At 39.1% G+C, this 230,686-nt stretch carries 219 protein-coding genes, 11 pseudogenes and 4 riboswitches (2 of these 234 running past the window's edge); of the genes and pseudogenes, 182 read left to right on the forward strand and 48 right to left on the reverse strand.

Features of this window, described 5'->3' with window-relative positions; translation table 11 throughout:
• The 6 genes from tatC to QUF86_RS17150 all read left to right on the forward strand — a co-directional run.
• A protein-coding gene (gene tatC / locus QUF86_RS17125; protein ID WP_289316033.1) for a twin-arginine translocase subunit TatC crosses the window boundary here: on the forward strand, nucleotides 1–511 show its 3' portion. 236 nt of this gene lie to the left of the window's left edge; only the last 511 of its 747 coding nucleotides appear in the window; the start codon falls outside the window, past its left edge; its stop codon occupies nucleotides 509–511.
• Between the two features lie 152 nt (nucleotides 512–663).
• Complete coding sequence (locus QUF86_RS17130) at nucleotides 664–909, forward strand: DUF2535 family protein (protein ID WP_289316034.1); 246 nt, start codon at nucleotides 664–666, stop codon at nucleotides 907–909.
• A gap of 228 nt (nucleotides 910–1,137) precedes the next feature.
• Nucleotides 1,138–1,980 carry a DegV family protein gene (locus QUF86_RS17135; RefSeq protein ID WP_289334980.1) on the forward strand — a complete coding sequence of 281 codons (843 nt, stop codon included), beginning with the start codon at nucleotides 1,138–1,140 and terminating at the stop codon, nucleotides 1,978–1,980.
• 151 nt (nucleotides 1,981–2,131) lie between these two features.
• Complete coding sequence (locus QUF86_RS17140; protein ID WP_289316036.1) at nucleotides 2,132–2,722, forward strand: SCO family protein; 591 nt, start codon at nucleotides 2,132–2,134, stop codon at nucleotides 2,720–2,722.
• 285 nt (nucleotides 2,723–3,007) lie between these two features.
• Nucleotides 3,008–3,850: an SGNH/GDSL hydrolase family protein gene (locus tag QUF86_RS17145; RefSeq protein ID WP_289316037.1), complete on the forward strand. Its 843-nt coding sequence runs from the start codon at nucleotides 3,008–3,010 to the stop codon at nucleotides 3,848–3,850.
• Nucleotides 3,847–4,431: a YpmS family protein gene (locus QUF86_RS17150; RefSeq protein WP_289334981.1), complete on the forward strand. Its 585-nt coding sequence runs from the start codon at nucleotides 3,847–3,849 to the stop codon at nucleotides 4,429–4,431. Before QUF86_RS17145 ends, QUF86_RS17150 begins: the two co-directional genes overlap by 4 nt.
• Nucleotides 4,432–4,480: 49 nt before the next feature.
• Here QUF86_RS17150 and QUF86_RS17155 read toward each other — a convergent pair whose 3' ends face one another.
• The gene (locus QUF86_RS17155) at nucleotides 4,481–5,224 is read right to left on the reverse strand and encodes a DUF4397 domain-containing protein (RefSeq protein ID WP_289334982.1); all 744 of its coding nucleotides are present in this window, start codon (nucleotides 5,222–5,224) and stop codon (nucleotides 4,481–4,483) included.
• 188 nt (nucleotides 5,225–5,412) lie between these two features.
• Here QUF86_RS17155 and msrA point away from each other — a divergent pair, with 188 nt between their 5' ends.
• The gene (gene msrA, locus QUF86_RS17160) at nucleotides 5,413–5,955 is read left to right on the forward strand and encodes a peptide-methionine (S)-S-oxide reductase MsrA (protein WP_289334983.1); all 543 of its coding nucleotides are present in this window, start codon (nucleotides 5,413–5,415) and stop codon (nucleotides 5,953–5,955) included.
• Nucleotides 5,945–6,373, forward strand: a complete 429-nt coding sequence (gene msrB / locus QUF86_RS17165) for a peptide-methionine (R)-S-oxide reductase MsrB (RefSeq protein WP_289316041.1) — start codon at nucleotides 5,945–5,947, stop codon at nucleotides 6,371–6,373. The genes msrA and msrB overlap by 11 nt, the downstream gene beginning before the upstream one ends.
• 54 nt (nucleotides 6,374–6,427) lie before the next feature.
• Here the strand turns inward: msrB and QUF86_RS17170 are convergent, their stop codons facing one another.
• Entirely contained in the window at nucleotides 6,428–7,516 is a 1,089-nt protein-coding gene (locus QUF86_RS17170) for an SGNH/GDSL hydrolase family protein (protein ID WP_289334984.1), read from the reverse strand.
• Nucleotides 7,517–7,825: 309 nt separating this feature from the next.
• On the opposite strand from QUF86_RS17170, the gene QUF86_RS17175 reads away from it, so the two are divergent.
• From QUF86_RS17175 to QUF86_RS17260, 18 genes are all read left to right on the forward strand, one after another.
• A complete protein-coding gene (locus QUF86_RS17175; protein ID WP_289316043.1) occupies nucleotides 7,826–7,981 on the forward strand; it encodes a YjcZ family sporulation protein in 156 nt (51 codons plus the stop codon).
• A 358-nt stretch (nucleotides 7,982–8,339) separates the two neighbouring features.
• Nucleotides 8,340–9,314, forward strand: coding sequence for a S66 peptidase family protein (locus QUF86_RS17180; RefSeq protein WP_289334985.1), 975 nt, complete (start codon nucleotides 8,340–8,342; stop codon nucleotides 9,312–9,314).
• Between the two features lie 222 nt (nucleotides 9,315–9,536).
• Nucleotides 9,537–9,866, forward strand: coding sequence for a hypothetical protein (locus tag QUF86_RS17185; protein WP_289334986.1), 330 nt, complete (start codon nucleotides 9,537–9,539; stop codon nucleotides 9,864–9,866).
• A gap of 182 nt (nucleotides 9,867–10,048) precedes the next feature.
• Complete coding sequence (locus QUF86_RS17190) at nucleotides 10,049–11,413, forward strand: aspartate aminotransferase family protein (protein ID WP_289316046.1); 1,365 nt, start codon at nucleotides 10,049–10,051, stop codon at nucleotides 11,411–11,413.
• 2 nt (nucleotides 11,414–11,415) lie between these two features.
• Nucleotides 11,416–12,126, forward strand: a complete 711-nt coding sequence (locus QUF86_RS17195; protein ID WP_289318356.1) for a CoA transferase subunit A — start codon at nucleotides 11,416–11,418, stop codon at nucleotides 12,124–12,126.
• Nucleotides 12,093–12,758, forward strand: a complete 666-nt coding sequence (locus QUF86_RS17200; protein WP_289334987.1) for a 3-oxoacid CoA-transferase subunit B — start codon at nucleotides 12,093–12,095, stop codon at nucleotides 12,756–12,758. The genes QUF86_RS17195 and QUF86_RS17200 overlap by 34 nt, the downstream gene beginning before the upstream one ends.
• A gap of 9 nt (nucleotides 12,759–12,767) precedes the next feature.
• Nucleotides 12,768–14,039 (forward strand): peptidase, encoded by a 1,272-nt coding sequence (locus QUF86_RS17205; protein WP_289334988.1) that lies wholly within the window; start codon nucleotides 12,768–12,770, stop codon nucleotides 14,037–14,039.
• 80 nt (nucleotides 14,040–14,119) lie between these two features.
• Entirely contained in the window at nucleotides 14,120–14,968 is an 849-nt protein-coding gene (ablB, locus tag QUF86_RS17210; protein WP_289334989.1) for a putative beta-lysine N-acetyltransferase, read from the forward strand.
• Between the two features lie 82 nt (nucleotides 14,969–15,050).
• Nucleotides 15,051–16,436, forward strand: coding sequence for a sigma-54 interaction domain-containing protein (locus QUF86_RS17215; protein WP_289334990.1), 1,386 nt, complete (start codon nucleotides 15,051–15,053; stop codon nucleotides 16,434–16,436).
• A gap of 120 nt (nucleotides 16,437–16,556) precedes the next feature.
• A complete protein-coding gene (kamA, locus tag QUF86_RS17220; RefSeq protein ID WP_289316051.1) occupies nucleotides 16,557–17,960 on the forward strand; it encodes a lysine 2,3-aminomutase in 1,404 nt (467 codons plus the stop codon).
• Between the two features lies 1 nt (nucleotide 17,961).
• The gene (locus tag QUF86_RS17225) at nucleotides 17,962–18,237 is read left to right on the forward strand and encodes a YokU family protein (protein WP_289316052.1); all 276 of its coding nucleotides are present in this window, start codon (nucleotides 17,962–17,964) and stop codon (nucleotides 18,235–18,237) included.
• Between the two features lie 524 nt (nucleotides 18,238–18,761).
• The gene (locus tag QUF86_RS17230) at nucleotides 18,762–19,004 is read left to right on the forward strand and encodes a YozE family protein (protein WP_289316053.1); all 243 of its coding nucleotides are present in this window, start codon (nucleotides 18,762–18,764) and stop codon (nucleotides 19,002–19,004) included.
• Between the two features lie 13 nt (nucleotides 19,005–19,017).
• Complete coding sequence (locus QUF86_RS17235) at nucleotides 19,018–20,784, forward strand: ATP-binding protein (RefSeq protein ID WP_289334991.1); 1,767 nt, start codon at nucleotides 19,018–19,020, stop codon at nucleotides 20,782–20,784.
• Between the two features lie 172 nt (nucleotides 20,785–20,956).
• Nucleotides 20,957–21,664, forward strand: coding sequence for a hypothetical protein (locus tag QUF86_RS17240; protein ID WP_289316055.1), 708 nt, complete (start codon nucleotides 20,957–20,959; stop codon nucleotides 21,662–21,664).
• A 179-nt stretch (nucleotides 21,665–21,843) separates the two neighbouring features.
• The gene (locus QUF86_RS17245; RefSeq protein WP_064505166.1) at nucleotides 21,844–22,014 is read left to right on the forward strand and encodes a YozD family protein; all 171 of its coding nucleotides are present in this window, start codon (nucleotides 21,844–21,846) and stop codon (nucleotides 22,012–22,014) included.
• A 241-nt stretch (nucleotides 22,015–22,255) separates the two neighbouring features.
• Entirely contained in the window at nucleotides 22,256–22,960 is a 705-nt protein-coding gene (gene deoD / locus QUF86_RS17250; protein ID WP_289334992.1) for a purine-nucleoside phosphorylase, read from the forward strand.
• A gap of 275 nt (nucleotides 22,961–23,235) precedes the next feature.
• Nucleotides 23,236–24,693 carry a lmo1851 family serine protease gene (locus tag QUF86_RS17255; RefSeq protein WP_483313923.1) on the forward strand — a complete coding sequence of 486 codons (1,458 nt, stop codon included), beginning with the start codon at nucleotides 23,236–23,238 and terminating at the stop codon, nucleotides 24,691–24,693.
• 117 nt (nucleotides 24,694–24,810) lie between these two features.
• Complete coding sequence (locus tag QUF86_RS17260; protein WP_289334993.1) at nucleotides 24,811–25,698, forward strand: LCP family protein; 888 nt, start codon at nucleotides 24,811–24,813, stop codon at nucleotides 25,696–25,698.
• Nucleotides 25,699–25,873: 175 nt separating this feature from the next.
• Here the strand turns inward: QUF86_RS17260 and mtnA are convergent, their stop codons facing one another.
• The 3 genes and pseudogenes from mtnA to QUF86_RS17275 all read right to left on the reverse strand — a co-directional run bounded on the left by mtnA (nucleotide 25,874) and on the right by QUF86_RS17275 (nucleotide 29,140).
• Complete coding sequence (gene mtnA / locus QUF86_RS17265) at nucleotides 25,874–26,920, reverse strand: S-methyl-5-thioribose-1-phosphate isomerase (protein WP_289334994.1); 1,047 nt, start codon at nucleotides 26,918–26,920, stop codon at nucleotides 25,874–25,876.
• A 14-nt stretch (nucleotides 26,921–26,934) separates the two neighbouring features.
• The gene (gene mtnK / locus QUF86_RS17270; protein ID WP_289334995.1) at nucleotides 26,935–28,137 is read right to left on the reverse strand and encodes an S-methyl-5-thioribose kinase; all 1,203 of its coding nucleotides are present in this window, start codon (nucleotides 28,135–28,137) and stop codon (nucleotides 26,935–26,937) included.
• Between the two features lie 78 nt (nucleotides 28,138–28,215).
• A riboswitch (SAM riboswitch) is annotated at nucleotides 28,216–28,369 on the reverse strand.
• Between the two features lie 71 nt (nucleotides 28,370–28,440).
• Nucleotides 28,441–29,140, reverse strand: a pseudogene (locus QUF86_RS17275) (carbon-nitrogen family hydrolase).
• Between the two features lie 178 nt (nucleotides 29,141–29,318).
• Here QUF86_RS17275 and QUF86_RS17280 point away from each other — a divergent pair.
• From QUF86_RS17280 to QUF86_RS17310, 7 genes and pseudogenes are all read left to right on the forward strand, one after another.
• Entirely contained in the window at nucleotides 29,319–30,491 is a 1,173-nt protein-coding gene (locus QUF86_RS17280; protein ID WP_289334996.1) for a pyridoxal phosphate-dependent aminotransferase, read from the forward strand.
• Nucleotides 30,492–30,615: 124 nt separating this feature from the next.
• Nucleotides 30,616–30,768, forward strand: a riboswitch (SAM riboswitch).
• Nucleotides 30,769–30,873: 105 nt separating this feature from the next.
• The gene (mtnW, locus tag QUF86_RS17285) at nucleotides 30,874–32,106 is read left to right on the forward strand and encodes a 2,3-diketo-5-methylthiopentyl-1-phosphate enolase (protein WP_289334997.1); all 1,233 of its coding nucleotides are present in this window, start codon (nucleotides 30,874–30,876) and stop codon (nucleotides 32,104–32,106) included.
• 6 nt (nucleotides 32,107–32,112) lie between these two features.
• Nucleotides 32,113–32,772, forward strand: a complete 660-nt coding sequence (locus QUF86_RS17290) for a 2-hydroxy-3-keto-5-methylthiopentenyl-1-phosphate phosphatase (RefSeq protein ID WP_353957668.1) — start codon at nucleotides 32,113–32,115, stop codon at nucleotides 32,770–32,772.
• A complete protein-coding gene (locus QUF86_RS17295) occupies nucleotides 32,769–33,398 on the forward strand; it encodes a methylthioribulose 1-phosphate dehydratase (protein WP_289316064.1) in 630 nt (209 codons plus the stop codon). The genes QUF86_RS17290 and QUF86_RS17295 overlap by 4 nt, the downstream gene beginning before the upstream one ends.
• Nucleotides 33,399–33,422: 24 nt before the next feature.
• Entirely contained in the window at nucleotides 33,423–33,956 is a 534-nt protein-coding gene (locus tag QUF86_RS17300) for a cupin domain-containing protein (RefSeq protein WP_289316065.1), read from the forward strand.
• 126 nt (nucleotides 33,957–34,082) lie between these two features.
• A complete protein-coding gene (locus QUF86_RS17305) occupies nucleotides 34,083–35,009 on the forward strand; it encodes a CobW family GTP-binding protein (RefSeq protein ID WP_289334998.1) in 927 nt (308 codons plus the stop codon).
• 65 nt (nucleotides 35,010–35,074) lie between these two features.
• Nucleotides 35,075–35,221 (forward strand): annotated as a pseudogene (locus tag QUF86_RS17310) (DUF2188 domain-containing protein); the annotation flags it as partial.
• Nucleotides 35,222–35,279: 58 nt separating this feature from the next.
• Here the strand turns inward: QUF86_RS17310 and QUF86_RS17315 are convergent.
• Nucleotides 35,280–35,522, reverse strand: a complete 243-nt coding sequence (locus QUF86_RS17315) for a DNA alkylation repair protein (protein ID WP_251428523.1) — start codon at nucleotides 35,520–35,522, stop codon at nucleotides 35,280–35,282.
• Between the two features lie 108 nt (nucleotides 35,523–35,630).
• On the opposite strand from QUF86_RS17315, the gene QUF86_RS17320 reads away from it, so the two are divergent.
• The 6 genes from QUF86_RS17320 to QUF86_RS17345 all read left to right on the forward strand — a co-directional run bounded on the left by QUF86_RS17320 (nucleotide 35,631) and on the right by QUF86_RS17345 (nucleotide 40,732).
• Nucleotides 35,631–35,897, forward strand: a complete 267-nt coding sequence (locus QUF86_RS17320; RefSeq protein WP_289335000.1) for a hypothetical protein — start codon at nucleotides 35,631–35,633, stop codon at nucleotides 35,895–35,897.
• Between the two features lie 118 nt (nucleotides 35,898–36,015).
• Nucleotides 36,016–36,978 (forward strand): YncE family protein, encoded by a 963-nt coding sequence (locus QUF86_RS17325; protein WP_289335001.1) that lies wholly within the window; start codon nucleotides 36,016–36,018, stop codon nucleotides 36,976–36,978.
• Nucleotides 36,979–36,983: 5 nt separating this feature from the next.
• Entirely contained in the window at nucleotides 36,984–37,670 is a 687-nt protein-coding gene (locus QUF86_RS17330) for a response regulator transcription factor (RefSeq protein WP_289316069.1), read from the forward strand.
• Complete coding sequence (locus tag QUF86_RS17335) at nucleotides 37,667–39,082, forward strand: sensor histidine kinase (RefSeq protein WP_289316070.1); 1,416 nt, start codon at nucleotides 37,667–37,669, stop codon at nucleotides 39,080–39,082. Before QUF86_RS17330 ends, QUF86_RS17335 begins: the two co-directional genes overlap by 4 nt.
• Before the next feature lie 19 nt (nucleotides 39,083–39,101).
• A complete protein-coding gene (locus tag QUF86_RS17340; protein ID WP_289316071.1) occupies nucleotides 39,102–39,539 on the forward strand; it encodes a FixH family protein in 438 nt (145 codons plus the stop codon).
• 458 nt (nucleotides 39,540–39,997) lie between these two features.
• Nucleotides 39,998–40,732 carry a CAP domain-containing protein gene (locus tag QUF86_RS17345; RefSeq protein WP_289335002.1) on the forward strand — a complete coding sequence of 245 codons (735 nt, stop codon included), beginning with the start codon at nucleotides 39,998–40,000 and terminating at the stop codon, nucleotides 40,730–40,732.
• A gap of 170 nt (nucleotides 40,733–40,902) precedes the next feature.
• Here the strand turns inward: QUF86_RS17345 and QUF86_RS17350 are convergent, their stop codons facing one another.
• Entirely contained in the window at nucleotides 40,903–41,370 is a 468-nt protein-coding gene (locus QUF86_RS17350) for an Hsp20/alpha crystallin family protein (RefSeq protein WP_289335003.1), read from the reverse strand.
• Nucleotides 41,371–41,529: 159 nt separating this feature from the next.
• On the opposite strand from QUF86_RS17350, the gene QUF86_RS17355 reads away from it, so the two are divergent.
• Nucleotides 41,530–42,303 carry an SDR family oxidoreductase gene (locus QUF86_RS17355; protein WP_289335004.1) on the forward strand — a complete coding sequence of 258 codons (774 nt, stop codon included), beginning with the start codon at nucleotides 41,530–41,532 and terminating at the stop codon, nucleotides 42,301–42,303.
• A gap of 66 nt (nucleotides 42,304–42,369) precedes the next feature.
• Here QUF86_RS17355 and QUF86_RS17360 read toward each other — a convergent pair whose 3' ends face one another.
• Both QUF86_RS17360 and QUF86_RS17365 read right to left on the reverse strand, forming a co-directional pair.
• Nucleotides 42,370–43,725 (reverse strand): MATE family efflux transporter, encoded by a 1,356-nt coding sequence (locus QUF86_RS17360; RefSeq protein ID WP_289335005.1) that lies wholly within the window; start codon nucleotides 43,723–43,725, stop codon nucleotides 42,370–42,372.
• A 125-nt stretch (nucleotides 43,726–43,850) separates the two neighbouring features.
• Nucleotides 43,851–44,963: a mechanosensitive ion channel family protein gene (locus QUF86_RS17365; RefSeq protein WP_289316076.1), complete on the reverse strand. Its 1,113-nt coding sequence runs from the start codon at nucleotides 44,961–44,963 to the stop codon at nucleotides 43,851–43,853.
• Nucleotides 44,964–45,155: 192 nt separating this feature from the next.
• Here QUF86_RS17365 and QUF86_RS17370 point away from each other — a divergent pair, with 192 nt between their 5' ends.
• Together QUF86_RS17370 and QUF86_RS17375 are read left to right on the forward strand one after the other, a co-directional pair.
• Complete coding sequence (locus QUF86_RS17370) at nucleotides 45,156–46,244, forward strand: undecaprenyldiphospho-muramoylpentapeptide beta-N-acetylglucosaminyltransferase (RefSeq protein WP_289335006.1); 1,089 nt, start codon at nucleotides 45,156–45,158, stop codon at nucleotides 46,242–46,244.
• 52 nt (nucleotides 46,245–46,296) lie between these two features.
• Nucleotides 46,297–46,446, forward strand: coding sequence for a DUF2639 domain-containing protein (locus tag QUF86_RS17375; protein WP_289335007.1), 150 nt, complete (start codon nucleotides 46,297–46,299; stop codon nucleotides 46,444–46,446).
• Between the two features lie 35 nt (nucleotides 46,447–46,481).
• On the opposite strand, the gene QUF86_RS17380 is transcribed toward QUF86_RS17375, so the two are convergent.
• From QUF86_RS17380 to QUF86_RS17395, 4 genes are all read right to left on the reverse strand, one after another.
• On the reverse strand, nucleotides 46,482–47,165 hold the full coding sequence (locus tag QUF86_RS17380; RefSeq protein WP_289335008.1) for an LrgB family protein: 684 nt from the start codon (nucleotides 47,163–47,165) through the stop codon (nucleotides 46,482–46,484).
• On the reverse strand, nucleotides 47,140–47,532 hold the full coding sequence (locus QUF86_RS17385; protein WP_289316080.1) for a CidA/LrgA family protein: 393 nt from the start codon (nucleotides 47,530–47,532) through the stop codon (nucleotides 47,140–47,142). Before QUF86_RS17385 ends, QUF86_RS17380 begins: the two co-directional genes overlap by 26 nt.
• A 220-nt stretch (nucleotides 47,533–47,752) precedes the next feature.
• A complete protein-coding gene (locus QUF86_RS17390; protein WP_289316081.1) occupies nucleotides 47,753–48,307 on the reverse strand; it encodes a GNAT family N-acetyltransferase in 555 nt (184 codons plus the stop codon).
• Nucleotides 48,308–48,659: 352 nt separating this feature from the next.
• Nucleotides 48,660–49,439, reverse strand: a complete 780-nt coding sequence (locus QUF86_RS17395) for an undecaprenyl-diphosphate phosphatase (RefSeq protein WP_289318357.1) — start codon at nucleotides 49,437–49,439, stop codon at nucleotides 48,660–48,662.
• Nucleotides 49,440–49,665: 226 nt separating this feature from the next.
• Here QUF86_RS17395 and QUF86_RS17400 point away from each other — a divergent pair, with 226 nt between their 5' ends.
• From QUF86_RS17400 to dapF, 5 genes are all read left to right on the forward strand, one after another.
• Nucleotides 49,666–49,986 carry a DUF4870 domain-containing protein gene (locus tag QUF86_RS17400; protein WP_148358193.1) on the forward strand — a complete coding sequence of 107 codons (321 nt, stop codon included), beginning with the start codon at nucleotides 49,666–49,668 and terminating at the stop codon, nucleotides 49,984–49,986.
• A 223-nt stretch (nucleotides 49,987–50,209) separates the two neighbouring features.
• The gene (locus tag QUF86_RS17405; RefSeq protein WP_289316082.1) at nucleotides 50,210–51,004 is read left to right on the forward strand and encodes a hypothetical protein; all 795 of its coding nucleotides are present in this window, start codon (nucleotides 50,210–50,212) and stop codon (nucleotides 51,002–51,004) included.
• An 88-nt stretch (nucleotides 51,005–51,092) separates the two neighbouring features.
• Nucleotides 51,093–51,665, forward strand: coding sequence for a beta-class carbonic anhydrase (locus tag QUF86_RS17410; protein ID WP_289335009.1), 573 nt, complete (start codon nucleotides 51,093–51,095; stop codon nucleotides 51,663–51,665).
• A 157-nt stretch (nucleotides 51,666–51,822) separates the two neighbouring features.
• Nucleotides 51,823–53,124: an NCS2 family permease gene (locus QUF86_RS17415; RefSeq protein WP_289335010.1), complete on the forward strand. Its 1,302-nt coding sequence runs from the start codon at nucleotides 51,823–51,825 to the stop codon at nucleotides 53,122–53,124.
• A gap of 181 nt (nucleotides 53,125–53,305) precedes the next feature.
• Nucleotides 53,306–54,292 carry a diaminopimelate epimerase gene (gene dapF, locus QUF86_RS17420; RefSeq protein WP_289325376.1) on the forward strand — a complete coding sequence of 329 codons (987 nt, stop codon included), beginning with the start codon at nucleotides 53,306–53,308 and terminating at the stop codon, nucleotides 54,290–54,292.
• Between the two features lie 324 nt (nucleotides 54,293–54,616).
• Here the strand turns inward: dapF and ligD are convergent, their stop codons facing one another.
• Nucleotides 54,617–56,464: a DNA ligase D gene (ligD, locus tag QUF86_RS17425; RefSeq protein WP_289335012.1), complete on the reverse strand. Its 1,848-nt coding sequence runs from the start codon at nucleotides 56,462–56,464 to the stop codon at nucleotides 54,617–54,619.
• 149 nt (nucleotides 56,465–56,613) lie between these two features.
• Here ligD and ku point away from each other — a divergent pair, with 149 nt between their 5' ends.
• The 14 genes from ku to QUF86_RS17495 all read left to right on the forward strand — a co-directional run bounded on the left by ku (nucleotide 56,614) and on the right by QUF86_RS17495 (nucleotide 76,463).
• Complete coding sequence (gene ku / locus QUF86_RS17430) at nucleotides 56,614–57,456, forward strand: non-homologous end joining protein Ku (protein ID WP_289316087.1); 843 nt, start codon at nucleotides 56,614–56,616, stop codon at nucleotides 57,454–57,456.
• A 507-nt stretch (nucleotides 57,457–57,963) separates the two neighbouring features.
• Nucleotides 57,964–58,614: an MOSC domain-containing protein gene (locus tag QUF86_RS17435; protein WP_289316088.1), complete on the forward strand. Its 651-nt coding sequence runs from the start codon at nucleotides 57,964–57,966 to the stop codon at nucleotides 58,612–58,614.
• A gap of 111 nt (nucleotides 58,615–58,725) precedes the next feature.
• Nucleotides 58,726–58,824: riboswitch (SAM riboswitch) on the forward strand.
• Between the two features lie 103 nt (nucleotides 58,825–58,927).
• Nucleotides 58,928–60,775: a bifunctional homocysteine S-methyltransferase/methylenetetrahydrofolate reductase gene (locus tag QUF86_RS17440; protein ID WP_289335013.1), complete on the forward strand. Its 1,848-nt coding sequence runs from the start codon at nucleotides 58,928–58,930 to the stop codon at nucleotides 60,773–60,775.
• A complete protein-coding gene (gene metH, locus QUF86_RS17445; protein WP_289335014.1) occupies nucleotides 60,768–64,217 on the forward strand; it encodes a methionine synthase in 3,450 nt (1,149 codons plus the stop codon). The genes QUF86_RS17440 and metH overlap by 8 nt, the downstream gene beginning before the upstream one ends.
• Nucleotides 64,218–64,319: 102 nt before the next feature.
• Nucleotides 64,320–65,087 carry a polysaccharide deacetylase family protein gene (locus QUF86_RS17450; RefSeq protein ID WP_289335015.1) on the forward strand — a complete coding sequence of 256 codons (768 nt, stop codon included), beginning with the start codon at nucleotides 64,320–64,322 and terminating at the stop codon, nucleotides 65,085–65,087.
• A 75-nt stretch (nucleotides 65,088–65,162) separates the two neighbouring features.
• A complete protein-coding gene (locus tag QUF86_RS17455; protein WP_289335016.1) occupies nucleotides 65,163–65,933 on the forward strand; it encodes a dioxygenase family protein in 771 nt (256 codons plus the stop codon).
• A 376-nt stretch (nucleotides 65,934–66,309) separates the two neighbouring features.
• On the forward strand, nucleotides 66,310–69,162 hold the full coding sequence (locus QUF86_RS17460; RefSeq protein ID WP_289335017.1) for a 2-oxoglutarate dehydrogenase E1 component: 2,853 nt from the start codon (nucleotides 66,310–66,312) through the stop codon (nucleotides 69,160–69,162).
• A gap of 1 nt (nucleotide 69,163) precedes the next feature.
• A complete protein-coding gene (gene odhB / locus QUF86_RS17465) occupies nucleotides 69,164–70,432 on the forward strand; it encodes a 2-oxoglutarate dehydrogenase complex dihydrolipoyllysine-residue succinyltransferase (protein ID WP_289316094.1) in 1,269 nt (422 codons plus the stop codon).
• A 229-nt stretch (nucleotides 70,433–70,661) separates the two neighbouring features.
• Entirely contained in the window at nucleotides 70,662–71,414 is a 753-nt protein-coding gene (locus QUF86_RS17470) for a DeoR/GlpR family DNA-binding transcription regulator (protein WP_289316095.1), read from the forward strand.
• The gene (gene pfkB / locus QUF86_RS17475; protein WP_289335018.1) at nucleotides 71,414–72,334 is read left to right on the forward strand and encodes a 1-phosphofructokinase; all 921 of its coding nucleotides are present in this window, start codon (nucleotides 71,414–71,416) and stop codon (nucleotides 72,332–72,334) included. Before QUF86_RS17470 ends, pfkB begins: the two co-directional genes overlap by 1 nt.
• 4 nt (nucleotides 72,335–72,338) lie before the next feature.
• Nucleotides 72,339–74,234: a PTS fructose transporter subunit IIABC gene (locus QUF86_RS17480; RefSeq protein ID WP_289335019.1), complete on the forward strand. Its 1,896-nt coding sequence runs from the start codon at nucleotides 72,339–72,341 to the stop codon at nucleotides 74,232–74,234.
• Nucleotides 74,235–74,738: 504 nt separating this feature from the next.
• Entirely contained in the window at nucleotides 74,739–75,143 is a 405-nt protein-coding gene (locus QUF86_RS17485; RefSeq protein WP_289316099.1) for a secondary thiamine-phosphate synthase enzyme YjbQ, read from the forward strand.
• Between the two features lie 39 nt (nucleotides 75,144–75,182).
• Nucleotides 75,183–75,758: a GNAT family N-acetyltransferase gene (locus QUF86_RS17490; RefSeq protein WP_289335021.1), complete on the forward strand. Its 576-nt coding sequence runs from the start codon at nucleotides 75,183–75,185 to the stop codon at nucleotides 75,756–75,758.
• A 105-nt stretch (nucleotides 75,759–75,863) separates the two neighbouring features.
• The gene (locus QUF86_RS17495) at nucleotides 75,864–76,463 is read left to right on the forward strand and encodes a cell wall hydrolase (RefSeq protein WP_289316101.1); all 600 of its coding nucleotides are present in this window, start codon (nucleotides 75,864–75,866) and stop codon (nucleotides 76,461–76,463) included.
• Nucleotides 76,464–76,526: 63 nt separating this feature from the next.
• Here the strand turns inward: QUF86_RS17495 and QUF86_RS17500 are convergent, their stop codons facing one another.
• Nucleotides 76,527–77,114 carry a DUF2087 domain-containing protein gene (locus QUF86_RS17500; protein ID WP_289316102.1) on the reverse strand — a complete coding sequence of 196 codons (588 nt, stop codon included), beginning with the start codon at nucleotides 77,112–77,114 and terminating at the stop codon, nucleotides 76,527–76,529.
• Between the two features lie 153 nt (nucleotides 77,115–77,267).
• Between QUF86_RS17500 and trhA the strand changes: the two genes are divergently transcribed.
• Together trhA and QUF86_RS17510 are read left to right on the forward strand one after the other, a co-directional pair.
• The gene (trhA, locus tag QUF86_RS17505; protein ID WP_289316103.1) at nucleotides 77,268–77,912 is read left to right on the forward strand and encodes a PAQR family membrane homeostasis protein TrhA; all 645 of its coding nucleotides are present in this window, start codon (nucleotides 77,268–77,270) and stop codon (nucleotides 77,910–77,912) included.
• Nucleotides 77,913–78,031: 119 nt separating this feature from the next.
• Nucleotides 78,032–78,517 (forward strand): YusW family protein, encoded by a 486-nt coding sequence (locus QUF86_RS17510; RefSeq protein WP_289335022.1) that lies wholly within the window; start codon nucleotides 78,032–78,034, stop codon nucleotides 78,515–78,517.
• Between the two features lie 305 nt (nucleotides 78,518–78,822).
• On the opposite strand, the gene QUF86_RS17515 is transcribed toward QUF86_RS17510, so the two are convergent.
• A complete protein-coding gene (locus tag QUF86_RS17515; protein WP_289316105.1) occupies nucleotides 78,823–79,395 on the reverse strand; it encodes a biotin transporter BioY in 573 nt (190 codons plus the stop codon).
• Between the two features lie 330 nt (nucleotides 79,396–79,725).
• Between QUF86_RS17515 and QUF86_RS17520 the strand changes: the two genes are divergently transcribed.
• The 4 genes and pseudogenes from QUF86_RS17520 (at nucleotide 79,726) to QUF86_RS17535 (ending at nucleotide 83,091) form a co-directional block, all read left to right on the forward strand.
• Nucleotides 79,726–80,244, forward strand: a complete 519-nt coding sequence (locus QUF86_RS17520) for an NfeD family membrane protein (RefSeq protein WP_289316106.1) — start codon at nucleotides 79,726–79,728, stop codon at nucleotides 80,242–80,244.
• Nucleotides 80,245–80,264: 20 nt separating this feature from the next.
• Complete coding sequence (locus tag QUF86_RS17525) at nucleotides 80,265–81,797, forward strand: flotillin lipid rafts scaffold protein FloT (RefSeq protein WP_289335023.1); 1,533 nt, start codon at nucleotides 80,265–80,267, stop codon at nucleotides 81,795–81,797.
• Nucleotides 81,798–81,965: 168 nt separating this feature from the next.
• Nucleotides 81,966–82,531 (forward strand): annotated as a pseudogene (locus tag QUF86_RS17530) (transposase); the annotation flags it as partial.
• A gap of 290 nt (nucleotides 82,532–82,821) precedes the next feature.
• A complete protein-coding gene (locus QUF86_RS17535) occupies nucleotides 82,822–83,091 on the forward strand; it encodes a hypothetical protein (RefSeq protein WP_289335024.1) in 270 nt (89 codons plus the stop codon).
• A gap of 390 nt (nucleotides 83,092–83,481) precedes the next feature.
• Here the strand turns inward: QUF86_RS17535 and QUF86_RS17540 are convergent, their stop codons facing one another.
• On the reverse strand, nucleotides 83,482–84,573 hold the full coding sequence (locus tag QUF86_RS17540) for a GntR family transcriptional regulator (protein ID WP_289335025.1): 1,092 nt from the start codon (nucleotides 84,571–84,573) through the stop codon (nucleotides 83,482–83,484).
• Nucleotides 84,574–84,922: 349 nt separating this feature from the next.
• On the opposite strand from QUF86_RS17540, the gene QUF86_RS17545 reads away from it, so the two are divergent.
• The 9 genes and pseudogenes from QUF86_RS17545 (at nucleotide 84,923) to QUF86_RS17585 (ending at nucleotide 93,908) form a co-directional block, all read left to right on the forward strand.
• The gene (locus tag QUF86_RS17545; protein WP_289335026.1) at nucleotides 84,923–86,533 is read left to right on the forward strand and encodes a xylulokinase; all 1,611 of its coding nucleotides are present in this window, start codon (nucleotides 84,923–84,925) and stop codon (nucleotides 86,531–86,533) included.
• 22 nt (nucleotides 86,534–86,555) lie between these two features.
• On the forward strand, nucleotides 86,556–87,251 hold the full coding sequence (locus tag QUF86_RS17550; RefSeq protein WP_289335027.1) for an L-ribulose-5-phosphate 4-epimerase: 696 nt from the start codon (nucleotides 86,556–86,558) through the stop codon (nucleotides 87,249–87,251).
• 51 nt (nucleotides 87,252–87,302) lie between these two features.
• Entirely contained in the window at nucleotides 87,303–88,727 is a 1,425-nt protein-coding gene (araA, locus tag QUF86_RS17555) for an L-arabinose isomerase (RefSeq protein ID WP_289335028.1), read from the forward strand.
• Nucleotides 88,728–88,973: 246 nt separating this feature from the next.
• Nucleotides 88,974–90,368 (forward strand): sugar porter family MFS transporter, encoded by a 1,395-nt coding sequence (locus tag QUF86_RS17560; protein ID WP_289335029.1) that lies wholly within the window; start codon nucleotides 88,974–88,976, stop codon nucleotides 90,366–90,368.
• A gap of 286 nt (nucleotides 90,369–90,654) precedes the next feature.
• Nucleotides 90,655–91,698, forward strand: coding sequence for an aldose epimerase family protein (locus tag QUF86_RS17565; RefSeq protein ID WP_289335030.1), 1,044 nt, complete (start codon nucleotides 90,655–90,657; stop codon nucleotides 91,696–91,698).
• A gap of 153 nt (nucleotides 91,699–91,851) precedes the next feature.
• A pseudogene (locus QUF86_RS17570) lies at nucleotides 91,852–92,115 on the forward strand (flotillin family protein); the annotation flags it as partial.
• Between the two features lie 706 nt (nucleotides 92,116–92,821).
• A complete protein-coding gene (locus QUF86_RS17575; RefSeq protein ID WP_137020992.1) occupies nucleotides 92,822–93,004 on the forward strand; it encodes a YolD-like family protein in 183 nt (60 codons plus the stop codon).
• A gap of 431 nt (nucleotides 93,005–93,435) precedes the next feature.
• Nucleotides 93,436–93,705 (forward strand): annotated as a pseudogene (locus QUF86_RS17580) (flotillin family protein); the annotation flags it as partial.
• A gap of 23 nt (nucleotides 93,706–93,728) precedes the next feature.
• Entirely contained in the window at nucleotides 93,729–93,908 is a 180-nt protein-coding gene (locus QUF86_RS17585) for a hypothetical protein (RefSeq protein WP_289335031.1), read from the forward strand.
• A gap of 107 nt (nucleotides 93,909–94,015) precedes the next feature.
• Here QUF86_RS17585 and QUF86_RS17590 read toward each other — a convergent pair.
• The 4 genes and pseudogenes from QUF86_RS17590 to cuyB form a co-directional block, all read right to left on the reverse strand.
• Nucleotides 94,016–94,311, reverse strand: a pseudogene (locus QUF86_RS17590) (IS3 family transposase); the annotation flags it as partial.
• Nucleotides 94,312–94,579: 268 nt separating this feature from the next.
• Entirely contained in the window at nucleotides 94,580–95,851 is a 1,272-nt protein-coding gene (locus tag QUF86_RS17595; protein WP_289335032.1) for a cation:dicarboxylate symporter family transporter, read from the reverse strand.
• A gap of 363 nt (nucleotides 95,852–96,214) precedes the next feature.
• Entirely contained in the window at nucleotides 96,215–97,090 is an 876-nt protein-coding gene (locus QUF86_RS17600; protein WP_289335033.1) for a LysR family transcriptional regulator, read from the reverse strand.
• Between the two features lie 102 nt (nucleotides 97,091–97,192).
• Nucleotides 97,193–97,897, reverse strand: coding sequence for a cysteate racemase (cuyB, locus tag QUF86_RS17605; RefSeq protein WP_289335034.1), 705 nt, complete (start codon nucleotides 97,895–97,897; stop codon nucleotides 97,193–97,195).
• 164 nt (nucleotides 97,898–98,061) lie between these two features.
• Between cuyB and QUF86_RS17610 the strand changes: the two genes are divergently transcribed.
• From QUF86_RS17610 to QUF86_RS17630, 5 genes and pseudogenes are all read left to right on the forward strand, one after another.
• Nucleotides 98,062–98,439 carry an SDR family NAD(P)-dependent oxidoreductase gene (locus QUF86_RS17610; RefSeq protein ID WP_289335035.1) on the forward strand — a complete coding sequence of 126 codons (378 nt, stop codon included), beginning with the start codon at nucleotides 98,062–98,064 and terminating at the stop codon, nucleotides 98,437–98,439.
• 345 nt (nucleotides 98,440–98,784) lie between these two features.
• Nucleotides 98,785–99,120 (forward strand): annotated as a pseudogene (locus tag QUF86_RS17615) (IS4 family transposase); the annotation flags it as partial.
• Between the two features lie 585 nt (nucleotides 99,121–99,705).
• Nucleotides 99,706–101,094: a M28 family peptidase gene (locus QUF86_RS17620; RefSeq protein WP_289335037.1), complete on the forward strand. Its 1,389-nt coding sequence runs from the start codon at nucleotides 99,706–99,708 to the stop codon at nucleotides 101,092–101,094.
• A 904-nt stretch (nucleotides 101,095–101,998) separates the two neighbouring features.
• On the forward strand, nucleotides 101,999–102,259 hold the full coding sequence (locus QUF86_RS17625) for a CPCC family cysteine-rich protein (protein ID WP_289335038.1): 261 nt from the start codon (nucleotides 101,999–102,001) through the stop codon (nucleotides 102,257–102,259).
• A gap of 135 nt (nucleotides 102,260–102,394) precedes the next feature.
• Nucleotides 102,395–102,787 carry a hypothetical protein gene (locus tag QUF86_RS17630; RefSeq protein WP_289335039.1) on the forward strand — a complete coding sequence of 131 codons (393 nt, stop codon included), beginning with the start codon at nucleotides 102,395–102,397 and terminating at the stop codon, nucleotides 102,785–102,787.
• Nucleotides 102,788–103,031: 244 nt separating this feature from the next.
• Here QUF86_RS17630 and QUF86_RS17635 read toward each other — a convergent pair whose 3' ends face one another.
• Both QUF86_RS17635 and QUF86_RS17640 read right to left on the reverse strand, forming a co-directional pair.
• A complete protein-coding gene (locus QUF86_RS17635; RefSeq protein WP_289335040.1) occupies nucleotides 103,032–103,340 on the reverse strand; it encodes a hypothetical protein in 309 nt (102 codons plus the stop codon).
• 381 nt (nucleotides 103,341–103,721) lie between these two features.
• Complete coding sequence (locus tag QUF86_RS17640) at nucleotides 103,722–104,501, reverse strand: PhzF family phenazine biosynthesis protein (protein WP_289335041.1); 780 nt, start codon at nucleotides 104,499–104,501, stop codon at nucleotides 103,722–103,724.
• 149 nt (nucleotides 104,502–104,650) lie between these two features.
• On the opposite strand from QUF86_RS17640, the gene pdxR (QUF86_RS17645) reads away from it, so the two are divergent.
• From pdxR (QUF86_RS17645) to QUF86_RS17665, 5 genes are all read left to right on the forward strand, one after another.
• Nucleotides 104,651–106,132 (forward strand): MocR-like pyridoxine biosynthesis transcription factor PdxR, encoded by a 1,482-nt coding sequence (gene pdxR, locus QUF86_RS17645; protein WP_289335042.1) that lies wholly within the window; start codon nucleotides 104,651–104,653, stop codon nucleotides 106,130–106,132.
• A 231-nt stretch (nucleotides 106,133–106,363) separates the two neighbouring features.
• Nucleotides 106,364–106,939 (forward strand): LysE family translocator, encoded by a 576-nt coding sequence (locus QUF86_RS17650; protein WP_289316112.1) that lies wholly within the window; start codon nucleotides 106,364–106,366, stop codon nucleotides 106,937–106,939.
• Nucleotides 106,940–106,964: 25 nt separating this feature from the next.
• Complete coding sequence (locus QUF86_RS17655; RefSeq protein ID WP_289335043.1) at nucleotides 106,965–107,741, forward strand: helix-turn-helix domain-containing protein; 777 nt, start codon at nucleotides 106,965–106,967, stop codon at nucleotides 107,739–107,741.
• 74 nt (nucleotides 107,742–107,815) lie between these two features.
• Nucleotides 107,816–108,781: an MBL fold metallo-hydrolase gene (locus QUF86_RS17660; RefSeq protein WP_483313959.1), complete on the forward strand. Its 966-nt coding sequence runs from the start codon at nucleotides 107,816–107,818 to the stop codon at nucleotides 108,779–108,781.
• Nucleotides 108,782–108,981: 200 nt separating this feature from the next.
• A complete protein-coding gene (locus QUF86_RS17665; protein ID WP_289335045.1) occupies nucleotides 108,982–109,359 on the forward strand; it encodes a hotdog domain-containing protein in 378 nt (125 codons plus the stop codon).
• A gap of 249 nt (nucleotides 109,360–109,608) precedes the next feature.
• On the opposite strand, the gene pdxR (QUF86_RS17670) is transcribed toward QUF86_RS17665, so the two are convergent.
• On the reverse strand, nucleotides 109,609–110,988 hold the full coding sequence (pdxR, locus tag QUF86_RS17670) for a MocR-like pyridoxine biosynthesis transcription factor PdxR (RefSeq protein ID WP_289335046.1): 1,380 nt from the start codon (nucleotides 110,986–110,988) through the stop codon (nucleotides 109,609–109,611).
• Between the two features lie 200 nt (nucleotides 110,989–111,188).
• Between pdxR (QUF86_RS17670) and QUF86_RS17675 the strand changes: the two genes are divergently transcribed.
• The 8 genes from QUF86_RS17675 (at nucleotide 111,189) to QUF86_RS17710 (ending at nucleotide 120,072) form a co-directional block, all read left to right on the forward strand.
• Complete coding sequence (locus QUF86_RS17675) at nucleotides 111,189–111,800, forward strand: FMN-binding negative transcriptional regulator (protein ID WP_289335047.1); 612 nt, start codon at nucleotides 111,189–111,191, stop codon at nucleotides 111,798–111,800.
• A 406-nt stretch (nucleotides 111,801–112,206) separates the two neighbouring features.
• A complete protein-coding gene (locus tag QUF86_RS17680; RefSeq protein ID WP_289335048.1) occupies nucleotides 112,207–113,808 on the forward strand; it encodes a bifunctional metallophosphatase/5'-nucleotidase in 1,602 nt (533 codons plus the stop codon).
• Between the two features lie 275 nt (nucleotides 113,809–114,083).
• On the forward strand, nucleotides 114,084–114,824 hold the full coding sequence (gene map, locus QUF86_RS17685) for a type I methionyl aminopeptidase (protein WP_289335050.1): 741 nt from the start codon (nucleotides 114,084–114,086) through the stop codon (nucleotides 114,822–114,824).
• Between the two features lie 228 nt (nucleotides 114,825–115,052).
• Nucleotides 115,053–115,898 carry a GNAT family N-acetyltransferase gene (locus QUF86_RS17690; RefSeq protein WP_483313960.1) on the forward strand — a complete coding sequence of 282 codons (846 nt, stop codon included), beginning with the start codon at nucleotides 115,053–115,055 and terminating at the stop codon, nucleotides 115,896–115,898.
• A gap of 294 nt (nucleotides 115,899–116,192) precedes the next feature.
• The gene (locus QUF86_RS17695) at nucleotides 116,193–117,863 is read left to right on the forward strand and encodes a ribonuclease J (RefSeq protein ID WP_289335053.1); all 1,671 of its coding nucleotides are present in this window, start codon (nucleotides 116,193–116,195) and stop codon (nucleotides 117,861–117,863) included.
• Nucleotides 117,864–118,229: 366 nt separating this feature from the next.
• Nucleotides 118,230–118,868 carry an alpha-helical endospore appendage domain-containing protein gene (locus QUF86_RS28645; protein ID WP_353957669.1) on the forward strand — a complete coding sequence of 213 codons (639 nt, stop codon included), beginning with the start codon at nucleotides 118,230–118,232 and terminating at the stop codon, nucleotides 118,866–118,868.
• An 83-nt stretch (nucleotides 118,869–118,951) separates the two neighbouring features.
• Nucleotides 118,952–119,167: a hypothetical protein gene (locus QUF86_RS17705; RefSeq protein ID WP_289316120.1), complete on the forward strand. Its 216-nt coding sequence runs from the start codon at nucleotides 118,952–118,954 to the stop codon at nucleotides 119,165–119,167.
• A gap of 428 nt (nucleotides 119,168–119,595) precedes the next feature.
• The gene (locus tag QUF86_RS17710) at nucleotides 119,596–120,072 is read left to right on the forward strand and encodes a DUF3574 domain-containing protein (protein WP_289316121.1); all 477 of its coding nucleotides are present in this window, start codon (nucleotides 119,596–119,598) and stop codon (nucleotides 120,070–120,072) included.
• Between the two features lie 686 nt (nucleotides 120,073–120,758).
• Here QUF86_RS17710 and QUF86_RS17715 read toward each other — a convergent pair.
• A complete protein-coding gene (locus QUF86_RS17715) occupies nucleotides 120,759–121,376 on the reverse strand; it encodes a TetR/AcrR family transcriptional regulator (protein WP_289335054.1) in 618 nt (205 codons plus the stop codon).
• Between the two features lie 172 nt (nucleotides 121,377–121,548).
• Here QUF86_RS17715 and QUF86_RS17720 point away from each other — a divergent pair, with 172 nt between their 5' ends.
• Together QUF86_RS17720 and QUF86_RS17725 are read left to right on the forward strand one after the other, a co-directional pair.
• Nucleotides 121,549–122,739, forward strand: coding sequence for a YhgE/Pip domain-containing protein (locus tag QUF86_RS17720; RefSeq protein ID WP_289335055.1), 1,191 nt, complete (start codon nucleotides 121,549–121,551; stop codon nucleotides 122,737–122,739).
• A gap of 468 nt (nucleotides 122,740–123,207) precedes the next feature.
• A complete protein-coding gene (locus QUF86_RS17725; RefSeq protein WP_289335056.1) occupies nucleotides 123,208–123,891 on the forward strand; it encodes a C40 family peptidase in 684 nt (227 codons plus the stop codon).
• Between the two features lie 674 nt (nucleotides 123,892–124,565).
• Here the strand turns inward: QUF86_RS17725 and QUF86_RS17730 are convergent.
• Entirely contained in the window at nucleotides 124,566–126,185 is a 1,620-nt protein-coding gene (locus QUF86_RS17730) for an ABC-F family ATP-binding cassette domain-containing protein (RefSeq protein ID WP_289316127.1), read from the reverse strand.
• A gap of 344 nt (nucleotides 126,186–126,529) precedes the next feature.
• Between QUF86_RS17730 and QUF86_RS17735 the strand changes: the two genes are divergently transcribed.
• On the forward strand, nucleotides 126,530–126,931 hold the full coding sequence (locus QUF86_RS17735) for an RDD family protein (protein WP_289335057.1): 402 nt from the start codon (nucleotides 126,530–126,532) through the stop codon (nucleotides 126,929–126,931).
• Between the two features lie 334 nt (nucleotides 126,932–127,265).
• Here QUF86_RS17735 and QUF86_RS17740 read toward each other — a convergent pair whose 3' ends face one another.
• Nucleotides 127,266–127,505 (reverse strand): hypothetical protein, encoded by a 240-nt coding sequence (locus QUF86_RS17740; protein WP_289316129.1) that lies wholly within the window; start codon nucleotides 127,503–127,505, stop codon nucleotides 127,266–127,268.
• 688 nt (nucleotides 127,506–128,193) lie between these two features.
• Here QUF86_RS17740 and QUF86_RS17745 point away from each other — a divergent pair.
• Nucleotides 128,194–130,443, forward strand: coding sequence for a HelD family protein (locus tag QUF86_RS17745; protein WP_289335058.1), 2,250 nt, complete (start codon nucleotides 128,194–128,196; stop codon nucleotides 130,441–130,443).
• 35 nt (nucleotides 130,444–130,478) lie between these two features.
• Here QUF86_RS17745 and QUF86_RS17750 read toward each other — a convergent pair whose 3' ends face one another.
• Nucleotides 130,479–131,000: a GNAT family N-acetyltransferase gene (locus QUF86_RS17750; protein ID WP_289316131.1), complete on the reverse strand. Its 522-nt coding sequence runs from the start codon at nucleotides 130,998–131,000 to the stop codon at nucleotides 130,479–130,481.
• 141 nt (nucleotides 131,001–131,141) lie between these two features.
• Between QUF86_RS17750 and QUF86_RS17755 the strand changes: the two genes are divergently transcribed.
• Complete coding sequence (locus tag QUF86_RS17755) at nucleotides 131,142–131,333, forward strand: hypothetical protein (protein ID WP_289325343.1); 192 nt, start codon at nucleotides 131,142–131,144, stop codon at nucleotides 131,331–131,333.
• A gap of 84 nt (nucleotides 131,334–131,417) precedes the next feature.
• Nucleotides 131,418–131,831 carry a hypothetical protein gene (locus tag QUF86_RS17760; RefSeq protein ID WP_289335059.1) on the forward strand — a complete coding sequence of 138 codons (414 nt, stop codon included), beginning with the start codon at nucleotides 131,418–131,420 and terminating at the stop codon, nucleotides 131,829–131,831.
• An 83-nt stretch (nucleotides 131,832–131,914) separates the two neighbouring features.
• On the opposite strand, the gene QUF86_RS17765 is transcribed toward QUF86_RS17760, so the two are convergent.
• Nucleotides 131,915–133,105 (reverse strand): alanyl-tRNA editing protein, encoded by a 1,191-nt coding sequence (locus QUF86_RS17765; RefSeq protein WP_289335060.1) that lies wholly within the window; start codon nucleotides 133,103–133,105, stop codon nucleotides 131,915–131,917.
• A gap of 135 nt (nucleotides 133,106–133,240) precedes the next feature.
• On the opposite strand from QUF86_RS17765, the gene QUF86_RS17770 reads away from it, so the two are divergent.
• Both QUF86_RS17770 and QUF86_RS17775 read left to right on the forward strand, forming a co-directional pair.
• Nucleotides 133,241–133,363 (forward strand): hypothetical protein, encoded by a 123-nt coding sequence (locus tag QUF86_RS17770; protein WP_289335061.1) that lies wholly within the window; start codon nucleotides 133,241–133,243, stop codon nucleotides 133,361–133,363.
• Nucleotides 133,364–133,477: 114 nt separating this feature from the next.
• On the forward strand, nucleotides 133,478–134,350 hold the full coding sequence (locus tag QUF86_RS17775; RefSeq protein WP_289316135.1) for a CvfB family protein: 873 nt from the start codon (nucleotides 133,478–133,480) through the stop codon (nucleotides 134,348–134,350).
• A 45-nt stretch (nucleotides 134,351–134,395) separates the two neighbouring features.
• On the opposite strand, the gene cotJC is transcribed toward QUF86_RS17775, so the two are convergent.
• Genes cotJC through QUF86_RS17790 form a run of 3 tightly spaced genes read right to left on the reverse strand, consistent with a single transcriptional unit; the run spans nucleotide 134,396 to nucleotide 135,478 of the window.
• The gene (cotJC, locus tag QUF86_RS17780; protein WP_289316136.1) at nucleotides 134,396–134,965 is read right to left on the reverse strand and encodes a spore coat protein CotJC; all 570 of its coding nucleotides are present in this window, start codon (nucleotides 134,963–134,965) and stop codon (nucleotides 134,396–134,398) included.
• A gap of 12 nt (nucleotides 134,966–134,977) precedes the next feature.
• Nucleotides 134,978–135,244, reverse strand: coding sequence for a spore coat protein CotJB (locus QUF86_RS17785; protein WP_289316137.1), 267 nt, complete (start codon nucleotides 135,242–135,244; stop codon nucleotides 134,978–134,980).
• On the reverse strand, nucleotides 135,245–135,478 hold the full coding sequence (locus QUF86_RS17790) for a spore coat associated protein CotJA (RefSeq protein ID WP_063234475.1): 234 nt from the start codon (nucleotides 135,476–135,478) through the stop codon (nucleotides 135,245–135,247).
• Nucleotides 135,479–135,733: 255 nt separating this feature from the next.
• On the opposite strand from QUF86_RS17790, the gene QUF86_RS17795 reads away from it, so the two are divergent.
• The 4 genes from QUF86_RS17795 to QUF86_RS17810 all read left to right on the forward strand — a co-directional run bounded on the left by QUF86_RS17795 (nucleotide 135,734) and on the right by QUF86_RS17810 (nucleotide 140,224).
• Nucleotides 135,734–136,549, forward strand: coding sequence for a 3D domain-containing protein (locus QUF86_RS17795; protein ID WP_289335062.1), 816 nt, complete (start codon nucleotides 135,734–135,736; stop codon nucleotides 136,547–136,549).
• A 155-nt stretch (nucleotides 136,550–136,704) separates the two neighbouring features.
• Nucleotides 136,705–138,819, forward strand: coding sequence for a DNA helicase RecQ (recQ, locus tag QUF86_RS17800; protein ID WP_289335063.1), 2,115 nt, complete (start codon nucleotides 136,705–136,707; stop codon nucleotides 138,817–138,819).
• Between the two features lie 141 nt (nucleotides 138,820–138,960).
• Nucleotides 138,961–139,167 (forward strand): cold-inducible protein YdjO-related protein, encoded by a 207-nt coding sequence (locus QUF86_RS17805; RefSeq protein WP_053346482.1) that lies wholly within the window; start codon nucleotides 138,961–138,963, stop codon nucleotides 139,165–139,167.
• Nucleotides 139,168–140,029: 862 nt separating this feature from the next.
• Nucleotides 140,030–140,224 carry a cold-shock protein gene (locus tag QUF86_RS17810; protein ID WP_034307294.1) on the forward strand — a complete coding sequence of 65 codons (195 nt, stop codon included), beginning with the start codon at nucleotides 140,030–140,032 and terminating at the stop codon, nucleotides 140,222–140,224.
• An 85-nt stretch (nucleotides 140,225–140,309) separates the two neighbouring features.
• Here the strand turns inward: QUF86_RS17810 and QUF86_RS17815 are convergent, their stop codons facing one another.
• Nucleotides 140,310–141,224 (reverse strand): YitT family protein, encoded by a 915-nt coding sequence (locus tag QUF86_RS17815; RefSeq protein WP_289316140.1) that lies wholly within the window; start codon nucleotides 141,222–141,224, stop codon nucleotides 140,310–140,312.
• A gap of 345 nt (nucleotides 141,225–141,569) precedes the next feature.
• Between QUF86_RS17815 and QUF86_RS17820 the strand changes: the two genes are divergently transcribed.
• The 8 genes and pseudogenes from QUF86_RS17820 to QUF86_RS17855 all read left to right on the forward strand — a co-directional run bounded on the left by QUF86_RS17820 (nucleotide 141,570) and on the right by QUF86_RS17855 (nucleotide 148,222).
• Nucleotides 141,570–141,695, forward strand: coding sequence for a hypothetical protein (locus tag QUF86_RS17820; protein WP_289335064.1), 126 nt, complete (start codon nucleotides 141,570–141,572; stop codon nucleotides 141,693–141,695).
• Nucleotides 141,696–142,303: 608 nt separating this feature from the next.
• A complete protein-coding gene (locus QUF86_RS17825) occupies nucleotides 142,304–143,500 on the forward strand; it encodes an MFS transporter (protein WP_483313924.1) in 1,197 nt (398 codons plus the stop codon).
• A gap of 202 nt (nucleotides 143,501–143,702) precedes the next feature.
• Nucleotides 143,703–143,917 (forward strand): annotated as a pseudogene (locus tag QUF86_RS17830) (bile acid:sodium symporter family protein); the annotation flags it as partial.
• A 190-nt stretch (nucleotides 143,918–144,107) separates the two neighbouring features.
• Entirely contained in the window at nucleotides 144,108–144,899 is a 792-nt protein-coding gene (locus QUF86_RS17835; protein ID WP_289316142.1) for an SGNH/GDSL hydrolase family protein, read from the forward strand.
• Nucleotides 144,896–145,810: an ABC transporter ATP-binding protein gene (locus tag QUF86_RS17840; RefSeq protein WP_289335066.1), complete on the forward strand. Its 915-nt coding sequence runs from the start codon at nucleotides 144,896–144,898 to the stop codon at nucleotides 145,808–145,810. Before QUF86_RS17835 ends, QUF86_RS17840 begins: the two co-directional genes overlap by 4 nt.
• Nucleotides 145,803–146,783 carry an ABC transporter permease gene (locus QUF86_RS17845; protein WP_289335067.1) on the forward strand — a complete coding sequence of 327 codons (981 nt, stop codon included), beginning with the start codon at nucleotides 145,803–145,805 and terminating at the stop codon, nucleotides 146,781–146,783. The genes QUF86_RS17840 and QUF86_RS17845 overlap by 8 nt, the downstream gene beginning before the upstream one ends.
• Nucleotides 146,784–146,874: 91 nt before the next feature.
• A pseudogene (locus QUF86_RS17850) lies at nucleotides 146,875–147,710 on the forward strand (MBL fold metallo-hydrolase).
• Between the two features lie 80 nt (nucleotides 147,711–147,790).
• Nucleotides 147,791–148,222 carry a CBS domain-containing protein gene (locus QUF86_RS17855; protein ID WP_289316146.1) on the forward strand — a complete coding sequence of 144 codons (432 nt, stop codon included), beginning with the start codon at nucleotides 147,791–147,793 and terminating at the stop codon, nucleotides 148,220–148,222.
• A 42-nt stretch (nucleotides 148,223–148,264) separates the two neighbouring features.
• On the opposite strand, the gene QUF86_RS17860 is transcribed toward QUF86_RS17855, so the two are convergent.
• Both QUF86_RS17860 and QUF86_RS17865 read right to left on the reverse strand, forming a co-directional pair.
• On the reverse strand, nucleotides 148,265–150,238 hold the full coding sequence (locus QUF86_RS17860) for a S9 family peptidase (RefSeq protein WP_289335068.1): 1,974 nt from the start codon (nucleotides 150,236–150,238) through the stop codon (nucleotides 148,265–148,267).
• 170 nt (nucleotides 150,239–150,408) lie between these two features.
• Nucleotides 150,409–150,729, reverse strand: a complete 321-nt coding sequence (locus QUF86_RS17865) for a YckD family protein (protein WP_289316148.1) — start codon at nucleotides 150,727–150,729, stop codon at nucleotides 150,409–150,411.
• Between the two features lie 251 nt (nucleotides 150,730–150,980).
• Between QUF86_RS17865 and QUF86_RS17870 the strand changes: the two genes are divergently transcribed.
• Nucleotides 150,981–151,127 carry a lmo0937 family membrane protein gene (locus QUF86_RS17870; RefSeq protein ID WP_289316149.1) on the forward strand — a complete coding sequence of 49 codons (147 nt, stop codon included), beginning with the start codon at nucleotides 150,981–150,983 and terminating at the stop codon, nucleotides 151,125–151,127.
• Nucleotides 151,128–151,222: 95 nt separating this feature from the next.
• Here QUF86_RS17870 and QUF86_RS17875 read toward each other — a convergent pair whose 3' ends face one another.
• Together QUF86_RS17875 and QUF86_RS17880 are read right to left on the reverse strand one after the other, a co-directional pair.
• On the reverse strand, nucleotides 151,223–152,140 hold the full coding sequence (locus QUF86_RS17875) for an NAD(P)/FAD-dependent oxidoreductase (RefSeq protein ID WP_289316150.1): 918 nt from the start codon (nucleotides 152,138–152,140) through the stop codon (nucleotides 151,223–151,225).
• 154 nt (nucleotides 152,141–152,294) lie between these two features.
• Nucleotides 152,295–152,618: a catDE operon transcriptional regulator CatR gene (locus tag QUF86_RS17880; protein WP_252281196.1), complete on the reverse strand. Its 324-nt coding sequence runs from the start codon at nucleotides 152,616–152,618 to the stop codon at nucleotides 152,295–152,297.
• A gap of 236 nt (nucleotides 152,619–152,854) precedes the next feature.
• Here QUF86_RS17880 and QUF86_RS17885 point away from each other — a divergent pair, with 236 nt between their 5' ends.
• The 3 genes from QUF86_RS17885 to QUF86_RS17895 all read left to right on the forward strand — a co-directional run bounded on the left by QUF86_RS17885 (nucleotide 152,855) and on the right by QUF86_RS17895 (nucleotide 155,541).
• The gene (locus tag QUF86_RS17885; protein ID WP_289335069.1) at nucleotides 152,855–153,961 is read left to right on the forward strand and encodes a nitric oxide synthase oxygenase; all 1,107 of its coding nucleotides are present in this window, start codon (nucleotides 152,855–152,857) and stop codon (nucleotides 153,959–153,961) included.
• Between the two features lie 64 nt (nucleotides 153,962–154,025).
• Nucleotides 154,026–154,295 carry a hypothetical protein gene (locus tag QUF86_RS17890; RefSeq protein ID WP_289335070.1) on the forward strand — a complete coding sequence of 90 codons (270 nt, stop codon included), beginning with the start codon at nucleotides 154,026–154,028 and terminating at the stop codon, nucleotides 154,293–154,295.
• 307 nt (nucleotides 154,296–154,602) lie between these two features.
• The gene (locus QUF86_RS17895) at nucleotides 154,603–155,541 is read left to right on the forward strand and encodes a magnesium transporter CorA family protein (RefSeq protein WP_289316153.1); all 939 of its coding nucleotides are present in this window, start codon (nucleotides 154,603–154,605) and stop codon (nucleotides 155,539–155,541) included.
• 30 nt (nucleotides 155,542–155,571) lie between these two features.
• On the opposite strand, the gene QUF86_RS17900 is transcribed toward QUF86_RS17895, so the two are convergent.
• Complete coding sequence (locus QUF86_RS17900) at nucleotides 155,572–155,763, reverse strand: hypothetical protein (protein ID WP_289335071.1); 192 nt, start codon at nucleotides 155,761–155,763, stop codon at nucleotides 155,572–155,574.
• Between the two features lie 98 nt (nucleotides 155,764–155,861).
• Here QUF86_RS17900 and QUF86_RS17905 point away from each other — a divergent pair, with 98 nt between their 5' ends.
• Nucleotides 155,862–156,023: a hypothetical protein gene (locus tag QUF86_RS17905; RefSeq protein ID WP_289316155.1), complete on the forward strand. Its 162-nt coding sequence runs from the start codon at nucleotides 155,862–155,864 to the stop codon at nucleotides 156,021–156,023.
• A 135-nt stretch (nucleotides 156,024–156,158) separates the two neighbouring features.
• Here the strand turns inward: QUF86_RS17905 and QUF86_RS17910 are convergent, their stop codons facing one another.
• Nucleotides 156,159–156,293 (reverse strand): YuzL family protein, encoded by a 135-nt coding sequence (locus tag QUF86_RS17910; protein WP_089363323.1) that lies wholly within the window; start codon nucleotides 156,291–156,293, stop codon nucleotides 156,159–156,161.
• A 98-nt stretch (nucleotides 156,294–156,391) separates the two neighbouring features.
• Between QUF86_RS17910 and QUF86_RS17915 the strand changes: the two genes are divergently transcribed.
• Nucleotides 156,392–156,643 (forward strand): YkuS family protein, encoded by a 252-nt coding sequence (locus tag QUF86_RS17915; RefSeq protein WP_289316156.1) that lies wholly within the window; start codon nucleotides 156,392–156,394, stop codon nucleotides 156,641–156,643.
• 45 nt (nucleotides 156,644–156,688) lie between these two features.
• Here QUF86_RS17915 and QUF86_RS17920 read toward each other — a convergent pair whose 3' ends face one another.
• Entirely contained in the window at nucleotides 156,689–157,144 is a 456-nt protein-coding gene (locus QUF86_RS17920) for an OsmC family protein (protein ID WP_289316157.1), read from the reverse strand.
• A 350-nt stretch (nucleotides 157,145–157,494) separates the two neighbouring features.
• Between QUF86_RS17920 and QUF86_RS17925 the strand changes: the two genes are divergently transcribed.
• Genes QUF86_RS17925 through QUF86_RS17935 form a run of 3 tightly spaced genes read left to right on the forward strand, consistent with a single transcriptional unit; the run spans nucleotide 157,495 to nucleotide 159,831 of the window.
• Nucleotides 157,495–158,256: an SDR family oxidoreductase gene (locus QUF86_RS17925; RefSeq protein WP_289318361.1), complete on the forward strand. Its 762-nt coding sequence runs from the start codon at nucleotides 157,495–157,497 to the stop codon at nucleotides 158,254–158,256.
• Nucleotides 158,257–158,282: 26 nt separating this feature from the next.
• Nucleotides 158,283–158,786 (forward strand): hypothetical protein, encoded by a 504-nt coding sequence (locus tag QUF86_RS17930; RefSeq protein ID WP_289335072.1) that lies wholly within the window; start codon nucleotides 158,283–158,285, stop codon nucleotides 158,784–158,786.
• Nucleotides 158,779–159,831 (forward strand): alpha/beta fold hydrolase, encoded by a 1,053-nt coding sequence (locus QUF86_RS17935; protein WP_289335073.1) that lies wholly within the window; start codon nucleotides 158,779–158,781, stop codon nucleotides 159,829–159,831. Before QUF86_RS17930 ends, QUF86_RS17935 begins: the two co-directional genes overlap by 8 nt.
• A 180-nt stretch (nucleotides 159,832–160,011) precedes the next feature.
• On the opposite strand, the gene QUF86_RS17940 is transcribed toward QUF86_RS17935, so the two are convergent.
• On the reverse strand, nucleotides 160,012–160,611 hold the full coding sequence (locus QUF86_RS17940; RefSeq protein ID WP_289335074.1) for a nitroreductase family protein: 600 nt from the start codon (nucleotides 160,609–160,611) through the stop codon (nucleotides 160,012–160,014).
• Nucleotides 160,612–160,854: 243 nt separating this feature from the next.
• Here QUF86_RS17940 and QUF86_RS17945 point away from each other — a divergent pair, with 243 nt between their 5' ends.
• From QUF86_RS17945 to QUF86_RS17980, 8 genes are all read left to right on the forward strand, one after another.
• Nucleotides 160,855–161,832 carry a ring-cleaving dioxygenase gene (locus QUF86_RS17945; protein ID WP_289316161.1) on the forward strand — a complete coding sequence of 326 codons (978 nt, stop codon included), beginning with the start codon at nucleotides 160,855–160,857 and terminating at the stop codon, nucleotides 161,830–161,832.
• A gap of 24 nt (nucleotides 161,833–161,856) precedes the next feature.
• Entirely contained in the window at nucleotides 161,857–162,804 is a 948-nt protein-coding gene (locus QUF86_RS17950) for a ring-cleaving dioxygenase (protein WP_289316162.1), read from the forward strand.
• On the forward strand, nucleotides 162,804–163,412 hold the full coding sequence (locus QUF86_RS17955; RefSeq protein WP_289335075.1) for an alpha/beta hydrolase: 609 nt from the start codon (nucleotides 162,804–162,806) through the stop codon (nucleotides 163,410–163,412). The genes QUF86_RS17950 and QUF86_RS17955 overlap by 1 nt, the downstream gene beginning before the upstream one ends.
• A gap of 20 nt (nucleotides 163,413–163,432) precedes the next feature.
• Complete coding sequence (locus tag QUF86_RS17960) at nucleotides 163,433–164,041, forward strand: flavin reductase family protein (RefSeq protein WP_289335076.1); 609 nt, start codon at nucleotides 163,433–163,435, stop codon at nucleotides 164,039–164,041.
• Nucleotides 164,042–164,267: 226 nt separating this feature from the next.
• A riboswitch (SAM riboswitch) is annotated at nucleotides 164,268–164,370 on the forward strand.
• An 83-nt stretch (nucleotides 164,371–164,453) separates the two neighbouring features.
• Nucleotides 164,454–165,842, forward strand: a complete 1,389-nt coding sequence (gene mmuP, locus QUF86_RS17965) for an S-methylmethionine permease (protein WP_289335078.1) — start codon at nucleotides 164,454–164,456, stop codon at nucleotides 165,840–165,842.
• A complete protein-coding gene (gene mmuM / locus QUF86_RS17970) occupies nucleotides 165,839–166,801 on the forward strand; it encodes a homocysteine S-methyltransferase (protein ID WP_289335079.1) in 963 nt (320 codons plus the stop codon). Before mmuP ends, mmuM begins: the two co-directional genes overlap by 4 nt.
• Before the next feature lie 596 nt (nucleotides 166,802–167,397).
• Nucleotides 167,398–167,565, forward strand: a complete 168-nt coding sequence (locus tag QUF86_RS17975) for a hypothetical protein (RefSeq protein ID WP_162878727.1) — start codon at nucleotides 167,398–167,400, stop codon at nucleotides 167,563–167,565.
• Between the two features lie 253 nt (nucleotides 167,566–167,818).
• A complete protein-coding gene (locus QUF86_RS17980) occupies nucleotides 167,819–168,019 on the forward strand; it encodes a hypothetical protein (protein WP_289335080.1) in 201 nt (66 codons plus the stop codon).
• Between the two features lie 409 nt (nucleotides 168,020–168,428).
• Here QUF86_RS17980 and QUF86_RS17985 read toward each other — a convergent pair whose 3' ends face one another.
• The gene (locus QUF86_RS17985) at nucleotides 168,429–168,827 is read right to left on the reverse strand and encodes a helix-turn-helix domain-containing protein (RefSeq protein ID WP_289316167.1); all 399 of its coding nucleotides are present in this window, start codon (nucleotides 168,825–168,827) and stop codon (nucleotides 168,429–168,431) included.
• 230 nt (nucleotides 168,828–169,057) lie between these two features.
• Between QUF86_RS17985 and QUF86_RS17990 the strand changes: the two genes are divergently transcribed.
• Nucleotides 169,058–170,044 (forward strand): asparaginase, encoded by a 987-nt coding sequence (locus QUF86_RS17990; RefSeq protein ID WP_289318362.1) that lies wholly within the window; start codon nucleotides 169,058–169,060, stop codon nucleotides 170,042–170,044.
• A 23-nt stretch (nucleotides 170,045–170,067) separates the two neighbouring features.
• Entirely contained in the window at nucleotides 170,068–171,498 is a 1,431-nt protein-coding gene (aspA, locus tag QUF86_RS17995) for an aspartate ammonia-lyase (RefSeq protein ID WP_289316168.1), read from the forward strand.
• Between the two features lie 282 nt (nucleotides 171,499–171,780).
• On the opposite strand, the gene glpT is transcribed toward aspA, so the two are convergent.
• On the reverse strand, nucleotides 171,781–173,142 hold the full coding sequence (gene glpT / locus QUF86_RS18000) for a glycerol-3-phosphate transporter (protein WP_289335081.1): 1,362 nt from the start codon (nucleotides 173,140–173,142) through the stop codon (nucleotides 171,781–171,783).
• A gap of 971 nt (nucleotides 173,143–174,113) precedes the next feature.
• Between glpT and QUF86_RS18005 the strand changes: the two genes are divergently transcribed.
• From QUF86_RS18005 to QUF86_RS18030, 6 genes are all read left to right on the forward strand, one after another.
• A complete protein-coding gene (locus QUF86_RS18005) occupies nucleotides 174,114–174,641 on the forward strand; it encodes a DUF4309 domain-containing protein (protein WP_289318363.1) in 528 nt (175 codons plus the stop codon).
• 221 nt (nucleotides 174,642–174,862) lie between these two features.
• Entirely contained in the window at nucleotides 174,863–175,306 is a 444-nt protein-coding gene (locus tag QUF86_RS18010) for an SRPBCC family protein (RefSeq protein ID WP_289316170.1), read from the forward strand.
• Nucleotides 175,307–175,478: 172 nt separating this feature from the next.
• Nucleotides 175,479–175,742 carry a metal-sensitive transcriptional regulator gene (locus tag QUF86_RS18015; RefSeq protein ID WP_283896419.1) on the forward strand — a complete coding sequence of 88 codons (264 nt, stop codon included), beginning with the start codon at nucleotides 175,479–175,481 and terminating at the stop codon, nucleotides 175,740–175,742.
• A 237-nt stretch (nucleotides 175,743–175,979) separates the two neighbouring features.
• Complete coding sequence (gene cls / locus QUF86_RS18020; protein ID WP_289335082.1) at nucleotides 175,980–177,437, forward strand: cardiolipin synthase; 1,458 nt, start codon at nucleotides 175,980–175,982, stop codon at nucleotides 177,435–177,437.
• An 81-nt stretch (nucleotides 177,438–177,518) separates the two neighbouring features.
• Complete coding sequence (locus tag QUF86_RS18025; protein ID WP_289335083.1) at nucleotides 177,519–178,268, forward strand: (S)-benzoin forming benzil reductase; 750 nt, start codon at nucleotides 177,519–177,521, stop codon at nucleotides 178,266–178,268.
• 197 nt (nucleotides 178,269–178,465) lie between these two features.
• Nucleotides 178,466–179,749 carry a LysM peptidoglycan-binding domain-containing protein gene (locus tag QUF86_RS18030; RefSeq protein WP_289335084.1) on the forward strand — a complete coding sequence of 428 codons (1,284 nt, stop codon included), beginning with the start codon at nucleotides 178,466–178,468 and terminating at the stop codon, nucleotides 179,747–179,749.
• Nucleotides 179,750–179,934: 185 nt separating this feature from the next.
• Here the strand turns inward: QUF86_RS18030 and QUF86_RS18035 are convergent, their stop codons facing one another.
• A complete protein-coding gene (locus QUF86_RS18035) occupies nucleotides 179,935–181,173 on the reverse strand; it encodes an MFS transporter (protein WP_289335086.1) in 1,239 nt (412 codons plus the stop codon).
• Between the two features lie 221 nt (nucleotides 181,174–181,394).
• On the opposite strand from QUF86_RS18035, the gene QUF86_RS18040 reads away from it, so the two are divergent.
• The 10 genes and pseudogenes from QUF86_RS18040 (at nucleotide 181,395) to QUF86_RS18085 (ending at nucleotide 193,153) form a co-directional block, all read left to right on the forward strand.
• Entirely contained in the window at nucleotides 181,395–183,110 is a 1,716-nt protein-coding gene (locus QUF86_RS18040) for an ABC transporter ATP-binding protein (RefSeq protein WP_289316175.1), read from the forward strand.
• 747 nt (nucleotides 183,111–183,857) lie between these two features.
• The gene (locus tag QUF86_RS18045) at nucleotides 183,858–184,844 is read left to right on the forward strand and encodes an NAD(P)-dependent alcohol dehydrogenase (RefSeq protein WP_289335087.1); all 987 of its coding nucleotides are present in this window, start codon (nucleotides 183,858–183,860) and stop codon (nucleotides 184,842–184,844) included.
• A 312-nt stretch (nucleotides 184,845–185,156) separates the two neighbouring features.
• Nucleotides 185,157–185,690, forward strand: a pseudogene (locus QUF86_RS18050) (GNAT family N-acetyltransferase).
• Nucleotides 185,691–185,878: 188 nt separating this feature from the next.
• Nucleotides 185,879–186,115: a hypothetical protein gene (locus tag QUF86_RS18055; RefSeq protein ID WP_289335088.1), complete on the forward strand. Its 237-nt coding sequence runs from the start codon at nucleotides 185,879–185,881 to the stop codon at nucleotides 186,113–186,115.
• A gap of 81 nt (nucleotides 186,116–186,196) precedes the next feature.
• Nucleotides 186,197–186,400, forward strand: coding sequence for a hypothetical protein (locus QUF86_RS18060; RefSeq protein ID WP_289335089.1), 204 nt, complete (start codon nucleotides 186,197–186,199; stop codon nucleotides 186,398–186,400).
• A gap of 199 nt (nucleotides 186,401–186,599) precedes the next feature.
• Nucleotides 186,600–187,748, forward strand: coding sequence for a D-alanyl-D-alanine carboxypeptidase family protein (locus QUF86_RS18065; protein WP_289335091.1), 1,149 nt, complete (start codon nucleotides 186,600–186,602; stop codon nucleotides 187,746–187,748).
• Between the two features lie 991 nt (nucleotides 187,749–188,739).
• Nucleotides 188,740–190,188, forward strand: a complete 1,449-nt coding sequence (locus tag QUF86_RS18070) for a sensor histidine kinase (protein ID WP_289335092.1) — start codon at nucleotides 188,740–188,742, stop codon at nucleotides 190,186–190,188.
• Nucleotides 190,185–190,871 (forward strand): response regulator transcription factor, encoded by a 687-nt coding sequence (locus QUF86_RS18075; RefSeq protein WP_289335093.1) that lies wholly within the window; start codon nucleotides 190,185–190,187, stop codon nucleotides 190,869–190,871. The genes QUF86_RS18070 and QUF86_RS18075 overlap by 4 nt, the downstream gene beginning before the upstream one ends.
• A 550-nt stretch (nucleotides 190,872–191,421) precedes the next feature.
• Nucleotides 191,422–192,120, forward strand: coding sequence for an ankyrin repeat domain-containing protein (locus QUF86_RS18080; protein ID WP_289335094.1), 699 nt, complete (start codon nucleotides 191,422–191,424; stop codon nucleotides 192,118–192,120).
• Between the two features lie 73 nt (nucleotides 192,121–192,193).
• The gene (locus QUF86_RS18085; protein WP_289316183.1) at nucleotides 192,194–193,153 is read left to right on the forward strand and encodes a DUF4822 domain-containing protein; all 960 of its coding nucleotides are present in this window, start codon (nucleotides 192,194–192,196) and stop codon (nucleotides 193,151–193,153) included.
• Between the two features lie 75 nt (nucleotides 193,154–193,228).
• Here QUF86_RS18085 and QUF86_RS18090 read toward each other — a convergent pair.
• Both QUF86_RS18090 and QUF86_RS18095 read right to left on the reverse strand, forming a co-directional pair.
• Nucleotides 193,229–194,176 (reverse strand): annotated as a pseudogene (locus tag QUF86_RS18090) (methyl-accepting chemotaxis protein).
• A 14-nt stretch (nucleotides 194,177–194,190) separates the two neighbouring features.
• Entirely contained in the window at nucleotides 194,191–194,688 is a 498-nt protein-coding gene (locus tag QUF86_RS18095; protein ID WP_289335096.1) for a hypothetical protein, read from the reverse strand.
• 1,338 nt (nucleotides 194,689–196,026) lie between these two features.
• Here QUF86_RS18095 and QUF86_RS18100 point away from each other — a divergent pair.
• From QUF86_RS18100 to QUF86_RS18205, 22 genes are all read left to right on the forward strand, one after another.
• On the forward strand, nucleotides 196,027–197,055 hold the full coding sequence (locus QUF86_RS18100) for a TRAP transporter substrate-binding protein (protein ID WP_289316187.1): 1,029 nt from the start codon (nucleotides 196,027–196,029) through the stop codon (nucleotides 197,053–197,055).
• A gap of 35 nt (nucleotides 197,056–197,090) precedes the next feature.
• Nucleotides 197,091–197,663, forward strand: a complete 573-nt coding sequence (locus QUF86_RS18105; protein WP_289316188.1) for a TRAP transporter small permease — start codon at nucleotides 197,091–197,093, stop codon at nucleotides 197,661–197,663.
• Nucleotides 197,660–198,937 (forward strand): TRAP transporter large permease, encoded by a 1,278-nt coding sequence (locus QUF86_RS18110; RefSeq protein WP_289316189.1) that lies wholly within the window; start codon nucleotides 197,660–197,662, stop codon nucleotides 198,935–198,937. Before QUF86_RS18105 ends, QUF86_RS18110 begins: the two co-directional genes overlap by 4 nt.
• Nucleotides 198,938–198,998: 61 nt before the next feature.
• The gene (locus tag QUF86_RS18115) at nucleotides 198,999–200,042 is read left to right on the forward strand and encodes a TRAP transporter substrate-binding protein (protein WP_289318364.1); all 1,044 of its coding nucleotides are present in this window, start codon (nucleotides 198,999–199,001) and stop codon (nucleotides 200,040–200,042) included.
• A 24-nt stretch (nucleotides 200,043–200,066) separates the two neighbouring features.
• Nucleotides 200,067–201,317, forward strand: a complete 1,251-nt coding sequence (locus QUF86_RS18120; RefSeq protein ID WP_289335097.1) for a nickel pincer cofactor-dependent isomerase, group 22 — start codon at nucleotides 200,067–200,069, stop codon at nucleotides 201,315–201,317.
• A gap of 64 nt (nucleotides 201,318–201,381) precedes the next feature.
• The gene (locus tag QUF86_RS18125) at nucleotides 201,382–203,586 is read left to right on the forward strand and encodes a dihydroxy-acid dehydratase domain-containing protein (protein ID WP_289335098.1); all 2,205 of its coding nucleotides are present in this window, start codon (nucleotides 201,382–201,384) and stop codon (nucleotides 203,584–203,586) included.
• Nucleotides 203,587–203,646: 60 nt separating this feature from the next.
• Nucleotides 203,647–204,414, forward strand: coding sequence for an IclR family transcriptional regulator (locus QUF86_RS18130; protein ID WP_289335099.1), 768 nt, complete (start codon nucleotides 203,647–203,649; stop codon nucleotides 204,412–204,414).
• A 31-nt stretch (nucleotides 204,415–204,445) separates the two neighbouring features.
• A complete protein-coding gene (locus tag QUF86_RS18135) occupies nucleotides 204,446–205,333 on the forward strand; it encodes a fumarylacetoacetate hydrolase family protein (RefSeq protein WP_289335100.1) in 888 nt (295 codons plus the stop codon).
• An 11-nt stretch (nucleotides 205,334–205,344) separates the two neighbouring features.
• The gene (locus QUF86_RS18140) at nucleotides 205,345–205,644 is read left to right on the forward strand and encodes a UxaA family hydrolase (RefSeq protein WP_289316193.1); all 300 of its coding nucleotides are present in this window, start codon (nucleotides 205,345–205,347) and stop codon (nucleotides 205,642–205,644) included.
• A gap of 4 nt (nucleotides 205,645–205,648) precedes the next feature.
• Complete coding sequence (locus QUF86_RS18145; RefSeq protein WP_289318365.1) at nucleotides 205,649–206,806, forward strand: UxaA family hydrolase; 1,158 nt, start codon at nucleotides 205,649–205,651, stop codon at nucleotides 206,804–206,806.
• Nucleotides 206,807–206,828: 22 nt separating this feature from the next.
• Nucleotides 206,829–208,298 carry an alpha-ketoglutaric semialdehyde dehydrogenase GucD gene (gene gucD / locus QUF86_RS18150; RefSeq protein WP_289335101.1) on the forward strand — a complete coding sequence of 490 codons (1,470 nt, stop codon included), beginning with the start codon at nucleotides 206,829–206,831 and terminating at the stop codon, nucleotides 208,296–208,298.
• A 117-nt stretch (nucleotides 208,299–208,415) separates the two neighbouring features.
• Entirely contained in the window at nucleotides 208,416–208,547 is a 132-nt protein-coding gene (locus tag QUF86_RS18155) for a hypothetical protein (protein ID WP_289335102.1), read from the forward strand.
• Between the two features lie 17 nt (nucleotides 208,548–208,564).
• Nucleotides 208,565–209,473, forward strand: a complete 909-nt coding sequence (locus tag QUF86_RS18160; RefSeq protein WP_289335103.1) for a dihydrodipicolinate synthase family protein — start codon at nucleotides 208,565–208,567, stop codon at nucleotides 209,471–209,473.
• Entirely contained in the window at nucleotides 209,473–210,420 is a 948-nt protein-coding gene (locus QUF86_RS18165) for a U32 family peptidase (RefSeq protein WP_289335104.1), read from the forward strand. Before QUF86_RS18160 ends, QUF86_RS18165 begins: the two co-directional genes overlap by 1 nt.
• A gap of 74 nt (nucleotides 210,421–210,494) precedes the next feature.
• The gene (locus QUF86_RS18170; RefSeq protein ID WP_289335106.1) at nucleotides 210,495–211,454 is read left to right on the forward strand and encodes a C-terminal binding protein; all 960 of its coding nucleotides are present in this window, start codon (nucleotides 210,495–210,497) and stop codon (nucleotides 211,452–211,454) included.
• 14 nt (nucleotides 211,455–211,468) lie between these two features.
• On the forward strand, nucleotides 211,469–212,332 hold the full coding sequence (locus QUF86_RS18175) for a fumarylacetoacetate hydrolase family protein (protein WP_289335107.1): 864 nt from the start codon (nucleotides 211,469–211,471) through the stop codon (nucleotides 212,330–212,332).
• A gap of 432 nt (nucleotides 212,333–212,764) precedes the next feature.
• Nucleotides 212,765–213,580: an ATP-dependent sacrificial sulfur transferase LarE gene (gene larE / locus QUF86_RS18180; protein WP_289335108.1), complete on the forward strand. Its 816-nt coding sequence runs from the start codon at nucleotides 212,765–212,767 to the stop codon at nucleotides 213,578–213,580.
• Entirely contained in the window at nucleotides 213,577–214,347 is a 771-nt protein-coding gene (gene larB / locus QUF86_RS18185; protein WP_289316200.1) for a nickel pincer cofactor biosynthesis protein LarB, read from the forward strand. The genes larE and larB overlap by 4 nt, the downstream gene beginning before the upstream one ends.
• A complete protein-coding gene (larC, locus tag QUF86_RS18190) occupies nucleotides 214,328–215,194 on the forward strand; it encodes a nickel pincer cofactor biosynthesis protein LarC (RefSeq protein ID WP_289336250.1) in 867 nt (288 codons plus the stop codon). The genes larB and larC overlap by 20 nt, the downstream gene beginning before the upstream one ends.
• Complete coding sequence (gene larC2, locus QUF86_RS18195; protein ID WP_289335109.1) at nucleotides 215,191–215,667, forward strand: nickel pincer cofactor biosynthesis protein LarC2; 477 nt, start codon at nucleotides 215,191–215,193, stop codon at nucleotides 215,665–215,667. Before larC ends, larC2 begins: the two co-directional genes overlap by 4 nt.
• A complete protein-coding gene (locus QUF86_RS18200) occupies nucleotides 215,664–216,302 on the forward strand; it encodes an urease accessory protein UreH (RefSeq protein ID WP_289335111.1) in 639 nt (212 codons plus the stop codon). Before larC2 ends, QUF86_RS18200 begins: the two co-directional genes overlap by 4 nt.
• A gap of 89 nt (nucleotides 216,303–216,391) precedes the next feature.
• A complete protein-coding gene (locus tag QUF86_RS18205; protein WP_289335112.1) occupies nucleotides 216,392–216,571 on the forward strand; it encodes a hypothetical protein in 180 nt (59 codons plus the stop codon).
• 87 nt (nucleotides 216,572–216,658) lie between these two features.
• Here the strand turns inward: QUF86_RS18205 and QUF86_RS18210 are convergent, their stop codons facing one another.
• On the reverse strand, nucleotides 216,659–217,576 hold the full coding sequence (locus QUF86_RS18210; RefSeq protein ID WP_289335113.1) for a DMT family transporter: 918 nt from the start codon (nucleotides 217,574–217,576) through the stop codon (nucleotides 216,659–216,661).
• A gap of 366 nt (nucleotides 217,577–217,942) precedes the next feature.
• On the opposite strand from QUF86_RS18210, the gene QUF86_RS18215 reads away from it, so the two are divergent.
• From QUF86_RS18215 to QUF86_RS18250, 8 genes are all read left to right on the forward strand, one after another.
• Entirely contained in the window at nucleotides 217,943–218,899 is a 957-nt protein-coding gene (locus QUF86_RS18215; protein ID WP_289335114.1) for a sugar kinase, read from the forward strand.
• Nucleotides 218,900–218,925: 26 nt separating this feature from the next.
• Nucleotides 218,926–219,936: an ureidoglycolate dehydrogenase gene (allD, locus tag QUF86_RS18220; RefSeq protein ID WP_289316206.1), complete on the forward strand. Its 1,011-nt coding sequence runs from the start codon at nucleotides 218,926–218,928 to the stop codon at nucleotides 219,934–219,936.
• Between the two features lie 9 nt (nucleotides 219,937–219,945).
• Nucleotides 219,946–220,965: a zinc-binding alcohol dehydrogenase family protein gene (locus QUF86_RS18225; RefSeq protein WP_289335115.1), complete on the forward strand. Its 1,020-nt coding sequence runs from the start codon at nucleotides 219,946–219,948 to the stop codon at nucleotides 220,963–220,965.
• 13 nt (nucleotides 220,966–220,978) lie between these two features.
• The gene (locus QUF86_RS18230) at nucleotides 220,979–221,599 is read left to right on the forward strand and encodes a bifunctional 2-keto-4-hydroxyglutarate aldolase/2-keto-3-deoxy-6-phosphogluconate aldolase (protein WP_289335116.1); all 621 of its coding nucleotides are present in this window, start codon (nucleotides 220,979–220,981) and stop codon (nucleotides 221,597–221,599) included.
• A gap of 12 nt (nucleotides 221,600–221,611) precedes the next feature.
• Nucleotides 221,612–222,688, forward strand: coding sequence for a mannonate dehydratase (uxuA, locus tag QUF86_RS18235; protein ID WP_289335117.1), 1,077 nt, complete (start codon nucleotides 221,612–221,614; stop codon nucleotides 222,686–222,688).
• Complete coding sequence (locus QUF86_RS18240) at nucleotides 222,685–223,521, forward strand: SDR family oxidoreductase (RefSeq protein WP_289335119.1); 837 nt, start codon at nucleotides 222,685–222,687, stop codon at nucleotides 223,519–223,521. Before uxuA ends, QUF86_RS18240 begins: the two co-directional genes overlap by 4 nt.
• Before the next feature lie 206 nt (nucleotides 223,522–223,727).
• Complete coding sequence (locus QUF86_RS18245) at nucleotides 223,728–224,729, forward strand: LacI family DNA-binding transcriptional regulator (RefSeq protein ID WP_289316211.1); 1,002 nt, start codon at nucleotides 223,728–223,730, stop codon at nucleotides 224,727–224,729.
• A 157-nt stretch (nucleotides 224,730–224,886) separates the two neighbouring features.
• The gene (locus QUF86_RS18250) at nucleotides 224,887–226,128 is read left to right on the forward strand and encodes an MFS transporter (RefSeq protein ID WP_289316212.1); all 1,242 of its coding nucleotides are present in this window, start codon (nucleotides 224,887–224,889) and stop codon (nucleotides 226,126–226,128) included.
• Between the two features lie 108 nt (nucleotides 226,129–226,236).
• Here the strand turns inward: QUF86_RS18250 and QUF86_RS18255 are convergent, their stop codons facing one another.
• The gene (locus QUF86_RS18255) at nucleotides 226,237–227,106 is read right to left on the reverse strand and encodes an AraC family transcriptional regulator (RefSeq protein ID WP_289335120.1); all 870 of its coding nucleotides are present in this window, start codon (nucleotides 227,104–227,106) and stop codon (nucleotides 226,237–226,239) included.
• 201 nt (nucleotides 227,107–227,307) lie between these two features.
• On the opposite strand from QUF86_RS18255, the gene QUF86_RS18260 reads away from it, so the two are divergent.
• From QUF86_RS18260 to QUF86_RS18270, 3 genes are all read left to right on the forward strand, one after another.
• Complete coding sequence (locus tag QUF86_RS18260; protein ID WP_289335121.1) at nucleotides 227,308–228,813, forward strand: UxaA family hydrolase; 1,506 nt, start codon at nucleotides 227,308–227,310, stop codon at nucleotides 228,811–228,813.
• Between the two features lie 31 nt (nucleotides 228,814–228,844).
• Nucleotides 228,845–229,858 carry a zinc-binding alcohol dehydrogenase family protein gene (locus QUF86_RS18265; RefSeq protein WP_289335122.1) on the forward strand — a complete coding sequence of 338 codons (1,014 nt, stop codon included), beginning with the start codon at nucleotides 228,845–228,847 and terminating at the stop codon, nucleotides 229,856–229,858.
• A gap of 83 nt (nucleotides 229,859–229,941) precedes the next feature.
• Nucleotides 229,942–230,686: the 5' portion of a tagaturonate reductase gene (locus QUF86_RS18270; RefSeq protein WP_289335123.1), read on the forward strand. It continues 743 nt past the right edge of the window; the window shows 745 of its 1,488 coding nt (coding positions 1–745); its start codon is at nucleotides 229,942–229,944; its stop codon lies beyond the right edge, outside the window.

Below are 230,686 nucleotides of genomic sequence, written 5' to 3' on the forward strand. Positions count from 1 at the left end.
AATTGCTCTGCAAATATGGTTATTCGTTAAACCCGCCTTGATGCCAAATGAAGTAAGAGCGACCCTTGCCTATATTCCAGCACTTTTCTTGCTTTTTGTCGGAGGGCTTGCTTTTGGTTATTTTGTCATCTTCCCGACGATTCTTCAATTTTTGATTGAATTGGGCGATGGGATGTTCATAACCAGTTTTACAGCGGATAAGTACTTTTCATTCCTACTTAATATGACGATACCTTTTGCCGTTTTATTCGAGCTTCCGGTCGTTACCATGTTTTTGACCTCCATTGGTATAATTAATCCTTATGTGCTTCAAAAGTTAAGGAAGTATGCATATTTTGTACTGGTTGTCATTGCGATCTCGATTACGCCGCCTGACTTTATGTCCGACTTTATGGTAATGGTTCCACTGCTGTTATTATACGAAATCAGCATTTCATTATCTAAAGTCGTCTATAAACGAAGGGTGAAGCGTGAAAGTTTGCGGGAAGGCAGCTACGAGGAAGGTTTATAAGAGGGGACCCATGATGGCATTTTGCCATTATGGGTTTTTGTAATGTAAGTCAAGCGTGATTTGTCCATTTTTTTATACATTTGAATATTTATACTTTTTGATTTATTGTGTATAATGTAAGCAATCGGTTAAAAATGAGGATTGATATTTTGATGTTCAAATGCTTGGAATTCAAAGATTGTTTTGGACATAAGGTCACAATTTCAGAAATACCTGTCTTACTGCCTAGTGATCCGAATTTTTTTATGTTGACCGTGCGTTTGGAAATATTTGTAAAGAAAGTTTTTGCTAATAAAGATCATAAAGAAAATTACTCATTTAAGCATTATTTAGCATCCGTACTCAAATGGCCCGTTTATAACAAGATTTTTTTTGGAAGCTTACTCAATAATGCTTAATGCGGACTGTTCCATAGCTACCATCTCCGATAAAAGAGATGCCACGAATGCCGTGCGATTCCGAAATAAAACGGCATGTGTTCAGGTTAGCTCATGGGACGGTCTTTTTTTTGTGTAATCATTTCGAAAGATGAGTATCCTTTCACTTGAAAAAAGATACCTTTAGTTTGAATGCGTACCTTGAATAGGTATAATACAATAGATATGTTAATTTAGGGATGTGTAATGATGAAAAAAGTAAAGATAGTAACAGATTCTACAGTAGATATGACACCAGAAGAACTAGAATTTTATGACATTACAATGGTTCCTTTATCTATCTTTATAGATGGAGAGACTTTTTTGGATAAGGTTGAAATCGAACAAGAAGAATTCTTGAAAAGGATGAACCAGTCAAAAGAACTTCCAAAAAGCTCACAACCAGCCGCAGGTACCTTTGTTGAGGTATATAATGAACTCGGAAAAGACGGCAGTGAGATTATTTCGATTCATATGACAGGTGGCATGAGCGGCACTGTACGTTCAGCGGAAAGCGCAGCCAGCATGTCTGAAGCGAAAGTAACCGTACTTGACTCGAAATTCATTTCGAAAGCGATGTCATTTCAGGTGATCGAGGCAGCTAAGATGGCAAAGGAAGGGAAATCCGTACCAGAGATAATCGAACGACTGGAACATATTAAAAAGCAGTCAAGTTTAATCATTGTCATTGAAACACTTGATAACCTCGTTAAAGGTGGAAGGATTGGCAAAGTTTCTGCATTTATCGGTTCACTGCTGCACATAAAGCCGATTGCACTTTTGGACGATGGTGTACTGAATCCTGTATCCAAAGCTAGGAGCCAGTCACAGGTCGTGAAGTTCATCATCAAGAAGTTCAAAGAAGATACACAAGGCAAAAAAGTTAGAGGCATTGGTTTTGTACATGCAAATGGACTTGAAATTGCGGATAAAGTCCGCCAGGCCATTGCAGAATTAACAGGGTATCAAGATATAAAGATAGAAGCAACCACTGCCGTTGTCAGTACCCATACGGGTGAAGGCGCCATGGCAATCATGTATTATTGGGATTGATATGTATAAAGTGTATGAAATTGCAGCCGCAGAGGTCTGTCATTTTTACAATTGTCTTTAATTCGTAGAAAGTGTTGCTGTTCTCATACCAAATGGTCTGTTAGAATAAATGAAGTAACAGAATATTTTATACATAAAGGACGGGGTAGGGATGAGAAAGCTGCAATTGCTTATGGCAGCTATGGGGGCATCAATCTTATTGCTGTTGACAGCATGCGGTTCCAATGGTGTACCTGATGCCAAGAATTGGGACCTTGAAGATTTTAGTTACATTGATCAGGAGGGAAAGCCTTTCTCAAAAAGCGATCTTAAAGGTAAGGTTTGGGTAGCGGATTTTATTTTCACAAGCTGCGAGACGGTCTGTCTGCCCATGACTTCCAATATGACGAAACTGCAGCAGCAACTGAAGGCTGAGGGTATATCGGATGTAGAGTTCGTTTCCTTTTCTGTGGACCCGGAAATTGACAAACCTGATGTTTTAAAAAAGTTTGGTGACCAATTTAATGTGGATTACGGCAATTGGCATTTTCTGACCGGTTATGGTCAGGAAGAAATCGAGCAGTTTGCATTGGATAACTTTAAAACAATCGTCAAAAAACCAGAAAGAGAAGATCAAGTGATTCATGGGACCAGCTTTTTTCTAATTGATCAAGAAGGAAAGATCATTATGGATTATACAGGTCTGCAGGATATTCCCTTTGAAGAAATTATTAAGCATATTAAAATTTTACAGAATTATTGAACAGGTTAAATGACCTGTTCTTTCTGTTTTCATCCATTTTTCATTCGGATTTCTTTAGCATTTTGAAAGGTGAAAAAGTGAAAATTAGTTTTTGAAGAAACAGCAGTGGTGAAGAATGATTTTACATCCTCAGTACATGCTAAATTTTATAGGACTAGCTTTTATTCACTTCATTTTTCATATTGTATAGTAAGGAATGCTCAAGATAAAAGTATGATGAAGGTATATTGTTTGCAATTTTTCGTTTTCTGCATGATATAATATATGGGTAGGAAGGTGAGGGACATGAGGTACAGAATCACCTGTCTTTTCATATGCCTAGTTTGGATTTCAGGCTGCGGTCAAAGTGAACCGGCCTCAAAGCAGCCATCTGTTCAGCAGAAAAGCATAGTTGAGCTGAGTAAAAAGGAAACCATTCCTGCCAGCTTTTTTCCAGACCCTGTGCAAATCGTTTCAATTGGCGATTCCTTGACTCAAGGTGTCGGTGATAGTAAAGATAACGGCGGGTATCTGCCTTATTTACAAAATAAGCTGGAAAAAGAACCATCGATTACTTCCGTTGAGATGATTAATCATGGCATACGTGGAAATAGGACCGACCAACTACTGAAAAGACTGGATAAGGCTAGGATTAAAGAAGACATTAAGCAAGCTGACTCGATTGTTGTCACAATCGGTGGAAATGATATCATGAAGGTCTTTAAACAGAATTTCTCCAACTTGGAACTGAATCAGTTTGATTCGGCAAAAATAGGGTATGAAAAAAGATTAAGGCAGATACTTGATAAGGTTCGTTCCGAAAATGATCATGCGCAAATTTACCTTGTTGGCGTTTATAATCCATTCTCCAAATGGTTCGCTGATTTTTATGAACTTGATATGATCATGAATGATTGGAATGAAAGCGGAAAAGAGATTATTGAAGAATATGATTCAGCCTATTTTATTGAAATAGCAGACATTTTCAAGAATTCCGAAGAGGATTTGCTTTATGCTGAGGATTATTTTCATCCAAATGACCGCGGATATGAATTAATCGCGACAAGAATCTATAATGATATGGATATTACCACAATTGGAAAGGACACGTTGGAAGCGAGTGCCAAAGGAGATGATGACCAAGAATGACAAATGTCAAATGGAAGACTTTGTTTATTTCCCTATTAGCCCTAAACATCCTGGTCATCCTGTTTGTTGTGATTTTAGTAAATCTGCCGGCTAAAGATAAAGAGCTGATTCCACAAGTAAGCCACGAAGAAGATATCCAATTTCAAGTTCACACGAATCGGGAAGACCTGACAAGATTAATCAACCAATATCTTGATAAAGAAGGATTGACGGGATCGATTCACTACGAAGTGTATTTAACGGATGAGGTAGAGTTATATGGAACAATGCCATTTTTCAATCGTGAAGTTGAAATGAAATTGACTTTTGAGCCAATTGCCCAAAAGAATGGGGATTTGGTCTTAAAACAAAAATCAATTGCTGTTGGACAAATGAATCTTCCTGTTTCATATGTAATGAATCTAATAAATGAGCGTTATAACATGCCGGATTGGGTTAGCATCAGCCCCAATGACGAAAGTATTTATGTGTCATTGCAGGATATGGAATTGAAAAGCGACATTAGGGTGAAGGCGAAAGATTTCAATCTTGAGAATGATGACATTTCATTTTTATTGACCATCCCATCATCATTACAGTAATAGTGAAATGATAAAAAACCAGGATCAATGAATCCTGGTTTTTTATCATTTATGGGGAGAGCGTTAAGGTTTCTGGAGTGGATGATTTTCGATTCAATCCGATTATATAAATGGTTGAGGATGTATTTTCTTGGAAAACATTGTTTGGCAAAGAGAGTATGATCTCTTTTGTCCCAGCTTTCCTGACTTCGAAGTCGACTATCATGGGATGTATATTAAGATAATCGCATGCTTTCCTGAAATCGAGATTTTCAAAAACGACATCTCCGTCTTTGACGGCAATATCCACTGAAGGTAAACCATGGGAAAGATGGATGAATCGGACCTTGGCTTCATTTTGAGGAACCAATGGATTATCTTCGTAAGGTGACATTTTCAACGACTCATTAGCCAAGGAAGCTGCTATGGTATAGGACTTCCCGCTTTCTAGCGCCACTTTACAGCCTAAAAGGGGTGAGGTGCTTTGCCCGCTGCGGTATATCTGCAATTGGCATATGCCAGGGGAAAGCTGTGAATAACCATTGCTTTCTTTATATGAAAGATTGTTGAGAATGCACTTTTCATTTACATAAACATCAAATGAGGGAGCTGTTGGGGAAGCGTGTACAATGCGAACTTGTGCGGGCAATATGACTTTCATTTGCTCATATCTCGATTGTTGTGTTGCCTTATTGAGACTTTTCAAATGCTTATGGTAATAATAATCATGCAGATGCGGATTACTGTATTTATAATAAGACGATAGTAAATCATAAGTACCCGCTTTTTGTAAATATGATTGTTTATCGCTCATTTCCAACACCTCACATTTTTCCATTATGGACTCATCATATGTAGTTATGCTTGGGCGTGTGTTTCCCTCCCTTAAAAGGAAAGGGGCCATTTATGTTAAAAGGGACGATCGGCATATTATTTTACAGAGCAAAATAAAAGCGTTAAAATGCATTCAATGGATTGTTTGTAAAAAAGGAGGATTTTCATTTGACAAAGCAATTAGAGAAAGCAACATTCGCAGGTGGATGTTTTTGGTGCATGGTGAAACCGTTCGATGAACAGCCTGGTATCGAATCCGTTATCTCGGGCTATACGGGCGGGACTACGGAAAATCCCACGTACAAAGAAGTTTGTTCTGAAACCACGGGACATTATGAGGCTGTGCAGATCACCTTTGATCCAAGCGTATATCCATACGAAAAAATAATCGAGTTGTTTTGGCAGCAAATTGACCCGACAGATGTTGGCGGACAATTTCATGACCGGGGAAGTTCTTATCAAACGGCCATTTTTTATCATGACGAAAAACAACGTGAAATTGCTGAAGCATCCAAAGCTAAGTTGCAGGCGAGCGGGAAATTTTCCAAACCGATCGTAACGCCGGTTATACCAGCCAAAACTTTTTATCCAGCTGAGACATATCACCAGCATTATTATAAAAAGCAACCTGAGCATTATGAAAGATATTCGATTGGCTCAGGCCGAAAAGCATTTATACAACATCACTGGGGGGAAAAGGATGAAAAGTAAAGAAGAATTAAAACAGAAACTTTCAGCGATTCAATATGAAGTCACTCAAAATAATGGAACGGAACCAGCTTTTAACAATGAATATTGGAACTTGAAGGAGGAAGGATTATATGTGGACATAGTTTCAGGTAATCCTCTTTTCACTTCAAAGGAAAAGTTCGATTCAGGCTGTGGTTGGCCAAGCTTCACTAAACCGCTAAAAGAAGAGGAAGTGGTGGAAAACCTCGATACGAGTTACGGTATGAGAAGAATCGAGGTTCGCTCAAAAACTGCCGATTCTCATCTGGGCCATGTCTTTAATGATGGGCCTGGACCATCAGGATTACGGTATTGCATCAATTCTGCCTCATTGAGGTTCATCCCGCTCCAAGATCTTGAAAAAGAAGGATATGGAGAATACAAAAAGCTTTTTGATTGAATGGAAAACCCCCTATCAGATAATGATAGGGGGTTATTTAATATTGGGTAGGATTCAATCGGTAATGATCGATGCTATCCGGACATATGGGATGGTTGTAAGCTCCATTGCTTTACTTCTGCCAGTCACCTCAAAACGGACCGTATGAGAACCTGGAGGAAGCCCATTAGCGATAAATAAATATCTTTCACGGGCAAAGGGCCACCACGTATTCAAAGTGGTGATTTCATTTCCATCGATCCATACATCTACTTCCCCGCCATCGGGACTCCTAAGCAGTCTCACACCAAGCATAGTTCCTTTGAAGTTATATTCAATCACACTGCCCTTTACACTACTAGTGAAATAGCCGCCCCTTTGACGGAAACCTTTCATTTTTTCATAGTGTTCAATTTCGGATAATTCAAATTCTGAATGGTCATGAAGCTTAGATGGCAGGCCTGAAACAGTCTTCCCGCGTTCTATATTATCCAGGAAGCGTTCGTATATTTCATTAGCATAAAATTTATAACCTAGCCCATTTGGATGAATCAAATCTCTGGTCAGCTGTTTTTCCGTATATCCAGAATGCTTGAATATTGGACGCATATCCACATTAGTTGCACCATAATGTTTGGATAAAAGTACGATGGCTGACGCAAATTCCTCATATTTCAAGGAACTCTCTGTTATTGTGAACAATTCAGCATTAGGGTGGAGTCCTTTTGCCTTTCTGATTAAAGCTTCATATGTCATGGTAAAATCATCGACATTCATATATTTACGGTCATTTTCACCGAAAACGAAGAAAATCAAATCTTTATGGTCAGGCTTCTTTCTTTGGGAAAGCTTAAATAGACCTTCAAAAGCAGTGGATCCGCTTTGGACCACGTATTCTCCGTGTAAAGGAACATCATTGGTTTCGATCAACTTATTTTCTAACTGTTTGAACCATGTTAGATTAGGGTTTTCAGCTCCCGACCCTCTTCCGATACTGTCACCAATAACGAGATACTGAATGGGCTGGCCTGTTTGGAATTTTTGATAAACATTTATCGAATCATCCGATCCATATGATTTAGGAGCTTTTTGAAGGATATAGCTGATTAGAAGGATCGTGGCGATTGCAGCGAAAGGGATGAAGGATTTTGCGTTCTTTTTCAATTATGTTCCCCCGTATTAACCTTTTATGTATCTATATTGGCATGAGATAGCGTAAAGAGGCTAAGAATTGTTTTTTTCTTATTATATCCCAATTTTAAAGTAACACAATAAATACGAAACGTTTTATTGACGTTTTTTCATGGCTACTCTTGGTGTTTCACCTATTGAATGTTTAATGGTGATGAAGGTGTTTTTCGATAAGTTTTTTCTTAAATCCAAAAAAATAGGCAAATACACAGACCGAGGCGGGCTTATTGACATATGGTAAGGTGTAAAGAGAAATCAGAATTCTAAAAGGAGTGAAACTTAATGTACGGATATGGTGGAAATGTTCCAGGACCAGGTTACGGTTATGGTGGCGTCGGTGGATTTGGTGGAGGTTGCTGCGGATTTGGATCAGGCTTCGCATTAATCGTTGTCTTGTTCATTCTGTTGATTATCATCGGTGCTTCATTCTGTTGCTAATTGAATAACTAAAGAGACCAGTTTATAAAGCTGGTCTTTTCTTTATGTAAGGATTTGGTGGTTTGACGGGGGCCTTTTTAGAATCCATAGTGATTACTGATAAGACATGGATAAATACAGTGTAATCATGGGACAGGCGATACATAACGATTCCTGGCACAACGGGAATGAAGAGAGGATGCCATTGGTGGGTAGAACGAGGCCAAAGGATCTATAAGGAAATCATGATCCCAGTTTTGATGTAAGAAAGGTCGATAAGAGAATGGGTTGAGTGGCAGTCCTTAAGAGTCTTGATTTTTCTTTGTTCAACATTTCTGCTAAAATAACGAAAGATGTATTAATTTAGGGGGATAAAGATATGAAACCTTCCCGTTTACAAGCTGGGGATGAAATTCGCGTTATTGCTCCTTCAAGAAGCTTGGCGATTGTCAAAGGGGAACAACGCAGATTGGCAGAAGAAAGATTGATTGAGCTTGGTTTTAAAGTGACATATGGTAAAACGGCTTTGTTCCATGATGACTTTTTTTCGAATTCGATTGAAGACCGGATCGAAGATTTACATGAGGCTTTCAGGGATCCGAATGTTAAGGGAATCTTTACAGCCATCGGGGGGTATAACGCTAACCAATTGTTACGATATATCGACTACGATTTGATTAAGGAAAATCCAAAAGTGTTGATGGGTTATAGTGATATAACCGCAATTTTATTGGCCATTCATAAAAAAACAGGCCTAACTACATACTCAGGTCCTCATTTCTCGACGTTCGGGATGAAGGCAGGTCTGGAATATACGATGGAATATTTTAAAAAGGCTGTAATTGAAAGTGAAGGCTTTTATCTTGATCCAAGTGAAACGTGGAGTGATGACTCTTGGCATTTAGAACAGGATGACCGAACTTTCCACCCGAATGCTGGTTATATGGTCATTCAGGAAGGGGAAGCGGCTGGGACGATCATTGGGGGAAATCTTTGCACACTCAATCTATTACAAGGTACTGAGTTTATGCCGTCTTTAAAGGATAGTATCCTTTTCATTGAAGATGACGAAGAAAGTCATCCATTCAGTTTTGACCGGGATTTACAATCCTTGCTACATCAGCCAGAGGCAACTGGGATTAAAGGAATCATCATAGGCCGTTTCCAAAATGATTCGGGGATGACCGAATATGCTTTGCATGAAATCATCGCTGGCAAAAAGGAGATAAATGGCATACCCGTGATCGCTAATGCCAATTTTGGTCATGTTCATCCATTTGTTACGGTGCCGGTTGGTTCAAAAGCAATAATGAAGGTAAAGAACGGAAAAGCGACGATTCAGATAAATTCATGACACAGTTTGAAGACGCCGTTCAAAAAGTGGACGGTATTTTAATCTGTCGGGATTTGGATAAATGTATTTTACATTTTGCTGTGTTTTAGGAGCCTTTCCTCTAATCAGCACCTGAAAATTGTCCTATTTTACAAGCATTATTAGGGAATATGAGTCTAATAGTTCAAATTCTATATTTTTCTGATATAATACTAAGAGATTTAAAATAGAAAAGGTGATTATGTGTTATTAACAATTCCCGCATCCATTCGTTTAGAAGGGGCTTTGACCGAGTATAATAAAAAAGGCCGTGTGAGCCATACATGTTTCGTTTGTAACGGAGACACTTCTAATGGTGATGCAAGCAACTTGAACTACTATAAGTTAGGAACTAAAAAAGTTTGTCATTCCTGCATGAAAAATGTTTTGCGTCATCCTTCTTTAAAAGAGTATGAATATCTACATACTTCAGTTATCGATAAAACTGCTTTTTATAAAAATGTGCTGGCTGTTTTAAAGGATGAAAGTTTTTTGGAGTCAATTCGTGAAAAAGAACTAATTAGCGCATTGTAAGAAAAAAGTGTATCTCTCGCGGATACACTTTTTTTGTCGCCTTTTTTTGGCCGATTCACCAGGAAACCCAAAAATTCATCCGTTTATTTGCTTAGGTCAATTTCCTTAGCAAGATTGCGTTCATCTGGACATACACTTTACTATATTGCATTTGTTTTTAAAGAGAAGGAGAGTGTGGGCTTATGGAGCAGTCTTCATTGATCAAGCCGGTCCTGGGAGGAGCCTATCCGACTATCAGTCATGGTCAAGGAGTGTTTTTATACGACAAAGAAGGTAAGGATTACTTGGATGCTTCCTCAGGTGCTGTTACTGCCAATATTGGCCATGGGGTCCAGGAAATCATGGAGGCGATGGTAAAACAGGCTAAACTGGTTTCATTTGTATATCGTTCCCAATTTACCAATGATGCTGCAGAGAAACTTGCCGGAAAAATTGCTGAATTGACCAAAGGGGAACTGACCTACAGCTTTTTTGTAAACAGCGGCTCCGAAGCAACTGAAACTGCCTTGAAGATAGCCATTCAGCATTGGCAGGAAAAAGGGAAGCCCAAGAAACAGAAAATCATATCGAGGTGGATGAGCTACCATGGCATCACGATGGGGGCTCTTTCAATGTCTGGGCATCCGATTCGCCGAGAGCGATTTACCCCTTTGCTTGAATCATATCCTTCTGTATCTCCTCCATATTGTTATCGGTGTCCACTTCAACTTGATCCCCATTCGTGCGGAATGGCCTGTGCTTCGGAATTGGAAGCATCCATCCGGCGTATTGGCAGTGAAAATATAGCGGCTTTCATCGCAGAACCTGTTATCGGGGCAGCTGGAGGGGCGATTGTCCCTCCTGATGGTTATTTTCGAAAACTGAAGAAAATCTGTGAAGAGAATGATATTTTATTCATTGCTGATGAAGTCATGACTGGATTTGGACGTACCGGTAAGATGCTTGCCTCAGAATATTGGGATGTGGAACCTGATATCGTAACATTTGGTAAAGGCATGAGTGGGGGGTATACCCCGATAGCCGCCACAGTAATGACCAAAAACGTGATGGAGCCAATAATGAAAGGCTCGAAGTCAATTATCGGAGGACATACGCTTAGTGCCAATCCATTATCGTGTGCGGTATCTTTAGCGGTTTTAGAATATGTCGTAAGGAATGATCTTGTCGAAAAATCAGCCGATAGAGGGAAGGACCTGATTAGGGGGCTGAAGAAGTTAGCAGGGAAGTATTCCTTTATCGGTGATATACGTGGCAGAGGTTTATTGATTGGCGTCGAATTTGTCCAGGATAAAGCCACAAAGGCCCCATTTCCGAAGGAGGCCGATGTGACCAATAAAATCATTGAATTGGGAATGAGGAATGGGATACTCCTATATCCCGCAGCAGCAGGCCTAGACGGTGTAACCGGGGCAGCCATCATCATCTCCCCGCCGTTAACGATTTCGGAAGAGGAGTGTGCAGAATTGTTAATGAGGGTCGATATAACTTTTCGGCAATTTAATGAATCCATTGGTAAACGGCCATCACACCAAGGAAGTGAGTCGTAGTGTTGGAAAATACATTCCAGAAGATTTGTCGTTTGGAGGATGTCCTCCATCTCTTTAAAGATAATCAGTCCATCCTGTATGGGGGATTCGGTGGTATAGGGACACCTCCGGGATTGATCAATTTGATTTTGGAGTCAGGTATAAAGGATTTAACCTTGATTGGGAACGATACAGGTTTCCCCGATATTGGTATCGGAAAACTGGTCACCCAACGCCGTGCAAAAAAAATCATCGTTTCCCATATCGGTTCCAATCCAAATGCAGGACTATTAATGAACAATGGGGAACTCGAAGTGGAGTTCTCTCCGCAAGGAACACTTGTCGAACGCATCCGGGCTGGAGGGATGGGATTAGGTGGGGTATTGACTGATATAGGAATTGAAACCGATATCGTCCGGGACGGCAAGCAAACCGTAAAGCTAGGTAAGAAAAATTATCTGGTGGAACCTGCATTAACAGCAGATATCGCCATTGTTTACGCAGAAATGGCAGATCCTTATGGAAACCTCATCTTTGATAAAAGCGCCAGGAACACGAACCCACTCGTAGCTGCGGCCGGACAAATCACAATCGTCGAAGCCATGCAAATCGTTCCGCTTGGCTCTTTGGATCCAGAGAGCATCATTGTGCCGGGTGCCTTTGTGGATTATATCATTCCATCAAAAGGAGTCGATTGGAAATGGGTTTGGGAACCGAAGATAGAAATCGAATAGCGAAACGGGCAGCAGCAGAAATAAGCGATGGGATGCTGGTCAATTTGGGAATTGGCATTCCATCGCTTGTACCCAATCATCTTTTGAATGACCATAAAGTTATGTTTCATGCTGAAAATGGTCTTGTGGGGATTGGCAGTTCTCCTGAAATGGGAAAGGAAGATGCACATCTTTGCAATGCCGGGGGACTACCGATCACCATAAGACCCGGGGCTTCCTACTGCGACAGTACGGTTGCATTTGGGATGATACGGCGCGGGAGGGTGGATATCACGATTCTAGGAGCCCTTCAAGTGAGTGAAGTAGGGGATCTCGCTAATTGGATTGTCCCGGGAAAGAGGGTGCCAGGCATGGGTGGTGCCATGGAACTAGCTGCAAAGGCAAAAAAGGTCATCGTATTAATGGAACATACCGATAAAGCGGGCATGTCTAAATTAGTCAAAAAATGTACGTTGCCGTTAACTGCCAAGAAATGCGTACATATGATCATCACTGAACTGGGCGTGTTTTCTGTAAATTCCGAGGGTCTCCTCTTAACAGATGTATTTGATACGTCCGGTATTGAGGAAATCAGGAATCGAACTGAAGCCTCGTTTACCGTCTCTGAAAACATCCATATTTTAAAAGAATGAGAGAGGAGAATGGATATGTATGAGGAAAGAATAAGAACATGGTTGAATGATCATCGGACAAATGGGGTTCAGCTTTTGCAAAAACTGGTCCAGGAACCGAGCAAAAGGGGGCAAGAAGGAAGTGCACAAGCCATAGTGGTCGAGAAGTGCAGACAACTTGGTCTGGAAATAGATCTATGGGAAATCGGGGATGAACAATTAAGAAAACACCCCCATTTTTATTGCGATCGCAAGGATTTTAAAGGAAATCCGAACCTTGTGGCTATTAAAAGAGGAACCGGCAATGGGAAATCCCTCATTTTAAACGGACATATTGATGTTGTTCCTGAAGGCGATCATGCAGCATGGCACGATGAACCCTATAGCGGCAAATTAAAAGACGGGAAAGTGTTCGGGAGGGGAACGACAGATATGAAAGGCGGCAATGTTTCTTTATTGCTGGCCATCGAAGCGATAGTCGAATCTGGAATCCAATTGAAGGGGGACGTGATTTTCCAGAGTGTGATTGAAGAGGAAAGCGGCGGTGCCGGGACACTAGCGGCAGTCATCAGAGGGTACGAAGCGGATGGCGCAATCATTCCGGAGCCTACCAATATGAAACTCTTCCCTTTACAGCAAGGTTCGATGTGGTTTCGACTGAAAATAAAGGGCAAGTCTGCACATGGAGGCACAAGGTATGAAGGAGTAAGTGCAATAGATAAAGCGGTTGGTGTAATGAAAGAAATCAAGATGCTTGAACAAGAACGGAATGAGTCACTCCGTCATTCACTCTATAAAAATGTACCCATTCCCATTCCAATCAATATAGGAAGCATTCAAAGCGGAAACTGGCCTTCTTCAGTGCCGGATACAGCCGTTCTTGAAGGCAGATTTGGCATCGCACCGACAGAGACCATGGAAGAGGCACAACAATCGCTGATACAGCGAATAGATGCTTTAAACCGGAGTGATGCGTGGTTCAAAGAAAAACCTATTGAATTAGAATGGTTTGGGGCCAGATGGCTGCCAGGCAATCTCGAAATCGATCATTCGCTAATGAAAACCATTGGCAGGTACTATGAAAAAGTGGTGGGGGAAGAACCGCTTGTCGAAGCGTCCCCCTGGGCCACGGATGGAGGGTATCTTTCATCAGTTGGCTCGACTCCCGTAGTTGTATTTGGACCAGGGGAAACGAAGATGGCCCATGATTCAAACGAATATATAGAAGTGGATAAAATGATGGAGGTTGCAGAAATCATTGCATTGACCATGATTGATTGGTGCGGGGCGGAAGAGCAATAATTATTTTCCTCAAGGTCTGATTCTAGAAAGGGTCAGGCCTCTTATTACCATTTTCGATGGACGTGAAAGGAGCGGGACAAATGGAGGCTGGCATCATTGAAAAAAGAATTCAAAAGCCAAGGTGCTCAATACATATTACGATCGACTATTTTAATAAGCGAATAAGGGTTGATGATTATCTAGGTCATTTTCAGGAATGCGTAGAGGAATCTCTGAAGGTGGCTAACGGCGTATCAGCAGAGAAAATCATCTTCAAGTCACGCAAGGAAAACGTTCTGGCATTAATTGCTCAGGGCTTTTTATATGAAGGAAGCATCGATAAGTTCTTTTTGGGAAGCGATTGTTTTTTCCTTGTTAAATATAACAGGAATGAAAGGCGCAACAGTGAAGAATGGGAAAAGGAAGATCAAATCCTCACCGATGTTCAGAGTCTCCCGATAAAATCCGGACTGGATGTTCCGCCGTCCGCCTATCAAGGACGTAAAGCGGAAGTTACCGATGCAGTTCAGCTGGCACAATTGTATGGGAAGGTTTTCGAAGTGTATCCCACTCCAATGAATGATCCGCTATATGTGAAAAAATGCATGGAAAAGGGAACGGTCTTTTATATTTATGTTCATGAAGGCAAGATCATCAGTGCTGCTTCCGCAGAAATTGATTCTTTTTACAATAATGCGGAAATCACTGATTGTGCGACATTGCCGGAACATCGGCAGTACGGTTTGATGAAACACTTGATTTCCGCACTTGAAGACTACCTTATTTCGAATGGAATTTATTGTATCTATTCCATAGCCCGGTCGCTCTCATTCGGTATGAATGCTGCATTGCACCAGCAGGGTTACTCGTACCGTGGACGTTTGGCCAATAATTGTTACATCTTCGATAAACTGGAAGACATGAATCTTTGGGTGAAAAATTTTACATGATTGCTCATTTTCAGGCGGTACATGACAAGTTTTTGGCATTTCCTCATATACTCTAGCAAGAAGGTAATTGAGGAGGGGTATCTTGCCAAGTGAATTTTTTAATACAAGTGAAGTACTGGAAGCTATATTAGAGACAATTGATGAAGGCATTCATGTAATAGATCCAAAAGGACAGACCATATTTTATAACGGAGTGGCGGCCAATCATGATGGAATGAAAAGAAGTGAAGTGCTTGGGAAACCGTTGCTTGAAGCCTTCCCTTCTTTAAATCACAAATCATCGACATTACTCCGAGTGATTAAATCTGAAAAACCGATCTACAACTATAGCCAATCATATGTAAATGCACATGGGCGAATCATTGAGACGATGAATACGACGCTCCCCATATATGTAGATGGGTTCATGATTGGTGCAATAGAAATTGCTAAGGATTATTCAAGCTTGAAGCAATTATCTGAAAGGTTAGCTGACCTTGAAAGCTCGCTCAAGACAATCAAAAGTCCTGAAAAGAAAACGTCCCAGAAAGGCGGATTGTATTCGTTCACTGAAATCCTTACTAGTGATACTGGGTTTAAAGGTTTGATATCACAAGGGAAAAAGGCTGCCCGATCATCCTCATCGGTATTGGTTTATGGGGAAAGCGGTGTAGGAAAAGAGCTTTTTGTTCAAAGCATCCACAAGGATTCCAGCCGTAGTAAAGAACCATTCATCGCGCAAAATTGTGCTGCCTTACCAGAAAATTTATTGGAATCGCTTCTATTCGGTACGGCTAAAGGAAGTTACACTGGGGCTGTGGAACGCCAGGGATTATTTGAATTAGCAAACGGCGGAACCTTGTTTTTGGATGAATTGCAATCAATGCCGATTGACTTGCAGGCAAAGCTTCTGCGTGTGCTTGAAGATGGGTTCATCAGGAGGATAGGCGGCACAAAGAGCGTACAGGTGGATGTGAGGATCATGGCAGCGATGAATATAGATCCTAAAAAGGCCGTATCGGAAAACAGGCTAAGGCCAGATCTATTTTACCGATTAAACGTATTGAGCTACGAGCTGCCTTCGTTAAGGGAGCGTACTGATGATATAGAGCTTCTGACTGAGCATTTCATCTCAATATTTAACAGTAAATTAGGACTTTCCATAAAAGGCATTGATGAGAAGACAAAGGTTTTCTTTCGGAAATATCATTGGCCTGGAAACGTAAGGGAGCTTAAACATACGATAGAATTCATGATGAACCATACGGAGAAGGATATGTTGAACCTTGAAGACTTGCCACAGTTTTTAAAAAAACATACCCATTCCTCATCAGTAAAAATACTTCCACTTCGTGAGGCCATGATTGAGATGGAAACAAAATTGATTACCGAGGCCCTTCATCAGACAAACGGAAATGTTTTTCAGGCATCGAAGCTATTGCAGATTCCAAGGCAGACCTTGCAATATAAAATAAAAAAACATATTTGACCATAAAAAAATCCGGAAGCAGCCAGCAGTCCGGATTTTTTTATGGTCAATGGAATTTTCGGGTCATTTTGGCACCCTTCTTGCATTTAATACTACTATCATAACTCAGGAGGTATAACCATGTTATTTGACTTATATAAGCCAGATCGCAATTGGAAAGATATAGAGCTATGGAAAGATGTAACCGAAGAACAATGGAACAACTGGCTGTGGCAGCTTACGAATACGATCCGAACCGTTGATGATTTGAAAAAAGTGGTAAACCTGACTCCGGATGAAGAGGAAGGCGTAAGGATCTCCACTAAAACCATCCCTTTGAATATCACCCCATACTATGCTTCGCTAATGAATCAAGATGACCCAAGGTGTCCAATCAGAATGCAATCGGTCCCCATCTCGGAAGAAATGCATAAAACCAAATATGACATGGAAGACCCCCTTCATGAGGATGAGGACTCCCCTGTACCGGGTCTGACCCATAGATATCCGGATCGCGTCCTTTTTTTGGTGACGAATCAGTGCTCGATGTACTGCCGTTATTGTACGAGAAGACGCTTTTCAGGGCAAATTGGCATGGGCGTGCCAAAAAAACAATTGGACGCTGCCATCGGTTATATACGTGACACACCGGCTGTTAGGGATGTCCTTATTTCAGGCGGGGACGGATTATTGATTAATGACACGATCCTTGAATATATCCTCAAAAACTTAAGGGAAATCCCTCACGTTGAAATAATCAGGATAGGTACGCGGGCTCCGGTTGTTTTTCCTCAAAGAATCACTGAAAATTTATGTACCATCTTAAAAAAATATCATCCGGTTTGGCTGAATACTCATTTCAATACCTCGATAGAAATCACCGAAGAGTCAAAGAAAGCTTGTGAGATGCTTGCAGATGCAGGTGTACCTGTGGGCAACCAGGCAGTTATTTTAGCGGGGATAAATGACAGTGTCGCAATCATGAAAAAGCTAATGCATGACCTTGTTAAGATTCGTGTGCGACCTTACTATATTTATCAGTGTGATTTGTCAGAAGGCATCGGTCATTTCAGGGCTCCCATATCAAAAGGGATTGAAATCATCGAGGGACTCAGAGGCCATACATCCGGGTATGCTGTTCCTACCTTCGTCGTCGATGCTCCAGGTGGGGGAGGGAAAATAACACTGCAGCCGAATTATATCCTTTCACAATCCCCAACAAAAACGGTGCTGCGCAATTTTGAAGGAGTCATAACCACATATCCTGAACCTGAGCATTATACACCTGGCCTTGCAGATGATTATTTCAAAGGGGTATATCCCGATATGGAAGAAAAAAGGTCAGATATAGGTGTATCAGGTTTGATGAACGATAAGCAATTCAATTTAGTGCCTGAAGGGCTGAAGCGAATGAATCGACGGGAAAATTACGTGACAAACCCAGAGCATGCTACATTGAAAAACCAACGTGAAAAAAGAGATTTGTTGAAAGAAAAGAAATTCCAGGCACAGCAAAAAAAGAGCACTCCAAAGGGAGATGAATAGCATGGAGACGTGTCCATGGTGTGAGAAAGGGAAGCTTGCATCGGTAAAGGGGACGGTGTATTGGGAACTGCCGGATGGTACGAGGGCAGTGGAAATTACGGAAACCCCTTCATCCCATTGTGAGAATTGCGATGCTCTTTTTCAAAGTGATGAAATAGTGAAGGAAATTGAAAATCAACTATTTTTAATTGATTCGAAACAGCTTGAAAAACAAACGAAGTACAGTGAGCTAATGAACATGAAAAAGCTGTTGAAACGCAACTACTTTGACTTTTAGCGGAATGGTACATGACGTTTCCATTTATGAATGAATGAATCCCCTCATTTTAGGCAGAACAGTGTAAATCACACTATTCTATCTTAGATGTAGGGGGTTTTTCCCATTCACAAGAATTATAGGTCTTCGGGTATTTGAATGTTTAGAGTAATTCCGCCACCCTTCATACGGCATGACTGACCATGCTCGTGTGTATATAAGGTACTGGTTACTTGCAGGCATTTGATTGAAGCTCTAGGTTAAACTTGTAGTGCTTCGATTCATTGATCGATCACTTAAAGAACAAAGAACGTAAGTGTGAAAAAAATTTCCCGCCTTTAAAAGGATTGAATCAATATGGAATGAGAACGATATTTTTATTGAAGTTCCGTATTCTATTATCGAATGCGGTTCGTGCTGAAAAATCGTGGATTTCAATAAAATGAGGAAGAAAAAACCAAATTATTTTAAAAAAGTGGACGGAAGAGAAAGTTTCCGATATATTAAAGCAGGAATCATAGTTATTTTTAGGGGGGCTCGACACCATGAGACCATTTTATTTATATTTAATGAAATTTCGACAACCAAAGGAAATTGATGCAATCACTAAATTTGCCAATCATGCCTATCAGGATCATGGCTTCCCAAAACAATCGACTGATTATAATGAACTAAGCAGTTATTTGGAATTGAATGCAGATTATCTCGAAAGTATGTCAGTATTCGATCAAGCGTGGGAACAATATGTCCAAATAGAAGAAGGACTCCTATTGGGAGATCAGGAATAGGGGGATCGGAAGGATGCTTAAAAGCCTTCAAACCCGAATTTTGCTTTATTCTTTACTTATAGCAAGTGTTCCTGTTCTGATATTGGGGATCATATCCTATGGATCACAGCGCTCCCTGCTGGAAAAGGAAGCAAAAAATGTCTTGAATGCAGGTTCACTGAATATTGTAAATGAAACATATAGCTATTTGAACGAACGCATCAGTGATGTGAAGTTAATGAGTGCAAATTCGGTAATCATAAATCCCGGCTCTTCAAAGGAAGAGAAGTCAGTTGAACTAAAAAAGTTTATCGATGCAAAAGGAAATTATTACGGTGTTTTGCATTTGGATATGGAAGGAAATGTAATTGCGGATACCTCCAATAAAATGGTCGGGGATAACCTCGCAAAGAGAATATGGTTTAAAGAGGCCATGGAAGGTCATGAATTCCTTTCTGACGTATATAAAACCCGAGCTTACTCAGAACCCATAATATCTCTAAGTGCGCCGGTATATGATAATACAGGGAAAATAATAGGTGTCGTATCTCCAGCTTTCAGATTGGAAGGGCTCTGGGAGATGATGGAGAAAAAGGCTAATGAAATTAGCGATAAATACCCAGTGAACTTTTTCATGATTAATCAAGAAGGTATCATGATTTCGAAAAAAGACCCACATGGCGTCATGCAGGATTCAGCCTTGGAGGAAATTGGATTAACGAAAGAAAAGCTGATGGAGGCTTCGTTATCGGATGAATTGTACAGTGCAGAGAATGGGGAAAAAATATATTCTATCCAGCCTGTCCATACGATAGCGGAAACGGAGAATACATGGTTTGTTGTTGTGGGTGCAGATAAGAATCAGGTGTTTCAGCCTTTGAATGACCTTTTATCACGGTATCTGACCATCTACAGCATCGTATTTGTTTCTATCATTCTGGCTGTCTATTTACTTACAAAGACTCTTGTGCGGCCAGTTCAAGATCTTGTCGAAGCAACGGAGGATTTCATTGAAGGAAAGGAATTCGTCTTTTCCAACAAAAGAAGCTTCGAGGAAATGGAAAAATTGAATCTTGCCTTTCTAAGAATGATGGAAACGATAGAAGATCGTGAGAAGGAAATCGTCCGTACGGAAAAATTGAAATATGTTGGCCAGCTTGCAGCTGGGGTCGCGCATGAAATCAGGAACCCGCTGACGACAATAAAGGGCTTTTTCCAACTATTGAAGAGTCAGGATCATGATAAAACACTAATAGAAAAATATAGTGATGTCATGCTTCATGAAGTGGATCGGGTGAATGTATTCGTGACTCAACTTCTTGATTTGGCAAAACCCCATCAATTGGAATGGGAGAAAATGGATTTAAAGGATTTCCTTGATGAAATGATAGATACCTATACTTCTTCAAATCCGAGTTCTCACGTAAGAATAATGAACGGAGTGACACAATCCGTCATTGTTTTTTCAGACAAAAACCGGTTAAGACAGGTTCTCTTGAATGTCTTGAATAATTCTTGTGAAGCCATCGAAGCAAGAGGGCAGATTGAACTGGATCTGACTGCCGTTTCCCAATATGTAAAATTAATGATCAGAGATGATGGAAAAGGCATCAGTCCCGAGAATTTAAAAAATATCGGCATGCCCTTTTATACCACTAAACAGGATGGAAACGGCCTAGGTGTAGCGACCTGCATTCAGATAATGGAGGAATTAAAAGGGAAATTCCAAATTGAGAGTGTACATGACGAAGGAACGAAAGTGACGCTCATTATCCCTACTGCGAACCGTCTCATTAAATGAGACGGTTTTTGGTTGTAGATAAAGGAACAAGGATTTTCGTTGCCCTTTAATAAATGAGCAAGTTCCTTATCTAAATGAGTAAAATGCCCTCTCATTTCCATTAACCTCCCTGTTTGTTTATGCATATAATTTACTAATCAAACGATAAGGACCATATTGGGGGATGTCTCTTATGGGCAAAAAAAAACAGCCGAAATTTAAATTAGGCGATACAGTCGTAATAACAATGTATGGGACAGTCGGGAATATAACCGATGTTAAATTTCTCGATGGTGCTTATGTGTATGAAGTGAACTATAGTGAAGGTCTTTATATCGAAAAAACATTGCAATCGATAAATGAATACGAAGGAGAAATCCTTTATCCAAAAGAACAAATCGACATTGAATATAAATATTTATTAGGTGACTTGGTCCAGGTGGATGGATATGAACAGGATTATTTCAAGATTATCGGCTATCGAACGGAAATTTGGCGCTATAAGGAAAATGCCTGGGAGGATGTAATCTATGAGTTATCAAGAATCTCGGATGGTGAATGGCTTGAAGCGCATGAAGAAGAACTGACTTTGATAGCCGATGCTAAACGTGCAGATGGGATCATTAAAAAGTTGGGCCTGCTCCTTCCTAAAAAGAATAATGAGCTTGCTATCATTGCTAAACAATACAACCCTGGTAAAGGTGAGCGAGAAATGACAATGACAAAAAGTGAAAAAAAGGAAATGATTGATGGACTGTTGGATTTATATAATGATTATTGTAAGCTCTACGAACATTTTGGCGATGATGAATATCGTCATATCATGAAGATCGCCCTTGCTAAAATTGAAAAAGCTGCAGAGGAAATTTATCCAGATCATAAAAAGAAGCAAACGAAGTGAAAAGGTATCCCAAACTTTTAAAGGACAATTTCCAAATTACCTAAAAAAGCTACCATTCAAATTGGCCACCAATGGAACATGGTAAATATAGGCCCTTCATATGATTTTCCATTAAGGGATGCCTTACTGGCATATTTGTCTCTACACATTCATAGACCTTTAAATAAGGGGGCGATGATTTGCGAGAAATTGAGGTTTTTATTGATACAGAAGAGATAGCGGAATTCTTTTTTCAAGAATTGATAAGACGGGGCTATCTTCCAACAGAAGCTGAAGTTGAAGATCTTGCTGACATCACATTCGAATATCTTCTTGAAAAATGCATAATTGATGAAGAAGTCGATGAGTAACCAGTCATAAGACGGTTAGCAGCTTCCTTTCCCTTAATTTTAAAAACAATTAAAAAAAGACGGCGGGCCTCCGCCGTTTTGTTTGCGGTTCTTAGGAGGGGTGCCAAAAGTCTTTTCACGATTTCCAGTTTCCTTATCAGGTTGGTTATTGGATCAGGTTCAATTTTCCTAACTTGTGGTTGATATGGTATAGTAGTTTTTGTATATCATTCCAACCACAAGTTAAGGAGGAAATAGTTGTATGAGCATACATATTGGTGCAAAAGAAAATGAAATTGCAGAAACGGTCTTACTACCTGGAGACCCATTGCGTGCAAAATATATTGCTGAAACATTTTTAGAGGATGCAAAACTTTACAATGAAGTTCGGAATATGTTTGGATACACAGGGACATATAAAGGGAAAAGAATTTCCGTCCAAGGCACAGGCATGGGTGTTCCATCCATTTCCATCTACGTAAATGAATTGATGAATAGCTATAATGTTCAGAAGCTGATTCGCGTTGGAACTGCAGGAGCCATCCAAAAAGACGTAAAGGTCAGGGATGTAATCCTTGCAATGAGTGCTTCCACCGACTCCCAAATGAACCGCATGACTTTCGGCGGGGTGGACTTTGCTCCAACCGCAGATTTCGAATTATTAAGAAAAGCTTATGACGCGGGCACGGCTAAGGGCATGCAATTGAAGGTCGGGAATGTATTTACGGCCGATCAGTTTTATAACGATAATAGTGAATTGGAAAAATGGGCAAAATACCAAATCCTTGCGATAGAAATGGAATCAGCGGCCCTATACACGCTTGCTGCTAAATTTGGACGCCAAGCTTTATCAGTATTAACCATTTCCGATCACATTTTAACCGGTGAGGAAACGACGTCGGATGAGCGCCAGTCAACTTTTAACGAAATGGTTGAAGTGGCTTTGGAAGCAGCTATCCAAGACTGATAATTGGATGTTAATGACAGGCGGGTGACCAGGAATAAATGATGCTGTATAATGAAGGGTGGGATACAGGCTCATTTATTCCTTGGTATCCGCATTTTTGTAATGTCTCGCCTTAAGGGGTACCCTAGATTTAACGTTTGCTAAGGGTTAAAAAAATACATATGATCGGTAAGTTGTTATTTTTGATAACTATTATTTTTCGATTGGCATGAAAACTGATAAAATAGAAAGAAACCGTTTATATCGTCATGAAGAATGAAAGTGGTGAGGCTTCAGTGGAAGAAGAAAATCAACAACAGCCAAAAGAGGCAGGGAAATTCATTAAAATAAAGAAGTTTACGTTCATTATGGGGATTTTCCTAGTCATATTTCTAACTGCAGGGATTACTACAATAGCCTTGACCTTTGGAAATGAAAAAGTAGAGTCATTAGCACCGGATAAACATCCGGAATTTGAAAAGCTGTATTCTACATACGATACGATAAAAGATAACTATTATGAAGAGATTGATCAAGACAAGCTGGTTGACGGGGCAATTAATGGAATGATCAAATCATTGGATGACCCCTACTCTGCCTATATGGATAAAAAGGAAGCATCGAGTTTCCATGAGAGCATCTCTTCATCTTTTGAAGGAATCGGTGCTGAGATTCAGGAACAGGATGAAAAAATCATGGTCGTCTCACCGATAAAAGGGTCCCCAGCCGAAAAAGCGGGTGTAAAACCGAATGACATCATTTTAAGTGTCGACGGTAAAAGCGTTGAAGGACTAAGCTCTTCTGAAGCTGTCCTGAAAATCAGGGGCGAAAAGGGAACGAAAGTGAATTTATCCATCTCAAGAGCTGGTGAATCGGAACCGATTGAACTCACCATTAAACGTGACACAATTCCGATTGAAACAGTGTATGCGGAAATGCTTGATGATGGAGTTGCAAAAGTCCAAGTGACCAGTTTTTCCGAACATACAGTCCAAGAGCTGAAAACGGCGCTTGAAGAAATGTCGAAGAAGGATATGAAGGGTCTGGTATTGGATTTGCGTGGAAACCCAGGGGGACTGCTTGACCAAGCAATAGAAATGGCAAGCCTGTTCATACCTAATGGGAAAGTGGTCCTTCAAGTAGAGGATCGCAGCGGGAAAAAAGAAGTCTATAAATCGAAGAATGATGGAGAGCTGAAGATCCCGGTAGTCGTGTTGATTGATGATGGAAGTGCCAGCGCTTCTGAAATTGTTGCAGCGGCTGTCAGTGAATCAGCAGACATTCCTTTGATTGGTGTCAAATCATTTGGCAAAGGGACCGTTCAGACTGCCCAAGACTTTAAAGATGGATCCAACTTCAAATACACGGCAGCTAAATGGTTGACGCCTGAAGGCAATTGGATTCATAAAAAAGGGATCAAGCCTGATATTAATGTGAAGCTGCCTGATTATGCCAACCTTCCGTACATTTCGCCTGATAAGGAATTGAAAGCATCGGATTCTTCAAGTGAAGTGAAAGCTGCTGAAGAGATGCTGAAGGAAGCAGGACATGATCCAGGGAAGATAGATGGATTCTTTGATGAAGCAACAAAAAATGCGGTAATAGCATTCCAAAGGGAACAAAAAATTAAAGAAACCGGCACCATAAAAGACGATACTACCGTTAAATTGATGCAGGTCATCCGGGAGAAAATCCTTAAAAACGACACTCAAGTTAAAAAAGCGGTAGAAGTATTAAAGAAAGAAATCAAATAAATGATTTTGCCCGAAAAGCCTGCCAACGATTATAGTTGGCAGGCTTTTTTGTCGTTTAATGCATACAATTCCAATATTAGGCAGAAAATATGGGTAAATTTCCGATGAGGTGAGGTAATGAAAGAAAAGGTACTGTTCATATATCTATTGATCTTGATTCTGGCAGGCTGCACCTATGCCCCTTTACCCAAACAAAATGGAAATGCAGGTACGGAAAAAAAACTAACCGAAGAAGAGAACGAGGAAAGCGTGAAAACATTTCTGATTATAGGTGTTGATACCAGAGGAGAGGAAAAATCTCGATCAGATGCGATTATACTGGCAAAATACTTTCCTGAGCAGGAGAAACTGAAGCTAGCTTCCATCATGCGTGATAGTTATGTAAAAATCCCTGGGTATAAACCAGGATATAACAAAATAAATGCCGCTTATTATTATGGTGGAAGGGAACTGCTCAAGAAAACGATACAGGAAAACTTTGATGTCAAGGTCGATCATGTGGCAGTAATTGACTTTCAGGGATTTGTGAAGATGGTCGACTTGCTTGCCCCTGAAGGAGTAGCGGTGGATGTGGATCAAGAAATTATTGATGATATGAGCATTCAAGCAAGCACTGGCAAAAATGTTTTACATGGTGAGGAAATATTGAAATATGTCCGTTTTAGACATGATGATGAAAGTGATTTTGGAAGGGTTGAACGTCAACAAGAAGTAATGGTTCAATTAAAAACAGCGTTTATAAATCAAATCTCAACCTTCGAAGGGATGGCAGCCCTTCCTAGTATAATAGAACAAGGGCTCTCGTATTTGGATACAGATATTGGGCTGAAAACGATAATGGAAATGGGTCCAAAAGCCGTCTTCCATACACCGGAAACCGTCGAAACCTTAAGGATTCCAGTGGAAGGAAGCTTTAAGGATGAAATATATCCCCAGGCCGGAGCCGTTTTGGAAATGGACTACACTAAAAATAAGAAAGCACTTCAGGAGTTCTTTTCAAAATAATAAGAATGTCCAATATCTTTTGTTATCGAAAACATAGGGATTTAATTAGTAAATAGATTCGTATCACTTAGATTATTTCATAATAGACCTCGAAAGAATAATTATAATTGATCATCATTAAAAAACGAGACGGATACGAAATCCTTCTCGTTTTTTATCACCAATAAAACTTGGATCATTTAACGAAATCCGGAATGTTTTTGATGAAATCCGGTGTTATGATGCCGTTTTCTGTAATGATGCCTGTAATTAGATGATTCGGTGTAACATCAAAGGCTGGATTGAAAGTCTTCACGTTTTCCGGGGCGATCCTTACACCTTGAATGAAAGTGATTTCCGCTTCATGCCGTTCTTCGATCGGGATGGATGTGCCGGATTGGATTGAAAGGTCGAAGGTGCTTGATGGAGCCGCCACATAAAAAGGGATACCAAAGTGCTTGGCTAAAATGGCCAATCCCAATGTCCCGATTTTATTGGCTGTATCTCCATTAGCCGCAATTCTGTCGGCCCCGACTATAATTCCATTTATTCGTTTCTGGTGAATCGTATGGGCGGCCATATTATCAGAAATTAAGGTGACGTCAACCCCCGCTTGCATCAATTCCCAAGCCGTCAAACGCGCCCCTTGCAGGACAGGCCTGGTTTCACAAGCGTACACTTTTAGCGGAAAGTCCCTTTCTTTAGCCAGGTGGAAGGGAGCCAGGGCTGTTCCATAACGGGCTGTGGCAATCCCTCCAGCGTTGCAATGCGTTAGGATGGAATCTCCTTTAGCGAATAAGGATAAACCATGTTCCCCGATTTTCCTGCACATTTCTTCATCTTCAGCAAAGATGGCTTGGGCCTCCGATACAAGTGCTTCCTTGGCAGTTGAAATGCTTTGCGCTGCTTTCAACGTATTCTCCATCCTCCTTAACGCCCAAAAAAGGTTGACTGCAGTTGGCCGTGAAGAAGCGAGTTTTTCAATATGCCTCGTTACATTTTTCTTGAATTCCCCTAATTCAGCGGTTGTTTCCTGTTTGGCACCAAGTGCAACACCAAATGCTGCCGTCAGTCCAATTGCTGGGGCACCACGAACTTTTAATGTCAATATGCTGTCATATACATCATCAACAGAATGAAGTTCAATAAATTCAGTTATGGAAGGAAGGGCTTGTTGATTTAATAATGTAATATGGGTATCATCCCATTGTACCGAATATGGTAAGGGTGCTAGTGTAGTCATGTGCAGGTCTCCTTTTAAAGGGTTGAATAAGATGGCAGTGTACGTTGCTTCAACGCTTCAATGACAGCTGGAACATCCAATTCTTCTCGTTTTTTAATTAAAAATGCACCAATTTCCAATGTTGCCGTTTTGGCAGCGATCCTTGTATCTTTATTTTCAATGACGTTTAAATCGGCAACATGGGAAAGGCCAATGGTTCGCCGAATCAGTTCACAGCCGGCAAAACCGAATGCATCTTTTTTGAATTTTGTCAGTAAATAAGGCAGATAACCTTTCACATGGCGGAATGGGCTTTTATTTTGGCCTTCCCATAATTCGGTATAAGTTTCTTCAAAGGCATTCCAAAATTCATGAAGGTGTGAGAAAATCTCTTCCTTTCCAACGCCATTACGTGTAATTGCCTGAAAGAGAAGGTTGGCGGTGTATTGACCAAGGTCAAAACCAACGGGCCCATAAAAAGCGAATTCCGGATCAATAACCTTTGTTTCAGTTTCACTTGCAAAAATACTTCCAGTATGTAAATCTCCATGAAGCAAGGCTTCCTGCTCGGTTTCAAAGCTTTGTTTCAGCTTAGCTACCTCAAGTATCACTTCTTGATCATTCCAAATATTTTTGGCGGCATCAGTCAATTCCAGCTCGAAATCTCCCGGGAGTTCCTCAAAAAATGGATCCGTGAAAATAAAGACCTCAGTGATTTTGCAGAGTTCCGGATTCGTGAAATGTCGGGCCACTTCCTTTTTCGCGGATGGTTCTAAATGATAATCTGATGTATAAAATGCCGTCTTCGCTACATATTCACCAATATGCTGTGAAAGCAATGGATATTGATCGCCTTCGATCAAGCCTTTTCTAACGATTTTCAAGTGCGATAAATCTTCCATGACTGTAATGGCAAGCTGTTCATCCGAATAATAGACTTGCGGTACGAATTCCGGGCAATAGCTTCTGAAATGAATCAGTGCATTCGCTTCAATGGCTGCCCTTTTCAATGTCAGCGGCCAGCTTTCACCAAGTACCTTGGCATAAGGGACCGCTTGTTTGATTATTATTCCTTTGTTTGTGACTGTGTCTGTAATATGAAAAACATAATTTAAATTTCCATCGCCGATTTCTTTACAGTTTAAACTTGCATCCGCATTGACCAACCCAAGTTTTTTTGCAAGGGTTATAGCTGTTTCGTTTGTCAATCTCTTAAAATTTGAATGGTTTTGAGTCATTCTTTTCCCCTCCAGATTCAAAATAAGAATAAAAAAGCCTCTTTCATATAGAAAGAGGCAGAAGTTTTGGCTTCGGACCTCTTATCTTCCAGAAAATGAATTCTGGTGGAATTAGCACCGTGCTCTGTGGATTTTATAATCCGGCGGTGAATCCGCCCCATTTCACAATGGTATTACAGTCGGTTGCTGGGCTTCATAGGGCCTTTATCCCTCAGCCTGCTCTTGATAAGAGTATATGTTTTCTGAAATTTTAATCTTCGGGAAAATAATATCAACTTTTTAAATAGTTTGTCAATGGGAAAATTAATAATAATCCGGCCGACGATATTCGAATACGGGTATTTTGTTCCGTGCTTCCGTAACTTTATTGAAGTCCAAGGTGCCTGTCAAGAGTTCTTTTGCTTCTCCGGCTTCACTTATGATATTCCCCAATGGATCAATAATCAAGGAATGACCCGCAAATATATTATTGACATCCGAACCTGAACGGTTAACGGCTACAACATATACTTGGTTCTCGATGGCACGGCTAATCAATAAGGCTCTCCAGTGTCGAGTCTGGGCTTTGGCCATTCTGCCATTACGAATAGAACTTCGGCGCCTTGAACAGTATGGGCTCGCTGCCATTCAGGAAAACGGATGTCATAACAAATGAATCCAGCACATATTTTTTCATCAAGAGTAAATAAACCATCTTTTTCACCTGGCTGCAGGAAATGATGTTCATCCATTAACTGAAATAAGTGAAGCTTATCATATTCTTTTATGAGATTTCCATGCTTATTGATGATGATCATGGTGTTATAGATGCCCTTGCTTGCTTTTTGGCAACGGAACCCCCAATTATGTGAAACTGGTGTTTCTTTACCTGATCTTTTAAACATTCAATCGTTTTTTCTGCTTCTTCATCAGCAATCTCATTTAACCTGGTCAAGTCGTATCCTGTTGACCAAAGCTCTGGTAAAATAACGATATCGGGTTTGGACATTGCTGCTATTTCCATCCATTATTCTGCAACCTGAAAATTGATATCTGGTTGCCCGAAGGCAATATCCAATTGAATGCAGGCAATTTTCCACTTCATCGTTTAAAACCCACATGTAAAAAATGCTTTACAAGACTATGATAAACATATATCATTTGTGTCTAGAATTTCAAGAAATTTCAGAGAAGGTGTATAAATGTTGCAATTCGAAAAATCCAGACAACTTCAAAAACTGCCCAAGCAATTTTTTGCATCTCTAGTCGCAAAAGTCAATGCGATTACGGCGCAGGGTCATGATGTCATTAATTTAGGCCAGGGAAATCCTGATCAACCGACGCCTGAACATATCGTGAAAAGTTTACAGGTTGCCGCTGAAAAAACGATTAATCATAAATATTCGCCGTTTCGGGGACATCAATATTTAAAAGATGCTGCTGCCGTCTTTTATGAACGTGAATATGGTGTCAAGCTGGATCCGAATAGTGAAGTGGCGATTCTCTTCGGGGGGAAGGCAGGTCTTGTCGAACTGCCGCAGTGTTTATTGAATCCAGGTGATACGATCCTTGTTCCAGATCCCGGCTATCCGGATTATCTTTCCGGTGTCGTTTTAGCCCAGGCAAAGACCGAACTGATGCCCTTGACAGAAGAAAATGATTTTCTTCCGAAATACAATGACATACATAAAGAAGTGCTTGATAAAGCCAAAATGATGTTCTTGAACTATCCGAATAATCCCACAGGAGCTTCTGCAACTGAAAGTTTCTTTGATGAAACCGTCTCCTTTGCAAAAGAGCATTCGATTTGCGTGGTCCACGATTTCGCTTATGGGGCAATAGGATTCGACGGAAAAAAACCGATAAGCTTTCTCCAGGCAGAGGGAGCGAAGGATGTAGGGATAGAAATTTACACACTATCGAAAACATACAATATGGCAGGGTGGAGAGTCGGTTTTGCAGTGGGGAATAAAAGTGTCATAGAAGCTCTTGAACTATTGCAAGACCATCTTTATGTTAGTCTCTTTCCAGCGATACAGGAAGCAGCGGCAAGCGCATTGCTGGACTCGCAGAGCTGTGTAGATGAGTTAGTGAAGATGTATGAGGGACGCAGGAATGTTTTCATTGAGGGATTGAGGGCAATCGGATGGGATGTCAAAGCTCCCGAGGCATCATTCTTTGCCTGGCTCAAGGTACCAAAAGGTTTTACGTCCGAGAGTTTTGCAGACTATCTATTAACGCATGCCCACGTAGCTGTTGCCGCAGGGAATGGATTCGGTGAATTTGGCGAAGGTTACGTCAGGGTAGGGCTTCTGACTTCGGAAGAACGGCTTGAAGAGGCTGTGGAACGGATACGTACATTAAAATTATTTTAACGGAGGATTCAATTTATCCACGGTTAAATAGACAAGAAATTATTGACAAAGTATGGATTACGTGTCAGAATACAAAATAAATTCTTAATCTTTCGATACTTGAATGTAACTATATATCAGCGTTTTCTTATTTTGAGCAGGTGGAGGGACTAGCCCTATGAAGCCCAGCAACCGACCGTAATTCCATTGTAAAATGGGGCGGAATTCTTCGCCGGATTTTCTTGAAATCCACAAGGCACGGTGCTAATTCTTGCAGCTAATGGCTGGGAGATAAGAAGATGGCTTTTTAAAGCCTCTTCTTTATGAAGGGGCTTTTGCCATTTTGAGACCATTTCAGGTTAATGACTTCGAGAGTTTACTAACGTGATATAGGAGTGATCAAATGAGCGAGATAGTCGCTACTTATTTAATTCATGACTTTAATGGAAATCATGAGAAAAAAGCAGAAAGCATTGCCTTAGGATTGACTGTGGGAACATGGACGGACCTGCCCCATTTGGTCCAGAAGCAACTGGAAAAACATAAGGGTCGTGTCGTATCGGTGACACCACTATCTGAAGAAGAGAAGGCAAACAGATATTTTAATCGTAAAGTGTACCGTTCACTAATTAAAATTGCCTATCCGGCAGGGAATTTCTCCAATGATTTACCTGCAATCCTCACGACGGTCTTCGGCAAACTTTCATTGGACGGAGAAATAAAACTTATTGACTTGGATTTTGTCGGTGAGATTCAAAAAGCTTTCCCAGGGCCGCAATTTGGCATTGCAGGCATTAGGGAAAAGATTGACGTATATAACCGGCCCCTGGTGATGAGCATCTTTAAAGGTGTATTAGGAAGGGACCTAACCTTCCATAATGAGCAACTGAAGCGACAAGCATTAGGAGGTGTCGACCTAGTTAAAGATGATGAAATTCTCTTCGACCAGGAACAGACTCCATTTTTCGATAGAATAAAAACTGGAAAACGAATATTGAATGAAGTCTATGAAACCACTGGCCACCGAACCTTATACGCTGTCAATCTATCAGGGAAAACATTTGATTTATTGGATAAGGCGGAGCAAGCTGCTGAAGCAGGGGCGGATGCTTTATTGTTCAACGTTCATACATATGGTTTGGATGTATTGCAGGCCCTGAGTGAGCATGATCGAATCAGGCTACCGATCATGGCGCACCCCGCATTTAGCGGGGCATTGGCATCTTCATCATTTTATGGGATCGGCTATCCATTATTGCTTGGTAAATTAGTAAGGTTATCAGGTGCGGATTTATCCTTGTTCCCATCCCCTTATGGAAATGTCGCACTAGAAAAAAAGGAGACCTTGGCGATTGCTGAAGCTCTGACAAAAGATGAACTTTCATGGAAAAAAGCCTTCCCTGTTCCTTCTGCAGGCATTCATCCAGGCATGGTTCCGGACCTAATCAAGGATTTTGGACTCGATAGCGTGATTAATGCAGGGGGCGGAATTCACGGGCACCCTGACGGAGCAGAGGGCGGGGCCAAGGCTTTCCGTTCTGCTGTGGAAGCCGTTCTAGCAGGAAAGGACCTATCTGAAGCGGCGGCTGAGGAAGAAACACTAAAAAAAGCTCTTGTGTTATGGGGAGGCTTATAAGAAATAATGAAACCAATCATCTTTTGTGATTTTGACGGAACGATCACCAACACAGATAATATCATTTCCATCATGAAAAAATTTGCTCCTCCGGAATGGGAAGAGTTGAAAGACGATGTCCTTCAGCAAAAAATCAGTATATCTTCTGGCGTAGGGGATATGTTTTCCCTGCTTGATAGTGGCTTGAAGGATGACATCATTCAATATGTATGTGAGTCGGCCGGCATTCGTCCAGGGTTTTATGAATTCGTTGAGTATACGAAACAAGCCAACATCCCTTTATATATTGTAAGCGGAGGCATGGATTTTTTCATAGCACCTCTTTTAAATGATATCTTGCCATCAGAATCCGTTTATTGCAACCATGCATTTTTCAATAAGGAAAAAATTTATATTGAGTGGCCACATGCCTGTGATGACCAATGTAAAAATGATTGTGGTTGCTGTAAGCCATCAATTATGAGGGAAATTGCGAGTGCGGATGATTTTAAATTAGTTATTGGAGATTCAGTAACGGATTTTGAAGCGGCAAAACAGGCAGATTTTGTCATAGCTCGTGACATACTGCTTGAGAAATGCGATAGGGAAGGGATTCTTCATCAAGGATTTGAAACGTTTTATGATGTAATTGACATTTTAAAGCAGCGGGAGTTGGTAAATGCGTGAACACTCATACAGAAGAATGGCTGGAGTTAGCGGATATTAAAGCAGAACTGGCCGAAAGGGATTGGTTTATGGGTACTAGCGGGAATTTGTCCATCCGTAAGCCCGAAAGTCCTTTCTTTTATATTACGGCAAGCGGTAAGGATAAAAGGAAGCAATCGGATTCGGACTTTTTACTGGTTGATTTAAAAGGAAAACCAGTTGAAGAAACGGAGTTAAGACCATCGGCCGAAACATTGCTTCATACCGTTATTTACGGGAAAACCAATGCGAACTGTGTACTCCATGTCCATACAGTTGAAAATAATGTGATATCCGAATTGTACGGAGATGAAGGTCAAGTTACTTTTCGTAATCATGAAATCATTAAAGCGACCGGACGGTGGGATGAAGATTCAGAGCTAAGGATTCCTATCATCTATAATCACGCTGACATTCCGCTGTTATCCGATAAGTTCAAACCACATGTCGAAGAAGACTCTGGCGCTGTGCTGATCCGCAATCATGGTATTACGGTTTGGGGTAAAAGCGGATTCGAAGCTAAAAGAATACTTGAAGCTTGCGAATTTTTATTTCAATATCAACTGTTGCTTAATCAACAAAAGGCATTTGCAGGTTCCATAAGATAACAATCCATAGAGGAGGAATGAATGATGGCGACGATCAGATTCCATGAAACAAACGAGGTTATTGAAAATGGGGAAAAGGTAAAAGGTTTTTTAGAAACACAAGGGGTTATTTATGAGCAATGGGACATTTCGAAATTACCGGCCCATCTTGTGGAAAAATACGATCTGACAGATGCTGACAAGGAGGAAATCCTTTTAACATTCAAATCGGAGATAGCGGAAATTTCCGAAAGAAGAGGCTATAAAGCGCATGATATCATCACATTATCCGATGCAAATCCAAACTTGGATCAAATGCTTGAAAACTTTAAGCAGGAACACCACCATGAGGATGATGAAGTGCGTTTCATAGCAGGCGGAACGAGTATTTTTGCCATTGAAGGCGGCGATAAAAAGTGGTTTGATGTACGGCTTAATCCAGGAGATCTAATTAGTGTACCAGAATCCACACGACATTATTTCACGCTGGCAGAAGATAGAAAAACGGTCGCTGTCCGTATTTTCGTTACAGCGGCAGGATGGGTGCCGATTTACGAAAAGGACGAAGTTCAAGCATGAATCATTGTTGAAAAACCAGCTTACGGGCTGGTTTTTTTATGTAGATATCCGGCAAGTGCTTAAGTAAGATAAGTATGATAAAATTTAACGGAATCGAATTTAACCGGATCATAGGAGCAGATAAGAATGAAAACAACCGAAGTGTACATATTGGGCGGCTTTCTCGGCAGTGGGAAAACGACGCTTCTTCGAAATATTTTAAAACAGGAAAGTGAAGCGGGTAGAAAAGTGGCCGTGCTTTTAAATGAGCTCGGCAGTGTATCGGTTGACAGCGGACTCATTGGAGATGGAGTGCCTCTTAAGGAGTTGTTTGACGGGTGCATTTGCTGCACAATTCAAGATAAACTGGAGGTTCAGCTTCATGAATTGCTAACTGAAAACGACCTGGATGCCGTTTATATTGAAACAACGGGAGCAGCGCATCCAGTTGAAGTATTGGATGGCATCATGTCACCGCTTTTCGCCAAAAGGCTGGAGTATAAAGGGATTATAACGGTCGTCGATTTATTAAGGTGGCGCGACCGGGAGGAACTGTCGCCGCAGCTTCGACAGTTGCTTGCTGAGCAAATCCACCATGCGGATTTCATATTATTGAATAAAGCTGATCTAGTTAGTGAGATGGAGGCCGCACAGCTGATTTATTCAATACAGGCGCTGAACACGGATGCTGTATGTTTATTGACGGAGTATGCAGCCATTTCCTTGATATCGTTGCAAAGGATGCAAAGAAAAGGGCGTAATGGCCATCAAAAGCTTGATGTACGCGATCATTTGCATTTAACTGCAGTCGTCCATACATTTGAAGGGGCCGTTGCACAAACTGACTTTGAAGATTGGCTTAGGGCCCTTCCGGAAACGGTCTATCGAATGAAAGGATACATTTCCTTTACACATTCACAATACCCACATTTATTCCAATACTCTTACGGAATGCCGATGTATATGAATGAAATGATGAAAATGCCATTGAATATCGTCATTATCGGGGAAAAGCTGAATAGGGAAATGATGATTGGTCAGTTGAAGGCTTTGGAAGCGAAAGCGGCTCAATAAACGTTTACCGCCCACTAAAGAAGGGAAACATAATAGGAAACTTTCTGATCAAGGGGGCGGTATTAGTGCCATGGAACAATAACGATTATCCGAATTCGATGAAGAATCTAGATAAAGATGTCAGGGAAAAGGCCATTGAAATCGCAAATGCATTATTGGATGAAGGATATGAGGATGGAAAAGCCATTCCAATTGCCATAGACCGGGCTAAAATGTCGGTGGGAAAAGATTGAAAAAATGGTCAGACCCATTTATGGGGTCTGACCATTTTTATTGTTGCAATCCAAAGGCGGCAAATGTCTTTTCGTCTTCAATTAATCCGCAAGCAGCACATTGGACCCGAACTTCAGGACCATTATATGCTAGATGGAATGGTTGAAGGGAATCGTTCGAATATTGTTCAACAATCTCACCGGATTGCGGATCCTTTTTAACTGGTGTTGATACTTGCTGAATGAGATTGAAGCGAGATTTATTTGTCCGGCAATTCGGACAGCGGTATACTTGAGACAATGTACTCACTCCTTTTTTGAATTTTTTAAGCGATATCGTATTATTCAAGTAGTCTTTACAAACTTGATCATTAATATGTATAAATTAGTAATGGATGGAAGGGATTATATGAAAGAAAATGTCAGGCAAGAAGCACTACTGGAGGCTTATTTAAGTATATGGAATAATCGTAAGGTGACGGATGGAGGTGGAAGGGAAGTGTTATCGGAACTTATCCGCCGTGAGCTTTTGGATGAAAATGCACATCCACGTGCCCGGAAACCGGTACTGGAGAAGTTTTACCTCTGTATTAAACGCGTGATGGAATCTTCGCTTTCAGAAGAAAAGAAAAACGCGATCGCCATGGCCTATGTGACTGAATTGGAAAGATTATGATTCCGCTTGTGACACGGATGCTTGTTAAGCAAATATTCTTTTCCGCTTCATACTTTTTTCACAAATCATTGTTAAAATTTTAAAAAAATAGATATTTAATGAATAAGGAGCTTAAAATATGAAGTGGGGCATTGGGCTTTTTCTTGCCATCGTACTGCTTACTGGGTGTAATGGCGGTAATGCATTTACTAAAATAAACAGAAGTGAATCTTTTTTGGCGACAGTCAATATCAAGGATACCTCCCTGACTTTTTTAGATGAAAACTATCATACTTTTGCCAAGTGGGATATTTCAGAACCATTTACCGGAGCCCTGCTTCTGGCCGACAAAGATACTATCCTGCTTTATGGAAAAGAGATGGAGAAAGTCCAAGTGTTCTCTTTATCGGCAGGAAAACTGATAAACAGTTGGGAAATTGGGAAAGGGATCGTCAATATGCAGCTGTTACAGGATGGAAAAAGCATCGTGGCAGTCAATCAATCGAATCACTCCATTTCCTTTTTAAATGATGAAGGGGAGGAGCAGGATATAGTCAAGGTTGGTAAAAGCCCCTTGACCGTTCTTCAAGGTGAGCAAGCGAATCGTTTGTATGTAATTAATTTTGGTGATACCAAATGTTCAGTGATAAATCTTGAAACGAAAAAGGTCGATTTCGAATTTCCCATACATAGTTCCAGCACAGGCACATTATTAAGGGAGGAAAAGGATGAAATATGGATCGGGGGACACGGAGATGGGGACCAAGTGGAAGAAGATCTATATATTTATTCGGCAAAAACGGGAGAGTTGAAGAAAAAGTTGAAGGCTCCCACCATGCCGATAAAGTTCCTGGAAAATGCTGAAGGCATTTTTGTCCTTAGTCATGGCACCAGCTCCTTATATAAATTGAATGATCAATATGAGGAAGTGAAAAGCAAAGTGGTCGGCGTCAACCCTTTTGAAATGGCGAACTTTAACGAAGATGTGGTCGTAGCGGGATATGATAGTGATGAATTGTATGTAATGGATGCTGAAACGGTCGATGTTAAAAAAACGGTCAAAGTCGGCGAGGGTCCATTCCAATTGATGTTGAGGGAGTAGTTGACATGCATGTTTACACCATATTAGTCGTGGATGATGAAGAGGATATGCGGAATCTAATTGAAATGTATTTGCTGAATTCAGGTTATCGATGCTTTCAAGCTGCGAATGGAAAAGAAGCCATTAGTATGGTTGAAACACAGGAAGTAGATTTAATCCTATTGGATATCATGATGCCAGGTATGGACGGTTTCTCCGTTTGTGAAAAAATCCGTGAAAATTGGGAGATTCCTGTGATATTTGTCAGTGCTAAAGGTGAAGAATGGGATAAGGTGAAAGGGCTGAAGCTCGGCGGGGATGATTATATCGTCAAACCGTTCAATCCTGGAGAATTGGTCGCAAGGGTCGAAGCGGTATTGCGAAGGACAGGAAAACTGTCATTGAATGAAGAGAATCAAAACCATGTCCGATTCGGTAACATTAGCTTAAACTTACAATCCAGAACGGTTTTGGTGGAAGGGAAGCCGATCAATTTAACTTTGAAAGAATTCGAATTGCTTTTATTCCTCATGCGTCATAAAAGTCAGGCACTCAGTCGTGAACAACTGCTTGAAAATGTATGGAGCGGGGAATATGGGGGATCTTTACGTACCGTGGATACCCATATCAAAACGTTACGAATGAAATTAAGCGCGGCCGATTACATTCAAACCGTCTGGGGAATCGGTTATAAGATAGAGGAAAAGAAATGATTAATAAATGGAGATCCCTCTCTTTTAAATTATGGCTCACCATCATCACTGCCATCATCTTGTCCGTGCTTTTCGCTTATTCCCTTTCTCAATATTATTATAAAAATCTATATGTGGAAAAGCTTAAAACAGATTTAGTCAATGAAGCGTCGTTGCTTGGAGCGGATTATTCCGGCGGTGAAATCAGCGAAGAATATAAGCAAAAAGTTGAATGGTTCAACAGTAAGAATGACAGCGAGGTCTTTGTCGTCAACAATCCCAGGGAATTGAGTGCCTGTCTGCCTTTTGAAATAAACTATGACACCCTTATTTCTGAAGAAGAAAGGCAAATGCTTTTAGCCGGAAAAGCCGTTGAAAAAGAGGGGTATGAGAAAAGGTTTGAAAAAAATATCGTTGCGGCCATCATACCCCTGATTGATGAAGATCGCCTAGAAGGTATCATCTATACATATATTCCAGTAGATTCAATTACTGTATTGCTAAAGGAATTTGCAGCAAAATGGATGGCAGCGATTCTTTTATTCTTGATTGTCGCGATTTTTTTTACTACGAAATGGTTGAAAAAACTGGTCAGTCCGATTAAGGAAATCGAGACAGCTGCCCATCGTGTCTCGGAGGGGAATTATGACATACAGGTTCCGGTAAGGAGTCATGATGAAATAGGCAAATTGGCAATAGCCTTTAATGATATGGCCAATTCAATCCATTTGGAAGAGGAAAGAAAAAAAGAGTTTCTTGAAAATGTGGCACATGAGCTCAGGACCCCGCTTAGTTACGTAAAGGGGTACACACAGGCCATTTTGGATGGTGTCGTGAAAAATGATGAAGAGGAACGGAAATACCTTCAACTCATTTCAAGGGAAGCTCTTAGGCTGCAGCGCCTTGTAGGAGATTTGATGGACTTATCAAAAATGGATAGTGACCCATTCATGCTATATAAAACTCCGATTGCCTATGCGCAATTCATTGAAGAAGTGCTTGTTAAATATGAACCGATAATAAAAGAAAAGCAATTGGACTTGCAGATCGAGCTGGATCCAGATCCGATTATTATTGGAGATGAAGGCAGGATGGAACAGATCCTGCATAACATTCTTGACAATGCCATTCAGTACACGGATCCTGGAGGATCAATCGATATTAGCCTAATTCAGCATAAAGAAAATTGCGAACTGTTGGTTACTGATACGGGTAACGGGATTCCTGAAGCGGATCTGCCATATGTTATGAATCGTTTTTACCGGGTGAACAAAGCACGCAGCCGTTTTGATGGAGGGTCAGGGCTCGGACTGTCGATCGTCAAAAAATTGGTGGAATTGCAAAATGGCAAAATCGAAATAGAAAGCAAGGAAAAAAGGGGAACAAAAGTCAGGGTCGTCCTACCGATAATAAAAGAAGAATGGAATTCATAAAAAGGGGATACGTTCAAAAATGAAAAAAATCATGTTATTTTGCATGGCGTTAATTTTATTGGCTGGATGTGGCAAGGAAGAGGAAATACCGAAAATGTTAAATGTCGATTTAGCTGTCGATCCAATTCAGGGCAAAGTGAACGAGTCTGTGAAGTTTCAGGCAAAAGTGACCTACGGGGACGAAGAAGTGACAGATGCGGATGATGTCAGTTTTGAAATTTGGCTTGCAAATAGCGATGACCATGACAAGATCTCTGTAAAACATAAAGGAAACGGCATTTATGAAATGGAAAAGGCTTTTGAAGAAGAAGGAACCTATTATGTATATGCCCATGTAACGGCAAGGGATATGCACAACATGCCAAAGAAGGAATTCGTCATAGGCAAACCAAGCCCTCCTGAACAAAATGGTGATAAAAAGGAAATGGACGAGATGGATGATGGAGAAATGAAATGATGAATGAACCATCAAAAGCAAAACAATTCGGGTTTAAATCCGGATTGTTTTTTTATTTGGAAAAATGTTCAAGCAACAGGTTTTAATAGATAAGGAAAAAGGATGAAATGTCGAAGTCAATTCGAAAAATTTGTAACATAAAAGTAAAGAAAGTCACAATCATTAGGTTAGAAACGATATGTCAACTTAAAATTATTAGTATTCCATGGAAATAGTTCTATGTAACTACCATTGACAAGGAATATCTGGAAAAACATGAGTATTTATACTGTTGGCAGAAACATAGATAGTTAAAGCATTTTTGCTTGCTTTCTCTGAAACTATGATAATAATATATTCTCATTCGCATCCTGTGAATTTGTTGGAAATTGCTGGTGCATATATTACAAAAAGTGCATGATATGATAATTCCAGAAGCAAAGCACAACAAAAAAAGAACATCACAGGAGGAAATACGAATGAAAAAGAAAATGTTTATGTCAGCAGCAGCAGCTGCAGCTATTATATTCACAGGAGTAGGAGCTAACCAAGCAGAAGCAGCCAACTGTGATACTGTGAAACAAGTAACTTACCAATCTATGAATAAAGAGGATATGCAAAAAGTCCTTAACCAATACCTAACTAAATACAATATCACTTTACCGGCAGCACAGGCACAACAAAAACCAGTTCAAAAACCAGTTCAAAAACCAGTTCAAAAACCAGCTCAAAAACCAGCTCAAGAAGCTGGAACAGTAAACCAACCAAAACCTGAAGCAAAACCTGAAGTAACACCTGATAAATCAACTGGTGAAAAACAAGAGACAAGCTCTGAATTAAGCGCTTTTGAACAAGAAGTTGTTAAATTAACTAATGCAGAACGTGAAAAACAAGGTTTGGCAGCTCTTAAAATCGACACTGAGTTGAGCAAAGTTGCACGCGCCAAGTCTCAAGACATGAAAGATAATAACTACTTTGACCACAATAGCCCAACTTACGGCTCACCATTCGATATGATGAAAAAATTCGGAATCAGCTATACAACAGCAGGCGAGAACATCGCACAAGGTCAACAAACACCTGAAGAAGTTGTACAAGCTTGGATGGATAGCCCAGGACACCGTGAAAACATCATGAATTCTAGCTTTACTCATATTGGAGTAGGTTATGTGGAATCTGGTAACTACTGGACTCAACAATTCATCGGAAAATAATAGATTAATAGAAGAGTGCATCCCAAAAACATGGGGTGCGCTTTTTTTTGTGTGAAAATAACTAATTCCATTCAAGGGAATAGTATGAATTGTGACATCGATTGATTGCCGAAATCTAATAGAATGGCAGGAACCGCACTTTTTCATCAGTGTGGTCCCATTGAAGCACGTTAAATATCGGATACATCGATTTCTGAATACTGGGTATTGAAACTTTTCTGAAGACGTATTTCCAATGTTGATTCTTTATATTGGGCTGATGCCCCTTTTTTCTTTACAAGAGCGGGAAGTGTTATGACATGGCGATCTGACTCTTCTGGAATCCCCTCAATGATGGATTGGTTAGAGGTATGGTAAAGTTTCATTTTCTTCAGCCAAGATTCATCTTCTATGGGAATTCTTACAAAGACATATAAATGAGTTTCAAATACATCGGCATGTAAAGGATGTTCAGATTTGGCATTTACTTTTTGTGAGCTGCCATCATTTTGGTTCATCATACCTTCCATATTTTCAGGGATGACCTGTGAAAATACTTTTTCAATGAATGATTGTACATCACTTTGCTGCATATTTTTCATGAAGTCCTTTTGGTTCGGGTTATTTTTAAAAGAAAAAAGTGAATTCCAGGGAAACATTTTGAATTCCTCTCTCCTGTTTATGGGCTGACAGGTTTATTTCTTATATTTTATGCAGGCTAAAGCCTATAGGTTCGTTTTTATAATTACTAAATTATAGAAATCGGGTCAAACTTATGTATAATTAAGTAAAATCCATTTGATAAAGAGGGTATGCCTGTGGATGAAAAAGTAGCTTTTATTACTGGTGGAGCAACTGGAATCGGCAAAAGGATGGCATTTTCACTCGCGGATAATGGAATGTCCATTATCATTACTTATCGAAAAAGTAAAAAGGCAGCTTTAGCATTAGTGGATCAATTACGGGATAAGTATCATGTTAAGGCACTCGCGATTCAAGGTGATTCGTCAAGTGAGAGAGATTGCCGGAATATTTTGCAGTTGGCCTTGGAGGCCTTTGGCCATATTGATATCTTCATTCATAACGCAGGGCCATATATGCATGATCGCAAGCTCATGACTGAATATGCCAGTGATGAATGGAAGTATATCATGGATGGGAATTTAAATGGTTTTTTCTATATTGCGAAGGAACTTATTCCACAAATGCGCAGTAGAAGCTGGGGAAGGGTCATTACATTAGGGTTTGAGAGGTGTGAAACTGCACCGGGTTGGATTTATCGTTCTGCTTTTTCCGCTGCAAAGAGCGGCTTGACCTCCTTGACTAGAACTTTAGCTGCTGAAGAAGCTACACATGGAATCACCGTTAATATGGTCTGTCCTGGCGATATCGTTGGTGATTGGAAAGAGGAAGAAATTAGGGTCGCAAGAGGAGTAAAGGATGATTCGGTACCAGTCGGCAGACCTGGTACAGGGGAGGATATAGCGAGGGTCATCACATTCTTATGTGATGAAAAATCAGATTTCATTACCGGCAGCATCATACCCGTTACAGGCGGTAAGGATGTTCTTGGGAAAATTTATAAAGCTTAGTGGTTAAGGGCATGATCTTCAGAATGAAAAAGGGTGGGGCCGGTGTAATCCAGCCCCACTCTTTTATTACGCCATTTTTTTATATTTTACTTTCTGTATGAACCTTAAGCGGGCCGCCAATCCTATAGCTCCGAGAGCCAAGCCGGAAATTAAGCCTATCCAATACCCAAAGGCCCCCATATCCGTATACTTTGCAAAGAAATAGCCAATGGGAAGTCCGAGAATCCAATAGGAGACCAGTGACATCGCAAACGTGACATTTACATCTTTATATCCACGCAAAATACCCTGTATAGGTGCCTGCAGGGCATCTGATATCTGAAAGAAGATGGCATATATTAAAAAATGTGATGTCAGCATCATTACCTCATGATCTTTAGTGTATACAGAGGCGACAGGTTCACGGAAGAGGAATAGGATGGTCGATAAAACCAGTGACATCGTCAATGCCATCGAAATGCCAATCCAGCTGTACTCTCGGGCATCTTTATAGCGGGCTGCCCCAATTTCAAATCCAATGACGATCGTCAATGCCATGGATATACTTAGCGGCATCATATAAAGCAGTGACGCGAAATTCATGGCAATCTGATGCGAAGCAATTGTCACGGTATCATACTTACTCATCAAAAGGGTAACGGCTGAGAAAATGCTTGTTTCAAAAAAGATAGCCAGCCCGATAGGCACCCCAATCAATAATAGGGCCCGCCATTCTTTCAAGGAAACCCGGAAAAATTCACTGAAAACCTTATATGTCGAAAAAGGGTTGATTTTGACCACTACAAGGATGGCAACCAGGGCAATTAACCAATAAGTAATGGCCGTAGCGTATCCTGAACCGACACCGCCAAGTTCGGGGAATCCAAACTTCCCGTATATCAACAGGTAATTAAATAGGACGTTAATCGGGAGTGCACACAGGGTAATGATCATGGAAATCCTCGTCTGCCCCAGTGCATCTATGAAGGCCCTTAACGTATTATAAACGAATAAAGGAATGATTCCGATTGAAAGGGCGATCAAATAATCATGCGCCACCCGGTGGACATTATCTTCAAGATTCATGGCATTCAATATGGGATTCAAAGAAAACGCCCCAATGATTAAAATGACCAAGGCTAAAGCGACAGCTAAATAAATGGCCTGCATCACGGAATATGAAACGGATTTAGACTGCTTGGACCCAACCAGCTGTGAAACCACCGGCGTTAGGGCAATCAATATCCCACTCAGCCCCGTGTACACGGGTGTCCAAAGCGAACTGCCGATCGAGACGCCCGCAACGTCCTGCGTACTGTATTGCCCCGACATCATAACATCGAAAAAAGTCATGGCATAAAGACCGATTTGAGTGATCAGGATAGGTATCAATATATAAAATAACAGGCGGATCTTTTGCGATTTAGTATAAGTCTGATTCATCAAAGTACCTCAATATCAATATTTGGAATTTTCAACACAATGAAAGAATTATATCACATAGCGTGTGAGGTTTTAAGCTTTATTTAAAGCTAAAAAAGACTTGCCTATTAGGGCAAGTCTTTTTGTCAGTCGCGCATGGATTCAAAATCATTCATGGCTTCCATATTAGAGTCTTTTTGAAGAATGAAAGCCTGGGAAGGGATGGCAATTTGTACATCTTCCTGTTCCAGTATCTCCATGATTTTAAAGTTCACATCTTCTTTGATTGATAAATATCCTCCAAAGTCCGTCGCATTCGTGAAGAAATAAAGGTAGAGATTGAAACCGGAATGACTAAACTCATCAAATTTAACCAGAATCGTTTCCGGATGTACTTCTGGATGGTCAATCAGCATTTTTTCTATGTCTTTAATGACATTTTCCAATTTTTCTTTTGGTGTTGTTACATTCACACCCAAATGGAAGGCAATCTGTCTTTTGCCCATCTTGGACCAGTTAATGATCGGTTCATTCGAAAGGGTCGCATTTGGAACCGTAACTAAAGCTTGGGCAAACGTCCGAACTTTGGTGCTTCGGAATGTGATGTCTTCAATTGTCCCCTCCACACTAGGAGTTTTGATCCAATCTCCTATGGTGAAAGGTTTTTCGGTAACGATGACGATACCCCCAAAGAAATTGCTGACGGTATCTTTAGCGGCAAGAGCGAAAGCCAATCCACCCAAACCAAGCCCTGCAACAAATCCATCGACATTGAATCCCCATTCTTCCGCAATGATGGAGGCACCGAAAGCAATGATGATTAATTTTATGATTTTCGTAAAGAACGGCATGACGATTAGATCGACTTCAAGTCCGAATTTACTTACTAATTTCGGAAATAAAATAGTTAAGATCGAACTGATATTGGAAAATGTCCAAAAGAATAAAAAGACAAAAAATGATCTGTATATTTTCGATCTTAATTCAACCGAAGGTGTGTCAATCGGAAAATAGTGCAGTGAAATGATAACACCAATCAAAACGATAAGCCATCTTACAGGCTGTTCTATAGCGAGCATTAAGTTGGCCGCAAATTCAACTTTACGTTTTTCCGCTATTCTTAGAAAGAATTTGAATATATATGTAGTAAATACTTTCCGAAGCAAAAGGAAGATTAGAAAAATGCCTATGGAAATTCCTAATTTGGTCCAGGCTTCGATTCCATCAAATTGATGGAGAGATTCAGAAACTTCTTGCAATGTATTACTCCTCCAATGTATCTTGTAGTATTGTAGAATACTAAGATTATAATATATTCATGCTGAAAAAGGAAAAATAATCGATGATTACATTCATGTTGGTATTTTACGGTTCACTGAATACTTTTTCAAGTTATTAATGGCAAGGATATATGGTAATATGGATGCAAAGTGACTTTTTAAGTTTGGAAGGTGGAAATATTGACTAAGAAAATAGTATTTACCGGAGGCGGTTCTGCCGGTCATGTATCTGTTAATGCTGCAATCATCCCGGAATTTTTAAAGCATGATTGGGATGTTACTTATATTGGTTCAAAAAAAGGCATTGAAAAAAATATCATCGAAAAGGAATTTCCCGAGGTCCGTTATGAAACGATTTCCGTTGGGAAATTCCGACGTTACCTATCTGTTGAAAATATGAAAGATCCATTCCGGGTCATAAAAGGGATTTTTGATGCACGAAAAATTCTAAAAGAAACCAAGCCGGATTTCATTTTCTCCAAGGGTGGATTCGTTTCCGTTCCAGTCGTTTTGGCAGGTAGGATGTTAAGAATTCCGATTGCGATACATGAATCGGATTATACACCTGGTCTGGCCAATAAAATTGCCATGCCACTTGCGTCGAAGATTTTCACTACCTTCCAGGAAACGGAAAAAAACCTTCCGAAAGAGAAGGCCATGTATCTTGGAGCTGTATTGCGCGATGGGATTTTTACGGGAAACCCTTCCTCCGGAAAGGCATTTTGCGGATTCACGAATAACAAACCGGTCCTACTCGTTATGGGCGGCAGCCTTGGAGCTGTAAAAATCAATAACTTGATTACAGATAACCTTGATGCGCTATTAAAGGATTACCAGATCATTCACATTTGTGGTAAGGGTAATGTTAAAACCGAATTGAAACAAAGGGGATATGCTCCCTTTGAATTCGTACATGAAGAATTATTTGATCTATTGGCTGCTGCTGATGTCGTTGTGTCAAGGGCAGGTTCAAATTCCATATTTGAATTCCTTGGTTTGCAAAAGCCTATGTTGCTTATACCGCTAAGTGCCAATGCATCGCGTGGAGATCAAATCTTGAATGCTTCAAGCTTTGAAAAACAGGGGTTTTGTAAAGTCATCCAAGAAGAAGATTTAAATGTCCGGATTTTTAATGCTACATTAGTGGACTTGGTGAATCATTCGGATGAATATCAGGAGAAAATGCGTCAAAAACGCCCATTCAAAAAGGCAGCGGAAATGTATGATTTATTACTTGAAGTAATGGCTGCAAAAAAATAAGTATCAATCCCTTCTCTGAAGCATATCTTTTTCGAACAGAGGAGGGGGTAGAATGGCTTATGAATATTCCAAAGGATGGTTCATTCAGCAATTAAAGACCGCAGGGATTAACTATCATCCAATTGAGAAAAAAAAGCTGGAGCTGTATAAAACCCATATTCTAAGACGTTTATACGAGGGCCTGAAAAAAGATGAATCATAAAAAGAACCGCAACGTCACTGACGTTGCGGTTCTTTTTATAGAAAATTATTTATAAAAGGAAAGAAACAGGAAATAAGGATACCTGCGATAGCCATTGCCGCACCTGCGACTGCCCCGGTAAACTCACTTTCCTGGGCAGCTTGAGCCGTTCCAAGGCCATGAGCGATCGTACCATAGGCAATACCACGTGCGAAGGGCATCGTAATGTTTAATTTATCCATCATTTTTGGAGCGATCATCGTACCCAGCACCCCAGTCAAAATGACGAAGGCTGCTGAAATATTAGAATTTCCACCATAAAGTTCCGTGATTTCTACAGCGATTGGCACTGTAATGGATTTAACTGCCAATCCTTGGAGTATGACTTGCGGTAGTGAAAATACTTTAGCAATGGCGAAGGCAATGACCAATGTGGCCATAAGACCAAAGATCATGCCGCTAATTGCCGGAATTGCATATTTAACGATTATCTTTCTGTTTTTATAAAGTGGTACCGCCAAAGCAACGGTAGCTGGTCCCAGGAAATAGGTGATGAGGTCTTTTCCCGGTGAATAATCTTCGAAGTCCAAACCGCTGATCAGCAATACAAGAATGATTGTAACCGTACTGAAAAATACGGGCGTCGTAAAAGGTGATGGATGTTTAGCATATATTTTCCTTCCAATGGAATAGGCAAGGATGGTTATCAAGATGCTATAAGTTGTGATGAGCGCTGTCATGCTGCTTAACCTCTCCTCTATGGGATAACTTCTGAACAGTCCAAGCCGAAACGATGAATCCAAATATAAGGCTGACTCCCAATGTAAGTGCCAATGGCAAACCAAATTCTATGAAAAGCCACCCCATGGTCATTAAACTGATTGAAATTGGAATGAAGAAAAAGGCTAGGTGTTTAACCAAGAATCCTGAAGTAAGTTCGATCCACTCGACTTTTAAAACCTTCGTCTGTAGTAAACTGAATAATAGAATCATGCCGATGACGTTGCCCGGAATAGGTAAATGAAGTAAATGTGCTATAAAGTAGCCAAGCTTGCAAATGATGAGAAGTATGATAAGCTGCACGATAAAAGCAATTGTTTTTTTCATGATTAAGTCCTTTCAATGGCGCATTGGATATATTGTTGAATTGGTCAATTGTATTCATTATAAAAAAATATCCCTGAAAAGAATAGGGAATTGCAGCAAACTTTCCAAAACATCCTGTTAAAATGGAAAAAAGAGCTTTCCAATTTTGGAAGCTCCGGGCATTATATGAAAAGAAAAGCAAAGCCATCTTAAAATCAACGGATTTGTTTTTTTGTTTTTTTTATGCTTCAAGTAACTGCTGTTCATCATCATCATGCTGTCTAAGGATATGAAAGGTGTATAAATCTTTAGGGATTTCATACAAATCGAAGATATCTCCTTCATGATTGATCTGATCATAAAGGGACTTTCTTGTTTCGTTGGCATTGACGGCATAAGGAAGCTTTTCTGCGGCTTTTATAGAGCGGATATTTTTTTTGCGAATACGCATGAAGACCGTTTCCAAACCGAGCTCGAAAAAAAGCTCTTTAAAGAAAGCGTCTTTTGCAATGGCATTATACCCTTTTCCATGATAAGACTTGCCAAGCCATGTGCCTAAGAAACCTGCACCATTTTCAATATCGTATAAAGAAATGCAACCGATGGGATTTTCCCATTCATCCAAGATTGTTCGTGAAATGAGTTCCCCAGCATCTTCGGCCTCGATCGTTTGCTTAGTAATGAAAACATATTCTTCATATGAATCTACTTTATGGCGCACGAAAGGGAAGACATCTGGATGCGTCATTTGTTCATAAAGAGAAAAACAATCTGTGAAATCTCTCTTTTTTAACATTTCCGTCCCTCCGTTTGAGGGCAGTTTTTATGCGTAGTCGCTGCCCACCCTCGAAATTTTTTAAGTCGTTCATCAAAAAATTTCGGGGTGGGAATCGAACCCACTAGAACCGGAAACCGGTGGCGCACCATTTGCCTTCCCTATTTTTATTGTCAGAAATTATACGGATTTAAAGAACCTTACGAAGGTATAATACTAAAAAAAAAACGGTTTGGGAATAGGTTTTTTGCCTTTTTTTTTCGTCAAATTTCAACTTTTTTATGAAGGGTGAAATTGGAAGGCAAACGGCTGCTTTTATCCATGGAAAACTGATTTCTTCGCCAGCTTTTTTTAGGGAAACTTGTTGCTATCTTTAAAATTTACCTGTGAATTGCATGAATAAAATGATTGCTCCGAGGGCCCATACATAAATGGAGAATATTTTCAATGAACGCTTTTTTAAGAAATCGATCATCCATACCACGGCTATATAACCAAAGATTGCTGCGGCTAGGGTGCCAACGAAAAGAGCAGTGATTGGAAGCCGTTCAACTTCTCCTGTAAATATTGGTTTCATCTGAAATACAATGCCTCCCGTAATGGCAGGAATTGAAAGCAGAAAGGAAAAATAAGCTGCAGTGGCCCTATCCAATCTGCAGAAGAGCCCAGCGGCTATCGTTAGGCCCGAACGCGAAAGAGCAGGCATGATGGCAGCAGCTTGGAAGGTACCGATGATCAGGGCATCTTTGATGGAAATTTCATTTAAGGATTTGCCACCTTTTCTTACGCCGTCCGCTACCCATAAAATCAGTCCGGTCGCTAAAAATTCCCAGCCTATGGTTACGCCTGTTTTTGAAAGTCCATCAAACCAATCCCCTAGTAAAATGCCGGCAATCACTGCGGGGATCGTCCCAGCAATCAGAAGCAGGGTCATTTTGGAGAAAGGATTTTTCAAAATGGAAATGATGTCACTCTTATAGACGACCAATAACGCCAGCAAGGTTCCGATATGGAGCATGGTATCAAGAAAAATGCCGGCCTCGTCAAGATGGAATATATGCCGTCCTAAATATAAATGTCCAGTACTTGAAATAGGTAAAAACTCAGTCAAGCCTTGAATGATTCCAAGGATGAAGGCTTGAAATTCGTTCAGCAAAAAAACATCACTCCAATCTAGAAGGAATAGGACAATCCATTATTTAATCTGTATGCACAAGACGGGTGAACATGTTCGGATTTTTCGTCATATGTATCGCCGATGGGGTTTTATGAATAAAAGGCAGTCCAATTTTATTTTTTTCGAATATAATGAGAGGGAAAATGAAACTATTTTTCATTCGATTCGTAATTATTCATATGAGAAAGGAGGAGAAGACACTATGCCTACTAAAGATGAAAGAGTGTTTGCTGCCCTTATTTATGTGATCAGCTTTTTTACAGCATTTATCGGTCCTTTGGTGATTTGGTTATTGAAGAAGGACTCGTCACAATATGTGGATTATCACGGAAGGGAATACCTGAATTTTTTCATTTCCTACACCGTATATTCAATAGTTGCAGGGATACTCACTATAGTATTGGTTGGATTCTTGCTATTGCCGGTTATCGGGATAGCTTTAGTCGTATTCACCATCATTGCTGCTGTTAGGGCTTATGAAGGAACGGATTACAGGTTCCCATTAATTTTTAGGATATTATAGTTCGATGTAAAAGGATTCCGTTCAATTCGGAGTCCTTTTTTATCTGAATGAACCATATTTTTAAAAGGGAATAGATCACATTGAAGCGAATAAAGTATTATGATATTTACTTCCTTCCATGAACTTTTAGGGAAGTGGATGCCGGGCGGCTTAGGGTACAGCTAATCAACGGTCGCCTTAAGGCGGCAAACTTTCTTGTAAGGAGTGAGGAGCAGAGCGGAATATGAATATACGCGAATATTATCAAAAAACGAGCAATTCTAATTTTCATGCTTCTTGGATATCTCTTCTTTTGGCCGTTGTATTTTTCATTTGCCATATTTTTGCGATGATACCTGGCAATATTTTATTGATAACGTTTCCTTTTCTTTTCTTTAGCACTGCCCAATTTGTCAGTCATCGTATATATGAAAATAGAATGAAGGAATTGCCTGATGAACTCAAAGGGTCAAATGCCGCGTTATTAAAAAATGAACATGTTTTATTGACTTTTATGCCAGCACCGACATTGCGGCTGCTTCTCTTTGCCCCTGATGGATCTCTAATGGGCGAGATTCGGGATTTGAATATGAAGTGGTTCATGTGGATGATTCCCAATTTCTTGTCGATGCTCCTGGCCAAACGTTATGAACTGGTGGACCATGAGGGACGTTTGCTGGCTAAGTACCATATCAAAAGGGGGCTTTTCAATAAAATGACGATCATGGATGATCAGGGAGGTCTGCTGGGATCGTATCAAGAAAATCGGTCATTCGTGAAGATCAATGGAATGATATATAAGGAAGATGGTACGGAATGGATGCCCATCAAAACGCCGGGAAGTGTGAATTCTTTCGAGATTGCCACAAAAGACGGGGAAAAAATCGTTTCATACCAAGAAGGATGGATGCCTTTGGAGTGGGGGAAGCGATTCAAGACAAATACACCGATCCTTTCTTTTTCATCAAATGTTGATGAAATTCCTAAAATCATCGTCTTTGGGTTCTGTGCAGCCACTCTAAATCATCGTTCAAATTGACTAGGATAACCCTTTAGCAAATCTTTTAAATATTTGATATAATCATAGTGGAATACATAGATTAAATACTTATAAAAAGGTGGTAAATATGAGTTTACTTAATGAGATTCTTGATTATAATGAACGGTTTGTAGAAAAAGGTGAATATGTTAAGTATAGAACGGATAAGTTTCCTGAGAAACGTATGGTCATCATAAGCTGTATGGACACTCGGCTCGTTGAACTATTGCCAAAATCCTTGAATGTCAAAAATGGCGATGTCAAAATCCTGAAAACTGCCGGGGCAATCGTCTCCCACCCATTCGGAAGTGTCATGCGGAGTATCCTTGTTGCTATTTATGAGCTAAAGGCAGATGAAGTATTGGTCATACCTCACCATGACTGCGGGATGGCATCAGTCGATGCCGATTCTGTAGTAGACAAGATGATCGAACGTGATATACCTAAGACCACCATCGATACACTGGGAGCTGCAGGAATCGATATCCGCAGTTGGCTTCGCGGATTTGATGATGTTTATGAAAGTTGTAAGAACAGTGTGGAAGTGATTAAAGGGCACCCTCTGATTCCTAAAAATATACCTGTGCATGGTCTCATCATTTCACCCGATACAGGAAAGCTGGAATTGGTAGTCGATGGATATGCGGGAGAACAAAAATAATATAAAAACATCAAGGCTGTCGAAATGATTTTCGGCAGTTTTCTTCAAATTTTGAGCTATCTATTTATTTTTATCCTTTTTTTTGATAAAATCACCAAGTGTAGTTTGTCACTAATACAAACGGGTGGGCGAGGGATAAATTTAATAAGGATACAACATGAAGAAATTAAACTTGGAAGCGTTTTTTCATTTTTCTGACTATGGAACGAATGGAAAACGTGAAATCCTTGCTGGAGTCGTCGGCTATTTTACGATAGTCTATATTCTCATCGTGAATTCCCTGATATTATCGGAAGCGGGCATACCGATTAATGGTGCAGTGATTGCCACGATTCTTTTATCTGCCTTAAGCTGTATGATGATAGGGCTTTGGGCGAATGTCCCAATCCTTCTGGTTCCAGGAATGGGCGTAAATGCACTTTTTGCTTATACCATGGTTCAAGGAATGGGTCTATCTTGGCAATCGGCGCTTGGTGCTGTATTTATCTCAGGGGTTATTTTTGTAGTCATCGCTTTCACAAAATACTCTAAGATAATCAGTGATTCAATTCCAAGTTCGATAAAAGAAGCCATATCTGTTGGTCTTGGCTTATTCTTGATGCTAATCGGTCTCGAAAAGGGCGGGATAATCACGGGAGGTTCATCCTCTATCGTCGCACTGGGAGATTTAAGCGATCCTGCGGTGTGTGCGACAGTGTTGACCTTTTTACTGGCCATTACGCTATTCATCAAGAATGTCCCCGGTAACTTCATGATTACCATCCTGGCAGGGAGCCTCATTGCCTATTTGTTCGGGACTGTTCAACTATCGGAAATCCATTTTTCAGGCATAGACACAGCTTCCTACGGTAATCTCTTCTTTTCATTATCGTTCATGGAAGCGGACCGGATCGAATTCTGGATAAGTGTATTTGCGATGACGATGGTTCTTGTTTTTGAAAATATTGGTCTTGTACACGGGCATGTAGACAGTATCAACCGCCAGGATGCCTATAAAAAGTCGCTGCAGGCGACAAGTGTTTCCGTTCTGATTTCAGGCATATTCGGTTCGAGTCCTACGGTTGCAACCGTTGAAACGGCAGCTGGAATCGCATCAGGAGGCAGAACTGGTTTTACTTCAGTGGTGACGGGTTTTCTATTCATTCTATCACTGCTATTTATACCGGTGATTAAAGTGATCCCTGATAGCGCCATTGCCCCCATTTTAATTATTATTGGCATTTTGATGCTCGGAAACATAAAAAAGCTGGATTTCAGCGATTTAACCGAGAGCATACCGGCAATCATGATAATCACGATCATTCCATTCACTTACAGTATTGCTGATGGAATGGCATTCGGTTTCATCCTGTACCCGTTCTTGAAGCTTGTAACCGGAAAAGCGAGAGAAGTGTCAGCACCTATGTATGTGAGTGCCGGAATGTTTATCGTCTATTTCATCATCGGTATGATCGGTTAATATTTAGGAAGAGCGGTTGGAATGAGTCATTTCCTATTCCAACCGCTCTTTATTGTGTTTTTTAGACGGGAAAATTGGATTTATTATGATTTACTCGATGACACATCCGTCCTGAAAATGCTATGATATAGAATATTAAAAAATGATAAATGACTAGCAGCATATTAGAGGATGTGACAGGATGATTATTGAAGGTTTAAAAAGCCATGGTTCAGGTAATGATTTCTTAATCATTGATGAATTGACTACGACCTTGACGTTTACTGAAGAAGAGCGAAAAAATTTCGCGAAGGCCCTATGCAATAGGGAAAAGCTTGGAGCGGACGGAATCTTGTTTGTAATGAAAAGTGAACATGCTGATGCAAGGATGCGTGTCTTTAATGCGGATGGATCGGAAGCCTCGATGTGTGGCAATGGACTTCGCTGTGTTGCACGTTACGCGAACGACGTTCTAGGGCTCGATAAAATGATCGTTGAAACCATGAAGGCAAATTTACTCGTGGAGAAAACGGAAGACATTTATGAGGGCATTCCGACTTTCAAGGTGGAAATTTCCCCTGTAAGTTTTAATGTGACGGATCTTCCTCTCGTTATAGCGAAAGAACAGTTGCAAAACGAACCATTGCCGGAACTTCATGATACCCTATTATTTTCGGCTTTGGCGGTTCCTAATCCACATTTAATCACGCTCGTCGATAGTGATATTTTACAAAGTGATTTGCAAGAAGACCTTTCAACAAAGGTCAATCAACCGAATGAGCTTTTCCCTGATGGTGTCAATGTCAGCTTTGTGAAAGAGTTGGAACCAGGGAGCATTTACGTGCGGACATTTGAACGGGGAGTGGGCTTCACGAATGCTTGTGGAACGGCGATGTCGGCTTCAAGCCTAGTAACATGCTCTGTTGGATTAAACGCGTTGGAAAGTGAAATATCTGTCTACAATAACGGCGGAAAAGTTAAATGCGTCGTGCATCATGATGAAGAAAGCCAAAAGTATTCAATTGATTTAATTGGGAACGCAACCTATGAATTCAAGGTATCGATTGAAATAGACTTAGATCAGCCTGAAAAATTTGTCATGCTTGAAAAGCAGGATTTTGAATCGGAAACAAGCCTGTATGCCAAGCTGCAGGATGAAGTTCAAAGTTATTTGAAAACGACATTATAAAGAAAAGGACCAACCAGGAGTTGGTTACAGACTGTAGACAAACTCGAAGAAAAGCGAGTGTGCCTACAGTTTTTTTATTTAAAAAACGTTCCAGTCATTTTCAGAAATCCGCTCCCTTTCCGCATACTGTATCAGGGTTGGGAATGAGACCATTCCCAACCCCTTTTGCCGACAAAAGGGTTTCTATCTGAATTTTTTAAACAAAGCTGATTGGAATGGAAGGTAGGAGACTCCTGCGGGGAAAGCGGGTCCAAGGGAGACCCTAGAGGCGCACCCTACGTTCCAATCAACGTTCCATTTTACACTCCCTCAAAAAAAGACCAACTAGTTGTTGGTCTTTTTTTGTTTTAGGAATGACAATACTTCCAAAAAGGCCGGGCCATTATCGACAAGCCTGTAATCCATAAATGCACATCCGTTCCTTTTGATTCTGTTTGGTATGGTTTCAATCGTATAGTCCTTTAACTGGAGACTTTCGTCAACTTCCTCCCAAAACAAAGGTGTAGCCACACCCGCGAAAGAATTTCCTCGTGGGGAATAAGGCTGAATGATGGTTTTTCCTTCACTATGCTGCACAAAGTCCAAGTAAAGTCGGTCATGCCGATTTATTTTCATTCTTTCCGTTGTAAAATCATTTGGGTTGGAACTTGTTAAGTAGTCACCGAGAAAATCGGTGAATATGCGTGTCTCCTGATAAGTATATCTGTCTTCAGGCAGAGGGATGTGAATTTGCAGTCCTTTGTTACCTGAAGTTTTTACAAAAGCTTTTATCCTTAATGAGTCCATCACCTTTTTTATTTCCTGTGCGGCCTTTATAGCCAAGGAGAAAAATTCGATGGAAGGGGGATCTAAGTCCAGGACGATTTCATCGGGTCTTGTTTTTCCAGCTTTCTGAAATGGGGCATGGAATTCCAATGCCAGTTGATTGCCAAACCAAAGTAGCGTTTCAATATCGTTACACAGCATATACTCGATATCATCATCCATGAACGTTTTAATAAAGGCCGGCGCATAATCAGGCTTGTTTTTCTGGAAAAATCTTTCTTTATCCATAGTGCCATGAGGATAGCGGATAGTCGTAAGCAGTTTATCCTTCAAGAAGGGTAAGAAGAAAGCTGAAACCTCCCGTAAATAATGAAGGTATTCAACTTTTACCACCTGTTTTCCACCGGTTATCCAAAGTGGTTTATCCTTAGAGGTTATTTGTACAGTATCTGGAAATGTGTATTGGCCTATGACGAATTTCTCCCAGGTACATTCATCGGGGGCCGTTTGTAAAAGCCATTGCGAAAACTGAGGTTCACGCAATTCATTTTCCTCATAAACGTGTAAGAATTGAACTTCGATGCAAATGGATGGATGTATATAAAAAAATTGTGCGTCTTCGTCTGATGCATTTTGCTTGATCAGTTCATGCAATATCCCTTTATCTTGAGCGCTCAGTCCATTTTTAACACTTCCGATTTTCGTTACGGCACCTTCTTTGAAAACTGCGAGGGAAACGTAACCATTTTCTTTGTGCAATGCTGTAATGAAACAAGAGACGGTCTTCCAATTTTTCACCTTAATCCAAGATGTAGAACGTTTTCCTTCTTGCCAAGTTCCCCGAATTTCCTTGGCGACAACTCCTTCACCATCGAATAGGGTGACCTTTTTCAAGGCATCATCCAAAACGTCAAAACTTTCTATTAATTGGATCAAAGCCTTATCGTTGGGGTCAGGAGGCATAGGAAAGCCAAGTTCTTCACCAATACTCAACATGAATCTCCTTCGTTCTTCCATAGGTTTAGCTGCTATGTCCTTTCCGCTGATGCGAAGCAGGTCAAACGCTATAAACCGGCATGGGGAAAAATGAGCTTTTTCTGAAATTAAGGATTGTTTCCCAAGGCGTCCACGCCACTGTATTTGAAAAAAGTCCGCTTTTGCTTGATTGGTAAGCCAGACCAATTCACCGTCCAACTGCAGTGGGAGGTAATCTTCCAGGTCCAGATCTTTGATGTAAGCAATGATTTCTGGGAATAAGGGTGATAACTCCTTCTCATTTCGACTCGAGATGCTTATCGTATCGGAGTCTATCGTTAAAATTGCCCTAAAGCCGTCATATTTGATTTCATAACGCCAATCCTTGGAGTTAGGGGCTTCAGGGTAATAGGTTGGCAGCATCGGTTTCATTCTGTAATTACCTCCGCAAATAATTGATAACATTATTTTGCCAAAAAAACGAAGTGTTAGAGTTGGCAATTGTTTTTTCGGTTTTTTTTTAACAAAGGGGAATAATAAAATTGATTTTCTCTTTAAAAATAAGTTATGAGGTGACGAATATGCATACGATGTGGAAGGGGAGCATATCATTCGGTTTGGTGAACATTCCGATCAAACTTCATGCTGCAACGGAAGATAAGGATATATCTTTAAGGACGTTGCATAAGGAGTGTCATTCACCGATTAAATACGAAAAGATGTGTCCGGTTTGCCAAAAAGAAGTGGGAAAGGACGATATAGTCCGCGCTTTTGAATATACAAAGGGAAAGTTTGTTGTATTGGAAGACAGTGAACTAGAACAGCTAAAAAAACAAAATGAAGAAAAAGCAGTGGAAATCGTGGATTTCGTTAAAATTGAAGAAATAGATCCCATTTATTTCAACCGAAGTTATTATATGTCCCCTAATGACGGTGGGATAAAAGCTTATTCCCTTTTGAGGCAGGCCCTAAAGGAATCGAATAAGGTTGGGTTAGCGAAAATCATCATTCGCTCAAAAGAACAAATGGCGGTAATCCGAGTTGTTGATAATACCTTGGTGATGGAAACGATTCATTACCCGGATGAAGTACGCTCCACAGCGGATGTGCCGAATATTCCTGCCAACGATACCATTGTAAAAAAAGAAATCGATACGGCCGTGTTATTGATAGATCAATTAACGACTACTTTCGATCCGACAAAATATACCGATGACTATCGAACCGCTTTACTTGATTTGATTGAATCGAAGAAAACGGGACAAACGACGATTACAGCCAAAACAAAAGAGCCAGTTTCCAACAATGTAACCGATTTAATGGAGGCTTTACAGGCATCCATTGACCGAACGAAACATGATGAACCGGAAAAGAAAAAGACTACCCGAAAGAAAGCGGCACCGAAAAAAAAGAAACAAGCATAAACAGGAAGCTGAGCGGAAGACGCATGATGTCGCTCGGCTTTCTGCTTGTTTTAGCAAGGGATCTTGCCTTCTAATAAGGTAATGAAAGTGACTTAACAGGGAGAGAATTACATAGGGAAGGGATTACAAATAGGTAAGTGGATCACGATGTAAGGAACTGAATGGAATTAAAAGAAAATGATGGATGGAAATGAAGGCAAAAAAATTCGCTCCCTAAAGAGCGACAATGAGGAATTCAATCGTGAAAATCAACATATAGGCGAACGGTTGTAGTTTTCGACTATATATTGTGTTCATATTCTACCATATTTAATTCTGAAATAGCAACAAAATTACTGAAACTAACCTATGAATTTTTCTGGAAATCAATGATATTTCGCCAACTTGGGGCTTTTGCCCTTCTAAACTGCTATATTCCCATAAAAAACTACAGAACAAAATGGATTTTTAGTATAATTTATACATATATAATGATGATATAAATTAAATAAGAATGGAAGATGTAAAATGGAAAATGGAAAAATTGAATCGCTTCATGCCGGAAAGCCCAAACAGGAAAATTTTTCGAATATCGATATCTTTTCAGCGATGGATAAACAAGCAGTGGATGACGTGATAGTAACTAAATCAGGCATAATGGGTGATGGGGTAGGTAATGTAAAGTTCCATGGAGGTCCTGATCGGGCTTTGTGTTTTTACCCCTTTGAGCATTACTCATTATGGAATGAAAGATTCGCTAAAAAGCTAGATATCCCTGCATTCGGTGAAAATTTAACTGTAGCGGGGATGAGGGAAGAAACAACGTATATCGGTGATATTTATCAAATAGGCGAAGTGATTGTTCAAATTAATCAGGGGAGGATCCCTTGTTCGACCATTTCCCACTTCAATCAGGAACCTAAGTTTTTGGAATTCGTGCTGAAAACGAGTTACACTGGTTATTTTGCAAAAGTCATTCAAGAAGGAACGATAAAGAAACAAAACGAAATCGTGCTAATAGATCGTTTGCAAGAAAAAATTTCGGTTCATTATGCAACAGAGGTGATCCTACATAACCGAGATGGGCTGGAAGGCTCAAACGCGTTACTTACACTAGACTCGTTAGCGGAAGACTGGAAACAAAGGATAGTGAAGAGAGTTCAAGCTGCAAAAGAGTGAATGAATTTTGCAAAAGTGAAAAAAATGACGATCAGGTATTGAAATTGACAGATTATTAATGTAAATTAAATATAATCAAATTTTGAAATCTTGTGAAAATTATATAATTGGATCTTATCGAGAGAGGTGGAGGGACTGGCCCGAAGAAACCTCAGCAACCAGCTTAGGCAAAGGTGCTAAATCCAGCAAGCAGAGCTTGATAGATGAGGAGAATGTTTCAAAAGACCTTCTTCTTTGAGAAGGTTTTTTTTCTTTTCTCTCATACTCATATAAAACGACAAAAACAGGATTGTTTTTGAGAGAGGGTGTAATTATGAATTTTCGTAAAGAATTGAAAGAAAGAATGCTGGTTGGAGAAGGGGCAATGGGGACTTTACTGTACTCTTATGGCATCGATCAATGTTATGAGGAATTAAACTGCACGAACCCAGATCAAATAGAGTCCATCCACCGTGCCTATTTGGAAGCTGGTGCAGATATCCTTCAATCGAATACATATGGAGCCAATTTCAATAAATTGAAACGGCATGGACTTGAAGATGAAGTAAGCAGAATAAATCGCCAGGGAGTCATCCTTGCTAAAAAAGCGGCAAAAGGAAAGGCATATGTCTTCGGTACCATAGGGGCACAGCGGAGTATCAGGAAATCGGATTTAAGTATGGAAGAGATAAAGCGAGGTTTTCGTGAACAGCTATACAGTCTGTTGATGGAAAACCCGGATGGGATTCTCTTGGAAACATTTTATGACCTGGAAGAGCTGGAAACCGTTTTGCAAATCGTTAAAAATGAAACTGGACTGCCGATCATCGCAAATGTTTCGATGCATGAACTGGGAAATCTTCAAAATGGAATCCATTTAAATGAAGCCTTTCAAAAACTCGAGCAATTGGGTGCCGATGTTGTTGGGGTGAATTGCCGACTCGGTCCACATCATATGATTCGGGCCTTGGAAGAGGTGAGTTTGCCAAAGCAAGCGTCGATTGCCATTTACCCTAACGCCAGCCTTCCGGATTATGTGGATGGAAGGCTTGTCTATAAAGCTGTGCCGGAATATTTCGGCTCAAGTGCCCTAGACCTTCGTGAGCAAGGTGCCGCGATCATAGGAGGGTGCTGTGGAACGACTCCCCTGCATATTCAAGCTGTAAAGAATGCGATTGGAAGTTTGGCTCCAGTAAAAGAGAAATATACGAAAGCCCGTGAAATAGAAATAATTGAAGTGAACGATAGAGAATTGGAACTCCCTCTGTACGAAAAGGCCAAAACAGAAAGGACGATTCTTGTTGAACTTGATCCTCCGAAAAAGTTGGGAATAGAGAGTTTCATGACTGGTGCCGAGGTTTTGAAAAAAGCAGGGGTCGATTCCATTACATTGGCGGATAATTCACTTGCTTCACCAAGGATATCGAATGATGCACTGGCTAATTTGCTGAAGAACCAATTGAATGTAAAGCCGATGGTGCATATAACATGCCGGGATCGAAATTTAATTGGCCTGCAGTCACATTTAATGGGCCTGCAGACGGTTGGGCTGGATGAATTATTGATCATCACCGGAGATCCCTCTAAAATTGGGGACTTCCCGGGAGCCACTTCGGTTTATGATTTATCGTCGTTTGACCTAATAAGCATGGTCAAACAATTTAATGAAGGTCTATCCTATTCCGGTCAGAGTTTGGGCCAGCGGGCTAATTTTAAAATTGCCGCCGCTTTTAATCCCAATGTGAAATATTTGGATAAAGCCGTACAGAGAATGGAAAAGAAGATTGCCTGCGGTGCCCAATCCTTTTTGACACAGCCAATTTATTCAGTTGAGCAGATTGAAGAAGTTCATGAAGCTACAAAACATTTAGAAACCCCGGTTTTCGTCGGTATCATGCCATTGACAAGCACACGGAATGCCGAATTCATCCATAATGAGATCCCGGGCATCAAATTGCCGGATAATGTCAGGAGGGCCATGGCTTTAGCGGGGAATGACCCTGTAAAGTCAAGAATTGAAGGGGTGAATATCGCACGCGAGCTAGTCGACGCGGCAAGGGAAAAATTCAAGGGCATATATTTAATCACTCCGTTCCTTCGCTATGAAATGACGGCGGAACTTACGAAATATATTAGAAAAGTCGATAGTAAACATACATCAGAGGTGGCAGTACATGAATAAAAAAGCGATTCAAGATCAGTTGGATACTAAGATTCTCCTGCTCGATGGAGCGATGGGAACCATGCTTCAAGCGGAGAATTTAACAGCAGAGGACTTTGGCGGGGAACAATTCGAGGGTTGCAACGAGTATTTATCACTGACACAACCAGAAATCATCCAATCCATCCATGAAAAATATTTAGCAGCAGGTGCTGATATCATTGAAACAAATACCTTCGGAGCGACTAGCATCGTTCTTGAGGAATACCAAATAAGCACGATTGCCTACAAGCTTAATAAAATTTCAGCTGAGCTTGCCGTTAAAGCATGTGAAAAATATTCAAATGATGATTGGCCAAGATATGTAGCTGGCTCGATGGGGCCCACCACAAAAACGCTATCCGTAACAGGTGGAACGACTTTTGATATTTTAACCGATTCTTATAAAGAACAGGCACTCGGTCTTTTGGATGGCGGGGTAGACTTGTTATTGGTGGAAACCTGTCAGGATATGCTTAATGTCAAGGCAGCCTTTTCTGGAATAAAAGCAGCCTTCGCTAAATCAGGAAAAGATGTGCCTGTCATCATATCAGGTACGATCGAACCGATGGGGACGACACTTGCTGGCCAGTCGATAGAAGCTTTCTATTTATCGGTTGAACATATGAAGCCCGTGGCTGTCGGCCTGAATTGTGCAACAGGACCGGAATTCATGATAGACCATATCAGGACACTTGCAGATATAGCCAATAGCGCAATCAGTTGTTACCCGAATGCCGGGCTCCCGGATGAAGAGGGTCATTATCATGAGTCACCGACTTCCCTTGCAGAGAAAATGAAGCAATTTGCCGAAAAGGGATGGGTCAATATCATTGGGGGTTGTTGTGGTACTACGCCAGAGCATATTAAAGAACTTGTCAGGGTCCTTGAAGGCATTCAGCCTCGTACAATTACCGAATCAGCCCATGGGCATGCCGTATCAGGCATAGAGCCACTCATTTATGATGATTCAATGCGTCCTTTATTCGTAGGTGAGAGAACGAATGTTATCGGATCTCGAAAATTCAAGGAGCTGATTCGTGGAAAGCATTACGAGCCAGCTGCCGAAATTGCACGTGCCCAGGTAAAAAAAGGCGCCCATGTCATTGATATCTGTCTTGCTGATCCTGATGGGGATGAGCTTGGTGATATGAAGGAGTTCGTAGAAGAGGTCGTCAAAAAAGTGAAAGTCCCATTGGTCATCGATACTACAGATGAAGCCGTACTTGAACAAGCATTAAAACATTCACAAGGAAAATCCATCATTAATTCCATTAACCTTGAAGATGGTGAAGAGCGCTTTGAAAAAATAGTGCCATTCGTCCATCAATACGGGGCTGCCGTTGTCGTAGGAACCATTGATGAAATTGGGATGGCCGTCGATGCTGAGCGCAAATTGGAAGTGGCTACACGTTCTGTGGATTTGCTCGTAAATAAGTATGGACTAAACAAAAGTGACATCATTTTTGATCCGCTAGTATTTCCTGTAGGTACGGGTGATGAACAATATATCGGTTCTGCTTTAGAAACGGTGAAGGGAATTAAGGCAATCAAAGAAAAGTTTCCGGAATGCTTAACGATACTTGGCATATCGAATGTTTCATTCGGTCTGCCAGCGCGTGGAAGGGAAATTCTAAATGCCGTTTTCCTCTACCATTGTACAAAAGCCGGTCTCGATTATGCTATCGTGAATACGGAAAAGCTTGAACGTTTCGCTCTGATACCGGAAGATGAAGTGAAATTAGCTGAGGCACTCCTGTTTGAAACATCTACAGAAACTTTAGCGATCTTTACCGAGTTTTATCGTGGGAAAAAAGCGGAGAAGAAGGATAATGGTGTGATCCTGCCATTGGACGAACGATTAGGTAACTATATTATCGAAGGTACGAAAGAAGGATTGATTGATGATTTAAATAAAGCAATTGAACGCGGTGACAGCCCATTGGAAATCATCAATGGACCATTGATGGATGGAATGAGTGAAGTGGGTCGGTTATTTAATGACAACCAACTTATTGTCGCAGAAGTGCTTCAGAGTGCTGAAGCAATGAAGGCGGCTGTATCTCACCTTGAACCACTAATGGAAAACTCTGAAGATAGCGCCAAGAAAGGAAAGATCCTTTTAGCGACTGTCAAGGGAGATGTACATGATATCGGGAAAAACCTAGTGGATATCATACTGTCCAATAATGGCTATGAAGTCATTGATTTGGGTATCAAGGTCGCACCGCAACAAATCATTGAAGAGGTTCGAAAACATGAGCCAACCATCATTGGACTATCTGGATTACTTGTTAAATCAGCACAGCAAATGGTGTTAACTGCACAGGATTTAAGACAAGCGGGAATAGATACCCCCATTTTAGTGGGAGGGGCTGCTCTATCCCGTAAATTCACCGATTTTAAAATATCACCTGAATATGGAGGTCCGGTTTTATATTCCAAAGACGCGATGGATGGGTTGGCTGTAACGAATATTTTACATGACACTGACAAAAAAGTGGTCTACTTAGAAGAGTTAGTCCAGAAACGGGAAAAATCGAAAGCCAATGCCGCCATTGCTGCCACGATGGAAAAACCTGTTCGGAAGCAGTCCACAGCTGCTCCTTTGAGTGATGTACCTGTTAAAGAACCGCGTGATATCATGCGTCACGTTCTGAAAAACTATCCATTGGATGTCATCCAGCCGTACATTAATAGGCAAATGCTGATTGGACATCATTTGGGGCTAAAAGGTAAAGTTGCCGAATTGCTTAAGGAAGGCAATGAAAAAGCGGTGCAGCTGAATGCCCTCGTTGATGAATTGATCGAATTCTTAAAGACGGAACCGGACTACGGCTTGAATGCGATTTATCAATTTTTCCCTGCTCAAAGTGAAGGGGACAAGCTATTGGTTTACAACCCGGATAATCATAATGAGGTTTTGGAAACTTTTGAATTTCCTCGGCAAGATACGAATCCGCATCTTTGTTTAGCGGACTTCGCGAAACCGGTCTCCTCCGGGAAAATGGATTATGTTGGTTTCTTCCTTGTTACAGCCGGAAAAGGGATCAGGAAATGGGCAGAAAAACTAAAGCTTGAAGGTGATTTCTTGAAAAATCACGCCCTTCAATCGCTTGCTCTAGAAACAGCTGAAGGGTTTGCGGAAAGAATTCATCAATTAATGCGTGATGATTTAGGAATAAGCGATCCGATTGAAATGTCTATGAAAGAGCGGTTTGCCGCTAAGTACACCGGGCAAAGATTTTCATTTGGTTATCCAGCTTGTCCAAATCTGGAAGATCAGGAGAAACTATTCCGCTTGTTACAACCTCAAGATATTGGCGTTGAATTGACTGAAGGATGCATGATGGAACCTGAGGCTTCCGTATCAGCGATCGTTTTTGCACATCCTGAAGCTCGTTACTTTAATGTAGATCGATAAGCATATGGATAAGGCAGCGGTATTTTTTACCGCTGCCTTATTGCGCATGAAACCCCTTAATTGGTATATCTTAATGGTCAAAAGGAAGGGGATGCAACACCTATGAAGAATCTGCTTAAATTATTTCTTTCCATGACGATTTCTCTCATTATTATTTTGTTCGTGATGGATGTACAGTCCATTCAAGTACATGCAATGGTTCCCGAAGAGATGACACCGCTCCTAAAAAGTAAGGAAAATCAGAAAATCGCTTATTTGACTTTCGATGATGGACCATCTTTGAATACCATGGAGATATTGGATATTTTGGACCGCTACCATGTTAAGGCCACATTTTTCGTTAAAGGTAACGAAGAACCATACGCAAAGGAATGTTATCAGGAAATGGTTTCCCGCGGTCATGCGATTGGCCTTCATTCCTATACACATGATTATTCCATCGTTTATCGATCGACCGAGAGTTTCTTTCAAGATCTGAATAGGCTTGAAACCATGCTGCAAAAGGAGTTTGGGATAAAAAGCCGAATTGTACGCCTTCCTGGCGGCTCCAATAATCGACTTCGGCATCAGGCTGCAACTAAACCCATCATCAATGGAATCCTTCAACAACTAATGGAAAAAGGGTATATATACTTTGATTGGACCATTGATTCTACAGATGGCATCAGTCCATCAATAAGTGAACAACAAATCATTTCTTCCGTACAAAAAGGGACGAAAGATCAAAAGCATGTTAATATCTTATTGCATGATATCAATAGTATGAAAAATACAGTGAAAGCATTGCCTGATATAATCGAATTCCTTAAAAAAGAAGGGTATACCTTTGATACTATTGATGAGACAACCCCAAAAATACAATTTAATTGATGAACACAATGTTTATCTATAGTAAATTAAGGTATAGGGATAAGATATTACATTGCGAAAGGATTTATCGTTTCTATGATGCCATCATTGTTTTTATCACATGGAACGCCACTATTAGCTTTGGAAAAGAATAGCTACACTTCTTTTTTGAAGGATTATATTAAAGCTAAGGAAAAACCTGCTGCCATCGTTATTTTGTCAGCACATTGGGAAAGTGAAGATCAGATGATTTCCGCAGTAGGTAAGCATGAAGTCATTTATGATTTTGCAGGGTATCCTGAAGATATATTTCAGATAACATATCCTGCTCCGGGATGCCTTGAGCTGTCCGATCGAATTTTAACCCTATTGTCCAAGATAGGTGTATTGGGGGAACTTGATGAAAGGCGCCCCCTAGACCATGGGGCATGGGGGCTTTTGCACATCATGTATCCCGAAGCGGACATCCCGATCGTATCCATGTCCATTAGCCCTGACCTGCCATTGGACAAGCAGTATGAAATCGGGAGAACATTGAGGGAATTAAAGGAAAGTAATGTACTGATAATCGGGAGCGGTGGAATTGTCCATAATTTCACCTATATTCAGAAGGATATGCATGTTGCAGAAGGATGGGCAATCAACTTTGAGAACTGGGTCGAAGAGAAAATCATCAAATGGGATTTGGAATCTTTGTTTAATTATGAAAAAATCGCTCCCTATAGTAGAGATGCTGTGCCTTCCAAAGAGCATTTCATTCCATTGGTCATCGCAATGGGGTCAGGAGATGACAAAAAAAAAGCAGCTCTCCTGCACAGGAGCTTTCAATATGGCAATCTGAGTTTAACAGCTTGGAAGTTTGATTGAGCTGAAAGGGTTTTCAAACTAGTTAAATTTACCTGAAAAATAATCATTATACAAAAATACAAAAATCTTTTTTTAGCAAAAAAAGGACTTAAATGAGCAAAAAAGTCAATTAAAAGCGTATTTTGACGAATTAAACAGAAATATAGTTTAAAAAAGGTTGCATAAAGTGGTTTAACCTTTGGATATTTCGACAAAAACATGTTAATATAACATCTGAAAACGTTTTATCCTTTAAAATTTTATTATTCGATAACCAAAGTTATTTATTATATATCTTATATAAATCATATATTTGGGGAAAATTTAGAAGAAAGAAATTTGGGGATGGATAAAACGAAATGAAAAAAATTATGAGAAAAATTTGGGGGTTTACAAAATGACCATCAATGATTCTAAGGTATACGACCAATGGAAAGCTTTTTCAGGTCCAAACCTTGGGTATGTCATGGAGCAATACGATTTATTTCTAGCCAACCCGGAAGAAGTGGATCCGGAACTGAAAAACTTTTTTGAAGTAGCAGGTCCTCCTTCATTCGATGTATCGGCAGAAACAACGATTGAAAGTGCACCAACTGTACAAACTGGAGAAGTTCTTCCAATGAAGAAAATTATGTCTGCAGTAAAGTTAGCTGAAAATATCCGTGCATACGGACATCTTGCTGCAAATATTTATCCTTTAAAAGAAGAAGCTCTAGACACGGAACAAATTCACTTTGAAAAATATGGATTGACTGCAGATGATTTAAGGAAAATACCGGCTGACTTTATTTGTCCAGAATCACCTGAAGACGTGAAAGACGGATACGAAGCCGTTCAATACCTAAAACAACTCTATACAAAAACGATAGCCTTTGAATTTCACCATGTTAATGACTTGGAAGAAAAGCAATGGCTTACTGATATGGTCGAATCCGGAAACATGTTCCCGGAAGTGGCTAAAGAGAAAAAAGAACTATTACTTAAACGATTGAATGAAGTTGAAGGTTTCGAGAAATTCCTTCACCGCACATATGTAGGTCAAAAGCGTTTCTCAATTGAAGGACTGGATGCTTTGGTTCCGATATTAGATGAAATGATTTCACAAACTGTTCAAAATGGAACGGGGAATGTGAATATTGCAATGGCTCACCGAGGACGTTTGAATGTGCTTGCACATGTATTAGGTAAGCCTTATGAGGTAATTTTCTCTGAATTCCAACATTCACCAAATAAAGATTTGGTTCCTTCCGAAGGTTCAACAGGCATTAACAATGGATGGACTGGCGATGTTAAATACCATTTAGGTCTGGATAAACAGATTACTAAAGCTAACATACAAAAAGCAAGGATAACACTTGCGAATAACCCAAGTCACTTGGAAGTAGTCGGTCCAATCGTGGAAGGGTATTCTCGTGCGGCGCAAGAAGACCGTTCAGAAAAAGGATTCCCGGTTCAAGATATTTCCAAATCTCTTGCAATCCTGATTCATGGTGATGCAGCATTCCCAGGTGAAGGCATTGTACCGGAAACGTTTAACTTAAGCCGTTTACGCGGTTATCAAGTTGGCGGCGCTATCCATATCATCGCCAATAACATGATCGGTTTTACAACGGAAAGTGAAGATTCACGTTCAACCTTATATGCTAGTGATTTAGCAAAAGGCTTTGAAGTGCCGATCGTGCATGTGAATGCAGATGATCCAGAGGCATGTATGGCTGCTGTTAACCTTGCTAACCTATATCGTGAAAAATACAACAAGGATTTCTTGATCGACCTGATCGGTTACAGACGTTTCGGCCATAACGAAATGGATGAGCCATTGGTGACTCAACCTGAAATGTATGCATTAATCCATAAGCACCCAACCGTTAAAGAGCTTTATGGAAAAAAATTGATTCAATCTGGCGAGTTCACTGAAGCTGAAGTTAAAGCAATTGCTGAACAAGTGGATACAAGGCTTGCAGATGCATATGCGAAAATTTCCGGAAATAAACCGGAAGCTTCTAAAGAATGTAATCCCCCTGGGATTATTGAAAAAGGACTTCCAGCCATTGAAACGGCAGTTCCGAAACAAGAACTGGTTTCAATTAACGAAGAACTTGTTAAGTGGCCGGAAGGATTCACTCCTAATAAAAAATTAGGAAAGATTTTATCACGTCGCTTGGATTCCTTTGGTGCAGACGGAAAAATTGATTGGGCTCATGCTGAGACACTTGCATTTGCATCCATATTGAGTGACGGTACTCCAATCCGTTTGACAGGACAAGATTCAGAGCGTGGAACATTCGCACAACGTAATATCATGTTACATGACAGTGTTAACGGAAAAACATATTCACCACTTCACACACTTGATACTGCTAAAGCTTCTTTCGCTGTTCATAACAGCCCGCTTACTGAAACGGCAGTTCTTGCTTATGAATATGGTTATAATGTATTTGCACCTGAGACACTTGTATTATGGGAAGGCCAATTCGGTGACTTCGCTAATACAGCACAAGTTATCTTTGACCAATTCATCGCTGCTGGCCGTGCGAAGTGGGGTCAAAAATCAGGTCTTGTCATGCTGCTTCCACACGGTTATGAAGGACAAGGACCAGAGCACTCAAGTGCACGTCTGGAACGTTTCCTTCAATTGGCGGCTGAAAACAACTGGACAGTTGCTAACTTAAGTTCAGCGGCTCAATACTTCCATATCCTTAGAAGACAAGCTAAGATTTTGGATCAAGAGCAAGTACGTCCGCTTGTCATCATGACACCGAAGAGTATGCTTCGAAATCAAGTGATGGCTTCAACAGCTGAAGAATTCAGTGAAGGCACTTTTGAACCATTTGTAGAAACCAAAGCTTTGGGCAAAAAACCTAAATCGGTTGAACGCATTGTTTTTGCTTCAGGTAAATTGGCGGTTGAACTTCGTGAAAAAGCGGCAACTGAAAAAAATACGGATTGGTTGCAAATCATCAGTGTCGAAGAAATTTATCCATTCCCGTTCACTGGTGTTCAAGAAGCTTTGAAAAAATATACAAATCTAAAAGAAATCTTCTGGGCTCAAGAAGAACCTAAGAACATGGGGGCTTGGACATTCGTTGAACCTCGCCTTAATGCAGCGGCTCCTGGTAATCTTTCAGTAACATATATAGGAAGGAAACGCAGATCAAGCCCGGCTGAGGGAGATCCACTTGTCCATAAAAATGAACAACAACGGATTATGACTCAAGCAATTACACGCAATAATGAGGGGGAGAAATAAAATGGCTGAAGTAAAAGTACCTGAATTAGCAGAATCAATTTCTGAAGGATCTATTGCGCAATGGTTAAAACAACCCGGTGATCACGTTGAAAAAGGAGAATATGTCCTTGAACTTGAAACGGATAAAGTAAACGTGGAAATCATTTCAGATTATACGGGTACACTTTCGGAACATTTAGCAGAAGAAGGCGATACTGTCCAAGTTGGACAGGCTATCGCTATCGTTGATGAAAATGGATCAGCTGCAGCAGCTCCAAAAGCGGAAGCTCCTAAGGCTGAAGAAGCTAAAGCAGAACCAGCTAAAGCAGAACCAGCATCTCCTGCTAAAGAGGCTCCTAAAGCTGAAACGAAAGAAGCATCATCCACTCAACAAGTTATTGCTTCACCAGCTGCAAGAAAATTGGCTCGTGAAAAAGGAATTGACTTGACTCAAGTGCCTGTAGCCGACCCACTAGGTCGTGTACGTGTACAAGACGTAGAAGCGGCAAGCAATGCACCTGTGGTACCTGCGGCAGCTCCAAAACAAGCTCCTGCAGCTAAACAAGCAGCAGCTCCTGTTGAAGTGAATGATGATCGCATTGAAGTGGTTAAGATGACGCGCCGTCGTCAAACCATTGCCAAACGTCTAGTTCAAGTACAATCCGAAGCAGCCATGCTTACTACTTTTAACGAAGTCGATCTTTCAGCAGTCATGGAATTGCGTAGCCGCCATAAAGATTCTTTCGTGAAAACAAATGATGTAAAACTTGGTTTCATGTCATTCTTCACTAAAGCGGTCATTGGCGCATTGAAAAAATATCCGTTATTGAATGCAGAAATAAAAGGCGACCATATCCTGAAAAAGAACTTTTATGATATCGGTGTTGCCGTATCCACTGATGAAGGTTTAGTCGTTCCGGTGGTAAGGGATGCTGACCGCAAAAGCTTTGCTGAAATCGAAAAGAACATTTCGGATTTAGCTGTTAAAGCGCGGAACAACAAACTAGGACTTTCCGATTTATCTGGTGGTACTTTCACCATCACAAACGGAGGGACTTTCGGTTCCCTATTATCTACGCCAATCTTGAATGCCCCTCAAGTTGGTATCTTGGGCATGCATACAATCAAGACGCGTCCAATCGCTGTTGGAGATCAAATCGAAAACAGACCAATGATGTACCTTGCATTATCTTATGATCACCGTATCGTTGACGGAAAAGAAGCGGTTGGTTTCTTAGTAGCTATCAAAGATATGCTGGAAGATCCAGAACAACTTTTACTTCAAGGATAATAATAATAAAAACCCCATGTCAAATGACATGGGGTTTTTTTGTATGTAGAGGTTTAATTGAAAGGCATATTTTCATAGAACAAAAGATTGGGAGAAATGAAAAGTTTTTAACTCAATTATGAATGTTTTTGAAGGTATTTTTGAATGAATTTGAATATTTTTAAACGTTTGTGATTGATTATTACTTCATTTTCATATATGATGATGATATTAAAGTGAGGTGGGCGGATTGTTGACAACAGAAAGACATCAGATCATCTTATCGATCCTTAAAGAACAAGGAACGATAAAGCTGCAGGAGCTGGTAGATCAGTTACAAGCCTCGGAGTCGACCATTCGGAGAGATTTAGTGCAACTCGAAGAAATGAAGCTCTTGAAACGCGTGCATGGCGGGGCCTCTTTACTTCAAAGAAAAGGCCTTGAACCAACAACTATGGAAAAGCAAAACAAAGCGAAAGCCGAAAAACACCTTATAGCAAAGCTGGCGTCTTCATTCATAGAGAAAAATGATTGTATATATCTTGATGCAGGCACGACTACTGCCGAAATGATTCCTTTTTTAAAGGATAAAAATATAACGGTCCTGACAAATGGTCTAATGCATATTCCAAAACTTATCGAATTGGAAATCAAAACAGTGTTAGTGGGCGGAACGATAAAATTCTCGACAAATGCGGTTATAGGAAGCAATGCTGTGCAATTTTTGAATGAATACCGTTTTGATAAATGTTTCTTGGGAATGAACGGCATCCACCAAGAACTGGGTTTCACAACACCCGATCCAGAAGAAGCACTACTGAAAAAGATGGCATTACGCCTGTCCAACGAAACCTACGTACTTGCTGATAGTTCAAAATTGAATGAAGCCACTTTCGCAAAGGTTGCAGATGTAAGCGATGCCATAATCCTGACTGACAGCAATGATGAAGAGGCTGTTGCTCAACTCCATAAAAATCCAAAGGTAAAGGTCGTGACCATTTAATGATTTATACAGTGACACTCAACCCATCCATCGATTATCTGGTCGAGGTGGAGAGTTTTCAAATGGGCAAGGTGAATAGAACCAGTTATGATGCAAAATTCCCTGGAGGGAAAGGGATCAATGTTTCCCGAGTGCTTAAAAGGCTTGGAAATAGTACGACAGCTTTAGGATTCATCGGTGGACAAACAGGTGAATTTGTAAAAAGGTTTTTAAGACAGGAAGAGATTTTCACGGACTTTACAGAGATAGCTGGAGATACAAGAATAAACATTAAATTGAAAACAGGGATGGAGACCGAAATAAATAGCCAAGGGCCAGTCATTTCAAAAGGGAATTATCAACAATTATTTAGTCAGATTGAACAGTTGAATAATAATGATATCCTTATTTTGTCAGGAAGCATCCCTTCAAGCGTTCCTTCGGATGTATACGAAGCCATGGCAAGGTCTTGTTCCCATAACGGCATTAAAGTGGTGGTGGATACGAGTGGCAAGGGATTAATGAATGTTCTTCCACACCAGCCATTTTTAATAAAGCCTAATCACCATGAACTGGGTGAGCTTTTTTCTACCGAAATCAGAACGGTTGATGATGCTAGAGAATATGGCGCTAAATTGATTGAAGCAGGAGCACAAAACGTTATTGTTTCAATGGCAGGACAAGGTGCCGTGCTTTGCTCCGGAAGAGAGTCATATTCCGCAAATGTACCAAAAGGAAATGTCATCAACTCAGTTGGTGCCGGTGATTCCATGGTCGCAGGTTTCATCGGGACATATGAAAAGACAGGGGATATTCTATCAGCTTTCCGCTTCAGTCTTGCAGCAGGAAGTGCTACAGCCTTTTCATCCGATCTCGGTACATTGGATAAAATTGAAGAGTTATTACCGCAAATTGCTATCAATCAACTAACAGGAGGCTGACTCTATGAAAATTACAGACTTGTTAAAATTGGATACAATCATAATCAATCTGCAAAGTGCTACAAAGCAAGCGGTCATTGATGAACTATCAGGGAAGTTAGCCGAGGCAGACAGGTTAAACGATTTGGAGGGTTTCAAAGCGGCCATCTTAAAACGTGAAGAGCAAAGCACAACAGGGATTGGTGAAGGGATAGCCATTCCACACGCAAAAACAAATGCAGTAAGGATACCTGCCATCTGTTTCGGGAAATCGGTCAGTGGTGTGGATTATGAATCGCTGGATGGGCAGCCAGCTCATTTGTTCTTTATGATTGCAGCAAGTGAAGGAGCGAATGCAGATCACTTGGAAACCCTTTCCCGGCTTTCTTCATTACTGATGGATGATAAATTCAGAGCCCGATTGATTTCTGCTTCTTCAGGTGAAGAAGTGTTAGAGATAATCAATCAAAAAGAAATGGAAGCCGATGAAGAAGTAAGAGAAGAGGAGCAAACAAGTAACTCTTCCAGTGACAGTGGTAACAGTAAAGGTAAAATCCTTGCCGTTACAGCCTGCCCAACAGGAATAGCCCATACTTATATGGCGGCTGATGCGTTAAAGGCCAAAGCGAAGGAAATGGGTATCGATTTCAAAGTGGAAACAAATGGTTCCACAGGAATCAAAAATGGTTTAACCGCCGCAGAAATTGATGAGGCGGATGCGATTATCGTTGCAGCTGATAAACAGGTGGAAATGGATCGTTTTAATGGAAAACATGTCATTATTGTCCCTGTTGCCCATGGGATCCGGAAGACCGAGGAGCTGTTAAACAGAGCCTTGAATCAGGATGCCCCTGTTTACAAAGGAACAGGAAATGATAAAAGTGATGAAGGTGATTCAGCAAAAGGAGGGTTGGGGATTTACAAGCACTTAATGAATGGCGTAAGTAATATGCTTCCATTTGTCGTCGGGGGCGGTATCTTGATTGCGCTTTCTTTCTTTTTTGGAATCGAGGCAGCCGATCCGGCAAATCCTGATTATAATCCCATTGCCAAAGCATTAAGTGATATTGGCGGGGGAAATGGTGCCTTCTTCTTGCTTGTCCCTGTACTCGCAGGATTCATTGCTTCAAGTATAGCCGACCGTCCAGGTTTTGCCCCTGGTATGGTAGGGGGATTATTGGCAGCACAGGCTAATGCCGGTTTTCTTGGCGGACTGATAGCCGGTTTCCTTGCAGGTTATGTAGTCTTACTTTTAAGAAAGTTGTTTTCCAAGTTACCGCACACACTCGATGGCATTAAACCAGTTTTACTATATCCTGTATTCGGTATGTTAATTACAGGATTGATCATGATATTTCTAGTAAATGAACCAGTAACCGCAATAAACATGGGACTGACCAATTGGCTGCAGGGGTTATCAGGCACGAACGCAATATTCCTTGGGTTGATCCTTGGGGGTATGATGGCTGTGGATATGGGCGGACCTCTAAATAAGGCAGCATTCACCTTCGGGATTGCAGCCATTGAGGCATCAAGTTTCGGACCGCATGCTGCAGTAATGGCTGGTGGAATGGTTCCTCCTTTGGGAATCGCATTTGCAACTACATTCTTTAAAAGTAAATTCAGTGAAATGGAAAGAAAATCAGGGTTCACTAATTACTTCATGGGTGCTTCATTCATTACAGAGGGAGCCATTCCTTTTGCGGCGGCGGATCCATTACGCGTTATCGTCAGCAGTGTTGTAGGGGCAGCGACAGCAGGAGCCCTGTCAATGGCTTTTAGTGTAACTCTGCCAGCACCGCATGGAGGGATTTTTGTCATCCCCCTTGTCAACCATCCTTTTCGCTATTTGCTGGCCATTTTAATAGGGTCCCTCATTACCGCATTAATATTGGGGTTCTGGAAAAAGAAGCAAAAATAATACTCCTATCTAAAGGCGGGTCCGATTACTGGACCCGCTTTTATTATAACCATTCCAAAATTTCTTTCAGGTTAAAATACGGCTCGCACCAGGTAACCTTTCCGCTTCTGTAAATGAAATATGATGTTGTTTAAAGTCTATAAGATTTTTAACTTCAAGCGTTGGATGGGCTTTTCTCGCGTAAATGAACTGATCTCCCGTTCCGACATGAGTTTTTCTGATTTGACTTTAAGGCAGCATGCTTTTCCACTTTCCCGACCATTAGAAACTCAGTGAAAAACTTCCTTGAACGGTCTTCGTTATTTTTGGGAGATGCTAATTGAAAATGATCGAGTCCATCTTTCTTTTCCCCTTTGGTTCCTTCCTTTTATATCCAATATTAAAATGGTAGAATCAATTGCCATCGATGGTTTTGTTTATCATTGATTCTTGAATCGTTTATTAAAGCATGAAAGTAATGTTTATGGGTAAAGGATACTAAAATGAACAAAGGAGTGAATATGCATGCTGAAGAAAAACACCTTAAAAACGACAAAAAGGGATGATATGATTGATGTTACGACTGAAGTACAGGCATTCATCATGGAGAATGGGATTCAAGAGGGCATAGCTCTTATTTATTGTCCACACACGACTGCAGGAATCACGATTAATGAAAATGCAGATCCCGATGTAAAAAAAGATATGCTTAGAAGATTGGATGAGCAATACCCATGGAATCATACATTGGATTTACATATGGAAGGAAATACTGCTGCCCATTTAAAATCAAGTACGGTTGGTTCTTCACAACAGGTGATTATCCACAAAGGGAGCTTAATCCTTGGTACCTGGCAGGGAGTGTATTTTTGTGAATTCGATGGTCCTAGAGAAAGGCAATATTTTATTAAATTATGTGTCGATAGGTAAAATGGCAGGTATAGCAACGATAAAGTGGGAGGAAGCGGATTGGAAGATGTTTGGATTGAAGGAAGCAGAGTAATATTGAGGAATGTTAAACAAGCAGACTTAAAACGTTTATGGAGCCTGAAATATGGAGAACTCAATCCAGAATGGAAAAAGTGGGATGCACCCTATTTTCCCCTTGAACTCATTGATTTCCATACGTATATCGATAAAGAAACGAAGCACCGAACCTATGATGAAAAGATGGGGGCTTATTCCGAGCTATTAATGGAAAAAAACGATCAAATAATAGGTTCTGTTGTATATTACTGGGAACATGAACCATCACGTTGGCTGGAAATAGGGATTACGATTTTTGATCCCAAGTATTGGAATGGCGGTTATGGAACAGAAGCGATAATGATGTTCATAGGCTATTTATTCGAAAATCTGGAGATTGAACGGGTCGGACTGACGACTTGGTCAGGTAATGAACGTATGATGGCAGTTGGAGAAAAGGTAGGCATGCAAGTTGAAGGTAGGATGAGAAAATGCCGTTATTATGATGGTCATTATTATGATTCAATCAGAATGGGAATACTACGTGAAGAATGGGAATCTTTAAAATTTCGAAGTTAATTGACCCGTGAAAATTTTTCCTTTATTTCCTTGGAAAAAATTTAGCACTGTTTTCTCCTATATGGTCTGTTATCCTTGGAAGATGCTTAACGAGGAGGTTACAGGATGAAATTATCAGTATTAATAACCGTGATAATGACTCTAAGTGTCATCGTACTTGGGATAGCTTTTCCTAAGGGAACGACCAGTATAGCTTCTGATGGAGCAACCAAACATGTCATTAAACAAGGTGAATCGATATGGGATGTTGCGAAGCAGTATGGTGTCCCAATCAAAAAGTTAAAAGAAGTCAATAATAATGTAAATAATGTTGCCGAGCCTGGTAAAACATTGATTATTCCACATGTAATGAATGAAAAAGATAAAGAATTATTAGCAAGACTTGTGCATGCAGAAGCCAAAGGGGAGCCCTACAGAGGGAAGGTCGAGGTTGCAGGAGTAGTTTTGAATCGCCTTGATAGCAATGAATTCCCTGATACGGTCCGAGAAGTGATATATCAAAAAAATCAATTTTCGCCCGTTGGTGATGGCAGTATAAACAAAGCAGCCGGAAAAGATGCCAAAAAAGCTGTCAATGAAGCCTTGGCGATTCATGGCTACACAAATGATGCCTTGTATTTTTGGAATCCTAGCATTTCGGACAGCGAATGGATGAAACAATTGGACGTAATCAAAATCATCGGCGGCCACCATTTTGCCATATAAACGACATGAAAAGAACCGGCTCACCAACTAAGGGAGGCCGGTTTTTTATGTATAAACTTTCCCTTAAACGATATCAGCCCACATCTCACGGGGATTCAGTTCATAAATGCTGTTTTCTCGGTACATGATGCTTCCGATAATCAGTTCACGTCTAATCGTTGCATAATCATCATGGAATGACTGGATGAATTCATTCAGTTCTTTTTCTGGATATTTTCGCCCTTTTTCCAAAAGTCCGGCAATATGATGAAGAACGATCAGTTTCTTTTTTCTCTGTGCTGGTATGGTTTTCAATCGGCCATCTGGTGTCAAGAAGTTTGCAAGGATCTTTTTGTGCTCCATAATCATTTTTTGATTTTCCATTTTATTGGATTCCCCCTTATTTGAAACCATTTTAGGTAATGCTGAAGAATAATGCTCCAGGACATCTTCATTCAAAAAATAATATACCGTATTTTTCTCCCTTCGATCCTTCACTAAATTAATGTCCTTCAATTTCGTTAAATGGTGTGAAATGGTCGGTGCTGTCAATTTTAATATTCCTGCAAGTGCCTGTCCGTGTTTTGGACCGTTTGCCAGAATGGATATAATCCTGATCCTGGTCACATCACCAATCGTTTTGTGGAAAGCGACCAATTTTTCTAATTGCATTATTATCCCTCCTAGTTAGACCACTATCTAATTAGATGATAATCTAATTGGTGGATGATAATCAAGTTTATATTCACTTTTCTATATTGCTTTGAATATTTGATGTATAATTTAGGTTAATGCTAAAAGTTTTTTATCTTAAGGAGCTGTAACATGGCTAATACACATGTTTATACAAAAAAAGAAGAAGTGGTCAATGCGATAACCCACGGTGTCGGTGTTTTGTTGAGTATCGCCGCTCTTGTGTTTTTAATAATCTTCTCAGTCCAAAAAGGTTCGCCTTGGCATGTAGTCATTTCAGTCATTTATGGAGTTTCCATGCTTCTTTTATATGTTTCATCCACTTTAGTGCATAGTTTTCCAGAAGGGAAAACGAAGGATATATTTGAAATCTTTGATCATTCAGCCATATATATATTCATTGCAGGAACATACACGCCCATCATGCTTCTGGTGATTCAAGGATCACTAGGCTGGACACTGCTAGGAATTATTTGGGGAGTTGCAATCATTGGCGTCGTCTTCAAAGCTTTCTATGTGAAAAAGTTCCTTTTCCTTTCGACGATTCTCTATATTGCGATGGGGTGGATGATCGTTATCGTATGGGGCCCGCTCTCGGCAACCTTGCCCACAGCTGGTATCCATTTACTGATTGCAGGGGGCTTGCTTTATACGTTTGGAGCTATCTTTTATGTTTGGCGCGCTTTTCCGTTTCATCACGCCGTTTGGCATGTATTCGTGCTTGGGGGTTCTGTCACTCACTTTTTTGCTGTATTGTTTTATATCCTTCCACTATGATCAATTTTAACGATTCTTTAATTTGGTCGATCTTATGATATTTGAATGTTTCTTGAAGTTTTAAATGCCCCCTTTTAGTAAATAAATAAGGTATACAAACTACGAAGGAGGAAAGATCAATGAAAAAAACAATCAAATTATTATCAGTACCGTTTGCCGCTATGCTTGTTTTGGCTGGCTGCGGGGAAGAAAACGATGAAGTGAAAAACCCGCCGGTTCAGGAAAATGAAAATCAAGCGGAAACAAATCCTGAAACAGGAACTGAAAATAATGAAAAATTGCCTTTCACTTATAAGGATTTTCAATTAGAAGTGGATTATAAGGGCAATGATAACGAATACGAAGCCGAATTTGATACCATGGGAGCTCAAACAGAAGCTTCGATCGAGGACAAGCTAAACAAACATGAAGTTTATGGTGATGAAGCAATGAAAGAATTAACACCGATTTTAGAAAAATTGACATTCACCAAAGATTCAACAGAGGAAGAAGTCATTCAAGAAGTGACAAAAGCTTTTGATTTGAAGGATGACTATCAAGAGTTCGATTTAGAGGTCGTTTTCGATGACGGTACGAAAAAAGAATATAAAGTGAATAATAAGTAATTGAATCATGTTACTATATTCTTTATTAAGGAATTAAATGGTGGCATATTCATGTGTGTCCTCAATAGTTGTCAAATTACTGTTACTATAGTAAAATGATTACGGTTAGCAAAGGGGATAATATACATTTGCTATTCATATTCGGACTTATGGGGATAGGACCGCAATAAATACTTGCAAAAAAGATTCTTTTTTAAGAGTCTTTTTTTTGTGTGTGCAAGTGTTCGAGAAATTGAATTATGAGGAAAAAGTGAATAGACGAAAGAGAGGGTACCACAAGCGGTACCCTCTCTTTCATTTACCCATCATTGGGAAAGTGTTGCATTTTTCTTTGGCAGCATATTAGCCGATGCTAACCTTGAACGGATAGTAATGCCAAGCCAAGATGCAAGGAATGCCTTTAAAACGCCTACGATTATAAATGGAGCAAAACCGCTGGCAAATGCCACTGTCCATGATAATGAGCTCATATATTTTAACCAAACTGTACCGATAATCAAAGTAAGTATCATCCCGATAATATTTGCAATGAAAGCCATTGCAACTGAGAACCGCGTTTTTTCCAATATCAGACCGGTTATATATACTGTCGGGATATAGGATAATAAATAACCGCCAGTCGGACCGAATATCTTAGCAAGTCCTCCAGACATTTCAGCGAATACTGGTACTCCGGCAGCTCCTATGAACAAGTATAATAAAACGGAAGAGGTTCCATAACGTGAACCCAGTATCGTAGCTGCCAATCCAACAGCTAGAGTCTGTCCTGTAATCGGTACCATGGGCAATGGAATTGTAATTTGGGCAAGTATTCCTATAAGTGCTGCAAATAAGGCTGTAACCATCATCATTCTTAACTTCTCATGACTTTCCTTCATCGTGTTTCCTCCTAATGTAAACCTGGTTATCAAACGAGTTAACATATAAAGAATTCTAATATGTTAAGTAAACACTGTCAATAAATATTATGAATTTTATTTTAATATAGGTCTTAATATGACCAGATTTGTAAAAAAAGAAAGCAAAATGGATGACAGTTTCAAAAGTTGGTAAAAAGATGAAACTTTTTGAATGCGTCATTCGTATGAATGGTAAGTAAAGTAAATGGAGGCGGTTATACCCATATAATATCAATATTGTAAAATGCTTATCCTAGGTCCTTAAAGTAGTAAGCGGCTTGGAAAAATCGAATTTAAAGGATGAAAGAGATGGAGTTATTTGGGGTTCCATTAGAAACAGTCTATTTATATGGATTAATTATATTCGGAGGGCTAACATTCTTATTTATCTTGTTTAATGATATTTTTTCCGGCCTTGAATTACCGGATATATTTAATCCAACTCTCATTTTTAGCTTCTTGACCGTGTTTTTTGCGAGTGGTTTTTTGCTTGAATCGCTCTCAGGACTTAATGCTGGATTGAGTGCCGGCATTTCCCTGCTCATTTCATTTACCATCGTCACTTTACTGAATGTATTTGTTTTGATTCCCATCTCATCAGCGGAAGAAAGTTTAACATTCCATGAGAATGACCTGAGAGGGAGGGTTGGTAGGGTTCTGACATCAATCCCGGTTGACGGGTTTGGTGAAGTCCTTATTGAAAGCATCAGTGGCAGCATTGCGAAAACTGCGGCGAGTTATAAGAATGAAGGAATTGTTTCGGATACAAAGGTCTTGATCATTGAAGTTAAAAATGGGGTTGTCTATGTTTTGCCCCATCAGGATTAAAAAAGGGTAGGAGGAAGATTATGTTTAATTTGATTTGGGTTGTTGTCGCCATTGTTGCATTTTTACTTATCGCACTTATCGCTGTCTTTGTTACGAAATACCGAACGGCTGGTCCTGATGAAGCATTGATTGTGACCGGAAGCTACTTAGGCAGCAAAAATGTTCACATCGATGAATCAGGAAATAAAATTAAAATCGTCCGCGGCGGAGGTGCTTTCGTACTGCCGGTGTTCCAGCAAGCGGAACCATTGAGCTTGCTGTCAAGCAAACTAGAGGTCTCGACTCCTGAAGTATATACAGAACAGGGTGTTCCTGTCATGGCCGATGGTGTGTCGATAATCAAGATTGGCAGTTCGATCACCGATATCGCCACAGCGGCAGAACAATTCCTTGGTAAATCCAAAGATGACCGTGAGCAGGAAGCACGGGAAGTCTTAGAGGGACATCTTCGTTCCATCCTTGGTTCGATGACAGTCGAGGAAATTTATAAAAATCGTGAAAAGTTTTCCCAGGAAGTACAGAGGGTAGCTTCACAGGATTTAGCTAAGATGGGACTCATAATCGTATCATTCACCATTAAAGATGTCAGGGATAAGAACGGATATCTTGAATCGCTTGGTAAGCCAAGGATTGCGCAAGTGAAAAGGGATGCCGATATAGCAACCGCCGATGCAGAGAAAGAAACGCGAATCAAGCGAGCCGAAGCTTCGAAGGAAGCCCAGCGTGCCGAACTTGAAAGGGCGACTGAAATTGCCGAGGCCGAAAAAATCAACAAGCTAAAGGTTGCGGAGTTCCGGCGTGAGCAGGATATTGCCAAGGCACGAGCCGACCAAGCTTACGATCTTGAAACGGCCAGATCTAAACAGGATGTAACAGAACAGGAAATGCAAATCAGGATCATCGAACGGCAGAAGCAAATTGAGCTGGAGGAAAAAGAAATCCTTCGCCGTGAAAAGCAATACGATTCAGAAGTGAAGAAAAAGGCGGATGCCGACCGTTATGCGGTGGAGCAAGCAGCCTCAGCTAACAAGATGAAACAGATTACAGAAGCGGATGCCGATAAATATAAAATAGAAGCAATGGCGAAAGCGGAAGCGGAACGTGTTCGCATGGACGGTCTTGCTAAAGCGGACGCACAAAGGGCACAAGGTACGACAGAAGCGGAGATTATCCGGTTAAAAGGGGTAGCAGAGGCAGAAGCGAAGCAAAAGATCGCTGAAGCTTTTGAACAGTTCGGTCAAGCAGCCGTAATGGACATGATTTTGAAAATGCTACCGGAGTATGCTAAACAAGTGGCAAGCCCGCTTAGTAATATCGACAAAATTACTGTAGTGGACACGGGTGGAAGCGGTGCGAATGGGGGGGCTAATAAAGTCACTGGGTATGCAACGGATTTAATGGCAACATTGCAGGAGTCATTAAAGGCGTCTTCAGGCATTGATGTCAAAGACTTACTTGAAAATTTCTCGGGAAAGAGAAATTTACCATTTTCAACCATAAGTCAGGAGAATGTCGAAGCGAACATGAATATGGCAGCAGGCAAGGAAGAGTAACTGGGGAAAAATTTAAGGGAGGTAAGAGCTACTTGTATGCTCTTACCTTTTTTTGAATCGTTTTCGCTTATAAAAGGCATGACCAATTTATCTGGCCTTTTATACTTAATAAATATGTTCGTCATCCTCGGTTTTCAAGTAATTCATCATCCTTTTTTTTTGGTGGGAATAATGACAGGCGGAGAAAGTAGACTAGCAGAGAGTGTTATAGAGTTCTGTTCTAGCCGATCGGGTGAATGGGCATGGGGAAAAGCAAAAAACAATGGACTCCGCATCTCGAAATCCACTTCAAATATACGTGTATGAAAGTCACGTAATCAATCTTCGAAAGTATATTGAGTGCTTTTTCATAACCTGGCAAATAAAATGGAAGAATATAAGATAATCCAATCGATTCCCGGTTTAGGAGGAAAAATCGCAGCCACGATTTTCTCTGAAATTGGTGAAATCGATCGGTTTAATCATCCGAAAAAACTGGTTGCCTTCGCTGGAGTAGATCCAAGTGTTCACTCATCGGGTAAGTTTACGGCAACCATTAACCGTATTACAAAAAGAGGTTCGAGCAGACTACGTTATTCTCTGTATCTTGCCGTACTATGCGGCATAAGAAGATCAAGGAACAAAAGCTTAAAGCATTCTATGATAAGAAAAAATATGAAGGAAGACCTGCCAAAGTGTCAATCGTTACCTGTATGAATAAGTTGCTTAATTGGATTTACGCTCTACTAAAGTGAAAAAGAAACGTTCCTAGCTTTAGCCTAATTTAACGGTTTTGTGAAACAGAGAAAAATCCTTCCAAAGGGGTTTTGGAGGGCTATTTGGCATGGCCAAAATAGTATATCATAAGGGAAATGAAAAATTTAGAGAAAGATATTGACACCCTATTAGCTAGTTTAGTTCTTTAGAGAGCTGTGATGAACAGCTCTTTTTTTATACAACTAAAGGGGGGAAGATAATCCAATAATAAAAAATTCATATTTACTATAATTTGGTAAAATAATTTAGAGGAGAAGGGTGGTTAATCATGAAAAAATATTTAGGAGTTATTTCGTTTGCTTTAATTATCTTGATTATTTGTTTCTTTGCTGGAAATATAATACAAGTAATTGATCCTGGAGTAACAACTTTTCGTGTAGTGATGATCTATGGAATCATTATATCTTTCTCTTTCTCTATTCTCAGTGAGAAAGGACTTCTGAGAAAATTAGCTTTAGGTCTTAGTATATTTGTTGGTTTAGTTTACTTTATGGCCGTAGAATTATTGAGAATAATATTCCAGGGTAATGGATTTTAAATTGATTATTCAACAAACAGGTGCTTACTTCATTACCAGGAGCTGCTCAACAGATCCTTTTTCTTATGCAACTAAAGGGGCAGGTTAGCTCGATAGCCAGTATATAATTGTACACCGTTTGCTTGGTACATCCTATCATATCGGCGATTTCCGCATAGTTTCGACCCTTTAAATTACATCAAGAACATTGGTAGCGTTAAAACATCCGTAAATCTTTTAAACCGTGCAAGCATTTTTTTATTTCTTGGATTTCTGGGTTAAGGGTTTCCTTTTGAATGGTTTTCATCATTTGACTACCTCCACATAGGTATGATTGGTTACCTATAAGAATTAGACAAACATTCCCAAAAACCTTTAATTCCATTTATATAGTGATTGATCACACTAAGATTATTGTATTTCTAACTCTTTGACAGTTTCGCCTTCAATTAACACTGGTTGATAATAGGTTTCGTTTGGTAAATCCTTCTTTCCTTGTAATTTCTTAATGACCCAATCAGCTGCATCATGTCCCATTTGTTCTTGTGGGTGTGTCAATGTCGTTAGTTTGATATTAGCATTTTTCGCAATAAAAGAATTGTCTTGGCCAATAATTGATAATTGTTCGGGAATAGAAATATCAAGTTGTCTGCATACATTTGCTACTTCCAACCCTACCTCGTCGTTATAGCAAACAATGGCAGTCAACACGTCTCTATTTTCATTTAGGAACCCTTTCAAGTTCGTGTATAGGTCTAGCTTCGTTTCTGTAGTATACGAAAGCAATTGCTCTGGTTGAAAGCGTAATTTGGCTTCTCCAAGTGCTTTTATATATCCCTTCATTCGATACTTTCCTTGTAAATCATCCATTTTCGAAATGAGTCCAATTTGGGTGTGTCCTTTCGAAATCAATTCTTTTGTTGCGAGGTAGCTTGACTGCACATCATCTAGGCAAAAGAAAGGAACCTCTAATTCTTCATAATAAGCGTTGATCATGATGAATGGAACCTCTTGTTCCTTAAACAATAGGTAGTAAGCGATGTTGGGATTGTAAAGATTGCTTTTTGTAGGTTCAATAATCAAACCATCCACGCCAAATGACAACATCATTTCCAAGGCTTTTTTTTCTTGTTCGACATCATTATTTGTACTGGCTAATAGTAACGAATAATTATCTTCATTCAATCTTCTTTCAATTCCGCGGATAATAGAAGGGAAAATGTAATCAGAAATGTAGGTCGTGATTACACCGATCGTTTTATTTTTGGAATTGCCAACAGATTTTGATTGATATTGGTTACTAACATATGTACCAGATCCTTTTTCACTTCTTAAGAATCCCTCGTTTGATAATTCTAAAATGGACTTTCGTACAGTGTGTCGGCTAACGTTGTACATTTCTTGCATGGCTGTTTCAGTAGGAATTTGTTCCCCTACACTATATTCACCTGTAAGGATTTTATTTTTTAAATCATCAATGATTACCTGATACTTTGGTTTCATTAAAACTCACTTCTTTCATAGTTGTTTGCATTCTAATTTATTTGCTAAAAATATTTGTGCGGACATATTTTAACATAATTTTAAATAAATTAAAACAAATCACCTGAGTTTTTTGTATAAATTATTGAAAAGTTATAAATTCTGCCTAATTACCATTTAGGTTTTATGTCATATAAATTCCTTTATTACTAATTACTAATTTTAAGGTGAGGATGGAGGATATCTCTTAAAAGTTGTAAGTATAAATAATATTGACTGTTGACAAATGTACGTACAAAAAATATAATATGGTTGTAAATAAATTTAAGCGCCTCCTTTTATTGAAAGCGCTGTCAGGAGGGGGATTAACGTGCAAACCACTATATTAAAAAATAAACAAGCGATTACCGAGGGAGAAACTTCACTTGGAATCGAATTTGGATCCACACGTATTAAAGCGGTGTTGATTGATAATCGTTATGAAACAATCGCATCTGGAAGTTATGAGTGGGAGAACCTCTTGGAAGATGGAATTTGGACGTACAACTTAGTGGATATTATCACTGGTCTGCAAACAGCTTATAGTGAAATGAAGCAAGAAGTTGAACGGAATTACGGAATTACAATTCGAAAGATAGGTTCTATTGGATTTTCTGCAATGATGCATGGGTATATGGCTTTTGACAGTACAGGGGAGCTACTTGTTCCGTTTCGAACTTGGCGTAACTCAACAACTGGTGTTGCAGCAAAAGAATTAACTAATCAATTTCAATTTAATATCCCTGAACGATGGAGTATTGCTCACCTTTATCAAGCAATATTAAATGAAGAGAAACATTTGCCTCGCATTGATTGTATTACGACTTTGGCTGGATACATTCACTGGTTATTGACTGGTAATAAAGCAATTGGCATTGGAGATGCTTCAGGCATGTTCCCAATTGATGAATCAACGCAAGATTACAATGAATCAATGGTTAAGCAGTTTGACGATTTAATTGCGACGAAAGGTTATCCTTGGAAGCTAAAAGAGATTCTTCCTAAAGTATACATTTCAGGCGAGCAAGCGGGTGAATTAACCGAAATTGGAGCGAAAATCCTGGATAGATCAAGAAATTTACAACCAGGCACTCCAATTTGCCCACCAGAAGGCGATGCCGGAACTGGAATGGTTGCTACGAATAGTGTGAGGAAACGAACTGGAAACGTATCAGTAGGAACTTCTGTTTTTGCCATGATTGTACTAGAGAAAGAACTTTCAAAAGTATATCCAGAAATTGATTTGGTAACTACACCAAACGGAAGTCCAGTTGGAATGGTTCACGCGAATAACTGTTCAAGTGATCTCAATGCTTGGCTGGGATTGTTCCGTGAATTTTCTGAGGCAATGGGACAAAAGGTTGATACAAATAAATTATTTGAAGTAATGTTGAATAAGGCTTTGGAAGCGGATCCAGATGGTGGCGGTTTGCTTAGCTACGGTTATTTCTCAGGTGAAAATATCACAGGATTAGAAAAAGGGCGACCATTATTTGTTCGTTCGCCTGAGAGTCATTTCAATTTAGCAAACTTCATGCGGACTCACCTATTTACTGCTTTCGGTGCTTTGAAAATCGGAATGGGTATTTTGACAAAGGAAGAAAATGTTGCAATTGATCGTATTTTGGCTCACGGTGGTTTATTTAAAACTCCTCTTGTTGGACAAAAAATTGTTGCCGCTGCATTGAATACTCCAGTATCAGTTATGTCAACAGCAGGAGAAGGCGGCGCGTGGGGAATGGCGATTCTTGCATCTTACATGATGAATAAAGATCAAAAAGAAAGTTTAGAAGACTTCCTCGACAAAAAAGTATTCGAAGAGGTTGATGGGCAAGAAATTTATCCTGATCAAGTAGATGTTAAAGGATTTGAAGCATTTATTGAAAGATACAGGAAGGGTTTAGTAATTGAGCAGGCCGCTGTAGACAATTTGATGTTATGAGTGGAAAAAAGGAGGGATTGACGTGTTAAAACAACTGAAAGAAGAGGTATTTCAAGCAAATTTGGACTTGCCTAAATATGGACTCGTGAAATATACATGGGGAAATGCAAGTGCCATTGATCGTGAAAGTGGTTTATTTGTTATCAAACCTAGTGGTGTTGATTACGACACGATGAAAGCAAGTGATATGGTTGTTGTTGATTTAGATGGCAATGTTGTTGAAGGAGAGATGAGGCCTTCATCAGATACAGCGACTCACGCAGTACTTTATAAGTATTACCAAGAAATCGGCGGCATTGTGCATACTCATTCAACTTGGGCGACAATCTGGGCTCAAGCAGGCCTTGATGTTCCAGCGATGGGGACCACTCATGCAGACACATTTTACGGATCCGTCCCATGTGCCCGCTACCTAACACAAGAGGAGATTGATCGTGGGTACGAAGTGGAGACTGGGAAGTTAATCATCGAAACATTTGAAGAGCGTGGGTTAGACATTTTAGCCGTTCCTGGTGTCTTACTTCATGGTCATGGTCCGTTTACTTGGGGCAAAGATGCAAAATCCGCCGTAATGAATAGTGTGGTGTTGGATGAAGTTTCAAAAATGAATTTATTTACACGGGAATTAAATCATTTTGCAAAAGAATTACCACAAAATATTTTGGATAAACACTATTTACGAAAACATGGAAAATATGCTTATTACGGTCAAAAATAAGATCAACTCTATCAATTTATTAAACCATTAGATTAAGAAAAGAGGATTATTATGTTAACAACAGAAAAAAGGGAATTTTGGTTTGTCGTAGGATCACAACATCTATATGGGGAAGAAGCGTTAGCAGAGGTCAAGGCGCATGCACAAACGATAACCGATGCATTAAATGAAAGCGGTATTTTACCTTATCCACTTGTATTGCAAGATTTAGCTGTTAGTGCAGATAAAATCACAAGCATCATGAAAGAAGTCAACTATCGTAACGAAGTTGCCGGTGTCATCACTTGGATGCATACTTTCTCACCTGCAAAAATGTGGATTCGTGGAACAAAATTATTACAAAAACCATTGCTTCATTTAGCTACACAATTCAATGAAAGTATTCCTTGGGCAACGATTGATATGGACTTTATGAACCTAAACCAATCCGCTCATGGTGACCGTGAATATGGTTTTATCAATGCACGTTTGAAAAAACAAAATAAAGTTGTTGTAGGTTATTGGGAGCGCCCTGAAGTGCGTCAGCAAATTGCACAATGGATGGACGTAGCGGTTGCTTATAACGAAAGCTTTAACATTAAGGTCGCTCGCTTTGGAGACAACATGCGTAACGTTGGAGTAACCGAAGGGGATAAGGTTGAAGCGCAAATCCAATTTGGGTGGACAGTTGATTATTTTGGAATCGGAGACCTTGTTCAATATGTAAATGCGGTTACTGATGAAGAAATTGATGCTTTATTTGCAGAATACGAAGGCCTTTATGAATTTGATTATGGTACCTACAGTAGGGAAGATTGGGAGAAAAGCGTAAAGGTACAGGCAAGTTATGAAATTGCGTTTAAACGTTTCCTTGATGATGGTGGTTACACGGCCTTCACAACGAACTTCGAAGATTTATATGGGATGAAACAACTTCCTGGTCTTGCCGTCCAACGTTTGATGGCACAGGGATATGGCTTTGCGGGTGAAGGAGATTGGAAGACGGCAGCACTTGATCGCTTACTGAAAGTGATGAGCCATAACCAATCAACTGGCTTTATGGAAGATTACACATATGAATTAGCTGCTGGACAAGAATCAATCCTTCAATCACATATGCTTGAAGTCGACCCATCTTTAGCAAGTAACAAACCAAAAATTGTCGTATCTCCATTAGGCATAGGTGATCGTGAAGATCCAGCTCGATTAGTATTCGACGGCAAAGCAGGGGACGGTGTCGTTGTTTCCATGGCTGACTTTGGTACAAACTATAAACTATTGATTAATGAAGTTTCTGCATTTGAGCCAACTGTTCCAGCACCAAACCTTCCAGTGGCCCGTGTACTTTGGGAAGTGAAGCCAAACTTCCAAGATGGAGTGAAAGCTTGGCTTGAGAATGGTGGCGGTCACCATACAGTTGTTTCATTGAATTTAACAACAGACCAAATCATAACCTATGCAAAACTTGTTGGCTTGGAATACGTAGTTATTAAGTAATGTCTCTCCCTTCCAAGGAGGCTGTGCTTCCTTGGAGGGAAAAAATAGGTAATCCAGAAGTTGTAGACTGGAAATGGTAACCATTAGTATGATCCCTTTAATCGTAAGCGTGTTCGTGGTTTTCAGGGAAAAGATGAAAGCGTTTTAATAGCAGAATAACGACACAGAATTCATCCTAATAAATAATTTTTAGTAGTGGGATTTTTTAAGGAAATATAATTTCAAAACCTTGAGGAGGGAATTTTAATGGTTAATGAAAAGAAAATCTCAAGTGGATTCATTTATTTTTTTGGGGCTTTTGGAGGCATTCTCTTCGGTTATGATATCGGCGTTATGACGGGTGCTTTGCCTTTTCTGCAACATGATTGGAACCTTCAAAACAACCCTGGTGCTATTGGCTGGATTACCTCTTCGTTGATGTTTGGAGCTATATTTGGAGGTGCGCTGGCCGGACAACTTTCTGATCGTTTAGGACGGCGCAAAATGATTTTAATATCTTCTATCATTTTTGCTGTTGGATCCATTTTGGCAGGAATATCCCCTCATAATGGGATCCTTTTTATGATTGTTGCCCGGATTTTATTAGGGTTGGCTGTTGGTGCTGCATCTGCATTGGTCCCAGCCTATATGTCGGAAATGGCGCCAGCACGTTTACGTGGACGTCTGTCAGGAATTAATCAAACAATGATTGTCTCTGGAATGTTGCTTTCGTACATTGTCGCTTATTTATTGAAAGACTTACCAGGAACAATGGCATGGCGATTGATGCTTAGTTTGGCTGCCGTACCTGCTTTGATCTTATTTATTGGAGTGTCAAGGTTACCCGAATCACCTCGTTTTTTAATTAAAAACAATAAAATTGATGAAGCTCGTAAGGTGTTGGGATTTATTCGCTCTAACAAAGAACAAATTGATTCTGAAATAACACAAATTCAAGAAACTGTTAAAGAGGAAGCAAAGGTAAATCAAAAAGCATCATGGGGTACACTTTTAAGTAATAAATACCGTTATTTAGTAATTGCTGGTGTGGGTGTTGCTGCGTTTCAACAATTCCAGGGAGCAAACGCTATTTTTTATTATATTCCTATGATTGTGGAAAAAGCAACAGGGCATGAAGCCAGCTCAGTATTGATGTGGCCAATTATTCAAGGGGTTATTCTCGTACTAGGTTCATTAATATTCCTTATGATAGCTGATAAATTTAATCGCCGTACTTTATTAACAATAGGTGGAACTATTATGGGGCTATCCTTTATTTTGCCGGCAATATTGAATTTATTAATTCCTAATGCAAATCCGATGATGATGGTTGTCTTTTTAAGTATCTATGTAGCACTTTATTCATTCACGTGGGCTCCTTTAACTTGGGTCATAGTTGGAGAAATTTTCCCGCTGGTAATTCGCGGGCGTGCGTCAGGATTAGCTTCATCATTTAACTGGATTGGTTCTTTCTTGGTTGGATTGCTATTTCCAATCATGACCGCTTCGATGTCTCAAGAAGCTGTTTTTGCAATCTTTGGTGCTGTTTGTTTACTTGGTGTTTTATTTATCCGGACATGCGTTCCTGAAACTCGAGGTCATACTTTGGAGGAAATTGAAAAAATTGGAGAAAGTAAACAAGCTAAGGGAAAAAGTGCTTAAATTAGACCTATGAGATTTGGAGCAGAATTCAAAGAAGATATACACAAATAGGAGAGTTAAGCATGCATTTTAAATCAGGGGGTCATAGGGGAAAATACTTCTGTAATTATGATCTATTTATACACATCATGAACATGTTGATTTACTAATATGACTCCCTTTCTTAAGGCCGAAGTTGCTACTTCGGCTTTTCAACTATTAAAATGTTTGCTGAACTTTTTGTGCAATTAATGGTGTTTTAGCTTTTATTTATATGAAGGAATTTAATAGGGAGGAGCCGAAAAAAATGAAAACATCACAAAGCTCGTTTGGAAATGAAGTCTTGCTGTTTACTATAGAAAATGATCATGGAGTAAGAATAGAAGTTACAAACTTTGGTGCAAGAATCGTCAATCTGTTCGTCCTAACGGAAACGGGTCGTAATAATATCGTATTGGGATTTGACTCGATTGAGGATTACAAAAAAGAAACATATTATGGAGCAACAATAGGAAGAGTCGCTGGAAGAATAAAAAATGGCCAATTTTCAATTGGTGAATCACGTTACCAAACATCTGTAAATCAATTAGGAAATACATTACACGGTGGCAACCCTGGATTCGATGAAAAAATCTGGGATTATGAAGTGAAGGAGACGGATGAAAGTGCATCGATCATCTTTTCAACCCACTCACCTGATGGCGAGAATGGTTTTCCGGGGAATTTGAAAGTAAGTGTGACTTATACATTAGACAACTTAAATATTTGGTCAGTCAGCTATCAAGCAACTAGTGATAAAGACACAATTTTTAATCCGACCAATCACGTCTATTTTAACTTAACAGGGCATCCCAGCAATCCAATCGATGATCATTTCTTACAAATCTTTTCTGAAGAATTTGCACCAGTAAATGACGATACCACGGTAACTGGGGAAAAGCGAAGCACAATTGGCACGCCTTATGATTTTCGAACCCCAAAGAAATTAAAATCAACCTTTGAAGCAATTGACGCAGAAGTTAAAAAGGTTCGAGGAATCGATCATCCATTCTTCCTTGCGGGCTCAGGACTTCATCAAACTGCAGCCAAATTAATTAGTCCTGACCAGAAAATAACAGTCGAGGTATACACAGAAGAGCCTGCGGTTGTCATTTACACTGCAAACTTTGTGAAAGGTGTGCCACTCATGCACGGAGAAAAATTAATTCAACACGGCGGAATAACGTTTGAAACCCAAGCTGCTCCAGGAGCGATTGAGTTTGAAGATTTTGGAGATATTCTTCTTTTATCAGGCGAAAATTATACTTCCCAAACAAAATACAAAATTGAAGTCAGGACCCCACTCAGCTGAGGTTTCCAGTTATTGTGTTAAAGCGTTGAATAGGTGGATTTGGTTTCGATAATTTTACATCGATTCGGCTGCTAGTTAGGATCAACATCCGGTGCCTGTCAGAGTGATCGAGCATAGGTCGTGACATATAGCGGGTGGGATTCCCGCCGAATACAAGTGGCAAGCCCGCTTAGTAATATCGACAAAATTACTGTAGTGGATACCGGTGGAAGCGGTGTGAGTGGAGGGGCTAATAAAGTAACTGGATATGCAACGGATTTAATGGCAACATTGCAGGAGTCATTAAAGGCGTCTTCAGGCATTGATGTCAAAGACTTACTTGAAAATTTCTCGGGAAAGAGAAATTTACCATTTTCAACCATAAGTCAGGAGAATGTCGAAGCGAACATGAATATGGCAGCAGGCAAGGAAGAGTAAAAGGTAATTCATACTGTTCATCACATAAAATAAAAGCTGGTGCAAAAGACAAATAAATATTTAAATAACATAAATAATATTGAAGATTTGACCATTAAGAGCAATAGGGCCAAATCATACAAGAAGAAGCAACAGATATACAATCTGTTGCTTCTTCTTGTTGAAGCGCTTTGACATTTATTCTGTGAACTCTATTGAATATTCATAGTTGTTGCCGTTTGGTATTGTAGCGAAAACAGAAAGCCGACTGCCGTTTACAATGGGGCCTTTCCCATCTTCAAAGTCGATGCTCATACTCATTGAGGATGACGGGTCAATGCTAGCTAAAACTCCCAACTCAGCTAAGTCCTCTGGAGAGTAGGTTTGGAGAACAGAACTATCAGAATCATAAACTTTCACACTATCTATAGCGACTGTTTCTTTGGCATAATTGACGAGTTCGAAAGGATCCGGCGTACTTTATATCTAGAAAGACAAATTTTAAATGTGGTCGGTGGTGACCCCCAAAAATATTACCATTTCCTAGCCTATTCTGATTTTCCTAAAATATTCTAATGTTCAAACTTTCACAAATTGTTCACATCAATAATGAAAACGCTTACGATTTTCATTGTATAATATACATATCTTAACTGATTTCATAGTATTGCACCAAGTATCATACAATTTTAATAAATTATTGAATAGACAGAAAGGAGATAATCAGATGATCTTGAAATCGTTGAAAAAAAAGGGCATAACGACCATCATTTATTATAAAGAAGGAGTATTAAAAACATGTAAGGGTCAATTGCATAAACTTAACCTTAATGAACAAACCCTTTCCTTAAAGGATGAAAATCAAAAGATTTCCTCTATTCGTTTATCTCGTATTATGGAAATATATTAACTTAATTACTTTCATTTAACTAATTAAAGTTACAATATATTTATTAATCCCGAATCTTTAGTATATTACTAGAGGTTCTTTTTTCATATATGGAAAGCTAAAGGGTCGTTTAGCATTCCTGTAGTTAGTAATTTTTCAGTTTTGAAAAAAATAGGGCTCCTCATTTCCGGATTGATAAATATAGTTTTATTCTTTGTAGATGGTAGTATCCTTTCTTGAATAGACAGTCTCTTATATTTTTCAGTGCTTCTTCACTATGGTTTACGAAATAAAATCTTCTGTGGATTAATCAGTATTGATACATAACAAATTTATATTTTTAAGATTCAATTTTAGGTTTAATTTCTCCCAGCAACACTTGGGTTTAATGGATACTCCATATACCATATATAAATTCTTTAATTTCTCCCGTAATATATCTCTGTTACAAGGAGGGACATCTTCGTTCCATCCTTGGTTCGATGACAGTTGAGGAAATTTATAAAAATCGTGAAAAGTTTTCCCAGGAAGTACAGAGGGTAGCTTCACAGGATTTAGCTAAGATGGGACTCATAATCGTATCATTCACCAATAAAGATGTCCGGGATAAGAACGGATATCTTGAATCGCTTGGTAAGCCAAGGATTGCGCAAGTGAAAAGGGATGCCGATATAGCAACCGCCGATGCAGAGAAAGAAACGCGAATCAAGCGAGCCGAAGCGGTGTGAGTGGAGGGGCTAATAAAGTGACCGGGTATGCAACGGATTTAATGGCAACATTGCAGGAGTCATTAAAGGCGTCTTCAGGCATTGATGTCAAAGACTTACTTGAAAATTTCTCGGGAAAGAGAAATTTACCAATATCCACCATCAATCAAGAGAGTGTTGAAGCGAATATGAATATGGCAGCAAGCAAGGAAGAATAACTGGGGAAAAATTTAAGGGAGGTAAGAGCACTAACATGCTCTTACCTTTTTTGAATCGTGTATGTTATAAGAAAAGGTTTACTGAAGTGAACCCAAACTTTATTTAATTAGGCAACCTTGAGGGCATGAACCCGGTAATCTACTGGGCTCATGCCTTTTAATTTCACTTTGATTCGTCGGTGATTGTAATAATGGATATAATCTTCTAGTTCTTGTTTGAAATGCTCAATGCTGTTGAACTTCTGTAAATAAAGTAATTCAGATTTTAGTAAGCCACAGAAGTTTTCTATGACTGCATTGTATAAACAATTTCCTTTGCGGGACATACTTTGTATAATGTTATGTCTTTTCAAATCATGTGAGTATTGTTTCAATGGTAATGCCAGCCCTGATCTGAATGAAGAGGGGAATCTTTCGATAACAATTGCATAAAGGCTAAGCATCTTGGAAAACTGGGGGCAGTTCAAAATTACTGGTTGCCCTTTTTTTAATAGAATCTATTTTATCAGTAACCAAGGTAGGACGTACTGGTGAGTGGGACATGATCCCGTGAATTAAACTGAACTTCTTTTGTTCCTAAAAAATCTTTTTCAATTCGTACATTTTGTTGTTTTTCCTTTACTAGTGTTAATCACGATGCTTCCTCCTTATTTAAAAGCCACTGTAACTAATTATGCGACATCAGATTGCTTCATAGTTGCTGTATAACGTTCAGCCTTTTCTTTATCAAACTCACCCTCCCATTTGGACATTACAATGGTAGCTAATGCGTTTCCTACTACGTTTACAGACGTACGAAGCATATCTAAAATACGATCAATACCTGCAATAAAGGCCATACCTTCTAGTGGAAGTCCCATCGAACCAAGTGTTGTTAACACCACAACAAACGAAGCACCTGTAACGCCTGCCATTCCCTTGGAAGTCAACATCAAAACGAGTAAAAGTGTAATCTGCTCTGTAATAGATAAATGAATGCCGTACATTTGAGCGATAAAGACTGCAGCAATTGCTTGATAAATAGACGATCCATCAAGGTTAAAGGTGTAACCTGTAGGAATAACGAAAGAGGTAACAGCTTTTGGACATCCGAACTTCTCCATTTTTGCCATCAACCTTGGTAATACAGATTCTGAGCTTGCGGTTGTAAAAGCTATAAGTAACTCATCCTTTAAAATTCTCATAAGGATAAATATATTTGTACCAGCTAATTTCGCAATTAGCCCTAATACAACAAATACAAAGAAAAACATTGTAGCATATACGACCAATACTAGTTTCCCTAGGGGTATTAATGAACCAATTCCGAACTTTGCTACATTGACTCCAATTAATGCAAATACCCCAAAAGGAGCAAATTTCATAACTAAGTTTGTAATCCAGAACATTGCTTCTAATACACCATCAAAGAAATTTAATACAGGCTTTCCTTTTTCTCCGATAACTGCAATACCTACACCAAACAGTACAGAAAAAAAGACTATTGCCAGTAAATCACCCTCTGCCATCGATTGAAAGATGTTACTTGGTATGATATGGACAAATTTATCAGCAATATTACCACTTTCACTTGACTTAGCTGTTTCTTCATATGTGGAGATATTACTTTTTTCAAGACTCCCCATATCAATTCCAGTACCTGGATGGAATATATTCGCGGCTAGTAGACCAATAGCGAGTGCAATCGTAGTAACGATTTCAAAATAAAGAATTGTTTTTCCACCTAGTTTTCCTAGTTTTTTAATGTCACCTACACCAGCTATAGATACCACAAGAGCTGCTACGACAATTGGAATAACAATCATTTTGATTAAATGAAGAAAAATATCACCAATTGGTTGAAGAATAGACATTGTTGTTTCATTACCATAGAAAATTGCACCTACAATAATACCTAAAGCAAGTCCGATAAATATCTGTGTAGCTAATCCAATTTTTTTCATTTTTGAAACCCCTTTCATTTGTCTTCTCCTTGATAAAGCTTAGACTTTCATCATAAAACTTATCACTTAACTAGCTATTAACAATTTCCAATAAGTTAAATCTTTAACATGGATATGACTATTGGTTGCCCCCTTGCTTTAGAAAAGATAATGATTATGATGAAGAATGGATAATTCTTGAATTAATAATCATAATTTTCTTAAAATTAAACTATCCAATGTAGTTCATTATAATTTCTTTTTAGCAAGTTAAGTTATAGATGAAATCTATAAGGTTATAGAAGATATTAATTGGCTTAGTATGGATGGATTAATGAATATCTACATTAAAACAACACTAAACCGATTGATGTCTCAATCGGTTTAGTGTTGTTCAAACATTTTATCTTTTAAGAAATCCATAAAAACAGATTTAGGTTTACCTTTTAAATAAATAAAATCAATACTAATATTTGTTTTCACAGGAGGTGTCATTTCTACCCGAAATAACTCTTCATTCTCAAATTCCTTTTTAACACAATGCTCAGGTAGAAAGCAGATACCTACGCCTTGCAGTACAAGATTTTTAGCTGTTTCCATATTATCAACTTCTAAGTATATATTTGGATTCAAACCCTTACTTAAGAATAGACGATGAATTGTAAGCCAATCCATTGATCCATAATCAAAAAGGATAAGTGGTTGTTTACTTACATCTTCTACTGTTACACTCTCTTCATTTAAAAAAACATGATTTCGAGGAACAAAAAGACTGATAGGATCATTATAAAGACGTATTGAGTCTACTTGAGGGTGAGTTTCTGTACGTACAATGCCAAAGTCTACATCTTTATTAATCACCTTGTGCAAAATGTCTTTAGAATGGCCTGTTATAATTTTTATTCTGACGTCCTTAAACTCCGAGATGAAAGCTGGCAAAATATTAGGAAGAATGTTATTGGAGATTGACAAAGCACTCCCAATTACGAGCTCATATGGGATGTTTACCTGTTGTAAGCCGTACTTTGCTTCCTGATATGATTGAAGTATTTTTTGTGCATGTGGAAAAAAATACTCTCCTTTTTCAGTTAAAGAAATTTTATTTCCGTTTCGATGAAAAAGCTTTAAATTAATTTCACGTTCCAGGGATTTAATCCGTGCTGTTACAGAAGGTTGAGTTAAATAAAGAGCTTCTGCTGCTTTATTGAAACTACCCACTTGACAAACATAGATGAAGGCTTCAATATTTTCAATATTCATGTTTAACTGCTCCTATTTTTATTTACTATAACACTTCCCTATACATTATACATTTAAAAGGTAAAAGGACGAAAACCCCCACGTCTTCTCCAGTCTTCATAATTATACCAATTGAATTTTCTTATTTGTTTCATTAGCTGTTTTAATTACCGTTTTTGCTAAAATTTCTGTTGGATCAATGATACAAATATCTTGCGACGATTTAAGTACAAGAGGAATTTCTGTACAACCTGCAATAATAGCTACTGCTCCTCGTTTTATCAATTTATTAGCAACTTTTGAAAGGCAAAAAAGCCCTTTCTCTAAATTACTACCTTTAATAGCATATATTCCATCCATCACCTCTTTCTGCATTTCTATATCAGGCTCAAAGACCTCAATATCGTAGTTTTGACAACTATGTTGATACAGTTTTGTATTGATCGTCCCGTCTGTAGCCAACAAACCTACTTTTTTAAAACTATTTTCATGTAAAAAGCGAGCCGTTTCTAAAGGCATATGCAAGATAGGAATACTAACGGATTTTTGTACTAATTCAAAGAAAAAGTGGGCAGTATTACATGCAATTACTAGAAAATCTGCACCAGCGTTCTCTAGCCGCTGTGCTGATTGTATAATATATGGAGTAGGATCTGTTCCTTTTCCCAAAATTGCTGTAGTTCGATCAGGTATTTGAGAATAGTTGTCGGCAATGATATGGATATGATCTTGATCCTTCATTGCAGGTGTATAAGAAATAATTTTATTCATTAAATCAACAGTTGCTAACGGGCCCATTCCACCAATAATTCCAACTACTTTTTGCATTTTCGTCACCACTTTTAAAGTTATTTTAAAATTAAACTTCAATGAAAGTCTTCTTATTTTTTTTATGTGTTTTAGATACTTTTCTTTATTATAGTTTTTGTTATAGGAAATGAATTATAGAAATAATCTATACAGTAATAGAAACTATATATTGACCAGTAGTTTTGACAACTAATTTCTATGGAGTTTACCATGTGATCCTTTCCTTTATTCCTCTCATGGAAAAACAAGGCTATGGGAGAATTATTAATGTTTCCTCAGAATATGGGGCGATGAGCGAAATGTCCTATCCAGGAATAGGAGCTTATAAGATGTCTAAATTTACCCTAAATGGATTGACACGATTGGTAGCCGCCGAATTGAATGATGATATCAAAATAAATGCAGCCGATCCGGGATGGGTAAGCTCAGATATGTGTGGACCATCGGCTCCAAGAACTCCTAAGCAAGCTGCTGAGTCTATCCTTTGGTTAGCGACGATTGGACCTGAAGGACCTAATGGCGGGTTTTTTAGAGATGGAATACGAATCGATTGGAAATAATACACACTATGAGAGTAAAGATTTGGTGTTTAAGTGTGGTCGATGAAACAGTTTTTTTAATTGTTCTTTCTTAAAAACCAATTATAGAAAAAAGCCGATTTTCCTTTTCCTAACTTGGTTGATCGGCTTTTCCTATTCCTTCAGGGGTACCGCCAACAAAATGCGGATTTCGCATGCTATGGAAATTTCAATACTAAAAAGCTCAATTTCTCTGTATTAAAATAGAGAAATTGAGTTTTTTGTTGATTTGAAATAAAGTTTAACCGTTTTGAAAAAAGATTTACTGTTTATGGGGTCCCGCCACATCGCCATCAACTTAAAAAACAAAACTACCTCCAAAACGATAAAAGTGAGAAATTAGAGCGGATGGAGTGTCATATCTATGGGCAACTCATCCGTATTCTCATCTGCTCCTCAAGCATGTTTCGAATGCGGGAGATACTCCTGCGAAAGCGCAAAAAGGAGGTGAGTGAATACAAAGCGCTCTATATGATACAAGACTATCTGCCTCTTCTGTATCAAGCTATTCAACAGGATGTTCAGCAATTAACAAGCATACTTCTTCGTCTGTACAAGCTCTTGGAGAAAAACGGGCGAAAATCCCAGTATGAGAAGAAAACTGTTTTTGATACTCTGGGTGTTATATACGAGCGAAGAAGGAAAATGAAAACAGCTGCATAAGCAAAAAAAAAACGCCCAATTGGACGCTTATTTCATGCCTATTTTTAGAAAAAAAGGAAGCACAGGGCTTATACAGCAGCCTATGATATGGCTAGTTATGCTGGTTGTAGTTACATAACTAATGCTTAGCTTGATAGACATGTGGTGGGACCCCAATAAGGTATCCCCCCAAGCTGTTGCCATCAAATGTTTTTTAACAAGTCCAATACGTTATTAAAATGAATTTCGCTCAAATGTTCGAGGACCTCTTCAACTACCAAATGCTCTGGATCTGAAATCCACATACAAATCACGCCTACTAACCCTGAAATCATGTACTCCAATCCGACTTTCATTTTTTCATTATGATAATGATCACCAATACCGGAAAGAATAAAATCTTTTAATGCTTCTTTTAAAAGAGTTGAAAAGTTTTAAATGATATGAATTAATATAGAATTTTAAAGGGAAAGAGAAAAATCGTTCGATTCAAAGAGAACGGGTGTCAGACACCGATTGATAGTTGGAATTTAAAGACTAATGACTCATTTACAAACTATTCAGTTAAATACATAATTAGGAAGATTATGAAGAAGGAGGGATTATATGTATAGAAAATCACTAACAGTACTATTAGCTGCGGGTATGGTTCTATCAACTGGTACAGTATTTGCACAAACAAACGGGGCAACAAATGCTCAGTCTGACACGGCTTTTGATAACAAAGTTATCAAAAAAATTAGTGCGGACAATATGTATAATACGATTGCCTATCTATCAGAGCAACCGAGGGCTGCTGGTACAGAAGGGGAGCTCCGTGCAGTCAAATACATAGAAAATCAGTTTAAGAGTCTTGGTTTTGAAACAAAGATTCAGCCTTTTCCCATCTATGATACGGTGCAAAATGTAAAAGTGAAAATTGGTGACAGTGATTTAGGAGGAACACCGCGTGCCATTAGCGGCAGTATCAGCGGGAAGGTAACGGCCGAACTTGTTAATGTTGGAAAAGCAAAGCCAGAGGAAGTTGGAGAAAATGTATCTGGGAAAATTGCACTAGTTGAACGTGGGGACATTACCTTTGTTGAAAAGGTTCAGAATGTCCTAAATAAAGGAGCGGTTGGCGTTTTAATGTACAACAACTCACCATCAGGAAATAATTTCGGACAAGTATCAGCGGGGCAAAATATACCTGCTGTAGCCATTACCCAAGCCCAAGGGTTAGAGTTGGTCGAACAGCTTAAAACTAAACAAATCACGTCCACTCTGGAAGTGGGAAAAGCTGAAAGAATCGAAAAGACATCCTACAATGTAATCGCTTCCCTAAAACCAAAAGCCAATAAGGATAATGGTCAAATCGTGACTGTTGGAGCCCATCATGATTCTGTCCCGGGCGGCCCTGGTGCAAACGATGATGCTTCGGGTGTATCAGCTGTGCTGGAACTGGCAAGGATCCTGGCCAAAACGCCAATTGACACTGAAATTCGCTTCCTCACGTTCGGATCTGAGGAAAGAGGGCTCGTTGGATCATCCTTCTATGCAGATTCCCTTCCCAAAGAGGATGTAGACCGCATGGTGGCTCACTTCCAAATGGATATGATAGGCGGACGTGATGCTGGCGAGGATAATCCTGCAGGTGGTTTGATTATGTATACCATTGATGGAATGAAAAACCTTGTGACGGACCTGGGTTCCTCAGCAGGGGCCAGAACGATGGATGTTGCGATTCCTTATGGACAACTGGGCAGGAGTGACCACCAACCATTCCATGAGCTTGGCATTCCATCCGCCTTGTTTATCCATTCCCCTGTAGAGCCTTGGTATCACCAGCCTACAGATACACTGGATAAGATATCGAAAGAAAAATTGCAGCAAGCAGCTGAAATTGTCGGTGCCAGTGTGTATCAAATTGCCCGTCCGGAAACTCCGGCATTAACAAATGCACGTGTAGCTCCTGGCACGGTAGACTATGATTTTGATGACCGTCCGGTAGATTAAATACTTCATTGTACAGAATTACGAGATTAATAATGGATCTTGGAGAAAATCAGGAGGGCAGCTGTGTAGTTTACAGATGCTCTCTTCTTTTTATCGGCCAGCGCCTCGTGCTTAATTTTTTCACTATTTCTAAGCTCTAAGTCTAGTGAAAATCCTATATGAAATATGTAATAAAACATACATGCTTATCCAACTCCAATACCATTCCCACTGTAAATACTCAATATTATCAGTGTACCTCTCCAATACTACTTCACAGAAATAATTTCAACAATCAATAGATAGAAATCCAAAAACAGCGCAAACTTTAAAGGGATAGCCTTGTGTAACAAGCTTATTCGAATTCTGTTTTCAATCGGTAAAAAACAATTTACGTTTCAAGAAGACAAGATGTTAAAGGATATCCCTCATATGGCAACATTTGTAGACCATCAAACAATCGCATAGTTCATTGAATTTTAAGGTTACACGGTCATTTAATTAACACTCATTTAAAAGTGAAGCACGGATTAGTCGGCAAAGCAACTAACGTGAGGACTTAAATCCTGTGGGGCAGCATGACCGACATCCACCTCATGGAAAGGTTGAACGAAGGAATGTAGGAGCATCGACTCTGTGAGACATGGGAGGGTTGACCTCCATGAGACATGTGGATATCCAAAAGTGCGATCATAACATTGCTTAAACTAATTTTTTCCTATAATTAGCTAGTTTAGCATACACTTTTTTCGATAAATCCCTTTCCTTGTGGAGTAATGCCGAGCTTACATAGATAACGGTTAATGATTTGACTATGAAATCCTAAGAATTCTAGAGTAATCGTGAGATTGAGTTTAGTTTATTGAGGGAGTTTAGTTGAACAAGAAATCATGGTAAAATTCATAAGAATTGTCGAGGTGATTGTATGAAATATACTTGTCCTTGTTGTGGATATAAAACATTAGATGAAGAACCTCCAGGAACGTATGATATTTGTAGAATTTGTTTTTGGGAAGATGATAATTACCAATATGAATATCCAGATGAAGACGGTGCAAATAAAATTTCTTTTAGAGAGTCACAACAAAACTTTATAAAATTTGGTGTCAGCGATCTAGATTTTTCGGAAAACGTAAGAAAACCAAATAATTCCGATATAAAGGATCCAAATTGGAAACCGATATGAGTTTATATAGAGAATTATTAAACTAACGAGTGCGTTAGCTTAAGATTAGAGCTGTCTTTAAGGCAGCCTTTTCTTTATGCAACTAACGGGGCAGGTTAGTTGCATAAGCACATTAAATATTCGAGGTGGAAAATAATGTTAAAATCAGGTTTATATGGAAAATATAAGGGAGTTGAGTGTGAAATAACATTAGATATGGATAATAATTTGAAAATCATAACTGAGGATAAATTGAATATAGATGCAACATTTGAATATAATTACAACAGTGGATTTTACTCTAAGATAGTGAAGCCTAACGAATTATTGGATTGTGTAAGTATAGTTCCTTATGGAATTATACAAGAGGAGAAAGTCCAAATTTTAAAGGAAAAGGAAAGCCAATACCAAGTGGCCACAGATTCGTTACTTGTGGGAAGTAATCTAAATCTGACTAGAGTAGATAGAGATACATGGCTTGGGTGGGTATCAAAAAGTAAAGTTACACTAATAGAAGAGAAAACACCGATTAATCCGGAAGACTTATAATAATTGCTTGAAATTTATATCTAGTTTTCCTTATATAAGTAATTAGTTTGCTTTGGGAGAAATGGTGAATGTTCTTAAAGTAACGGGTGCGTTAGTTCAAGAAGGAGTATAAAAAAAGACTGTATCAATGATTACTCGGTAATCTAAGATACAGGTTTTATATTTAGGGAACTAATTGTTCTTATATATATTTAAATAAATTAGGCTTTTCAACTGGATATATAAGAAACAATAAGAACACGCTTTATTCATTTTCTATAGTTAACAATTTATCAAATACCATAGTATAAAAACTCTCAAAATCAGTAATTAACCTAATACAATCATTCATACTTGTAACAACTCTTTCTGTTTCAATAGTTGTATGAATATTTATTTTACCCAATTGACCGTAGTGTTTTTCATCCGGCACACTATAATTATGAGCAAGGATATTACGTAACACTCTCCAACAATCTATATTATTCTTATAGATATTAGATTTTTCAATATCAATATTCAGTAAACTATCTAAATATTTTACTGAAGCATTGATACCTTGCTGCTTCATCATTTTATAACTAATCCCGATTTCTAAACTCTCCTTAACCACATCACATAATACAGTTAAAAGATACTCATATTTGCCGAAAAGAGATATGAGTAATGAATCACTTAAAGTTGTAACTAAATCTACATTTGTAAAACCATGATCCTTTATATGGTGATAATCACTCGATGAAAATTCTTTTCCCTCAGCAACATTAAATTCTAATTTGTCATAAAAATATTGAACTAAAGGCTTATCACTTTCTAAATATTTAACTTTACAAGGCTCTGTTAAATATATGTGTTGATTTGCAGCTAAAATAATAGCTTGGAAAAAAACGCCAAGCTATTATTATTTGTTTGGTTAGAACGTTGGTTTGACTATATTTCATATCTTCCATAGTCATTACCCAATAGTAATATCCCCTATTAAGTAGAGTGCTGCTTTTCCAGCCATCTTTACCCGTGTGTCCTCGTGCTTACAAAAAAGTGTACCGCCTCTATTGGATAACTGTCTTGCTACCATTTCACGTTTCTTTAGTTTCTCTGCCCAAAAGGGCACTAAACCGCAGTGGGCAGAACCGCATACTGGGTCCTCATTTACCTTTAACTTTGGGAAAAATGCTCTTGAAACAAAATCATAATCATTTCCTTTGGCCGTAACAATAACTCCAAGACCCTCTGGCAACTGTTCTAGTTTTGAAAAGTCAGGACTTAGATTTTTCACTGCTTCTTCTGACTCTAATACAAATAACAAATCTCTATTTAGATATGCTTCTATCGGTGTGGTTCCCAAAGCATCAATCATTTGTTCAGTAAGAGGTATCTCCGTTGAAGGGACAGTTGGGAAATCAAGTTCATACAAATCATCTTTTCTATTTACTGTGAGTACCCCACTCATCGTATCGAATTGAATGGTTTTCAATTGCTTTTCAACATAGTTCATAATGACAAAAGCAGTTGCTAAAGTTGCGTGACCACAAAGGTTGATCTCTCCTCCTGGTGTAAACCATCTAAGTTTATAGTTTTCCGCACCTTTTACTGCAAATGCCGTTTCAGAAAGGTTATTTTCAATAGCAACCTTTTGCATAATGTCATCAGAAATCCATTCATTCAAAACACAAACCCCAGCAGGATTTCCCTCAAAGACCTTTTCTGCAAATGCATCAACCACATAATACTTCATAATTTTTTCCTCCTAGATTAATCAAATTGAACGTGAAATGTTCAGGTGTTATACTTGAATATCCTTATATTAATGGGTATATATGTATAACAGTCAACTTAATCATATAACACTTAACTTTCAAAACAGTGCTGATGGAGGAATTTATTATGAAGATTGAAATAAACAGGAACTCCAATATCCCGATTAATCAACAAATTTATGAGAATATAGCAGATAGAATCAGGTCAGGGGGGTTATCGGAAGATGAACGTTTGCCTTCCGTTAGAGCGTTAGCAAAAGAATTAGGGGTAAGTGTACTTACAGTTGTAAGAGTGTATGCATTGTTAGAAAAAAATGAGTTAATTGAACGGATACAAGGAAAGGGGACATTTGTTAAAGCTAATATTACATCAGAAGATAAAGAAAATAATAAAAAGAACAATTTCGAGTGGCAATTATCCGTTTTAGATTATCTTCCCCGAACTCAATTTGGTACCCATTATGGATCATTTGAAAACTGTATTCAGTTTTCTGTTGCAGCGATTTGTCCATCTTTACTTCCGAATCGTTATCTGGAGAAAGAAATCCATTCAAATTTAGAAAAAAATCCCAGTGTTTTATCAAGTTATGGACCTGCACAAGGGGATGAGGAACTTAGAAAAGCTATGAGCGAGTATCTTCGCAAACAAGATTTAAATATTGACCATAAAGATATATTGGTAACTAATGGAACTCAACAAGGAATAGATTTGGTGGCGAAAACTTTTATAGGACCAGGTGATGTTGTGGTTACAGAAGCACCCACTTATCCCAATGCCATTGATACATTTCGTGCTCGTGGGGCTACTATTATTCCTGTTCCATTAGATAAAGAAGGAATGAGAATGGACCTTTTACAAAGAGTTTGCGAAATATATAAACCCAAAATGATATATACCATCCCTAACTTTCAGAATCCAACTGGAAGGGTTTTAAGTCGAAAAAGAAGGGAGCAATTATTAATATTTGCCCAAGAAAATCAAATAATCATTGTAGAAGACGAACCCTGGAGTGAGATATTTTTTGACAAGAAACCTCCATCACCTATAAAGAGTCTTGATAAAAACGGTTTCGTCATTTATCTAAAGGGGCTAAGCAAGACATTGGTTCCTGGTTGCCGGATAGGACTACTGACCGCAAATGGCACTCTGTTTAATCGTTTAGTGGCATCTAAAGTGAATACGGACCTTGGTAGTCCATTATTAACACAAAAGGCAATTCTCCCATTTTTTCATTCGAAAAGGATGGAGGACCATATGGAAAAGCTGAGATTTGCTTTGAAATTAAGAAGGGATAAAGTTATAGAACTCTTCAATTCCCATATGCCGAATGAAGTTCAATGGATTGAACCAACAGGGGGATTAAATATATGGGTATCCATTCCATCAGAGTGGAACACGAACCATTTATTAATCGAATGTCAAAAAGAGAATATTTACTTTCTACCTGGTTCAGCTTGTTTCGCAGGGGAACCTGAAAACCATCATTTAAGGTTAAACTTTTCCTATTTATCGGATAGTGAATTAGAAAATGGAATTTTAAAATTTTGCAATATCACAAGAAAATTTTTATCTTCAAATCAACTATTTAGACAATCCCCCATTATGTAAAGAAAGGCTGCAACAAAAATACTTTCAGATTAAAGTTTGATGGTTGTAAATTGACGTAAAAAGACCCTGGTTTCCTGCTTACGTAAGGAAGTCAGGGTTTTGACGTATCCGCACCCTGAATTTGTAGATTTATCTTTACAGAAGCAATATATAACCCTGCAATAACATACTATATGCTTATAAAGTTAGGATGTACAATTACATGAGGATATCTTGAAAGGAGTTTACCTCATGAATATTACATCTTTTGTATTTTACTGTTTTATTGTTACATTTACACCAGGACCTACTAATATAGTCATATTATCCACCGTGCATAACTCTGGTACAAAAAAGGCAATGGAATATACGTATGGAGCAACGATTGCTTTTGGTTTCTTACTTGCTATTTCTGCTATGTTAAATACGATACTTGCAACGATCATACCAAAAATATTAATTGTTATGCAGATAATCGGAAGCTTTTATATGTTATATCTTGCTTATCAAGTTTACAAAATGGATTCATCAAAACCAAATGTAAAACAAACGGGTACCTTTATGTCTGGATTTCTTACGCAGTTTTTAAATCCAAAGGTAGTACTATTTACAATGACTGTCATTCCTACCTATATTATGCCCTATTATGTCTCAATGCCTGCGGTTACAATAAGCGTTATCGCTATAACTGTTATAGGATTCTTAGCATTTATTACATGGGTACTTTTTGGTGCAATCTTCAAGGAGTTTTTACAGAAGCATAAAAAGATTGTTAATATATTGATGGCATTGTTTTTAGTTTATGCTGCAATCATGATATGGATGTAGGTAAGCTATTTAAGAGGTGAATTAAATGGATAAATTTATCTATAAAAAATCGGCAGGTATTACGGCTTTGTCAGCAAGCATTACTGATTTCACATATAAGAAGCACTCTCATAAAGAGTATGCAATAGGAGTCACATTGCGTGGTATTCAACACTATAACTTGGATGGCAGTTTACACTTGTCCTATCAAAATGGCGTTATGCTTTTTAATCCGGAACAGGCACATGACGGAATGGCACATGATGAGACAGGCCTAGATTATGTGATGCTATATATTGAGCCACAATTGCTTCTGGAGGTTATTGAGAAGAAGGATATCATACGCTTTTCAAATCCCATTGTTTATGATTATAGGCTTAAACAAGGAATACTAAGTCTTACGAATGCAATATTAAGCGAAAAAGATGAGGCATTGTGTAGTGAATTACTGTTATCCCTCACAGATAACCTTATTCAAACTGATCTTTCTACAGACTATAAGAAAGATAACACTCTAATTAGAAAAGCGAAGAATATGCTTCACACCAACTTAGAAACTATCCCTAAACTTGACGAGATATGTAAAGAGCTGGATTTATCGAAATTTAAGTTTATCCGGTTATTCAAGACTCATACTGGCATTTCACCATATCAATACTTTCTTAACTGCAAGATAGAATATGCAAAGCAGTTAATAGAAAAAAATAGAGATATTCATTCAGCTGTAGCTGAATGTGGTTTTGTTGATTTAACCCATTTAAATAAACACTTTAAAAGCGTATACGGAACAACAGCCTTTGAATATATTTCACATTTAAATTGATTAGGAATTTGTTGGATTAATATTGGTTTGTCATTGAATTTAAGGAGGAATGGCTTATTAAAAAATCCAGTATTATTTTCTTTGAAAGAAAATTTCCAAGTGCAAACATGATCCTTATTAAGGATCAGCTCCCGGTCCTTATTGATACTGGTTTTGGAAGTGATGCGAAAGATACAGAGCAATTAATTAAAGAAGTAGGCATTTCACCAAAAGAATTACACCTTATTGTGAACACGCACTATCATAGTGACCATGTAGGGGGCAATTTTCATTTTCAAAAAAATTATGGAGTTAGGATTGCTGCTCATAAATGGGAAGCAGATTTAATTAATTCTTGCGACTCAGAAGCCTGTAGTTCAGAATGGTTAGATCAGCCAGTAGAACCTTATCGAGTCGATCTAAAGTTCTCTGATAACGATGATATTAATACAGGAAGCAGAACGTTAAAAATCTTGCACACACCAGGACATACGTTAGGACATATTTCTTTATATGAACCGGAAGAAGAAGTATTAATTTGCGGGGATCTCTTCCACAAAGGTGATATCGGATGGTTAAATATCTTTCGAGAGGGTGTTTCATCTATCCAACGATCGATAGAAAGTTTGGATCGGTTGTCCATGCTTCGAATTCAACAGGCATATTCAGGACATGGACCACAAATAGAGAATCCTCTGGCTGCCATTGATGCAGCAAGAGAACGGTTTGAAAAGTGGCTCAGAATGCCAGAAAAAGTTGCATGGCATGCCTGCAAAAGGATTTTTTCATTCACATTAATCATTAAAAACGGATTGACAAAAGAAGAACTCGATAACTACCTACTAAAGTGTGGTTGGTTCCAAGATTTTGCACGCTACTCTTTCCAACTTCAGCCAGAAGAATTTATCCCAATCCTGCTCGATGAAATGATTCGTTCCGGAGCAGCAAGCTGGCACAATAATCATTTAATTGCCTCCACCCCATACCAAGCACCACAAAAGAAATGGATGAATAAGAACATAAAGCCGAAAGATTGGAAACCTCAAGATTTTCTCACATAAGGATTTCTGAAAAACGTTTCTGGTTTCTATGTAGCGTATTTATCTTCCTTTCCTCAGAAAAATATCTTATATCAAAAAGCTTAACCGAAAACAAATTACCAAAACAATACTTCAATGACGCTGTTAGTTATTAAGATATAAAATTCGCGTTTTGTCCGCGGGTATTAATCACCTTCATAAAACCTTCAGGAGGGATTTATATGTCATTAAAAGTAGGAGATATCATTACGTTTGAACGGACTTTTACAGTAAGGGATGCTGAATTATTTACAGAGATTTCAGGTGATAAAGGGAATCATCATATAACCCCAGATGAACAGGGAAGACTTGTAATTCAAGGATTATTAACGGCAACTCTACCAACAAAAGTAGGTGGAGATCATCACGTAATGGCTCGTACTATGAATTTTGAGTTTTTAAGACCTGTGTTTACGGGGGATACAATAATTTGTGAGGTTGAAATTGAAAAATATGAAAGGCAAGAAAATAATAGAACAGTTATTATTGCATTCTTTTTATGTAAAAATCAGAATGAAAAAGAAGTATTAAAAGGGGATTTTTCAGGTATAATACTTTAAATTCTTTATACTTTCCTTAACTAGGTGCTTAGTAAAATGGCTAGGGTCCCATTTTGTAGCTTTTTCATATTTCCATTTAATCGAGCGCTCCTCTGGAATAACTAAAAGTCCAATTTCTCAATTTTAATGCTGAGAAATTGGGCTTTTTAATATTGTGATTTCCTGGTTAACGTGGTAAATCTGCATTTTCCTGAAGCTATCCCATTTAGTAAAAGAGACATAAGCTACAATTACGGGGGAGGGGGGGGTTTATAACCAAGCCTTTTTTAGGAGCTCCACGCCAAGCTGGATTTCCTCACAAGAAAGATTACTAAAACCAAGTTTAATAATGGGGTTATCGGTATTATTTTTAATAAAGTAGAGTGAGGTAGGATACACTTTAACACCATGAAATGAAGCTCGCTCTATTAGCCATTCTTCTGAACGTTTCAGATGTACTTTGATTAATAAATACAAACCGGACTTCTCACCAATAATTGATATATTTTGATCGAATTGCTTTTTTAATAATGATACCAAGAGCTGCATTTTTCGTTTATAAACAAGACGCATACGTTTAATATGACGATTCCATTCTCCTTCTTCCATAAATTTAGCCATTGTGAGTTGGCTTAGAAGTGAAGTGGTACTCTCGAAATGAAGAAATTGGTCTTTATAATGGTTTAAAAGTGGTTCTGGCAACACCATATAACTTAAACGAATTCCTGGAAGAAAGGACTTTGAGAAATTCCCTAGATAAATGACACTTGCAGAATCAATGGAAGCGAGAGCTGGAAATGGTTGTTGCGTATAGCGAAATTCACTATCATAATCGTCTTCGATAATATACCCTTGCATCTTGTTAGCCCAATGAATAAGCGTTTGCCGTTGTTGAATGGACATGCTTACCCCATATGGACTGTGATGGGAAGGCGTTACATAGATTAATCGTGATTTCATTTGTTCCAATTGTGAAAAATCAGCACCTGCTTCATAAACTGGTAAAGTTTCAATCGTAAAACAATGGAATTGAAAAGCTTCCCTAGCGCCATCATATCCAGGGTCTTCTACTGTAACGCTTGGAAAATCATTCTTCAGTATATGTCCAAGATTGACAAGCATTTGTTGGGTACTACTGCCGATAATAATGGCATTTGCATCTGTTTTCACCCCACGGGATTGGAGTAAGTATGTGGCAATTTGTTCACGTAGACACACCTCACCAAAGGGTTCCCCATATTTAAAGCTCTCCTGTAACGTTAATACGTGATTGGCAATCCTCCTCCAAATTTTAAGGGGGAAATGTGTTTGATCTACGGCACCTGCTCGGAAATCAATGAGGGTAGGTGTCACTGACTCTCTTTGCTTTTTATTATGAGGAATTAACTCTGCTTGGGATAAAAGTGGCTCTAATTCATTTGCAAAATAACCTTTTCTCCCTTCTCCACGAATATATCCTTCAGCTACAAGTTGATCATAAGCCATTAATGTCGTATTGCGACTTACTTGAAGAGAATCCGCAAGTTGACGAATGGAAGGCAATTGTTCATCAGCAAGTATGTCACCCCGATCAATAAATAACTTAAACTGCTCGTAAATTTGTTTGTATTTGGGAGAATCATCCTTAAAAGCAAAAATGGTATTTATCATTTACGACCTCCTTTGACATGTTTGTTTATTTACAATTGTACCTTTTTATATGTCAGTTTGTATAATACTATATTTCTTAGATGACGTACTCGATTATTCAAGATAGAAATGAGAATAGAAAAAGTTGCTATGATCGTGAATAAATAATATTTACGAATCAATGTTTAAAAGTTTATATCAGTTGGAAAGGAGATTTTTTTATGTATATCCCTAAGCAATTTGAAATAAAAGAATTAGCAGTAGCCTACGATGTAATACAGGAGAATGGTTTTGCAACATTGTGTTCAATGCATGAAGGCATACCTTTTGCTACACATTTACCACTGCTTTTGAATAAGGAGAAAAACTATTTGTATGGTCATTTTGCTCGTCCGAACCCTCAATGGAAAGATATTGAAAATCAAACAGTCTTAGCAGTTTTTCATGGTCCTCACTGTTATATCTCTTCCTCTTGGTATGAGACGAATCAAGCAGTACCAACATGGAATTATGTGACTGTTCATGTATACGGCGAAGCCGAACTTATTGAGGATGAACAGGAGTTAACGGATTCCTTGCATGACATGGTATTGAAGTATGAAGCCCCTGATAGCTCATACAAATTGCAAGATTTAGACGCTAATTTTCTCGCTGGAATGAACAAAGGAATTCAAGGCTTCAAAATAAAAATCAAAAAGATAGAGGGAAAAGCGAAGTTAAGTCAAAACCATTCAATAAATAGACAAGAGCTAGTAATTAATCACCTGGAACAGATCCAATATACAGATGAGCAAAAAATTTCCTTTTTAATGAAGGAAAACCTAAAAAAATAACCTTGAACGTTACTGCACTAACGGGAGTGTTGATCCAATAAGGATTTACACTCTTTTTGTTTATCTTCTTTTACTAATGGAGCAGATTTCAATAATAAGGAACACTTAGAACGTTTTTACACAAGTGCAGAGAAAATCTTAGCAGCAACGTTTTTTTCACTATCAGGTTCATGGAAGAAAAATTGGAGCCTTTTTAAATAATGTTGCATGTTATTTCCATTAAGTTAGTCAAAATCTTAACAGATTTCTAAATGTTAAGCTGTATGAGTATTTTTAAAAAGATATGCATGCACTGGATTAATTTAACAATTGATATATAAAATATAACAAAAAATCACGGTCCCTTTATACAGATATAAAAGTCCAGAGTTATTCTTAATTTACATCTAGAGGGAGGGATCGGAAGTTGTCAAAATTTCAGGCCATATCTTCTTTGTTCATCTTGGTATTTATCATCATTTTCGTAACTTATAAAATCACAGCATTCTCATCCAATCTTTCCTCAACGAATCATTCCACATCAAACCGCTACATTCAAGTACAATTGTTAGGCGTTAATGATTTTCACGGCCAACTAAACAAATATCAAATGGTTTCAGGAACGATGGCAGGGGGTGCTGAATACCTGGCTGCCTATTTAAAAAAATATATACAAAAAAACCAAAATACACTACTTGTTCATGCTGGTGATATGGTAGGAGGAAGTCCTCCAATCTCTTCTCAATTTAAAGACGAACCCACGATTGAACTTTTAAACCTCCTGCACTTTGATGTCGGGACACCTGGAAATCATGAATTAGACCAAGGCGTAAATGAAATGAAACGTCTTATTTATGGAGGATTCAATAAAAAAACAGGTTATTTTCAAGGTGCCAATACTTCTTACATTTCTGCAAATATCATCGATAGAAAGTCGGGTACTCCCATGTTACCACCGTATGTTATTAAACAAATTGACGGAATTAATATTGGATTTATCGGTGTGGTCACAAAAGAGACCAATCTGTATGTGGCACCTGAAAATCGAAAAGAAGTAGAAATTACGGATGAAGTTTCAGCTATTAACGGAACCGTTAAGCATTTAAAGGAAAAAGGGATCAAAGTAATTGTTGTACTGGCACATGATTCAGCTCAATCAGATCAGACAGGAGCAAACTCCAGTGGAGTTTTAGTGGAGATGGCTCCAAAAATCGATGATGAGGTGGATGTCATTTTTGCCGGTCACAGCCATGAATATGCCAATACCGTTGTAGCCGGTAAACTGATCGTTCAAGCTTATTCTAATGGGAAAGCCTTTTCTCAAGTAAATCTTGAAATTGACCCACATACTAAAAATATTGTTAAGAAACAAGCAAAGGTTATTGTCACTTCACATCATCAAATAAAACCAGATAAAGAAACGGTTGCTCTTCTAAATAAATATAGAAAAAGATTGGGGAGCTACTTTAATCAGATAATAGGAGAAATGCCAGAAGAAATCACACGAAAACAAGATGCAAACGGTGAATCCCCATTAGCGAAAATGATTGCAGAATCTGAGCGGGAAGCCATGGGGGTAGATATAGCTTTTGTCCATCAAGGCGAAATGAGGAAAAGTTTAAAAAAAGGGGATATCACTGTAGAAGACCTTTATACAGACTTGCCTTTTGGTCATCGTGTCAGTAAGTTAATCTTAACAGGAGACCAAATAAAACTTGCTTTAGAACAGCAGTGGGCGAAAGATTATGAAAATAGGTTACAAACGGTTGGTTTAACGTATAATTGGGACCCCAATGCTCCAATTGGCAACCGCATTGTTGCGCTGAAAGACATGAAGGGTCAAGAGATTCAGCCAAACAACGAATATGAAGTAGCGGTTAGTAATTATTTAGCTTCAGGCGGTGATAACTTCACTGCATTTGAACAAGGTAGACTCGTGGAATCCGGTCCACAAGTTGTCACTGCACTTATACGCTATATCCAACAGAAGTATCCCCACGAAATTTTTCTCCATTCATTGAAAGAATGAAGGGGAAAATACAAGGACTTGCATTAGTGGCAGCTCTTTTTCTTATAAAGCTAAAAGGGCAGGTTAGTTCAATAAGGAAAGTGGAAGGTAAATCCAATTAATAGTATAGTTATATGTACTAGATGCTTTTTGCGGTCTATTTCATGATCGAAGAAAAATTCACCTGAGGGGTATTGTACCAAATAATTTACATTGCTTTTATTTTTCGAGAAAATAAAGGTACAATTAATACTTATAAAGTTTATTGATGATAAAAGATAATGAGGTAGGAAAAAATGATTGCAAAAACAGAAGAAGATTTTAATGGTTTGAAGGAAATTGGCAAAATTATTGCCTCCATTAGAGATGAATTGGTACAAAGAACAATTCCTGGCATAACGACCAAAGAACTTGATGATATAGCCGGAGAACTTTTAGAAAAAGCAGGTGCAGTTTCAGCTCCAAAAGGTGAATATGATTTTCCTGGCTATACTTGCATTAGTCTTAATGAAGAAGTGGCACATGGTATTCCGGGTCATCGGGTTATTCATGAAGGGGATCTAGTGAATATAGATGTATCTGCTTCAAAGAACGGTTATTTCGCAGATACAGGAATCTCATTTGTAGTAGGAGCAGGAGAAGAAGTATTAACGAAATTATGCGACGTTGCTAAAAAGGCATTTGAAGCAGGTCTTAAGAAAGCAAAACCCGGTTCCAAAAAAAGCAGAATCGGAAAAGCTGTATTTGAAACAGCGAGACAGCATGGATTCACTGTTATCAAAAACCTTACAGGACATGGTGTTGGACGTAGAATACACGAAGCACCTGACCATATTTGTAATTATTATGATCCATGGGATAATGAAATATTAAAGGAAGGGATGGTTATCGCATTCGAACCATTTATCTCAACCTTTGAAGAAGAAGTATTCCAAAAAGAAGACGGTTGGACCTATGCTACAGAAAAAAGCTATGTAGCTCAATTAGAACATACGATTATCCTTACTAAAAATGGTCCGATTATTGTCACACTTTAATTCAAGCAATGAAGTTTCTAAAAGTATAAGCCCTTATTTAGACTTTGTGAATTGTGAATAAATGTACTTAAACTAACGGGTGCGTTAGCTGAAGATCGGAGCTGTCTTTAAGGCAGCTTTTTCTTTATGCAACTAACGGGGTAGGTTAGTTGAACAAGGAATTCTTTATATATGGTTTAATATGGTAGAATGGCTGGATAGGAGGAGTTAAAACTGAATAATTCCAATATAAATTTCACTAGTAGAATGTTAAGAATAATGAGGAGTGCAGAAAATGAAGCAGCTATATTTTCTAATCTTAAAGTGTTACAGCCCGTACACTTACTTATAGCTTGTTTAAATGAAAAAACAGGAGTACTTGGGGAAATATCTTTAAAATGTACCATAGAAAGAACTTCTCTGAGAGCTTTGAATAAGAATTTAGATAATCCTTCAACTCAAAATACAACAAACAGTATTTTTTTCAACGTTGGCGTAACCGAAGATGTAATAAAGGTTTTCGAAGTTGCAATTAGTTATATGAAAAAATATAACCAAACCTATATAAACGAAGGTCATTTGCTTAAAGCTTTAATAACAACTAATGTTATTGACAGTTTCTTATCAGATGAAGACAGGAAAATAATTTTAACCCTCGGTACTACTTCGCGAGATATGATTACTCATCTTGGCAATTACATACTCCCAAAAATAAATTCGCACTCAATTCGTAAAGTGAATTATAACGATGCAACCAACCTTGTTCCCTTTGTTGAAAATAATTTTTCAAAAGAATGGTCACAAACTATTAGAGAAGCATTTTTATTAAGTGAACCTTCGATATATATAGCTTTAGATAGTAAAGGAGAAATAATCGGTTTTGCAGGTTTTGATATATATAAGAATAAGAAAGGTTATTTTGGTCCTATGGGTGTATCGGTATCTAATAGGATTAGTGGGATTGGCTATTTGCTACTCCATAATTGTTTAAAGGATATGAGTGATGTTGGTTATGAGTATGCAATTATCGGAGCAGCAGGACCGATAGAATTTTATGAAAAAGCATGTAATGCTGTTGTAATTCCTTATGTATAGTCTGAAGTTCTTAATGAACAAACGGGGCAGGTTAGTTGAAGAGTGCTGTTTGATCTTTGTTCAACAATTGGGCCCATTTAATGGAATAAGACTTCCAAGAAAAACCGGATATTCATGTTAATATTGATGTGAGATTGTGAATAAATGTCCTTAAACTCCCTCAGATAGATATGTATATCTCTTAAATGCTCACTAATTCGCAGGATTTCATTACCCTTGGTATCCTAATATATGATTAATGAAGGAAACCCAAAGGGCATACTAAGATTATATTTAAAGTGGGAGGATATAAATTTGAGTCCAAAAGAGAATGCATTATCTATCTTCGCCTTAGGCGGCTTGAATGAAATAGGGAAAAATATGTATGCAATCGAATATTCAAACGATATCGTGATTATCGACTGTGGCAATAAGTTTCCAGGTGAAAGTTTATTAGGAATTGATTTGATTATCCCTGATATAGCTTACTTAGTAGAAAATAAAGATAAAGTCAGGGCTTTAATTGTCACACATGGACATGAAGATCATATCGGGGGGATCCCGTTCTTCTTAAAAAAATTGAATGTACCCGTTTATGCCACACGCTTCACACTAGGATTAATTGAAATCAAATTAAAAGAACATAAACTTCTAAGAGAAAGCGAACTTGTTGAAATCAACTCAAACTCAAACTTGAAAATCGGAGAAATGAGCGCAAGCTTTTTCAAAGTGACCCATAGTATTCCTGATTGCTTGGGAATGGTCTTTCACACACCAGAGGGTAATATTGTACATACGGGGGACTTCAAGTTTGATTTAACCCCTGCGAATAATGAGCATTCGGATATTCATAAAATGGCTGAAATCGGCAAAGAAGGGGTCTTGCTTCTTTTGTCTGAGAGTACCAATGCAGAACGTCCTGGTTTGACCCCATCGGAACAAATGGTAGGTGAACATGTGGAAACAACTTTCATGAAAGCCGAACGTAAAGTTATTCTTTCTGCCTTTGCTTCAAATATTAGTCGCGTTCAGCAAGTCGTGGATGCAGCGCAAAAAACAAATCGAAAACTTGCGTTGCTTGGACGAAGTATGGTTAAGGTCGTAGCGGTTGCTATGGAACGTGGTTATTTAACAGTTCCTGATGGAATGTTAATTGACCCACATGAAATCAATGAAATGGCTCCTGAAAAGGTGGCTATTTTATGCACGGGGAGTCAAGGAGAACCATTGGCTGCTCTTGCCCGCCTGTCCACTGGAAACTTTCGCGGTGTCGACATTTTACCTGAAGATACGGTTATCTTTGCAGCAGGTCCAATACCCGGGAATGAACGAAATGTCACGAGTATCGTAGACAACTTATTTGCACTTGGAGCCAAAGTGATTTATGGATCAGGAAGTACATCCGGAATGCATGTTTCCGGCCATGGTTATCAAGAAGATTTAAAACTAATGCTTACATTAATGAAACCAAAATATTTTATTCCCATTCACGGTGAATTTAGAATGTTACACCATCACCGTTTGTTAGCTGAATCCGTTGGAGTAGAGCAAGGAAACACGTTTATCATTAATAATGGCGATGTCGTCGATATTGAACATACCATTGCCCGTCAGACCCGGAAAATACCGGTTGGGAATACCTACGTAGACGGGGGGGATGTCGGTAATGTTGGGGAATTTGTGTTACGAGACCGCAAACAGCTTTCAGAGGATGGAATACTCATGATTGTTTTAACTATGAGTAAAGCGGAAGGAAAACTGATTTCTGAACCCGATACCATTTCTCGTGGATTTGTGGATAGAGATTTCTCGGAACTCCGAAGAGACGTTAATCGACTTACTACAAAAACTGTTAACGAGCTACAAGAAGCAAATAGAAACCAATGGAATGTAATGAAAAAACAAATAAAAAAATCAATACGACAATATGTATATACACATACTAAGAAAAAGCCAATGATCGTTCCTATACTTATTGAAATTTAATAGGGGGGAAGTTCTTAAAAAAATGAATTAATTGATCTTCAACAATCGGGCGCGATTCTTTAATAAGAGTCGCTTTTCTTAATGAACTAACGGGTGCTTTACTTCAATTAGAGAGTTGCTTTGGCAACTCTTTTTCTTATGGAACTATCGGGGCAGGTTACTTGAATGGGCACAATAGAATCACATTGTGTTGAATCCTCATCCATACGGATATTATAAGTTTTTGGGGGACAACACATTTATTAGTTTTTCAGAATAATAGGGCAAAAACATAGTCTCTTTAAAATGCTGTGGCATAAAATGAAATAGAACAAAAGCAGTACAAGCCTTGTTCTTTCATATTAACTATCAAAGAGGTGAATTATAATGTCTTTTCCAAATATACCCAATATCACACCACTCATCTCAGTCACAACTGCACAAACAATTCCTTTGCTATTAGCTTCCGTGGCTTTTGAGGAGTTGGCTCTAGCTCATATCATGAATGCTGAAGCAGAAAAGCTGCAGCTCGTTTTAGGAACATTACCTGGCGGAACTCCGCTTTCTCCTCCAGTGGTTTCATTAACGGATCTTCTGGATGTTGATAGAAGTGTTCAAAGAACTCTTCGTGACGTCATCAAGAAAGAAATGTTGCTTGAGTTCAAATTTGAAAACATTCTAGATTTGATCGGACTTACTACGGTAACAACAGTTACCTTGGCTAGTGATGAATCTGATATAGGTACAACAAATTGCCCTCCTGATACTGTTATCTCCGCGACTCTTAGTGGGCAAGTGTTGGTGAATGGAAGTCCTCCTCCAGCAGGTACACCGGTTTTCTTTACAATAGATGATCCTACTCTTGGTACTATAACTCCTAACCCAGCATTTACAGATGCATCTGGCAATTTTTCGGCTACTTACAATAGTACTGCAGTAGCTGGGGTAGCAATGATTACCGCTACTGCTTTGGGACAAAACAGCAATACTGTTACTATTACTAGTCGTGATTGTGTGGGCCTATAACAGTTACCTTGAGTTCTCAGGCAACTATACCATGTACTCCGGGAACAGGTCCTAGTAGTACAATTCTTAGTGGGCAAGTGTTGGTGAATGGAAGTCCTCCTCCAGCAGGTACACCGGTTTTCTTTACAATCGATCCTGCTCTCGGTACTGTAACTCCGGCATCTACAGATGCATCTGGCTTTTATATGGCTACTTTCACTGTTACTACTGCTACACCTGGGACAGTGATGAGTACAGCTGCTGCCTTGGGAATTGACAGCAATACCGTTATTATTGACATTGAAAACTGCATAGGTTAACATAATACAAATTAACGCCATTCCAATATCTATCAAAGGATTGGCGTTTCTATTTTTTATTGTTTATTCAAGATTTCATATATGTAGATAATTTCTTACCCATGAGGAAAAGGTTAACAATGGATTGTGAAGATTTGTACTTAAGCTAACGGGTGCGTTAGTTGATTAAGGAACACAAAAATGATCAAACTTTGTTTCAAAGCTACAGCATAAACGATAATTCCGAAGATGAGAAACCCCCTTGGCTACCAAGGGGGTTTATTTTTGATGGATTCCTTAAAGAGTGATTATCTTAGCTAGTTTTGCATTCCATATGTAACCTAAAAAACGACAAAAAAGTATATATACGTCAATATACCTTTTTGGTATTATAAAGATAAATTTCCTATATTTGTTATTTTTGAGTAGGAATTATTAAATAAGGGGAAGTGATAAAACTGAAGAAGAATAAAGTAGTAATTAAAGTATTAGCATTCTTTATGTTAATTGGGTTATTTGTTTATACAGTATATGTTGAACTCCCATCTAAACAAACATCAACAACTCAAGAACAACAATCAAATGTTTTGAAAGGACAATTCCATCTTGACAATGTTGTAAAAATTTATGTTCCATCTACCTACAATATTGATCAACCTATTGATAACAGCAAATATGTTGACCAGTCTTTAGAGAAGTTCTCTAATATGTTTGGAGGTGCTACTTCTTACGATGGAACAGGAGCTTGGATAGGAGACAATGAAAAATTAGTTAAAGAAAAAGTAACCATTGTTTATAGCTTCACTGAAAAGTTAGATAAGAATAAAATTAATGAAGTTGTAGCTTATGCAAAAAATCTTAAAAAAGAAATGAAACAGTCTTCGGTATCTATTGAAGTAAATGGAAAAATGTATTTTATTAAATAAAAGATCTATAAAAAAAATTATTTAAAGGTATGCTCACTGAAAAGCATACCTTTAATTTGTACTATGGTAACTAAGTTTTACATATAACCGTTTGATCATTAAAGATGTAGTTTTAAAATAAAGTCGTACCGTTTTGAATAAAGTTTAATCGTTTATAAAAATGATAAACCGAAATCAATACTTGATTTTGGTTTTCCTTAATGAACTAAAGGGGCAGAATAGTTGATGAAGGTATTTATTGTTCAGAAAGAGAATAGTATTCGGTAAAGGTTGATTTTTAAGGAGTAAACAAACTTAATATCAGGAGGGAAAAATGGTTGATTATAGTTATGAGAAACAACCTCTGAAAAAGCTCAGGACTTTTATTTATATCACGATAGCATTAATTTTTTCAATGATATTTATATTTATTAGCATTTTTCTATTGTATTTTTCTATGTCAAGCATTTTAGACGTTGTGTATTTTCCACCAAAACTAGCGATTTTTTCATTTATAATTTCTATTGTATTTTCTGTTTTAGCTATAAAAAATCTCTTTGGTAAGATATTGTTAGTATTAAACATATTTCTAATGCTATTTATGATTTTTTATGGACCATAAAGGGGCAGTTTAGTTGTATAAGCATATTTATAATAAAGGGACAGTACCTATTTTTCATGGTATTGTCTCTTTATCCCTGTGTAAGTTATTTTTTCAAACCAGCTGCAAAGAAGGGACCATTAACTGTAATGGTTGATAGGATACGAGCCATTTCTTGAGGGGATTCTTTCCTGCCACTATCCAACCATTGTTGAATTACTCCTATATGTGCAGATGCAACGTAAGAAGCAAAATATTGTCCTGGAACAAGTAAATTTTCCTCCTTAATAAGTGCGTTTGGATTATTTCCAAACAGTGTTTTCCACATAAATTCTTTCAGTCTTGTTTGAAATGATAAATCTCCTTTTGGGCCTAACACAGCTTTCATAAATCCACTATTTTCATTTAAATACTCAAATATTGAAACTGAGAGGGTAAATGGTGCTAAAGTTGGAGAGTCGGTTCCAAGTGCGGCAATAACACCTGGAAAGTTCTGTTTTGCAATTCTGGACATTTCAAGCATGATTTCTTCTTCGTATTTAGTCATTAAATCAAATTTGTCTTGATAGTGTGCATAAAATGTGCCTCTATTAATTTTTGCTCTGGTTGTTATGTCTTTAACTGTAATTGCTTTGAACCCTTTTTCATCGATTAATTCTACTAGTGCATTTCGGATGGACTCTTTTGTCCGAATGATCCGTAAATCCGTATTACTATCTAGCAAGTTAATTCCTCCTTGATTTTATCCAACACATTTATAAAAGGTGTTCCGTAACCAACACATGTGACATTTTTGATTATTGAAACAGAACTAGTCCCCAAATTATAATTTGAATGTAGTAAATAAAACAACAGGTTGTTCTTTATTATAAACCCAAACCAAGGAGGGTCAAAATATGTTTAAAAATAAACTGGTATTGGTTTCACCTATCATCGCATTTGCAGTTATTTTTATTTTTTCACTGACATTATTTCCATCGGTTCAATCACAACCGAAAAATCTGCCGATTGCAATCGTAAATGAGGATGAAGGAGTGGAAATTCCTAATCAACCAAAGATGAACATGGGGCAAACGATTGTTGAAATGATACAAAAGCCTTCAGCATCAACAAAGGATAAAGACCCTACTGTAAAATGGGTGGAAGTAGACAGTATTGAGGCAGTCCAAAAAGGTTTAGATAATCAAAAGTATTACGCGGCTTTAGTTATTCCCAAAGATTTTAGTCCAAAGCAAGCATCATTACGGACACCAGCACCTTCTGCACCTGAAGTACAAATATTTATTAATCAGGGAATGAATACGGCTGCTTCAACGATGGCAGGACAGGTCTTGAATGGAGTAGTTGACAACATGAACAACACCGTCCGAAAACAACTACTTGATGGTTTTGAAAAACAAGGAGCAACTTTGACTGCAAAACAGGCAGCAAGCCTTGCAGTTCCAATCGCTAAGAAAGTCACAAATGTCAATGAAATCGGCATGAATAGTGCGAATGGAAATGCTCCTGTTTCCTTATTCCAGCCATTATGGATGGCTAGTTTGGCTAGTGCTGCGATAATCTTTATTTCCATTAGCAAAATGCCGATCCGCACTAGAAAAGAAAACCTGGTCACAAAGGTCGGGCAAATTTTAATGGGTGCGGTTGTAGCTCTGGTAATTGGATTTGGCTTAACCTGGATAGCAGATGGTATGGTTGGTTTAAATATCCCGAATTTCATGGATACGGCTTTATTTTTATCAATTACATCCTTTAGCTTTTTTCTAATGATATTAGCTGTACTTTCACTATTGGGGCTTAAAGGTATGCCTATTTTTATCTTAATGCTTTTCTTTGGTGCACCATTGCTTGCAATGGCTCCAGAAATGATGTCTCCATTTTATCACGATTGGGTTTATTCTTGGTTGCCAATGCGATTTATGGTAGAAGGGCTTCGAGGATTTTTCTTCTTTGGGGAAGGCTTAACCTGGAATACGCCTGTTTCAGTTCTTGTTTGGATTGGATTAGTAAGCATGATTGTGATACTGAGTACTACTTTAAAACGCAATGGAGTGAAGGAAGTAGTATCGGATTCTCGAAATATATAAAACATGGATACAACGTTGGTCAATTTATTCCCATGTTTACCAAAAGAGTCGTTTCTCTTATAGGGAAAACGACTCTTTTTATTGAGTATGTGAAAAAATGTACTTAAACAAACGGGTGCGTTAGCTGAAGATAGGAGCTGTATTTAAGGCAGCCTTTTTCATTTACTCTTAAGTACTACACAATAATATCTACTACCTATTGTTTATTTTTTAACCCTAATTCCAAAAAAATCTATTAGGGACCTATTAGAAGTAGAGTATATGTGGTTCGAAAAAAAGAAACTATTTTAGGATGATCCATAGTCCATAGTCTTAACACCTTTCGGGAACATTAGGGATATTTTAGTTATTTTGTATTTTATGCACACTTTATGCACAAATTTGTAATGATAATGTAAAATTAGGTAAATATGTGTGTCACTTAAAGATGATAAACTTATAAAAAAAGAGATTTTATCGGGGGAGAAAATGAAAAAAATTATAGCATCTTTTGTAGTGTCTGGATTGTTACTATCAAATCCGTTGGTTAGTAATGCTGCATTGGGCGATCGTACATTAAAAAGTGGAATGACTCATACAGAAGTAAAACAATTACAAGAGGTTCTAAAGAAAAAAGAATATTTTAAGAGTAATAATACAACTAAATATTTTGGGACCGTTACTAAAAGTGCAGTCGTAAAGTTCCAAAAAAGTAAAGGCTTAAAAGCTGATGGTATTGTAGGTCCGAATACATATAAAGCTTTGGGGGTGAAAAAGCAGACATCCAACGTAGCTAATATAAATAAAACAAGCAATAAATCTTCTGCGATAGTGAATGAAGCAAAAAAACATTTGAATGTACGGTATGTATGGGGTGGAACTACACCAAAAGGTTTTGATTGCAGCGGATTCCTAAAATACGCTTTCGATAAAGGTGCAGATGTCACTTTACCAAGAACGGTATCGGAAATCTATAAAAAGGGGACAAAGGTGTCCAAACCACAAGTTGGAGATTTGGTCTTTTATGAAACCTATAAACCTGGTGCCTCACATGCTGGTATTTATATAGGTGGTAATCAATTCATACACAGCTCCTCATCAAATGGTGTAAGCATTTCCTCTATGGATAATAGTTATTGGAAGAAAAGATATTTAGGAGCAAAAAGAATGTAAATGAACTTTTTAAAAGCGCGTCCAGGGGAGACCCCGCAGGCGCAAAGGCGCCGAGATTGTACACCCATAAAAAAACTGTAGGCAAACTCGATTTTCATCGAGTTTGTCTACAGTCTGAGGTAAGAGCGCTAATATGCTCTTACCTTTTTTGAATCGTGTATGTTTTAAGAAAAGGCCGGATCAGTTTACCTGGCCTTTTGTAATTAACAAATATGTTCATCATACTCGGCTTTCAAGAAATTTAACAAATTTTGTTTTTGGTGGGAATAATGAAAACAATTAAAGTAAAAGGAAAAGTCGTCAAAAAAGAGTGGATTTTTATCCTCGAAGCCATAAGTATTTAAAAAATCCGAAATTATTTTTTCTTGATCCACTAAGTCGAACAATCCGGATACATAAAATTGATAACTGAATTTATCATATAAAAAAAGGTATCCTGTATCCTCAAAAATATTTTTCACTGTATGACCATCCAATTCAACTCACTCCTTCCTTACCAATATACCTTTTTAACCATGAAATTATTCAGTGCCCATCTTTCAGGGAATATTATTATATTTATTGCAGAGTGTTTTTTATACCTTCAATGCATTGAAGGTATGAAACAAATGCAGGTAGGGAGAATCAGGAACCAAAAAAAAAGCACATCCAATAAGGATGTGCTTTCATAAATCTTATTTGTACATTTCAGCCACTTGTTTTTGTAATTGGCTATTTTCAAGGTATTCATCATAGCTAATTTGCTTATCAACTGTACCTTTTGGTGTAAGTTCAATGATTCGGTTCGCTATAGTTTGGATGAACTGATGATCATGAGAAGAGAAGATCATCGATCCTTTAAAGCTGATCAAACCGTTGTTCAATGCCGTAATTGACTCTAAGTCTAGATGGTTAGTAGGTTCATCAAGCATTAGCACGTTCGAACCGCTTAACATCATTTTAGAAAGCATACAGCGGACTTTTTCGCCCCCTGAAAGAACACTTGCCTTTTTCGTGACTTCATCGCCAGAGAATAACATTCTGCCCAAGAAACCGCGCAGGAAGCTTTCGCTCTGGTCATTAGGAGAATATTGACGGAGCCAATCGACAAGAGTTAAATCGACACCTTCAAAGAACTCGGCATTATCTTTAGGGAAGTATGCCTGAGAGGTCGTAACGCCCCATTTGAATGAGCCGCTATCCGGTTCAATTTCACCTGCCAAGATTTTGAACATTGTTGTTTTGGCAATCTCATCTTTACCGACAAAAGCGATCTTGTCACCCTTATTCATTGTGAAGCTGACATTATCCAATATTTTTATGCCATCGATCGTTTTCGAGATTCCATCTACACGAAGCAGGTCATTCCCGATTTCACGCTCAGGTGAAAAGCCGACATATGGATAGCGGCGAGAAGAAGGCTGTATGTCATCCAAGCTGATTTTGTCCAATAATTTCTTACGGGATGTCGCCTGGCTTGATTTGGATGCATTGGCACTGAATCGAGCGATGAAATTTTGAAGCTCTTTGATTTTTTCTTCTTTTTTCTTGTTGGCATCTTGAGTCAATTTAAGGGCAAGCTGGCTTGATTCATACCAGAAGTCATAGTTACCGATATAAACTTTGATTTTACCGAAATCGAGATCCGCAATATGTGTACAAACTTTGTTAAGGAAGTAACGGTCATGGGAAACTACGATAACTGTGTTTTCAAAGTTGATCAAGAACTCTTCCAGCCATTTGATTGCTTTTAAGTCCAAGTGGTTGGTAGGCTCATCCAGTAATAGAACATCCGGCTTACCGAATAGTGCCTGGGCAAGCAATACTTTAACTTTGTCGCCACCGTTCAATTCTGCCATTTTCTTTGTATGCAGGTCTTCTGCAATACCAAGGCCTTTTAGGAGAATGGAAGCTTCAGGTTCAGCTTCCCAACCATTTAATTCGGCAAATTCACCTTCAAGTTCGGCCGCTTTCATTCCGTCTTCGTCCGTGAAGTTTTCTTTCATATAGATGGCATCTTTTTCTTGCATGACTTCATATAATCTTTCGTGTCCCATAATGACAACTTTAAGGACCTCTTCTTCTTCAAAAGCGAAGTGATCTTGTTTTAGAACGGCAAGGCGTTCGCCAGGCCCCATATGGACATCACCGGATTGTGCTTCAATTTCACCGGAAAGGATTTTTAGGAACGTGGATTTACCCGCACCATTAGCACCTATCAGACCGTAGCAGTTACCAGGCGTGAATTTTATATTAACATCTTCAAACAGTTTACGATCGCCATAACGTAAACCAACATTATTTACTGTAATCATTTATTTACATTCCTCCAAAATACTTTTGTTTCAACGTGTCTAACATTTTGTTTCACTAGTTTTACGCTGATTCACACAAACAGCAGTTTATGTTCATTAATTTTTAAACTATGCCGCTCGTTAAATTGTATCTTATTTCTTAGGAAAATTAAAGTTAGATTAGTAAAAACAAACGTTTATAAGCAAAAATTACACAGGTATTTAATTTTGATGAAAAATTATCTCCTCTAATCTAAGTTTTAATTTTTTGTCGAACAAAATTTATGGGTAAAAAGACTTATTACGCATTAACTTTTTAATTGGTAATATAGGTAAGTGTAACTAATATAACAGGAGGAACACATATGAGCGATTCTGTAGGTTTTTGGAAACGTCTTTTCGCAGGATTTTTGGATGGCATAATTGTATCAGCACCATTAGCGATAATTTTCGGGCTGATTACAGGTGATTGGGAAAATGAAAATTTTTCAACGTTTTTTAACTTTCTCTACATGATGATTGTCCCGATACTATGGTATGGCTATACAGTGGGTAAAAGGATTGTGGGTATACGCATAGTAAGGGTAGACGGTAAAAAATTAGGCATAGGCACAATGCTATTGAGGTATTTAGTTGCTGCTTTAGTTTATGCCATTACATTAGGGATAGGGTTTATTGTTAGTGCATTCATGGTTGGCATAAGAAAAGATCATAGAGCCATACATGATTTCATAGCTGGTACATACGTGACATCAAATAAACCATGAATAATTGATAAGCAGTTTAATAACTGCTTTTTTTTATGCCAAATTACAAATTCAAACGGAAAAAGGAAATTCATCAAATTCAGAAAGTTAAATGGAAGCGGGATTTACTGAATACTGCATTGGTGCAAATTACATAATAAAGAATGAATATTATATTGGAAACCACGGTAGAATATCTAGCCTTATAAAACATAATGGCAGTTAAGTGTTTTTTATGACATTGGAATGGAAACAGAAAAAATGCTGTAATTGCATGGCTTAGGCAGATAGGTATTCAGGTAGCGTTCATGGGTTTGTAAATGTGAAGAACCAAAAAGCACTTAACCTATTATGGTCAAGTGCTTTGTTTATTCAAAACTTCTTTATTTTGATTAATGATGATTTTATTTCTTAAAATCATTTCCTTATTATTAAGACCAACATTTAGTTCTTTAGTATTATTCACCTTTTCTAGCAGTGATACAACAGATATTTCTAATAATTCAGGGATGGACATATTTGTTTTAGATGATAAAACTTCAAGTTCATGGATTAATTTAGGGGATAGCATTGGTTGTCTTTCATTTATTTCCATGACAGTACCCACTTTCTCAGAAAAATAATTAATTGTAATTTAAGTATATATGTAAGATTTCCATAGAAACATTAAATTAGCGTTTTTTATGTTAAGAATTGATGACAATTGTAGGAGCAGAATGGTTTAACCAAGCACTTTACCCTAATAGAAGTGCTTTTTTGTGTCGATTTTTCTCATGTTAAAGATCATTCCGAGAGAAACATGATTTCGCATCGCCCGTATAAGAATTTGTTCCAAAGCATGCTTGATGGGTTTGCCATTTTCTTGATATACAATAAATTCCCTGCATATCTTTAAGAATAGTATAATGTCCATTAACATCATTCTTTTGGATAAACTGATTCATAGGGTAAAATAAAAAAATAAACTTCCTACTCCAGGATGGTAATTTCAAAGAAGTAATTATTAAATATTCCTCTTTCTATTTCTGAAATGTATTAAAGATTTTCCTCCTAAAGCATTTTGGCTCTTTCATAAGTCAACATTTTATAGCAACGTCCAATCTAGAATATATTGTGCATTCTTAAAATTATGTGAAATATCGGAAAAGTTAATTTCAAGTATATAATTCTATGTATCCAGATTTGTCAACCATTGGGTTTTCTGATAGTATAAATGTCCATTTCGTCTTAGCATCGGCATTTTTTTAGTTTGATAAATAAATATGGAAGGGAGAGTGGTTTTTTTGGGAAGTCACCCTGATTTCGAACATGAACGACAGCGGCTGGATTTTACCAAACGTTATATGGATGTAGTCATCAAAACATCAGAAACAAGCAAAGATCAATTTCAGCGGAATATGCAAGAAGCTTTTGGTGATGCCGATTGGTCTGAATCCGCCTTATATTCTCAGTTGCTGACTACAGCCAACTTTTTTGAAATGTCCAAAACTGAACTTGAAAGTTTACGCAAAGCCAGTAAAAAGCCTTACTTTGCAAGAGTGGATTTTGAAAGGAATGATGGTGAAAGTGGCGAAGTGCTTTATTTCGGAAAAACATCCCTTTATCAGAGGGAAAGCCAGGAACAGATCATCGTCGATTGGCGATCACCAATTGCAAACCTTTATTATGAGGGGCGGATTGGTGAAATTGAATATGAAGCGGAAGGGGAAACATTTTGCGGGAACATCACTTTAAAGAGGCAACTAATGATAGAAGAAGGTGTCTTGGAAGAGGTAAGGGATATTGATTTAACAACAACGGATGAATTGTTGCAGGAATCCCTTTCTAAAAGTTCCAGTAATCGATTGACAGATATCATTACCACGATTCAGGAAGAACAAAATAAAATCATTCGTGCAGATTTGAACAAGCCAATCATAGTCCAGGGCGCAGCTGGCAGTGGTAAAACAACAATTGCGTTACATAGAATCTCATATTTCATTTACCATTATAAAGACTTGTTCGATCCGCGACAATTAATGATTCTTGCACCGAGCAGGGTGTTCATTGATTACATATCTGAAGCATTACCAGAATTGGGTGTTGAAAAAGTAAAACAATTCACATTTTCCGAATATGTTCAAGTAGCGATAGGTAAGCAAGTGAAGCTTGTAGCGGATGATAAATTAACTCGATTGCTGGAAAAGGATGATGAAGAAATAAAAACCGCTGTCTGGATATCAGGTCTAAAGGGCTCCCCTGCATTTAAATATATTTTGGACGAATATGTAAAGGATATTTTCCAGGGGTTTCATCCGGATACAGATTTTTATTGTGATAAATATCGCCTCTATTCGGCTAAGAAGTTCATAAGGTTATTGGAAGAGGATTATTGGTATTTACCGTTATATAGCAGGCTGGACAAACTGAAGGCCATTTTACAAAATGAAGTGAAATTGAAAAAGAAAATAATGCTTGAACGTGCTGTTGGTTTTTATGAGGCCAAAATCGAGAAGGCTCTCTATAAGAATATCGATCCAGTCGTACGTAAGGAATTTGTTACAAAATGCCTCGATAAAAAAGAAGAAAGGATCGGGCAGATCAAAAAGGCGGTCCGTTCTTCCGTAAAAGGCTATTTTAAGCAATTCAAAAAGAAGGATCTTCTCCAATACTATCAGGAATTATATCAAGATCCGGAGCGGCTCGCCTCGTACAGTAACGGTAAACTTACTGTTGAAGATGCCAATGCTTTATGTGAGTATAATCAAAAACATTTTTCTGATAAATGTTACGAAATGGAGGACTTAGGTGCATTATTATACCTTCAGGAGCGGCTTTTTGGTGTCGACAAAGAAAACAAAGCAAAAAATGTCGTCATTGATGAGGCTCAGGATTATAGTTTCATGCAGTTACAGGCACTCAAAACCGCAGTGGATACTGACATGTTCACACTCGTAGGTGACCTTGCACAAGGCATCCATTCATACCGCGGACTTCAGACATGGGAGGAAGTTCACCATCGTATTTTCCCGCGGGCTACGTATACTGAATTACAAAAAAGTTATAGAACCACTGTTGAAATAATGAAACAAGCTAACCGGATTCTTCAGTTGTTAACATACGATTTCCCGGAAGTTGAACCTGTAGTCCGTCATGGCCGGAATCCGGAATTCATTTCCATAGAAAAGGAAGGCTGGGAAGAAAAACTGATCGAACTTATTGAAGGGCTTAAAAGGGAAGGTTTCAAAACGTTTGCCGTCATTGCAAAAACGATGAAAGATTGCAAACTGGCAAACGAGAAACTTAGTGGATTCCATCAAGGCTTTCATTTAATAAATGAGGCGGGAAACATCCCCAAGGATAAGACGTTAATTGTTCCTTCTTATCAAGCCAAAGGTCTGGAATTCGATGTCGTATTTGCAATATCCCTGGAAGAAGCATATTGCCGTGAAAATGAGCTTGATATCAAACTGCTATATGTAACAATGACAAGGCCATTGCACCGGCTTTATTTTTTAGGTAATGAGAAAAATGCTTTCCTTATCGAGACATGAGAGGAGGGTGAATGTAACCATCCTCCAGGTTACGCTCACAAATGAAAAAGGATATCCTGAATATCTTTCCACCCAAAACCGACTTCGATGAGCTCGATGCCAGCCATTCTAACGGTTTTTTCAGCAATGACTCGACCGCCGAGCGCCTTGTAAAAACCGCATGAAGGATTATCCTTCAATGCCCAGATTATTAAATTCTTATGTTCCATTTTAATGAGCTCATGTATGACCGCTTTTATCATTTTTCGGCCAAATCCCTGTCGTTGATATTCTTTTAAAAAATAGACAGCATATACTTCCCCTTGAATATGCGGATCATTCGTTTGTTCAGGCCCTGCGGCAGCGAAACCGATGATTTCCCCATTGGCATTTTCCGCAACAAAGGTGGCATTATGCAGCATCTTTAAATTTCTTTGCCAATTTTTCTTTCTGGCTTCCAGATTCAAGGAAGACAAGTATTGATCCGGGAGAATCCCTTTATATGTCGTTTGCCAGCTGTTTATATGTACATTTGCTATTCCATTTACATCTTCTTCTCTCGCTTTCCTGATTTTCATCAAAAACACCTTCTTTTTTTGTAGTTTTCCCTAGAATATCATGGGAAAAGTGAATAAGCATTTTATTTATGTTTATAACTGCATTAGAAAGGATAAGAAATAAAAGAGAGATTCAACCAGATGAAGGGAAGGATGAGAAGGATGAAATTGAAAGTTGGTTTTTATTTTCCGGGCGGCAAAGAATTAGAGCATGAGGTAGAGGGCGATGACTCCACTCAAATGATTTCAAATATTCAAAAGCACCGTTATTATAATTTGGTTAAAGGCGATTGCCATTATGTTGTAGATACGGAAAAAGCAGCTTATTTTTCTGTAACGGAAATAATGGATTGAGAATAAACCGCATTGGATGGACTTTTGTTCCATTGCGGTTTATTCTTTTTGATGTAAGGAAACCGGAAAAGGAGTTAATAGACAATGAAGATCAATTTTACCAAGAAACAATATGAAACATTATTCAAAATGGTTCAGTACGGATATTGGGTTGCTTCCGATACTGAAAATAATAAAGATTTCAGTGAGATGGAACAGTATCTTAATTCCTTTGCCAAAGATTTCGGCATGGAAGGAGTACAGTATGTGAAGGAATATGATATATATGATTTAAGCAGGGAACTGGAGGATCAACTTCATAAAGTCATAGATGAGTATGAAGAAGGAGTGTTCAGGGATAAGCTGGCCTATCATATGGCAAGAAAAGAATTTGCCGAGGAATCGGAAAACCATGAATATAATCAGGAGAAAGCATTTAAACGTATCATGGAGCTTGAAGAAAAATATCATCTTCATATTGAAAAAGAAGGGTTACAGAAATTGAAAATAGAAGAATAAGAAGATAGAGGACTTTATCTGTCCTCTTCTTCTTATTTCTGTAAAATAAATCACGAGTTGGCATGGACTATTTCGCAGAAGTTTTATTCACCAGGATTTTGGCCTAATTTTTCAACTGTGTATTGGTAAAATGCCATTAAGTCATTTTGTGATGCAAAACCTGCTTGTGCAGTCTGTTCGTTCCCTCCGCCTTTCCCATTATAAGAACTGAGTTCAGCTTTAAAATATTGTCCGCAATGTAAGGGGAGGGACCCACTGTGCGAAAGAATAACCTTTTGCTCCTTACGTGATGCTAATAATACGATGACCTTTTCCTTTTTTACAATCGTACCTGAAAGGTAAAGCAGTTCTTTCATTGAGCTATCTTCGAAAATATGAGAGATGAATCCCCCTACATTTTCAGCAAGCAGGGTGTCAGCAAGATACTTGGCATTTTCAAGTTTTAAGTTTTCATTTGCCGATAGCAGCTGCTTGTAGTCATTTTCCAGTTTCTCCACCCTATTAAGTATCTCTGTACGTCCGGTATTGAATTTAGTCGATAAGGCTGAAAGAATTCCAAGACTCTCGGAAAAATCGTCCAATGCCCTGAAGCCACACTTAAAATAGAGGCGGGTATGTTCTTTCTGCTTCTCCGTTTTGAAAATTTTTATTAAGCCAATCTCCCCGGTTCTTTCTACATGGGTTCCACCGCAAGGGTTATACTCAATTCCTTCTATTTCAACAATACGGATATTCTCAGACACTTTAGGCATTTTGACGACAGGAAGTGTCTGTAATTGCTCTTTTGTCACGTAATATATCAGTATTTCTCGATTCTCAATGATATATTGATTAACTTGCTTTTCAACTGCAGCCGTATGTACTTCAGTCCATTTAGATCCGGATGTAATATCGATCGTTAAATATTCCTTTCCAAGATGAAAGCTGACCGTATAAGCGTCAAACAATTCCCGACAGACTGCAGAGAGTAAATGCTGGCCGCTATGCTGTTGCATATGATCGAAACGGCGGGACCAATCAATTTCACAGTGAACCATATCTGACCCTGGCCGTTTTTCAGTCTTATGAAGAATCCTTCCATCATTGCTTTTTATAACGTCAAGAACGGTGATTCCTTCTATTTTTCCAGTATCTGCAGGCTGGCCGCCCCCTTCGGGATAAAAGGCGGTTTCTTCAAGAGTGATGTAGTAAAAGCCATTTTCTTCAAAGGTCTCCCGGATTTGGGTTTCCCATTGGGAAGTCTTGGTGGACGTATAATACAATTTTTTTGTCATGAGTGATTTCTTTTTCCTTTCAGTTAATCGTTAAATTATATCATCGAAATACCTAAGATTGAAATTGCAGGATCAGAAGATCGGTCAGGTAGATAAGTATCGATCGCACTTGATGAAAGGGAAAAGGGAATCTCCTTGGGAGCTAAGATTACATATAAACCGAGCCAATTATCCAAAGTGATCATGCATAGTAATGTTAAACAAGGACAGATTCTGGTTCCTCAGGCTTTAGATGAAGACGGCAAGGGTGAAAAATAAAAAACCGTAATAGGTATACAGAACAAGAAAAAAATGATAAATTCAAATATGATGGTAAAATAAATAATTGGGTACAATTGTAGGTAAAGGTAAGTCACAGGAGGATTTAAATACATGCAAAAAATTCAGGCCGGTTTGGCTGTAGAGTTAGAAGTGGAACGTAAGGCTGATTTCGGATGGTTTTTAACTGACGGTTCAGAAGATGTCTTACTTCATCATAATGAAATGAATGAAGGAACTGAACTTGAACTTGGAGATGAAGTAACTGTATTCATCTACCATGATAAACAAGCAAGGCTAACAGCGACAATGAAGATCCCCGAAATTCAGATTGATCAGTATGGCTGGGCGGAAGTTGTCAATGTGAAAAGGAAACTTGGTGTTTTTGTGAACATCGGCCTTTCCAAAGATATTCTTGTATCTCTGGACGACCTTCCGAATATTGATCGTTTATGGCCTGAGGTTGGCGACCGTCTATATGTATCCCTAAAGACAGATCGTAATGACCGTCTGTTTGGTAAACTTGCAACGGAAGATGTAATCCAGGAGATTGCAGTAAAAGCTCCTTTAAAAGGAGTCCGTAACACCACTGTTAAGGGAAATGTCTATCGTTTGCTTATGGTTGGGTCTTTCTTTGTTTCCCAAGAAGGATACCGCTGTTTCATTCACGAAAGTGAACGCAAGGAGGAGCCCCGCCTTGGTGAATTAGTTGAAGGGCGCGTCATTGATAGTAAAGAAGATGGAACGCTTAACGTTTCTTTAATTCCCTTTAAACAAGATTTAATGGGGGAAGATGCTGATGTCATCTTCACTTATTTAATGAATCGTGGCGGTGCCATGCCATATGGCGACAAAACGCCACCTGATGATATCCAGTTTAACTTCGGTTTAAGCAAGGGAGCGTTCAAACGTGCTCTGGGCAAACTGATGAAAGAAGAAAAGGTTTACCAGGAAGATGGATGGACATATTCCTCAGACCGTAAATGAAAAAAGCAGCGGATTTTTATCCGCTGCTTTTTTCATGTGGTTTCATTAAAAAAACTTCTTTTTACCTTTTTCTTCTTTTAAAATCTCCACAGCTTCCCTGAACCTCATCGAATGGATAATTTCCCTCTCACGCAAAAACCTGAGTGAATCATTGATATCAGGATCATCCGAGATGTCGATCAACCACTGATAGGTTGCTCTGGCCTTCTCTTCAGCGGCGATGTCTTCATATAAATCTGCAATGGGATCGCCTTTGGCTTGGATATATGTGGCAGTAAATGGATTTCCTGCCGCGTCATGATAAAAAAGGGCACTATCATGATTGGCATAATGGTCACCTAGCCCGGCTGCAACCATCTGCTGAGGGGTGGCGTCTTTTGTAAGCTTATAAATCATCGTGGCGATCATTTCCAGATGGGCAAATTCTTCCGTTCCGATATCCGTCAGCAGGCCAATCACTTTATCAGGAATTGTATATCGTTGATTTAAGTATCGGAGTGCTGCAGCCAACTCACCATCAGCACCCCCGTATTGTTCTATTAAATATTTTGCCAATCGAGGATTACAGTCTCTTACTTTAACTGGATATTGCAGTTTCTTTTCATAAACCCACATAGATATCTCTCCTTATACCTGCCATGGCCAAGGGCCTTGGCCCCATTCCCATTTATTTTCACCGCCTGGACTGTTTCCAAAACCCAATAACGGACCATATTTAGGCTCAAAAACCGATTTCAATTGTTTGGAGTATTCATGAAATTGATTGAATTGCTGTAATGCTTGCTGATCGTTAGGATGTGTATCCAAATAAAGAGTCAACTCGACAAGTACGAAATCCGCAGCCTGTATTTGTTCAAGCAACTGATAATATTCATCATCCAGTTTCTGATTCATTTATGTCTCCCTTTCCCGATATGGATTATCATAAAAATCATAAAAGAATTTCCAAAGTGTACCGTATTTCAAAGCTTCCTCAGGTGTGAACTGCTCCAAATTCGGCGGTTGAAAATTAATATACAAATTAGGAGGTGTCCTGTAGTACTTCCTCCCAATCGGCGGGCAAGGATCGAATTTACTATGGAAAGGTTTATATGACTTAACTAAGGTAAAAGTCTTTTCGCGCGTCAAAAAAATACCTCCTTTGTAAAGATATAGCCTCTAATTATTATGATTAGGCAATACATAATATGACTCAACTGGTTGGGAAAGGAAAGAGGTAGGAAATAATATATTTTCAGAATATTAAAATAACTTGTTATAGTGCCGTTATCTTCCTGTGATGTTTGTCATCTATTCTTTATCTGTTTGTTCTTTGTATAGAAAAAAGTTATGTTAAGATTGAACTCGTAGCTTATAAAGCAGCTCACAAGGAGGTAACAACATATGAAAAAATCAATCTTATCGTTAGCGGCAGCGGCTGCAATATCCGGTGCATTCACAATTCCGGTACAAGCAGAAGATGTCAAAGTGAAAGATGGAGACACATTATGGGGGATATCTCAAACATATAAAGTATCAATAGAAGATATTAAGTCTTGGAATGATTTGTCTTCAGACGCGATTTATGTAGGGGAAACTATACATATTTCTCAAGAAAAGCATTATAAAGTCAAGTCAGGTGACACATTATCGGACATTGCAGACAAATATGATGTAGCTGTAAATGATATTAAATCTTGGAACGGTTTAAATTCAGATACTATCCATCCGAAACAGGAACTAATCATTAAACCAGCGGCTAACAAAGTCGAAGCGGCGAGTGTAGAGCCTGCGCAGAAATCTGAACAAGCGGCACCAGTTGAACAATCAAAACCAGTTGAACAATCGGAACCAGTTGAACAATCAGAACCAGTTGAACAATCGGAACCAGCAGACACAAGCAATGAATCCCAAAATCAAGCGGAATCTGGAAAAGAGATTACTGTTAGTGCAACCGCCTATACGGCTGATTGTCAAGGCTGCAGCGGAACAACAGCCACAGGAGTGGACTTGAAAGCTAATCCTGATGCAAAAGTGATTGCCGTGGACCCTTCAGTCATTCCATTAGGATCAAAGGTTTATGTTGAAGGTTATGGCTACGCAACGGCAGCCGATACAGGCAGTGCCATCAAGGGAAATAGAGTGGACATATTTGTTCCAAACGAACAGGATGCCGTGAATTGGGGCGTTAAAAACGTTAAAGTGCAAATCCTGAATTAACTTAACCATGCAAAACATGTTTATATATTGAAAAAAGTAGACACAGAGATTTAATGTGTCTACTTTTTTGTCCTTTTGGTTCATGGGAAAAGCAGGTACAATGAAAGTAATAGATCCTTATAAATCCTTGCGAGGTAAATAGGAGGAGTAGTGAATTGATGGAAAAAGCACGTGAGTATTTACAAGAATATTTTGGTTATGAGTCATTCAGAAAAGGTCAGGAACAGATTATCGAACAGGTGTTGGGAGGAATAAACACCGCGGGAATCATGCCTACTGGCGGAGGTAAATCGATATGTTACCAAATTCCAGCCCTTTTGTTACCTGGTATAACACTCGTGATATCCCCACTTATTTCCTTGATGAAGGACCAAGTAGATGCCCTCGAACAAAACGGGATTGATGCCACATTTCTTAATAGCTCCATTTCTGGGTTAGAATCATCCAATAGAATGAACGATATTAAGCAAGGAAGATATAAATTGGTTTATGTGGCACCGGAACGCTTGGAAAATCCTGCATTTCAACAGGATTTATTTAATGTGGACATTTCAATGGTAGCCATTGATGAAGCCCACTGTATATCTCAATGGGGTCATGACTTCAGACCAAGCTATTTAAAAATCAAAACCTTATTGAAAAACATGCCATCATCTCCGACTGTACTGGCATTAACGGCAACAGCCACTCCAAATGTGACCGATGATATTTGTCAGTCGCTCGGAATATCAGGGGAGCATACAGTATCAACGGGATTTTCCAGAGATAACTTGTTCTTTTCCGTTGTAAAAGAAGAAAATCGCGGACGGTTTTTAATGCGCTATTTAGAGAAAAACAAAAATGAATCGGGTATCATATATGCAGCTACTAGGAAAGAAGTCGATTCTTTGTATGCCAAGCTTAATAAAGCCGGATTCAAGACAGGCCGTTACCATGCCGGGATGAATGAACAAGACCGTTCGGAACAGCAGGACCAATTCATTAGGGATGACATTCCCTTGATGGTAGCGACATCTGCCTTTGGGATGGGAATCGATAAGTCGAATGTTAGATACGTCATCCATTACCAAACTCCTAAGAACATGGAGAGTTATTATCAGGAAGCGGGCCGTGCAGGGAGGGATGGTTTGGATAGTGAATGTATCCTTTTGTATTCCCCCCAGGATATGCAGATACAGCGTTTCTTGATTGATCAATCAAACCCTTCGCAGGAGTGGCAATCCCAGGAATTGAAGAAGTTGAACAGAATGAAAGATTATTGTTTTACCGAAGGGTGTTTGCAAGCCTTCATTCTTCGATACTTTGGAGATGAAAACCCTGAAGATTGCGGTCATTGCGAAAATTGTACAGATAAGCGGGATTCCGTTGATGTAACTACTCAGGCTCAGATGGTCCTTTCATGCATGTTGCGAATGGGTGAGCGATTCGGTAAAACGATGATTTCCCAAGTCCTCACGGGTTCACGCAATAAGAAAATTGAAGAGTTCGGTTTTCAAAAGCTTTCTACCTATGGAATCATCAATAATCAATCTGCAAAGGATGTAGGTGATTTCATTGATTTCCTGACAGCAAAACAGTATATCGAAATGACGGGCGGCCAATTTCCGGTCCTTAAAGTAACCAATGCTGGCAGGGAAGTGCTGTTGGGGCAGAAAAAAGTCCTCCGTAAAGAAATAAAAAAAGTAAACAGCATCAGTGTGGATCATGGGTTGTTCGAAGAGTTGAGACAGTTAAGAAAAGAATTGGCTAGTAAGGAGAATGTACCTCCTTTCATTATTTTTTCCGATGCATCATTGAAAGATATGGCAGTGAAACTGCCGAGGACGGAAGAGGAATTCCTAGAAGTTAAAGGGGTAGGGACCCAGAAATACGAACGCTTCGGTGCCGTGTTCCTAAAAGGTATTTCCCATTATGTACAGGCACATCCTGAACTAGAAAAGAATACAATGGTTACTAAGGAAACGGTAAAAAGAAGTACTAAACCATCTCATTTAGAAAGCTATCTCTTATATCAGGAAGGCAAATCAATCAAGGAAATTGCGACATCCAGAGGGCTGTCTTCCATTTCAATTGAAAATCATTTATTAAAGTGTGCTGAAGAACACATGGATATCAAATGGGAAGAGATTTTCACGGATGAAGAGTTTGAACTTGTTTTGGATACTGCGAAACAATTGGATTCTGAAAAACTGAAACCACTAAAAGAAGCCCTGCCTGAGAATATTTCCTACTATATGATTAAAGCGATCTTGGTTAAAGCAGGTTTGTGATACACGTAGGTGTTAAGGTTTTTGGATAATTTCATCTTTGAATAAATAAGAATTTGGTTTAATGCGTATACTAGGAATGATAAAAAGGTGAAATTTCGCACCTTTAATCAGAGTCTTTATATAAAAAAGAGGAGGTTGCTCATGTATTTTGGTAAAAAGAATTCAGAGGAACCAGAAATCATTATGGAAGATACGATAGTATATGCGTGCGGATCAGCAGATTGTAATGGTTGGATGAGAAAAGATTTTGCCTCGGAAAACTATGATTGCCCAATGTGTGGAAGTCAATTGGTCGAGGAAGTCAGGGAACTTCCAAAAATTGAAAATGAATATAATGCGTTTAAATAAAAGAGGTGAATCATAGCCTCTTTATTTTTTATTATATGAAGGGAAGTATAACGGAGTGATTTTATTTTAGATTAATACTTTACACATATAAATAAATGTGGTAAGATTAAATTTCAGTGTTATGAAAAGAAAGCACTGGAGGGTAATTTAAAGTAACATTTTTATTAATGAAATAATTTTCCATCATTTTTCATGATGGAGTAGAAACAAGTTAAACACATCTAGAAAAAAGAAATACATGTAATCACCAAGTATTTTCCTCGATCCATTTCTGTTCTTCATTAACTTACTTCTATGTACCATTTATCTTTTGGAATTTACTTTTTCCCAATTGGAATTACGGACGGTTTTAATTAATAAACATGTACTTACAAGCTTTTATCTGATTCTCGCAGGCACGGTCTAGGAACCGTATGGATGGGAGAGAGGCAGGGCTTTCATTGTTTTAGGTTTTGGCACTAAAATTACTCTCATGCTCGATTCGCTTTGAATTTTTCATCCGAACGAGCAGGAAGAACCATATGGAATGGATTCTTAAACGGCGCAGTCTCGATTATCTTGAAGGGTAAGTCAGAGACTGTGTTTCATTTTTTGATTAGGAAAACCGACATCTTTAGAATCTTTACTCAAATATATAAAGCATATATATGATATAATGGTTACTGAGATATTAAAAATTCATGTCGTAATCTCAAGTTCCTACCACTAAAAAAAGTTTGGGTGTAAGAACAAGAATTAAATCTTAGATTTGCGAATGAGTATTTACTCACAATTTAGATTAGCCATCTATTCTTCTTTTATCTTTATGGCTTGTGATCTGTTATGCAGTACGGAGTCAATTCAATTCTAAGGAGTGAGATATATGTATAGAAGAAATAATACGGAAGAAATCATTCCTGAAGAAACAAAGGTGTGGGAATGTACATCAGAAGATTGCAAAGGTTGGATTCGCGATAACTTTACAAGTAATGATGAACACGTTTGTCCGTTATGTAGCAGCGAGATGAAACCCGGCACCAGAATGCTTCAAGCAATCAACAATCCAAGAAACTATTAAGTCTGTATAAAAAAAGCTGAAGGGAATCTCCCTTCAGCTTTTTTTATCTTTTTGTCAATTTGATTTAGCAAAAAGCAGGTGATGATTAGTGAATATCTTTTTTCTTGAAGCGACCGCCTCGAACTTCCGCGATATCCCCTACGGCAAGAAATGCAGAAGGATCGAAGCTTTTGACTATATCTTTAAGTTTAGCTTCCTCAAGCCTGTTTATTACACAAAAGATGACTTTTTTATGATCACCGGAATAAGCACCTTCGCCCGCTAAATAGGTTACGCCGCGACCAAGGCGATTCATTATGGCGTCGCCGATATCGTCAAATTCATCACTGATAATCCAAACAAATTTGGATTCGTCCAAACCAGCGATGACGATATCCATCGTTTTATAAGCCACGAAGTAAGCTATGATCGAATACATGGCGCGATCCCACGAGAAAACGAAGCCCGCACTGCCAAGGATGAATAAATTAAAAAACATGACGATCTCCCCAACGGAAAAAGGGAGCTTTTTGCTAGCGAGTATAGCAAGTATTTCTGTACCATCCAATGAGCCGCCATATCGAATGACCATTCCAACACCAATGCCAAGAATCATTCCGCCGAAAGCGGACGCTAGGAGGATATCTTGAGTGAAAGCTGGTACGTGATGAAGCAATGTAGTGGTAATGGAAAGGACTAATATCCCATACAGAGTAGATAATGCGAAGGTTTTTCCAATTTGTTTATAACCGATAAAAAAGAAAGGAAGATTCAATACGAAAAGAAAGATACCGAGTTTCCATCCAGTGATGTAAGATAACATAATCGATATTCCCGTTATGCCTCCGTCGATTACGTTATTCGGTACTAAAAAAATCTCGAGGCCGACAGCCATTAAAACTGCACCGATTGTTATTAAAAGACCTCTCTGTAATATTTGTCTTAGTGTTAATTTTTTATGCTGGGTCTTCTTTTGCATAATTTCTGTTGTACTTGCACCTGCCAGGTCTGACATAATCATGCCCCCCACTCCTTCTCTCTATAAAAGTTCTATTTAATTATAAACCTATAGGTATAATTAAATAAAGAAATTAACATTCTTAATTAATATATTCTTGAATAATTATTTTTGTTTTTGATAATGACCTGCAAGATGAAGCAGGTGTGAATGCTTGTCAATATCATGTATTTCTATTCTACTCTATACAAAAGAATAGTATTTCTCATTTTATTGATTTTATGAAAGAAACCTACATTTACTTGAGATATGGGGCTGAATGGGGGTGGGAATAAAAAACCTTTTAGGTTCTACGATTTTCCATTACAATAAAGGAGAATGGAACGGTAGAGGTAGTCAAGGGGAAAAATGGAACACTCAATTGCGACTTCAAATACCTGTCCACTTCATGATTACAGTACTTTTGACGATAATGGCGTCGTATACGGCGTTGGATTTACTAACAACGTTATTTATACGATCGAGAAGTATTAACGCCTATAATATAGGGAGCTGCCTCTCTAAGGGATTGGCTACTTGGACACTAGATTTTGTAGACATATTCAATCTCGATAATTCAATATTGACGGCATACAACTTTTCTACAATAATTTTTTGTTAGCATTAGCGATTGCTCTTGCAGGGTTTGGTTTTTTTCCATATCGTATAAAACAACACATGTACTGCAAATGTCTTTTTTGCGGTTTCATGTTTTCGATGGATATATTATCATTAAACACAGTTTGAAATTGAGCCCATTGTTGATAAGTCGGTACGCTTTTCAATATCTTTAGTTTACTGTACTTAGAGGGGAAAAGTACAAGTATCCTTAACCGAAATAGGAATTGGGATGCCGCCAGAGCAGCTTAAGAGACTGGGAGAACATTTTTTACAACGAAAAAATCTGGTAATGAATCAGGTCTCGTGATCAGCTTTAAAATTATAGAAAGCCACCTTGGAAATGTCTTTGTCGAGAGCAGGTTTAATAAAGGTACTGTCTTTAATACGTGCTACCTATGAATTGGGAAGCGTGAAAAAAATCCGGAGTTCGTTGAGATATAAGAAAACTTGAGGTAGAAGATGACTGCATGGGGGAACAGGATTTGGAAAAACAAAAGCATACAAATATTATAAGCTTGAAGGTATTTTACTTATTTTCATTTTTTGCAGTGGGAAGTTTAACACCGCTATTAAGCGTTTATTTAGCCAATGAGGCAGGTTTGTCTGGTATTGAAATAGGTACGATTATGTCTGTTGGACCGATAGTGATGATCGTTTTTCAACCTTTTTGGGGAATTGTCTGTGATTGGAGTGGGAGACCAGCAAAAATACTTGCAATGACATCGTTGCTTGCTGGTATATTCGGATTAAGTTACTTGCTGTTTAATCACTATTTACTTATAGTATCCGTGGCAATAGCTTTGGCTATCTTTCAAAGTGCCATAATACCAGTATCAGATAGCATCACCCTTCAATATACAACAAGAATCAAAGCGAATTATGGAAAAATCCGTTTATTCGGTTCACTTGGTTACGGTGTAGCCGTTTTTGTAATGGGGAAATTATCGGAATCCTTCATTGGTCCTTCCGTTATATTTTATGCCTTTTTCTTCGGTCTATTGATCGCAGCTCTTCTAGCTCTCCGTTTGCCCGAAGAGCCTCCTCGAGAAAAGGCAAAACTTTTCGGTGGAATGAAAGAATTGATCACAATGAAACGTTTCCTTATCTTTCTTGCTATAACGTTCTTGATTTTTGGTCCTAATCTTGCAAATAATGTATACTATGGTTTGTTTGTAGAGGCAAGAGGCGGGACATATACAGGAATTGGCATTGCGTTCCTTTTAGCAGTACTATCAGAAATTCCATTTATGAGAATGGCAGGTACCTGGATTCATAAAATAGGCCTTTTGCCAATTACCTTATTGGCTGGAACGGCTTCATTGATCCGCTGGGTTTTGTACTATACCGAGCCAAGTTTGACTACCGTATATGTGACTTCGATCATTCAAGGGTTTTCACTTGGCTTATTCATTCCGGCAGCTTTACAATATATCCGGGAAGTCGTCCCAGCCCGTATAACAGTTACGGCAATAACGCTTTATTCCGCCATTGGAAATGGATTGGGAAACTGGTTCAGTACATTCAGTGGCGGGATAATCTTGGATAAATCAGGGATATATGCGGTGTATCTATTTTACGGTTCACTCACACTGATTGGGATGTTGCTCACAGTATGGCTGATGAGGTTAGATAAAAACATAAAAGTAATGGGGAAAACCCCAGGTATATTAAAAAAATGATTTAAAAATATAACTATTAAAAAATTTTTCTTATTGAAAGCAAGAGACCTCTTCACCTTCCATGGTGAAGGGGTCTTTTTTAATCGTCCCTTTAAATGGATTGCTCCTTACATATACAGTTTGCTTGGAATAATAATGTTTGGGATGGGTCTCACTCTCTCGTTTAGTGATTTTAAAGCTGTTTTGAAGCAGCACAAATCCATACGAAGATCAAAAAGCGATTTCAATTGAAGTGGGCATGCAAAACTCAGGTTTAGGTGCTACATTAGCGACAGCTCATTTTTCTCCACTAGCGGCCGTCCCGAGTGCCATCTTAGTGTTTGGCATAATATTTCCGGGCCATTGCTAGCGAAATACTGTCTAAAAAAGAGCAGACAAAATCAAAAGGAATTCCATGGTCGGACAGGAAACGATTAAACAGTAATTCAATAAAAGGCAGAATGGGTTTAGCTCGCTTTCTGCCTTTTTTATTGATAGGAGCGGCAGATTGGTGATTAGGATGATGGGGAGTACTATTTTTCGTATCAAGAGCAATCAGTTTTTTGTTTTTGGAAATAATATGATTTAATGGAAGATAGAGAATGGATGGATGGAAGGATGAGTGTTATTGAGCAAACCAAAAGTGTTGGCCGCTACCATTGTATCAACTCTTATCGGATTGTTTTTTTTATTTTGCCTTGGATGGGCGATTATTGACCATTATGGAAAAAGGACTTCTGATATGGAAGCAATTGAAGAACCCCCCGTTAAAAAAGATTTGCCTGATGATTTTACCGTAGTGGCATTAGGTGATTCATTGACACGTGGAACAGGTGATGAAACAGGTAAAGGCTACGTTGGACTTGTTGTGGAAGATTTGAAGAGTGAATACGATAAAAAACCGCTCATTCATAACCTCGGAATTAATGGACAAGTGTCTAAAGAATTGGTACAGCAAGTGAAACAACCGGAAGTGAAGCGCCAAATACAGGCAGCTGATGTTATTTTAGTTACAATCGGAGGCAACGATTTATTTCAAAAAGGCCAGACCCTGCTTGATTATGATAGTGGAGCTATATCTGAATCACAAAAGAATTACTTGGTAAATTTACATGAAATTTTTAAAGATATCAATAATGTCAATGATACAGCTACCATTTTATTGCTTGGCCTGTATAATCCATTTATAGATTTGGATGAGGACTTTGATACGAACCGGATCGTGCGGGACTGGAATAATGAAACGGCAGAAGTCGTGGCTCTTTATAAAAATGCTATTTTCGTTCCAACGTTTGATTTATTTCAATTATCGGTAAATGAGTATTTGTATTCAGATAAATTTCACCCAAATAAGAAGGGATATCGGTTAATTGCTGATAGGGTTGCTCCTTTAATAAAATGGGAGGATGAGGAACGATGAAACAAGTGACATTATCCGTTAAGGGCTTGAAAAAAAAGATTGGCAAAAGGGAAATTATAAAAGGAATAGATTTTGAGCTGATTGAAGGTGAAGTTTTCGGTTTTTTAGGACCGAATGGAGCCGGTAAGACGACGACGATCCGCATGTTGGTTGGTTTGATTAAGCCATCCTCCGGTTCCATCCATATATGCGGGTATGATGTTCGTCAGGAATTTACGAAGGCAATGAAGCAAATGGGCTGCATCGTTGAAAATCCAGAGTTATACCCATTTTTAAGCGGGTGGGATAATTTGCTCCACTTTGCAAGGATGTTACCTGAAGTTGATGAAACAAGAATGATCGAGGTAATAGAACTCGTCGGTCTGCAAGCGAGAATTCATGATAAAGTGAAGACCTATTCCTTAGGTATGAGGCAGCGACTAGGAATCGCGCAGGCAATGCTGAATAGCCCTAAACTGTTGATTTTGGATGAACCAACCAACGGTCTAGATCCTGCTGGAATCCGTGAAATGCGACAATTCATTAGAAAGTTGGCTGAAGAAGAAGGTATGAGTGTTCTGGTTTCTTCACACTTATTAGGTGAAATACAGCAACTTTGTGACCGGGTCGCAATTATTAAAAGTGGGGAAATTATTAAAACGGATACAGTGGAAAGCCTATTATCCACGCAAGAGCGGATGATTTGGAGGCTGGAGCCTATACAAAAGGGAGCGGAAATCCTTAGCGGTTTCACCGATATAACCTTAGATCAGGAGTATATCATTACAGCATATGACGAAATCAAAACACCCGAATGGAATGCTGCACTTAACCAAGCAGGGGTGAGGGTGCATGAAATGAATCGGAAGCTCCCGGGATTGGAAGAGTTATTTTTACAAGTTACCAGTGTCGGAGGTGCAGGTATTGAATAACCTGATTCAAAATGAAATGATGAAGTTGCTGGCAAAGAAACGGTTAATCATAATAGGTATCATCGTCGGAATTTTAGTGTTGATGTTTACATATGCCCAATACAAGCAAGTGGAAGAGCAGCGTGAGAAGTTGGGAACTGAAGATTGGCGTGCCTCCCTTCAGCAGCAAATCATCGATACCCAAAATCGGTTGGGCTCAAATAGGATGCTGGATGAGTGGCGGGAACAACTGGAAGTAAGTCTGAAACAGCAGCAATATTACCTGGATCATGACATCAACCCCTCAGAACCAGGCGCAGCTACTTTTACACGCATGTTTTTGGAAAATGCAATTGATTTATTCATTCCGCTGTTGATCATGATCGTGGCAAGTGATTTGGTTTCTTCCGAAAATAGTCAAGGTACGATCAAACTTCTGCTGACACGGCCAGTGGAGCGCTGGAAAATCTTATTGAGCAAATATGTAACATTATTATTGTCGGTTTCAATTATCGTGGCGATGACAGCCATATTGTCGTATTTGTTATCAGGAATAGTTTTTGGGTATCAAGGATGGGGGGCACCCGTAATAACCGGATTCGAATTGAAGGGTGCTGATGTGGATGTCAGTCAAGTAAGGTTAGTTGAACAATGGAAATTCCTATTGATGGATTTGGGGCTTGTCTGGCTGGTGGCGGTAGTTGTAGGGACCCTTTCTTTCATGCTCTCGGTTTTAGTGCGAAGCACCCCTGCAGGCATGGGCATCATGCTGGCTGCATTGATTTCCGGGGCAATATTGAACAATATGGTGTCATCATGGGAATCAGCTAAATATTTCTTCATGGTGAATTTGAAATTGACCGCTTATATTAGCGGGACGGCTCCACCGATAGAAGGGATGACCTTATTATCCTCCGTCATTACTTTGCTCGTTTGGTGGGTGGTTGCATTAATTGTATCTTTTTCAGTATTTACCCGGAGGGATGTATTCTAATAGGCAGCCTATATAATATATAGGTTGTTTTTTATTTTCTTTTACAGGGTATCCTTTAAAAAACAGTATGTTCAAATTAGGAGGATCATTAATGGATGATAATCATTTGAATGAAAAATTCCTGCCAATGACTTCAGTTTCCAGTGGAGATGTCCAGATTGTAAAAGAGGATATTATTGTCTTTCCGTCCAAATCGTTAATGTAATTTTTGTAGGCTCACCCAAAGATGAAAAATGGGTATTGATAGATGCAGGGATGCCCCGTTCAGCAGAGGTAATAAAGAAAGCTGCTGAAGGTATCTACGGGCCAGATCATCCGCCTGCTGCCATTATTTTGACACATGGACATTTCGATCATGTTGGTGCATTGATTGAGTTAATGGAGTACTGGAACGCTCCTGTTTATGCCCACATTAAAGAAATACCTTATTTAACGGGACAGGAAAATTATCCTGAACCAGATTCCACTGTTGAAGGGGGGATGGTTGCCAAGATTTCTTGGATATTTCCGAATGAGGGAATCAACCTGGATGAAAAAGTTCAGCCATTGCCTGAGGATCATAGTGTTCCCGAGCTTTCCGGTTGGAAATGGGTTCACACCCCGGGCCATTCTAAAGGACATATTTCACTTTTCCGGGAAAGTGACCGAAGTCTGATTGCTGGAGATGCTTTTGTGAATGTCAGGCAAGATTCACTATATAAGGTCATTACTCAGGAGAAAGAAATAGCAGGCCCGCCACGGTATTTGACAACAGATTGGGAGGCTGCCAAGGAATCGGTAAGGTTGTTGGATAGTCTTAAACCGGCTGTCGCTGTAACGGGTCACGGGTATCCTGTTGAAGGGGAAGAACTGGAAATGGGTTTATCAAGGCTTGCAAATGAATTCGATTCATTGGCTAAACCGGATCACGGGAAATATGTGGAATGAATCGTGTTTGTGTTTGATGAATAATTTCGCTTGAGAAGTCAAAAATAAACAAGCAACTTATGAAAAATGGAGGGATATCCTTGACTACATTAAGAGATATTATGACAACAGACGTGGACTGTTGCACTGTAGAAGATAATATATATGAAGCAGCAGTCAAAATGAAGGATGATGATGTTGGTGTCATTCCTGTATTGGAGAATAACCATTTAGTTGGTGTCATTACAGACAGGGATATCGTTATCCGCTGTGTTGCCGAGAAAAAGCCGAATTCGACTAGAATTACCGATGTTATTTCTACGGATCTTGTAACAGGCACCCCTGATATGTCAGTGGAGCAAGCTGAGGAGTTAATGAGTACTGAACAAATCAGAAGGCTTCCTATAATTGAAAATGACAAGCTGGTCGGAGTCGTGGCATTAGGTGACCTAGCTGTACACAATCAGACTAATTCAATGGCGGGAAATGCACTAAGCTCAATTTCCGAGGACAGAGATCAAATCCAACACTAAAAACGAAACTCTGTTAGCCAAGGCTAACAGAGTTTCGTTTTTTTAAAAATATTTATTGAACCATCCTTTTATTTCTTCTACATGTTGCAGCCGCATTTTTGGGGATCCGCTTCGGGATACTTCATGAGTTTCATCCGGGAAGGAAACAAGTACCGCTTCTTTATTTTGCCGTTTTAAAGCGACAAAAAATTGCTCGCTCTGTTCAATGGGACAACGGAAATCCTTTTCACCGTGAAGTAAAAGTAAAGGGGTATTCACATTGGCAACATACTTTAAAGGTGAGTGCTGCCACAATTTTTCAGCAGAGTTAACGATATCGCCGCCTATTTCCCACTCGGTAAAATAATAGCCAATGTCGCTGACACCATAAAAACTTAGCCAGTTACTAATGCAACGCTGAGTCACAGCAGCCTTGAAACGGTTGGTATGACCGATGATCCAATTTGTCATGAACCCTCCATAACTGCCACCGCATACCCCCAAATCTTCATGCTCAATAAAATCATACGTTGCTAAAACATGGTCAACTCCAGCCATTAAGTCCTTATAGTCCATGCCTCCATAATCGCCCCGGCATGCATTTACGAAATCTTGACCGTATCCCACACTCCCACGCGGATTAGTGAACAACACAGTGTACCCTTCATTAGCCAAGGTCTGGAATTCGTGAACATAGGTATTGGCATACATCGCATGCGGCCCGCCGTGGATTTCTAAAATGAGTGGATATTTTTGATTTTCATTAAAATCGGTCGGTCTCATGATCCAGCCATGGATGGTAAGTCCATCAACAGATGGAAAAGTAATGGGTTCAGCGATGGACAAATGTTTTTCCTTTAAAAAATCTTCATTAACAAAACTGATTTGTTCTTTTTCCCCATTAGTAAGGTTATAGGCAAAGAGGTCACCGGGATGAACAGGTGTACTAATCGCCACGACGGCACGATGGCTTTCGGGATCTATAGTCAGTCCGTATATATGCTGCGGATCAAGTATGGATGGATACATAGCTCCTTCAATGGAACCATAATATACTCCAGTATTTCCGTAATCGCTTATTAAAAAGTAAAAGCCTTGGCTATCGTTTGTCCATAAAATGCCTGGGTCGACTGCTCCGATTTGGAAATCCCCAATTGCGGAATCTCCAATTTGAACATCCCAACCATCGGTTAAACACTGAATCGATTGATCCAATATGGAGTACAACCAAATATTTGAAAAGGTGGCACCGGCAAAATCTTTATTATGGCCAATGAAGGAAAGGTATTCGCCATTTGGAGACCACTTCGGATCTCTAAAGAAACCTGTACTATCCGTTATCTTCTGAAGAGAGTTCGTTTCAAGGGCCATGATGAAAATATCAGAAAATAGTTCAACATCACTTTTTTCTGCATCCCCGCTTATGAATGCAATATGCTGACCGTCAGGGGACCATGCGTTCGGGTGGTGATCCAAATTGTTTTCCGTTAGCAATATGGATTCGTCATTAAAAACATCCACTATTACGAGCTGCTGATATAATTGATCGAAATAACCTCTACCATCCCATTTGTACTTAATCCGGTCATACCTATGAACTTCATTGGACAAATCATTTTCCTTAACCGTATTAAGGTTTTCGCCCTCTTTTAGCCCGGTAGAAAGCAAAAGCTTGGTGGAACAAGGAGACCAAATAGGTTTGGTTACTCCGTTAACGAAATGGGTCAGCTGGCGAGCTTCCCCACCAATGCTCCCAATGATGTGGACTTGCTTTTTCCCAGATCTGTCTGATATAAAGGCGATATGTTTGCCGTCCGGGGACCAGGCAGGTGATGTATCACGATTATCCCCAAACGTCCATTGCTTTGTTTCATTCGTAATCAGGCTGAACATAAATAGATTGGAAATGTATTTTTCCGTTTTTTCATCAATTCTAGTTTGGACAAAAACCGCCATGCTGCCATCCGGTGATAGCTTTGGGTCGGTCACTGATTTCAAGTGAAATAAGTCTCTTGCTGTAATACCTATTTTGTTCATCCTTTTCACCCTTTCATTTCTCATAGTTATGTATTTCGCTATAGGGAAATATAAATCCTTTAGTAAATGGTAAACGCGTAAGGTTTATTTATCAAGGACGAAAGAAATGAAAAAAAATCCGGCCATTTTATTGGACGGATTATCATGCTATATAGGTAAAGAACATAGAATCACTTATGCATGTGTCGTGTATGTGGACGGTGCGGAGGAATTTGAAAATTATGTTCTTCCATCATTTTATAATGTTTTTCAAAATGTGAAACCATTTTATCGGCTTCTTCTTTCGAAAGCGCGCCATACTCCACATATTTTTCAATCAATTTCTTTTTGTCCGCGAGTATCTGCTTTTGGATCTTGGCGATTTCCGATTTTTGAGCATCAGTGAATTGTACACTTTCCGGTTTTGTTTTATTTTCCTGTGCAGACGGGTGATCCAGGTTAACTAAGAATAGGGAACAGGCTGTTAAACAGATGACTAAAAACTTTTTCATGAATGATCGACTCCTTCTTTAGTTTTTGCCTAACTTCAAAGATCTGTAGTTCTTCCTTAAGGGGTTATCAATTGGAAGATTCCTTAATTATTTATTATCATTTACAGCATTTACAGTTTTATGTAATATTTTTGGGTTCACCCACTAAAGGGTTTGTTGCAGAAAGATATGGGTAATTTAAATATAAGCTGAAAATTTTGAAGGAACTTCTCATTATGAAAGATCGAATATGAGAAGGGAAGGAGATTATTATGCTTTGGACAATTATTGGTGCAATAATATTATTATGGGTTCTTGGTTTAGTCTTTAAAGTGGCTGCAGGGTTTATACATATCTTGCTTATCATCGCGGTCATTCTCATTCTGGTCAATGTTTTTAAAGGTAGGAAACGAATGTAGATTAATAAAAGAAGGCTTAGACAAAAACGTTTATTAATATGAATTCAAAAGGCGGCCTGGTAAACAGGTCGCCCTTTGAATTTTCCAATAGGTTGTTAATCATAAGGAAGTGGCTGTCCCATCAGTCTCTTATGAATCCAAATAGCTGCTTGGGTCCCGTCCCCCATCGATATGGTGACTTGTTCGGAATGGGCAACAAGGTCGCCGCCAGCCCAGACTCCTTTAATATTCGTTTCTTTAGTGCGGGGATGAATCACGACATGATTGTTTTCGTTTACTTGCACACCTAATTGTAGGGCGAGGCCATTATTGAGTTTGTTCCCTTTAAATGCCGTGAATGCCTTTTCAGCTTCAATTATTTTACCAGAAACTAATTGTATTGCGGTTAACTGCTGTTTGGCATCTACATGAACCTCTTCGACTTCCTCTTCAAATACGGGAATCTGGTTTTCCTTTAACTTTTCCCGATACTTATCATCGATTTTTGATTTCAAGTGATTTACGTAAATGATATCTTTTGACCAATATAGTAGAGTAAGGGCCATACCTGCACCTGTATTTCCGCCACCTAGGACCACGGTTTGCTTATCCATGATCTCATACCCATCACAGTCAGGGCATATATAAGTGGATGTCCCAAGAGTTGGATAGATGTTTTTGATTGGAGGGATGTTATCGGTGATGCCAGTACCGAGAAAAATCATTTTTGCTTGATATTCCATGTCATTCTTTGTTTGGATAAAAAACTTGTCCTGCTTTTTTTCAAGTGATGTCACAGTATCATCGAAGAATTCAACACCGAATTTTTCTGCGTGCTGTCTGCCCAGAGTCCTTAATTGTTTGCCGCTTACCCCGTCTGGCCACCCAAGAATGTTATGGTAAGCCTTTGCTATGGAAGAGCGGCCTTGAGCAGAATCAATGACGATAATATCATGTTTATATCTACCGAGCTGGATGGCTGCCTGAATACCGGCTATACCGCCACCAATAATAATGCAATCTGCTTGCTTCATGAATTCACCGCCCATACAATTTGGAATAACCCTAGTGTTATTCTATCTGTAAAAAATATACCACTTGTAGCAGGCGCTTAAACAAATGCAAGATATAAAAAAAGGGAAAGTTCGCCAGCTGGCGAACTTTCCCCCTTTTCTTCAAATGCCTATTTCATTGATTCTGTATTGGTTCGAGCCATTCTTGTGCCCATTTTTGGATTTCGTTCATTACCGGTGCAAGAGCCTTGCCTTTTTCAGTTAAAGAATATTCAATCCTGACCGGTGTCTCTGGATATACGTCCCTTTTTACAATACCTTCAATTTCCAAGTCCTTTAAACGTTCAGAAAGAATCCTGCCACTGATCGGGAAGGCAGATTCAATATTACAAAACCGTTGAGGGCCATTAAGCAATTGATTGACAATCAATCCAGTCCAGCGTTTACTCAAGATTTGCATTCCTTTTTCAAAGCGTGGACAAAGTGTCGTATTATTCATCATATCACCCCATTATTATTATATTATAATGCATTTACCTCTTAGGTAACAACTTTACCGATTATTATTTAGTTACTAGAGATGTTATGGTATAAGAAATTTATAAGCTTACTTTAAGTATCAACAAAAAAATTCTGCCTCGGAATTGCCACATTTTAAAAAGATATGCTCTTTAAAAATGAGTTCATTTAGAGATACTATGAAAAATATGTTACTTTATTATGGAAGTCAAAGTTATGCAAATGGAAGGATCCGTGGGAAAGATGAGTGATTTACTGCAGGAGGCCGTATCCTTTATCAGGACAAGCTATCCGGAATTGTTGAAAACGGAAGAGGAAATAAATGACAGGGTTGAACAAATCAAAAGGGAAATTAATGAAACAGACAGATATGAACATACATATGAAGAATTAGTATATGGTGCTAAATTAGCTTGGCGTAATAGTAATCGCTGCATCGGTCGCTTTTTTTGGGAGTCGCTGAGGGTGATTGATAAAAGGATGATTCAAAGCGAACAAGAAATTGTATCGGCTTTATTTGACCATATCGAATTCGCTACGAATAATGGAAACATCAGGCCAGTGATTACAATTTTCAAACAGAAAGATCATGAAGGAAAATTGGATATTTGGAATCATCAGCTTATTCGTTATGCTGGATATGAGTCGGAGAATGGTGTAATTGGCGATTCAAGTTCAATAGAATTCACCAAGAAATGTATGGCATTGGGATGGGAAGGGAAATTTGGACCTTTCGATATATTACCCATTGTAGTCCAATTGGAAGGGAAAACCCCTAATTTTCATGAAATTCCTGAAAGTCTCGTTAAAGAAGTGCCAATCACACACCCGGAGCTTAAATGGTTCAAAGATCTTCAAATCAAATGGTATGCAGTTCCAATCATTTCTGGTATGAGGCTAGAAATTGGCGGTATTACCTATTCAGCTGCACCATTTAATGGGTGGTACATGGGAACGGAGATTGGTGCCAGAAACCTTGCTGATGAAGAACGCTACAATATGCTTCCAGCAATCGGGGAGAGGATGGGCTTGGATATTAAGCGTGATTCGACTTTATGGAAAGATCGAGCCTTGATCGAACTGAATGATGCCGTCCTACATTCGTTTAAAAAACATGGAGTCAGCATTGTTGATCATCATACTGCAGCTAAACAATTCAAGAAATTCGAAGAAAAAGAAACTTCTTGTGACCGGAAAGTAACAGGGGACTGGACATGGTTAATTCCACCGGTCTCTCCAGCTACGACGCACGTTTTTCATAAGCCGTATGACAATGAAATAATGAAACCTAATTTCTTTTATCAAAAGCCTCCATATAAATAAAGGTTTACATTAACTGGCATTGGGTATATATATATTAATCCAATAAAAAAGGGGGAAGGTAATGATGGCAATAGGAAGAAACGCATTATTACTAGGAGTCGGAGTTGCCGGAGTCTCATTTTTATCAAATAAAACGAACAGAGTAAAAGTGAAGGGCATATGGTCCAATGCAAAAGATAAGACATTAAGCTTTTGGAATAGGAAGGCTTCAGAGCTAGACCCTGTAATTGAAAAGGCTGGTCACCCTGATCCATATGATCATGAAGATAATAAAATGGTAGATGAAGGCGCCATGTATGGTGTTCACTATTATAATAATGCAAAGCATGGATAATCAAAAATCGCTTGGGGATTCCCAAGCGATTTTTTTATCCCTTTATTTTATCGGTAAAAAACAGATAATTGCGAATTTTAAACCGGGTATTCAAGGTGGTAAATTCGTTATTGTGCTTTAAAAGAATAAGGATTAAGATTAAAGAATCGAAAGGAAGTGGATACGAGTGAGCAGCAGTTCTTATGATCCTGAACCCAGAAAGCAAGAGGAAGCCGATATGATGCTAGAAGTCGAGACTGTTATTCTCCCTGAGTATCTGCTCGAAGAAGGTAAATAAGGCTTTCTCTATAGAAGAGGAGGTCAACTAATGATTGAAATCTACAAGACGGATGAAAACCGTCACCTAAATAATATCGAGGAAATGACAAAAGGTTCCTGGGTGAATATCGTCGCGCCCACTGAAGCTGAAATAAGTTATATATGCACGACTTTGAAGTTACCGATCAATTTCATGAAAGACCCGCTGGACGATGAGGAAAGGCCTCGGATAGAAAAAGAAGATGATAATGTATTAATAATTGTTGATTTTCCATATTTGACCCGGGACGAAGCCGACTTACCCATCTTTGAAACGATTCCCATAGGGATGATCTTTACCAAAGACTGTTTTATTACGGTATCTTTGAAAGAAACACCCATATTGGCGAATTTCAAAAACAATAAGATCAAAGGGTTTTTCACCAATAAGAAAACAAGGTTTGCTTTACAATTATTATTTGAAATTTCATCTTATTATTTACGTTATCTGAAACAGATTAACAAAATGACGAATGAAGCGGAACGTGAATTGCATCAGTCCATGAAAAATAAAGAACTGTATACTTTCTTGGCTTTGGAAAAAAGCCTCGTTTATTTTACGACATCATTGAAATCCAATCGGGTAGTACTTGATAAGATCCTCCGTTTTAATTATTTGAAAATGTATGAAGAAGATAAAGAATTACTTGAGGACGTAATCATCGAAAATGCTCAGGCAATTGAAATGGCAGAAGTGTATCTCTCGATACTTAGCGGGATGATGGATGCATTCGCTTCGATTATTTCCAATAATGTCAATAATGCCATGAAGTTTCTAACCTCAGTGACAATTATTTTAACGCTCCCGACGATGGTGGCAAGTTTTTACGGAATGAATGTGGAACTGCCATTTGAACATAATCCGTATGCTTTCATCTTTACATTATTAATTGCCATCACTTTAGCGGGGACGACAGCATTCATTTTTTGGAAGAAAAAATATTTTTAAGATTAACCGGCTTATTAAGCCGGTTTTGTTTTATTCCTCAAAAAAATCAGAAAATCCCTCACTGTTGATCCGATCGGTATAGGGATTCTCATCATTTACATTCTTTACATCCAAATTCGTTTTAATTACTAAACGGGGACTCTGTGAAGGTTCCCTGATGATACGGTCGTTCAACTCTTTAAAATCCGGTACATCCTTATTGCCGGGTTTGTTTGGTTCCAATAAAACCACCTCCATTAGTATCTTTGCAATAAACGATGGGGTATATTCATGAATATTCTTAGGTTTGGGAAGGATAAAGGACTGAGGAGGAGATCATGATGACAAAATGGAATGAGCAAGCCGCTCCCGATAATAATTTAAAGGCAAGTGATTTAAACCAGGATGAAGCCGGGAGATCAAAAATGAGTTCAAAAGCCAAAGATGGGGATCACCTGAATGATCTTAAGATCCAACAGGAAATCAGAAAGCAAAATCTATAAGAAAAGAGCCTGGTCGAAAGTAAGGAAACTGGGTATGTTACATTTACATTGGATTAAGCAGAGGAAAACGCTTGGCTGTTAAACCAAGCGTTTTTTGTGTAACATGTACACGGAAATCCATGATAGTTTAGGTTATCATGAACGCTTTTGCTTTTTAAGTGAAGATGGTTGAGTGAAGGACCCGGTTTCTTTCGTAGTGGTACCTTGTCCCTCTACCTGAGAAGAACCTAAACGAGTTTGTGAAGCATCTTTCTTGTGTTTACCATTCATTTTTATCACCTCGATATTACTTTCCCTATTTCCTTTGCATCCTATACATATATTGAAGGTGAAAAGGACAGGTTAGAAAGTAGAGGAGGTGTGTGTTGATGTCAAAAATCGGTGTTGAAGAATCATTAACGAATATTCAGGAAGCACTTCGTGAAAAAGGTTTTGATGTTGTGGAGATTAAACAAGAAGCTGACGCAAAAAACGTGGATTGTTGTGTGGTAACAGGAATGGATAGTAATGTGATGGGAATAAGCGATACTTCATTAAAAGCGTCTATCATAGAGGCAAATGGTTTAACGGCTGATGAAGTGTGCCGCCAGGTTGAAAATAAAGTGAACGCAATTCAATAGTTCAAAAAGTGCCTAACCCAATATAGGGTTAGGCACTTTTTCTGTTCAAGGTTGTTGTGATATGGAAATTGTCACGTTCAATTCCACCGCTACATTACCTTTGATCGCTCTTGAAATCATACAAGAAGTTTCAGCTTTTTCAGCAAGTACCCTCGCTTTTTCAGCCACTTTTTCTGATGTATCCCGTGCTAACACTAGTGTAGGGCGATGTATGATCTTCTTGTAGGTGAATACACCATTTGTAACATCCACTAAGGCTTCCGATTGCATGGTCAAGCTGTCCTTTTCTATATGGGCTCGCTCTAACATGGCAGCAAAGGTAATGATATAGCAGGTCGAGGCCGCTCCAAGCAGCATTTCATCGGGATTAGTGCCAATCCCTGGTCCCTCCATTTCCGTAGGGATACTTATCTGTGTTTGCAGATTTCCTGATTGAATCGTGCCGATATCATTTCTGCCGCCAGGCCATTCCGCGGTTAAATGAAAGTGATGTAACGTCATATTTTTAACCTCCTTACTGTATCTAATAGTGTAAACGATTAAACAGGTTATGTATTCGATTTTGCTCGAAAGTGTTGAATCGTCGAATTAAGATTCCAAATGGCCGAAAAAAGTGTCGATCTGTTCGAATAATCTCCGAAAATGCCGAATAATGTGCCCGTTCGGTCGAATTTCTCACAAACGACGAAAAAAACTTACAGTGTGTCGAGTTAGGATTGGTCAAACAAAAGGCAGAGGCATTAGGCTATTTTAAGCACCATATTGGATAGGCTTTTCTATAATAATATAGATTAGTTATATAAATAATAATTCATTACGGAAGGGCTGAAAAGTTGACTACTTTAAGTAATATGTTCGATTTGACTAATAAAACGGCAATCATTACCGGTGGCGGTAGGGGACTGGGCAAACAGATTGCCATGGCGTTGGGGGAGGCAGGAGCAAATATAGCCATTGCCTCACGAAATCTTCCTGTATGTAAAGAGGTATGCGAACACTTGCAATCAATGGGGATTAAGGCAGTTGCCTTTGAATGTGATATCACGAAAGAGAGTGATATTGATCATGTGGTACAGGAAACGGTTGCCCAATTCGGTACGATTGATATTCTTGTCAATAATAGCGGCACGTCCTGGGCAGGGCCGCTATTTGATCTTCCCAAGGATAAGTGGGAAAAAGTATTGAATGTAAATGTTACAGGTACTTTCCTGTTTTCACAGGCTGTAGCGAAGATCATGAAGCAGCAAAATTCCGGAAAAATCATAAATATTGCATCTGTGACGGGTCTTGGCGGGACGTTTCCAGAGCTATTGGATACCATTGCTTATAACACCAGTAAGGGTGCCGTCATTACATTGACTAAGGATTTAGGGGTAAAGCTCGCTAGGTACGGTATCCAAGTAAATGCGATAGCACCTGGATTTTTCCCGACTAGGATCTCAAAGAATATTCTTGAAAATTCCAACTATGACATATTAGGTAAAACTCCTGCGGGCCGGTTTGGCAACGATGATGATTTAAAGGGAGCTGCCGTATTTTTAGCCTCAAAGGCTTCTGACTATATGGTTGGTCATGTTTTGATCATTGACGGGGGAATATCGGCAGCAGTATAAACGGAGGAGAAGGAAGGAAGATATATATGGCGGAAAAATCAAATTTTTTTAAAGGACTTAAACTGATAGGCACACAAAAAGAGCAGCAGCTGAATGATAAAATCAAGGGTTTGCTAAATAATCGTGAATTAATAGAAAGAATAAGCGATAATGCACAAATGCAGATTCCAAGAATAAATAGGATGCAGGAAGAATCAGAAAGAATGTCCATCATCATGAATTATCCAACAAAAAAAGATGTGGCGAGTGTAGCGAAATTAATCATCCAGCTCGAAGAAAAGATTGATAGGTTAGAAGAGCTGGTCTATACACTTGTTGAGGATAGAGAAGGGACTGCTAAAGGTAATTCTTCATTACGCAATAAACGGAATGCCAATTCATCGCGCAGTATGAAAAAGAAATCAAGATTGGAATCCAATGAAATGGAAGGGAGTAAAAAAAGGATATCGGATTTGATAAATAACTCTTTGTTGTTAAGTGCACAGTTGCCTGAGGTCGATTCAATTGGACAGGGGAATTCAAATGGCTAAGCGGAAAGTGCCGAAAAATCAATCCGAATCCATAACTAAATGGAGACATTTTATGGATATTCCCAATCAGCCAATGCCTGAAGTGGGACTGACGCCGAAAATAGCGGTGTGGAAAAAAAATAAATCAACGCTTTGGTATTATCCGTCAGCACAAAAAAAATATGATGTACCGGTTTTTCTTATATATTCACTAATCAATACTCCTTTGATTCTTGATTTGTCCCCAGGGAATAGTTTAATAGAATCTTTTGTAAATGAAGGTTTTGATGTGTATTTGCTTGATTTTGGAAGCCCGGGGTTTGAAGATGGTGAAATATCGATCGAAGATTATATCATCGATTATATTCAAAAAGGGGTGCAGCGTGCATTACGCCACTCTGGAGCATCAGAAATTACAGTTATGGGGTTTTGCCTCGGCGGTACAATAGCCGCAATATATGCTGCCATTGCAAACGAGCCAATCAAGAATTTGATCCTCTCCGTTACACCGGTAGATTTCAGTGCCTCAGAATTTTTTGATAAATGGCAGGAAGCGTTAAAGGAAGGTACCGCGAATTTTGACGAGACGATCGATATTTATCAAACGATCCCAGCCAGTGCAGTCAAATATGGAATCCGGTTAATTACATCTCCAATCTATTTATCACCCTATTTATCTTTATTGAATCAAGCGGATGATGAGGAATACGTCCAAAATTGGCGCCGTTTCAATGCTTGGGCTAATGGGCATGTACCATTATCCGGAGCAGCCGCAAAACAAATAACCAAAGAACTTTTAATGAAAAATAGCTTGGTTAATGGTGGTTTCAAGGTAAGGGGAAAAAAAGCAAAGCTATCAAAAATTAATGCTAGTGTTTTGGTCATAGCTAGTAAGTATGATCGACTGGTCCCACAGGAAATGATTTATCCGGTAATGGAGCATTTAACATGCAAGGATAAGACATTCAGTCTACTGAAAAGTGGACATGCTGCAAAACAATATTCGGGTGAACTCCCATCTTATTTGAAGGAATGGCTACCAGGGCGTTCTTCCCCAATTCAATAGGTTACTAGGGGGGGCGAAATGTACGTTTTGAACGACAATGAGTATAATAAAATCATGCCGGTTGTAGAATTTATGGGCTTTGCGTCATTGATATTTTCAAAATTCTTTGCGACATTCCCAGATTATTAAAGTGAAATAAAAGTAAGGGCTGGCTCAGTATGTAGAGCCGGCCCTAATGTATTATTGATAATATTTCACTCGTTCTTCAAGTGGTGAGACGGCTTTATCGCCAGGCTCTGCAGTGGGTTTTCCAAAAGGCATCTGTGCGATGAGTTTCCAGTCGCGTGATATATCCCATGTCTTTCTCACCTCGTCATCGATTAAAGGATTATAATGCTGAAGACTTGCACCAAACCCCTCAATTTCCAAGGAAGTCCATACGACAAATTGTAAAATGGCAGATGATTGGTTAGACCAAATCGGGAAGTTTTCGGCATACGTCTTGAATTGTTCTTGAAGCCTTTCTATAATGGCCTGATCTTCAAAGAATAAAACCGTACCATAACCATTTATAAATGACTTCATTTTTTCTTCCGTTTTTTCAAATTCTTTGTCACCGACTGCTTTTCTTAATGTTTCCTTTGTGATATTCCATAATTGGTCGTGGCTTTTCCCGGTTAAAACAATCACTCTTGCACTTTGTGAGTTGAAAGCGGAAGGGGAATATTGAACGGCATGATCGATAACTTCCTTAATCCTTTTATTAGGGACGACAATTTCCTTACTAAGGGAATAATATGAGCGCCTATCTTCAATTGCACTTGAAAAATCTTTAGCCATATATCACACCTCCATTAATTATACCGACTTATTTTGACCTGATATTATTATTTTATTAAGTGAATGGTTTGAAATATTTGAATCAAGAATGGTTGACAAATATATAAATGTCGTTTATCTTTAATTCAAGATATTTTTATTAAAAGTGTTGTGTATAACAGATTAGATACCTTGAATTCGAGATATTATTGGCGGATAATTCATCTCCTTAAGGGGAGATTTATAAAGATAGGAGTGGTACGGATGGAATTAAAAGGATTACATCATGTTTCGGCGATTACAGCTAGAGCGGGAAACAACTTTGAATTTTACACGAAAGTATTAGGGATGCGATTAATCAAAAAAACGGTGAATCAAGATGATATTCGTGTGTATCACTTATTTTATGGAGACCAAATTGGTTCACCGGGAACGGAACTGACATTTTTTGAAATTCCCAATGCTGCCCGCACTCATGAAGGAAACAATAGTATTTCAGAAATTTCTTTACGGGTGAGGGATGATGAAGCACTCGAATATTGGAAAAAACGGTTTGTGGAATCCAAGGTTGATCATGATGAAATATCAACCCGTTTTCAAAGGAAGGTTCTTTCTTTTAAAGATCCTGAAGGGCAAAGGCTTCTTCTTGTTTCCGATCAGGATAATAAAGGCGTTCAAGGAGGGTTACCATGGGATGGAAGCCCGGTACCGCAAGAGTTTTCCATACTAGGATTAGGACCAGTTAAACTTACTGTACCCAATATTGAACAAACGCAAAGCGTTCTTACCGAAGTATTGGGGTTCAGGAAATCAGGCACATACCCATCCTCAATTAGGGGGCAAAATCCGATTGTCGTTTACGAGACAGGTGAGGGAGGAACAGGAGCGGAAGTCCATGTCGAAGAAAGGAATGACATTCCCCGAGAACGATTGGGGAGAGGCGGAGTACACCATGTTGCCTTCCGGGTGGATAATGAAGTAGAACTGAGAAAATGGATAGAGAAAATTAGTGAATCGAAATTCGTGAACTCGGGATATGTGGACCGCTTTTATTTTCGTTCACTATATTTTAGGGAGCCGAATGGCATATTATTTGAATTAGCGACTGATGGACCTGGTTTTGCAGTGGATGAAGCAGAGGAGCACCTAGGCGAGAACCTCGCACTGCCACCATTTTTAGAATCGAAAAGAAAAGATATTGAATCGAATTTAAAACCCCTGAATACTAAATCAACAAATTAATCAACGGGAAAGGAAGTAATCGGCATGAGAAAGCAAAATGCAGGAATACATCATATAACCGCAATTGTAGGCAATCCTCAAGAGAATGTGGATTTTTATGCTGGAGTATTAGGGATGCGTATGGTGAAGAAAACTGTTAATTTTGATGATCCAGGCACCTATCACTTATATTTCGGAGATGAATCAGGTTCACCGGGTACTATCATCACTTTCTTTCCTTGGCCTGGGGCATACCGAGGGACAATTGGCTCTGGACAAGTGGGGATTACGACATATGCCATTCCGGAAGGTTCAATGGGCTTCTGGGAAATGCGTTTGGGTAAATTTAATATAGACTTTGAAAAGTCATCACGTTTCGGTGAGGAATATCTGAAATTCCAAGACCCACATGGTTTGCAACTTGAACTGGTTGAGCGTAAAGAAGGTAAAAATAGCGAGTGGTCATTCGGCGGTGTACCAGCTGATAAGGCGGTCAAGGGATTCGGCGGTGCTGTATTATTGACGTCAAAACCGATCAAAACGATGGAACTATTAGAGGAAGTGATGGGCCTGCAAAAGATCGGGGAAGAGGACGATTTCATCCGCTTCAAATCCACATCGGACATCGGAAATTTAATAGATGTTAAAAAAACCGTTTTGCCAAATGGGAAAATCGGAGTAGGAACTGTCCATCATCTGGCATGGCGTGCAAGCGATAATGAAGATCATAAAGAATGGAGAGAACATATCGGTAACAATGGCTATGGCGTGACCCCATTTACAGACCGTCAATACTTCGATGCCATTTATTTCCGGGAAGATGGAGGCATACTCTTTGAAGTTGCCACAGATCCACCTGGCTTTGCTCATGATGAGACGAAGGAAACGATGGGTAGTAAATTGATGCTCCCGCCATGGCTGGAAGAAAAAAGGGGAATCATGGAGAAAACGTTACTGCCGGCAGTGCCGAGAGTACTAGAGGAGGATAAATGATGAAACATATTTTTCAAAAAGGAAGTAATCCAGAAGCTCCGGTACTTTTGCTTTTACATGGTACTGGAGGAACGGAATCAGATCTCTTGCCATTATCGGAAATGGTTTCACCGGGTTCATCCGTATTGAGTGTACGGGGAAATGTACTTGAAAACGGAATGCCTCGTTTTTTCCGCCGGTTAGCTGAAGGGGTTTTTGATGAAGAAGATTTGATTTTCCGTACGAATGAGCTTAATGACTTCTTGGAATTAGCGTCCGGACAATATGACTTCGACCGTGACAGAGTGGTAGCATTAGGTTATTCTAATGGTGCAAATATAGCGGCAAGTTTGATGTTCCATTTCGAAGGGGCACTACAAGGAGCGATTCTTCATCATCCAATGGTGCCTAGACGAGGGATTGCTATGCCGTCACTCTCAGATATACCTGTATTTATTGCTGCAGGTAAAAACGATCCGATTTGCCCGGCAGAAGAAACGGATGAACTTAAACAACTTTTATTGCAAGCTGGTGCTTCGGTGGAAGTTCACTGGGAAAATTACGGTCATCAGTTAACACGTTCAGAGGTCGAGGCAGCAGGTTCATGGTTTCATAAGAACTTTATATAAGAATGAAAGAGGGAATGAAGATGATTTCAGTAAATCCTGAAGGTCTGACTGAACGGGAAAATTATAAGTTTTTGACTGGAAGCATTATACCGAGACCCATAGCTCTGATTACGACACAATCCGAAACCGGTACCATCAATATAGCGCCGTTCAGCTTTTTTAACATAGTCAGTTCCAATCCTCCGATGATTTCCATTTCTGTTCAACGGAAAGAAGGAGTTTCAAAGGACACTGCACGAAATGCAATTCAATCAGGGGAATTCGTTGTTCATATCACTGATGAAAATAATGTTGCTGATGCAAATCGAACGGCCAAGGAACTCCCATCGGATGAAAGTGAATTGGGCCTGACCAATTTCACGACGGCTGTTAGTGATAAGGTATCCGTACCAGGATTGCAAGAAGCGAAGGTACGCTTTGAATGTACATTAGAGCATGCGATTCCATTGGGAGGTTCCCTAGATAAACCTGGTTGTGATTTATTGATAGGTAAAATAGTCTGCTATCATATAGAGCAAGATATTTACCATAATGGCCGAATTGACCAGAATGGGCTTAAACCTGTAGCAAGATTAGCGGGTCATACTTATACAAAACTAGGGGAATTATTTGAAATGGAACGACCTTAAGTGATAAGAAAGAAAAAATGGCGTCATCTTTTAAGATGTCGTCATTTTTTTTATACCAAAATTATTTCCGGTTAGCATTATCTGCAATTCTACGGTGAGCGACTGTACCAAAACAAGCAATCATGCCGGAGGTGACAAAATAGTCCGAATGTAAAGGGAATTCTTTATATTCCAAAACAAAACTTGACAATTTTTTCATAGATTGATAAAGTTATAAAAAATTAATTTCTTATCCAGAGAGGTGGAGGGACTGGCCCTATGAAACCTCAGCAACAGGTCTGCTAAGACACTGTGCTAATTCCAGGGGGTGAAACCTTGATAGATAAGACCGTACGTTTTTATTTGTCAGTAGCGCACTCTTTTTAGAGTGCGTTTTCGTTTTTTTCTGGATGCAGGATAAAGGAGAGTATGAATGGAGAACAAAAGGAAACAGGAATTTCAAAGGGAAATGAAAACACGGCATTTAATCATGCTATCGCTTGGCGGGGTGATTGGAACAGGTTTGTTCTTAAGTTCGGGTTATACGATTCAGCAGGCTGGCCCGTTTGGCACCATCCTTTCGTATCTGATTGGAGCATTAGTGGTTTATCTAGTCATGCTATGTCTAGGTGAACTGGCAGTACATATGCCCGAGACAGGTGCGTTTCATAGCTACGCAGCCAAATACATCGGACCAGGGACAGGGTTTACAGTAGCTTGGTTATATTGGTTAACCTGGACTGTTGCACTAGGTTCGGAATTCACGGCTGCAGGATTGTTGATGCAGCGATGGTTTCCATCAATCAATGTCTGGATATGGAGTGCTCTATTTGCCATATTGGTCTTGGTATTAAATGCTTGGACCGTTAAGTTTTTCGCTGAATCCGAATTTTGGTTTGCGTCTATAAAGGTAATTGCGATTGTGATATTTATTATTTTGGGAGCAGCGACAATGGTAGGTTTTATTCCAATGACTAACTCACAACCAGCACCGCTATTTTCCAATTTTACAAGTGCAGGTTTATTTCCGAATGGTGCTTTTGCCATTATAATGACGATGCTTGCGGTGAATTTCGCATTTTCTGGAACTGAATTAATCGGAATTGCAGCTGGAGAAACTGTGAATCCAGAAAAAACGATACCAAAGGCAATCCGCATGACATTATGGAGATTGATCATCTTTTTTGTAGGAACCATCGTTGTATTATCCGCATTATTGCCTGTTTCGGATGCAAGCGTATTAGAGAGCCCCTTTGTTGCAGTTCTTGAACGAATTGGAGTGCCATATGCAGCGGATATCATGAACTTTGTTATTTTAACTGCCATTTTGTCTGCTGCAAACTCAGGTCTATATGCCTCTTCCAGAATGCTTTGGTCCCTTGCAGATAAGAAAACGATATCACCAATATTTGCAAAATTAACAAAAAGAGGCGTTCCGATAAATGCAGTCATTTTCAGTATGTTGGGTGGTGGTTTAGCCTTGTTCTCGAGTATTATTGCACCGGATACGGTGTATATCGTCCTTGTATCCATTTCGGGTCTAGCCGTGGTTGTAGTTTGGATGAGTATTAGCGCTTCACAGTTCCTATTCCGAAGACGTTTTATAAAAGAAGGAAATTCAGTAAATGATTTGGCTTATCGTACACCATTATATCCGTTCGTACCAATCGTTTCTTTCATGCTTTGTCTTGCTTCATGTATAGGAATTGCCTTTGATCCTACACAACGGATAGCACTTTATTGTGGTATTCCATTTATTTTGTTTTGCTATGGAACTTATTATATTACACAATCTTCAAAGAAAAGAGGAGTAAAACCATGAAGAATAAAATAAACCCAATTGACGCTATTTTACGAGATCATTCAGTCATGATTCTGGACGGAGCTCTAGCTACAGAGCTCGAGCGGTATGGATGTGATTTGGACGATCCCCTGTGGTCTGCACGTGTATTACTTGAAAATCCAGAAGTGATTTATCAGGTTCACTCTGCATATTTTCGTGCTGGAGCGGACTGTGCGATAACTGCAAGCTACCAAGCCACCGTTGAAGGTTTCTCCCTGCGTGGGATACAAGAAAAAGAGGCCATGGAGTTAATTCGGAAAACGGTGTTACTCGCAAGGAAAGCAAGGGATGATTATTGGAAGGATGAAACGCAAACAAATAGACCTAAGCCATTGGTTGCTGCATCAGTTGGACCTTATGGGGCGTACCTTGCAGATGGTTCAGAATATGTAGGAAACTATGGTGTTTCAGATGAAACCTTAGTAGAATTTCATCGCCCAAGAATATCAGCTTTGATTGAAGCAGGTGCTGATCTCCTAGCATTTGAAACGATTCCATCCCTTCAAGAAGCAAAAGTATTGGATTCATTATTGAAGGATTATCCAGAAGTGTATGCTTGGCTATCCTTTTCTTTGAAAGATGAGAAAGCGATAAGTGACGGTACATTGCTGGAGGAGTGTACGAGGTTGTTTGAGGAAAGTGAGCAAATTGCAGCGATTGGCATTAATTGTGCACCAGTATCAGTTGTCACGGAAGCTATCAATGTGTTGAGTGCAAACACGAAAAAACCAATTATTGTTTATCCGAATTCTGGTGAAACTTATAATCCGGATACCAAAACATGGCATGGTCAAGAATCTTGTAACAAGTTCGACCTGAAATCCGAAGAATGGCACCATGCAGGGGCACGTTTGATTGGAGGTTGCTGCAGAACGGCACCTCATCATATTGAAGAGATTTCAAGAAAGTGGCGACCATCCGAGGTGGTATCCTCATAGCCTTTTTTCTGGATTTCAAAATGTTTTTATTAGCTATGTAAGAAGTGGGAAAACCCTCCCTCTCGTCTTGTCAAAAATAAAAAGAACAGGAATCATCTTAATCAGGCGGTTCCTGTTCTTTTTGTCTCTTTATTCAGATTTGAGTTATTGGAAGGAAAGGGAGAATTGCTTATTGTTTCTAGGGGCTTCTGAAATAAGTGATTCGTTTCATGTATGCACTTGACCGAATTGCGCCTACTTAACGGTGGTTGCGGATTTTGCCGCTTGATTGCCTGGATCATGATGTACAATTAGACGAATATTGAACGAGAAAGGAGGGATTTGGAAATATTAGTTGCTATCTCTCGGGATTTAGAGAGGAATGAATCCGATTTTGCAGCAGGTTCAGATTCACCTTTACTTATTTAGCCAAACTGCTTAAGGCAACAATGAAAAACAGCCTTCATTAAAGCAAGAAACAATGAAATATGAGTCAACCTAGAATGAAAGTTCCTTATTAATAAAATGATTCACGATCAGTAAAAAGGGAAATTAAATCATATTTTTTTTACGCTTGGGAAAACTAAATAAACAAGAATAGAAAGGAGAGAATGAATATGAGTCGTGGTAAAAATTTTAATCACAAAGAAAAAGGACATCCAGGGAATTTACCTAATAATAGAATAAGCGAAGAGAAAGAACATAGTCGACAATATGAACAGATTGAGGATATTGTCACACATGAAGCTTTTAAAAATCGTGAAAAAGAAGACGAGATGCCTTAATTAATTGGGAAGCAGTATATAGTTTAGTCATTTTTAAATATCGCTCATAACATAGTACTAGCAAGGTATTGCAATTATTATTGTTTGCTTAAGCAATTTCCCATTCTAGTAAGGCTTATAAAATTTCGCTTTCCGAAAAACAGCACATGAATAATAACGTTTGTTCCACTTCATCATGATGGTTCCAACATTCAGCTTCGTATTTGCTTTTAAAGATTTCATTAATTTCCATATATGGGATTGGGAAAAAACCATGAGCTTTGCTATGGTTTTTTCTTTCATTGCAAATAATAAAGAGGGAAAGTCGGAGTGGTTAAATGTAAATAAGCGTATAAATGGAGGAAAAAACGGAAGAATTACAAAAAATTCTGTTAAAATTTTTTGTAAGAAGAGTGGAAAACAGGATAAAAATAATGGAGGATCTATGATAATACGACTTTCTTCTATTAAATGATAAAAACCTCCAACTTACTTTCTCGGGACATTAGTTTTCATTGCAGAGCCCAGACCAGTTAGTAGTATAATCTATTGGTACACATATTCTCTTGTCATAAAAAATAGCGATCATTTTAGTCATGAAAGTGCGAACTTCAATAACTAGGACAACTTATCCTAACAAAAGTTAAGGGAGTTCATGTTCTTAAAAGAATCCATCAAGCCTACCATATCCTAATTTTCCAAGTAAGTTAAAACCCAACTATCAGGTGATAGTGCAATAAGTCCACTTTATAACTATAAGACCCTGCTTTATGTCATACGGTTATGTCCCTCATAAATGCTGCAGGAAAATAATAATGTCCGCAATTTGATTTCGTATATTTGTTGCTAATTGAAAGGTTATATCAGATTCCACTTACCAAAACTTAGCCCAATGGCTCTTTTGTTTTATTAAGTTTATCTCGATTTACTTCCACTTCTCGCTTAGCTCTAATAAAAGCAATAAATTGAATCGTTTCTTCTTCAGAAAGAGAAATTCCATCGACAGAAAGCTTCATATTTGATAAATCGGTTAATTCCAAGACCTGAAGTGATTCTGTGGAAACCTCTTTAGGCAGAGAAGCTGGATAATCTACTCTACCTAGAAGATAATCGGTGGATGTATCATATAAGCCGGCTAATAAATTAATCGTTTCTAATGAAGGGCGGCGGTGGCCCGATTCGTAACCTGCATAGGTACTCTTGGCGATTCCGAGCCTGTCAGCCGTATATTGCAAAGACCACCTTTTGCACTTCCTTAATGTAGTTAATCTATTTAATATCATTTTTATTACTCTCCTTTTATATAAATCCATTATACCATCATATGACAATAAAGTGTACGCGTAATGAATAACTTTAGCTTGATTTCACTCTTGAACAGAACTATAATTACATGTGATGTACGCGTAACATGAACATTTACAATGAATACATCCTTTCTGAGATGCTTAGAATGATTGGGATACAGGGAGGCTTTATAGGGGGTAGTAAATTGGAGGAATTGAAGTCAAAAATTAAGAAGTTGATGTTAATTACTACCGGTGGTACAATTGCATCGTTAGAAGGGGAAAATGGACTGGTTCCAGGGATGAAAGCTGACGAAATTTTAGGTCACCTTCCGGGATTGGATTTATGTCAGATTGATAGTAAGCCTTTGATGAATATCGATAGTACAAATATGCAGCCGGAAGATTGGACAGAAATGGCTCAATCCATCCATGAGCACTACCATGATTACGATGGCTTTGTGATCACCCATGGGACAGATACGATGGCTTACACTTCAGCTGCGCTCTCATATATGTTACAAGATTTAGGGAAACCAATTATTATTACAGGTTCTCAAATCCCAATTGCCTTTAAAAAGACGGATGCCAAAAGAAATATCTCTGATGCGATTCGGTTTGCTTGTGAAGATATTGGAGGCGTATATGTAGTTTTTGATGGTAGAGTCATCCAGGGTACAAGGGCCATTAAATTGAGAACGAAAAGCTATGATTCGTTTGAAAGTATTAATTATCCTTATATTGCTTCCATATCAAAAGATAAAATTGAGTATCTTAAGCCAGTTCAATCAACAAAGAATAAGAAAGCCAAGTTAGATGCTTCCATTTGTACTGATGTTGCTTTGGTAAAGCTATATCCGGGGATTAAGCCCGAATTCTTTGATTTTCTGAAAAATCAATACCGGGGAATTGTAATTGAAAGTTATGGGAGCGGCGGTATTCCGTTTCAAGGAAGAAATATTTTAGAGAAGTTGAATGAGTTGGTCGAGTGTGGAATATCCGTTGTCATTACTACCCAATGTTTAGAGGAAGGGGAGGATATGGATATATACGAAGTGGGACGAAAAGTAAATAAGAATGTCATCATTCGTTCCAGAAATATGAATACAGAAGCCATCGTTCCTAAGTTGATGTGGATATTAGCAAAGACACAGGATCCCAAAAAGGTGAAGGAATTGATGGAAACACCGATTGCAGAGGACATTACATTCTAGAACAAACAAAGGGGCAAGAGGAAATGTTGATAGATGAGAGAACATACCGAATTGAAAAAGACTTTCTTGGGGAAAAGGAAATTCCAGCAGATGTTTATTATGGAATACAAACTTTACGCGCTGTAGAAAATTTTCCGATTACCGGTTATAAAGTCAATGAAGAAATGATTCGTGCACTTGCTATGATAAAAAAAGCAGCCGCTTTAGCAAATATGGATACCAAACGCTTGTATGAAGGTATTGGAAACGCTATCGTTAAAGCTTCAGATGAAGTGATCGATGGAAAGTGGCATGAATATTTCATCGTTGACCCAATTCAAGGCGGCGCGGGCACTTCGATGAATATGAACATTAATGAAATCGTTGCCAACCGAGCGTTAGAACTTATGGGACACAATAAAGGTGATTATGTTCATGTTAGTCCAAACAGCCACGTTAACATGTCACAATCGACGAATGACGTATTTCCAACTGCCATTCATTTATCAACACTACGACTATTAGAGCAGTTAATACAAACAATGACAAAGATGAGTACGGTCCTAAAGAATAAAGCAAAACAATTTGATCATGTTATCAAAATGGGTCGCACACATCTTCAGGATGCAGTGCCAATTCGACTCGGGCAAGAATTTGAAGCATATAGTCGCGTATTAGAGCGGGATATAAAAAGAATCAGTCAATCACGTCAACATTTATATGAAGTGAATATGGGAGCAACTGCAGTTGGAACGGGATTAAATGCAGATCCGCGTTACATTGAAAATGTTGTTAAGTATTTAGCTGAAATCAGTGAATTGCCACTTGTCGGAGCAGAACATTTAGTAGATGCAACCCAAAATACGGATGCATATACAGAAGTGTCAGCTTCATTGAAAGTATGTATGATGAATATGTCTAAAATTGCTAATGATTTACGTTTGATGGCTTCAGGACCAAGAGCGGGATTAGGAGAAATCACACTTCCAGCTCGTCAACCAGGTTCATCCATCATGCCAGGAAAAGTAAATCCAGTAATGCCAGAATTAATTAATCAAGTCGCTTTCCAAGTGATCGGGAACGATAATACGATATGCTTAGCATCAGAAGCGGGGCAACTAGAGTTGAATGTAATGGAGCCAGTGCTTGTATTCAATTTATTGCAATCTATCAGCATTATGAACAATGCTTTCAATGTCTTTACAGATTATTGTTTAGAAGGCATTGAAGCGAATGAGCAACATTTAAAAGATTATGTCGAACAAAGTGTTGGAGTGATTACAGCGGTCAACCCGCACCTTGGTTACGAAGTGGTTTCACGTATTGCGCGTGAAGCGATTTTAAAAGGAAAATCAGTTCGCGAACTTTGTTTACAGTATGATGTGTTAACTGAAGAAGAATTGGATTTAATTTTAAATCCTTATGAGATGACAAAGCCTGGTATAGCAGGTGCATCTCTTTTCGATCGGGAATAACCAGTAAATTTGTAGAAGACATTAAACTATATAATTTTGTTGGTATGACTATGCCTATTGGACCATTGGTTTATAGGCATAGTTTTTTATTATATAATAATATTTTAATATGAAATTTTACTCATTCATATGCACACCTGCGTGCGAAGATAAAAAACCGAATATTCAGATTATAAATGAAGATTGTAAGTTTATTTTGTGGTATTTTTGGCCATTGTCCTAAAAATTAATCCCCCTTAGAAATACATCTAAAGGGGAAGCTTGAGCTAAATGTTTCCTGTATTAGCCTTTTACTACTTCCTGTCCACGAACATTCCATGTAAATGCAAAAACCACTACTGCCAGAACACAAGAAATTGTTATTAATGTAAAGCCTGCATTCCAACCTGCAAAGTCCACTACATATCCCATAATGGCATTAGCCGCTACTGATCCACCTAAATATCCAAATAAGCCAGTCAGTCCTGCTGCAGTACCGGCAGCTTTTTTAGGAACTAAATCAAGTGCTTGTAGACCAATTAACATTACAGGCCCATAAATTAAGAATCCAATCGCAATTAGTGAAATAATATCAATCATTGGGTTACCTGCAGGGTTAAACCAGTAAACAAGGACTGCGATTAATACTCCTAGCATAAAGACAACCCCGGCCGGTCCACGACGCCCTTTAAAAACTTTATCCGAGATATAACCGCATAATAAAGTTCCCGGAATGCCTGCCCATTCATATAAGAAATAAGCCGTACTGGACTCGTCCATGTTGAAGCCTTTTTCTTCGCTTAAATAGGTCGGAGCCCAATCAAGTACCCCATAACGGACGAAATAAACAAAGATGTTTGCAATCGCAATTGCCCAAACCCATTTGTTATTTAAAACATATTTAAATAATATCTCTTTTGTTGTCAATTCTGTTTCAAACGTTTTTTTCATTTTATTTGGAAAATCATTACGATACTCTTCAATTGGAGGTAATCCAACTGATTGTGGTGTATCGCGTATTAAGATAAATGAAATGATTGCGATTATAATAGCAACTATAGCAGGTAGTATAAAAACCCCTTCATAACCTGAATAAGAAGAACCCATAAATGTTGCAAAGATGGAGACACCTGCAATCGCCAATGGTGCCATTAAGCCACCACCCACGTTATGGGCAACATTCCATACCGCTGTTTTTCCCCCTCTTTCACTAACACTAAACCAGTGAACAAGTACTCGGCCTGATGGAGGCCAACCCATTCCTTGAAACCATCCATTAATGAATAACATGATGAACATAATTGCAACCGATGATGTGAAAAATGGAACGACGCCCATAAGTAAGCTAACAATTCCAGCAAGAATCAACCCTACTGGCAAGAAGTACCGTGCATTACTTCGGTCTGACACAGTTCCCATTACAAACTTACTTATCCCATATGAAATCGAAATGGCTGATAATGCAAGACCCAGCTCTCCAGTTGTAAACCCTTCCTCCTTTAAATATGGCATCGCCATGGTAAAGTTTTTCCGAATTAAATAGTACGCTGCATAACCAATGAAGATTCCGATGAAAACTTGTAATCTAAGTTTCTTATATTCAGAATCAATTTTTCCTTCAGGTAATCTTTCCACTGGTGGGGCAGGCTTAAATAATTTGAGCATCCAATTCCTCCTTATTATAATTTTGAACCAAGTTAAGTATCGATGTTGAAACATAAAAAAACCCACACTTAAATAGCGCCCTTTTTGTTTAAAAGGTCTATTAAAGCATGAGTCTCCAAATCTCCATCATCGTTAACTTGTAATAAATATACTATCTTTATAAGAAAACGCTGTCAACCGTTTTTTTTGTGTGGGTTTGGACAGTGTCTGGCGCCATTTGCATCAAGTTAACTAAATAAAATTGTTTTAGTCGTAGTTTTAAAATCAGGACAATTAGAATAAATGTGGTCCACTTGAAATGGCATGATCGGTATTAATCTTTCGATTGAAAGGGTCATTAAATCGAGATAGAGCTAAATCGTAACGATGTGTTATGTTTTATGGGAATAACTAAATTAAGACAAGACGTCACAACTGTATAAAATGCAATGTCCCCTGATTGTAACTGGAATTCATAGCTTGAAGAAAGGCATTTATATTCGTTTTTACGGTAGATTCAGTAGCCTCTGCAAATGATGGCTACTTCATTCCCTTCTTCCGGTTTCGTTCCTGAAACAAAAAAGCAGCTCTTAATGTTTTGGAATGCTCATCACTTTGAAAAGATTTTTTTTAGTACGAATGACATGTGTCCAAAATTCCAACGAATATTAATAGTAAAGGTAAAACCAAATGGAATGATATAGACAATTCATTCAGTAACAGTCTAAATCATTTGCACAGTATTATTTAGCCCAGTTTCCAAACGGCAAATAATTTTTGTTCCAAAAAACTTTCATTTTGTTGAAGAGATAACGTCCTTATTATGAGTGAAGAATGACACGTTTAAGAGGATTGAAGATGGTATTATTCTCAATTATTGAGCATATATAGAACTGCTGGATTACCTTGAATCTTCGGGATCCCTAATTAAAAACGGTTAAAATAGTGTAATTAGTCATTATCACGAGAAAGGGAGGATAACTTTGAAACAAGTGAATCGTTTTACCCGAAGCTTTACATTGCTAATGCTGGCATTTTTCATGTTTAGTGGGCAGGCTGCTTTTGCTTCTTCAGCTTCAATATCATCACAGTCCACGCCAGATCTCTTGATTAGGCAGATCATGGGATTAGCCTATGAATCCCAACAATCCATTAACAGTAAACCATTTTCTGTAGGTGATTCGTTGAAGAAAGTGGAAAAAGACTGGGGTACACCGGAAGATTTAAGTACAGTTGCAGCTAATTATTGGAGCCGTAATGTCCGATTCCTCTATGACGGCTCAACAGGTAGAAAAACGATTACCGCCATTGAGGATTTTGATCCGCAATTGCAAACGATTCATTTATCTAAGTTGAAGGGATTGATTGGTGAACCTGTAAGTGAAGAGGAGCAAGAAGGAATGTATTATGTCACTTATACTGATTACGTAAATTATAAAGTGGTCTTCGTGTTCGAGAGCGCCTGGATTAACCCTGATCCAAGATTGAATATGTATACGGTCGAATTTGCGTCCGATTAATGAGTAAAAGACATAAAAGGATCGTCCCGTTATTTCAGAGGGGCGATTCTTTGAATTTGAATGGTTGAAGGTTTTTCATGATCCAAATCTTTTAACTCGTATATAAAACAAATCCAAGATGTAATATCGTGAAAATTTGTTTCGGTATCTAACCGTTCTAATCAATATTGTTCAGCCATACATTAAAAAGATGTAAGTAGAATGATTAAGGGGGAACTGCTTTGTCAGAAGGTGTGCATAGTATCATTTTACCTGTTTCAATAAAAACGGTATGGGGATTTGTCAGTGTCATAGATCGTTGGGCACCTCTTGTCCCAGGATATATCAATCATGAGATGATAAATGAGGGGACACTTATTTGGGAGTTTAAAAGCGAATTGGGATTAATGAAGAAGAAAATTAAACTTGAAGTGAATATATTGGAATGGATGGAACCCGATAAGGTAACATTTAAACTTAAGGGAATAAATGAAAAATTTGATGGACATGGCTATTTTTTAGCAGAACAGTGCGGAAATGGACAGACTAAAATGACTGGCTGTCTGGCGATTACGGCAAAAGGAGCTAAAGCCCCTATCGTCAATGCTTTGTTAAAAACCTACGTTCCCCAAATGACGATCGAGTTTTCTGAGGCAGTTGCACAAAGTCTCCTTGTACAAAAATAGAATTTACATATTGGAGCTATCGTTATTGTATATTGGCACTTGACAATTATACCTTAGTGGTATGTATTATAAATTGTAAGATTTTTATTAAGCAATCATTTCAAACTGAATGGGTTTTATGATGGATGTCTGGATAGAATTCATAAGTAATTGGCAGGGTAGGAGGCCTCACATGGAATATGATAAGCAAGTTAAAAATAGAGTGAAGCGAATTGAAGGACAGCTTCGTGGGATATTGAAAATGATGGAGGAAAACAAAGATTGCAGAGATGTTGTCACGCAGTTATCTGCCACTAGATCTGCCATCGATAGGACAATTGGAGTAATAGTAAGTTCCAATCTTGTAGAATGCGTCAGGGAGGCTAATGAAACCGGAGAAAAGAATCCCGAAGAGCTAGTCAAAGAAGCTGTTAATTTATTAGTGAAAAGCCGGTAAGCAATTATATTTTATTGTTATTGTTGAATTGAAATTTTTAAGGCAATGATTATAAGACACCCTGACCAACCTGAGGATTTTTAGTGTTCAGGGTGGATGGATTTTTTTAAAATGGGCCTCTACAGGAAGAGGTCCATTTTTGTGAATTCTCTGTTTTCATTTCTGATAAGCAAATCCTTTGATATAAAGAATTTGCATGGTATCCTTAAAGGGATAAAAATTGAGTGAGGGTATACTATGGAATTTACGCATGTTACATCGGTTTTGCTGGGCCTCGTCATCATTCTAAATATTTTATTTGCCACGGTTGTCATATTTTTTGAAAGAAGGGAAGCGAGCACGACCTGGGCTTGGTTATTGGTGTTATATTTTCTGCCTGTAGTCGGTTTTATTTTATATCTTCTTTTTGGTACGAGTTTAAGACACGCCCACTTATTCCAATGGGAGGACAAGAAGAAAATCGGGATTGAAGAAATCCTTGATAAACAGATGGAAGAGCTTTCAACGGATCATTTTCCTTTTCGAAATGCTTCTTCAAGTAATTACCGTGATTTGATTTATATGCATCTCCGGAACAATGATGCCGTGCTTACTGAAGATAATCAAGTCGATATTTTTACAGAAGGAAAAAATAAGTTTGACCAGCTTTTTAAAGATATTGAAGCGGCCGAAAACCATATACATATACAATACTACATCATTCAAAGGGACGGCCTGGGTAAACGATTCATTGAAGCTTTGACTAAAAAAGCGAATGAAGGCGTCAAAGTTCGGCTGCTTTATGACGAGCTGGGTTCTAGAGGGATGACTAAACGTTTCTTCAGGGAATTTAGGCAGGCTGGAGGAAGAGTGGAGGCATTCTTTCCATCCAAATTAAAATTTATAAATTTACGGCTGAATTTCCGTAACCATCGAAAGCTCGTCATCATAGATGGAAAAGTAGGGTATGTTGGAGGCTTTAATGTTGGAGATGAGTATTTAGGGCTTAATCCAAAATTCGGTTATTGGCGTGATACACACCTTCGAATCAAGGGGTCGGCTGTCAAAGCCATTCAAACCCGTTTTATCCTTGATTGGAATCAGGCATCAAAGCACCATGATATAACTTATCAGCCTCATTATTTCCCTATTGTAAAACCTCAAGGCAATATAGATTTGCAAATAGTGACAAGTGGGCCGGATTCTGAATGGGAACAAATTAAAAATGGCTATATTAAATTAATTTCATCAGCAAAGAAATCGATTCTCATTCAAACACCTTACTTCATACCAGATGCAAGTTTATTGGATGCACTCAGGATTGCCTGTTTATCAGGATTAGATGTAAAGATAATGATTCCTAATAAACCTGATCACCTTTTCGTTTATTGGGCAACAACTTACAATGCAGGGCAGTTATTAAGAGCGGGAGCTAAGATATACATCTATGATAACGGCTTTATTCATGCGAAGATGATCGTGGTGGACGAAGAGGTTTCCTCGGTGGGAACAGCTAACATTGATGTCCGAAGTTTTAAATTGAACTTTGAAGTCAATGCCTTCATTTATGATGAAGGAATGGCCGAAACACTGACAAGGATTTTTTATAAAGATGTCGAAGTCTGCAGGCAGCTTACAATTGAAGAGTTTGAAAAGCGTTCAAAGTGGATTCGTTTTAAAGAGTCCATTGCACGGCTGGTATCACCGATTTTATAGCTTTATAAATAAGCGGCCCATTACTATAAGGGCCGCTTCTTTTGGTACAATAGATAATGATTCAAAAAAGGGGGGAATGCCGTGAAAACTTTTATAATCACAGGTGCTTCAAAAGGTTTAGGTGCAGCGATTGCCAAGGTATGTTTGCGGACAAGTGATCATTGCATTTTAGTTTCCCGTACAGCTCATCCTGAAATGGAGGAGATGGCTGACAAATCCGGGACGAAACTTACTTTTATATCGATGGACTTGAATGAAACTGAAAAGTTACCTTCCTTGGTCAATGAGATACTTGCTGCTGTCGATGAAACAAGTGACATTTACTTCATTAATAATGCAGGTGTCATTGAACCGATAAAGCCGGTAGGAAACCTTGGTAAAGTAAATTTGGAAACCAGCATGCGGGTGAATTTCATGGCACCCATCCTATTGGCGGATGAATTCGTTAAACAGACTAAGGACTGGAACAGAAAGAAGGTAATGGTGAACATATCTTCAGGTGCAGCAAAAAATCCTTATCATGGTTGGGCAGCCTACTGCAGTACCAAGGCTGGGCTAGAAATGTTCACCCGTGTTGCAGGGTTGGAACAGGGTAAAGTGTCCTTCCCTACGTCTCTCATATCTTTTTCACCAGGTGTAATGGACACGGAGATGCAAGAGACAATCCGGTCAGCAGACGAACGGGACTTTTCCGATCGAGACAAATTTCATGATTATAAAGAGAAGGGCATGTTAAGGAGCCCCGAATTTGTGGCAGAAAAACTATTGAAGCTTCTGGAAGTGGAAGATTTGGAGAATGGGAAGTTCTACGATATTAAGAATTTGCTTTGATGTATGAAAGAATGGCTGAAACAGAAATCAATTGATGTCCTATAGCGTGGGGGGTGTCCTTTTTGGACAGCCTCTTTTTTAAATATTGCATCTGAAGACTAAAAATCCAAGATATCATCATAAGGAAATATGATAATTCGTTCTATCTAATTACCTGGATAACATAAACTTTTTGGAGGGGGTTTGGAGGGTTTTGAATGACGATCATTATTGTAAAAAAAGGAGACAGTCTTTGGCAAATTGCTACGAAAAATAAAGTTGACCCATCGAGGATAATTGAAGTCAACGGATTGGAATCAACAGCTTTGGTTCCTGGCCTGGCACTGTATATACCTGATGAAAATGTGGTGAATCGGAGGTATCTAATTAAAAGTCATGATACCCTCTCTGGAATCGGCATTCGTTTTGGAACGAGTGCAGCGGCAATCACGAAGGCAAATCCAGGACTTGTGGCGAACTCGCTAAAGGTCGGCACGGAAATTTCGATACCGTCTCCTTACAAAAATCAATTGATTACGCTGGGATTTGCCTTTCCGGCTTCAGGCGGAGTAGTATTTGAAACACTTGAGGAGAATGGTGATAAATTATCCTATTTAGCCATTGTAGCTTATACCTTTACCAATGAAGGCTATGCATTCGTTGATGGTGATGATCTCCCCCTTATCGCGAAATGCGAGCAGACCGGGGTGACGCCGCTATTGATGATCCGGAACTTTAAAGACGGTGATTTTGATGCTGACTTGGCGGGTGGTGTCCTCAATAGTCCAGTATACAGAGCGAATTTAATCAATAGTATGCTGAATTTCGTTAGGGAGAAAGGCTATGGGGGTGTCAGTATGGACATCGAATTCATCCCGCCTGCCAGACGTTCTGATTATGTGCTTTTTTTAAAAGAATTAAAGGTGGAGTTGAACGAACTGATCCTGCATGTGAACGTACATGCAAAAACAGCGGATAATCCTGATAATCGAATCGTAGGCGGTCATGATTATTGGGGGATTGGAGAGGCAGCCGACCTTGTTGCCGTGATGACCATTGATTATGGGTATCCAACTGGCCCGCCTGAACCAATTTCCCCAATTTGGTGGATGGGCGAGGTTCTCCGTTATGCATTGTCGATAATACCTGAGTATAAATTGCAGTCGGCATTTCCTATGTATGGATACGATTGGATAGTCCCAAGCCATGAGACGAAGGCTTTATCAGCTCAAAATGCCCAAAATCTTGCCATTGCAACTGCGGCGGAAATCACCTTTGACACTTCAGCGGCTTCACCTACCTTTACTTATCGAAGAGAGAATTCGAATCATGTTGTGTGGTTTGAAGATATTCGTTCGATAAGTACAAAATATGAATTGATTGATGCATATGAACTGATAGGTGCAACTTATTGGCAGATAGGTTTGGAATTCCCACAGAATTGGGCGTTTATCGAACAGAATATCTTCATTATCAAAGAGAATGAATGGGGCGGGCGGTGATAAGAGAAGTTGAGGATATTTTTGCTTGTTTGGTTGTGTGACTTTTTTCAGGTCCAAGCCAATCACACCAAGCAAGATTTATGAGCGCCAATCGTGTTCGACTGGCCTTGAAACCAATAAAAAGAAAGGAGCCATGGAAAAAAAAGGCTCCTTTTCTTTAACGGTGAATCGAAAGGAATGCAAGATCAGCTAGGCATATTGGATGACTTGACAGTGATTGAGTGCAACTCCTTCCTATGTAAGTCCTTCCTTTTAAAAATTGCATAAAGAAAGGCAAGGAATATCAGGAGGGAAGAAAATTGGAACGTTGTTTTGACACTGTATGTTTCCGTTATATAACCCAGCAGTAAGACAGAACCGGCAAATGTAAGATTGATGACCGCTCCCCAAACTGAATAAATTTTCGCAAGAGTCTTTTCCGAAGCATGGTCTTGGAATAGCTTTGTGTAAATCACTTCCCGGATTTGTTCCGGAAGACCGTACAGGCATGCCAGCAGCAAAGCCAAAGCAGGAATATTGGTAGTTCCAAAAAGCAGGATCAACAGTGAACTGAGAAATAGGCCGAAAGTGATGAAGAATCCTATATATTTTTCTAGTGACTTAGCAAAACTGATGACGATCAATCCACTGAAAATCATGCCGATAAAGTAGCTTGTGTTAATGTATCCCCACCACTCCTCACCAAGTTGCAGGTTCTGTTCAACATACACATATATAACGGCAGCTACCCACACGCTTGAAGCTAGAGTTGTGATAAAATCAATGGAAATGAGTGTACGGATAGTTGGGATTTGGCGAATCGCCACCCATCCGGATTTAATCGAATCCCAGTTTGACGGATGAACAGTGTCCGTTGTTTGTCCTGAGACTTCAATTTTTACTGTATAGAATGTTGAACCGGCAAATAGTATGACCGTTAGCCAAATAATGATACTGCTGTTGGTACTTATTAATAAAACGGAACCGAGTGGCCATCCTGCTACAAAGATGATCTGGGTGACCACATTCAAGAAACCATTCGCTTTCATCCGTTCTTCCATTGGAACTAATTGTGGAACCAAAGCTGCGCTAACCGGGGCAGCGACTCCATCCAATAATGAAATCAAGGCAATGAAGAATATAACCGGAAGAGCAATACCATGATTGGTATTTGTTATATAGATTCCTAGGACACCGAGTAAGATAGTTTTCCACCATTGAGATTGTACAAGGATTCTTTTTAAAGGAAACCTGTCAATGACAACGGGGGCAAGCAGACTGCTGATAAATCGAAAAATCGTTGTGGTGAAAGGGAGCAAACTCAAATAAAAAGCCGATCCCGTTAAGGTATATAATAGTGAAATCAACCCGACTACATAAAATATATCCCCTAGATTTGCAAACGCCTGACCTATCCACAGGGACCGAAAAGATGTGTTTTTCATGAATACCATCCTTTTGCGAGAATAAAGTCCATTGATATTTAGAATGGATTTTTTTATTTACACTGGATTCACTCCTTCATTTAATAGAATGCTTGAGCCGGGTTGGGCTGGTTTATATAGATGATTTTACCATAATATGAACATGGAGGTTCTGAAATGCTTGCTGATTATTGAATATGGAATTATACTCCTTAATATATGTATAAAAGGAGAAAAATTTGATGATTCGACGTTTTGCTTCATATTACCTGCCGCATAAGCGGTTATTCATTATTGACTTCTTCAGTGCAGTGGTCGTTGCTGTACTTGAACTTGCATTTCCGCTAGCCGTTCAGTGGTTTATAGATACACTGCTGCCTGGGGACGATTGGTCGGCAATTGTTACGGTAAGTGCCGGTTTGTTCCTTCTTTATATCATTAGTACCTTCTTACAGTTCATCGTAGGGTATTGGGGTCACAAATTGGGTATAAATATTGAGACTGATATGCGTGAGGAATTATTTGAACATGTGCAAAAACAATCTTTTCGTTTTTTTGATAACACGAAAACCGGTCATATCATGAGCCGCATAACCAATGATCTGTTCGATATTGGTGAACTTGCTCACCATGGTCCCGAAGATTTATTCATTGCCTTCATGACTTTTATAGGCGCATTTTGGATTATGTTGACAATCAATGTGAAACTGGCACTCATATCGGTTTGTATTTTACCATTCCTCGTTTTACTAATTGTCATAAGTAATTTAAAGATGAATAAAGCCTGGAAGAAGATGTATACAGAAGTTGCAGATGTAAATGCCCGTGTGGAAGATAGCGTCTCTGGTGTGAGGGTTGTACAATCCTTTACGAATGAAACATATGAAATGAAAAGATTTTCTACTAATAATCGCAGATTCCGTAAAGCTAAACTTCTAGGATATAAAGTAATGTCCTTTAGCTTATCAGGCATATACATGATGACGAGGTTTATGACCCTTGCCGTGTTGGTGATGGGAGCCTGGCTAACTTTTCATGGGCAGCTCTCATATGGTGAATTGGTTGCATTCGTCTTGTATGTTAACGTATTATTTAAGCCAATCGACAAAATAAGTGCGTTGATGGAACTCTATCCAAAAGGGATGGCCGGCTTTAAGCGTTTTACGGAACTTCTGGATGTCGCGCCTGATGTCGAGGATAAAAAGGATGCAATCGCGGTAACTACCCTATTAGGGGATATTTCCTTTAAGGACGTTTCTTTTAATTATGAAGACAAAAAATCCGTTTTAAAACGTATTGATCTTACTATTAAAGCAGGTGAAACCATCGCTTTTGTCGGGCCATCAGGAGCAGGGAAAACGACCATATGTTCATTGATCCCACGATTTTATGATGTTAATGCCGGTTCAATTTCAATTGATGGGATCGATATTCGTGAGATGACGAAAAAGTCATTGAGGTCACAAATTGGCATTGTCCAGCAAGATGTGTTTCTTTTTACAGGAACTGTAAAAGAGAACATTGCGTACGGAATGCTTGATGCAACGGATGAACAAATTCTGGAAGCAGCAAGGAAAGCCCATTTAGAGACTTTCATTGAAGGACTTCCAGAAGGTTATGAGACACAAATAGGAGAACGTGGTTTGAAATTATCGGGAGGACAGAAACAACGAATTGCAATAGCAAGGATGTTTTTGAAAAATCCGCCAATATTAATTCTCGATGAGGCAACCTCTGCACTTGATACAGAAACGGAAAGAATAATTCAGCAGGCCCTTACTGAACTTGCTGAAAACAGAACAACGTTAATCATCGCACACCGATTGGCAACTATCCGAAACGCTGACAAAATCGTTGTAGTTACGGAAGAAGGGATTGCTGAAGAGGGCGGACACGATGATTTACTTAAGCAGGGGGGCATTTTTGCCAATCTGCATCAATTACAATTCCAAAAATGATAAAAAGCTATATGTCCTCACGAGGATATATAGTTTTTTTAATAGGATTTGAATGGAGTTCAATCAATAATGACTAGATAAACGACAATTTCAAAATGACATTTCAAAAGGAATCAAACAGATCCAATTTTAATGAAGTAATTGAGAATGGGATAAACATTTGCCGTTATTTAGATTTGGTAAAAAGAGATATAGAACGAGGAATCCTGTATACCGAGAACATGAATACTTGCAAAAACTGCATTGGAATCCGTTGCATTCTCTTGTCGGTGAACGAAAAAGATGATATACCTGCTGATGTTCGGAGGAAAACTTGAGTTAATGCGTCTTGAGGTGGCTGAAGTACTTATAAGAGGCATGAAGATACAAGAATCCGAGTAAGCTATTGTAAACGCGTTTAAAGAGATTATTCAAAATCGCTTATTGGAGAGGATGCGGAATAATTCAAAGAGTGCAATACTTAAATTCAAGCTAAACTCCTTAATATTCCATTTTCTGCTTACTTTCTGACGACATCCTCGGAGATCTTACTCACCCATGTCTCAACGCTTCATATCTATATGTTGTTCGTGAGCTCCTCCTTAAGATGAGTTTTGGTTTGTGTACGCTCATCATACTGAGGGGCTCTATTTTTTTCAAAGCCGATATATAATCCTCTACAGGAATGCTAACGGAGCAAGATAGTTCAAGAACAGTTATTGAAGATTCGTAGATATTAAGTGAATTTAACGAATTGGAGGAGGATTAATGAAAGCAATTGTGTACACAAGGTACGGTCCCCCTGACGTTCTTCAACTGAAAGAGGTAGAAAAGCCTGCTCCTAAGGAAAATGAAATACTGGTGAAAGTGAAAGCGACAACGGTAACAATGGGGGATATTCGGTCACGGAGCTTTACAGTTCCCCTCTCTGTTTGGCTGCCTGCTCGAATAATAATGGGATTACGACATCCCAAGAAATCCATTTTGGGCTTGGAGTTATCTGGGGAAGTTGAGTCAGTAGGTAAAGATGTCAAGTTGTTTAAAGCAGGTGACCAGGTTTTTGCAGCTTCCCAAGTGGGGTATGGTGCTTATGCCGAGTATAAGTGCCTGCCTGAAGACGGACCAGTTTCGATTAAACCCAATAATTTATCTTTTGAGGAAGCCGCATCCATTCCAATTGGGGCGCGTACAGCATTGTTTTATCTTAGAAAAGCTAACATTCAGAGTGGTCAAAAGGTTCTTGTCTATGGTGCTTCAGGAAGTGTAGGAAGTTATGCAGTACAAATTGCCAAGTATTTCGGAGCAAAAGTTACCGGGGTTTGCAGTACCACGAATTTAGAATTGGTAAAATCTCTTGGAGCCGATAAGGTCATCGATTACACTTCAGAGGATTTTTCCAGAGATGGTGAGACCTATGATGTTATCTTTGAAGCTGTAAACAAGAGTCCATTTTCAGCTTGTATGAAATCGCTGAAGAAGGACGGAACCTATCTAAATGTCACCGTACCGTTACCCGGTGTTCGAATGCTATGGACTAAATTGACAACCAGCAAGAAGCTGATATTGAGTCAAAATTCACCTGAAACCCCCGAAGCTCTAAACTTCCTCAAAGAACTTGTTGAGGCGGGGAAGTTAAAAGTGGTCATTGACAGATATTATGCGTTTGAAGAAATAGTTCAAGCCCATAGATATGTCGAGAAAGGACACAAGAAGGGAAATGTCGTAATAAGTATGGAACATTACAGCAAATCCTAATAAATGAAGCTCTATCCAATCACATCAGGGCAGAGGAATATATTCATTGAAACCCATACATCATGAAATATGTTTATAGGTAGGAAACCATGGAAGAACAAAAGTGAGTTTACAATCAAGCTCTTAAAAAGCTAAAGGGTGCGTTCTTATTAAAAGGTTAGCCGGTTCAGACTGGTTGACCTTTCTTTAAAATGGAAATCTGATATCTCAGTAGCCAGGGTAGTTTGTACGGGTGTTATTGAGAAGCGCCTCTGATCGAAATAGGCCATGATTTTTTAGAGGAATCTAGTTTTAAGCAAAGGGAGTGGAAAAATGTTTCCTATATTAGAAACAAAAAGGTTGGTCTTGAGAGAATTGGTTGAAGGTGATGCATTAGATATATTAAAATGTTTTTCCAATCCAGATGTATTACGATATTATGGGCAAATTCCATTAACAAATACAGATCAAGTGAAGCAAATAATTAGGAATTTTTCTAAGAATTTCGATGAAAAACGTGGTATTAAATGGGGAATTGAATTGAAAGGGATGGATGGCATCATTGGAACAATCGGATTTCAAGAATGGTCTCATGAACATAAGTGAGCAGAACTGAGCTATGCACTTTTCCCAAATTATTGGGGTAATGGTTATGCAACAGAAGCTGTCAGCAAGGTGATTTCTTATGGTTTTGAAGAGCTTGACTTAACGCGTATTGGAGCAATTGTTTTTATTGAAAATAAAGCATCCGATAAGTTGTTGACAAATTTAGGTTTCAAAAAAGAAGGGATATTGAGAAATTATATGTACCAAAATGATGTTTCATTTGATACTAATCTATATTCTTTATTAAAGTTAAAATCCTAATGCTATTAAACTAACGCATCCTTAGTTGTAGATCGGAGCTGTCTATAAGGCAGCTTTTTCTTTATGCCTCTATCTGGGCTGATTAGTTTAACAAGGATAATTCACGATTTGAATAGAATAGGTAGAGTGTAGGCACATTTGCTGGAAATGAGGTGGCGTCGACTATCATAAGGAAAATTCTTAGTTTATTGTTTTTGTTTGTATTTCTTGGTTTAATTGCTTGTAACATAGATGTGGTCAAAGAAAATGGTGAGGAAAAAGAGGAGAAACCTGATAAAGAGGAAAATGTGGTCAATGTAGAAGAGGCAGAAAAATTATTTATAGATTATAGTGCAGAACTATATACCATTAAAGATCCATCCAATCCCCCAACTTTTGATGAAATCGCAGAAAATATTAAAGTATATTTAACAGAAGAACAATAGGATGCAGAAATCGCAAACCGTAAATTTCAAATACCAGAATTGGTATCCAAACAAATTAAAAAAAGTATTGAAGTACAAGATGTGAAACTTGAAGAACAAAGCAAAAATGATGATGGCACAATAGATTACTTATATATAATGAAATTTAAAGTTTATGACGAGAACTCATCTAAAATTTATGAGAAAGAAGGAGAACTAACCCTATCCACCATAAAAAATGAATTAAAAATCGATCGTGATTGGAGTAGGGGAGTGAAGATTGACGGTTTAGATGGTGGACTTTAATACAATTTGATATAGGGATTTTAGAGCTTTGCGTTAGTTCTGTAATTATAGAACGCACATATTTGATAGTTTAAATGGGGGTTCGTTTTGTTTTCAAATATTTATATTACCTAACCTATAATCATTCAAATTGGAAATAGGAAGAATGACCCAGTGACATTAATTGCTTAACGATTTATCTTAAAGTTGAGGTGTTCTAATGACAAAACTAAATAAAGTAACGTTAAACAAAAGATTGCTAGCTACCGGTTTTGCTTTTACTATTTTATGTACAGGTTTAATCGGTTTTAACCATGCAAATTTTAAGGGGTTAGCACCAAGTGTAGTCAATGCAGCTACTACTGTAACCCATACAGCAACCGCTAACCTGAATGTCCGTACAGGTCCTTCTACTGCCAATAAAATTATAGCAACCGTTAAACAGGGCACAAAGCTAACGGTATCTGGAAAAGACGTGAATGGTTGGCTAAAGGTTAGCATAAACGGTCAAACAGGTTATGTTAGTAGTAAATATGTAAAAATATCAAACTCTGGCTCTAGTACAGCTACTGTAACCTATACAGCAACTGCTAACCTGAATGTCCGTACAGGTCCTTCTACAACTAATAAAATTATAGCAACCGTTAAACAGGGCACAAAGCTATCGGTAACTGGAAAAAATGCGAATGGTTGGCTAAAAGTTAGCATTAACGGTCAAACAGGTTATGTTAGTAGCCAATATGTAAAGGTATCCCCTCCTTCTTCTGACGCCATACAGGTTGTTGCAAAGCCTGAAAGTATTCCAGTTCTAGTCAATAAAAAAAATAAGCTACCAGAAAATTATGTACCAAAAGACTTAGTATATACGTCGATACCGTTTACTTTTAAAGAAAAGACAGAAAAGAGAAAAATGCGAAGTGAAGCAGCTGCTGCCATTAACAAATTATTTGCGGAATCGAAGAAGCAGGGAGTAAGTCTCCTCGGTGTATCTGCATACAGATCACATGCTACACAAGTTGCTCTATTTGATTATTATGTAAAAAGGGATGGTTATGCAAAAGCTACCACATACAGTGCGATACCTGGAACAAGTGAGCATGAAACAGGCCTCGCTATTGATGTGACAGGGGGAAATGGTAAATGCGCGGCACAGGATTGCTTTGGAGGTACTAAAGAAGCAAAATGGCTTCAGGCACATGCAGATGATTATGGCTTTATTATCCGATACCCTAAAGGAAAAGAATCAGTTACTGGGTATAAATATGAACCATGGCACCTTCGATATGTAGGCAAATCAACAGCTCAAACCATTATGAGCAACGGAATTACTCTTGAAGAATATTATTATACCAGAGCCGTTCAAAACTAAAGAATTCCCATAAAGATGTATTGGTTATAGAGATAAAACTATAAAACCTATACGTAATGGCCAGCCTCATCAAAAATTTGATGAGGCTATTTATTATTTGGTAAACTACCAAGAATTATGTAAAAGAGATAGAGGTTGTACACTAAAAAATCAATCTATTTCTATATATAAATCACAGAAAAGAATCCATTTTGATTAATATCTTTACAATGACAAAAATCAGAAAAAGACCAGAATTTTAAACATGATCTTTTTCAATCCCCGAAAATTTTGATAAGCTATCGGAAGTTCGTTAGATATTTAGCGTGTACATATTTTGTTTCCTTACCGTTCTGAATTTTGTACCAAGGAACTGCTCTTGGAATTTTATTTTACGATACCATTTAATACATTCCATGATGCACTTTGAAAACCGGCATTTTTTGTTTACTTAAACGCTAACCTTCGCCATTTCGTAAATATCATACTTCTAATAAACTTTACTCGTTTTTGGGGTTTTTATATTCAAAATGTAAGGTGCCGTTGTATCTGGTTTTGTAAAAGGAAATGGAAACATTGCTGAGCTTTTATTTTGACAGCTGCCAATCGAGGCAAAATGCAAGAAATACATCGGTTAGTATACATCTTGAAAAACAGGCGGCAACCTTTTCTTAGGGAACTATAGGGCAGTTATAGTTATTAAGAATTATTGGATAATTTATGAACTATACGATGATTATAAAAGGAAGAATGAAAAACTAATTTTTACCAAATGGATTTTGCTGGATACCACAGATTTTCTTTGTTATAAGCGATTCTGTTTGAATCGATTATAGTACAAATCTTAGGGATTTTTTCTATGTATTTTAGAAAGTTTTAAGATTTGTGTGATATGGTTCTTTTAGTTCTAGAAAAATTATCGTGGGAAACAGTATGTTGCCGACAAGAACATTAGATAAATGATGAACATTCTAAAAAGAGTAAACGTGAGATCGAAACGGGGTGAAAATATTTGTCAATTAAAATGAGGTTTCTGTTGTCCTACGTTGGAGTAATCCTTATTTCCATCGCCTTATTTTTAGCAGCCGGATTTTTACTTATTTTTGCAATAACAGGTGATGTGAAATCGATAGAGCATTTATACAAAAAATCTTATCTCCAAAAACCTTTGACTGCAGTAGAGGAAAGTGTGTTTCTCGATTTAAAGCTTTTGGCAAAAAATAACCCTGAGCAGCTTCTAAACGAAGAACAAATGAAGAAGATTGAACATAAGGATATTAAGATTGTCGTTAGAAAAGATAAAAACATTGAGTATGCTTCCCCAACACTAGATAAGATAGGATTGGTTCCATCACTTCCCAAGTTCGAAGAAACGAACATCAATACGCGGGACACAATCAAAATGAAAGACTCTTTTTTCACATATGTGAAGTTTGATTTTTATTTTTCGGATAAAAGTGAAGGAAGTATTTTTGTATTGAGAAAGGCAAGTTCCTATGCCGAGTTGACTCGGGAATTGTTTCCCATTTTATTCGCTCTATTGCTATTATTGTTTGTAATGATTATAGGACTTTTAAATTATTTAGTTTCACGAAGCATCATCAAACCCATCTCAATACTTAAAGAAGGCGCAGAGCGGATAAAATCAGGAGATTTAAACTTTGAAATCAAAGCGTCTTCGAATGATGAAATCGGACAATTGAATAGAGCGTTTGAGGAAATGAGAAAAAAGTTAAAAGAGTCCGTAAACATTCAGCTTCAGTATGAGGAAAATCGTAAAGAACTCCTTTCCAATATTTCTCATGATTTGAAGACACCGATCACTTCGATTATGGGATATGTTGAGGGGATAAAAGACGGGGTAGCAAACACCCCGCAGAAAATGGACAAGTATTTATCGACTGTTTACCTAAAAGCAAGAGATATGGATTCATTGATAGATGAATTGTTTTTATTTTCCAAGCTGGATTTAAAAAAAGAACCCTTCACTTTTGAAACGGTCAGACTAGATAAATATTTGAAAGACTACGTAGAAGAAATTCAACTGGATTTACTTCAACAAGGAATTCAGATTGAACTTCATGTGATGAATAAACCGATATATGTGACAGCGGATAGAGAGAAATTAAAACGCGTATTGGCCAATCTAATCAGCAATTGTGTAAAGTATATGAATAAAGATGAAAAACACATTTCCATTTCTCTGCATGAAGGACTATATGATGTAGTTGTACAAGTAACAGATAATGGCTATGGAATAGAATCTTCTGCTTTGCCTTATATTTTTAACCGCTTTTACCGTGCTGAGCAATCTAGAAATTCTCGGACAGGTGGAAGTGGTTTAGGACTTGCGATCGCGAAAAAAATTATCGGCGAGCATGGAGGAGATATTTGGGCTACTAGTGAGATAGGAAAGGGTACAAGTGTCTTCTTTTCCATAAAGAAAGGTGAGGAAATTTGAAAAAGATATTACTTATTGAAGACGAAGTCAGTATTGCAGAATTGCAAAGGGATTACTTGGAAATTAATGATTTTAGTGTCGATATAGAACATACAGGTGATGCAGGTCTCCAACAGGCCCTTCAAGTAAATTATCATTTAATCATTTTGGACATCATGCTTCCAGGGTTGAATGGATTTGAGATATGCAAACAAATACGTGCCGTCAAAAATATCCCGATATTGCTTGTTTCCGCCAAAAAGGAAGATATCGATAAAATTCGGGGGCTTGGTCTAGGGGCAGATGATTATATTACAAAGCCCTTTAGTCCAAGTGAACTAGTTGCAAGAGTGAAGGCGCATTTAGCGCGTTATGAACGTTTATCAGGAAGTCACCCCAAATCCAATTCAATCTATGTTCATGGAATTTCTATAGATAAGTCAGCACGCAGAGTTCATATAAACGGAGAGGTGATCCCGTTTACAACTAAGGAATTCGATACGTTAGTGTTTTTTGTCATGCATCCGAATCAAGTATTAAGCAAAGAGCAGCTTTATGAAAATATTTGGGGATTGGAATCGGCTGCAGATGTTTCGACTGTCACCGTCCATATCAGGAAACTACGTGAAAAAATTGAAAGAGATCCTGCACATCCTAAATTTTTGGAAACCGTTTGGGGAGCAGGATATCGTTTTAATGTTTAAATAGTATGTATTATGACCCGTCACGAAGGTGGCGGGATTTTTTTATAAACATTAAGAAATTTTATTAATAAGTTAATCTTTTTTTAAGAAATTGTTTAGAGGGAGTTTAAGAATAAGCACTATCATAATGTAGACGGAATAACAAAGCGACTAAAAATTAAAAGGGAGAAAAAATCCTCATGGATAGAACAAGCCATTTTATTGGCACATCAGTATAACTGAAAAAGGAGGAAGTGGCTAATTCATTGCTACCGATTCTATTGATTAATGGAACCAAATGACCCGAAAAATCACGTGGAATGACAGTAATTCAAGAAGCGTACCGTAAAATGGGAAGCGATTTCTCTGAAACAGTTAGACTTTAATCCAGGGGCGAACCTTGTCCTATGTGTCAGGGGCCATACGATGGCCGCCCGCAAGTTTGCTGCTTCCCATAAAAGAAAAGCTGCTTAATCCCAAATCGCACGTAATAGCAAAAGGCGTTCAAAGCCTTTTGATTTATGGATCAAGCGCAAAAATAATAACAAATAATTACAGGATGGTGTGCTTCATGTGGAGACGGCTGTCAATTTTCATTGGATGCCTTTTCTTCCTTCAAGGATGTGTCTTAGATAATGAAAGAGAGCTAAATAAACAAGAAAAGGAGACAGGCAAAGGTATGAATGAACAACTGATCCAAGCTGCAGAACGTAAAGACACGGAAACGGTAAGAAGGTTGATCGAGCAAGGTGCAGATATTAATACACAGGACTCAGAAGGGCGAACTGCCACTATGATTGCGACTTATATCAATGATGTAGAGACTGCAAAAATACTAATTGAAGCGGGTGCCGACGTCAACATCCAGGATAACATGGAAAATAACCCTTTCTTGTATGCCGGTGCAGAAGGTTTTAAAGATATTCTAAAACTTACGATTGAAGCAGGTGCCAACCCGACAATTACTAACAGGTATGGTGGAACGGCTTTAATCCCAGCTTCGGAACATGGATACGTGGATATTATTAAAGAACTTGTTACTACTGATATGGATATCAATCATGTAAATGATCTCGGTTGGACAGCTTTGCTAGAAGCCATCATTTTGAATAATGGTGATGGGAACCAGCAACAAACAGTGCAATTGTTGATAGATCATGGGGCTGATGTCAACATTCCTGATAAAAATAATGTGACCCCTTTACAACATGCACGCAAGAAAGGATTTAAAGAGATTGAACAAATTTTACTAAAAGCAGGAGCAAAATAACCAGATCATAGATGAATCTATAATTGCACTACTAAATAATAAATACAACAATATACAATGAGGAGACAAAAAAATGAATAAAAAAGCAAAAATTTCATCTTCTATACTACTGGGGTTAACATTGACCATAACGGGATGTAACACAAACGCACAAGACAATCCTAGTGCACAGAAACATGAACAAACTGCTAAAGAGAGTAAACAAGAAAATAAGTTAACCGAAGGACAGGAATTGACTAAAATCCTTAGTAGCACGAATTGGCAAGGTACAAAAGTTTATGATAAGAATAATAATGACTTAACAATGGAGAATGCTAACTTTATTGGACTTGCGAAATATGACGATGAAGCATCCAGATATGAATTTTTTGATAAAAATACAAAAAAAAGTCGTGGTGATAAAGGAACATTCTTTATCACCAACGGGAAGATGCGAGTGTTAATTTCAGAATCAATGGGTTACCAAGCTGTTGTTGAAATAACAGAACTGAATAAGGATATGTTTACCTATAAAAGAATGGGTAAAGATGCTAATGGTAACGACGTAGAGGTGTTTGTTGATCATATTCCTTATAATGAAACAGAACTTACATTTACTGATCCAGATAAAACTTTGGAAACTTACACAGGGGAAGTAGATACAGACGTTGATGGAGACAAAATTTTATCTAGCACCCCATGGCAAGGAACAGTGGCGTTGGATGAAGAGGGAAATGATGTATCTAGCTATAATTCGAATTATTTAGGTCTAGCAAAATATGATGATAAAACAAATAAGTATGAATTTTTTGATGCTAAAACCGGTGAAAGCCGAGGTGATTACGGCTATTACGATGTTGTACATGGAAATAAGATAAGAGCCCATGTTTCACAAGGGAAAAATAAATATGGCGCAGTTCTTGAACTTACAGAACTTAATGAAAATAAATTCACTTATAAAAGAATCGGTAAAGATAAAGATGGAAAAGAAATAACGATAACAGTTGAACATATCCCTTATGAAGGTGATTTAAAGCTAAAATCAACTAGGTAAAATATAAAAAAGGGATTTTGCATTAATAGCAAAATCCCTTTTTTTAGTTAGTAAAAGAATAGTGGTTCAAGTTTTTCACGCGTTAAACTGTTCAACAGATGTTTCTAGGTCATTAGCGAGTTTTACCATTGATGAGGTCGAGGAAGAGATGTCCTCCATGGATTTTGCTTGTTGATCGGTTGAATGTGCCACGTGCTTTGAAGCCATGGCTGTTTCCTTCGTTAACCCAGCAAATTCTTCTATCGAAGCATTGATTTCCTGTGAACTTGCGGCCATTTGCTCGGTAATGGCGGATATTTCTTGAATCTGATCACTAACATGCTCAAAAGATTTTATGGTCCGTTTAAAAGTTTCTTTTGTATTCAGGACAAATTTTGTCCCTTCCTCTACCTCTTTCGTTCCAGTTTCCATCATTTTCACTGATTTATTTATGATGGATTTAAAATTAAGCAGGGACTCTTGTATATTGATCGCAGATTCCTTGGTGCCCACTGCCAATTTCCGTACCTCGTTAGATACCACCTAAAAACCTTTACCCTGTTCACCGGCTCTAGCAGCTTCAATAGCAGCATTTAATGATAGCAGGTTTGTTTGCTCTGCAATTCCTGTAATTAAATGTACAATATTCACAATCTCATTTGCTTGTTCGTCCAATTTTTTTATTTCTGAACTTGTTTGCAGCATAACATCTTTTACTTGTAAAATTTGATTTGAGAGTTCATTAATATCTTTATTTCCAATGGACATTCTAGTTGAAACGTGATTTGTTTGTTCACTGACTTCTGACGAAGCTTCGGCAATTCTTTGTATCCCCATGGTCATTTCCTCGATGACCCTAGATGATTCTTCACTTCTGTGCAATTGCACTTCTGTAGCTCCTGCAACTTGTTGAATGCCTTTAACGATATATTGTGTAGAGATATCCATTTCTTTGATTTTGTGTTCGATATCACTTGATGAATCCAAAAGCAGTAAGGATGATTGTTTCATGGAGTTTACGAGCATCATTGTGTTGGTAATCATTTCTTCAAAGGATTTCACACTAAAACCTTGATTTCGTCGTTTCCGTTTACCCTCGTTTGGCCAATCAGCTCATTGGCTGTTAATAAATTTCCTTTGGAGATTTCCTTTGCAGCCATGCTTACCTTGTGAAGGGGGCTTAACTTTCTAGTAAAGAACCATATTAGAGCACCCACTATGATTGCCATTAAGATTACATTGATTATTATTGTTAGGGGAAGGATCCCATTAAGAACCTTGCTGGCAGTAGCATCGACTTTGCTGGCATCAATATCTACCCCTAATATTCCAATGACCTCTTCTCCTTTCATTATTGGGACAAAAACGGATAAATAGTCACCATAATCAGGGTCATGAACAATGGAAGTGGTAGAAACCTTTCCCTTCATAACGCTTTCAACATCCTGATATGCAGTTACGGTTGTAGGGGTTAAAATTGGCGATGCCTTTTTATCTCCCTTATTCATTCCATCTATAAGAATATGAACTTTTTCGCTTTTTTCATTAATCCCCAATGTATATACATATAGTGCTCCAGTTTTTTGTTTAAAATCGTTTAACTGTTCGCGTATTTCCCAATAGGTTGGGGTTTCAGATTGATTACTTAAAAAATCAGCATAAGACGTTGGATTAATGCCTTAAGCAATGTTGCTTGCTAAGTCTAAGCTGCTCGTGGCTATTGTTTTCTCTACCGTATCATTTGTACTCTTATACATTAAAAGTAAACTTCCAATTAATGCAACGATCATGCCTACTAAAAGAACAAAACCTATTTTCGTACTAAGTCTATTCATCTTTGTCTTTTCCTTCCCGTGTTATATATTAACCAGCATGTTCTATATATCGGTAATAAATAGATATCTTTAAGAGTCCCTGTTAAAAGCCTGGGGTAGAGTTTTTTAACCGGATGTAAGAGAGGTTCATAATGAATGGTTTCAATAAAAAAATTTTTATCAATGGCAAGGATGAAAAAGATGTAAATCTATTAAAATGTGGAAAATGAACTTTTGAAGGAAAAGGGCGGGTCAATATACTTAATAACAAGGGGAAAATTAAACAAGCGAATACCAATCTAATGAAGCGGAAGATCAAATAAGAAAATCAAATATTGGCCGAAAGCATCATATCATTTGATATCCCGAAAAAATTTTAACAAGTAAAAAATTTATCTTATTTTCATTCGAAGGCTCTAACTTTTTCTAATAGGATAGAGTGGATTAGAAAAGATAAACTATAGCCGTGGTAATGATTGTTTAAATAATGTCGCCTTAACCAAATGGAAAGTAAAGCAATTCTTAAAGAGAAGGCTGATTATTCAGCTGGCAAAACGAAATTCCTACTCAAAGCTCTGTAAAAAGGAGTAGAAGAATGTACTTTAAGTAGAACCTTTGGTTTTGTTTGGTTCCCTATCTTAGAAATATCCTAGTATAGAAAAAATCAACTTTCATCTTGCCTGTTTTGATTCTGCAATTACCTGACTGGAAAGGGCGTTGGTTAAAAAGTTTTAATGATTGACATATTGATATGTGACAAAAGGAGTATTTTTTAAATTGTTATAAAATTCAAAAAATGGTTTGACATTAGTAAAAATGGAAGCTTATAATCAACGTAAGATCCTGAATTCGAAAACAGGGTTTTACATTATAGAACAAACTCTTCGGTTTTTAGAAAAGTAATAAATGCAAATGTAAAACGTCATAAGCGGTATAGTGTTTTCCTTACTCTGAGTAAAACAAAAACGGGGTTTTACATTATAAAACGATTTCACCTTTGGCTTATACAAGAGTATGGAGAAGTAATTAATATCAGTCCGTTATGATAACGCTTACAAAAAACTTTGGGGAGGGTTTTATTTGAAAAAAAGAAAGCTTTTTGTATTCTCCACAGGCTTTACTCTTGCAGCGGCATTGCTTTTATCAGGATGTGGTGGTGGTGAAGGAGAAAAAACCAGCGGATCTGGAATTGAAAAGAAAACGATTAAAGTGGCACATTATTTTGCCGAAAATCATCCTCAGAACATTGCCTTAAAAGAAAAATTTAAAAAAATGGTTGAAAAAGAGAGTAATGGTGAACTTAAGGTTCAGATTTATGCAAACAGTACATTAGGTGCAGAGAAAGAATTCTATGACGGTGTCAGAAACGGAACAATCGAAATGGGTGTTCCCGGGCTGATCATGCAGTCGGACATTCCGAAAATGGGTGTTCCGGAATGGCCATTCCTATTTAGGGATTACGACCATGTAAAGAAGGTATTGAATGGACCTATTGGAGAGGAATTGACAGAAGAGCTTGATCCAAAACATGGAGTGACACCTCTTTCATGGAGTGCAAATGGATTTAGGATGTTTTCGAGCAATCGTCCAATCAAGAGTATGAAAGATTTTGATGGACTTCGACTTAGAATGCCGAACATCCCTAATTACATAAAATTAGGTGAATCATTAGGGGCAAACGTAAGCCCATTACCTATTTCAGAAGTTTTTACCGCACTTGAACAAAAGGTGGTGGATGCTCAAGATAATCCCATTGCCACGCTGAGATCCTCGGGGTGGAATGAAGTTCAAAGTGATGTTCTAGAATCCAAGCATATGTTCAGCCCCAATATTTACATTATTAATAGCAAATTCTTTAACGGTCTTACAAAGGAACAACAAAAAATCATTCAAAAAGCAGCAAAAGAGTCGGCAGCATATGAGTTTGATTTGATGGAAAAAAGTTACGACGATGACAAAGCGTTTCTTAAGGATAATGGTATCAAGTTCACTAAGCCTGACGAAGATTTTTCACAAAAAATGTTAAAAGCATCTCAACCTGTTTATGATGAAGTCTTTGAGGAAAATGACTGGGCAGAAGAGCTCGTTGGAAAAATAAAAGCAGAATAATAAGGCGCTCTAGATAGGAAGGGGGAGATGTATAGGTGAATAAAATTTCCAGAATCTTAGAAAATTCGTTGAACATTATTATGGCTGCTGCGTTAGCAATAATGGTCGTACTCGTGTTTGGTAATGTAGTTCTTCGTTATTTCTTTAATTCAGGGATTACTTGGTCAGAAGAAATGTCAAGATATCTCTTTATTTGGTTGACGTTCCTAGGCGCCATCGGAGCTTTCAAAAACAAAGAACACTTGGGTGTCGACATGGTCATCAAACGGCTCCCGATTAAGATGAAAAAAGTGGTACTCGTTATTAGTGATTTGTTGATGCTTTTCGTTCTTCTCCTGATCCTGGATGGCAGTTGGAAAATGACGTTGATAAACATTGACAGTACAGCACCAGCCACCGGCATGCCACTGGCATTTGTATATGGGACAGGTATTCTTGTGAGTGTTTCAATGGGCAGTATGATCATTTTCAACTTGTATCGGATTTTCTTCAATAAAATTAAAGACGAAGAATTAGTGATGATAAGTGAGTCAGAAGAGTTAATTTCTCTCCATGCTGATGAATTTGCTTCAGATATTAGGATAGCTAAGGAGGAGAAACAGGGATGATAGGTGTATTTGTCGGATCTTTACTGGGAGCCATGGGACTTGGAATACCTATTGCCTTTGCCTTACTTGTGAGTAGCGTAGTGCTAATGTACTTTCTTGGTATTTTTGATAGTCAAATTATCGCGCAAAACCTTATCAGTGGTGCGGATAACTTTCCTCTAATGGCCATACCGTTTTTTATGCTGGCTGGAGAAGCGATGAATAGGGGCGGATTATCACGGCGTATCGTTGAGATGGCAATGAAGATGGTTGGCCATATCAAAGGAGGTCTTGGCTATGTAGCGATCATTGCAAGTGTGTTGTTTGCAAGTTTATCCGGATCTGCTGTTGCAGATACAGCAGCGCTTGGAGCTATATTGATTCCAATGATGGTGAAATCTGGTTATGATGTGAACCGGTCAAGTGGGTTAATTGCATCAGGTGGTATCATTGCTCCGATCATTCCACCAAGTATTGGCTTTATCATTTTTGGTGTCGCGAGTGGTGTGTCCATTACAAAGCTGTTTATGGCAGGAATCGTACCAGGTATTTTACTTGCGGTTGGACTTACGGTTACCTGGGCAATTGTTGCACGAAAAGATAAAGTCGCGGTTAATCCTCGAGCATCAGCAAAAGAAATACTTATCTCACTCCGACAAGGCATATGGGCTCTATTCCTGCCAGTCATTATCATTGGGGGGTTGAAATTCGGCCTATTTACCCCGACTGAGGCTGCAGTGGTGGCTGCAGTTTACGCAATATTTGTCGGTCTTGTAATCTATCGCGAAATGAAAGTGAAAGATTTGTACGATGTCTTTGTTCATGCGGGAAAAATGACAAGTGTGGTCATGTTTTTGGTCGCCGCAGCACTTGTGTCATCCTGGCTGATAACTGTAGCCGATTTACCTGGCCAGGTAATTGGATTGCTGGAACCATTCATGGATCATCCATTCCTTCTATTAATAATGATTAACTTACTGGTTATCGTAGTTGGAACTGCAATGGATATGACGCCGACAATCCTTATTCTTACACCTGTCTTGATGCCATTGGTGGTCGCTGCAGGAATTGACCCAGTTTACTTTGGTGTCCTGTTTATCCTGAATAATGCCATCGGTTTACTTACGCCACCGGTCGGAACCGTATTAAATGTCATGTGTGGCATAAGTAAAATCAGTATGGAAGATATCATGAAGGGGATTTGGCCTTTCTTGCTCGTTGAAGTGATTGTATTGATCTTGTTGATTCTGTTTCCTTCCTTAGTAATGGTTCCTCTAGAATGGTTTACCTCCTAACGGAATTGAAACTGGTAAATTGGGTTTTATGCTGATATTCATCATATTTTTTAGGAGGAAAATGAAAATGAATAATTTGTTCAAACGTTTGGCGGTTGGAGTTTTACTGCCCGCAGTACTATTATTAAGTGCTTGCGGAAGCCAAAATGAAAGCGCTACAGCTGACGGTATAAAGGAAAGGACAATCAAAGCAGGAATTGGCAATAGTAAAATGCATCCACAAGGGCAGGGGATGGAAAAATTTAAAGAACTGCTTGAAGAAAAAAGCGGCGGGAAAATGAAAGTCAAAAACTTCTTTGATGCCACTCTTGGAGATGATCAGAAAATGACAGAAGCACTTCAAGGCGGTTTACAGGAAGTAACAGTGCCTTCAACTTCTCCACTTGTTGGTATGATTAAGGAATTTGGAATTTATGACTTCCCATTTGTCTTTAATAATGAAGAGGAAGCTTATACAGTACTTGATGGTGCAGTAGGCAAAAAACTTTTGGATAAGTTACCGGAACATGATTTAGTAGGTTTGGGATACTGGGAAAACGGCTTCCGAAACATAACCAATAGTAAACATCCGGTTAAAACGGCTGATGATTTCAAAGGTCTTAAACTTCGTACCATGCAAAATGAAGTGCATTTAGATGCATTTTCAAAGTTAGGGGCGAATCCATCGCCGATGGCCTTCTCTGAAGTATTTACTGCGTTGGAAACTGGCACTGTTGATGGGCAGGAGAATCCACTCGCAACAATTCAAACGCAAAAATATAATGAAGTGCAAGACTACTTAAGTCTTACAAATCATGTATATACACCATTTGTATTCCTTGTAAGTAAAAAGTTCTGGGATGACCTATCAGAACAAGAGCAAAAAATCATGAGTGAGGCTGCACAAGAGGCTGGAAAGTATCAACGGGAAGTTAACCAAAAAGAAAATGAAAAAGCACTTAAGTATCTAAAAGAAGAAGGAATGAAAATCAATGAAGTAGAGCCGGAAGAAATGGAAAAAATGAAGAAAGTCATCCAACCAGTAACGGACGAATATGCTCAGAAATTTGGTCAGGATCTAGTAAAAGAAATGATGAGCGAAGTTGAAAAAGTACGCGGTAAATAATCCAGACCGTTTGGAGGATGGAAAATGGATATTATCTCTGACCTTTTACGTGAAATCCAATTACCGAGAATGGTCAAGGTGAGACAGAAATTTCATACACCTCAAATCGCTGATGTAGCTGGTGAGGTGAAGAAGGCGATAAAAGAAGCAGGTGTCTTATCAAGAATAACTGAAGATGACAGGGTGGCAATTGCAGTAGGAAGCAGAGGGGTAGCGGACCTTCCTATTTTAGTAAGAGAAACGGTAGCGGCCGTTATGGAGGCTGGTGGCAATCCTTTTATAGTCCCTGCAATGGGAAGCCATGGGGGTGCTACAGCGGAAGGACAAATCGATGTGTTGCATCAGCTGGGTATTTCAGAAGAAGCGGTTGGAGCGCCAATCATGTCATCGATGGAAGTTATTAAACTGGATGAATTGCCAAATGGGCTCCCTGTCTATATAGATAAACTTGCATATGAATCGGATAAAATCATAGTCATTAATCGGATAAAACCACATACGGCATTTCGTGGACCGGTTGAAAGCGGACTTATGAAAATGATTACAATCGGTTTAGGCAAGCAAAAGGGAGCCGAAGCTGCACATGCATACAGCTTTAAGTATATGGCGGAACATGTCCGTGAAATGGCGAAAATTTCCTTAGTGAAAGCTCCTATCATATTTGGTCTTGCGACTATTGAAAATGCCTATGATAAACCAGCGAAAATCGTCGCAGTCCCAGCAGAGGAACTGGAGGAAGTAGAGCCGGGACTATTGCTTGAAGCAAAATCATTGATGCCAAAAATACATTTCGATTCGATGGACGTACTTATTGTAAATGAACTTGGAAAGGACATTTCGGGTGATGGAATGGATCCGAATATTACGGGTAACTTCGCCACTCCATATGCTACCGGGGGGCCAGACGTTAAACGGACCGTTGTACTTGGACTTACTGAAAAAACTCACGGTAATGCAAACGGCATCGGCATGGCTGATATGACGACGAAGGCCGTCATGAATGAAATCGATTGGGAAAAAGGCTATGCAAATGCACTCACAAGCACAGTGACAGATGTAGTAAAGCTCCCGATGTTTTTAGATACGCAGGAATTGGCTGTTAAAGCTGCTATCAAAACATGCAATGCCTTCGATTTGAATAAAGTGAGAGTAGTAAGGATAAAAAACACGCTTGATATCGGTGAAATTTGGATTTCTGAAAGCATGATGGAAGAAGCTTTAAAAAGCAAAAATATAGAGATCCTGTCAGAACCAGAAGAATTGGCACTAGACTAAAAACCTTCTTTAATATTGTTAGAGAATGGAAGAATTCATTTGAAATCAGAAAAGGAGTGCTGAAATGACACATCTATATCCACTAATTGATAACGAAATAAACCCTTACCGCGATAATGTACAGGGAAAAGCAAATGAACCCATTACGGTTGCGGGTCTATTGGACCGTTCGAAGCTGACGCTTGGCTCCACATATGAAGGGGGCAAGCCTGATTGGACGCTTGAAGAAATTTATATGCGGCTAGAGAGGAATGCCCCGCGTATCGCAATTATCGGTGGTTCGTCCGATCATCCAGCCCATATAATGGATTACCAAACGTCGGCACGGGCGGCAATCCGCATCTGGCAAAACGGCGGCGTTCCGTTTCATTTCTCGACACCAGTAATGTGTGATGGAACTGCGCAAAACAATCAAGGAATGAGTTACTCTCTCCAAAGCCGCAACGCGGTTGCACAAATGGTTGTTAACCAGCTAGAGGCTCACAGTTATCATGGTGCATTCGTCATTCAAGGGTGTGATAAGCAGCCTCTTGGTGTTGTAAGTGCACTCGCACATGTTGATCGTGTTCGCCGAAACCGTGGTGAAGCACCCTTTTTCGCAACATTCGCACCTGCTCACGTATTAGAAGGCGGTTCGATTCCAGCTGACGTAATTGAAGAATTGGAAACTCTTGCGAAAAAAGCGGAAAGTAAAGGAGCTACTGATGTAGCCGTTGATTTACGAGATACGATGGCATATATATTGCAATGTTCATCGAATACTGCATTTCAGGGTGTGTTTGAACGGGCCTATGAACGAGGAATATTGACGAAGGAACAACATAAATATTTTGAAATGAGACTTGCTGTTGCAACATGTGACGGACAGGGAGGTGTATGTGCCTTCAATGGTACGGGGAATAGTTCACGTCATTTAGTGGCAGGCATGGGTCTCGTTCATCCAGCCGTGGAGCTGTTAACCGATCCACCAACACAACGCCAGATTAACTCGGTGCTTGATAGCTTTGCCGGCATGATAAACGAAGAGCGCTACGGCGTGGCCAACATTGTCGCTGCGAATATAAAAAATGCAATCCGTATTCACAGCGCTTCAGGTGGTTCTACAAACTTAATGATGCATATTGTCGCAGGCATGCTTTATGCAGGATTCAAATTCAGCTTATGGGACCTTGACCGCATTCATCATTCGCATCCGATTCCTGACTTATTTGATTACAGTTTGACGGAAGGAAGGGACATTTATTCACTTGCGATGCAGTGTTGCAGCGGGACAAGCAGAGGAATGGAAACACTTTTTTATGAACTTATTGAAAATGGTGTACCAATGGATCAGGATGCGCCGACTGTCGCAGCAAAAACTTGGAAAGAACGTCTTTCGATTACAAGCAGCCTAAAAGCGTTGAATGTAAAGAAAAATCAGGTCATTTTGTCCAGTCCACGCCGTGGATTCAGCGGTGTTGATGTATTAAAAGGAAACTTCTTTGAAAGCGCTGTTGTAAAAATCAGCGGAATGCCGACACCACAGCTTGACCAATTCGATGATAAGCTGGCATTTGTCCTTTATTACGAAAATGAAGATGATGCAAATAAAAGCCTACTCGATTCAAATCTGCTTTCAGAAATAAAAGAGCAAAAGCTTTTCGAACATAATCTATTGCTCGAATCTCTTAAATACAACAATGAGCCGGAATGGTCTCTTCTTAAATCTGCTACCTATGAGGAGCTATTTGACAGGATGGTTGAAGAGGGCACTTTGAAAATTGCGATCATTATTTCAGGGCAGGGGCCAGTGGCATTCGGAATGCCGGAAATGTTTACACCAATGCAACACATCAATGCAAATCGTGTTATGAAAAAAATCGCTACAATCATTAGCGACGGCCGCTATTCAGGAGTCACGTATGGTGCTGCTATAGGTCATATGACACCGGAATCATATGAAGGTGGCGGCATTGGCTTACTTAAATCAGGTGATGTAATTCACCTTCAGCTTCGTGATCGACGGATTGATTTTGTCGATTCCACTCAACTTCATTCAGGAAAGGTTGTTCATGATTTTGCGGATTATTTTAAAGAAGAAAGAAAATCATTGGCGACTGAACGCAAGCTGCGTATGAAAGTAAGACAAAAAATGGTTGCAGCCAGCAACAGGATGTTTGGACATACAGATGCAGCAAATGGTGTTGTCCCTATCGCTGTCATTGAGGATGCGGTACTCGATTATGAACAGGATATTTTACTTCAAGGAAAAAAAGTAGAAATAAAGTGAGGAATGCTCGTCATAAATCCGATAATATAAAGGTAGACAGAATAAAAGGAGTGAGGAACGATGCCTATCATCCAATCGGTGGAGCGTGCCTTGAAAATATTGGATTTATTTGATGAGCGTGAACGCGCATTAACTATCACAGAGATAAGTAAACGAATGAATTTACATAAAAGTACGGTTCATTCACTATTAAAAACCTTACAGGAGCATCACTATATTTCACAAGGCGAAGAAAATGGAAAATACTCGCTAGGATTAAAGCTATTGGAGAGGGGAAGCGTTGTTGTGACCCATCTCGATTTGCGCAACGTAGCAAGAAAACATCTCGAATGGCTTTCAGCAACAACGAATTTAACGCTGCACCTTGTCATATTAGACGGTCAGGAAGGTGTCTATATCGATAAAGTGGAGGGCACGGGGGTAACGGTCCTCTATTCCCGTATTGGCCGGCGTGTTCCGATTCATACGAGTGCTGTTGGGAAATCTCTTGTTGCAACCAAAACGGACAGTGAACTGGATTTGCTCTTGGACGGATATGATTATACGGGTCCGACCGAAAGATCGATTAGATCCAAGGAGCAGTTTTTAGCGGAAATCGAAAAAGCACGCATTGATGGCTATTCAATGGATAATGAAGAAAACGAACCGGGCATTTTCTGTCTGGCTGTACCGATTAAAGATTATTCAGGAAAGGTAATCGCAGCAATGAGTGTATCGATGCCAGCATCGAAAGTAAACGAAGAAACACATGAGTATTATGTACGTCTCTTAAAGGAATGCAGCAGTAAAATTTCGCAGGAGCTCGGTTATGAATATCAAAAAATATAAATGAGGCCTGCCATATAGGAGGAACTATAAAATGAGAATTATTCGCTATGTAAAAGAAAATAAGAAACAACTTGCTGCCGTGACAAACGAAAACAATGTGGTGGACCTTCCATTTACGGATTTTATGTCGTTGATTACAACGGCACGTCATGATAACAAAACAGCGTTTGATATTGTAAAACAAATTGCCGCCGAAGGGAAAAAGCAGCCATTGGAAGGTCTTCAATTAACAACTCCTATCGACGCACCAGAAGTATGGGCATCTGGCGTTACCTATAAAAAAAGCAAGGAAGCACGTAACTATGAAGCAACGCAAGGAAAGCTGGACCGCCAAACATTCTATGACAAAGTTTATGATGCAGTGCGTCCTGAGATTTTCTTTAAATCGACTGCAGCAAGGACCGTGGGCCCGAATGATCCGGTATACTTGCGTTCAGATTCAAAATGGCAAATTCCTGAGCCGGAGCTTGGTCTTGTCATCGATAAAGAGGGAACGGTACTCGGATATATTGCAGGTAATGACATGAGCTGCCGTGATATTGAAGGTGAAAATCCGCTTTATCTTCCACAGGCAAAGGTATGGAAAAATTCTTGCTCCATTGGACCGGCCATCTTGTTAAAAGAGGCAGTTCCGGATCCATATGAGCTTAAAATCATGTGCCGAATTTATCGAAATGAAGAAAAAGTATTTGAAGGTGAAGCGAAAGTAAACCAACTGAAACGAAAATTGGAAGAGCTTGTCGACTATTTAGTCTTAGATAACACTGTTTTTGACGGATCAGTTTTACTTACAGGTACATGCGTGGTTCCGCCAAATGAATTTACATTGAAAGGCGATGACCGAATCGAAATTGAAATACCAGGGATTGGAGTATTAAACAACCCGGTTATCCAAAGTAAAGCAGTCCAAACAATTTAAGGGGTGACAAAATGAGCGAATATAAAACACTTTACTTAAGTAATAAAGATAGTGTAGCTGTCGCTTTATCCGAAATCCCTGAAAACACATCAGTAGTTGTGAAGACAGGGCTTGAAGAACTTGCCGTATCCATTCTTGAACCGATTCGTTTTGGACATAAGTTCGCAGTCAAATCCATCGAACAAGGAGCAGACATAATTAAATATGGGGAAGTCATTGGTGCAGCCTCAGCTTTTATTCCCGCTGGTGCACATGTTCATGTACACAATTTAGAAGGTAAAAGAGGAAGGGGTGACAAAATTGCTGAATGAAAAAATGCAGTTTTGGGGCTACCGCCGTCCGGATGGCCGCGTCGGTGTCCGGAATCATGTACTGATTTTGCCCACGATAACATGCGCAACTCAAACAGCTCAGCGCGTCACAGAATTGGTGAGCGGAACCGTTACATTCATTCATCAGCATGGCTGTGCGCAAGTGGGAACTGATTATGATCAAACGGCCAGAACCTATGCGGGAATGGGCATGAATCCAAATGTATATGGTGTCATAGTCCTCGGACTTGGCTGTGAAACACATCAGGCGCACCGCATTGGAGATGAAATTGCCAAATGCGGTAAACCAGTGGAAACTGTATCGATTCAGGATCATGGCGGGACTCTTCAAACCATTGCCGAAGTAGCTAAAATTGCAGTCAAAATGGTCCAGGATGCCTCAATGGTGCAACGGGAATTATGTGATTTTAGCGAGCTGATTGTCGGCACAGAATGCGGTGGGTCGGATGCGTGCTCCGGCTTATCGGCGAACCCCGCAGTCGGACGTACAAGCGATTTGGTCGTTCAGCAGGGGGGAACCGCAATATTAGCGGAAACGACTGAACTCATCGGTGCAGAGCATTTGATCGCTAACCGGGCGGCAAACGACCAGGTAGCCAAAAAAGCTTATGCGGTTATTAAAATGATGGAAGACCGCTCGATTCAAATGGGCGTAGACATCCGCACCGGAAATCCGAGTCCGGGAAACATTGAGGGAGGGCTCAGCTCACTCGAAGAAAAATCACTGGGGGCAGCGACAAAATCAGGCACAACCAGACTGGAAGAAGTCATTGATTATGCCCAGGTGCCCACAAGGAAAGGGCTCGTATGGATGGATACGCCTGGCCATGACATTGAGCAATTGACGGGAATGGTCGCAGGCGGTGCCCAAATCGTTCTCTTTACAAGTGGAAGAGGCACGCCAACGGGTTCCCCTATTTCACCCGTCATAAAAATCTCAACTAATACACCAATGTTTGACAGGATGAATGAAAATATGGATTTAAATGCAGGTACGATTGTCGATGGTTTAGAAACCGTTGATGAAGTGGGCAAGCGCATTATGGAAGAAATTCAACATGTTTCAAACGGAAAACTAACAAAAGCGGAGATATTAAAGCAGCATGACTTTGGTATATGGAGAATTGGACCGACATTCTAAAACGAAAAAGGAGCTAAAGATTATGATATCAACTACATTTGCAACGAAAACATATAAAAATTTCATTAATAATGAGTGGGTGAATGCATCTTCTGGAAATACAATCGAAAGCATTAATCCTGCGGACAAAGAACCGGTTGGCTTCGTTCAAAGCTCAACGGAAAATGACTTGAATAAAGCTGTAGCTTCTGCGCATAAAGCAAAGAGGGATTGGCGCAGGCTTGGGCAGTCTGCACGTGGACAAATCCTTTTCAAAGCGGCCAATATATTGGAAGAAAATCTAGATGAAATTGCGGAAACCATGACTCGCGAAATGGGTAAAACGTTACCGGAAGCAAAAGGGGAAACGGCACGAGGTGTTGCCATCCTGCGTTACTATGCTGGGGAAGGGATGCGGAAAGACGGCGATGTTATTCCATCATCCGATAAAGAAGCCTTAATGTTTACGAAACGCACCCCACTTGGTGTTGTCGGGATAATCACGCCATGGAACTTCCCGGTTGCAATTCCCATTTGGAAAATGGCTCCTGCTCTTGTATATGGCAATTCAATCGTATGGAAACCCGCTACAGAGGGAGCCGTTACAGCAGCAAAAGTGATGGAATGCTTTACAAAAGCCGGCTTCCCTGAGGGCGTTGTGAACTTCATTACCGGTAAGGGATCGATCATCGGTCAAGGACTCATCGATCATCCGCTTTTAAATGCGATTACATTTACCGGTTCTGAAAGTGTCGGTCAGAGCGTCGCAAAATCAGCATCCGCTCGCGGGATAAAATATCAGCTTGAAATGGGTGGCAAGAATCCAGTTATCGTCACGAAAGATGCGAACATCGACCAAGCAGTCGAGGCAGTCATCAGCGGTGGATTTCGTTCTTCAGGCCAAAAATGTACAGCTTCAAGTCGTGTTGTTGTTGAATCGTCCGTCTATGATGAATTTAAACAAAAACTGGTAGAAGCAGCAGCGAAAATTACAGTCGGCAACGGTCTTCAAGAGGGTATTTGGATGGGCCCATGTGCAAGTGAAAGCCAGTTCAATACGGTGACAGAGTACATTGAAAAAGGCAAGCAGGAGGGCGCAAAACTCATACATGGCGGGGAGATATTAACTGGCGGAGACTACGATAGAGGCTTTTTCATAACACCAGCGATTTTTGAAGACGTGACGTCCGATATGGAGATTGCACAGGCAGAAATTTTTGGGCCAGTTATCGCGCTTATAAAAGCAACCGATCTTGTCGAAGCCATTGACTTGGCAAATAATACGAAATACGGATTGAGTGCATCAATCTTCACATCAAATATTAGCTCAATTCTGGAATTCATCGATGAAATTGAAGCAGGGCTTGTCCGTATTAACGCAGAAAGCGCGGGCGTAGAGTTACAAGCACCATTTGGAGGGATGAAAGCATCGAGCACGGGTTCACGAGAGCAAGGTGAAGCGGCGAAGGAATTTTATACAGCCATAAAAACTGTTTTCATTAAAGGTTCTTAACAAGTATAACGACACAGAATTTCATTATTCCAGAACAAGGCCAGGGCAATATAGTACAACGAAGGCACGGACATCCTCGTGAATAATTCAGAATTATTAGACTATGGAAATGGTTATATGAAAATTACAGATAAATCGGGTCTTGGAGTAGAAATTGATGAGGGGAAATTGAAGCAGTCAGCAGAAACCGGACATAATTGGAAAACCCAAATTTGGCGTCATGAAGTTGGGAGCATCGCTGAATGGTAATAAAAGGAGGCAAAACAATGAACTTTCATGGCATCATTCCACCGGTAGTCACCCTATTTGATGAAACGGGGAACTTAGACATACCACTGAACAGAAGTTATATCGACTTATTAATTTCAAAGAATATTGACGGTATTTTGTTGATGGGAAGTTCAGGTGAGTTCTCATCACTTACAACGGAAGAAAGAAAATTATACGTACGTGAAATGATAAAGCACATTAACGGACGGGTGCCTGTGATGGTTGGCGTCGGACATACCTCATTAAAAGAGGTGCTTGAATTAACTTCTTATGCTGAAGAACATGGAGCGAACGGCGTTCTCGTAGTCAACCCATATTACTGGAAGCTGTCTGACGAGCAACTATACCGACATTTTTCCAGTGTAGCGAATCATACGAATCTGCAAGTTTTCATTTATAACATTCCGCTCTTAACCGGACAAAATTTATCAATCGAATTGATTAAAAAATTAGCCGAAGATCATTCAAACATTACTGGGATTAAAGAGACGGTCAGTGATTTCGGCCACCTTCGTCAAGTGCTGGAGGAAGTGAAGAAAGTTCGCAGTGATTTCCGCGTCTTCTCTGCGTTTGACGAGCATTTGCTTCCGGCTCAAATGATTGGTGCAGCGGGGAGCATCAATGGAAGCGCTGTTTTTATGCCGGAAATATCCGTTGATTTATATGAATCGTATCAAAAAGGTGATCTTGCTGAAGCACAGAAATATCATCAAGTGATTTCAAAACTGATGGATGTGTACAATTACGGTCCAACATTTTTTACTGCCATGAAAGAAGCCGTTCATCAGCGCTGGTTTGACGTGCCAGCTGGACACCGTTCTCCATGTGATGTATACCCTGTTGATTTGAGTGATAAAGTAGCTGCTCTTTTAAAAATTTTAGACATGAAGGAAGGCGTCCAATAATGAAAGAATCACGCGAATTGCTCGAACAATTAGGCTACCCATCAACTGATCTTAAAGAACTTCCGACCTCAACGAAAACATTTCCAGATGGCGCTCAATACCGCATTGAACTCCCAAGTGTAGAAGGCCCAGCTGCACTAAAAGAAACACTGAAAGAAATTGACCGACTCGGGTTGACCATTCACCGAATATCACAAGGAAGCGGCATCATGCTTCAAACGGATGAAGAAATTAAAGAAATGTGTGAATTGACAGCAGAGCGCGGTATGGAGCTGAGTTTGTTTGTCGGCCCCAGGGGTTCATGGGATGTAAGTGCGGGACCGCTTACGCCGGGAGGAAAATCACAGGGAATCCGTCATGAAGGCTCCGACCAGCTTGTTTATGCAATGGAAGACCTGAAAAGAGGAGCGGCGCTTGGTCTTCGCGGTGCGTTAGTTGCAGATGAAGGACTTCTTCTTATAACGAAAGAAATGAAAAAACACGGACAGCTCCCGGAAGATTTTGTTGTTAAAGTATCGGTTCAAATGGGACCAGCCAATCCAGTATCCGTTAAATTAATGGAAGACATCGGTGCGGATACCTACAACGTGCCACCTGCATTAACGCTGTCTAAACTTGCAGCGATCCGACATTCAATAGACATTCCAATTGATTTATACGTAGAAGTGCCAGATACCTTCGGCGGCTTTCTTCGCTATTATGAAATACCGGAAATCATCCGTGTATTGGCGCCTGTATACATCAAGTTTGGCCTTCGGAATCACCCTGACGTATACCCATCAGGGAAACAATGGGAAAGTACGAACATCTCACTCGCCCAGGAACGTGTACGCCGTGCCGCTATTGGAATTCAAATGATTGAACGATATTATCCAGAAGCTAAAACATCGAAACTTGGCGCTGAAGGACTCGGTATTGCGAAAGTCGAAAAAGCAGCAGTGAAATAATTAATTTTCACCTGAAACGGGAGGAATCCCCCTGCCTTTAAGGGGGTTATTACCATCTATAGGAGTGGAGTCTAATGGCCTTTAAAATATTATTAACGGATTATGAATTTGAACATTTGAAATATGAAGAAGACGTGTTTCAAGAAAGCGGATTGGACTTTGATTTTATTAAAGCACAATGCAAAACAGAAGAAGAAGTTATTGAGCTGGCAAAGGATGCGGACGCAATTCTAAATCAATATGCCCCTGTTTCTCGTCGCGTAATTGCATCACTTGAAAACGCGAAAATCATATCCCGCTACGGTGTCGGGGTCAATACAATTGATCTCGATGCGGCGAAAGAAAAGGGGATTACGGTTGCCAATGTTCCGGATTATGGCATGGAAGAAGTCTCCAATCATGCATTGGCACTATTGCTTTCATGGGCACGCAAAGTGACGCTGTTAAACAATGAGGTGAAAAGAGGTAACTGGGACTTTAAAGTGGGTGTGCCGATTCATCGTTTTAACGAACAAACGGTTGGAGTTCTCGGCTTTGGTCGCATTCCGCGCCGTTTCATTGAAAAGGTGAAACCGCTGGGCTTTAAAACAGCTGCTTATGATCCATTTGTATCGTCGGCAGAGATGGCTGCTGTCGGCGTTCAAAAAATGGATCTCGATGAAATTATTCGTGAAGCCGATTATTTGTCGGTCCATGTACCCTTAATCGATGATACGTTCCATCTGATTAACGAGGAGCGCCTTAAACAAATGAAGAGAAATGCGGTCATCATTAACACCGCACGTGGACCGATAATCGATGAAACAGCACTTTCTGATGCACTTGAAAGAGGGGTAATTGCAGGTGCAGCACTTGATGTGACAGAAAATGAGCCAGTCCGCTTCGATAGCCCACTACTCACTATGGACAATGTCATCATTACACCGCACAGCGCCTGGTATTCTGAGGAAGCGATGGTTGAACTTCGTCAAAAAGCAGCAAGAAATATCGTTCAGGTCTTAAAAGGGGAAAAAACACCATACGCTTTGACGTAAGAAAGGGGGAAAATATGAAAATAGCCACTTTTTCCGTACAAGACGAACGGCACATTGGCCTAGTTCAAGATGATCGAATTATTAGTTTAACGGCTCTAGGTTCAGATGAATTTCCTGCTTGTATGAAAAAATTTATAGAACGAGGCAGTGAGTTGCGTACACGTGCTGAACAGTTAATCGAGCAACGGGTAAATGATGATGCGATATTCAGACTGTCAGAAGTAAATGTCCTGCCGCCAATTGCACAGCCGGAAAAAATCATTTGCGTTGGGCTTAACTATATTGATCATTGCAAGGAAACCGGGATGGAGACACCTGCTTCGCCGGTCATTTTTTCAAAATATGCGAATGCGATTGCGGGCCATAACGATGCGATTGAAATCCCAATTAATTCAACCGAGGTCGACTTTGAAGCAGAGCTTGCGGTTGTCATTGGAAGAGAAGCGAAACATGTGTCAGAAGAAGAGGCGAATGACTATGTTTTTGGCTATACAATAATGAATGATATTAGCGCCCGAGATTTGCAATTTCAGGACGGCCAGTGGTCAAGAGGCAAAACGGCGGACACATTTGCTCCATTTGGACCTGTTGTCGTTACACATGATGAAGTGGGCGATCCCCATAATCTAGCGATTTCGCTTGAATTAAACGGTGAAATTATGCAGGATTCTAATACAAGCAACCTAATTTTTACGGTTCCGAAAATCATATCATTTTTATCACAGTCCATGACACTTAAACCAGGTGATTTGATTGCAACTGGTACACCACCTGGCGTTGGAATGGGACGCAATCCGAAAATCTGGTTGAAAAACGGTGATCGGTTGAACGTCAGTATTGAAAAGATCGGCACGCTTTCCAATCACGTAATAGCCTGACAAGAGAAAGAAGATGGTGACATGGACGTTGTAACAAAAAACATTTTAAAGGGCCGCTTCCTCACATCCCGCTTATGCCAGCTGGCGGTGTCAACCTTGACAACCTCGCTTTTTTTTAGACTGCTGCCAACGCGGAGGGACTTGGTGGTTTATTGATCAATCCTGCGAAATTGATTTCAGGTGATGACTACTCCAGGCTGTCGGAAACGGCAAAAAAATTCTCGGCAAACGTAAAAATAGCTATAGCTTGCCGTCGTTTATATGGGTGTCACTTTAAAAACGCTGGGAATGAAAAATAACTGTGTATTTTATCCTTTCCGGCAAATTGGCAAAAGTATCTCGGCAATCTTTTAGTGGTCCAGCAGCGGTGTAATTTCTGGTGGAACAGTAAATAAATTCAGAAATCCTCAAACCAGAAAGGAGAAAAGTGCTATGTTACTAGAAAAGTACAGAAACCTGCAGGCTATTCTCCAAAAAATGGAGACAGTTGTGGTCGCTTTTTCAGGAGGGGTGGACAGCACGTTTTTGCTTAAAGTCGCTATTGATACATTGGGGTATGATAATGTGTTAGCCATTACAGCAGATTCGGAAACCTATCCGTCGAGCGAGTTGAATGAAGCACTTATGCTATCAAAATGGATTGGCGCCAACCATCGTGTCATTCAAACTTCGGAGTTAGCCATTCCTGGATATACAGCAAATAACCAAAATCGCTGTTACTTTTGTAAAAGTAGTTTATTTGATCACTTGCGTCCTATTCTTGAAGAATATGAATTTAATAATATTATTTATGGTGTTATTGCTGATGATGCTAACGAATTTCGTCCAGGTATGAAAGCTGCTAAAGAAAAAGGAATCAGGGGCCCGCTTCAGGAAGCCGACTTGTTCAAAGAAGAAATAAGAGTATTGTCCAAGGAAGCAGGTTTGCCAACCTGGGATAAACCGTCATTTGCTTGCCTTTCCTCACGTATAGCCTATGGCGATATCATTACAAAGGAAAAATTGACGAAAGTGGATAAGTCAGAGGCATACTTAAAATCATTGGATATTCACCAAGTACGAGTCCGGACGCATGGGGAGACGGCCCGAATTGAAGTCGAACCCGCTGATATGCCGCGAGTGCTTAAATATCATGTCGCGATTACGAAACGGCTGAAGGAATTCGGTTATAAGTATGTATCAATGGATCTCACTGGCTATACGAGCGGGAGTATGAATATAGCGCTTGAAAAGGAAGAGATGTTATGATTGACGACATTTTAGAGCAGGTTCAAAATGGTACATTGACTGTAGCGGAAGCAAAGGGAAAGCTTGCATCCTATGAAAATTTAGGATTTGTAAAAATCGATCACCATCGTAAAAAGAGACAAGGATTTCCCGAAATTGTGTTTGGAGAAGGGAAAACAGCTGAACAAATTTTAACGATTGTCCAATCGCTGCGGATAAGGAATGATTCCGTGCTTGTGACGCGTATTTCTCGGGAAAAAGCGGTTTTTGTACAAAAAGAATGTAGTGATTTTGAGTATAACGAGATTGCACGGACACTTGCATGGGTTAAAGAAAAGCCGAAATCCGGCGGTACATATATCGCAATTATATGCGCCGGGACTTCAGATTTGCCGGTTGCTGAAGAAGCAGCCGTAACGGCCGAAACTCTAGGTATTCCAGTCAGGCGTATTTACGATGTTGGTGTTGCTGGGCTGCACCGCCTCCTTGATCATATAGACGAGATACGAAGTGCTACCGTTTCAGTTTGTGTCGCGGGTATGGAAGGGGCACTACCAAGTGTGTTAGGAGGCCTTGTCATGAATCCAATTATTGCTGTGCCGACAAGTGTCGGGTACGGTGCAAATTTTAACGGTTTATCGGCCCTTTTATCGATGCTCAATTCATGCGCATCAGGTGTAAGTGTGGTAAACATCGATAATGGATTTGGTGCGGCCTACAATGCAGCGCTTATTTACAAACTTGTACATAAAAAGGAGATCAATGATGATGAGGACATTATATTTTGACTGCTTTTCCGGCATAAGCGGAGATATGGTAATTGGTGCGTTGATTGATGCAGGTGCAGATCCTTTACAAATGGAAGAAGAGTTAAAAAAGCTGAACATAGATGAAGAATATACTCTGTCGTGGGGGAAGGTCGTCAAAAATGGCATTACGAGTACTAAATTTGATGTCATTCTCACCAGTGGATCAGAGCAACCACATGAACACGAACACAGTCACGAACATAGTCATGAAAACAGCCAAAGTAATAGACATGAACACAGTCATAGCCATGAACATAACCATATCCATGAACACGAACACAATCATATCCATGTGCTTCACAATCATCATGGCAGCCGTACGTACAAACAAATTGTGGAGGCAATAAATGAGGCTAACTTTAATGAATCGGTATCGAACATGTCACTCGCCATTTTTAAGAAGATTGGTGAAGCGGAAGGGCACATACACGGGCTTCCTCTTGAAAAAGTTCACTTTCACGAGGTAGGAGCGGTAGATTCCATTATAGATATAATCGGGGCAGCAATTTTAATCAATCAGCTAGGTATCGAATCAGTTCAGTCATCAGCCATTCCAACGGGGTCTGGACATATACATATTGATCACGGCATATATCCGGTTCCTGCACCTGCCACTCTTGAAATATTAAAAGGGGTACCAATTGCCGCAAACGATATTCGTTCTGAATTAACAACGCCGACCGGTGCTGCCATCTCTGCGGTTTTAGCTGAAACATTTGGCTCGCTTCCAGCCATGACTGTCGAATCGATTGGCTATGGAGCGGGAACAAAAACATTTGAAAATCATCCGAACGTCCTTCGCATTATCATCGGGGAGATTCAATGAACCGCCCACCTGATCATGAGCATCTTGATGGACAAATGGTAAAAATGGAAGTGAACCTGGATGATATTTCCGGTGAATGGCTTGGACATGTAATGGATTTGCTGTTTGAATCAGGAGCAAATGATGTATATTATACGCCAATCTTCATGAAAAAAAATCGACCAGGGGTGTTATTGCAACTTCTCTGTTCACAACAGATGATTTCGAAAATGAAGAAAATATTATTTGCTGAAACGACGACGCTTGGTATACGCTACTATCCGCTTACCGTGCACCGGCTCGAACGATCTTTTTTCAATGTGCATACACAATGGGGGAAAGTGACGATAAAGAGAGGGGTCCATGAGGGTTTGCCCATGCAGCAGGCACCTGAATATGAAGATTGCCGTAAAATTGCCATGCAAAACAATATACCGCTTAAACGGGTGTATGAAGAAGTATGGAAGTGTCTCGGTGAGGTGGTGGAAAAATGAGTTTCGTTTCGATTCTCACATTAGGCTTCCTATTGGGGATAAAACATTCGTTAGAGCCGGATCACGTTATTGCAGTTGCAACCACAGCAGGAAATACGAAAAAATTATCACGTTCCACTCTAACGGGAGTGTATTGGGGAATAGGCCATACATGTACCCTGTTTCTTACAGGGATGCTGTATATTTGGATGAAAGGGGAAATTCCGGAGTCGTTAAGCATGACGTTGGAATTCGGTGTTGGTGTTATGCTAGTTATGCTTGGGGCGAAAAGTTTATTTAAAGACCGCCTTAATATCACGAACGACCATGATGGATTACGTCCTTTTTTGGTGTCTGCATTAATTGGGTTCGTCCATGGTCTCGCCGGCAGTGCCGCAATGGTCATCCTAACGATGTCGAACGTTACCGGTATAGGTGAAGGATCCATCTATATAATTATATTTGGCGCAGGGACGATTATTGGGATGCTGTGTTTTACAACTATACTGGGCATACCGTTTGCTTTGAATGGAAAGAACATCGGTATAAACCGAACCTTCATCAAACTGGCGGGAGCTATAAGTTTTGGATTCGGACTTTATTATATATACAAATTGGGTGTGACAGAAGGATTGTTTGCGCTTTGGGCGAATTAATATAGCATAAAGGGATCTCAGGCTGTCTGTAACGCATAGACAGTCTCTTTTTTTATTAAGTTCACAATATGTTTCCGAGGAGGTTTCTCTTGGTTGAAATAAGGGGGATATGGTCTCGTTGGTTTCCGTTCAAGTCGGGTTTGCTGCAACAAAAGTTGGATGGCACAGCTAACAAAAGGCTTGTGCAAATGGGGACACTACAATGGACTTGTTCATACATTGGTTTGTTTGGCCGGTATCATAGTAAATACGCGATTGTACATGTATAAAAAAACCTATGACACTACAATTCCTTTTTTTAATAAGGATAGTAGTGTCATAGGAAAAGATTCGGAAACTAGGTAATGCGGTTCCCGCTAGGCAGATATCCCTTTATTTTTCCTTTGAAGAATCCAAATTTCCATTGCCCCGGAGCCCAGCAATACACCTGAAACAATGAAGATCAGTCCAATGAAGTGTGCAGGCACTATGGCTTCATTAAGGAAAAATGCTGCCCCTAACAGAGAGAATAAAGTGTTTAAGTTAAGAAAAATGGATGATTCGGCTGCGCCTACCTGACCAATTGCATAATTATAGCCCATGTGCCCAAGGGCAGTGGCAAAAATAGCGGAGAAAAAGAAAGCTCCCCAGATGGAATGCGGTGCAGTTGCCAGTGAAGATAAGCCATCAGGTTCTTTCCATAAGCTGATGGCAAAAAGGATAAAAGACCCGATCAGCATCATGTAGCCGGTTAATAATCGTGGATCCATTGTTTTGGATGCTTTATTAATAAGAATGAAACTTAACGCCTGTGACAGAATTGAAAGCAAAATATCAATGTCCCCCAGATTAATAGACTGTATTCCTCCACTTCCTGCCATAACGGTAAAACTCACTCCTAACGCACCGCATATAAAGCCAAGAAGCCGGATTAATGTGGGCTTTTTGCGAAAGAATATCATAGTCAATATGACTGTCAAAATAGGACCCATACCCAAAATCAGCCCAGCATTCGAAGCGGAAGTCTTCGTTAATCCCTCAGCTAAAAAATAATGATGAAAAACGACACTCAAGAGTGCTCCTCCAAAAACGTAAAAAAGTTCACTTTTTTTAGGAAGACGTATTAGACCAAGAAAGAAAAGGATAATAATGACTACAAGGGAAGCTGTAAAAATTCTCAAAGATGTTATTGTTACGGGCTGTGTATTCGCAACTAAAATTTTAATAACTGAAACGTTCAATCCCCATGTGATCATAATTCCCGTAAGTAAGATGTAAATTTTCACAAAACTCATTCAAAACAACCTTTCAAACTTATTTAACAATTGATATATTATACAACTTACTCCAAATTAATAGCAAAGAGTAAAATTTTAATAAGATATCCAGGATAAAAAATCAGAAACTGATAATCAATTAAAAATCCAATACCGATTTTACGTAATATGGATATTTACCATGGTTTAAGCTGAAATATGCACGGAAATAGGTCGAATAAAAATAAAATTACAAATTATCAAACTTTTCTATTGTTTTTGGTAGGGTTTTCATTTACAATTTCCTTATGATTTACCAAACCGGTTTAGTAATGAACTAAATCGATTTAGTGTGATCACATGTTTTATTTTTTACTTGATTGTTCGAAAGAAGGAGGTACTGTATTGTCATCAAAATATGGTGTTTTAACGCTCGGCGACGCCATGATTACGCTAAATCCGGAAGAAACAGGACCTTTAAGATTTGTTACCCGTTTTGAGCGAAAAGTAGGAGGCGCTGAACTCAATTTTGCGATTGGCTGTGCAAGGCTTGGCATGAGGGCAAAATGGTTAAGCCGTTTAGGCAAGGACGAGTTCGGTAGAGTCATATATAATTTCGCACGCGGGGAAGGCGTGGACATGAGTGATGTTGCCTATGTAGATGGATATCCAACATCCATTAACTTTAAAGAAATACGGGAGGATGGTTCCGGAAAGACATTTTATTACCGTTATCAATCTCCCATTCTGACTTTAAAGCCGGAAGATATAACGGAGAAGATGTTTGAAGCGATTGATATAGTCCATCTTACTGGAGTTTTCTTGGCTATAGACCCCAAAAATGTGGATATTGCCAAAAGGGTGATGGAAATAGCGGAACAAAAAAATATCCCTGTTTCGTTTGATCCGAATATCCGATTGAAACTATGGTCCATCGAGGAAGCGAGATCGGTTTATTTCGATCTTTTCCCATATGTGGATATTTTGCTTACAGGTTTAGATGAAATAAAATTGATCACCGGAAATGACACTCAAGAATCATTGGCGGAATTCGCAAAACTGAATGATATTGATCAGCTTGTCATCAAAGACGGGAAACATGGTTCAAAACTATATACAAAAAGGGAATGGCATGAAAAAGAAGCCTTCCCTGTTAGACCGGTAGATACTGTTGGAGCGGGGGATGGTTATGATGCCGGTTATATATACGGATATCTTCATGGCCTATCCATCGATGAAAGATTGACATTCGCTAATGGTGTAGGAGCTCTTGTCACAACTGTTTCAGGGGACAATGAAGGATTACCATATTTAGATGAAGTAATGCCTTTCATACAGAATGAGGCTGTTATTGAAAGATAGAAGACTGAAAGCAATGAGGGGATAAAATGACAACAGTAACGATACAAGCTGAGGAAGCAAAACGATTAGTCATAAAACAACTGACCAAAGTGGGTTTAAATGAAGAAAATGCCGGAAAAATCGCGGAGGTATTGGTTCATGCCGATCTAAGAAATGTCAATTCCCATGGTGTTTTGCGAACGGAGCATTATGTAAACCGTTTACTGGCAGGAGGTATAAATCCCGATGCACAGATTTCCTTCCAAAAGACAGGGCCTGTTACCGGTGTAGTTGATGGAGATGATGGATTTGGGCATGTCATTGGCGAAGTGGCCATGGACCATGCGATTGAAATGGCCCGGAATAACGGAGTGGGCATGGTGACTGTTTTTAATAGCAGCCATTGCGGAGCACTAAGCTATTTCGTTCAAAAAGCCACTGATGCAAAGTTGATAGGCATTGCGATGTCACATACCGATAAAATTGTGGTCCCTTTTGGAGGAAAAACCTCATTTCTTGGTACAAACCCTATCGCTTATGGAGTTCCTGCTAAAACAAAGAAACCCTTTATCCTTGATATGGCAACCTCCCATGTTGCATGGGGGAAAATCCTTCAGGCGCGTGAAGAAGAAAAGGAAATCCCTGAAGGATGGGGAGTGGATGAAAATGGAGCCGCGGTCACAGACCCGAATAAAGTCGTTTCCCTTTCCACTTTCGGCGGCCCGAAAGGCTATGGTCTATCCGTAATTGTAGATGTGTTTTCTGGATTATTGGCAGGCGCGGCATTTGGTCCGCACATTGGGAAAATGTACGACGATCTTGATAAGAAACGAAAGCTGGGACACTATTTTTGTGTAATTAATCCTTCGTTCTTTACGGATACCGATATATTTTTAGGACAAATGGATCATATGATTGAAGAACTGCAACAGGTTGAACCTGCTCCAGGGTTTGAACGCGTATATGTACCTGGTGAGATTGAACAAATCAATGAAGAAAAAAACCTGAAACAAGGTATAACGATAGCTGCAAGTGTTTATGAATTTCTTACAAAGTAGGTGGAAGAAATGAAAGCGGTTCAAGTACGTAAAGCTCATGAACTTATCATTCAAGAAGTGGAAAAACCCCGGATTTCGAACTCAACGGATGTACTTGTGAAAGTAAAAAGGGTCGGGATCTGTGGATCGGATATGCATATTTACCATGGTACGAATCCCCTTGCAACTCTGCCGCGGGTAGTTGGGCATGAGGTAGCGGGAGAAGTTGTGGAGATAGGTCAAGGTGTCGCGGGCATAAAAGTGGGGGACCACGTTGTTATTGAGCCAATCAGTTATTGTGGGGAGTGTTACGCTTGCCGTAAAGGTCGCCAAAATGTTTGTGAAAAACTGTCCGTTTTTGGCGTGCATGAAGATGGTGGGATGAGGGAATGGTTCGTCCTTCCCGAGAAACAATTACATGTTGTGGATTCCGCTTTAGCTTGGGAAGAAATAGTATTGGCTGAGCCTTATACAATTGGCGCACAGGCCGTTTGGAGAGGCGAAGTGGAGGAAGGGGAAACAGTGCTTATCCAAGGAGCAGGCCCTATTGGAATTTGCATATTAAAGATGGCAAAGCTTCAAGGCGCATCAGTGATGATCACGGATTTAAGTGATGAGCGTTTGGAATTCGCTAAAGAAAGCGGCGCCGATATTACCGTCCATGCGGGAAAAGAAGATGTTCAAAAGCGAGTACAGGAATGGACGAAGGGCGAAGGGGCCAACGTCGTCATTGATGCAGTATGCTTGCCGATGACATTTGAATTGTCATTCGATGTCGTATCAACGGCTGGCCGGATTGTCGTACTGGGTTTTGATGAACGTCCTGCATCCGTTTCCCAGCTGCCAATCACTAAAAAGGAAGTATCGGTAAAAGGATCAAGATTGCAAACCAACCAGTTCCCAAAAGTGGTCAAGCTGTTAAATGAAGGCAGACTAAGACATGAAGGTTTAGTTACCCATACATTTTCACTCGATGATATCCAAGAGGCATTTAATTTTGTTGAAAATCATCCAGAACAAGTTCGAAAAGCGATCATCGTTTTTAATTAAGGGGGTAGGAGTTATGGATAAACATTCAATTATTCATCGAATAACGGAAACGAAAATAGTGGCTGTTATCCGTGGGCAAGATGCAGGGGAGGCAGTTCAACTTTCGAAAGCAGCTGTGGATGGCGGTGTTCGGGCAATCGAATTGACTTACACAACACCGGGAATTGAAGAAGCTTTCAAAGAATTACAGAATACGAATGCACTTTTAGGAGCAGGCTCGGTACTGGATTCTGAAACGGCACGACATGCGATTTTAGCTGGTGCCAATTTTATCGTCAGTCCCTATTTTGTCAATGGTGTTGCTGAGCTTTGTAATCGATATGGCATTCCCTATATGCCTGGTTGCATGACAGTTAGAGAAATGGCTATGGCATTGGAAGCAGGTTGTGATGTTTTAAAATTATTTCCGGCAAACCATTTTGAACCTTCTTTCATCAAGTCGGTTAATGGTCCCCTGCCCAATGTAAGGATCATGCCAACCGGCGGAATTAATTTGGACAATATGAAGGACTGGCTGAATGCAGGCGCGGTATCAATCGGTATCGGCAGTGACTTGAACAAAGCCTATAAGAATGGCGGCTATGAGGCAGCAGTGGAGTTAAGCAGAAAATACATGCAGATAATTGCGGAATGATGGAGGTGCATGATGAACATTACATTTAGATGGTACGGGAAAGACAATGATACTGTTTCATTGGAGCACATTAAACAGATTCCTGGAGTGAAAGGGATTGTCTGGGCACTACACCAAAAACCTGTTGGTGAGGTATGGGAAAAGGAAGAAATTAAAGAAGAAATCGAGTATATCCAATCATTTGGTTTTCACACGGATGTCGTGGAGAGTGTAAATGTCCATGAATCGATAAAATTGGGTAACGAAGATCGCATGATATATATAGAGAAATACAAAGAGACGATTCGCAATCTTTCGGAAGCCGGAGTGAAAGTCATTTGTTATAACTTCATGCCGATCTTTGATTGGACTCGGACGGAAATGTTCCATCCTTTGGAAGATGGCTCAACTGCCTTATTTTATGAAAAGGCGAAAGTGGATACGTTAGATCCGCAAGATTTAATTCGTACTGTAACCGAAGCTTCAGATTTAACTTTACCCGGTTGGGAACCCGAAAAGATGGATCAAATTTCTGAATTATTCGAAGCTTACAAGACTGTTGACGAAGAGCAGCTATGGGCGAATCTTGAAATATTCCTTAAAGAAATATTACCTGTTGCCGAGGCTTGCGGTATAAAAATGGCAATACATCCTGATGATCCGCCATGGTCCATTTTTGGCTTGCCAAGAATCATCACCGGAGAATCGAGTTATGAAAAACTGATCTCGATTTCGGATTCGCCGTCGAATGCGTTTACCATGTGTACAGGCTCGATGGGGGCAAACCCAAAAAATGATATGGTCCAAGTAGCTAAAAAGTATGCAAACCGTGCACCTTTCTCCCATATACGCAATGTGAAGATTTATGAAAACGGTGACTTTGTGGAAACGTCCCATCATACTCAAGATGGTACCATCAATATACAGGGTGTCGTGGAAGAATTGAATAAGCAAAATTATACGGGTTATGTCAGACCGGACCACGGCCGCCATATTTGGGGAGAAGTTTGCCGCCCAGGTTACGGTTTATATGACAGAGCACTGGGAATCATGTATTTGCTAGGTTTATGGGATGCATATGAAGCTACTAAATTAGGTGAAAAATCATGATTCCCATCCATGAAAACCTAACAAACAGGGTAGCGGTAATCACTGGAGGCAGTGGTGTATTATGTTCCAAAATGGCTGTGGAATTGGCTCGTCATGGTGTCAAGGTAGCGATATTGAATAGAACGGCTGAAAAAGGGCAAGAAGTGGTCGAACTCATTGAACAATCAGGGGGCGCTGCGATATCCATCGCGACAGACGTTTTGGATAGAACTTCATTGGAGAATGCAAGGGAGAAAATAATAGAAACATTCGGTAGAGTTGATCTATTAATAAATGGAGCGGGAGGCAATCACCTTGATGCCATTACAGCTCCAGAGAAATATGGGGAAGAAGCGGAAGGAAAATCCTTTTTTGATTTGGATGAAAATGGTTTCTCTCAAGTTTTTGCCAGCAATTTCACCGGTACATTTTTGGCCAGTCAGGTTTTTGGAAAAGAGTTATTGCAAGTGGAAGCACCAGTTATCGTAAACGTATCTTCCATGAGCTCCTACGCTCCAATGACTAAAGTACCAGCATATAGTGCTGCCAAAGCTTCGATAAATAATTTCACCATGTGGATGGCTGTCCATTTTGCCGAAGAGGGTTTACGGGTGAATGCCATTGCTCCGGGATTCTTTTTGACGAAGCAAAACCGGGATCTGTTGCTTAACGAAGATGGCAGCATGACAGATAGGTCTAATAAAATCATTACCGCGACACCAATGAAGCGTTTTGGTCAGCCTGAAGATTTACTCGGTACTTTGCTGTGGCTCGTTGATGAATCCTATTCGGGTTTTGTCACGGGAATAACGGTACCTGTCGATGGGGGCTTCATGGCATACTCAGGCGTCTGAATTCAGTTCCAATAAAAAAGCATTCAAGTGACCGATTGTACATTAGTTCAATTAGTTCGAGGGTAGGGGAAATTGACTTTTTTACTGCATCAGAAGGTGATTGTAAAGCTTTACTTATTATAATAGAATATTCCTTATATAAATAAGCCATATTGTTTTATGGCTTTAGGCAGAGAAATGAAATCACACGACAGGAATGAATGAAAATGAAAACCATTACAATTACTGATGTCGCCAATCACGCGAAAGTATCAAAAAGCACGGTTTCCCAATACCTGAACAAGCGATACGAATATATGAGTGAAAAAACCAGGAAAAAAATTGAAGAAACTATAGAAGAGTTAAACTATCAGCCTAATATAATTGCGCGCAGTTTAAAACAAAAATCCACTTTTACAGTTGGGGTAGTGGTTGCCAACATCCTTCATACGTTTTCAACGCAAGTTATTAGAGCTATAGAAAACTACTTTTATGAACAAGGGTTCCATATTATCGTATGCAATGCAGATGACAATCCTGAAAAGGAAAAGAATTATATTGAAATGCTAAGAGCTAAACAAGTGGATGGGATCATCATTTTTCCCACAGGGGATAATCTGGATTTATATAAACGGATGAAGAGTGATCAATTTCCGATTGTTTTCATGGATAGGACGATCGAGGAATTAAATATTGCAACAGTCATGCTCGATAATCACCTTGCTTCCAAGTTAGCCATTGACCGGTTTGTTGAAAGGGGTTTTGAAAACATTGCAATCATGACCACTTCAATAATACGCGATATCAGTCCCCGAATCGAACGGATCCAAGGGTACAAGGATTCACTCGCGTCACATGGGATACCATTCAATTCTGAATATATTAAAACAGTGAACGTAGATGAAATTCCGAATGCACTTTCAGAATTTTTCGAATTGGAAAAGCCGCCTCAAGCCATATTGGCAGGAAATGATATCGTCCTTAATGAGGTATTGCGTTATATGAAACAGCACGAAATCAACATACCTGATGACATAGCGGTCATAGGAATCGATGATGTCCCGTATGCCAGTTTCTATACACCGACCATTACAACGGTTAATCAGCCAGCCATTGAAATGGCCAACTTGGCAGCAGAGTTACTGCTTAGTCAAATCAATAAAACAGGAAATGAGGATACAAGTGTCCATCGCTTGAAACCGACTTTGCTTTCAAGGAATTCTTGCTAGAAACGGATGTAAGAATTCCTGTGAAAAAGAAAACGCTTAATTGCGGGAATTCTAAACCGATTTAGTTATAGGTCATATAGGCTTTACTCTTGGTTATTAAATGGAAACGTTTCCAAAAATGCGGCTGCATTTATTGAAGCGTATAGGGGGGTACTTTATGTTTTCAAATGGTAGAGGAATGGTCATCGTTTTCTTGTTCTTGGCAGGGGTAATAAATTATCTGGACCGATCTGCACTGTCCATTGCGGCTCCGTTCATTCAAGATGATTTATCTTTAACTGCAACACAGATGGGAATTATCTTTAGTAGCTTTTCTGTTGGATATGCCATCTTCAACTTCCTTGGAGGAATGGCGTCCGATAGATGGGGTGCGAAGCTAACGCTTTTTGTTGCGATGATCGTTTGGTCTTTATTCAGTGGTGCACTTGTACTTGCTGTCGGTTTTGCGAGTATGATAGTCATCCGCATACTGTTTGGGATGGGCGAAGGCCCTCTTTCGGCAACAATCAATAAAATGGTGAATAACTGGTTCCCAGCGAATCAGCGGGCATCTGTCGTTGGTTTAACGAATAGCGGGACACCGCTTGGTGGCGCAATTGCAGGTCCAATAGTTGGATTTATTGCGATCTCATATGGATGGAGAGTTTCTTTCATTGCCATTATGGTAATTGGTCTTATATGGGCGATTTGCTGGTGGAAATTCATTAAAGAAAAACCAGAAGAGTCAAAAGAACAGAAACTTACGGGGAAATCTTATGTAGCGGCAACATCGGAAGAAAAGGTGAAATTCACCTTTTATTTAAAACAAAAAACGGTTTTATTTACAGCTCTAGCCTTTTTTTCTTACAACTATATTCTCTTCTTTTTCTTAACTTGGTTCCCAAGCTATTTGGTGGATGCACGCGGCCTAAGTGTAGAAAATATGAGTATCATTACAGTGATTCCTTGGATTTTTGGATTCATCGGACTTGCTTTGGGCGGATTCGTGTCGGATTTCTTTTTTAAAAAATTCGCTCAAAAAGGTGTTTTATTCTCACGTAAGCTCGTACTTGTAACATGTTTGTTCTTATCGGCGGTATGTATCGGTTTTGCCGGACTTGTATCCACAACGCTCAGTGCGGTTACACTTGTCGCACTTTCCGTCTTCTTCCTATATTTGACTGGTGCCATTTACTGGGCAATCGTCAACGATGTTGTCGACCCTGGTAATGTTGGATCTGTTGGAGGTTTTATGCACTTCTTGGCAAATACAGCAGGTATCATCGGACCGACTTTAACAGGATATATTGTCGATACCTCAGGCACATACACAGTTGCATTCTTGCTTGCAGGTGGATTGGCCATCGTTGCATCGCTTGCAGTCATCCGTTTTGTACAACCGATAGGAAAGCCTGCGTAATAGATTGTTAGAATGGAAGTGTCTCCCAAAGGATATATCAAGGGAAGACACTTCTATTTTTAATCGATCGATATTTTTCCATGTTTATCAGACATGAATTTTACCATCCTAGCCCATTCGATTTTCTTTGCGAAATGCAGCAGGTGTCTTATCATTGTATTTTTTAAAGGTACGATAAAATTGGGGCATACTTTCAAAACCACACATTTCAGCAATATTGGCAATGGTGTGATTCGTTTCCAGTAATAGTTCCTTTGCCTTGATGATCCTTTTCGTATTTAAATACACGATTAACCCAATTCCAGTCGTTTCCTTAAAAACTCTGCTGAAATGAGCGGGACTGACCAATGCTTTGTGTGCAAGTACCGTCAAAGATAATGGTTCACCCAAATGGTCATTAATATAAATTAAAATATCTTTGATCCATTCTGAGCTATAGCTTTTGCCTTCAGTAAAATCTTGTTTGTCATTTATCCGGGTACGGTATAAATCAAGTATGATTTGGTGAACGACCAGCAAACAAGCATGTCTCGAACCCATTGAATGGCTAGTTGACTCTTGCAGGATGAGGTGGAGCTGTTCTTCGATCTTTACTTGTTTCTTTTGCGGCAAAGATATTTTATAATTCTTACTCTTTTTTGTTAGGTCAAACAAATGTAAATATGAAAAAGAATCATCAACCATATCTTTATATATTAATGTTGGACTGAAAAAGATAATGGTGGATGTAACAGGATCGTCCTTGTTGGGTAATGCCCTATGAATGGTATTATTCGGGATTAGGAATACATCCCCTTGCTGCATATCATAAAACACATCACCGATAAAAAAGGTACCCTTACCGTTATAAACATAAACAATTTCATAATGGTCGTGCATATGATCTGACAATTCAGTCTGAGGACTTTTAGTATCTTGATAGACAAAAGAAAATGGGAAGAGTAAATCATGTTCTAATGGATTATGGGTTTTTTTCATTTCGTTCAGCTCCTGAAAATATAATACAACAAGAATGAGTATATTTATAGCAAAATATGCAATTTATATTTCAAATATTGATGTTAAAATGATAATAGATTCAATAGAGAAAATATATTTAAACACAAAAATGAAAGGGCTTTCTAAACGTATTGACGTTTGCTCTTTGAACGTCATCTCCCATGATAAGGAGGGGACAAAATGAATAAATTTGTTCAATTGCATTCAAATGATGATGTGGTTATTTCCTTGGAGGAGATTCATAAAGGACAGAGCCTCCAGATTCAAACAGAAGACAGCGGTATGATCCATATAAAGGCAAGTGACGACATTCCTAAAGGGCATAAGATGTCAGTGAAACCGGTAAAACGAGGGGGGGACGTAATCAAATTTGGCTACTCGATCGGAAAAGCTAAAGAAGATATCTCCATAGGGGATTGGGTTCACACCCATAATCTAGCATCCGGTTTGCAGGGTATATTGGATTATTCCTATAAACCCAGCATTCAAGATACAGAAGAGCCAAGTCAAAATCATACCTTCCAAGGATTTATCCGTGAAAATGGGGAAGTGGGTATCCGGAATGAAATCTGGATCATCAACACGGTCGGTTGCATCAATAAAACATGTGAAGTTCTCGCTAAAATGGGCAATGAGCAGTTTAAAGATCGCCAAATTGATGGGGTTCATCATTTTTCCCATCCCTACGGTTGTTCTCAATTGGGAGATGATTTGACCCATACACAAAAGCTATTAGCGGCCTTGGCTCAACATCCGAATGCAGCCGGGGTTTTGGTTGTAGGATTAGGATGTGAGAACAATCAAATCGAAGCATTTAAAGAAGTAATAGGCGAATTTCCTCCAAATCGAATTAAATTTTTAAAAGCCCAAGAGATTGATGATGAATTAGAGAGCGGCTTACGTTTAATGGGAGAATTAGTGGAATATGCGGAAGGGTTCGTACGAATGCCCGTACCGGTTTCAAAGTTGAAAATAGGCTTGAAGTGCGGGGGTTCCGATGGTTTTTCAGGCATTACCGCTAATCCATTGGTTGGTGCGGTTTCCGACCTAATAGTAGAACATGGCGGGACGACGATATTGACAGAGGTTCCTGAGATGTTTGGAGCGGAAACGATATTAATGAACAGGGCAAAGGATGAAGACACCTTTAATAAAATCGTTGGCCTTATTAATGATTTCAAACAGTATTTCATTCGCCATGATCAGGAAATTTATGAAAACCCTTCACCTGGAAACAAGGAGGGCGGCATAAGTACACTGGAGGAAAAATCACTTGGATGCACGCAAAAAGGGGGCCATGCCACTGTAGTGGATGTAAGTCCATATGGTGAACGAGTATTGAAGCATGGATTGAATTTGATCAATGCTCCCGGGAATGACCTGATTTCGGTGACGGCCTTGGCAGCAGCGGGCGCACATATCGTTCTATTCACCACAGGAAGGGGAACACCTTTTGGCGGTCCGGTGCCAACTGTAAAAATAGCTACGAATTCAGAATTGGCCAAGCGTAAAAAGCACTGGATTGATTATAATGCCGGGCGGTTAATTGAAGGTCAAAAGATCGATGAATTAAAGGACGATTTATTCCAATACATCCTTGAACTTTCATCCGGTAAAAAGAAAACGAATAATGAAAAATTCGGTTATAAGGAGATAAGCATCTTTAAAGAAGGAGTCATTCTTTAATACATATCTCATAAAAAAGGAGTGTTAATCAGTGAAGACTATCGTTTGTGAACAACCTTTTGAATTTAAGATGATCGTGTCGGAAAAACCAGTTCCAAACCCGGGGGAAGCTTTGATTCGTGTGCGGCGCATAGGAATATGCGGTACTGATATTCATGCATATGGAGGTAATCAACCCTTTTTTAGCTATCCTCGAATACTTGGCCATGAACTATCCGGTTATATTGAATTCATACCGGAGAACGCATCAGGATTGAATGTCGGGGATCAAGTATCGATCATTCCCTATATGGAATGTGGAAAATGCATCGCATGCAGAAATGGAAAAACGAACTGTTGTACAGATATGAAAGTGTTGGGTGTACATAAGGAAGGCGGTATGTGTGAATGGATTACGGTTCCCTATGATCATTTGGTGAAAACCGAGGGTCTTACACTTGATCAATCGGCAATGATAGAGCCTTTAAGTATAGGGGCCCACGCGGTCAGACGGGCTGCTATTCATAAAGGGGAATTTGCACTTGTAATTGGTGCTGGTCCAATTGGCTTGGGAGTCATGGCATTCGCTAAGAAACAGGGTGCGAAGGTGATCGCAATGGATGTAAATGATGAACGCCTTGCGTTTGCTGGCAAATGGGCAAATGTCGATTATTCTTTGAACGTATTGGAGAATCCAATGGAGAAATTAGCTGAATTGACAAATGGAGATATGCCAAGCGTAGTATTTGATGCGACAGGTAATGCTAAATCAATGATGGATTCATTTAAATTCCCTGCTCACGGCGGAAGGTTGATATATGTAGGTTTGGTTAAAGCGGATATTTCCTTTAATGATCCTGAATTCCACAGTAAAGAGCTTACATTAATGGGAAGCCGTAATGCAACAAGGGATGACTTTGACTATGTCGTAAAAACGCTGAAAAATGATAAGTTGGATATGAGTCAGTATATTACACACCGCACACATATGGATGAAATGATCAATCAATTTGAGGGGTGGTTAACTCCTGAATCTAAAGTGATCAAGGCCATTGTTGAAATATAAGTTTAAGGTTTCAGGTCGTAAGGACAACCACTTGAAATTGTACTCCGAATTGGATATTCCTATGAGAAAGGAGTTTTTTGGTCATGAACATGAATAAAGGTCACCTGAAGAGTCTGAGTAAAGATACAAAAGCTGTCCAAAATCAACATATGATGGATTTTCCCATAAAGGTATTGCAGATTGGGGAGGGGAATTTTCTCCGCGGCTTCTTTGATTGGATGATTTATGAATGTAATAAACAAGGTCATTTCCTGGGAAGTATTGCTGTTACCCAGCCTCGCCCCGCTGGAAAAGGGAAAATAGAGGAACTAAAGCGGCAAGATGGACTGTATACATTAATGTTAAGGGGTTTTCACCAAGGTGAGAAAGTGGAACATCCAGAGATCATTTCCGTTTTTTCAAAGGTAATTGATCCTTATGATGAATGGATGGAATTTTTAACATTATCCGAAAACCCTGCATTGGAATTTGTAGTTTCCAACACGACCGAAGCAGGAATCAAATATCAGCCGATTCCTTTGGAAGAAGGAGTGCCGATTGAATCTTTTCCAGGAAAACTGACTGCATTTTTATATCGGCGCTATCTGCATTTTAACGGTGATGCGGAAAAAGGACTCATCATGCTACCTTGTGAGCTTTTAGAGAGAAATGGTGATTCATTGAAGCAATGTGTTCTCAAGCATGGCAGTGATTGGGATTTACCAAAGCCATTCATGGAGTGGGTGGACCGGGACAACCTATTTTTAAACTCGCTTGTAGACCGTATCGTAACAGGATTCCCCGCTAATGAGTCGGAAAAACTATTTGAGGAATGGGGATATAAGGATA

Origin of the sequence: Peribacillus sp. NJ11, assembly GCF_030348405.1 — a bacterium.
GTDB lineage: Bacteria > Bacillota > Bacilli > Bacillales > DSM-1321 > Peribacillus.

Bases quoted from the DNA above. Each gene is read 5' to 3' on its own strand.
- ligD (WP_289335012.1), bottom strand. From the start codon at position 56,464: ATGAAACCGATGCTGCCAACCTATTACCCTGAAGCCCCTAACTCCAAG.
- QUF86_RS17625 (WP_289335038.1), top strand. From the start codon at position 101,999: ATGAAATATACTTGTCCTTGTTGTGGATATAAAACATTAGATGAAGAA.
- QUF86_RS18200 (WP_289335111.1), top strand. From the start codon at position 215,664: ATGAGTTTCGTTTCGATTCTCACATTAGGCTTCCTATTGGGGATAAAA.
- QUF86_RS17130 (WP_289316034.1), top strand. From the start codon at position 664: ATGTTCAAATGCTTGGAATTCAAAGATTGTTTTGGACATAAGGTCACA.
- QUF86_RS17340 (WP_289316071.1), top strand. From the start codon at position 39,102: ATGAAAAAAATCATGTTATTTTGCATGGCGTTAATTTTATTGGCTGGA.
- QUF86_RS18080 (WP_289335094.1), top strand. From the start codon at position 191,422: ATGTGGAGACGGCTGTCAATTTTCATTGGATGCCTTTTCTTCCTTCAA.
- QUF86_RS17730 (WP_289316127.1), bottom strand. From the start codon at position 126,185: ATGATTACAGTAAATAATGTTGGTTTACGTTATGGCGATCGTAAACTG.
- QUF86_RS17520 (WP_289316106.1), top strand. From the start codon at position 79,726: ATGGAGTTATTTGGGGTTCCATTAGAAACAGTCTATTTATATGGATTA.
- QUF86_RS17675 (WP_289335047.1), top strand. From the start codon at position 111,189: ATGTATATCCCTAAGCAATTTGAAATAAAAGAATTAGCAGTAGCCTAC.
- dapF (WP_289325376.1), top strand. From the start codon at position 53,306: ATGATTATTGAAGGTTTAAAAAGCCATGGTTCAGGTAATGATTTCTTA.
- QUF86_RS17925 (WP_289318361.1), top strand. From the start codon at position 157,495: ATGTTCGATTTGACTAATAAAACGGCAATCATTACCGGTGGCGGTAGG.
- QUF86_RS17415 (WP_289335010.1), top strand. From the start codon at position 51,823: ATGAAGAAATTAAACTTGGAAGCGTTTTTTCATTTTTCTGACTATGGA.
- QUF86_RS17230 (WP_289316053.1), top strand. From the start codon at position 18,762: ATGAGACCATTTTATTTATATTTAATGAAATTTCGACAACCAAAGGAA.
- QUF86_RS17350 (WP_289335003.1), bottom strand. From the start codon at position 41,370: ATGTTTCCCTGGAATTCACTTTTTTCTTTTAAAAATAACCCGAACCAA.
- QUF86_RS17410 (WP_289335009.1), top strand. From the start codon at position 51,093: ATGAGTTTACTTAATGAGATTCTTGATTATAATGAACGGTTTGTAGAA.
- larE (WP_289335108.1), top strand. From the start codon at position 212,765: ATGTTACTAGAAAAGTACAGAAACCTGCAGGCTATTCTCCAAAAAATG.
- QUF86_RS18135 (WP_289335100.1), top strand. From the start codon at position 204,446: ATGAGAATTATTCGCTATGTAAAAGAAAATAAGAAACAACTTGCTGCC.
- mmuM (WP_289335079.1), top strand. From the start codon at position 165,839: ATGAAGAATAAAATAAACCCAATTGACGCTATTTTACGAGATCATTCA.
- QUF86_RS18065 (WP_289335091.1), top strand. From the start codon at position 186,600: ATGACAAAACTAAATAAAGTAACGTTAAACAAAAGATTGCTAGCTACC.
- mtnA (WP_289334994.1), bottom strand. From the start codon at position 26,920: ATGACTACACTAGCACCCTTACCATATTCGGTACAATGGGATGATACC.
- QUF86_RS18170 (WP_289335106.1), top strand. From the start codon at position 210,495: ATGGCCTTTAAAATATTATTAACGGATTATGAATTTGAACATTTGAAA.
- QUF86_RS17320 (WP_289335000.1), top strand. From the start codon at position 35,631: ATGAAAGAAAATGTCAGGCAAGAAGCACTACTGGAGGCTTATTTAAGT.
- trhA (WP_289316103.1), top strand. From the start codon at position 77,268: ATGGCTAATACACATGTTTATACAAAAAAAGAAGAAGTGGTCAATGCG.
- QUF86_RS17910 (WP_089363323.1), bottom strand. From the start codon at position 156,293: ATGAATGGTAAACACAAGAAAGATGCTTCACAAACTCGTTTAGGTTCT.
- QUF86_RS18030 (WP_289335084.1), top strand. From the start codon at position 178,466: ATGACGATCATTATTGTAAAAAAAGGAGACAGTCTTTGGCAAATTGCT.
- QUF86_RS17400 (WP_148358193.1), top strand. From the start codon at position 49,666: ATGCCTACTAAAGATGAAAGAGTGTTTGCTGCCCTTATTTATGTGATC.
- QUF86_RS17460 (WP_289335017.1), top strand. From the start codon at position 66,310: ATGACCATCAATGATTCTAAGGTATACGACCAATGGAAAGCTTTTTCA.
- QUF86_RS17575 (WP_137020992.1), top strand. From the start codon at position 92,822: ATGATCTTGAAATCGTTGAAAAAAAAGGGCATAACGACCATCATTTAT.
- aspA (WP_289316168.1), top strand. From the start codon at position 170,068: ATGTTGATAGATGAGAGAACATACCGAATTGAAAAAGACTTTCTTGGG.
- QUF86_RS17945 (WP_289316161.1), top strand. From the start codon at position 160,855: ATGGAATTAAAAGGATTACATCATGTTTCGGCGATTACAGCTAGAGCG.
- QUF86_RS18175 (WP_289335107.1), top strand. From the start codon at position 211,469: ATGAAAATAGCCACTTTTTCCGTACAAGACGAACGGCACATTGGCCTA.
- QUF86_RS17735 (WP_289335057.1), top strand. From the start codon at position 126,530: ATGAGCGATTCTGTAGGTTTTTGGAAACGTCTTTTCGCAGGATTTTTG.
- QUF86_RS17725 (WP_289335056.1), top strand. From the start codon at position 123,208: ATGAAAAAAATTATAGCATCTTTTGTAGTGTCTGGATTGTTACTATCA.
- QUF86_RS18120 (WP_289335097.1), top strand. From the start codon at position 200,067: ATGGATATTATCTCTGACCTTTTACGTGAAATCCAATTACCGAGAATG.
- mtnK (WP_289334995.1), bottom strand. From the start codon at position 28,137: ATGACTCAAAACCATTCAAATTTTAAGAGATTGACAAACGAAACAGCT.
- QUF86_RS17920 (WP_289316157.1), bottom strand. From the start codon at position 157,144: ATGACGTTACATCACTTTCATTTAACCGCGGAATGGCCTGGCGGCAGA.
- QUF86_RS18165 (WP_289335104.1), top strand. From the start codon at position 209,473: ATGAAAGAATCACGCGAATTGCTCGAACAATTAGGCTACCCATCAACT.
- QUF86_RS17775 (WP_289316135.1), top strand. From the start codon at position 133,478: ATGCAAAAAATTCAGGCCGGTTTGGCTGTAGAGTTAGAAGTGGAACGT.
- QUF86_RS18040 (WP_289316175.1), top strand. From the start codon at position 181,395: ATGATTCGACGTTTTGCTTCATATTACCTGCCGCATAAGCGGTTATTC.
- QUF86_RS17140 (WP_289316036.1), top strand. From the start codon at position 2,132: ATGAGAAAGCTGCAATTGCTTATGGCAGCTATGGGGGCATCAATCTTA.
- QUF86_RS17325 (WP_289335001.1), top strand. From the start codon at position 36,016: ATGAAGTGGGGCATTGGGCTTTTTCTTGCCATCGTACTGCTTACTGGG.
- cuyB (WP_289335034.1), bottom strand. From the start codon at position 97,897: ATGCAAAAAGTAGTTGGAATTATTGGTGGAATGGGCCCGTTAGCAACT.
- QUF86_RS17540 (WP_289335025.1), bottom strand. From the start codon at position 84,573: ATGAAACCAAAGTATCAGGTAATCATTGATGATTTAAAAAATAAAATC.
- QUF86_RS17435 (WP_289316088.1), top strand. From the start codon at position 57,964: ATGGAAAATGGAAAAATTGAATCGCTTCATGCCGGAAAGCCCAAACAG.
- QUF86_RS17785 (WP_289316137.1), bottom strand. From the start codon at position 135,244: ATGAATCAGAAACTGGATGATGAATATTATCAGTTGCTTGAACAAATA.
- QUF86_RS17880 (WP_252281196.1), bottom strand. From the start codon at position 152,618: ATGAATAATACGACACTTTGTCCACGCTTTGAAAAAGGAATGCAAATC.
- QUF86_RS17940 (WP_289335074.1), bottom strand. From the start codon at position 160,611: ATGGCTAAAGATTTTTCAAGTGCAATTGAAGATAGGCGCTCATATTAT.
- allD (WP_289316206.1), top strand. From the start codon at position 218,926: ATGACAACAGTAACGATACAAGCTGAGGAAGCAAAACGATTAGTCATA.
- QUF86_RS17750 (WP_289316131.1), bottom strand. From the start codon at position 131,000: ATGAAAATCAGGAAAGCGAGAGAAGAAGATGTAAATGGAATAGCAAAT.
- QUF86_RS17985 (WP_289316167.1), bottom strand. From the start codon at position 168,827: ATGATATTAAATAGATTAACTACATTAAGGAAGTGCAAAAGGTGGTCT.
- QUF86_RS17440 (WP_289335013.1), top strand. From the start codon at position 58,928: ATGAATTTTCGTAAAGAATTGAAAGAAAGAATGCTGGTTGGAGAAGGG.
- kamA (WP_289316051.1), top strand. From the start codon at position 16,557: ATGTTATTTGACTTATATAAGCCAGATCGCAATTGGAAAGATATAGAG.
- QUF86_RS17895 (WP_289316153.1), top strand. From the start codon at position 154,603: ATGATTGAAATCTACAAGACGGATGAAAACCGTCACCTAAATAATATC.
- QUF86_RS17950 (WP_289316162.1), top strand. From the start codon at position 161,857: ATGAGAAAGCAAAATGCAGGAATACATCATATAACCGCAATTGTAGGC.
- QUF86_RS17650 (WP_289316112.1), top strand. From the start codon at position 106,364: ATGAATATTACATCTTTTGTATTTTACTGTTTTATTGTTACATTTACA.
- QUF86_RS17145 (WP_289316037.1), top strand. From the start codon at position 3,008: ATGAGGTACAGAATCACCTGTCTTTTCATATGCCTAGTTTGGATTTCA.
- QUF86_RS18230 (WP_289335116.1), top strand. From the start codon at position 220,979: ATGGATAAACATTCAATTATTCATCGAATAACGGAAACGAAAATAGTG.
- QUF86_RS18085 (WP_289316183.1), top strand. From the start codon at position 192,194: ATGAATAAAAAAGCAAAAATTTCATCTTCTATACTACTGGGGTTAACA.
- QUF86_RS28645 (WP_353957669.1), top strand. From the start codon at position 118,230: ATGTCTTTTCCAAATATACCCAATATCACACCACTCATCTCAGTCACA.
- QUF86_RS17865 (WP_289316148.1), bottom strand. From the start codon at position 150,729: ATGAAAAAGTTTTTAGTCATCTGTTTAACAGCCTGTTCCCTATTCTTA.
- QUF86_RS17840 (WP_289335066.1), top strand. From the start codon at position 144,896: ATGAAACAAGTGACATTATCCGTTAAGGGCTTGAAAAAAAAGATTGGC.
- QUF86_RS17875 (WP_289316150.1), bottom strand. From the start codon at position 152,140: ATGAAGCAAGCAGATTGCATTATTATTGGTGGCGGTATAGCCGGTATT.
- QUF86_RS18140 (WP_289316193.1), top strand. From the start codon at position 205,345: ATGAGCGAATATAAAACACTTTACTTAAGTAATAAAGATAGTGTAGCT.
- QUF86_RS18225 (WP_289335115.1), top strand. From the start codon at position 219,946: ATGAAAGCGGTTCAAGTACGTAAAGCTCATGAACTTATCATTCAAGAA.
- QUF86_RS17330 (WP_289316069.1), top strand. From the start codon at position 36,984: ATGCATGTTTACACCATATTAGTCGTGGATGATGAAGAGGATATGCGG.
- QUF86_RS17760 (WP_289335059.1), top strand. From the start codon at position 131,418: ATGAAGATCAATTTTACCAAGAAACAATATGAAACATTATTCAAAATG.
- QUF86_RS17150 (WP_289334981.1), top strand. From the start codon at position 3,847: ATGACAAATGTCAAATGGAAGACTTTGTTTATTTCCCTATTAGCCCTA.
- QUF86_RS17500 (WP_289316102.1), bottom strand. From the start codon at position 77,114: ATGCAATTAGAAAAATTGGTCGCTTTCCACAAAACGATTGGTGATGTG.
- QUF86_RS17640 (WP_289335041.1), bottom strand. From the start codon at position 104,501: ATGAAGTATTATGTGGTTGATGCATTTGCAGAAAAGGTCTTTGAGGGA.
- araA (WP_289335028.1), top strand. From the start codon at position 87,303: ATGTTAACAACAGAAAAAAGGGAATTTTGGTTTGTCGTAGGATCACAA.
- QUF86_RS17155 (WP_289334982.1), bottom strand. From the start codon at position 5,224: ATGAGCGATAAACAATCATATTTACAAAAAGCGGGTACTTATGATTTA.
- QUF86_RS17390 (WP_289316081.1), bottom strand. From the start codon at position 48,307: ATGTTAAAAAAGAGAGATTTCACAGATTGTTTTTCTCTTTATGAACAA.
- QUF86_RS17890 (WP_289335070.1), top strand. From the start codon at position 154,026: ATGGCAATAGGAAGAAACGCATTATTACTAGGAGTCGGAGTTGCCGGA.
- QUF86_RS17200 (WP_289334987.1), top strand. From the start codon at position 12,093: ATGGGTTTGGGAACCGAAGATAGAAATCGAATAGCGAAACGGGCAGCA.
- QUF86_RS17740 (WP_289316129.1), bottom strand. From the start codon at position 127,505: ATGGAAATAAATGAAAGACAACCAATGCTATCCCCTAAATTAATCCAT.
- QUF86_RS17560 (WP_289335029.1), top strand. From the start codon at position 88,974: ATGGTTAATGAAAAGAAAATCTCAAGTGGATTCATTTATTTTTTTGGG.
- QUF86_RS17485 (WP_289316099.1), top strand. From the start codon at position 74,739: ATGCTGAAGAAAAACACCTTAAAAACGACAAAAAGGGATGATATGATT.
- QUF86_RS17225 (WP_289316052.1), top strand. From the start codon at position 17,962: ATGGAGACGTGTCCATGGTGTGAGAAAGGGAAGCTTGCATCGGTAAAG.
- QUF86_RS17405 (WP_289316082.1), top strand. From the start codon at position 50,210: ATGAATATACGCGAATATTATCAAAAAACGAGCAATTCTAATTTTCAT.
- QUF86_RS17375 (WP_289335007.1), top strand. From the start codon at position 46,297: ATGGCTTATGAATATTCCAAAGGATGGTTCATTCAGCAATTAAAGACC.
- QUF86_RS17175 (WP_289316043.1), top strand. From the start codon at position 7,826: ATGTACGGATATGGTGGAAATGTTCCAGGACCAGGTTACGGTTATGGT.
- QUF86_RS17345 (WP_289335002.1), top strand. From the start codon at position 39,998: ATGAAAAAGAAAATGTTTATGTCAGCAGCAGCAGCTGCAGCTATTATA.
- QUF86_RS17450 (WP_289335015.1), top strand. From the start codon at position 64,320: ATGAAGAATCTGCTTAAATTATTTCTTTCCATGACGATTTCTCTCATT.
- QUF86_RS17510 (WP_289335022.1), top strand. From the start codon at position 78,032: ATGAAAAAAACAATCAAATTATTATCAGTACCGTTTGCCGCTATGCTT.
- QUF86_RS17935 (WP_289335073.1), top strand. From the start codon at position 158,779: ATGGCTAAGCGGAAAGTGCCGAAAAATCAATCCGAATCCATAACTAAA.
- pdxR (WP_289335042.1), top strand. From the start codon at position 104,651: ATGAAGATTGAAATAAACAGGAACTCCAATATCCCGATTAATCAACAA.
- QUF86_RS17885 (WP_289335069.1), top strand. From the start codon at position 152,855: ATGCAAATGGAAGGATCCGTGGGAAAGATGAGTGATTTACTGCAGGAG.
- uxuA (WP_289335117.1), top strand. From the start codon at position 221,612: ATGAACATTACATTTAGATGGTACGGGAAAGACAATGATACTGTTTCA.
- QUF86_RS17385 (WP_289316080.1), bottom strand. From the start codon at position 47,532: ATGAAAAAAACAATTGCTTTTATCGTGCAGCTTATCATACTTCTCATC.
- QUF86_RS17635 (WP_289335040.1), bottom strand. From the start codon at position 103,340: ATGATGAAGCAGCAAGGTATCAATGCTTCAGTAAAATATTTAGATAGT.
- QUF86_RS17535 (WP_289335024.1), top strand. From the start codon at position 82,822: ATGAAAAAATATTTAGGAGTTATTTCGTTTGCTTTAATTATCTTGATT.
- mmuP (WP_289335078.1), top strand. From the start codon at position 164,454: ATGGAGAACAAAAGGAAACAGGAATTTCAAAGGGAAATGAAAACACGG.
- QUF86_RS17335 (WP_289316070.1), top strand. From the start codon at position 37,667: ATGATTAATAAATGGAGATCCCTCTCTTTTAAATTATGGCTCACCATC.
- map (WP_289335050.1), top strand. From the start codon at position 114,084: ATGATTGCAAAAACAGAAGAAGATTTTAATGGTTTGAAGGAAATTGGC.
- QUF86_RS17280 (WP_289334996.1), top strand. From the start codon at position 29,319: ATGTTGCAATTCGAAAAATCCAGACAACTTCAAAAACTGCCCAAGCAA.
- QUF86_RS18240 (WP_289335119.1), top strand. From the start codon at position 222,685: ATGATTCCCATCCATGAAAACCTAACAAACAGGGTAGCGGTAATCACT.
- QUF86_RS18260 (WP_289335121.1), top strand. From the start codon at position 227,308: ATGAATAAATTTGTTCAATTGCATTCAAATGATGATGTGGTTATTTCC.
- QUF86_RS17980 (WP_289335080.1), top strand. From the start codon at position 167,819: ATGAGCTTTGCTATGGTTTTTTCTTTCATTGCAAATAATAAAGAGGGA.
- odhB (WP_289316094.1), top strand. From the start codon at position 69,164: ATGGCTGAAGTAAAAGTACCTGAATTAGCAGAATCAATTTCTGAAGGA.
- QUF86_RS17240 (WP_289316055.1), top strand. From the start codon at position 20,957: ATGGGCAAAAAAAAACAGCCGAAATTTAAATTAGGCGATACAGTCGTA.
- QUF86_RS17805 (WP_053346482.1), top strand. From the start codon at position 138,961: ATGTATTTTGGTAAAAAGAATTCAGAGGAACCAGAAATCATTATGGAA.
- QUF86_RS17630 (WP_289335039.1), top strand. From the start codon at position 102,395: ATGTTAAAATCAGGTTTATATGGAAAATATAAGGGAGTTGAGTGTGAA.
- QUF86_RS17905 (WP_289316155.1), top strand. From the start codon at position 155,862: ATGACAAAATGGAATGAGCAAGCCGCTCCCGATAATAATTTAAAGGCA.
- QUF86_RS17720 (WP_289335055.1), top strand. From the start codon at position 121,549: ATGTTTAAAAATAAACTGGTATTGGTTTCACCTATCATCGCATTTGCA.
- QUF86_RS17360 (WP_289335005.1), bottom strand. From the start codon at position 43,725: ATGAATCAGACTTATACTAAATCGCAAAAGATCCGCCTGTTATTTTAT.
- QUF86_RS18110 (WP_289316189.1), top strand. From the start codon at position 197,660: ATGATAGGTGTATTTGTCGGATCTTTACTGGGAGCCATGGGACTTGGA.
- QUF86_RS18125 (WP_289335098.1), top strand. From the start codon at position 201,382: ATGACACATCTATATCCACTAATTGATAACGAAATAAACCCTTACCGC.
- QUF86_RS17235 (WP_289334991.1), top strand. From the start codon at position 19,018: ATGCTTAAAAGCCTTCAAACCCGAATTTTGCTTTATTCTTTACTTATA.
- QUF86_RS17515 (WP_289316105.1), bottom strand. From the start codon at position 79,395: ATGAAGGAAAGTCATGAGAAGTTAAGAATGATGATGGTTACAGCCTTA.
- QUF86_RS17190 (WP_289316046.1), top strand. From the start codon at position 10,049: ATGGAGCAGTCTTCATTGATCAAGCCGGTCCTGGGAGGAGCCTATCCG.
- QUF86_RS18045 (WP_289335087.1), top strand. From the start codon at position 183,858: ATGAAAGCAATTGTGTACACAAGGTACGGTCCCCCTGACGTTCTTCAA.
- larC (WP_289336250.1), top strand. From the start codon at position 214,328: ATGAGGACATTATATTTTGACTGCTTTTCCGGCATAAGCGGAGATATG.
- QUF86_RS17960 (WP_289335076.1), top strand. From the start codon at position 163,433: ATGATTTCAGTAAATCCTGAAGGTCTGACTGAACGGGAAAATTATAAG.
- QUF86_RS17975 (WP_162878727.1), top strand. From the start codon at position 167,398: ATGAGTCGTGGTAAAAATTTTAATCACAAAGAAAAAGGACATCCAGGG.
- QUF86_RS17810 (WP_034307294.1), top strand. From the start codon at position 140,030: ATGTATAGAAGAAATAATACGGAAGAAATCATTCCTGAAGAAACAAAG.
- QUF86_RS18160 (WP_289335103.1), top strand. From the start codon at position 208,565: ATGAACTTTCATGGCATCATTCCACCGGTAGTCACCCTATTTGATGAA.
- QUF86_RS18130 (WP_289335099.1), top strand. From the start codon at position 203,647: ATGCCTATCATCCAATCGGTGGAGCGTGCCTTGAAAATATTGGATTTA.
- ku (WP_289316087.1), top strand. From the start codon at position 56,614: ATGCATACGATGTGGAAGGGGAGCATATCATTCGGTTTGGTGAACATT.
- QUF86_RS17915 (WP_289316156.1), top strand. From the start codon at position 156,392: ATGTCAAAAATCGGTGTTGAAGAATCATTAACGAATATTCAGGAAGCA.
- larB (WP_289316200.1), top strand. From the start codon at position 213,577: ATGATTGACGACATTTTAGAGCAGGTTCAAAATGGTACATTGACTGTA.
- QUF86_RS17260 (WP_289334993.1), top strand. From the start codon at position 24,811: ATGAAAGAAAAGGTACTGTTCATATATCTATTGATCTTGATTCTGGCA.
- glpT (WP_289335081.1), bottom strand. From the start codon at position 173,142: ATGCTCAAATTATTTAAGCCTGCCCCACCAGTGGAAAGATTACCTGAA.
- deoD (WP_289334992.1), top strand. From the start codon at position 22,256: ATGAGCATACATATTGGTGCAAAAGAAAATGAAATTGCAGAAACGGTC.
- QUF86_RS18250 (WP_289316212.1), top strand. From the start codon at position 224,887: ATGTTTTCAAATGGTAGAGGAATGGTCATCGTTTTCTTGTTCTTGGCA.
- QUF86_RS17930 (WP_289335072.1), top strand. From the start codon at position 158,283: ATGGCGGAAAAATCAAATTTTTTTAAAGGACTTAAACTGATAGGCACA.
- QUF86_RS18015 (WP_283896419.1), top strand. From the start codon at position 175,479: ATGGAATATGATAAGCAAGTTAAAAATAGAGTGAAGCGAATTGAAGGA.
- cls (WP_289335082.1), top strand. From the start codon at position 175,980: ATGGAATTTACGCATGTTACATCGGTTTTGCTGGGCCTCGTCATCATT.
- QUF86_RS17180 (WP_289334985.1), top strand. From the start codon at position 8,340: ATGAAACCTTCCCGTTTACAAGCTGGGGATGAAATTCGCGTTATTGCT.
- QUF86_RS17755 (WP_289325343.1), top strand. From the start codon at position 131,142: ATGAAATTGAAAGTTGGTTTTTATTTTCCGGGCGGCAAAGAATTAGAG.
- ablB (WP_289334989.1), top strand. From the start codon at position 14,120: ATGGAGGCTGGCATCATTGAAAAAAGAATTCAAAAGCCAAGGTGCTCA.
- QUF86_RS17600 (WP_289335033.1), bottom strand. From the start codon at position 97,090: ATGAATATTGAAAATATTGAAGCCTTCATCTATGTTTGTCAAGTGGGT.
- QUF86_RS17815 (WP_289316140.1), bottom strand. From the start codon at position 141,224: ATGATTATGTCAGACCTGGCAGGTGCAAGTACAACAGAAATTATGCAA.
- gucD (WP_289335101.1), top strand. From the start codon at position 206,829: ATGATATCAACTACATTTGCAACGAAAACATATAAAAATTTCATTAAT.
- QUF86_RS18210 (WP_289335113.1), bottom strand. From the start codon at position 217,576: ATGAGTTTTGTGAAAATTTACATCTTACTTACGGGAATTATGATCACA.
- QUF86_RS17765 (WP_289335060.1), bottom strand. From the start codon at position 133,105: ATGACAAAAAAATTGTATTATACGTCCACCAAGACTTCCCAATGGGAA.
- msrB (WP_289316041.1), top strand. From the start codon at position 5,945: ATGAAAAGTAAAGAAGAATTAAAACAGAAACTTTCAGCGATTCAATAT.
- QUF86_RS17305 (WP_289334998.1), top strand. From the start codon at position 34,083: ATGAAAACAACCGAAGTGTACATATTGGGCGGCTTTCTCGGCAGTGGG.
- QUF86_RS17955 (WP_289335075.1), top strand. From the start codon at position 162,804: ATGAAACATATTTTTCAAAAAGGAAGTAATCCAGAAGCTCCGGTACTT.
- QUF86_RS18115 (WP_289318364.1), top strand. From the start codon at position 198,999: ATGAAAATGAATAATTTGTTCAAACGTTTGGCGGTTGGAGTTTTACTG.
- QUF86_RS17820 (WP_289335064.1), top strand. From the start codon at position 141,570: ATGGAACACTCAATTGCGACTTCAAATACCTGTCCACTTCATGATTAC.
- QUF86_RS17655 (WP_289335043.1), top strand. From the start codon at position 106,965: ATGGATAAATTTATCTATAAAAAATCGGCAGGTATTACGGCTTTGTCA.
- QUF86_RS17495 (WP_289316101.1), top strand. From the start codon at position 75,864: ATGAAATTATCAGTATTAATAACCGTGATAATGACTCTAAGTGTCATC.
- QUF86_RS17525 (WP_289335023.1), top strand. From the start codon at position 80,265: ATGTTTAATTTGATTTGGGTTGTTGTCGCCATTGTTGCATTTTTACTT.
- QUF86_RS17455 (WP_289335016.1), top strand. From the start codon at position 65,163: ATGATGCCATCATTGTTTTTATCACATGGAACGCCACTATTAGCTTTG.
- larC2 (WP_289335109.1), top strand. From the start codon at position 215,191: ATGAACCGCCCACCTGATCATGAGCATCTTGATGGACAAATGGTAAAA.
- metH (WP_289335014.1), top strand. From the start codon at position 60,768: ATGAATAAAAAAGCGATTCAAGATCAGTTGGATACTAAGATTCTCCTG.
- QUF86_RS17135 (WP_289334980.1), top strand. From the start codon at position 1,138: ATGAAAAAAGTAAAGATAGTAACAGATTCTACAGTAGATATGACACCA.
- QUF86_RS18245 (WP_289316211.1), top strand. From the start codon at position 223,728: ATGAAAACCATTACAATTACTGATGTCGCCAATCACGCGAAAGTATCA.
- pfkB (WP_289335018.1), top strand. From the start codon at position 71,414: ATGATTTATACAGTGACACTCAACCCATCCATCGATTATCTGGTCGAG.
- QUF86_RS17300 (WP_289316065.1), top strand. From the start codon at position 33,423: ATGGCGACGATCAGATTCCATGAAACAAACGAGGTTATTGAAAATGGG.
- QUF86_RS17665 (WP_289335045.1), top strand. From the start codon at position 108,982: ATGTCATTAAAAGTAGGAGATATCATTACGTTTGAACGGACTTTTACA.
- QUF86_RS17380 (WP_289335008.1), bottom strand. From the start codon at position 47,165: ATGACAGCGCTCATCACAACTTATAGCATCTTGATAACCATCCTTGCC.
- cotJC (WP_289316136.1), bottom strand. From the start codon at position 134,965: ATGTGGGTTTATGAAAAGAAACTGCAATATCCAGTTAAAGTAAGAGAC.
- QUF86_RS17870 (WP_289316149.1), top strand. From the start codon at position 150,981: ATGCTTTGGACAATTATTGGTGCAATAATATTATTATGGGTTCTTGGT.
- pdxR (WP_289335046.1), bottom strand. From the start codon at position 110,988: ATGATAAATACCATTTTTGCTTTTAAGGATGATTCTCCCAAATACAAA.
- QUF86_RS17795 (WP_289335062.1), top strand. From the start codon at position 135,734: ATGAAAAAATCAATCTTATCGTTAGCGGCAGCGGCTGCAATATCCGGT.
- QUF86_RS18145 (WP_289318365.1), top strand. From the start codon at position 205,649: ATGCAGTTTTGGGGCTACCGCCGTCCGGATGGCCGCGTCGGTGTCCGG.
- mtnW (WP_289334997.1), top strand. From the start codon at position 30,874: ATGAGCGAGATAGTCGCTACTTATTTAATTCATGACTTTAATGGAAAT.
- QUF86_RS17480 (WP_289335019.1), top strand. From the start codon at position 72,339: ATGAAAATTACAGACTTGTTAAAATTGGATACAATCATAATCAATCTG.
- QUF86_RS17620 (WP_289335037.1), top strand. From the start codon at position 99,706: ATGTATAGAAAATCACTAACAGTACTATTAGCTGCGGGTATGGTTCTA.
- QUF86_RS17290 (WP_353957668.1), top strand. From the start codon at position 32,113: ATGAAACCAATCATCTTTTGTGATTTTGACGGAACGATCACCAACACA.
- QUF86_RS18255 (WP_289335120.1), bottom strand. From the start codon at position 227,106: ATGAAAAAAACCCATAATCCATTAGAACATGATTTACTCTTCCCATTT.
- QUF86_RS18035 (WP_289335086.1), bottom strand. From the start codon at position 181,173: ATGAAAAACACATCTTTTCGGTCCCTGTGGATAGGTCAGGCGTTTGCA.
- QUF86_RS17595 (WP_289335032.1), bottom strand. From the start codon at position 95,851: ATGAAAAAAATTGGATTAGCTACACAGATATTTATCGGACTTGCTTTA.
- QUF86_RS17860 (WP_289335068.1), bottom strand. From the start codon at position 150,238: ATGAACAAAATAGGTATTACAGCAAGAGACTTATTTCACTTGAAATCA.
- QUF86_RS17565 (WP_289335030.1), top strand. From the start codon at position 90,655: ATGAAAACATCACAAAGCTCGTTTGGAAATGAAGTCTTGCTGTTTACT.
- QUF86_RS17205 (WP_289334988.1), top strand. From the start codon at position 12,768: ATGGATATGTATGAGGAAAGAATAAGAACATGGTTGAATGATCATCGG.
- QUF86_RS18155 (WP_289335102.1), top strand. From the start codon at position 208,416: ATGAAAATTACAGATAAATCGGGTCTTGGAGTAGAAATTGATGAGGGG.